201 protein-coding genes, 1 tRNA gene and 9 pseudogenes (1 of these 211 only partly in view) are annotated in these 230,686 nt (G+C 70.1%); 123 read left to right on the top strand and 88 right to left on the bottom strand.

Features of this window, described 5'->3' with window-relative positions:
* A protein-coding gene (locus QRX50_RS47250; protein WP_285969553.1) for a Gfo/Idh/MocA family protein crosses the window boundary here: on the top strand, positions 1 to 484 show its 3' end. 518 nt of this gene lie to the left of the window's left edge; the window shows 484 of its 1,002 coding nt (coding positions 519-1,002); its start codon lies beyond the left edge, outside the window; it ends in the stop codon at positions 482 to 484.
* A 57-nt stretch (positions 485 to 541) separates the two neighbouring features.
* Here the strand turns inward: QRX50_RS47250 and QRX50_RS47245 are convergent, their stop codons facing one another.
* The gene (locus tag QRX50_RS47245; RefSeq protein ID WP_285969552.1) at positions 542 to 1,519 is read right to left on the bottom strand and encodes an aldo/keto reductase; all 978 of its coding nucleotides are present in this window, start codon (positions 1,517 to 1,519) and stop codon (positions 542 to 544) included.
* Between the two features lie 174 nt (positions 1,520 to 1,693).
* Between QRX50_RS47245 and QRX50_RS47240 the strand changes: the two genes are divergently transcribed.
* Positions 1,694 to 2,197, top strand: a complete 504-nt coding sequence (locus tag QRX50_RS47240) for a GNAT family N-acetyltransferase (RefSeq protein ID WP_285969551.1) — start codon at positions 1,694 to 1,696, stop codon at positions 2,195 to 2,197.
* Between the two features lie 89 nt (positions 2,198 to 2,286).
* Here the strand turns inward: QRX50_RS47240 and asnB are convergent, their stop codons facing one another.
* Positions 2,287 to 4,125: an asparagine synthase (glutamine-hydrolyzing) gene (gene asnB, locus QRX50_RS47235; protein WP_285969550.1), complete on the bottom strand. Its 1,839-nt coding sequence runs from the start codon at positions 4,123 to 4,125 to the stop codon at positions 2,287 to 2,289.
* A gap of 429 nt (positions 4,126 to 4,554) precedes the next feature.
* Here asnB and kdpF point away from each other — a divergent pair, with 429 nt between their 5' ends.
* The 6 genes from kdpF to QRX50_RS47205 are packed head-to-tail and all read left to right on the top strand — an operon-like array spanning position 4,555 to position 12,309.
* Positions 4,555 to 4,656: a K(+)-transporting ATPase subunit F gene (gene kdpF / locus QRX50_RS47230; RefSeq protein ID WP_220237749.1), complete on the top strand. Its 102-nt coding sequence runs from the start codon at positions 4,555 to 4,557 to the stop codon at positions 4,654 to 4,656.
* Entirely contained in the window at positions 4,656 to 6,317 is a 1,662-nt protein-coding gene (gene kdpA / locus QRX50_RS47225) for a potassium-transporting ATPase subunit KdpA (protein ID WP_285969549.1), read from the top strand. Before kdpF ends, kdpA begins: the two co-directional genes overlap by 1 nt.
* Complete coding sequence (gene kdpB / locus QRX50_RS47220; protein WP_285969548.1) at positions 6,314 to 8,410, top strand: potassium-transporting ATPase subunit KdpB; 2,097 nt, start codon at positions 6,314 to 6,316, stop codon at positions 8,408 to 8,410. The genes kdpA and kdpB overlap by 4 nt, the downstream gene beginning before the upstream one ends.
* A 5-nt stretch (positions 8,411 to 8,415) precedes the next feature.
* Positions 8,416 to 9,027 carry a potassium-transporting ATPase subunit C gene (locus QRX50_RS47215; protein ID WP_285969547.1) on the top strand — a complete coding sequence of 204 codons (612 nt, stop codon included), beginning with the start codon at positions 8,416 to 8,418 and terminating at the stop codon, positions 9,025 to 9,027.
* Positions 9,028 to 9,031: 4 nt separating this feature from the next.
* Positions 9,032 to 11,614: a DUF4118 domain-containing protein gene (locus QRX50_RS47210; RefSeq protein WP_285969546.1), complete on the top strand. Its 2,583-nt coding sequence runs from the start codon at positions 9,032 to 9,034 to the stop codon at positions 11,612 to 11,614.
* Positions 11,611 to 12,309 carry a response regulator gene (locus tag QRX50_RS47205; RefSeq protein ID WP_285969545.1) on the top strand — a complete coding sequence of 233 codons (699 nt, stop codon included), beginning with the start codon at positions 11,611 to 11,613 and terminating at the stop codon, positions 12,307 to 12,309. The genes QRX50_RS47210 and QRX50_RS47205 overlap by 4 nt, the downstream gene beginning before the upstream one ends.
* Positions 12,310 to 12,368: 59 nt before the next feature.
* Here QRX50_RS47205 and QRX50_RS47200 read toward each other — a convergent pair whose 3' ends face one another.
* Complete coding sequence (locus tag QRX50_RS47200) at positions 12,369 to 13,040, bottom strand: hypothetical protein (protein ID WP_285969544.1); 672 nt, start codon at positions 13,038 to 13,040, stop codon at positions 12,369 to 12,371.
* Between the two features lie 248 nt (positions 13,041 to 13,288).
* On the opposite strand from QRX50_RS47200, the gene QRX50_RS47195 reads away from it, so the two are divergent.
* Positions 13,289 to 13,576, top strand: a complete 288-nt coding sequence (locus QRX50_RS47195) for an acylphosphatase (RefSeq protein WP_285969543.1) — start codon at positions 13,289 to 13,291, stop codon at positions 13,574 to 13,576.
* A 189-nt stretch (positions 13,577 to 13,765) separates the two neighbouring features.
* Positions 13,766 to 17,368 carry a chromosome segregation protein SMC gene (gene smc / locus QRX50_RS47190; protein WP_285969542.1) on the top strand — a complete coding sequence of 1,201 codons (3,603 nt, stop codon included), beginning with the start codon at positions 13,766 to 13,768 and terminating at the stop codon, positions 17,366 to 17,368.
* A 67-nt stretch (positions 17,369 to 17,435) separates the two neighbouring features.
* Here smc and QRX50_RS47185 read toward each other — a convergent pair whose 3' ends face one another.
* The 3 genes from QRX50_RS47185 to QRX50_RS47175 form a co-directional block, all read right to left on the bottom strand.
* Positions 17,436 to 18,128, bottom strand: coding sequence for a DUF3455 domain-containing protein (locus QRX50_RS47185; protein WP_285969541.1), 693 nt, complete (start codon positions 18,126 to 18,128; stop codon positions 17,436 to 17,438).
* A gap of 65 nt (positions 18,129 to 18,193) precedes the next feature.
* Positions 18,194 to 19,762, bottom strand: a complete 1,569-nt coding sequence (locus QRX50_RS47180) for a sodium:solute symporter (RefSeq protein WP_285969540.1) — start codon at positions 19,760 to 19,762, stop codon at positions 18,194 to 18,196.
* Between the two features lie 10 nt (positions 19,763 to 19,772).
* Complete coding sequence (locus QRX50_RS47175) at positions 19,773 to 20,978, bottom strand: anhydro-N-acetylmuramic acid kinase (protein WP_285969539.1); 1,206 nt, start codon at positions 20,976 to 20,978, stop codon at positions 19,773 to 19,775.
* Positions 20,979 to 21,129: 151 nt separating this feature from the next.
* Between QRX50_RS47175 and ftsY the strand changes: the two genes are divergently transcribed.
* The 9 genes and pseudogenes from ftsY (at position 21,130) to QRX50_RS47135 (ending at position 27,233) form a co-directional block, all read left to right on the top strand.
* A complete protein-coding gene (ftsY, locus tag QRX50_RS47170) occupies positions 21,130 to 22,479 on the top strand; it encodes a signal recognition particle-docking protein FtsY (protein WP_285969538.1) in 1,350 nt (449 codons plus the stop codon).
* 107 nt (positions 22,480 to 22,586) lie between these two features.
* Positions 22,587 to 23,141, top strand: coding sequence for a hypothetical protein (locus QRX50_RS47165; protein ID WP_285969537.1), 555 nt, complete (start codon positions 22,587 to 22,589; stop codon positions 23,139 to 23,141).
* Positions 23,141 to 23,587 (top strand): annotated as a pseudogene (locus QRX50_RS50195) (putative T7SS-secreted protein); the annotation flags it as partial. The gene QRX50_RS47165 and the pseudogene QRX50_RS50195, both read left to right, overlap by 1 nt.
* Before the next feature lie 152 nt (positions 23,588 to 23,739).
* Positions 23,740 to 24,555: a hypothetical protein gene (locus QRX50_RS47160; RefSeq protein WP_285969536.1), complete on the top strand. Its 816-nt coding sequence runs from the start codon at positions 23,740 to 23,742 to the stop codon at positions 24,553 to 24,555.
* A gap of 32 nt (positions 24,556 to 24,587) precedes the next feature.
* The gene (locus QRX50_RS47155; protein ID WP_285969535.1) at positions 24,588 to 25,088 is read left to right on the top strand and encodes a hypothetical protein; all 501 of its coding nucleotides are present in this window, start codon (positions 24,588 to 24,590) and stop codon (positions 25,086 to 25,088) included.
* Positions 25,085 to 25,561, top strand: coding sequence for a YbaB/EbfC family nucleoid-associated protein (locus QRX50_RS47150; protein WP_285969534.1), 477 nt, complete (start codon positions 25,085 to 25,087; stop codon positions 25,559 to 25,561). Before QRX50_RS47155 ends, QRX50_RS47150 begins: the two co-directional genes overlap by 4 nt.
* Before the next feature lie 89 nt (positions 25,562 to 25,650).
* The gene (locus QRX50_RS47145; protein WP_285969533.1) at positions 25,651 to 26,298 is read left to right on the top strand and encodes a hypothetical protein; all 648 of its coding nucleotides are present in this window, start codon (positions 25,651 to 25,653) and stop codon (positions 26,296 to 26,298) included.
* Positions 26,256 to 26,624, top strand: a complete 369-nt coding sequence (locus tag QRX50_RS47140) for a DUF4333 domain-containing protein (protein ID WP_353074067.1) — start codon at positions 26,256 to 26,258, stop codon at positions 26,622 to 26,624. Before QRX50_RS47145 ends, QRX50_RS47140 begins: the two co-directional genes overlap by 43 nt.
* Positions 26,625 to 26,734: 110 nt before the next feature.
* Positions 26,735 to 27,233 (top strand): annotated as a pseudogene (locus QRX50_RS47135) (GNAT family N-acetyltransferase).
* On the opposite strand, the gene QRX50_RS47130 reads toward QRX50_RS47135, so the two are convergent.
* Positions 27,226 to 27,990, bottom strand: coding sequence for an IclR family transcriptional regulator (locus QRX50_RS47130; protein WP_285969532.1), 765 nt, complete (start codon positions 27,988 to 27,990; stop codon positions 27,226 to 27,228). The pseudogene QRX50_RS47135 and the gene QRX50_RS47130 overlap by 8 nt on opposite strands.
* Before the next feature lie 122 nt (positions 27,991 to 28,112).
* On the opposite strand from QRX50_RS47130, the gene aceB reads away from it, so the two are divergent.
* The 3 genes from aceB to htpG all read left to right on the top strand — a co-directional run bounded on the left by aceB (position 28,113) and on the right by htpG (position 33,321).
* Positions 28,113 to 29,687 carry a malate synthase A gene (gene aceB, locus QRX50_RS47125; protein ID WP_285969531.1) on the top strand — a complete coding sequence of 525 codons (1,575 nt, stop codon included), beginning with the start codon at positions 28,113 to 28,115 and terminating at the stop codon, positions 29,685 to 29,687.
* Positions 29,687 to 30,883, top strand: a complete 1,197-nt coding sequence (locus QRX50_RS47120) for a DUF6986 family protein (protein WP_285969530.1) — start codon at positions 29,687 to 29,689, stop codon at positions 30,881 to 30,883. The genes aceB and QRX50_RS47120 overlap by 1 nt, the downstream gene beginning before the upstream one ends.
* A 491-nt stretch (positions 30,884 to 31,374) precedes the next feature.
* A complete protein-coding gene (gene htpG, locus QRX50_RS47115; RefSeq protein WP_285969529.1) occupies positions 31,375 to 33,321 on the top strand; it encodes a molecular chaperone HtpG in 1,947 nt (648 codons plus the stop codon).
* Positions 33,322 to 33,379: 58 nt separating this feature from the next.
* On the opposite strand, the gene QRX50_RS47110 is transcribed toward htpG, so the two are convergent.
* Complete coding sequence (locus QRX50_RS47110; RefSeq protein WP_285969528.1) at positions 33,380 to 34,789, bottom strand: helix-turn-helix domain-containing protein; 1,410 nt, start codon at positions 34,787 to 34,789, stop codon at positions 33,380 to 33,382.
* A 124-nt stretch (positions 34,790 to 34,913) separates the two neighbouring features.
* Between QRX50_RS47110 and QRX50_RS47105 the strand changes: the two genes are divergently transcribed.
* The 6 genes from QRX50_RS47105 to QRX50_RS47080 all read left to right on the top strand — a co-directional run bounded on the left by QRX50_RS47105 (position 34,914) and on the right by QRX50_RS47080 (position 42,146).
* On the top strand, positions 34,914 to 35,783 hold the full coding sequence (locus QRX50_RS47105; RefSeq protein ID WP_285969527.1) for an FAD binding domain-containing protein: 870 nt from the start codon (positions 34,914 to 34,916) through the stop codon (positions 35,781 to 35,783).
* Positions 35,774 to 36,247: a (2Fe-2S)-binding protein gene (locus QRX50_RS47100; protein ID WP_285969526.1), complete on the top strand. Its 474-nt coding sequence runs from the start codon at positions 35,774 to 35,776 to the stop codon at positions 36,245 to 36,247. Before QRX50_RS47105 ends, QRX50_RS47100 begins: the two co-directional genes overlap by 10 nt.
* The gene (locus tag QRX50_RS47095) at positions 36,244 to 37,584 is read left to right on the top strand and encodes an 8-oxoguanine deaminase (RefSeq protein WP_285969525.1); all 1,341 of its coding nucleotides are present in this window, start codon (positions 36,244 to 36,246) and stop codon (positions 37,582 to 37,584) included. The genes QRX50_RS47100 and QRX50_RS47095 overlap by 4 nt, the downstream gene beginning before the upstream one ends.
* Complete coding sequence (gene pucD / locus QRX50_RS47090; protein WP_285969524.1) at positions 37,581 to 39,848, top strand: xanthine dehydrogenase subunit D; 2,268 nt, start codon at positions 37,581 to 37,583, stop codon at positions 39,846 to 39,848. Before QRX50_RS47095 ends, pucD begins: the two co-directional genes overlap by 4 nt.
* Positions 39,849 to 39,902: 54 nt before the next feature.
* Complete coding sequence (locus QRX50_RS47085; protein WP_285969523.1) at positions 39,903 to 40,445, top strand: hypothetical protein; 543 nt, start codon at positions 39,903 to 39,905, stop codon at positions 40,443 to 40,445.
* Between the two features lie 78 nt (positions 40,446 to 40,523).
* Positions 40,524 to 42,146 carry an NAD-dependent malic enzyme gene (locus QRX50_RS47080; RefSeq protein WP_285969522.1) on the top strand — a complete coding sequence of 541 codons (1,623 nt, stop codon included), beginning with the start codon at positions 40,524 to 40,526 and terminating at the stop codon, positions 42,144 to 42,146.
* Here QRX50_RS47080 and QRX50_RS47075 read toward each other — a convergent pair.
* From QRX50_RS47075 to QRX50_RS47050, 6 genes are all read right to left on the bottom strand, one after another.
* Entirely contained in the window at positions 42,143 to 42,739 is a 597-nt protein-coding gene (locus QRX50_RS47075) for a TetR/AcrR family transcriptional regulator (RefSeq protein WP_285969521.1), read from the bottom strand. The genes QRX50_RS47080 and QRX50_RS47075 overlap by 4 nt on opposite strands.
* Positions 42,736 to 44,070 carry a nucleobase:cation symporter-2 family protein gene (locus QRX50_RS47070; RefSeq protein WP_285969520.1) on the bottom strand — a complete coding sequence of 445 codons (1,335 nt, stop codon included), beginning with the start codon at positions 44,068 to 44,070 and terminating at the stop codon, positions 42,736 to 42,738. Before QRX50_RS47070 ends, QRX50_RS47075 begins: the two co-directional genes overlap by 4 nt.
* A 25-nt stretch (positions 44,071 to 44,095) precedes the next feature.
* Positions 44,096 to 44,995, bottom strand: coding sequence for a factor-independent urate hydroxylase (gene pucL / locus QRX50_RS47065; protein ID WP_285969519.1), 900 nt, complete (start codon positions 44,993 to 44,995; stop codon positions 44,096 to 44,098).
* A 2-nt stretch (positions 44,996 to 44,997) separates the two neighbouring features.
* A complete protein-coding gene (gene uraH, locus QRX50_RS47060) occupies positions 44,998 to 45,315 on the bottom strand; it encodes a hydroxyisourate hydrolase (protein ID WP_285969518.1) in 318 nt (105 codons plus the stop codon).
* Entirely contained in the window at positions 45,312 to 45,797 is a 486-nt protein-coding gene (uraD, locus tag QRX50_RS47055) for a 2-oxo-4-hydroxy-4-carboxy-5-ureidoimidazoline decarboxylase (protein WP_285969517.1), read from the bottom strand. Before uraD ends, uraH begins: the two co-directional genes overlap by 4 nt.
* 85 nt (positions 45,798 to 45,882) lie before the next feature.
* Positions 45,883 to 46,359 (bottom strand): helix-turn-helix domain-containing protein, encoded by a 477-nt coding sequence (locus tag QRX50_RS47050; protein ID WP_285969516.1) that lies wholly within the window; start codon positions 46,357 to 46,359, stop codon positions 45,883 to 45,885.
* A 135-nt stretch (positions 46,360 to 46,494) separates the two neighbouring features.
* Here QRX50_RS47050 and allB point away from each other — a divergent pair, with 135 nt between their 5' ends.
* Together allB and alc are read left to right on the top strand one after the other, a co-directional pair.
* On the top strand, positions 46,495 to 47,823 hold the full coding sequence (gene allB, locus QRX50_RS47045) for an allantoinase AllB (RefSeq protein ID WP_285969515.1): 1,329 nt from the start codon (positions 46,495 to 46,497) through the stop codon (positions 47,821 to 47,823).
* Between the two features lie 2 nt (positions 47,824 to 47,825).
* Positions 47,826 to 48,845: an allantoicase gene (alc, locus tag QRX50_RS47040; RefSeq protein WP_285969514.1), complete on the top strand. Its 1,020-nt coding sequence runs from the start codon at positions 47,826 to 47,828 to the stop codon at positions 48,843 to 48,845.
* A gap of 6 nt (positions 48,846 to 48,851) precedes the next feature.
* Here the strand turns inward: alc and QRX50_RS47035 are convergent, their stop codons facing one another.
* Entirely contained in the window at positions 48,852 to 49,028 is a 177-nt protein-coding gene (locus QRX50_RS47035) for a hypothetical protein (protein WP_285969513.1), read from the bottom strand.
* Positions 49,029 to 49,172: 144 nt separating this feature from the next.
* Here QRX50_RS47035 and QRX50_RS47030 point away from each other — a divergent pair, with 144 nt between their 5' ends.
* Genes QRX50_RS47030 through QRX50_RS47020 form a run of 3 tightly spaced genes read left to right on the top strand, consistent with a single transcriptional unit; the run spans position 49,173 to position 51,585 of the window.
* Positions 49,173 to 50,129 carry an alpha/beta hydrolase gene (locus QRX50_RS47030; protein ID WP_285969512.1) on the top strand — a complete coding sequence of 319 codons (957 nt, stop codon included), beginning with the start codon at positions 49,173 to 49,175 and terminating at the stop codon, positions 50,127 to 50,129.
* Positions 50,126 to 50,503, top strand: coding sequence for a GntR family transcriptional regulator (locus tag QRX50_RS47025; RefSeq protein ID WP_285969511.1), 378 nt, complete (start codon positions 50,126 to 50,128; stop codon positions 50,501 to 50,503). The genes QRX50_RS47030 and QRX50_RS47025 overlap by 4 nt, the downstream gene beginning before the upstream one ends.
* Positions 50,500 to 51,585, top strand: coding sequence for a DUF1648 domain-containing protein (locus tag QRX50_RS47020; protein WP_285969510.1), 1,086 nt, complete (start codon positions 50,500 to 50,502; stop codon positions 51,583 to 51,585). Before QRX50_RS47025 ends, QRX50_RS47020 begins: the two co-directional genes overlap by 4 nt.
* On the opposite strand, the gene QRX50_RS47015 is transcribed toward QRX50_RS47020, so the two are convergent.
* Complete coding sequence (locus tag QRX50_RS47015) at positions 51,582 to 52,058, bottom strand: CoA-binding protein (protein WP_285969509.1); 477 nt, start codon at positions 52,056 to 52,058, stop codon at positions 51,582 to 51,584. The genes QRX50_RS47020 and QRX50_RS47015 overlap by 4 nt on opposite strands.
* Before the next feature lie 8 nt (positions 52,059 to 52,066).
* Positions 52,067 to 53,353, bottom strand: a complete 1,287-nt coding sequence (locus QRX50_RS47010; RefSeq protein WP_285969508.1) for an O-acetylhomoserine aminocarboxypropyltransferase/cysteine synthase family protein — start codon at positions 53,351 to 53,353, stop codon at positions 52,067 to 52,069.
* A gap of 370 nt (positions 53,354 to 53,723) precedes the next feature.
* Between QRX50_RS47010 and QRX50_RS47005 the strand changes: the two genes are divergently transcribed.
* Positions 53,724 to 55,304, top strand: coding sequence for a carboxylesterase/lipase family protein (locus tag QRX50_RS47005; RefSeq protein ID WP_285969507.1), 1,581 nt, complete (start codon positions 53,724 to 53,726; stop codon positions 55,302 to 55,304).
* Positions 55,305 to 55,321: 17 nt separating this feature from the next.
* Here the strand turns inward: QRX50_RS47005 and QRX50_RS47000 are convergent, their stop codons facing one another.
* Complete coding sequence (locus QRX50_RS47000; RefSeq protein ID WP_285969506.1) at positions 55,322 to 55,933, bottom strand: (2Fe-2S)-binding protein; 612 nt, start codon at positions 55,931 to 55,933, stop codon at positions 55,322 to 55,324.
* On the bottom strand, positions 55,915 to 56,769 hold the full coding sequence (locus QRX50_RS46995; RefSeq protein WP_285969505.1) for a putative RNA methyltransferase: 855 nt from the start codon (positions 56,767 to 56,769) through the stop codon (positions 55,915 to 55,917). Before QRX50_RS46995 ends, QRX50_RS47000 begins: the two co-directional genes overlap by 19 nt.
* Positions 56,770 to 56,943: 174 nt before the next feature.
* On the opposite strand from QRX50_RS46995, the gene QRX50_RS46990 reads away from it, so the two are divergent.
* The 6 genes from QRX50_RS46990 (at position 56,944) to QRX50_RS46965 (ending at position 62,981) form a co-directional block, all read left to right on the top strand.
* Entirely contained in the window at positions 56,944 to 58,332 is a 1,389-nt protein-coding gene (locus QRX50_RS46990) for an ammonium transporter (RefSeq protein WP_285969504.1), read from the top strand.
* On the top strand, positions 58,329 to 58,667 hold the full coding sequence (locus tag QRX50_RS46985; protein ID WP_285969503.1) for a P-II family nitrogen regulator: 339 nt from the start codon (positions 58,329 to 58,331) through the stop codon (positions 58,665 to 58,667). The genes QRX50_RS46990 and QRX50_RS46985 overlap by 4 nt, the downstream gene beginning before the upstream one ends.
* Complete coding sequence (locus QRX50_RS46980; RefSeq protein WP_285969502.1) at positions 58,668 to 60,968, top strand: [protein-PII] uridylyltransferase; 2,301 nt, start codon at positions 58,668 to 58,670, stop codon at positions 60,966 to 60,968. It begins immediately after the preceding gene.
* Between the two features lie 26 nt (positions 60,969 to 60,994).
* Entirely contained in the window at positions 60,995 to 61,480 is a 486-nt protein-coding gene (locus QRX50_RS46975) for an HAD domain-containing protein (protein ID WP_285969501.1), read from the top strand.
* Positions 61,481 to 62,120: 640 nt separating this feature from the next.
* Positions 62,121 to 62,501: a hypothetical protein gene (locus tag QRX50_RS46970; RefSeq protein ID WP_285969500.1), complete on the top strand. Its 381-nt coding sequence runs from the start codon at positions 62,121 to 62,123 to the stop codon at positions 62,499 to 62,501.
* A gap of 120 nt (positions 62,502 to 62,621) precedes the next feature.
* On the top strand, positions 62,622 to 62,981 hold the full coding sequence (locus QRX50_RS46965; protein ID WP_285969499.1) for a Ku protein: 360 nt from the start codon (positions 62,622 to 62,624) through the stop codon (positions 62,979 to 62,981).
* Positions 62,982 to 63,325: 344 nt separating this feature from the next.
* On the opposite strand, the gene QRX50_RS46960 is transcribed toward QRX50_RS46965, so the two are convergent.
* Positions 63,326 to 63,778, bottom strand: a complete 453-nt coding sequence (locus QRX50_RS46960; RefSeq protein ID WP_285969498.1) for a MarR family winged helix-turn-helix transcriptional regulator — start codon at positions 63,776 to 63,778, stop codon at positions 63,326 to 63,328.
* Positions 63,779 to 63,787: 9 nt separating this feature from the next.
* On the bottom strand, positions 63,788 to 65,581 hold the full coding sequence (locus QRX50_RS46955) for an ABC transporter ATP-binding protein (RefSeq protein WP_285969497.1): 1,794 nt from the start codon (positions 65,579 to 65,581) through the stop codon (positions 63,788 to 63,790).
* A 218-nt stretch (positions 65,582 to 65,799) separates the two neighbouring features.
* Here QRX50_RS46955 and ffh point away from each other — a divergent pair, with 218 nt between their 5' ends.
* From ffh to QRX50_RS46870, 17 genes are all read left to right on the top strand, one after another.
* Positions 65,800 to 67,347: a signal recognition particle protein gene (gene ffh, locus QRX50_RS46950; RefSeq protein ID WP_285969496.1), complete on the top strand. Its 1,548-nt coding sequence runs from the start codon at positions 65,800 to 65,802 to the stop codon at positions 67,345 to 67,347.
* The gene (locus QRX50_RS46945) at positions 67,344 to 68,447 is read left to right on the top strand and encodes an amidohydrolase family protein (protein ID WP_285969495.1); all 1,104 of its coding nucleotides are present in this window, start codon (positions 67,344 to 67,346) and stop codon (positions 68,445 to 68,447) included. The genes ffh and QRX50_RS46945 overlap by 4 nt, the downstream gene beginning before the upstream one ends.
* Positions 68,448 to 68,543: 96 nt before the next feature.
* Positions 68,544 to 69,335 carry a CPBP family intramembrane glutamic endopeptidase gene (locus QRX50_RS46940; protein ID WP_285969494.1) on the top strand — a complete coding sequence of 264 codons (792 nt, stop codon included), beginning with the start codon at positions 68,544 to 68,546 and terminating at the stop codon, positions 69,333 to 69,335.
* Positions 69,336 to 69,524: 189 nt separating this feature from the next.
* The gene (gene rpsP, locus QRX50_RS46935; RefSeq protein WP_285969493.1) at positions 69,525 to 69,968 is read left to right on the top strand and encodes a 30S ribosomal protein S16; all 444 of its coding nucleotides are present in this window, start codon (positions 69,525 to 69,527) and stop codon (positions 69,966 to 69,968) included.
* Complete coding sequence (locus tag QRX50_RS46930; RefSeq protein ID WP_003103110.1) at positions 69,965 to 70,204, top strand: RNA-binding protein; 240 nt, start codon at positions 69,965 to 69,967, stop codon at positions 70,202 to 70,204. Before rpsP ends, QRX50_RS46930 begins: the two co-directional genes overlap by 4 nt.
* A 21-nt stretch (positions 70,205 to 70,225) precedes the next feature.
* The gene (gene rimM, locus QRX50_RS46925; protein ID WP_285969492.1) at positions 70,226 to 70,741 is read left to right on the top strand and encodes a ribosome maturation factor RimM; all 516 of its coding nucleotides are present in this window, start codon (positions 70,226 to 70,228) and stop codon (positions 70,739 to 70,741) included.
* On the top strand, positions 70,742 to 71,488 hold the full coding sequence (gene trmD, locus QRX50_RS46920) for a tRNA (guanosine(37)-N1)-methyltransferase TrmD (RefSeq protein WP_285969491.1): 747 nt from the start codon (positions 70,742 to 70,744) through the stop codon (positions 71,486 to 71,488).
* Between the two features lie 169 nt (positions 71,489 to 71,657).
* Positions 71,658 to 72,026: a 50S ribosomal protein L19 gene (rplS, locus tag QRX50_RS46915; RefSeq protein ID WP_220237803.1), complete on the top strand. Its 369-nt coding sequence runs from the start codon at positions 71,658 to 71,660 to the stop codon at positions 72,024 to 72,026.
* Positions 72,027 to 72,057: 31 nt separating this feature from the next.
* Positions 72,058 to 72,969: a signal peptidase I gene (lepB, locus tag QRX50_RS46910; RefSeq protein WP_285969490.1), complete on the top strand. Its 912-nt coding sequence runs from the start codon at positions 72,058 to 72,060 to the stop codon at positions 72,967 to 72,969.
* 42 nt (positions 72,970 to 73,011) lie between these two features.
* Complete coding sequence (locus tag QRX50_RS46905; RefSeq protein ID WP_285969489.1) at positions 73,012 to 73,890, top strand: ribonuclease HII; 879 nt, start codon at positions 73,012 to 73,014, stop codon at positions 73,888 to 73,890.
* Positions 73,887 to 74,210: a DUF2469 domain-containing protein gene (locus QRX50_RS46900; protein ID WP_003096226.1), complete on the top strand. Its 324-nt coding sequence runs from the start codon at positions 73,887 to 73,889 to the stop codon at positions 74,208 to 74,210. The genes QRX50_RS46905 and QRX50_RS46900 overlap by 4 nt, the downstream gene beginning before the upstream one ends.
* Before the next feature lie 463 nt (positions 74,211 to 74,673).
* Entirely contained in the window at positions 74,674 to 75,054 is a 381-nt protein-coding gene (locus QRX50_RS46895; RefSeq protein ID WP_285969488.1) for a YraN family protein, read from the top strand.
* A gap of 299 nt (positions 75,055 to 75,353) precedes the next feature.
* The gene (locus QRX50_RS46890) at positions 75,354 to 75,737 is read left to right on the top strand and encodes a hypothetical protein (RefSeq protein WP_285969487.1); all 384 of its coding nucleotides are present in this window, start codon (positions 75,354 to 75,356) and stop codon (positions 75,735 to 75,737) included.
* On the top strand, positions 75,737 to 77,248 hold the full coding sequence (locus QRX50_RS46885) for a YifB family Mg chelatase-like AAA ATPase (RefSeq protein ID WP_285969486.1): 1,512 nt from the start codon (positions 75,737 to 75,739) through the stop codon (positions 77,246 to 77,248). The genes QRX50_RS46890 and QRX50_RS46885 overlap by 1 nt, the downstream gene beginning before the upstream one ends.
* A gap of 142 nt (positions 77,249 to 77,390) precedes the next feature.
* Positions 77,391 to 78,572 (top strand): DNA-processing protein DprA, encoded by a 1,182-nt coding sequence (dprA, locus tag QRX50_RS46880; RefSeq protein WP_285969485.1) that lies wholly within the window; start codon positions 77,391 to 77,393, stop codon positions 78,570 to 78,572.
* An 871-nt stretch (positions 78,573 to 79,443) separates the two neighbouring features.
* The gene (locus tag QRX50_RS46875; RefSeq protein ID WP_285969484.1) at positions 79,444 to 80,457 is read left to right on the top strand and encodes a tyrosine recombinase XerC; all 1,014 of its coding nucleotides are present in this window, start codon (positions 79,444 to 79,446) and stop codon (positions 80,455 to 80,457) included.
* Positions 80,458 to 80,566: 109 nt separating this feature from the next.
* Positions 80,567 to 81,415 (top strand): FliA/WhiG family RNA polymerase sigma factor, encoded by an 849-nt coding sequence (locus QRX50_RS46870; RefSeq protein ID WP_285969483.1) that lies wholly within the window; start codon positions 80,567 to 80,569, stop codon positions 81,413 to 81,415.
* An 11-nt stretch (positions 81,416 to 81,426) separates the two neighbouring features.
* On the opposite strand, the gene QRX50_RS46865 is transcribed toward QRX50_RS46870, so the two are convergent.
* Positions 81,427 to 81,999 carry a M23 family metallopeptidase gene (locus QRX50_RS46865; RefSeq protein ID WP_285969482.1) on the bottom strand — a complete coding sequence of 191 codons (573 nt, stop codon included), beginning with the start codon at positions 81,997 to 81,999 and terminating at the stop codon, positions 81,427 to 81,429.
* Between the two features lie 1,052 nt (positions 82,000 to 83,051).
* Between QRX50_RS46865 and rpsB the strand changes: the two genes are divergently transcribed.
* The 6 genes from rpsB (at position 83,052) to QRX50_RS46835 (ending at position 88,738) form a co-directional block, all read left to right on the top strand.
* A complete protein-coding gene (gene rpsB, locus QRX50_RS46860; RefSeq protein WP_285969481.1) occupies positions 83,052 to 83,960 on the top strand; it encodes a 30S ribosomal protein S2 in 909 nt (302 codons plus the stop codon).
* A gap of 82 nt (positions 83,961 to 84,042) precedes the next feature.
* The gene (gene tsf / locus QRX50_RS46855) at positions 84,043 to 84,858 is read left to right on the top strand and encodes a translation elongation factor Ts (protein WP_285969480.1); all 816 of its coding nucleotides are present in this window, start codon (positions 84,043 to 84,045) and stop codon (positions 84,856 to 84,858) included.
* 137 nt (positions 84,859 to 84,995) lie between these two features.
* Complete coding sequence (gene pyrH, locus QRX50_RS46850) at positions 84,996 to 85,739, top strand: UMP kinase (protein ID WP_285969479.1); 744 nt, start codon at positions 84,996 to 84,998, stop codon at positions 85,737 to 85,739.
* Between the two features lie 49 nt (positions 85,740 to 85,788).
* The gene (frr, locus tag QRX50_RS46845) at positions 85,789 to 86,346 is read left to right on the top strand and encodes a ribosome recycling factor (protein WP_285969478.1); all 558 of its coding nucleotides are present in this window, start codon (positions 85,789 to 85,791) and stop codon (positions 86,344 to 86,346) included.
* Positions 86,346 to 87,263 carry a phosphatidate cytidylyltransferase gene (locus tag QRX50_RS46840; RefSeq protein WP_285969477.1) on the top strand — a complete coding sequence of 306 codons (918 nt, stop codon included), beginning with the start codon at positions 86,346 to 86,348 and terminating at the stop codon, positions 87,261 to 87,263. Before frr ends, QRX50_RS46840 begins: the two co-directional genes overlap by 1 nt.
* A 116-nt stretch (positions 87,264 to 87,379) precedes the next feature.
* Positions 87,380 to 88,738 carry an MFS transporter gene (locus QRX50_RS46835; RefSeq protein WP_285969476.1) on the top strand — a complete coding sequence of 453 codons (1,359 nt, stop codon included), beginning with the start codon at positions 87,380 to 87,382 and terminating at the stop codon, positions 88,736 to 88,738.
* A 19-nt stretch (positions 88,739 to 88,757) separates the two neighbouring features.
* Here QRX50_RS46835 and QRX50_RS46830 read toward each other — a convergent pair whose 3' ends face one another.
* Positions 88,758 to 89,600: a VOC family protein gene (locus tag QRX50_RS46830; RefSeq protein ID WP_285969475.1), complete on the bottom strand. Its 843-nt coding sequence runs from the start codon at positions 89,598 to 89,600 to the stop codon at positions 88,758 to 88,760.
* Between the two features lie 107 nt (positions 89,601 to 89,707).
* On the opposite strand from QRX50_RS46830, the gene QRX50_RS46825 reads away from it, so the two are divergent.
* Positions 89,708 to 90,544 carry a class I SAM-dependent methyltransferase gene (locus QRX50_RS46825; protein WP_285969474.1) on the top strand — a complete coding sequence of 279 codons (837 nt, stop codon included), beginning with the start codon at positions 89,708 to 89,710 and terminating at the stop codon, positions 90,542 to 90,544.
* Here the strand turns inward: QRX50_RS46825 and QRX50_RS46820 are convergent.
* A complete protein-coding gene (locus QRX50_RS46820; protein ID WP_285969473.1) occupies positions 90,481 to 91,134 on the bottom strand; it encodes a PadR family transcriptional regulator in 654 nt (217 codons plus the stop codon). The genes QRX50_RS46825 and QRX50_RS46820 overlap by 64 nt on opposite strands.
* Positions 91,135 to 91,362: 228 nt before the next feature.
* Here QRX50_RS46820 and QRX50_RS46815 point away from each other — a divergent pair, with 228 nt between their 5' ends.
* The 3 genes from QRX50_RS46815 to QRX50_RS46805 all read left to right on the top strand — a co-directional run bounded on the left by QRX50_RS46815 (position 91,363) and on the right by QRX50_RS46805 (position 94,573).
* The gene (locus QRX50_RS46815) at positions 91,363 to 93,015 is read left to right on the top strand and encodes a glutamate--tRNA ligase (protein WP_285969472.1); all 1,653 of its coding nucleotides are present in this window, start codon (positions 91,363 to 91,365) and stop codon (positions 93,013 to 93,015) included.
* A 149-nt stretch (positions 93,016 to 93,164) separates the two neighbouring features.
* Positions 93,165 to 94,271 (top strand): dual-specificity RNA methyltransferase RlmN, encoded by a 1,107-nt coding sequence (rlmN, locus tag QRX50_RS46810; protein ID WP_285969471.1) that lies wholly within the window; start codon positions 93,165 to 93,167, stop codon positions 94,269 to 94,271.
* Positions 94,272 to 94,300: 29 nt separating this feature from the next.
* Positions 94,301 to 94,573 (top strand): hypothetical protein, encoded by a 273-nt coding sequence (locus QRX50_RS46805; protein WP_285969470.1) that lies wholly within the window; start codon positions 94,301 to 94,303, stop codon positions 94,571 to 94,573.
* A 314-nt stretch (positions 94,574 to 94,887) separates the two neighbouring features.
* On the opposite strand, the gene QRX50_RS46800 is transcribed toward QRX50_RS46805, so the two are convergent.
* Positions 94,888 to 95,373, bottom strand: coding sequence for a hypothetical protein (locus QRX50_RS46800; RefSeq protein WP_285969469.1), 486 nt, complete (start codon positions 95,371 to 95,373; stop codon positions 94,888 to 94,890).
* Positions 95,370 to 95,942: a hypothetical protein gene (locus QRX50_RS46795; RefSeq protein ID WP_285969468.1), complete on the bottom strand. Its 573-nt coding sequence runs from the start codon at positions 95,940 to 95,942 to the stop codon at positions 95,370 to 95,372. Before QRX50_RS46795 ends, QRX50_RS46800 begins: the two co-directional genes overlap by 4 nt.
* A gap of 593 nt (positions 95,943 to 96,535) precedes the next feature.
* Between QRX50_RS46795 and QRX50_RS46790 the strand changes: the two genes are divergently transcribed.
* The 3 genes from QRX50_RS46790 to QRX50_RS46780 all read left to right on the top strand — a co-directional run bounded on the left by QRX50_RS46790 (position 96,536) and on the right by QRX50_RS46780 (position 99,176).
* Positions 96,536 to 97,363, top strand: a complete 828-nt coding sequence (locus QRX50_RS46790; protein ID WP_285969467.1) for a hypothetical protein — start codon at positions 96,536 to 96,538, stop codon at positions 97,361 to 97,363.
* Between the two features lie 4 nt (positions 97,364 to 97,367).
* Positions 97,368 to 98,156, top strand: a complete 789-nt coding sequence (locus tag QRX50_RS46785) for a hypothetical protein (RefSeq protein WP_285969466.1) — start codon at positions 97,368 to 97,370, stop codon at positions 98,154 to 98,156.
* Positions 98,157 to 98,438: 282 nt separating this feature from the next.
* A complete protein-coding gene (locus tag QRX50_RS46780) occupies positions 98,439 to 99,176 on the top strand; it encodes a hypothetical protein (protein ID WP_285969465.1) in 738 nt (245 codons plus the stop codon).
* Positions 99,177 to 99,514: 338 nt separating this feature from the next.
* Here QRX50_RS46780 and QRX50_RS46775 read toward each other — a convergent pair whose 3' ends face one another.
* Positions 99,515 to 99,943 (bottom strand): hypothetical protein, encoded by a 429-nt coding sequence (locus tag QRX50_RS46775; RefSeq protein ID WP_285969464.1) that lies wholly within the window; start codon positions 99,941 to 99,943, stop codon positions 99,515 to 99,517.
* A gap of 485 nt (positions 99,944 to 100,428) precedes the next feature.
* On the opposite strand from QRX50_RS46775, the gene QRX50_RS46770 reads away from it, so the two are divergent.
* Positions 100,429 to 101,112, top strand: a complete 684-nt coding sequence (locus tag QRX50_RS46770; protein WP_285969463.1) for a hypothetical protein — start codon at positions 100,429 to 100,431, stop codon at positions 101,110 to 101,112.
* 122 nt (positions 101,113 to 101,234) lie between these two features.
* Here the strand turns inward: QRX50_RS46770 and QRX50_RS46765 are convergent, their stop codons facing one another.
* Together QRX50_RS46765 and QRX50_RS46760 are read right to left on the bottom strand one after the other, a co-directional pair.
* Positions 101,235 to 102,911 carry a hypothetical protein gene (locus QRX50_RS46765; RefSeq protein ID WP_285969462.1) on the bottom strand — a complete coding sequence of 559 codons (1,677 nt, stop codon included), beginning with the start codon at positions 102,909 to 102,911 and terminating at the stop codon, positions 101,235 to 101,237.
* A gap of 300 nt (positions 102,912 to 103,211) precedes the next feature.
* Positions 103,212 to 104,270 (bottom strand): hypothetical protein, encoded by a 1,059-nt coding sequence (locus QRX50_RS46760; protein WP_285969461.1) that lies wholly within the window; start codon positions 104,268 to 104,270, stop codon positions 103,212 to 103,214.
* A 379-nt stretch (positions 104,271 to 104,649) separates the two neighbouring features.
* Here QRX50_RS46760 and QRX50_RS46755 point away from each other — a divergent pair, with 379 nt between their 5' ends.
* Positions 104,650 to 105,657, top strand: coding sequence for a competence protein CoiA family protein (locus QRX50_RS46755; protein ID WP_285969460.1), 1,008 nt, complete (start codon positions 104,650 to 104,652; stop codon positions 105,655 to 105,657).
* 132 nt (positions 105,658 to 105,789) lie between these two features.
* On the opposite strand, the gene QRX50_RS46750 is transcribed toward QRX50_RS46755, so the two are convergent.
* From QRX50_RS46750 to QRX50_RS46735, 4 genes and pseudogenes are all read right to left on the bottom strand, one after another.
* A complete protein-coding gene (locus tag QRX50_RS46750) occupies positions 105,790 to 106,512 on the bottom strand; it encodes a hypothetical protein (RefSeq protein ID WP_285969459.1) in 723 nt (240 codons plus the stop codon).
* Between the two features lie 20 nt (positions 106,513 to 106,532).
* A pseudogene (locus QRX50_RS46745) lies at positions 106,533 to 107,442 on the bottom strand (IS5 family transposase).
* A gap of 116 nt (positions 107,443 to 107,558) precedes the next feature.
* A complete protein-coding gene (locus QRX50_RS46740; RefSeq protein WP_285969458.1) occupies positions 107,559 to 107,822 on the bottom strand; it encodes a hypothetical protein in 264 nt (87 codons plus the stop codon).
* A gap of 1,341 nt (positions 107,823 to 109,163) precedes the next feature.
* Complete coding sequence (locus QRX50_RS46735) at positions 109,164 to 112,334, bottom strand: LamG domain-containing protein (RefSeq protein WP_285969457.1); 3,171 nt, start codon at positions 112,332 to 112,334, stop codon at positions 109,164 to 109,166.
* 633 nt (positions 112,335 to 112,967) lie between these two features.
* Between QRX50_RS46735 and QRX50_RS46730 the strand changes: the two genes are divergently transcribed.
* From QRX50_RS46730 to QRX50_RS46710, 5 genes and pseudogenes are all read left to right on the top strand, one after another.
* A complete protein-coding gene (locus tag QRX50_RS46730) occupies positions 112,968 to 119,693 on the top strand; it encodes an RHS repeat-associated core domain-containing protein (protein ID WP_285969456.1) in 6,726 nt (2,241 codons plus the stop codon).
* 5 nt (positions 119,694 to 119,698) lie between these two features.
* Positions 119,699 to 120,166, top strand: a complete 468-nt coding sequence (locus QRX50_RS46725) for an SUKH-3 domain-containing protein (protein WP_285969455.1) — start codon at positions 119,699 to 119,701, stop codon at positions 120,164 to 120,166.
* A gap of 21 nt (positions 120,167 to 120,187) precedes the next feature.
* A complete protein-coding gene (locus tag QRX50_RS46720) occupies positions 120,188 to 120,943 on the top strand; it encodes a polymorphic toxin-type HINT domain-containing protein (protein ID WP_285969454.1) in 756 nt (251 codons plus the stop codon).
* A 533-nt stretch (positions 120,944 to 121,476) separates the two neighbouring features.
* A pseudogene (locus tag QRX50_RS46715) lies at positions 121,477 to 122,040 on the top strand (radical SAM protein); the annotation flags it as partial.
* A 29-nt stretch (positions 122,041 to 122,069) separates the two neighbouring features.
* The gene (locus QRX50_RS46710; RefSeq protein ID WP_285969453.1) at positions 122,070 to 122,342 is read left to right on the top strand and encodes a hypothetical protein; all 273 of its coding nucleotides are present in this window, start codon (positions 122,070 to 122,072) and stop codon (positions 122,340 to 122,342) included.
* A 22-nt stretch (positions 122,343 to 122,364) separates the two neighbouring features.
* On the opposite strand, the gene QRX50_RS46705 is transcribed toward QRX50_RS46710, so the two are convergent.
* The 4 genes from QRX50_RS46705 to QRX50_RS46690 form a co-directional block, all read right to left on the bottom strand.
* Positions 122,365 to 123,135: a DUF3592 domain-containing protein gene (locus tag QRX50_RS46705; RefSeq protein ID WP_285969452.1), complete on the bottom strand. Its 771-nt coding sequence runs from the start codon at positions 123,133 to 123,135 to the stop codon at positions 122,365 to 122,367.
* 373 nt (positions 123,136 to 123,508) lie between these two features.
* Positions 123,509 to 124,621, bottom strand: coding sequence for an amidohydrolase family protein (locus tag QRX50_RS46700; protein WP_285969451.1), 1,113 nt, complete (start codon positions 124,619 to 124,621; stop codon positions 123,509 to 123,511).
* Entirely contained in the window at positions 124,618 to 125,742 is a 1,125-nt protein-coding gene (locus QRX50_RS46695; protein WP_285969450.1) for an amidohydrolase family protein, read from the bottom strand. Before QRX50_RS46695 ends, QRX50_RS46700 begins: the two co-directional genes overlap by 4 nt.
* Positions 125,739 to 126,251 (bottom strand): Rieske (2Fe-2S) protein, encoded by a 513-nt coding sequence (locus QRX50_RS46690; RefSeq protein WP_285969449.1) that lies wholly within the window; start codon positions 126,249 to 126,251, stop codon positions 125,739 to 125,741. Before QRX50_RS46690 ends, QRX50_RS46695 begins: the two co-directional genes overlap by 4 nt.
* A gap of 302 nt (positions 126,252 to 126,553) precedes the next feature.
* Here QRX50_RS46690 and QRX50_RS46685 point away from each other — a divergent pair, with 302 nt between their 5' ends.
* A complete protein-coding gene (locus QRX50_RS46685; RefSeq protein WP_285969448.1) occupies positions 126,554 to 127,873 on the top strand; it encodes an MFS transporter in 1,320 nt (439 codons plus the stop codon).
* 744 nt (positions 127,874 to 128,617) lie between these two features.
* A complete protein-coding gene (locus QRX50_RS50190; protein ID WP_353074062.1) occupies positions 128,618 to 129,256 on the top strand; it encodes a GAF domain-containing sensor histidine kinase in 639 nt (212 codons plus the stop codon).
* On the opposite strand, the pseudogene QRX50_RS46675 reads toward QRX50_RS50190, so the two are convergent.
* A pseudogene (locus QRX50_RS46675) lies at positions 129,201 to 129,389 on the bottom strand (transcriptional regulator); the annotation flags it as partial. The gene QRX50_RS50190 and the pseudogene QRX50_RS46675 overlap by 56 nt on opposite strands.
* An 85-nt stretch (positions 129,390 to 129,474) precedes the next feature.
* Between QRX50_RS46675 and QRX50_RS46670 the strand changes: the two are divergent.
* From QRX50_RS46670 to QRX50_RS46655, 4 genes are all read left to right on the top strand, one after another.
* Positions 129,475 to 130,251: an SDR family NAD(P)-dependent oxidoreductase gene (locus QRX50_RS46670; protein WP_285969447.1), complete on the top strand. Its 777-nt coding sequence runs from the start codon at positions 129,475 to 129,477 to the stop codon at positions 130,249 to 130,251.
* A gap of 67 nt (positions 130,252 to 130,318) precedes the next feature.
* Positions 130,319 to 131,026, top strand: coding sequence for a carboxypeptidase-like regulatory domain-containing protein (locus QRX50_RS46665; RefSeq protein ID WP_285969446.1), 708 nt, complete (start codon positions 130,319 to 130,321; stop codon positions 131,024 to 131,026).
* A gap of 422 nt (positions 131,027 to 131,448) precedes the next feature.
* A complete protein-coding gene (locus QRX50_RS46660; RefSeq protein WP_285969445.1) occupies positions 131,449 to 132,249 on the top strand; it encodes a choice-of-anchor P family protein in 801 nt (266 codons plus the stop codon).
* A 26-nt stretch (positions 132,250 to 132,275) separates the two neighbouring features.
* A complete protein-coding gene (locus tag QRX50_RS46655) occupies positions 132,276 to 132,866 on the top strand; it encodes a class F sortase (protein WP_285969444.1) in 591 nt (196 codons plus the stop codon).
* A 78-nt stretch (positions 132,867 to 132,944) separates the two neighbouring features.
* Here QRX50_RS46655 and QRX50_RS46650 read toward each other — a convergent pair whose 3' ends face one another.
* A complete protein-coding gene (locus tag QRX50_RS46650) occupies positions 132,945 to 133,193 on the bottom strand; it encodes a hypothetical protein (RefSeq protein ID WP_285969443.1) in 249 nt (82 codons plus the stop codon).
* A gap of 126 nt (positions 133,194 to 133,319) precedes the next feature.
* Here QRX50_RS46650 and QRX50_RS46645 point away from each other — a divergent pair.
* Positions 133,320 to 134,701 (top strand): annotated as a pseudogene (locus QRX50_RS46645) (FAD-binding oxidoreductase).
* Between the two features lie 127 nt (positions 134,702 to 134,828).
* On the top strand, positions 134,829 to 136,595 hold the full coding sequence (locus QRX50_RS46640; RefSeq protein WP_285969442.1) for an MFS transporter: 1,767 nt from the start codon (positions 134,829 to 134,831) through the stop codon (positions 136,593 to 136,595).
* Positions 136,596 to 136,646: 51 nt separating this feature from the next.
* Here QRX50_RS46640 and QRX50_RS46635 read toward each other — a convergent pair whose 3' ends face one another.
* The 3 genes from QRX50_RS46635 to QRX50_RS46625 form a co-directional block, all read right to left on the bottom strand.
* Positions 136,647 to 137,714: an acyltransferase family protein gene (locus tag QRX50_RS46635; RefSeq protein ID WP_285969441.1), complete on the bottom strand. Its 1,068-nt coding sequence runs from the start codon at positions 137,712 to 137,714 to the stop codon at positions 136,647 to 136,649.
* Between the two features lie 125 nt (positions 137,715 to 137,839).
* Positions 137,840 to 138,508 carry a peptidylprolyl isomerase gene (locus tag QRX50_RS46630; RefSeq protein ID WP_285969440.1) on the bottom strand — a complete coding sequence of 223 codons (669 nt, stop codon included), beginning with the start codon at positions 138,506 to 138,508 and terminating at the stop codon, positions 137,840 to 137,842.
* A 26-nt stretch (positions 138,509 to 138,534) separates the two neighbouring features.
* Complete coding sequence (locus tag QRX50_RS46625; protein ID WP_285969439.1) at positions 138,535 to 138,789, bottom strand: DUF2631 domain-containing protein; 255 nt, start codon at positions 138,787 to 138,789, stop codon at positions 138,535 to 138,537.
* 104 nt (positions 138,790 to 138,893) lie between these two features.
* On the opposite strand from QRX50_RS46625, the gene dxr reads away from it, so the two are divergent.
* From dxr to ispG, 3 genes and pseudogenes are all read left to right on the top strand, one after another.
* A complete protein-coding gene (gene dxr / locus QRX50_RS46620; RefSeq protein ID WP_285969438.1) occupies positions 138,894 to 140,099 on the top strand; it encodes a 1-deoxy-D-xylulose-5-phosphate reductoisomerase in 1,206 nt (401 codons plus the stop codon).
* Between the two features lie 3 nt (positions 140,100 to 140,102).
* Positions 140,103 to 141,325 (top strand): annotated as a pseudogene (locus QRX50_RS46615) (M50 family metallopeptidase).
* Positions 141,326 to 141,443: 118 nt separating this feature from the next.
* Entirely contained in the window at positions 141,444 to 142,595 is a 1,152-nt protein-coding gene (gene ispG, locus QRX50_RS46610; protein WP_285969437.1) for a flavodoxin-dependent (E)-4-hydroxy-3-methylbut-2-enyl-diphosphate synthase, read from the top strand.
* A gap of 50 nt (positions 142,596 to 142,645) precedes the next feature.
* On the opposite strand, the gene QRX50_RS46605 is transcribed toward ispG, so the two are convergent.
* Positions 142,646 to 142,900, bottom strand: a complete 255-nt coding sequence (locus QRX50_RS46605) for a hypothetical protein (RefSeq protein WP_285969436.1) — start codon at positions 142,898 to 142,900, stop codon at positions 142,646 to 142,648.
* 75 nt (positions 142,901 to 142,975) lie between these two features.
* Here QRX50_RS46605 and QRX50_RS46600 point away from each other — a divergent pair, with 75 nt between their 5' ends.
* Both QRX50_RS46600 and QRX50_RS46595 read left to right on the top strand, forming a co-directional pair.
* Complete coding sequence (locus QRX50_RS46600; protein WP_285969435.1) at positions 142,976 to 143,800, top strand: helix-turn-helix domain-containing protein; 825 nt, start codon at positions 142,976 to 142,978, stop codon at positions 143,798 to 143,800.
* Positions 143,797 to 144,195: a VOC family protein gene (locus tag QRX50_RS46595; RefSeq protein WP_285969434.1), complete on the top strand. Its 399-nt coding sequence runs from the start codon at positions 143,797 to 143,799 to the stop codon at positions 144,193 to 144,195. The genes QRX50_RS46600 and QRX50_RS46595 overlap by 4 nt, the downstream gene beginning before the upstream one ends.
* Here QRX50_RS46595 and QRX50_RS46590 read toward each other — a convergent pair whose 3' ends face one another.
* Positions 144,196 to 144,423: a DUF4177 domain-containing protein gene (locus QRX50_RS46590; RefSeq protein WP_285969433.1), complete on the bottom strand. Its 228-nt coding sequence runs from the start codon at positions 144,421 to 144,423 to the stop codon at positions 144,196 to 144,198.
* Positions 144,424 to 144,482: 59 nt separating this feature from the next.
* Between QRX50_RS46590 and QRX50_RS46585 the strand changes: the two genes are divergently transcribed.
* From QRX50_RS46585 to map, 3 genes are all read left to right on the top strand, one after another.
* Complete coding sequence (locus tag QRX50_RS46585; protein WP_285969432.1) at positions 144,483 to 145,337, top strand: GNAT family N-acetyltransferase; 855 nt, start codon at positions 144,483 to 144,485, stop codon at positions 145,335 to 145,337.
* 69 nt (positions 145,338 to 145,406) lie between these two features.
* On the top strand, positions 145,407 to 147,230 hold the full coding sequence (locus QRX50_RS46580) for a penicillin-binding transpeptidase domain-containing protein (protein ID WP_285969431.1): 1,824 nt from the start codon (positions 145,407 to 145,409) through the stop codon (positions 147,228 to 147,230).
* An 18-nt stretch (positions 147,231 to 147,248) separates the two neighbouring features.
* The gene (map, locus tag QRX50_RS46575; RefSeq protein WP_285969430.1) at positions 147,249 to 148,106 is read left to right on the top strand and encodes a type I methionyl aminopeptidase; all 858 of its coding nucleotides are present in this window, start codon (positions 147,249 to 147,251) and stop codon (positions 148,104 to 148,106) included.
* Here map and QRX50_RS46570 read toward each other — a convergent pair.
* The gene (locus QRX50_RS46570) at positions 148,093 to 149,061 is read right to left on the bottom strand and encodes an SGNH/GDSL hydrolase family protein (RefSeq protein WP_285969429.1); all 969 of its coding nucleotides are present in this window, start codon (positions 149,059 to 149,061) and stop codon (positions 148,093 to 148,095) included. The genes map and QRX50_RS46570 overlap by 14 nt on opposite strands.
* A gap of 162 nt (positions 149,062 to 149,223) precedes the next feature.
* On the bottom strand, positions 149,224 to 149,913 hold the full coding sequence (locus QRX50_RS46565; RefSeq protein WP_285969428.1) for a FadR/GntR family transcriptional regulator: 690 nt from the start codon (positions 149,911 to 149,913) through the stop codon (positions 149,224 to 149,226).
* 49 nt (positions 149,914 to 149,962) lie between these two features.
* On the opposite strand from QRX50_RS46565, the gene QRX50_RS46560 reads away from it, so the two are divergent.
* Complete coding sequence (locus tag QRX50_RS46560) at positions 149,963 to 151,237, top strand: CynX/NimT family MFS transporter (protein ID WP_285969427.1); 1,275 nt, start codon at positions 149,963 to 149,965, stop codon at positions 151,235 to 151,237.
* A gap of 51 nt (positions 151,238 to 151,288) precedes the next feature.
* Here QRX50_RS46560 and QRX50_RS46555 read toward each other — a convergent pair whose 3' ends face one another.
* Both QRX50_RS46555 and QRX50_RS46550 read right to left on the bottom strand, forming a co-directional pair.
* A complete protein-coding gene (locus QRX50_RS46555) occupies positions 151,289 to 152,683 on the bottom strand; it encodes a mycothione reductase (RefSeq protein ID WP_285969426.1) in 1,395 nt (464 codons plus the stop codon).
* A gap of 75 nt (positions 152,684 to 152,758) precedes the next feature.
* Positions 152,759 to 153,628: a M15 family metallopeptidase gene (locus QRX50_RS46550; RefSeq protein ID WP_285969425.1), complete on the bottom strand. Its 870-nt coding sequence runs from the start codon at positions 153,626 to 153,628 to the stop codon at positions 152,759 to 152,761.
* A gap of 208 nt (positions 153,629 to 153,836) precedes the next feature.
* Here QRX50_RS46550 and QRX50_RS46545 point away from each other — a divergent pair, with 208 nt between their 5' ends.
* Positions 153,837 to 154,661, top strand: coding sequence for a S1 family peptidase (locus QRX50_RS46545; protein ID WP_285969424.1), 825 nt, complete (start codon positions 153,837 to 153,839; stop codon positions 154,659 to 154,661).
* 47 nt (positions 154,662 to 154,708) lie between these two features.
* A complete protein-coding gene (locus QRX50_RS46540; protein ID WP_285969423.1) occupies positions 154,709 to 155,161 on the top strand; it encodes a GNAT family N-acetyltransferase in 453 nt (150 codons plus the stop codon).
* On the opposite strand, the gene QRX50_RS46535 is transcribed toward QRX50_RS46540, so the two are convergent.
* The 3 genes from QRX50_RS46535 to QRX50_RS46525 form a co-directional block, all read right to left on the bottom strand.
* Positions 155,158 to 156,333: an 8-amino-7-oxononanoate synthase gene (locus QRX50_RS46535; protein WP_285969422.1), complete on the bottom strand. Its 1,176-nt coding sequence runs from the start codon at positions 156,331 to 156,333 to the stop codon at positions 155,158 to 155,160. The genes QRX50_RS46540 and QRX50_RS46535 overlap by 4 nt on opposite strands.
* A gap of 99 nt (positions 156,334 to 156,432) precedes the next feature.
* Positions 156,433 to 157,974 carry a DEAD/DEAH box helicase gene (locus QRX50_RS46530; RefSeq protein ID WP_285969421.1) on the bottom strand — a complete coding sequence of 514 codons (1,542 nt, stop codon included), beginning with the start codon at positions 157,972 to 157,974 and terminating at the stop codon, positions 156,433 to 156,435.
* A gap of 363 nt (positions 157,975 to 158,337) precedes the next feature.
* Positions 158,338 to 159,285: a serine protein kinase RIO gene (locus QRX50_RS46525; protein ID WP_285969420.1), complete on the bottom strand. Its 948-nt coding sequence runs from the start codon at positions 159,283 to 159,285 to the stop codon at positions 158,338 to 158,340.
* Between the two features lie 227 nt (positions 159,286 to 159,512).
* Between QRX50_RS46525 and QRX50_RS46520 the strand changes: the two genes are divergently transcribed.
* Positions 159,513 to 161,078 carry a phytoene desaturase family protein gene (locus QRX50_RS46520; RefSeq protein ID WP_285969419.1) on the top strand — a complete coding sequence of 522 codons (1,566 nt, stop codon included), beginning with the start codon at positions 159,513 to 159,515 and terminating at the stop codon, positions 161,076 to 161,078.
* Between the two features lie 4 nt (positions 161,079 to 161,082).
* A complete protein-coding gene (locus tag QRX50_RS46515) occupies positions 161,083 to 162,171 on the top strand; it encodes an NAD(P)/FAD-dependent oxidoreductase (protein WP_285969418.1) in 1,089 nt (362 codons plus the stop codon).
* A 16-nt stretch (positions 162,172 to 162,187) separates the two neighbouring features.
* Here the strand turns inward: QRX50_RS46515 and yaaA are convergent, their stop codons facing one another.
* Entirely contained in the window at positions 162,188 to 162,934 is a 747-nt protein-coding gene (yaaA, locus tag QRX50_RS46510; RefSeq protein WP_285969417.1) for a peroxide stress protein YaaA, read from the bottom strand.
* Between the two features lie 54 nt (positions 162,935 to 162,988).
* On the opposite strand from yaaA, the gene QRX50_RS46505 reads away from it, so the two are divergent.
* A complete protein-coding gene (locus QRX50_RS46505; RefSeq protein ID WP_285969416.1) occupies positions 162,989 to 163,951 on the top strand; it encodes a GNAT family N-acetyltransferase in 963 nt (320 codons plus the stop codon).
* Positions 163,952 to 163,968: 17 nt separating this feature from the next.
* On the opposite strand, the gene QRX50_RS46500 is transcribed toward QRX50_RS46505, so the two are convergent.
* Together QRX50_RS46500 and QRX50_RS46495 are read right to left on the bottom strand one after the other, a co-directional pair.
* Complete coding sequence (locus QRX50_RS46500) at positions 163,969 to 164,862, bottom strand: 2-hydroxyacid dehydrogenase (RefSeq protein ID WP_285969415.1); 894 nt, start codon at positions 164,860 to 164,862, stop codon at positions 163,969 to 163,971.
* A gap of 24 nt (positions 164,863 to 164,886) precedes the next feature.
* On the bottom strand, positions 164,887 to 165,243 hold the full coding sequence (locus QRX50_RS46495; protein ID WP_285969414.1) for a VOC family protein: 357 nt from the start codon (positions 165,241 to 165,243) through the stop codon (positions 164,887 to 164,889).
* Positions 165,244 to 165,374: 131 nt separating this feature from the next.
* Here QRX50_RS46495 and QRX50_RS46490 point away from each other — a divergent pair, with 131 nt between their 5' ends.
* Positions 165,375 to 167,123: a proline--tRNA ligase gene (locus QRX50_RS46490; protein ID WP_285969413.1), complete on the top strand. Its 1,749-nt coding sequence runs from the start codon at positions 165,375 to 165,377 to the stop codon at positions 167,121 to 167,123.
* Positions 167,124 to 167,135: 12 nt separating this feature from the next.
* Positions 167,136 to 168,179, top strand: coding sequence for a DUF8017 domain-containing protein (locus QRX50_RS46485; RefSeq protein ID WP_285969412.1), 1,044 nt, complete (start codon positions 167,136 to 167,138; stop codon positions 168,177 to 168,179).
* Here the strand turns inward: QRX50_RS46485 and QRX50_RS46480 are convergent.
* Positions 168,119 to 170,328 (bottom strand): annotated as a pseudogene (locus QRX50_RS46480) (bifunctional lysylphosphatidylglycerol flippase/synthetase MprF). The gene QRX50_RS46485 and the pseudogene QRX50_RS46480 overlap by 61 nt on opposite strands.
* A gap of 211 nt (positions 170,329 to 170,539) precedes the next feature.
* Positions 170,540 to 171,235 carry an HAD family hydrolase gene (locus tag QRX50_RS46475; RefSeq protein ID WP_285969411.1) on the bottom strand — a complete coding sequence of 232 codons (696 nt, stop codon included), beginning with the start codon at positions 171,233 to 171,235 and terminating at the stop codon, positions 170,540 to 170,542.
* A gap of 102 nt (positions 171,236 to 171,337) precedes the next feature.
* On the opposite strand from QRX50_RS46475, the pseudogene QRX50_RS46470 reads away from it, so the two are divergent.
* A pseudogene (locus QRX50_RS46470) lies at positions 171,338 to 172,332 on the top strand (ABC transporter permease).
* Positions 172,333 to 172,445: 113 nt separating this feature from the next.
* Here QRX50_RS46470 and QRX50_RS46465 read toward each other — a convergent pair.
* The 6 genes from QRX50_RS46465 to QRX50_RS46440 form a co-directional block, all read right to left on the bottom strand.
* Complete coding sequence (locus tag QRX50_RS46465) at positions 172,446 to 172,856, bottom strand: secondary thiamine-phosphate synthase enzyme YjbQ (RefSeq protein ID WP_285969410.1); 411 nt, start codon at positions 172,854 to 172,856, stop codon at positions 172,446 to 172,448.
* Positions 172,857 to 173,040: 184 nt separating this feature from the next.
* The gene (locus QRX50_RS46460) at positions 173,041 to 173,685 is read right to left on the bottom strand and encodes a response regulator transcription factor (RefSeq protein ID WP_285969409.1); all 645 of its coding nucleotides are present in this window, start codon (positions 173,683 to 173,685) and stop codon (positions 173,041 to 173,043) included.
* A 22-nt stretch (positions 173,686 to 173,707) separates the two neighbouring features.
* Complete coding sequence (locus tag QRX50_RS46455) at positions 173,708 to 174,979, bottom strand: sensor histidine kinase (protein ID WP_285969408.1); 1,272 nt, start codon at positions 174,977 to 174,979, stop codon at positions 173,708 to 173,710.
* Positions 174,980 to 175,066: 87 nt separating this feature from the next.
* Positions 175,067 to 175,303, bottom strand: coding sequence for a hypothetical protein (locus QRX50_RS46450; RefSeq protein ID WP_285969407.1), 237 nt, complete (start codon positions 175,301 to 175,303; stop codon positions 175,067 to 175,069).
* 10 nt (positions 175,304 to 175,313) lie between these two features.
* Positions 175,314 to 176,429: a fatty acid desaturase family protein gene (locus tag QRX50_RS46445; protein ID WP_285969406.1), complete on the bottom strand. Its 1,116-nt coding sequence runs from the start codon at positions 176,427 to 176,429 to the stop codon at positions 175,314 to 175,316.
* 82 nt (positions 176,430 to 176,511) lie between these two features.
* Positions 176,512 to 177,597, bottom strand: a complete 1,086-nt coding sequence (locus tag QRX50_RS46440) for a ferredoxin reductase (protein ID WP_285969405.1) — start codon at positions 177,595 to 177,597, stop codon at positions 176,512 to 176,514.
* A gap of 143 nt (positions 177,598 to 177,740) precedes the next feature.
* Between QRX50_RS46440 and QRX50_RS46435 the strand changes: the two genes are divergently transcribed.
* Positions 177,741 to 178,370, top strand: a complete 630-nt coding sequence (locus QRX50_RS46435; protein ID WP_285974743.1) for a TetR family transcriptional regulator — start codon at positions 177,741 to 177,743, stop codon at positions 178,368 to 178,370.
* 93 nt (positions 178,371 to 178,463) lie between these two features.
* The gene (locus QRX50_RS46430; protein WP_285969404.1) at positions 178,464 to 179,192 is read left to right on the top strand and encodes a lipoate--protein ligase family protein; all 729 of its coding nucleotides are present in this window, start codon (positions 178,464 to 178,466) and stop codon (positions 179,190 to 179,192) included.
* Positions 179,193 to 179,195: 3 nt separating this feature from the next.
* Here QRX50_RS46430 and QRX50_RS46425 read toward each other — a convergent pair whose 3' ends face one another.
* The gene (locus QRX50_RS46425; RefSeq protein WP_285969403.1) at positions 179,196 to 179,642 is read right to left on the bottom strand and encodes a histone-like nucleoid-structuring protein Lsr2; all 447 of its coding nucleotides are present in this window, start codon (positions 179,640 to 179,642) and stop codon (positions 179,196 to 179,198) included.
* Between the two features lie 146 nt (positions 179,643 to 179,788).
* On the opposite strand from QRX50_RS46425, the gene QRX50_RS46420 reads away from it, so the two are divergent.
* Positions 179,789 to 181,198: a dihydrolipoyl dehydrogenase family protein gene (locus tag QRX50_RS46420; RefSeq protein ID WP_285969402.1), complete on the top strand. Its 1,410-nt coding sequence runs from the start codon at positions 179,789 to 179,791 to the stop codon at positions 181,196 to 181,198.
* 1,034 nt (positions 181,199 to 182,232) lie between these two features.
* On the opposite strand, the gene QRX50_RS46415 is transcribed toward QRX50_RS46420, so the two are convergent.
* Positions 182,233 to 184,692, bottom strand: a complete 2,460-nt coding sequence (locus tag QRX50_RS46415; protein ID WP_285969401.1) for a hypothetical protein — start codon at positions 184,690 to 184,692, stop codon at positions 182,233 to 182,235.
* A gap of 309 nt (positions 184,693 to 185,001) precedes the next feature.
* Here QRX50_RS46415 and QRX50_RS46410 point away from each other — a divergent pair, with 309 nt between their 5' ends.
* Positions 185,002 to 185,505 carry a DUF3145 domain-containing protein gene (locus tag QRX50_RS46410; RefSeq protein ID WP_285969400.1) on the top strand — a complete coding sequence of 168 codons (504 nt, stop codon included), beginning with the start codon at positions 185,002 to 185,004 and terminating at the stop codon, positions 185,503 to 185,505.
* A gap of 31 nt (positions 185,506 to 185,536) precedes the next feature.
* Positions 185,537 to 186,130 carry a hypothetical protein gene (locus tag QRX50_RS46405; RefSeq protein ID WP_285969399.1) on the top strand — a complete coding sequence of 198 codons (594 nt, stop codon included), beginning with the start codon at positions 185,537 to 185,539 and terminating at the stop codon, positions 186,128 to 186,130.
* Between the two features lie 74 nt (positions 186,131 to 186,204).
* Here QRX50_RS46405 and QRX50_RS46400 read toward each other — a convergent pair whose 3' ends face one another.
* The 5 genes from QRX50_RS46400 to QRX50_RS46380 all read right to left on the bottom strand — a co-directional run bounded on the left by QRX50_RS46400 (position 186,205) and on the right by QRX50_RS46380 (position 191,173).
* The gene (locus tag QRX50_RS46400; protein ID WP_285969398.1) at positions 186,205 to 187,455 is read right to left on the bottom strand and encodes a beta-ketoacyl-[acyl-carrier-protein] synthase family protein; all 1,251 of its coding nucleotides are present in this window, start codon (positions 187,453 to 187,455) and stop codon (positions 186,205 to 186,207) included.
* 64 nt (positions 187,456 to 187,519) lie between these two features.
* A complete protein-coding gene (locus QRX50_RS46395) occupies positions 187,520 to 187,765 on the bottom strand; it encodes an acyl carrier protein (protein ID WP_004559006.1) in 246 nt (81 codons plus the stop codon).
* 71 nt (positions 187,766 to 187,836) lie between these two features.
* A complete protein-coding gene (locus tag QRX50_RS46390; protein WP_285969397.1) occupies positions 187,837 to 188,820 on the bottom strand; it encodes a beta-ketoacyl-ACP synthase III in 984 nt (327 codons plus the stop codon).
* Positions 188,817 to 189,692: an ACP S-malonyltransferase gene (locus QRX50_RS46385; RefSeq protein WP_285974742.1), complete on the bottom strand. Its 876-nt coding sequence runs from the start codon at positions 189,690 to 189,692 to the stop codon at positions 188,817 to 188,819. Before QRX50_RS46385 ends, QRX50_RS46390 begins: the two co-directional genes overlap by 4 nt.
* A gap of 269 nt (positions 189,693 to 189,961) precedes the next feature.
* Positions 189,962 to 191,173, bottom strand: coding sequence for a PucR family transcriptional regulator (locus QRX50_RS46380; RefSeq protein WP_285969396.1), 1,212 nt, complete (start codon positions 191,171 to 191,173; stop codon positions 189,962 to 189,964).
* 159 nt (positions 191,174 to 191,332) lie between these two features.
* Between QRX50_RS46380 and QRX50_RS46375 the strand changes: the two genes are divergently transcribed.
* The 4 genes from QRX50_RS46375 to QRX50_RS46360 all read left to right on the top strand — a co-directional run bounded on the left by QRX50_RS46375 (position 191,333) and on the right by QRX50_RS46360 (position 195,494).
* The gene (locus QRX50_RS46375; RefSeq protein WP_285969395.1) at positions 191,333 to 192,256 is read left to right on the top strand and encodes an ABC transporter ATP-binding protein; all 924 of its coding nucleotides are present in this window, start codon (positions 191,333 to 191,335) and stop codon (positions 192,254 to 192,256) included.
* Positions 192,253 to 193,467, top strand: coding sequence for an ABC transporter permease (locus tag QRX50_RS46370; RefSeq protein WP_285969394.1), 1,215 nt, complete (start codon positions 192,253 to 192,255; stop codon positions 193,465 to 193,467). Before QRX50_RS46375 ends, QRX50_RS46370 begins: the two co-directional genes overlap by 4 nt.
* Positions 193,468 to 193,840: 373 nt before the next feature.
* Entirely contained in the window at positions 193,841 to 194,701 is an 861-nt protein-coding gene (locus QRX50_RS46365) for a mechanosensitive ion channel family protein (RefSeq protein ID WP_285969393.1), read from the top strand.
* A gap of 154 nt (positions 194,702 to 194,855) precedes the next feature.
* Complete coding sequence (locus QRX50_RS46360) at positions 194,856 to 195,494, top strand: nicotinamide mononucleotide transporter family protein (RefSeq protein WP_285969392.1); 639 nt, start codon at positions 194,856 to 194,858, stop codon at positions 195,492 to 195,494.
* Here QRX50_RS46360 and QRX50_RS46355 read toward each other — a convergent pair.
* From QRX50_RS46355 to aceE, 3 genes are all read right to left on the bottom strand, one after another.
* Positions 195,475 to 197,088 (bottom strand): L-lactate permease, encoded by a 1,614-nt coding sequence (locus QRX50_RS46355; protein ID WP_285969391.1) that lies wholly within the window; start codon positions 197,086 to 197,088, stop codon positions 195,475 to 195,477. The two genes, QRX50_RS46360 and QRX50_RS46355, sit on opposite strands and share 20 nt — an antisense overlap.
* 164 nt (positions 197,089 to 197,252) lie before the next feature.
* On the bottom strand, positions 197,253 to 198,464 hold the full coding sequence (locus tag QRX50_RS46350) for an alpha-hydroxy acid oxidase (protein WP_285969390.1): 1,212 nt from the start codon (positions 198,462 to 198,464) through the stop codon (positions 197,253 to 197,255).
* Positions 198,465 to 198,602: 138 nt separating this feature from the next.
* Positions 198,603 to 201,398, bottom strand: coding sequence for a pyruvate dehydrogenase (acetyl-transferring), homodimeric type (gene aceE, locus QRX50_RS46345; protein WP_285969389.1), 2,796 nt, complete (start codon positions 201,396 to 201,398; stop codon positions 198,603 to 198,605).
* Positions 201,399 to 201,829: 431 nt separating this feature from the next.
* On the opposite strand from aceE, the gene QRX50_RS46340 reads away from it, so the two are divergent.
* From QRX50_RS46340 to QRX50_RS46330, 3 genes are all read left to right on the top strand, one after another.
* On the top strand, positions 201,830 to 202,264 hold the full coding sequence (locus tag QRX50_RS46340) for a DUF3052 domain-containing protein (protein WP_285969388.1): 435 nt from the start codon (positions 201,830 to 201,832) through the stop codon (positions 202,262 to 202,264).
* Positions 202,265 to 202,339: 75 nt separating this feature from the next.
* Positions 202,340 to 202,801, top strand: coding sequence for a peroxiredoxin (locus QRX50_RS46335; protein ID WP_220237891.1), 462 nt, complete (start codon positions 202,340 to 202,342; stop codon positions 202,799 to 202,801).
* Positions 202,802 to 202,849: 48 nt separating this feature from the next.
* Positions 202,850 to 202,924, top strand: a tRNA-Val gene (locus QRX50_RS46330).
* A 55-nt stretch (positions 202,925 to 202,979) separates the two neighbouring features.
* Here QRX50_RS46330 and QRX50_RS46325 read toward each other — a convergent pair.
* The 3 genes from QRX50_RS46325 to QRX50_RS46315 form a co-directional block, all read right to left on the bottom strand.
* Positions 202,980 to 204,140, bottom strand: a complete 1,161-nt coding sequence (locus tag QRX50_RS46325; RefSeq protein ID WP_285969387.1) for a tyrosine-type recombinase/integrase — start codon at positions 204,138 to 204,140, stop codon at positions 202,980 to 202,982.
* Positions 204,140 to 204,346: a helix-turn-helix domain-containing protein gene (locus QRX50_RS46320; RefSeq protein ID WP_285969386.1), complete on the bottom strand. Its 207-nt coding sequence runs from the start codon at positions 204,344 to 204,346 to the stop codon at positions 204,140 to 204,142. Before QRX50_RS46320 ends, QRX50_RS46325 begins: the two co-directional genes overlap by 1 nt.
* Positions 204,347 to 204,927: 581 nt before the next feature.
* Complete coding sequence (locus QRX50_RS46315; protein WP_285969385.1) at positions 204,928 to 206,511, bottom strand: hypothetical protein; 1,584 nt, start codon at positions 206,509 to 206,511, stop codon at positions 204,928 to 204,930.
* Positions 206,512 to 206,702: 191 nt separating this feature from the next.
* Between QRX50_RS46315 and QRX50_RS46310 the strand changes: the two genes are divergently transcribed.
* Complete coding sequence (locus QRX50_RS46310) at positions 206,703 to 207,059, top strand: hypothetical protein (protein WP_285969384.1); 357 nt, start codon at positions 206,703 to 206,705, stop codon at positions 207,057 to 207,059.
* A 134-nt stretch (positions 207,060 to 207,193) separates the two neighbouring features.
* Here the strand turns inward: QRX50_RS46310 and QRX50_RS46305 are convergent, their stop codons facing one another.
* The 4 genes from QRX50_RS46305 to QRX50_RS46290 all read right to left on the bottom strand — a co-directional run bounded on the left by QRX50_RS46305 (position 207,194) and on the right by QRX50_RS46290 (position 209,528).
* A complete protein-coding gene (locus QRX50_RS46305) occupies positions 207,194 to 207,733 on the bottom strand; it encodes a DNA cytosine methyltransferase (protein ID WP_285969383.1) in 540 nt (179 codons plus the stop codon).
* Positions 207,634 to 208,845 (bottom strand): DNA cytosine methyltransferase, encoded by a 1,212-nt coding sequence (locus tag QRX50_RS46300; protein ID WP_285969382.1) that lies wholly within the window; start codon positions 208,843 to 208,845, stop codon positions 207,634 to 207,636. Before QRX50_RS46300 ends, QRX50_RS46305 begins: the two co-directional genes overlap by 100 nt.
* Complete coding sequence (locus tag QRX50_RS46295) at positions 208,845 to 209,054, bottom strand: hypothetical protein (RefSeq protein ID WP_285969381.1); 210 nt, start codon at positions 209,052 to 209,054, stop codon at positions 208,845 to 208,847. Before QRX50_RS46295 ends, QRX50_RS46300 begins: the two co-directional genes overlap by 1 nt.
* Before the next feature lie 111 nt (positions 209,055 to 209,165).
* On the bottom strand, positions 209,166 to 209,528 hold the full coding sequence (locus QRX50_RS46290) for a hypothetical protein (protein WP_285969380.1): 363 nt from the start codon (positions 209,526 to 209,528) through the stop codon (positions 209,166 to 209,168).
* Positions 209,529 to 209,580: 52 nt separating this feature from the next.
* Between QRX50_RS46290 and QRX50_RS46285 the strand changes: the two genes are divergently transcribed.
* On the top strand, positions 209,581 to 210,498 hold the full coding sequence (locus QRX50_RS46285) for an ATP-dependent DNA ligase (protein ID WP_285969379.1): 918 nt from the start codon (positions 209,581 to 209,583) through the stop codon (positions 210,496 to 210,498).
* Positions 210,499 to 210,772: 274 nt separating this feature from the next.
* On the opposite strand, the gene QRX50_RS46280 is transcribed toward QRX50_RS46285, so the two are convergent.
* The 3 genes from QRX50_RS46280 to QRX50_RS46265 form a co-directional block, all read right to left on the bottom strand.
* On the bottom strand, positions 210,773 to 211,162 hold the full coding sequence (locus QRX50_RS46280; protein WP_285969378.1) for a hypothetical protein: 390 nt from the start codon (positions 211,160 to 211,162) through the stop codon (positions 210,773 to 210,775).
* Between the two features lie 1,431 nt (positions 211,163 to 212,593).
* The gene (locus QRX50_RS46270; protein ID WP_434533215.1) at positions 212,594 to 213,358 is read right to left on the bottom strand and encodes an SAM-dependent methyltransferase; all 765 of its coding nucleotides are present in this window, start codon (positions 213,356 to 213,358) and stop codon (positions 212,594 to 212,596) included.
* A 442-nt stretch (positions 213,359 to 213,800) separates the two neighbouring features.
* Positions 213,801 to 214,373 (bottom strand): tyrosine-type recombinase/integrase, encoded by a 573-nt coding sequence (locus QRX50_RS46265; protein WP_285969376.1) that lies wholly within the window; start codon positions 214,371 to 214,373, stop codon positions 213,801 to 213,803.
* 266 nt (positions 214,374 to 214,639) lie between these two features.
* Here QRX50_RS46265 and QRX50_RS46260 point away from each other — a divergent pair, with 266 nt between their 5' ends.
* Both QRX50_RS46260 and QRX50_RS46255 read left to right on the top strand, forming a co-directional pair.
* On the top strand, positions 214,640 to 215,257 hold the full coding sequence (locus tag QRX50_RS46260) for a hypothetical protein (protein ID WP_285969375.1): 618 nt from the start codon (positions 214,640 to 214,642) through the stop codon (positions 215,255 to 215,257).
* An 826-nt stretch (positions 215,258 to 216,083) separates the two neighbouring features.
* The gene (locus QRX50_RS46255; RefSeq protein ID WP_285969374.1) at positions 216,084 to 216,335 is read left to right on the top strand and encodes a hypothetical protein; all 252 of its coding nucleotides are present in this window, start codon (positions 216,084 to 216,086) and stop codon (positions 216,333 to 216,335) included.
* A gap of 243 nt (positions 216,336 to 216,578) precedes the next feature.
* Here QRX50_RS46255 and QRX50_RS46250 read toward each other — a convergent pair whose 3' ends face one another.
* A complete protein-coding gene (locus tag QRX50_RS46250; RefSeq protein WP_285969373.1) occupies positions 216,579 to 217,130 on the bottom strand; it encodes a carboxymuconolactone decarboxylase family protein in 552 nt (183 codons plus the stop codon).
* Between the two features lie 80 nt (positions 217,131 to 217,210).
* On the opposite strand from QRX50_RS46250, the gene QRX50_RS46245 reads away from it, so the two are divergent.
* Positions 217,211 to 217,672: a MarR family winged helix-turn-helix transcriptional regulator gene (locus QRX50_RS46245; RefSeq protein WP_285969372.1), complete on the top strand. Its 462-nt coding sequence runs from the start codon at positions 217,211 to 217,213 to the stop codon at positions 217,670 to 217,672.
* Here the strand turns inward: QRX50_RS46245 and QRX50_RS46240 are convergent.
* Positions 217,669 to 218,868: an aminotransferase class V-fold PLP-dependent enzyme gene (locus QRX50_RS46240; RefSeq protein WP_285969371.1), complete on the bottom strand. Its 1,200-nt coding sequence runs from the start codon at positions 218,866 to 218,868 to the stop codon at positions 217,669 to 217,671. The genes QRX50_RS46245 and QRX50_RS46240 overlap by 4 nt on opposite strands.
* A 62-nt stretch (positions 218,869 to 218,930) precedes the next feature.
* On the opposite strand from QRX50_RS46240, the gene QRX50_RS46235 reads away from it, so the two are divergent.
* Positions 218,931 to 219,548, top strand: a complete 618-nt coding sequence (locus QRX50_RS46235; RefSeq protein WP_285969370.1) for a GntR family transcriptional regulator — start codon at positions 218,931 to 218,933, stop codon at positions 219,546 to 219,548.
* 4 nt (positions 219,549 to 219,552) lie between these two features.
* A complete protein-coding gene (locus QRX50_RS46230) occupies positions 219,553 to 220,314 on the top strand; it encodes a metallophosphoesterase (protein ID WP_285969369.1) in 762 nt (253 codons plus the stop codon).
* On the opposite strand, the gene QRX50_RS46225 is transcribed toward QRX50_RS46230, so the two are convergent.
* Genes QRX50_RS46225 through QRX50_RS46210 form a run of 4 tightly spaced genes read right to left on the bottom strand, consistent with a single transcriptional unit; the run spans position 220,304 to position 225,061 of the window.
* Positions 220,304 to 221,929: a CocE/NonD family hydrolase gene (locus QRX50_RS46225; protein ID WP_285969368.1), complete on the bottom strand. Its 1,626-nt coding sequence runs from the start codon at positions 221,927 to 221,929 to the stop codon at positions 220,304 to 220,306. The genes QRX50_RS46230 and QRX50_RS46225 overlap by 11 nt on opposite strands.
* Before the next feature lie 60 nt (positions 221,930 to 221,989).
* Positions 221,990 to 222,889, bottom strand: a complete 900-nt coding sequence (locus QRX50_RS46220) for an asparaginase (protein WP_285974741.1) — start codon at positions 222,887 to 222,889, stop codon at positions 221,990 to 221,992.
* 59 nt (positions 222,890 to 222,948) lie between these two features.
* Positions 222,949 to 224,385 (bottom strand): amino acid permease, encoded by a 1,437-nt coding sequence (locus QRX50_RS46215; protein WP_285969367.1) that lies wholly within the window; start codon positions 224,383 to 224,385, stop codon positions 222,949 to 222,951.
* Between the two features lie 4 nt (positions 224,386 to 224,389).
* Entirely contained in the window at positions 224,390 to 225,061 is a 672-nt protein-coding gene (locus QRX50_RS46210) for a FadR/GntR family transcriptional regulator (protein WP_285974740.1), read from the bottom strand.
* A 374-nt stretch (positions 225,062 to 225,435) separates the two neighbouring features.
* Between QRX50_RS46210 and dnaE the strand changes: the two genes are divergently transcribed.
* Together dnaE and QRX50_RS46200 are read left to right on the top strand one after the other, a co-directional pair.
* On the top strand, positions 225,436 to 229,023 hold the full coding sequence (gene dnaE / locus QRX50_RS46205; protein WP_285969366.1) for a DNA polymerase III subunit alpha: 3,588 nt from the start codon (positions 225,436 to 225,438) through the stop codon (positions 229,021 to 229,023).
* Positions 229,023 to 230,498, top strand: coding sequence for an MFS transporter (locus tag QRX50_RS46200; protein ID WP_285969365.1), 1,476 nt, complete (start codon positions 229,023 to 229,025; stop codon positions 230,496 to 230,498). The genes dnaE and QRX50_RS46200 overlap by 1 nt, the downstream gene beginning before the upstream one ends.
* Positions 230,499 to 230,686 lie beyond the last annotated feature (188 nt).

Genomic DNA, 230,686 nt, shown 5'->3' with positions numbered 1-230,686 from the left:
CTTCGACATCGTCCGCTGGGTCACCGGCCGCGAGGTCGTTTCGGCCTACGCGGTCGGCGCCAACCGCGGCGAGCAGTTCTTCGTCGAAGCCGGCGACGTCGACACCGCCGCGGTCCTCCTCACCCTCGACGACGGCACCCTCGCCACCGTCTCGCTGACCCGCTACAACGGCGCGGGCTACGACGTTCGCTTCGAGGCCCTCGGTTCCCGGTCGGGCGTGGTGGTGGGGCTGGACGACCGGTCTCCTTTGCACTCCGTGGAACCGGGCGTGACCCCCTTGCCGGGCCCCGCGTATCCCGGCTTCATGGAACGCTTCCGGCCGGCTTATGCGGCTGAGTTGGCGGCTTTCCTGGACGTCGCCGCCGGCCGGGCGCCGAGCCCCGCGGGTGCCGAGGATGCGCTGGAGGCTTTTTACATCGCGGAGGCTTGTGAACTCTCGCGGCGGGAAGGGCGTCCGGTGGAGGTGCGCGAGGTTCGCCGGTAGGTCTTACGTGGCCCCGATGTGGACTCGAAACGAGACCACATCGGGGCACGAACAAACTCAGAAGCCCGCCGGAAGGTGCGGCACGTAATGCTCCTCCAACCGCGCCAGCTCCTTCTCCGTCAAGCCCAGCTCCACAGCCGCCACGGCGTCCGCCACGTGGCCGGGCTTCGTCGCGCCGAAGATCGGCGCCGTGATCGCCGGCTTGTGCAGCATCCAGGCCAGCGCGACCTGCGCGCGCGAAACCCCGCGATCCGCGGCGATGTCGGCCACCGCGGAAGAAACCCGGCGGTCGGCTTCCTCGGCCTGCGAGTAGAGCTTCTTCGCGAACCCATCGTTTTCACTGCGCTTGGTCGATTCGTCCCAATCGCGCGTCAGCCTCCCGCGCGCCAGGGGGCTCCAGGGCAGGACGCCGACGCCCTGGTCGAGGCAGAACGGGTGCATCTCGCGTTCTTCCTCGCGCTGGATGAGGTTGTACTGGTCCTGCATGGAGACGAAGCGGGTCCAGCCGCCGAGGTCGGCGACGTATTGGGCTTGCGCGAACTGCCACGCCCACATGGAAGACGCGCCGAGGTACCGGACCTTGCCGGCGCGCACGAGGTCGTGCAGGGTCTCCATGGTTTCCTCGATCGGGGTGTTCTCGTCGTAGCGGTGGATCTGGTACAGGTCCACGTAGTCGGTGCCGAGGCGGCGCAGGCTGGCGTCGATCTGGGTCATGATGGCGCCGCGTGAGAGGCCGGCGCCGTTGGGGCCCGGGCCCATGCGGTTGAAGACCTTGGTGGCGATCACGATCTCGTCGCGCCGGGCGAACTCGCCGAGGAGTTTGCCGGTGATCTCTTCGCTGGAGCCGTCGGAATAGGTGTTGGCGGTGTCGAACGTCGTGATGCCCGCTTCCACCGCCTCGCGGAAGAACGGGCGCGAATCGTCGAGGCCGAGGGACCACTCGTGGCGGCCGCGTTCCGGCACGCCGTAGCTCATGCAGCCGAGGATCACCCGCGAGACCTGCAGGCCGGTCGAGCCCAGCCGGACGTACTCCATCGAAGGCCGCTCCTGTTCTCATCGAAGACACCGAACGGAACCACCCTAGCGACGAAGCCTCGAGCCGTGGAGTCCTTCCACACTGGACAGTCGTCACGTTGCCCGTTGACCGCCACGTTGGTAAGCCGTATTACCAGGTCGCGTGCACAAGATCCTCGTGCCAAGCTTTCCGGTGTGACCGGAGCCTCCGATTCCGAGATCGTGCTGACCCCCCTCGACGAGCCGGCCCTGCGCCGGCTGCTCGAGGCCGCGGTCGCCGACGCCGACGCGCTCGAGGTGATGCCTCCGATGGAGGGACCGCCGGGCTGGACGCCCGAGCGGTGCGAGGCGTTTCTCGCGTTCCACCGGCGGCGCTGCCTCGACCCGGACACCGCGATCGAAACCACGTGGCTCGTCGAGGTCGACGGCCGCGCGGCCGGGGCGGCGCGCCTGCAGCCCGTGCACGGTCCCTCGGCCGTCGAGGTCGAGGCCGGCGTGTGGCTGGGCCGCTCGGTGCGCGGGCACGGCATCGGCAAGCGCGTGACGGAAGTGCTCCTCGAAGCCGCGCGCGACGGTGGCGCGGCCCGGTTCATCGCCTCGACCACCGTGGACAACGCCGCCGCCCGCCGCCTGCTCACCGGCACCGGCGCGGACCTCGACGTACACGGCGCCGACGTGGACGCCAGCCTCGAACTCTGACCCGCCGACCCGAGAAGACGAGCCGTGGCCCGCCTCCCGGACGCGGGGGAGGCGGACCACAGCACCACGACTCGAATCGGCGAGGAACCTCAGTCCAGCTGCAGCTCGGGCGAGTACATGTCGAACCAGTGATACAGGTCCAGTGCACGGTCCATCCCGACCCGCTGCGTCGGCTCGATCGTCACCGGGTCCACTTCGGACACCTTCGTGAGCCACTCGCGGCTCACGAGCTGGAACACCGGGTTGTCGCGCTCCGCCAGGACTTCCTTCACCTGCTGCTGCAACGCGGCGGGGTAGCCGGGGTCCTGGGTGGACGGGTAGGGGCTCTTCACGCGGTCGCGTACCGAGTCCGGCAGCACGTGCTTGGTCGCGTGCCGCAGGAGGCTCTTCTCGCGGCCGTCGAACGTCTTGAGCGACCAGGGCGTGTTGTAGACGTACTCCACGAGCCGGTGGTCGCAGAACGGCACGCGCACCTCCAGGCCCACGGCCATCGACGCGCGGTCCTTGCGGTCGAGCAGCATTCGCACGAAGCGGCTCAGGTGGAGGTTGCAGATGGTGCGCATGCGCGCCTCCTGCTCCGATTCGCCGTCGAGGTGCTCGACCTTGTCCACGGCCGTGCGGTACTGGTCGGCCACGTAGTCGGCGAGGCTCAGGTGCGTGGCGACGTCGGGGCGCAGCAACGCTTCCCGCTCCGTCATCAGGCCCGAGCGGAACGCCAGCCACGGGAACGTGTCGGCGTGCACGGACTCGTCGTGGAACCAGCGGTAGCCGCCGAACACCTCGTCGGCCGACTCGCCCGACAGGGCCACCGTGGACTCGCCGCGAATCGCCTTGAACAGCAGGTACAGCGACGTGTCCATGTCGCCGAGGCCGGCCGGGATGTCGCGGGCCCGCAGCACGGTGCGGCGCACCTCCGGATCGGACAGCTCGGCCGGGTTGAGGATCACGTCCTGGTGCGCCGAGCCGACGAGTTTCGCGACGTCGCGGATGAACGGCGAGTCCGGGGTGTCGCGCATCTCGTCCGGCTTGAAGTTCTCCTCCTGGCCCGTGAAGTCGACCGAGAACGTGCGCAGCTGCTCACCCTGCTCGGCCAGCCGCGCGGCCGCGAGACCCGTGACGGCGCTGGAGTCGAGCCCGCCCGAGAGAAGCACGCAGCGCGGCACGTCGGCCACGAGTTGGCGGTTGACGATGTCGGTCATCAGCTCGCGCACGCGCGCGACGGTGGTCTCCTGGTCGTCGGTGTGCTGCTTCGCGTCGAGCTTCCAGTACGTGCGAGTGCGGATGCCTTCCTTCGACACCGTGACGACGGTGCCCGGCTCGACCTCGGCCATGCCCTTCCACAGCGACCAGCCGGGGCGCTTGGTGAACGCCATCAGCTCGCGCAGGCCGTCGCTGTCCACGACGCGGCTCGCCAGCGGGTTGGCCAGGATCGCCTTGGGCTCCGAGCCGAACAGCACGCCGTCGCGCGTCGGGTAGTAGTAGAACGGCTTGATCCCCATGCGGTCGCGGATCATCACGAGTTTCTGGTCGCGCTCGTCCCAGATCGCGAACGCGTACATGCCGTTCAGGTGGTCGACGACCGCGTCGCCCCACTGCAGGTATCCGTGGAGCACGACCTCGGTGTCGCTGTCGGTCTCCCACGTGTGCCCGAGCTTCGTGAGTTCTTCACGAAGTTCGGTGAAGTTGTAGGCCTCGCCGCTGTAGACCATGGAGATTTCGCCGTTGGGCGTGCGCACGCTCATGGGCTGGCGGCCGCCCGGCAGGTCGATGATCGCGAGCCTGCGGTGCCCGAGCGCGACGTTGCGGCGCACCCACGTGCCGCGGTCGTCCGGGCCGCGGCACGCCATCGTCTCCGTCATCGCGTCGACGATCTCCTGCCGTTGTGACAGGTCAGAGTCGTAGGAAACCCAGCCGGCGATTCCGCACATCCGCGTGCCTCCGTGATTTGCTTAGGTAATACAACTATTCGAAACACTGGTGTAACACAGCCGGGTGGGCCATGTCTGCCCGAATTGCACGCTCCGTCGTAGATCCACTACGGATTGTGGTGTGAGTCACTCACCAACTACTTGGCGTCACCGGTCAAGATCAACCGAACGCCATCGGGTACCAGGCGAACGGCGGTGGCGGGGGTCACCCGGTGTCAAGAGCGCGTAAATGGCCCAGGAGAGCGCGTCAAGGAGGCGTCAGACCGGCTCCATCACGCAGCGCTACGACCGCACAGTTGCGTCGTCCAACGGTCACCCGCCCCGGGTGACCTGTCTTGAGAGGTGCCTTGTGGCCGACTTGTTGTACGCCTTGCTCACGATCGGCGTGTTCGTGGTCCTCGCCCTGACCCTGCGCGGGATGGAGAAGCTGTGAGCGGCGCGGGCACCGTGGCCAACATCGTCGGCGGACTGCTGGCGCTGGGCCTGATCGTCTACCTGTTCATCGCACTGGTGAGGCCGGAGAAGTTCTGATGAGTGATGTCGGTGCCGGCCTCGTCCAGGTCGGTCTGCTGCTCGTCGCCCTGGCGGTGGTCTACAAACCGCTCGGCGACTACATGGCCCGCGTCTTCTCGAACGGGAAGCACTGGCGGGTCGAAAAGGTCTTCTACAAGATCGTCCGCGTCAACCCGGACTCCGAGCAACACTGGAAGACGTACGCGTCCGGGGTGCTCGGGTTCTCTTTCGCGTCGATCGTCCTGCTCTACCTGCTGCAGCGCCTGCAGTCGGTGCTGCCGTGGAACTTCGGCCGCGGCGCGGTGTCGCCCTCGGTCGCGTTCAACACGGCGGCGAGCTTCGTGGCGAACACGAACTGGCAGTCCTACGTCCCCGAGACGACGATGGGCCACTTCGTGCAGATGACCGGCCTCACCGTGCAGAACTTCGTGTCGGCGGGCGTGGGCCTGGCCGTCGCGATCGCGGTGACGCGCGGGTTCATCCGCTCGAAGACCGACCGCCTCGGCAACTTCTGGGTGGACCTCACGCGCGGCACGATCCGCGTGCTGCTGCCGATGGCGTTCGTCTTCGCGATCGTGCTCATCGGCCTGGGTGTGGTGCAGAGTCTCCACTCCGGCGTCGCGGTGACGAACCCCGACGGCAGCCAGAGCACCATCGCGCTGGCGCCAGCGGCGAGCCAGGAGACGATCAAGGAGCTCGGCACCAACGGCGGCGGGATCTTCAACGCGAACTCCTCGCACCCGTTCGAGAACCCCAACGCGTGGACGAACCTCATCGAGATGTTCCTGATCCTCGTGATCCCGGTCAGCCTCACCCGTACCTTCGGGCAGCTGGTGGGCAACAAGAAGCAGGGCTACGTCCTGCTGTCGGTGATGGGCGTGCTGTGGGGCGCCATGCTGGCCCTGATCTGGACCGCGGAGTCCTTCACCAACAGCCCGGCCGCGCTGGCCGCCGGAGCCAACATGGAGGGCAAGGAACAACGCTTCGGGCTGAGCCTCACGTCGATCTTCGCCGATACGACAACGGGTACGTCCACGGGCGCGATCAACGGCGCGCACGACAGCCTCTCGGGCCTGGGCGGCGGCGGTCCGTTGCTGAACATGCTCTTCGGCGAGATCTCGCCGGGCGGCGTCGGCACCGGTCTCTACGGCATCCTCGTGATGGCCGTGATCGCGATGTTCCTCGCGGGCCTGATGGTCGGGCGCACGCCGGAGTACCTGGGCAAGAAGCTCGGCAAGCGGGAGGTCACCGCCGCGGCGATCTCGATGCTCGCGATGCCGACGCTCGTGCTCGTCGGCGCCGGGATCGCCTTGGCGATGCCCGACACGCAGAGCGCGCTGGGCAACTCGGGCGCGCACGGCCTGTCGGAGGTCCTCTACGGCTACGCCTCGACCTCGAACAACAACGGCAGTGCCTTCGGCGGCCTGACCGCCACGAGCAACTGGTTCCAGTCCTCGTTCGGCGTCGCGATGCTGCTCGGCCGGTTCGTCCCGATCATCGCGGTCCTCTGCCTGGCCGGTTCGCTGGCCAAGCAGAAGAAGGTTCCCGAGACCGCCGGCACCCTGCCCACCACCGGGCCGCTGTTCGCCACGATGCTCACCGGAACCATCGTCCTCGTCGCGGCCCTCACTTTCGTCCCGGCGCTCGCGCTCGGGCCCGTTGCGGAGGCGTTGGCATGACAGTCACCGAAACCCCACGAAGTCCCCTGGAAGACCGGCAGCACCACGCGGAGAACGCGGGCCGCGTCGGAGCGGGCGCGTTCAACGCGCGCCAGCTCTGGCTCTCGTTGCCCGAGGCGCTGCGCAAGCTCAACCCCAAGCACCAGCTGAAGAACCCCGTGATGTTCGTGGTGTGGGCCGGTTCGGCGCTCACCACGGTGTTCGCGATCGTCGAGCCGAGCGTGTTCGCGATCCTCGTCGCGGTGTGGCTGTGGCTCACCGTGCTGTTCGCGAACCTCGCCGAGGCCGTCGCCGAAGGACGCGGCAAGGCGCAGGCAGAGTCGCTGCGCAGGTCCAAAAAGGAGACGGTCGCGCGGCGGCTGACCGAAGACGGCTCCGAGGAGAGCGTGCCCGGGGTCGACCTGCGCGTCGGCGACCTGGTCGTCGTCGAGGCCGGCCAGATCATCCCGGGTGACGGTGACGTCGTCGAGGGCATCGCGACCGTCGACGAGTCGGCCATCACGGGCGAGTCGGCGCCGGTCATCCGCGAGTCGGGCGGCGACCGCTCGGCCGTGACGGGTGGCACCACCGTGCTGTCCGACCGGATCGTCGTGAAGATCACCACCAAGCCCGGTGAGTCCTTCGTGGACCGCATGATCGCGTTGGTGGAAGGCGCTTCCCGGCAGAAGACGCCCAACGAGATCGCGCTGACGATCCTGCTCTCGACCCTGACCATCATCTTCCTGCTCGCCGTGGTGGCGCTGCAGCCGATGGCCGGGTACTCGGGCAAGGAGCAGTCGGTGATCGTGCTGACGGCGCTGCTCGTCTGCCTGATCCCGACCACGATCGGCGCGCTGCTGAGCGCCATCGGCATCGCGGGCATGGACCGGCTGGTGCAGCGCAACGTGCTCGCTACGTCCGGGCGCGCGGTGGAAGCCGCGGGCGACGTCTCGACGCTGCTGCTCGACAAGACGGGCACGATCACCTTCGGCAACCGCAAGGCCACCGAACTGATCCCCGTCGGCGGGTCCACGATGGACGATCTGGCCCGCGCGGCCCGGCTGTCCAGCCTCGCCGACGGCACGCCCGAGGGCCGCAGCATCATCGAGCTGATCGCGGCCAACCACGGCCTGCCCGAAACCGCCGGCGACAACGAGAAGCTCGCCGAGTTCGTGCCGTTCACGGCGCAGACCCGGATGAGCGGTGTCGACCTCGGCGACCGCGAGGTCCGCAAGGGCGCCACCTCGGCCGTGCGCCAGTGGGTGCGCGAGCGAGGCGGGGCGATGCCGGACGAGACCGAGCGGATCGTCGACGAGATCAGCCAGCAGGGCGGGACGCCGCTGGTGGTCGCCGAAAACACCGCCGGCAACGCGTTCGTGCGCGGTGTGATCCGGCTGTCCGACGTGGTCAAGCCGGGCATGAAGGAACGGTTCGAAGAACTGCGTTCGATGGGCATCAAGACGGTGATGATCACGGGTGACAACCCGCTCACCGCCAAGGCCATCGCCGAGGACGCGGGCGTCGACGACTACCTCGCCGAGGCCAAGCCCGAGGACAAGATGGCGCTCATCAAGAAGGAGCAGGAAGGCGGGCGGCTCGTCGCGATGACGGGTGACGGCACGAACGACGCTCCCGCGCTGGCGCAGTCGGACGTCGGCGTCGCGATGAACACGGGCACGTCGGCCGCGAAGGAGGCCGGCAACATGGTCGACCTCGACTCGAACCCGACGAAGCTCATCGAGATCGTGGAGATCGGCAAGCAGCTGCTCATCACGCGCGGCGCGCTCACCACGTTCAGCGTCGCGAACGACCTCGCGAAGTACTTCGCCATCCTGCCCGCGATGTTCACGTCCATCTTCGCCCAGCTGGGCGCGCTGAACATCATGCATCTGGCGACACCCCAGTCGGCCATCCTCTCGGCCGTCATCTTCAACGCACTGATCATCGTCGGCCTGATCCCGCTGGCCCTGCGGGGCGTGCGGTACCGGCCGTCGTCGGCTTCCGCGCTGCTGCGCCGGAATCTGCTGATCTACGGCCTCGGCGGCATCGTGAGCCCGTTCCTCGGCATCTGGGTGATCGACCTGATCGTGCGCCACATCCCTGGAATCGGGTGAATCTGATGAACTCATTGGTCAAGCAGACCTGGGCGGGGCTGCGCGTCATCATCGCGATGACCGTGCTGCTCGGGCTGATCTACCCGCTCGCCGTGTGGGCGATCGGGCGGATCCCGGGCCTGCAGTCGAACGCGGAAGGCTCGGTCGTCACGCAGAACGGGCAGGCCGTGGGGTCGTCGCTGATCGGGATCGACCCGGTCGCCGCCGACCCGGCGCACGACCCCTGGTTCCACAACCGGCCCTCGGCGTTGTCGAAGGACGCGCTGGGTCCCGCCGACCCGTCCAGCTCCGGTGCGTCGAACAAGGGCCCGTTCAACGAGGACCTCGTCAAGAGCATCACCGAGCGCAAAGACGCCATCGCGAAGCGGGAGAACGTCGCCCCGGCCCAGGTGCCGGCCGACGCCGTGACCGCTTCCGGTTCCGGCCTCGACCCGTCGATCAGCGTCGCCTATGCCGACCTGCAGATCCCGCGCGTCGCGAAGAACACGGGGCTGAGCGAGGACAAGGTGCGCGAGCTGGTGACGGCCAACACGACGGGTGCCGGAATCGGTGTCCCCGGGGCGAACGTGCTGCTGCTCAACTTGGCCGTGCATTCCGCTGCGCCAGGAGCACACTGACAGCGTGAGCACACCGAGCACGACCCCGAAGCCGCGCCGAGGAGAACTGCGGATCTACCTCGGCGCGGCTCCGGGCGTGGGCAAGACTTTCGCGATGCTGGGCGAGGCCCGCCGCCGGCTGGAACGCGGGACCGACGTCGTGGTGGGCCTCGTGGAGACCCACGGCCGGCAGAAGACCGCCGACCTGCTCGACGGCCTCGAGATCGTGCCCCGGCGCACGGTCAGCCACCGCGGGCACGAGTTCGCGGAGATGGACCTCGAAGCGATCCTGAAGCGGGCGCCCGAGGTGGTCGTGATCGACGAGCTGGCGCACACCAACGTGCCCGGCGCGCGCCACGACAAGCGCTGGCAGGACGTGGAGGAGCTGCTCGAGTCGGGGATCGACGTGCTGTCCACGGTCAACGTGCAGCACCTGCAGAGCCTCAACGACGTTGTCGAGCGCATCACCGGCGTCACGCAGCAGGAGACGGTTCCAGACGAGGTCGTGCGCAAGGCCGAGCAGTTGGAGCTCGTGGACATCACGCCGGAGGCGCTGCGGCGCCGGCTCGCGCACGGCAACGTCTACCCGGCCGAGCGCATCGACGCCGCGCTGGGCAACTACTTCCGGCCCGGCAACCTCACCGCGCTGCGCGAGCTGGCGCTGCTGTGGGTCGCCGACCAGGTCGACGTCGCCCTGCAGCGCTACCGCGCCGAGCAGAAGATCACCGACACGTGGGAGGCGCGCGAACGCGTCGTCGTGTCCATCACCGGCGGACCCGAGAGCGAGACGCTCATCCGGCGCGCGAGCCGCATCGCCACACGCGCGGGCGCGGAGCTGCAGGTGGTGCACATCCTGCGGGGCGACGGGCTGTCCGGCCTCGGGCCTACGGCCATGGCCCGCAGCCGCACGCTGGCCGAGGAGGTCGGGGCCACGTTCCACGCGGTCGTCGGCGACGACGTGCCGACCGCATTGCTGGACTTCGCGCGCGGGGTCAACGCCACGCAGCTCGTGATCGGCACCTCGCGCCGGTCGCGGGTGGCGCGGCTGTTCGACGAGGGCATCGGCGCGGCCGTGGTGCAGCAGTCCGGCTCGATCGACGTGCACATGGTCACGCACTCCTACGCCGGTGGCCGGCTGCGGGCACGGCTCGGTGCGAGCCCGCTGGCGCCGTCGCGGCTCGTGCTGGGCTGGGTGCTGAGCCTGGCGCTGCCGATTCTCGCGACCGGCCTGGGCGTGCTGCTGCGCGACACCGTCGAGTTCTCCACCGACGTGATCCTCTACGTGCTCGCGACGGTGATCGTCGCGCTCGTGGGCGGGCTCGGCCCGGCGGTGCTCGCGGCGGTGTTCGGAGCGGGCCTGCTCAACTTCTTCTTCACGCCACCGCTGTACACGCTCAACGTGCACAGCCCGCAGAACGTGGTCACGCTTGTGGCGATGATCGTGGTCGCCGTGCTGGTGGCCCTCGTCGTCGCCTCGGCGGCCCGGCGCGGCAGCCAGGCCGCGCGGGCGCGCACGGAAGCCGCGCTGCTGGCGTCGTACGCGCGCACGGTGCTGACCAACCCGAACCCGATCGAGCGGCTGCTGGAGAAGGTGCGGGAGAACTTCGGCCTCACGTCGGTCACGTTGCTGGAGAAGAAGAACGGCGCGTGGCAGAAGGTTGCGATCGCCGGGCAGTTCCCGTGCGCCGACCCGGACGAGGCCGATGTGGACATCGCGGTGACGGCCGATGTCCACCTGACCCTGCGCGGCCGGGCGCTGCCCGCGGCCGACAGGCGGGTGCTGGACGCCGTGGCCGGGCAGGCGCTGCTCGCGCTGCGCCAGCAACGGATGGCCGCGGCCGCCGCGGCGGCCGAGCGCAAGGCCGAGGCGACGGAGCTGCGCACCACGCTGCTCTCGGCCGTCGGCCACGACCTGCGCACGCCGTTGACGTCCATCAAGGCGGCGATCGGCAGCCTGCGCGCGCCGGACCTGTCACTGTCCGAGGAGGACACGGGCGAGCTGCTGGAGGCCATCGAGCTCTCGGCCGACCGGCTCGCCGGGCTCATCGACAACCTGCTCGACTCCTCCCGCTTGGCCACCGGCGCGGTCACGCCGCACCTACGGCCGGTGGGCTACGACGAGGTGGTGGCCCACGCATTGTCCAATGTGGACGACTCGCGCGACGTGAAGGTGGGCGTCGACGTGAGCCTGCCTTCGGTGCTGGCCGATCCCGGCTTGCTCGAACGGGTGATCGCCAACGTCCTCGACAACGCCCTGCGCCACGGCGGTGGCGTGGTCTCGGCACGGGCGAGCGCGCACTCGGAGTACGTGGAGCTGCGGATCGTGGACCACGGCCGCGGCCTGAAGAAAGGCACGGCGGACTCGGCGTTCGCGCCGTTCCAGCGGCTCGGCGGCGACCGCGACTCGACGCCCGGCGTGGGGCTCGGGCTGTCGGTCGCGAAGGGCTTCATCGAGGCGATGGGCGGCAGCATCCGGGCCGAGGACACGCCGGGCGGCGGCCTCACCGTGGTGATCTCGCTGCCCGCCTACACCGGGCAGAATCCGGACAAGGACCTCCTCAAGATCGACGAGGCCGCGGACGAGGCTGTGGAGGGAGCGAGCACATGAGTTCCGACAAAGCGGCGACCGTGCTGGTGGTCGACGACGAACCGCAGATCGTGCGCGCGTTGCGGATCAACCTCAACGCCCGCGGGTACAAGGTGATCACGGCGCACGACGGCACCGCGGCGCTCAAGGCCGTGGCCGAGACCAAACCCGACGTGGTGGTGCTCGACCTCGGGCTGCCCGACCTCGACGGCACCGAGGTGATCGCCGGCCTGCGCGGCTGGACCACCGTGCCGATCATCGTGCTCTCGGCGCGCGGCGACTCGGCCGACAAGGTCCAGGCGCTCGATGCCGGCGCCGACGACTACGTGACCAAACCGTTCGGCATGGACGAGCTGCTCGCCCGGCTGCGGGCCGCGGTGCGGCGCTCCACAGTGGCCGGCCCCGACGGCGCGGAAGCCGTGGTGGACACCGGGTCGTTCACGATCGACCTGGCGGCGAAGAAGGTCCGCCGCGACGGGCGCGAGGTGCACCTGACCAAGACCGAGTGGGGAGTGCTGGAGCTGCTGGTGCGCAACCGCGGCCGGCTGGTGGCGCAGAAGCAGCTCCTGCACGAGGTGTGGGGCCCGTCGTACGAGACGGAGTCGCACTACCTGCGCGTGTACCTGGCGCAGCTGCGGCGGAAGCTGGAGCCGGAGCCCTCACGCCCGCGGCACCTGCTGACGGAACCCGGGATGGGGTACCGCTTCGAGGTCTGAAGACGACGGAGGTCTGAGTACGACGATGGCCGCCCCGCGGGGCGGCCATCGTCGTGTTTTCAGCTGGTGGGACCGGTCGGGTCCGTCGTGCGGACGTCCGTGGAGGATGACACCGGCGGCGAGCTCGGCGGCTCACCACTGCTGCTCGACCCGCCGCCACCGCTGCTGCTGGACGTCGGGCTCGACGGCGGCGGGCTGGAGGAATCGCTCGGCGGTGTCGAGCCTGTCGATGAAGTAGGCGGCGGGTCGTCGCTGCGCGGAGTCGTGGTCGGCGGCTTGACCGTGTTGGTGTTGCCGCCGCCGGGCGGCGGGTTCTGCCCGGGGTTGCCCGGCTGCCCGGGCGGGTTGTTCGGCGGCGGGATGACCACGGTGGTGGTCGGCACGCCGTCGGCGCCCGTGGAGACCACGGTCGTCGGGGTCGAGGGGACCGACGTCGGGTCGCCGGGGGTCGGCTCGCCGGTCACGGTCATCGGGGCGCCCGGCACGGCGTTGCCCGGCACGACCTGCGAGCTGCCCGGCAGGGTGCCCTGGCCGCCGCCGGGGACGTTCGTGGACGTCGCGGTGGTGCTGCCCGGGCTCGCCAGTTCGGCGACCGCGGCGAAGGCCGTGGCGACGACGAGGCCGCTCACGCCGAGGATGGCGTAACCGGCCCGGTTCATGAGGCCGCTCGCGGCCTTCGGCGGCGCGACGGAGATGCGTGAGCTCGGATCCGGCCCGTCGGGACGGGACATGCAGGCTCCTCTGTACAGGTCGAGGCTGTCAGGTCGGCACCGGCTTTTTCGACGTCGTCGGCCGCAGGTGGTTTTCGACGCCGGAAGTCGTGGCGCGGTTCGGTCCGGCTCCCCGGAATGGTTCGGGGGATCGGGGCGCCGGACGCGGACCCCGGCCGGGAGGTTATCACCGCCTGTGACCCATTCGCGCAGGTACGGGGCCTGCCCCGTCACTGTCCGCAGCGGGTGGCGTGGGGCAGGATGGACGCGTGAGTGAGGAAGAAACACACATCCGGTTGGCGGCGTGGGTTCACGGGCACGTGCAGGGGGTCGGTTTCCGCTGGTGGACCCGGAGCCGCGCGCTGGAGCTCGGCCTGGTCGGGTTCGCCCGCAACTTGTCCGACGGCCGTGTCGAGGTGGTAGCGGAGGGTGGTCGAGACCACTGTGAGCGGTTGTTGGCCACCCTGCGGTCGGGAGAATCACCCGGAAGTGTGGATCACGTCGTCGAGCGCTGGAGCCCGGCGAAGGGCGGTCTGACGGGCTTCGTCGAGCGCTGAGCGGCAGGACAGCGGCGACTACGCCGCCCGAGTGAGCGCTGTGACGGGTGGGACACAAGGGGTTGCCGGTGTGCCGCATTTTGTGCTAGGCGCGCCGGGAGAGGGCGGCCTCCCGCGATCACGGCGGGTGCCCGGGTAGCCTTGGCCGACTGTAGAGCCAGTACCCGCGGCCGGAAGGGTCAGCACCACGTGCACCTGAAAAGCTTGACGCTGAAGGGTTTCAAGTCCTTCGCCTCGGCCACCACGCTGCGGTTCGAACCAGGGATCACGTGCGTGGTCGGGCCCAACGGTTCGGGCAAGTCCAACGTCCTCGACGCGCTGCGCTGGGTCATGGGCACCCAGGGCGCGAAAGACCTGCGCGGCGGCAAGATGGAAGACGTCATCTTCGCCGGCACCGCGGGCCGCGCCCCGCTGGGCCGCGCGGAGGTCACGCTCACCATTGACAACGCCGACGGCGCGCTGCCGATCGAGTACTCCGAGGTGTCCATCACGCGCCGCATGTTCCGCGACGGCGCGAGCGAGTACGAGATCAACGGCGACCGCTGCCGCCTGATGGACGTGCAGGAACTGCTGTCGGACTCCGGTATCGGCCGCGAGATGCACGTCATCGTCGGGCAGGGTCAGCTCTCGGCGATCCTCGAGTCAAAGCCCGAAGAGCGCCGCGCGTTCATCGAGGAGGCCGCGGGCGTCCTCAAGCACCGCAAGCGCAAGGAACAGACCTTGCGCAAGCTCGCGAACATGCAGGGCAACCTCGACCGCCTCGGTGACCTCACCACCGAGCTGCGCCGCCAGCTCAAGCCGCTGGGCAAGCAGGCCGAGATCGCGCGCAAGGCCCAGTCGGTGCAGTCCGAGCTGCGCGACTCCCGCCTGCGCCTGCTGGCCGACGACCTGGTGACCCAGCGCGGCGCCATCGCCCGCGAAGAGGCCGACGAGCGCACCGCCCGCCAGCGCCGTACCGAGGTGGAGCAGGCCCTGGAGGTCGTGGCCGCCGAAGAGACGGAGCTGGAGGCCTCGCTCGCCGAGGACGCGCCGAAGCTGCAGACCGCGCAGGAGACCTGGTACAAGCTCTCCGCGCTGGCCGAGCGCCTGCGCGGCACCGTGCGCCTCGCCGTGGAGCGTCAGCGCCACCTGTCCTCCGACGTGTCGGCTCCGACCGGCGGTCGTGACCCGGAGGAGCTGCTGGCCGAGGCCGAGCAGGTCGCCGAGCGCGAGCAGGAGCTCAACGAGGCCGTGATGGAGGCCAGGGAGCTGCTGGCCGAGACCGTGCTGCGGCGCGAGGACCTCGAACAGCGCGTGCAGGCCGCCGAACGCGCCCACTGGGCCGCGGTGCGGGCCATCGCCGACCGCCGCGAGGGCATGGCGAAGCTGACCGGCCAGGTCGAGGCGCTGCGCAGCAAGAACGGCGCCACCGCCGACGAGATCGACCGCCTGTCGGTGTCGCTGCAGGAGTCCGCCGAGCGCGCGGAGATCGCGCTGGAGGAGCTCGAAGAGGCCAAGGCCGAGGGCGGTGTCGAGGAGTCCGACGACGCGGACCTGATGCAGCGCCACGACCGCGCGGTCGAGGCCAACAACGCCGCCAAGGCGCGCGTCGAAGAGCTGGTGAAGGCCGAGCGCGCCACGGAACGCGAGATCTCCTCGGAGCGGGCGCGGGTCGAGGCGCTGTCGATGGGTCTCAAGCGCAAGGACGGCGCCGGTGCGCTGCTGGGCGCGTCGCACGAGCTGCCGGGCCTGCTGGGCTCGGTCGCCGCGCTGCTCACGGTGGAGCCGGGGCACGAGGTGGCGCTGGCCGCCGCGCTCGGGCCGGTGGCCGACGCCGTGGCCGTGGCCGGCGGCGAGCAGGCGCTGACCGCGCTGAAGTACTTGAAGGACACCGATTCCGGCCGCGCGGGCATCGTGCTGGGCAGCTACGGGTCCAGTGTGGACACGTCGTCGTGGCCGATGCTTCCGTACGGCGCCCGCTGGGCCCGTGAGGTCGTGACGGCGCCGGAGCAGCTGCGCCCGGCCGTGGAACAGGCGCTGGACAAGCTGGCGCTGGTCGACGACCTCGACGTGGCGCGTCAGCTGGTGGCGAGCCACCCGGACGTGCGTGCGGTCACGGGCGAGGGAGACGTGTTCGGCGCCCGCTGGGTCGCCGGTGGTTCGGCCGCGCGCGAGAGCGTGATCGAGGTCCAGGCCGCGGTCGACGAGGCGGGCGAGCGGCTGCGCGCGGCCGAGCGCGCGCTGGAGCGCCACACCGCCGAGCTCGAAGGCGCCCGGGCCGAGCAGCAGGCCCGGCGCGAAGAGGTCGGCCAGGCCAAGGACGCCCTCGGCGACGCGAAGGTCCGCAAGGCGCGTTCGTCGGAGCGGCTGAACCGGATGCAGCAGGCCGCGCGGTCGGCGCAGGCCGAGGTCGATCGCCTCGCCGGGCAGCGCGCGAAGGTGGAGCAGAGCCGCGAGCAGGCGCTGGCGCAGCTGGCCGAGCTGGAGGAGCGACTCGCCGCCGTCGCCGAGCAGCCGGTCGAGGACGACCCGGACACGGCCGAGCGCGACGAGGCCGTGGAACAGCTCGCCGTGGTCCGCCAGGAGGAGATGGAGGCGCGGCTCGCGCAGCGCACCTCCGAGGAGCGGGCGCGCAGCATCGCCGGGCGCGCCGAGTCGCTGCGTCGCGCGGCCCGTGCCGAGCAAGAGGCCCGGGAACGCGCCGCCAAGGCCCGCGAAGCGCGGGAGCGGGGCGCCGCGATCGCCAACGCCGTGGTCAACGCCGGTGAGCTCGCGCTGGAACGCATCGAGCACTCCGTGCAGCGCGCGGCCGCCGAACGAGACGAAGCGCAGGCGCAGCGCCAGACCCGCGAGACCGCGCTCACCGCGGTGCGGGCCAAGGTCCGCGAGCTGTCCGGCGAGCTCGAGAAGCTGACCGACGCCGTGCACCGCGACGAGGTCCTGCGCGCCGAGCAGCGGCTGCGGCTGGAGACGCTCGAGGCCAAGATCGCCGAGGACTTCGGCATCGGCCTCACCGACCTGGTCCAGGAGTACGGCCCCGACGTGCCGGTGCCGCCGAGCGCGGGCGAGATGGCCGAGTACGAGGCGGCCAAGGAGCGCGGCGAGGCCGTGACCCCGCCGCCGCCCATGCCCTACGACCGCGACACGCAGGCCCGCCGCGCCAAGCGCGCGGAGAAGGACCTGACGCTGCTGGGCAAGGTCAACCCGCTGGCGCTGGAGGAGTTCGCGGCGCTGGAGGAGCGCTACAAGTTCCTCTCGACCCAGCTCGAGGACCTCAAGGACACGCGCAAGGACCTCGAAGCCGTGATACGGCAGGTCGACGAGAAGATCCTTGAGGTCTTCGCCTCGGCCTACGCCGACGTGGCGCGTGAGTTCGAAACCGTGTTCAGCGTGCTGTTCCCGGGTGGCGAGGGCCGCATGGTGCTCACCCAGCCCAACGACCTGCTCGCCACGGGCGTCGACGTGGAGGCACGCCCGCCGGGCAAGAAGGTGAAGCGGCTGTCGCTGCTGTCGGGTGGCGAGAAGTCGCTGGTGGCCGTGGGCATGCTGGTGGCCATCTTCCGTGCCCGCCCCTCACCCTTCTACGTGATGGACGAGGTCGAGGCGGCGCTCGACGACACCAACATGCGCCGGCTGATCGGGCTGCTGGAGCAGCTGCGCGACTCGTCGCAGCTGATCATCATCACCCACCAGAAGCCGACCATGGAGATCGCCGACGCGCTCTACGGCGTGAGCATGCAGGGCGACGGCATCACGAAGGTGATCTCGCAGCGCCTGCGCGCCGAAGACGAAGAGCCGGTGCCCGCGATCTGACTCCGGACGTGAAAAAGGGGGCTTCCCGGTGGTGAACCGGGAAGCCCCCTTTTTTTGTTGCGCTGCTTCAGTTCGCGGCCCAGAACGCGTACTCGGCCGAGTACGGCGTGGCGGTCACGTCACCCGCGTTGCACGCGCCCGTCGGCGCGAGCCCGCCCTTGGTGGCGAGGCGCTGGATGTAGGTGACGGTGCCGAACACGCCCTTGCCGGTGTCCTTGTCGGACTTGAGCAGGATCTCCGGGATCGCGTCGGTGTGCTGCACGGCCTTGCCCGGCACGGCGGTGGCAGCGACCGTGCTGCCGTCCACAGTGGACGTCCAGATCGGGCCCGCGTCGTGCAGGGCCACGGACTTGGTGCCCTCGGTCATGATGGCCGACGGCTTGATCAGCTTCCACGCGCCGTCGGTGCAGCCGTAGATCTGCACGCCTTCGCCGCGGAAGTTGGCCACGCGCTTGTTGCCCGGCGGCACCTGCACCGCCGCGGGAGCTTCGACGATCTCGGGCGAACCGGCTTGCGCGCCGCCCTGGGTGTCGGCCGCGCTCGGCGTGCTGCTCTGCGCTCCGGTCTGCGCCGGAGCTGCCTGCGAACCGGCCGCGTTCGCCGCGCCACCCTGTCCGGCACCGTCCGACGAGCCCGAAGAGCACGCCGTCGCACCGCCCAGGAGGATCATCGAACCTGCCGCCAGTGCCAGAGAAATCCGCTTCATCGTCCCCGCCTGATCCAGGCCCGCCATCCGGTGGCGGGCGCTCGTCAGGTGCACGAGCGCCCACCTCGGAACGGTTCACTCGATCGGGAAAAAATTCTCAACGGGGCGATTACCGCCAGTCAGACGGTGACTTCGGCCTTCGGCGCGTCGACCTCCGCGGCGTGCGGGTCGGCGTCGCGGTGGCGCAGCGCGAGCAGCCCGCCGACGACCATCGTGATCACCACGCCGACGAACGTGTACCAGTACGTGGCCAGCGGCACGAGCGTCTTCGTGGCCGCGCCGAACTGGATGTGCACGGCAGTGGTGGTCTTGTCGAACTTGACGAACAGGATCAGGAACGCCATGCCCACCACCGAGCACGCGAACGCGATCACCGCGTCGGCCTGGCGCGCCTTCTTCACGATCAGGCCGAGGAAGAACGAGCCCAGCAGCGCGCCGTAGGTGTAGCCGACGATGCCGAGGCCCTGCTGGATCACCGGGTCCTTCGAGTTGGTGAACAGCGACGCGAAGATCGCGAACACGACCGCCCAGATCAGCGTCCACATGCGACCGTAGCGCAGCAGCTTCGAGTCCTCCACCGACCGGTGCGTGAAGCGCTGGTAGAGGTCGGCGATGGTCGAAGTGGACAGTGCGTTGAGCGCCGAGGCCAGCGCGCCCATCGTGGACGCGAGGATGCCGGCGATCAGCAGGCCCGCCAGGCCCACGGGCAGGTCGTTGACGATGAAGTTGGAGAACACGTCGTCGCCGGACATCTTCCCGGCCGCGACCGCGGTGGCCGTCGCGCCCGTCTTCCCGCCGGTGTAGACCCACAGCATGGCGCCGACCACCAGGAACAACGCGAACTGCACGAACACCACGAACGACGAGCCGATCAGCGCGCGCTGGCCGTCGCGCAGGCTCTTGGTCGACAGCAGCCGCCCGACGATCAGCTGGTCCGCGCCGTGCGACGCCATCGACAGGAACGCGCCGCCGACCACCGCGCCGATGAACGCATACGGGCTGGTGACGATGTTGGACGTGAAGTCGGTGAGCTGGAAACGGCCCTGGCTCGCGGCGATCGACGTCCAGCCGTCGGGCAGCTTGGTCGCGAGGAACACGACCGCGCCGAGGGCGCCGAGGACGTAGAGCGACCACTGGATCACGTCGACCCAGATCACCGACTTGATGCCGCCGACGAACGCGTAGATGAGCGTGAGCGCGGTCAGCAGCACCACGATGTGCCAATAGGACGTGTGGATGCCGTAGTGGTCGAGGATCGCCTTGATCGGGATGGCGCCGGCGAACAGCCGCAGGCCCTCGGCGAGCAGGCGCGTGACGACGAACGTGACCGACGCCGTGCCCTGCAGACCGCGCCCGAAGCGGCGGCCGAGGAACTCGTAGGCGCTCACGTAGTTGCCGCGGAAGTATCGGGGCAGCAGCACGAAAGCGGCGACGATGCGGCCGAGGATGTAGCCGAACGCCACTTCGAGGAAGAGGAACTCGCTGCCGAAGACCAGGCCCGGCGTCGAGATCACGGTGAGCGTGGACGTCTCGGTGGCCACGACCGAGAGCGTGACGGCCCACCAGGGCATGCTGCGTTCACCGACGAAGTAGTCGTTCGCGGACTTCTGTCTGCGGCCGACCAGCACGCCGATGATCGGCATCGCCGCCAGGTACACGATGACGATCACCAGATCGACTGGGTTCATGGGGATTCTCCTACCGTCGTGCGCCAACTTCCGCGACCCGCAAGCGAGTCACGATGCCCCCCATCGGGGCCGGAAGGTTCAGGGGGGCCGCGCCGGGCGTGAGCGCGCCGAGCAGCCGGGGCCCGCGCGCGCCCGTCGCCGACGGCAGCGTGGCCGGCACGCCGCACCAGCTCAGCCAGCCGAGCAACGCGGTCAGGTACGCCTCTTTGCCCGCGCCGGGCAGGCCGAGGTCGTCGCTGGTGCGCAGGGCGACACCGGGGAGGTTGTCCGCCAGCGCCGCCATCACGGCGGGGTTGCGCATGCCGCCGCCGGAGACGACCAGCGTCGCCGCGTGGTGGCGCCGGCATTCGGCGGCGACGGTCGCGGCGGTCAGTTCGGTGAGAGTCGCCAGGAGGTCTTCGGGCGTGAGCGGCGCCACGCCGGCGAGGGCGGCGTCGAGGTAGTCGCCGTGGAAATGCTCCTTGCCGGTGGACTTCGGTGGTGCGGCGGCGAAGTACAGGTCGGCGAGCAGCCGGTCGAGCAGGTCCCGGCGGACGGTGCCGGCCAGCGCGAGCTTCCCGTCGACGTCGGCGTGCTGCTCGCCGCCGGTCACGCGGGCGGCGGCGAGGTCGAGCAACGCGTTGGCAGGGCCGGTGTCGTAGGCGAACACCGCGTCGCTCTCTCCGACCACCGTGATGTTGGCGATGCCGCCGAGGTTGAGCGCGGCCACGGGCTTGCCCGTCTCCTCGGCGAGGCCACGCAGCCACAACGCGTCGAGCGTGCTGGCGAGCGGTGCGCCCTGGCCGCCGGCGGTGATGTCGCGGATGCGCAGGTCGGCCACGACGGGCGTGCCGGTGCGTTCGGCGATCCACGCGGGCTGGCCCAGTTGCAGCGTGCCGAGGGCTACGCCGTTCTCCACCCAGTGGTAAACGGTCTGGCCGAGCGACGCGATCACGTCCACGGGCCCGTGCTCGGCGATGCCCTGCGCGGCGGCTTCGGCGAAGGCCTGGCCGACGCGGGTGTCGAGCACGGTGAGCGCTTCGGCGCTGCTCGGGTTGGGCGGCAGCGCCTTCAGCACCGCTTCGCGGGTTTCCGCCGCGAAGGGCACGTCGAGCTCGCCGAGCGGGGTGAGGACCACGGTGTCGTCCTCGGCGTGCAGTTCGGCGACGGCGACGTCGATGCCGTCGACCGAAGTCCCCGAAAGGAGGCCGAGGACGCGGAAGCCGTGGGTTTTCATCCGGAGTGGTTTAGCCGGGGTGAAGCGGTGACGCAAGCCCACGTCGTGAAGTCTTGGCCGAATCGGAACTCTGCGTGTGATCCGTTGGCCTGAAGGGCCCAGCGCGGTGGGGTGTCTGGGGGAGCCCGGGAGCGGATGACAGGATGGGGGCGTGTCGAGCACCTGGTTCTGGATCGTCATCGTCGCCGTCGTCGTCCTGGTCGCCGTGCTGGTGTCCGGGCTGCTCATCGCACGTCGGCGGCGGATCAGCCTCGAACAGGCGCGCAAGGTCGAGGAGAAGCCGAAGGGCGGCGGGTACACCGCGGCCGGCGGCATCACCTTCGCGCCCGGGGGTGAGGCCGACGCTGCGCCCGCCGCGGAACCGGTGCCGGCCGAGCACCCCGTCGAGGACCGCCCGGAGGTCGACGGCCAGCCCGCCGTGGGCGACGACGCCGCGGTGCCGCGCGACTCCGACCAGCGCACGATGCGCGACGTCAAGCTGCCCGAGCCGGAGTCGGAAGGCCCCGCGGCCGCGCCGGTCGAAGGCACCGTCGAGCCGATCGAGCCGGTGCTCCCGATCGAGGAGATCGACCCCGCGACCGGCCGCCTGGAGCGCCTGCGCGGGCGGCTGTCGAAGTCGCGCTCGATGTTCGGCCAGAGCCTGCTGGGCCTGCTCGGCGCCGGCGACCTCGACGAGGATTCCTGGCAGGACGTCGAGGACTCGCTGCTCATCGCCGACCTCGGCGCGGCCACCACGACCCAGATCGTCGAGCGCTTGCGGGACGAGCTTTCGCGCCGCGCGGTGCGCACGCCCGCCGAAGCACGCGAAGTGCTGCGCGAGGTCCTGACCGCTTCGCTGTCCACGGACGGCATCCGTGCCGTGCGCGCGTTGCCGCACGAGGTCGACGGCCAGAAGCAGCCCGCCGTGGTACTCGTCGCCGGCGTGAACGGCACCGGCAAGACCACCACTACCGGCAAGCTCGCGCGCGTGCTCGTCTCGCAAGGCTCGACCGTGGTGCTCGGCGCGGCCGACACCTTCCGCGCCGCGGCCGCCGACCAGCTCCAGACCTGGGGCGAGCGCGTCGGCGCGTCGGTCGTGCGCGGCAAGGAAGCCGCCGATCCCGCCGCCGTCGCGTTCGACGCCGTGAAGCGCGGCATCGACGAAGGCGCCGATGCGGTCCTGATCGACACTGCCGGGCGCCTCCACACCAAGACCGGCCTCATGGACGAGCTCGGCAAGGTCAAGCGCGTCGTCGAGAAGCAGGCGAAGGTCGACGAGGTCCTGCTGGTGCTCGACGCCACCACCGGCCAGAACGGCCTCGCCCAGGCCCGCGTGTTCTCCGAGGTCATCGACGTCACGGGCATCGTCCTCACCAAGCTCGACGGCACGGCCAAGGGCGGCATCGTCTTCCAGGTCCAGAAGGAGCTCGGGGTGCCGGTGAAGCTCGTCGGCCTCGGCGAAGGGCCGGACGACCTGGCGCCGTTCGAGCCTGGCGCGTTCGTGGACGCCCTGCTCGGCTGAGCCCGAATTCGCCCGTTGAGGTGATCAACCGGCAAGGAGGACAGGACACCCGCCTGTCTCTGCCACGGTGGACCCGTCGCTGACGGTTGATCAAGGGGTTCACGGGCATGACGGGTGGGTTCGACGCCGTAACCGAGGAGCTCGAACGCGCCGCCGATACCATCGGCGACGTGGTCGGAGGCGCCGCGGGCCTGCTGTGGCAAGGGCCGAGCGGCGACTATGGCCACCCCGGCGTGCAGGCCGGCTGGGGCAGCTTCATCGAAGAGATCAAGTCCGTCGTCGCCGCGCTCGAGGGCAAAGCCCAGGGCCACGGCGAAGACCTGCGCACGGCGGCGGTGCGGTACGCGGGCGCCGACGACACCGCGAGCGACGCGATCGTGAAGACCGCGGCGAAGGCGTTCGGCGGGACTACGGACGGTGGCGTCTTCGGTCCGCTCGGCGAGATTCTGCACCGGTCCGTCGGCGGGAATCCGGACGACGGCGAGAAGATCGGTCCCGCGTGGACCGGCGGCGCGACCGGCCGGATCAGCGGGTCGATCGACGAACTCCCGCCGGACGTGATGAGCCCCGAGCGCTCCCGGGAGCTGTTCCCCGGTCCGAAGTCCGAGGTGGAGGGCCCTGACCCCGTCGCCGAGGCGGACCGCGAAGGGCCGGTGTTCTGATGGCCGCCGAGCTGGGGGAGACGACCGACCCGAAGGAACTCGTCCCCGGTGAGCCGCGGTTCATCTCTGGTGACCTGAAGGACCTCGTCCGCAACATCCAGAAGATGGCCGCGATCTCCGACGGCCTCTCGGGCGTCGACGCGAAGCAGTGGACCGGCGAGGCGAGCGACCGGTTCCGCGAGACCTTCGGCCAGGAGCCGAAGAAGTGGTTCGACACCATCGGGGTCCTGGGCGGCGGCGCCAACGCGCTGGCCGACTACGGCGAGGCGCTGACCAAGAGCCAGTCCGAGGCCCAGCGGGCGATCGAGCTGTACACGCAGGGGCAGGCTGCCACGCGCGCCGCGTCCGCGCAGTGGACTGTGCAGGCCTATCAGGCCCTCACCGGGGGACACGCGATCCCGGCCTTCGCCGACCCCGGCCAGTCCGCGACGCAGGAGGCCGAGCGGATCCTGAGGGCCGCCCGCGCCGCGCTCGAAGAGGCCGGCGGCTCCACGGCGGAGAAGCTCGGCTTCAAGAAGAAGGACGACGGGACTTACTCCGGGATCTCGGCAAGACCCACGAGTTCGGCGCCGAGGAGCGCGACAAAAAGACGAAGACGGTGTGGGACCCGGACAAGAAGGAGTGGGCCGAGGTCGAGGAGGACCCCGGTGGCTGGCAGGACCACAAGGGCGGCAAGAACTACACCCGCGAATGGGGTTCGCAGTCCGACGGCATGCTCACCGACAAGCTGGGCGGCCTGCTCGAAAAGCTCGGCATCGACACGTCGGAGAGCACCGTGTCGGCCTCGGCGAGCGTCGACCTGGTCGACGGTTCGCTCGACGGGAAGTTCGGCGACGGGACCTTCGGCGGCAGCGGCAAGATCGAGGGCGCGGCCCTGGGCGCCGGCGCGGAGGCCCACGCGGGCGCTTCGGCGCTGGGCCTGACCGCGGGCGCGTCAGCCGAGGCGTATCTGGCCAAGGGCAGTGCGCAAGGCGAAATTCACTACGGCGACCACGTTGCGGTGAAGGGCGACGCTTCTGCGGAAGTCGGTGCCAAGGCGTCCGCCCAGGGCTCCCTCGGCTGGTCCGGGATGCAGGGCAGCGTCGAGGGGTTCGCGGGCGGCCGGATCGAGGGCAATGTGAGCGCCGAGGTCGCCGGTGTCACCGCCGGTGCGCACGGCGAGGCGTGGGCTGGCGTCGGGGCCGAAGCGAGCGGCCAGTTCGGCATGGGCGACGACGGGAAGTTCCACGTCGGTGCATCGGTCGGCGTGGCCCTGGGTATCGGTGGCAAGGTCGGGTTCGATCTCAGCATCGACCCGGGTGAGGTCGTCGACACCGTTCAGGACGTGGCCGGTGACGTCGGCGAGGTCGCGTCCGACGTCGGGCACGGCATCGCGAACGCCGCGGGCGCCGTCGGCGACTTCCTCGGCTTCTGACCACCAGAACCAGCAGATTCGGAGCAGACACAGTGGCAGGCACCCTCCCCGTCCCGATCGAGTTCTCGCTGCCGGAGGGGTGGCGATCGGTTCCGCCCGACGAGGTCGGCACGCCGGACGCGGCGTTCGTCGCCCTGAACCCCGCGTCGGCGCGTGAGGGGTTCACGGCGAACATCACGATCACCGGCGAGCTGCGTGAAGACGACGTCGCGCTCACGGCGGTCGGCGACGAGGCCGTCGAGAAGCTGCGCGCCGCCGGCGCCCAGGGCGTACAGCTCGGGCGGCGCAACGAGGTCGGCTCGGCGGAGAACCCGGGCCTCACGCAGGCGGTGAAGCTGACCGTCGGGCTCAAGGGCAAGCAGGTGGACCTCGTGCAGTTCCAGGTGTTCCTGGTGATGCGCGACCAGCAGGACCCGCAGCGGCAGGCCGTGCTGCACGTGGTGCTGTCGGCGTTGCTGGAGAACCAGTTCGAGCACGTGATCGACGACTTCCAGAAGTTCCTCACCACCGTCAAACCGGAGCAGACGGCATGAACGACACCGCGCGGCAGCTGCTGGCCCGCATCGAAGCGATCGACACGGCCGCGGCCGACAACCGCCTCCGAGCCGAGGCGTACCAGCGCGTGGCCGACGAGCTCAAAGACGCCATGGGCACCGCGACCTCGCCGGACGGCGTGGTCACCGTGGTCGCGGGACCGGGCGGCGCGATCGCGTCGGTCACCTTCAGCGAACGCGCCCGCGAGGCGGATCCCGCCGTGCTGTCGGCGGACGTGCTGCGAGCGATCGGCGAAGCACAGGCCGCGGCGGCGCGGATGCAGGCCGAGGTCGTCGGCCGCGGCCTCGGCAGCACCGAGTTCCTCGACCGCGTGCTCGACTCCGACGAGCAGCTTTTCGGTGCCCCTCGCCCGACCTCGGTGGCTCCGCCGCCGCGTCCGCCGGTTCGCGAGGTGCCGCCGGAGGGTGAGTTCGACGACTTCTCCGTGTACGACCAGGAATCGACCCGGTGAGTGTCGCGCTGATCCTCGTGATCGTCATCGGCGGCACGCTCCTGATCGCGGCCGCGGTGACGTGGTTCGTGGTGTGGAACAACCGGAGCATGCAGCGCGCCGAAGCCGGGGTGCTGCAGCGGTTGAGCCAGGAAGCGCCGCGGCGAGGGTGGCGGTACGAGGAACGCAACGACTCCTATTGCGCCTACTACAACGAAGGCGACCCCCACCTGCAACGTTCTTTCGCGGACGAGCTGTTCTCGCCGAGTGATCCGTTCGTGCGGCCGCCCGAGGCGTTCGAGGCACACGAAATCGTGAGGGGGACGCACCGGGGACGTTCCTTCCTCGGCGCCAGGTTCAAGGTGCGCCAACGCGGGGTGGCCACCTATTACGCGCGAGCCGTGTGGGTGCGCACTCCGAAACTCGGCCCGGCACTGCAGGTGCGCCCGGCGGTGCCGCTCGAGAGCCGCGTGAACGCCTCGATCGGCCGCGGTGACCTCCGGGTGGGCGACGCCGAGTTCGACGAACGGTACGAGGTGCGCACCGGCGACGATCGCTTCGCGCGTGCGGTGCTCGTGCCGCAGGTCACTCATTTCCTGAAGACCGACCCGCGTCCGTTCCGAGGGTTTACGCTCCTCGGTGCGAACCTCGCCTTCGGCGACCGCATCACCGATCACCGTGATCTCGACAAGCTTGTCGCCGCGCTGGACCTGCGGTGCGACCTGCTCGATCTGATTCCGCGTTCCGTCTGGGCCTGAGGAGGCAGACAGTGTTGCGTCGTGTGGTAATCGCAGTGTGTGGGCTCGCGTTGGTGGCCGGGTGTTCCGCGCACGTAGAGGTGCAGCGGAAGGTGGCGAAGGCTGACCTGGAGAAGGGGATCTCCGACGCGTTGCAGAAGACGGTGGGGCAGCGGCCGGACTCGGTGACGTGCCCGGGACCGATCGACGCGAAGGTCGGCCAGCAGATGCGCTGCGAACTGGTCGCCGGAACGACCAAGGCGGGCCTCACCGCGACCGTCAACACCGTGAACGGCAGCGACGTTCGCTACTCGGTCAAGGTCGACGACCACGTGAGCAGCAATTGAGGTGACACACCGGCCCGCGCGGGCGCACACTCCAGCCACGGATTGACGCCCGCGTGGACCTCCCGTTTCCCTTCGTCGCCAGGACACCCCGGACGAGAGGAAACCCAGCCATGATCATCGACGGTCCGCGCGTCCGCCTGCGTCCGCTCACCGAAGGCGACCGGCGCCGCGCCCAGGAAATCCCTGTCCACGCCCGAAGTCGCGCGGTGGTGGGGCGAAGCCGTGCACGAGGTCGAAAGCCTCCTCGAGGAGGAAGCCGGCTTCTCCAGCTACGCCATCGAGCTCGACGGGGAGGTCGTCGGGCTCATCCAGAGCTCCGAAGAGCTCGACCCGCAGTACCGCCACGCCGGCATCGACATCGCCGTCGCGCCGAGCCACCACGGCCGGGGCCTCGGCACGGAGGCCATCCGTGTGCTCGCCGCGCACCTGTTCGCCCAGGGCCACCACCGCCTGACGATCGACCCGGCCGCCGCCAACGAGAAGGCGGTGCTCGTCTACGCCAAGCTCGGCTTCCGGCCCGTCGGCCTGCTGCGCCAGTACGAACGCGGCCCCGACGGCACCTTCCACGACGGCCTGCTCATGGACCTCCTGGCCGGCGAGCTCAGGTGACCGGCAGCTGCTGCGAAAGCCGGTCGGCGATCTTCTGCACCACGGGCGCGATGCTCGCCACCGCGTCCGCGGTCAGCCGGCCGGACGGGCCGGACACGGACACCGCCGCGGGCACCGGCATGCCGGGCACCGCGACGGCGATGCACCGGACCCCGAGCTCCTGCTCGGCCTCGTCCAGCGCGTAGCCCTGCGACGCGATGCGCGTGAGCTCGGCGGCGAGCGAAGAAGGGTCGGTGAAGGTGTGTTCGGTGTACGCGGGCATGCCGGTGCGCCTGAGCAGCGCGGCGACGTCGTCGGCGGGCAGCTGCGCGAGCATCGCCTTGCCGACCCCGGTGCCGTGGGGCAGCAGGCGCCGGCCGACCTCCGTGAACATCCGCATGGAGTGCTTGGAGGGCACCTGGGCCACGTACACGACCTCGTCGCGCTCCAGCACGGCGAGGTTGGCCGTCTCGCCGACCTCCTCGACGAGCTCGACCAGCAACGGCCGCGCCCATGAGCCGAACTGCATGCTCGCGTTCTCGCCGAGGCGGATGAGCCGCGCGCCGAGGGCGTAGCGGCGGTTGGTGTTCTGCCGGACGTACCCGAGGTCGACCAGCGTCCGGATCAGCCGGTGAATGGTTGGCATCGGCAGCCCTGAGAGGGTCGCGAGCTCCGACAGGCTGGCCTCCCCGCCCGTGTCCGCGAGGTGCTCCAGCAGCTCGAACGCGCGCTGCAGGGACTGGACGCCGCCGTCCCGTCCGCCTTTCTCAGCTGCCACCAGGTGGGCCTCCTCACACGTCCGCTTCTTCCGAGCGTTTGAGCTTCCGCTATGCAGAAACTATAGTCCGTCAGGTAAAAACCGTAGGGACGTTATCCAAAGAACGACTCGGGGTGTTTCGCATGTCTGAAGTCCAGGTCCTCGGCGGCTCGGTGGAGCGCGGCGACGAGATCCTGACGCCGGAAGCCCTCGCCTTCCTGGCGGGGCTCCACGACGCCTTCGCGGCGCGCCGGGACGAGCTGCTCGCGGCCCGCGGCAAGCGCCGCGAAGAGGCCCGTACGACCGGCCGGCTCGACTTCCTGCCGGAGACGAAGGAGATCCGCGAAGGCGACTGGAAGGTCGCCGAGGCGCCGCCGGCGCTGCGTGACCGCCGCGTGGAGATCACCGGCCCCACCGACCGCAAGATGACCATCAACGCCCTCAACTCCGGCGCCAAGGTGTGGCTCGCCGACTTCGAGGACGCCAACACGCCGCACTGGGCCAACGTCGTGTCCGGCCAGGTCAACCTGTCCGACGCCATCCGCGAGACCATCACGCTGGAGAGCGGCGGCAAGAGCTACGCGCTCAAGGACGACGTCGAGCACGCCACCATCGTGGTCCGCCCGCGCGGCTGGCACCTCGACGAGCGCAACCTCACCTTCGGCGGCCGCCAGGGCGTCGGCGCGCTGGTCGACTTCGGCCTGTACTTCTTCCACAACGCGGCCGAGCTGCTCAAGCGCGGCAAGGGCCCGTACTTCTACCTGCCGAAGATGGAGAGCCACCTCGAGGCGCGGCTGTGGAACGACGTGTTCACCCACGCCGAGAAGGCCCTCGGCATCGAGCACGGCACCGTCCGCGCCACCGTGCTGATCGAGACGATCCCGGCCGCGTTCGAGATGGAGGAAATCCTCTACGAGCTGCGCGAGCACGCCTCGGGCCTCAACGCGGGCCGCTGGGACTACCTGTTCAGCGTGATCAAGTACTTCCGTGACGCCGGTGAGAAGTTCGTGCTGCCGGACCGCAACTCGGTGACCATGACCGCTCCGTTCATGCGCGCCTACACCGAGCTGCTCGTGGCCACCTGTCACCAGCGCGGCGCGTTCGCGATCGGCGGCATGGCGGCGTTCATCCCGAGCAAGGACCCGAAGGTCAACGAGGGCGCGTTCGAAAAGGTCCACGCCGACAAGGCGCGCGAGGCGGCCGACGGGTTCGACGGTTCCTGGGTCGCGCACCCCGGCATGGTCGCCCTCTGCAAGGAGGAGTTCGACAAGGTCCTCGGCGACCGGCCGAACCAGCTCGAGCGCACCCGCGACGAGGTCAGCGTCACGGCCGACCAGCTCCTCGACGTCGCCTCGACGCCGGGCAGTGCCACTGCGGCCGGCCTGCGCGCCGCCGTCGAGGTCGGCATCCGCTACATCGCGTCCTGGCTGAGCGGCAACGGCGCGGCGGCCATCCACAACCTCATGGAGGACGCGGCCACGGCCGAGATCTCCCGTTCGCAGGTGTGGCAGTGGGTCAAGAACGGCACCCAGCTCGACACCGGCGACAGGGTCACCGCGGAGCTCGTGCGCGGCGTGCTGGCCGAGGTCCGCGGCGAGCTGTCGGCCGAGGTCAAGGAAGACGCGCTCACGCCGGCCGTCGAGCTGTTCGAGCAGGTCGCGCTGGCCGACGAGTTCCCGGACTTCCTCACGCTCCCGGCCTACGAGCACATCAAGTAATGCGGGACGGCAGGCTCACCGAGGACGTCTACACCGCCGCCGACGCGCGCCTGGCCGAGGCCGACGCGCGCGTCGCGGCGCTGTACCCCGGTGAGCCGCCGGGCCGCCGGCCCGTGCACACCGTGTACGTGTCGGCGTCCCAGTACCGCACCCGCCTGGTCGCCGACTGGGGCAAGCAGGCCATGCGGGTCTTCGTCGAGCGCGGCGACGTGCTCGGCCTCGACGCGGACGTCGCCGAGCGCGTGCGGACGAAGCTGCTCACCGAGCCGATCGAGGACCTGCGGATCGACTTCGAGGACGGCTACGGCAACCCGGGCGACGAAGCCGAGGACGCCGCGGCCCTGGCCGCCGGGCAGACCCTCGCGACCACGGGCGGCACCCCGTTCGTGGGCATCCGCTTCAAGAGCTTCGAAGCCACCACCCGCCGGCGCGGCATCCGCACGCTGGACCTGTTCCTTTCCGGACTGCTCAGCAACGGCGCCTTGCCCGACGGGTTCGTGATCACCCTGCCGAAGGTCACCGCCATCGAGCAGGTCTCGGTGGCCGCCGACGTACTCGGGCAGCTGGAGGTCGCCTACGGCCTGGCCGAGGGCACCCTGCGCTTCGAGGTGCAGATCGAGACCGCGCAGTCGATCCTCGCCCACGACGGCACCGTCACCGTGGCCCGCATCATCCAGGCCGCCGCCGGCCGCTGCTTCGGCCTGCACTACGGCACCTACGACTACAGCGCGGGCCTCGGCATCGGCGCCGCCTACCAGAGCATGGCCCACCCGGCGGCCGACTTCGCGAAGCAGCTCATGCAGGTCGCCGCCGCCGGCACCGGCGTTCGCCTTTCCGACGGCTCCACCAACCGCTTGCCGATCGGCGACGACCTGCCTGGCGCCTGGGCCGAACACCTGCGCTTGGTCCGCCGCTCCCTGGAAAACGGCTTCTACCAGGGCTGGGACCTCCACCCCCACCAGCTGCCGACCCGCTTCGCCGCCACTTACGCCTTCTACCGCGAAGGCTTCCCCACCGCCGCGAAGCGCCTCAGCGACTACGCCTCCCAAACCTCGGCCGGCGTCCTCGACGAACCCGCCACCGCCGCCGCCCTCGCCCACTACCTCCTGGGCGGCCTCCACTGCGGCGCCCTGGAGCCGGCCGAACTCCCCTTCGACGCCGCGACCCTCGACCGCTACGCCCGCCGCCTGGCCTGACTGCCCTGCCTGCCGCGCCCCAATGCGGCGTTGGTTGCGTTCAACGCACCGAACGCCGCATTGGGTGCGCTCAGCGCACCGAACGCCACATTGGGGCGCTTTGGCCCCCACCCAACCGCCACCCGCCTGCCCAACTTACGACCCATCCAGGCCGCGTAGGCCTGCGCAACCGCCGCCGACCCACCTGCGGAACCTGCACCCAGTCCCGCCCCGGCACCCCGATCCGAAGCGTCTTTGCGGGCGGCGAGCCGTGTCAAGGCATGCTTTCCCGCCTCGACAACGGTTCACCGGCCGTCAACACAATCCAGCTTCGGGGTGCACGCCTGCCGCAACACGCCCTCGCGAGGACCGCATCACCCCACAGCCCCTCCGCAACACGCCGCGCGGGGACCAGAACCTCTCCCACACAGGCACCCCCGACCCACCCAGCCCACCCCAGGTAGGCTCGCTGCCGTCTTTCTGGTGTGGGTGGGAAAGGAAAACGCGACACCATGGCTCAAGAAGCACCGGCCCAAGAAGCAGCACAACCCGAAACCCTCGAGTTCCAGTCCGAGGCCCGCCAGCTGCTCCAGCTGATGATCCACTCGATCTACTCGAACAAGGACATCTTCCTCCGCGAGCTCATCTCCAACGCCTCCGACGCCCTCGACAAGCTCCGCCTCGAGACCTACCGCGACAAGGACCTCGAAGCCGACACCGCCGACCTCCACGTCGAGCTCACCCTCGACAAGGACGCCCGCACCCTCACCGTCCGCGACAACGGCATCGGCATGTCCCGCGACGACGTCGTGAACCTCATCGGCACCATCGCCAAATCGGGCACCGCCGAGTTCCTCCGCAAGCTCAAGGAATCACAGGACGCGGCCGGCTCGCAGGACCTCATCGGCCAGTTCGGCGTCGGTTTTTACTCCAGCTTCATGGTCGCCGACAAGGTCACGCTCACCACGCGCAAAGCCGGCACCACCGATGGCGTGCGCTGGGAGTCCGAGGGCGAGGGCACCTACACGATCGAGCCGGTGGCCGACGCGCCGCAGGGCACCGCCGTCACCCTGCACCTCAAGCCGGCCGACGACGAGGACCACCTCTTCGACTACACGTCGGAGTGGAAGGTCCGCGAGATCGTCAAGCGCTACTCCGACTTCATCACCTGGCCCGTCCGGATGGCCAAGCAGGCCAGCCCCCTGGACGCTGCCGAAGAAGGCACAGAGGGCTCCGAAGAGCGAAACGAGCCGGAGTTCGAGACCGTCAACTCGCGCAAGGCGCTGTGGGCCCGGCCCTCGTCGGAGGTGTCCGACGAGGAGTACCAGGAGTTCTACAAGCACATCAGCCACGACTGGAACAACGCGCTCGAAACCGTCCGCATGCAGGCGGAGGGCACGTTCGAGTACCAGGCGCTGCTGTTCATCCCGTCGCAGGCGCCGATGGACCTGTTCATGCGGGACGCGAAGCGCGGCGTGCAGCTGTACGTGAAGCGCGTGTTCATCATGGACGATTGCGAAGCGCTGATGCCGAACTACCTGCGCTTCGTCAAGGGTGTCGTCGACGCGCAGGACCTCTCGCTCAACGTCTCGCGCGAGATCCTGCAGCAGGACCGCCAGATCCGCGCCATCCGGCGGCGGCTGGAGAAGAAGATCCTCTCCACGATCAAGACGATGATGACCGAGGACGCCGAAAAGTACGCGACGTTCTGGCGCGAGTTCGGCCGCGCGGTGAAGGAGGGTCTGCTCGACGATCCGGAGAACCGCTCGGCCATCCTCGACATCTCGTCGTTCGCGTCCACGCACCACGCGGAGAAGCCGACTTCGCTGCGAGACTACGTCTCACGGATGAAGGAAGGCCAGGAGCACATCTACTACCTCACCGGCGAATCGCGCACGGTGATCGAGAACTCGCCGCACCTGGAAGCGTTCCGCGCCAAGGGGTACGAGGTTCTCATCCTCACCGACCCGGTCGACGAGATGTGGGTCGACGGCGTGGGTGGGTTCGAGGAGAAGTCGTTCCAGTCCGTGGCCAAGGGTGAGGTCGACCTCGGCGGCGACGAGACGTCCGACGAGCAGAAGGCCGAGTACGAAGATCTGCTCAAGTGGATGTCGGCGACGCTCACCGACAGCGTCAAGGAGGTCCGCCTTTCCTCGCGGCTGACCACCTCGCCGTCGTGCATCGTCGGCGACTCGGGTGACATGACGCCGACGCTGGAGAAGATGTACCGCGCGATGGGCCAGGAGATGCCGCAGATCAAGCGGGTCCTGGAGCTCAATCCGGAACACGCGCTGGTGACGGGCCTGCGCAAGGCGTTCGCGGAGAACCCGGCGGACGGTTCGCTGGCCGAGACGGCGGAGCTGCTGCACGGCATGGCGCTGCTGGCCGAGGGTGGCGAGCTGGCCGATCCGGGCCGGTTCCTGAAGCTGGTCGCCGATCGGGCCGCGAAGGCTCTCTGACCACCGGTCCGTGAAGGGCACCTCGAGGGAATTCCCGGAAGGTGCCCTTCATGGCGTTTCAGGACTCCGAGGTCAGGGCCAGGTAGACGTCGACCTGCGCGACGAAGTCCGTGAGGTCCACGCCGAGCAGCTCGGCGGCGCGGCCGATGCGGTAGCGCAGGGTGTTCACGTGGATGTGCAGGGTTTTCGCCGCGCGCGTGGGGGAGCCGGAGCACTCCAGGAACACGCGCACGGTGCGCACGAGGTCCGAATGCTGTTCGGCGTCGTAGTCGAGCAGCGGGCCGAGCAGGCGCCGGCGCAACGCGGCGCGCAGGTCGGTGGACGCGCCGGCGAGCAGGAGCTGGTGCACGCCCAGTGCGGCGGCGGGCACGACCACCACGTCGCCTTCCCGCTGCGCGGCAAGGGAAAGCGCGTGGCGCGCCACTTCGAACGCGCCGCGTGATTCGGCCGCGGGCACGGGATCGCTGACGCCGGCGAGGATCCGCGTCGCGCGCAGCAGGGGTTCCACTGTGGACAGAGCGGTCACCGCGTCGTCGGCCCAGCCGCCGGGCCAGGAGTCGTCGTCGGCGACGAGGGCGAGCGCGTCCGTGTGGTCACGGCTGCCGGTGGGCGTGATCGCTTCCTTGAATGTGGCGAGCTCTGTTGTGGCCAGGAGTTCGGCCAGTACATCGTCGGCCTCCGAGCTGTCTTCGGTGCGCAGCGCGACCGCGCGGACATTGCCGCCGAGTGGCGCCGGTGACGGACGCGACCGCGCGCGAGCCAAGCCGACGAGCCCGGCCAGCTCCTCGGCGAGCTCCGTCTGCGCGGTGCTCAGCGGTCCGTCCACGGCGAGCAGCCACGGCACGGCGTGGCGGCTCTCCACCGGCAGCACGGTGAGGCCGCCCGCCGCCGTCGGCCGGGCGCGGGCGGCGGCGAACTGGCGCACGGGTTCGGCCGCCGACACCGGCAGCGGTGCCGTACCGGCCACCACGCGGGGCACGCCCGAGAGGACCCAGCACGCCGTGCCCAGCTCTTCGGCTGCGCGGGCCAGCAGGTCTGCCAGCGGCGCGTCCTCCGCGGCGGCGGTGAGCAAGCGTTTGCGCGCCCCGTCGGCGGCGGCCGCGAGCGCGAGCACCACGCGTTCGGTGACCACGGCGAACGACAGGTCCGGCGGCACTTCCAGCAGCGGGACGCCGTGGCGGGCGCACGTGTCGATGACGTCTTCCGGGATGCCGCCGGCGTCGGCGCCCGACGCGGCCAACGCGGCGGCGCCACCGGCCGCCAGCGCCGCGACGAACGGCTCCGCGTCGCCCGGCGCACGCCACCACAGCAGCCCGGACAGCACGAGCTCACCCGCCGTCAGGTAGCGGCCCGGGTCGGGCAGCTCGGTCACGTAGATCCGCGTGACGGCGCGGTCGAGCAGGCCCTCGGCGGTGCTCGGGTGCGGGCGCAGGCCGGGTAGGCCCAGCAGGGTTCTCACGGTCGTCATCAGGCTTGTAGGAAAGCACAAACGGGTGGTCTTTCGCTGGGGCGGCTTTCATGGCGGGGCACCGTTGCCGCGCGGGCGCGTTCGGCGTGTACTGGACACCCAGCCCGAGGGGAGGAGCTCGAGCGTGGATTTCCTGCGACCCGCCGATCTGGCCGAGGCGCTGGCCGTGAAGGCCGAACGCCCCGACGCGGTGCCGATCGCCGGCGGCACGGACGTGATGGTCGAGCTGAACTTCGACCACCGCCGCCCGGCCGCGCTGCTTGATCTCACCGGCGTCGCGGAGCTGGCCCAGTGGTCCACTTCGGACGGCACCATCCGGCTCGGCGCCGCCGTGCCTTATTCGCGCGTGATCACCGAGCTGGGTGAACCCTTGCCCGCGCTGGCGATGGCGTCGCGGACCGTCGGGTCGCCGCAGATCCGCAACCGCGGCACGGTCGGCGGCAACCTCGGCGCCGCGTCACCGGCCGGCGACACACACCCGGTGCTGCTCGCGCTCGGCGCACGCGTGGAGGTCGCGTCCGTGCGGGGGACACGGGTGCTGCCGGCGGAGGAGTTCTACCTCGGCGTGAAGCGCAACGCGCTGGAGCCCGACGAGCTGATCACCGCCGTCCACCTGCCCGCACACGCGGGCCCACAGCAGTTCGCGAAGGTCGGCACGCGCAACGCGATGGTGATCGCCGTCTGTTCCTTCGCGGTGAACCTGCGGCCTTCACGGCGTGAGGTCGGCGCCGCGGTCGGGTCCGCCGCACCCACTCCGCGCCGGGCCCGAGCGGCCGAGGAGTTCCTGGCCGTCGAGCTGCCGTGGGACGCGCCCACAGCGTTGGCGGACTCGCTGAAACGGCGCTTCGGCGACCTCGTGGCCGAGGCCGCCGCACCGATCGACGACGTCCGCGGCAGCGCGGACTACCGCAGACACGCCCTGGCCGTGCTCGCTCGGCGCACGCTGACCTGGGCCTGGGACGAACACCTGGGGAGTGAGCGCACGTGCGCGTGAACGTGACCGTCAACGGCGAGGCCCGCGAGGCCGACGACGTGTGGGAAGGCGAGAGCCTGCTCTACGTGCTGCGCGAGCGGCTCGGCCTGCCGGGTTCGAAAAACGCCTGTGAGCAAGGCGAATGCGGTTCCTGCACGGTGTACCTCGACGACGTGCCGGTGTGCTCGTGCCTCGTCGCGGCCGGCCAGGTCGAGGGGCGCGCGGTGCGGACCGTCGAAGGGCTGGCCGACGGCGACCAGCTGGACCCCGTGCAGCAGTCCTTCGTGGACAACGGCGCCGTGCAGTGCGGCTTCTGCACGCCGGGCCTCGTCGTCGCGGCCCACGACCTGCTCAACCGCGTGGCCCAGCCCAGCGACGAGGAGATCCGCGAGGCGCTCGCCGGGAACCTCTGCCGGTGCACCGGATACGAGAAGATCCTCGACGCCGTCCGCGAGGCTGCTGTCCTGAAGGGTGGTGTCGCATGAGGACGGTCATCGAGAACGCCGCGATCGCCACCGTCAGCGGCCCCGAATACGACTCGGGGTACATACTCGTGGACAACGGCGTGATCGCCGAAGTCGGCGAAGGCACCTTCACCGGCGACGCCGAGGAGCACGTCGACGCGTCCGGCTGCCTCGTCACGCCGGGCCTGGTCAACACCCACCACCACCTCTACCAGTGGGCCACGCGCGGGATGGCCGCCGACCACACGCTGTTCGAGTGGCTCGTGGCGCTCTACCCCGTGTGGGGCCGGCTCGACGCGGAGATCACGCACGCCGCGGGCACCGCCGGGATGGCTCGGCTCGCGCTCACCGGCTGCACGACCGTGGCCGACCACCACTACGTCTTCCCCCGCGACGGCGGCGACCAGGTCGAGGCGCTCGTCGCGGCCCGGCAGCGCATCGGCGTGCGGCTGCACTTCGTGCGCGGCTCGATGGACCGCGGCGAGTCCGACGGTGGCCTGCCGCCGGACAACCTCGTCGAGGGCACCGACGCCGCGCTGCTCGGCACGGAGGCGGTGATCGACCGGTTCCACGACTCGTCGCCCGACGCGCACCTGCGGATCGCGGTCGGCCCGTGCTCGCCGTTCTCCGTCACCGAGCGGCTGATGACCGGCGCGGCGGACCTGGCGCGCCGCAAGGGCGTGCGGCTCCACACGCATCTGGCCGAGACACTCGAAGAGGAACGCCAGTGCCTCGCCGAGGTCGGCTGCACGCCGGCCGAGTACGCGGACAAGCTCGGCTGGCTGGCGAGCGACGTCTGGCTCGCGCACACGATCCACCTCTCGCCCGACGCGATCCGCCGCTTCGGTGCCACCGGCACGGGCTCGGCGCACTGCCCGACGTCCAACGGGCGGCTCGGCGCGGGCATCGCTCCCGTGCGCGACCTGCTCGACGCCGGCGCACCCATGGGTCTCGGCGTCGACGGCGCCGCGTCCAACGAGTCCGGCGGGCTCGGCGAGGAGCTGCACCAGGCGTTGCTGCAGGCGCGCCAACGCGGCGGGCCGACCGCGCTGACCACCCGGGAAGCGCTGTGGCTCGGCACCATGGGCGGCGCGCGCTGCCTCGGCCGCGACGCCGAGCTGGGCTCGATCGAGGCCGGCAAGGTCGGCGACCTCGCCGTGTGGGACCTGTCGGGGCTCGAATACGCGGGCATCACCGATCCGGTCGCCGCGCTGGTGCTGGGCGCGACGCCGCCGTTGGCGCGGCTGCTCGTGGGCGGCCGGACCGTGGTGGAGCACGGCACGCTGCGGGAGGAGGACGAGACCGCGATCGCCCGTGACCTGGCCGCGGCGAGCGCCCGGCTGCGGGAGGACCGATGACAACGACCACCACCACTGCACAGGCCACCGTCAACGGGGTCGGCGCCAACGCGCCGCGGCCCGACGGCATTGTGAAGGTGCGCGGCGAGTTCGCGTACTCCTCGGACCTGTGGCACGAGGACATGCTGTGGGGCGCGACCCTGCGCAGCCCCCACCCGTATGCGCGGATCACCGGGATCGACCTCACGGAAGCCCTTGCCGTGCAAGGGGTTTACGCGGTGCTGACCCACGAGGACGTGCCCGGCGTCAACCGGTACGGGCTGGAGCACGCCGACCAGCCGGTGCTGGCCGACGACGTCGTGCGCTACCAGGGCGAGCCCGTGGCGCTCGTGGCCGCCGACCACCCGGAGACGGCACGGCGGGCGATGAAGCGGATCAAGGTGACGTATGAGGAGCTGACGCCGGTCACCAGCTCGGAAGCAGCCGTGGCAGGCGAGGGACCGTCGCTGCACGACGGCGGCAACGTGGTGCGCCACGTGCGGATCCGGCGTGGCTCGGCGGACGTGCCGGCCGACGTCGTGGTGTCCGGCGTGTACGAGGTCGGCATGCAGGACCAGGCCTTCCTCGGGCCGGAGTCGGGGCTCGCGGTGCCCGACACGGTCGGCGGCGTGGACCTGTACGTCGCGACGCAGTGGCTGCACGTGGACCAGCAGCAGATCGTCGCCGCGCTCGGGCTGCCGGTCGAGAAGGTGCGGCTGACGCTCGGCGGCGTCGGCGGCGCGTTCGGCGGCCGCGAGGACCTGTCGATTCAGGTGCACGCGTGCCTGCTCGCGTTGCACACCGGCAAGCCGGTGAAGATGGTCTACAACCGGGAGGAATCCTTCTACGGTCACGTGCACCGCCATCCGGCGAAGATGTACTACGAGCACGGCGCCACCTTCGACGGCCGGCTCGTGTACGTCCGCGCGCGCCTGTTCCTCGACGGCGGCGCGTACGCGTCGTCCACCGGCGCGGTGGTGGCCAACGCGGCGACGCTCGGCGTCGGACCGTACACAGTGGACAACGTGTCGGTCGACTGCTGGGGCGCCTACACGAACAACCCGCCGTGCGGCGCGATGCGTGGCTTCGGTGCGGTGCAGGCGGCGTTCGGGTACGAGTCGCAAATGGACAAGCTGGCCACCGCGTGCGGCCTCGACCCGGTCGAGCTGCGCGTCCGCAACGCGATGACCGAGGGCGCCGTGATGCCGACGGGCCAGGTCGTGGACTCGGCCGCGCCCGTCGCCGAACTGCTGGAACGGCTGCGTGCGCGGCCGTTGCCCGCTTCCCGGGAGTTCGACCTGCGCCACCTGCCCGGCGGCGTCTCCAACACCACGCACGGCGAAGGCGTGGTGCGTGGCGTCGGGTATGCCGTGGGGATCAAGAACGTCTGCTTCTCCGAGGGCTTCGACGACTACTCCACCGTGCGCGTACGGCTGCAGCTCGTCGGCGGCGAGCCGGCGGCCACCGTGCACACCGCGGCGTGCGAGGTCGGGCAGGGGCTCGTGACGATCATGCAGCAGATCGTGCGCACCGAGCTCGGCGTGGAGCAGGTGACCGTGCTGCCCATGGACACCTCCATCGGCAACGGCGGGTCGACGTCGGCGTCGCGCCAGAGCTACGTGACCGGCGGCGCCGTGCAGGCCGCTTGCGCCGCCGTGCGTTCCCGCCTGGTTTCGCACGCCGGGCTGCCCGCTTCGAGCCGCGTGCACGGCGGCAAGCTCGTCGCGGCCGACGGCGTGGTGCTGGCGGATCTCGCGTCGGTGCTGGGCTCCTCGACCTTCGACGAGACGGTCGAATGGCGCCACCGCCCCACCTATCCGCTCGACCCTGTCACTGGCCAGGGGACCGCCCACGTGCAATACGGCTTCGCGGCCCACCGCGCCGTGGTCGACGTGGACGTGGAGCTCGGCCTGGTGAAGGTCGTCGCCCTCGACTGCGCCCAGGACGTCGGCCGCGCCCTCAACCCGCAGGCCGTCCTCGGCCAGATCCAGGGCGGCTCCGCCCAGGGCCTCGGCCTCGCCGTCATGGAGGAAATCCAGGTCGACGGCGGCCGCGTCCGCAACCCCTCCTTCACCGACTACCTCATCCCCACCGTCCTCGACATGCCCCCGATGTCCATCGACGTCCTCGAACGCCCCGACCCGCACGCCCCCTACGGCCTCCGCGGCGTCGGCGAACCCCCCACCATCTCCTCCACCCCGGCCATCGTCGCCGCCATCCGCGCCGCGACGGGCCTGGCGCTCACCCGGGTGCCGGTCCGGCCGGAACACCTGACGGGGACGTAGGGCCCGGCGGGGAAATCGCTGGTGCCGGCTTGCCGGCGGGTCAAGAATGACCCGGTGACGGACATGATCTGCGACGTCCCGCAGCACGGCGTGGTCGCGGTTGGCAACGGACGGGACTTCGCGGCGCACACCGTGTCGACGTGGACTCGCACGTCCATCGCGGCTGGCGCGCTTGCGACGGGGAGCGTGCGGGCCCACGTCGAAGTGCTGCGCCGCATCAGCGGCAACCCTGGGCGCGCGTTCCTCGGGGGCAGGCTCACTGCCGGCGACGGCGCGCGTACCCGGATCGAGGTGGGTGTCTCGGCTTTCGACGCGGGCGGCTGCGGGGACGCACCGACCTTTCCGGGGGCGCTGTGGTCGTCGCCGCTCATCGTGGGTCTGCCCACCGAATTCGCCGCGGCCGTGGTCGCGGGGTTGACCGCCGGCTCGCCGTTGCCGCCGGGCTCGCTCACCGCGGACCAGGCGGCGTTCGATTTCATGTGTTCCTCGGAACCGATGTTCGAACGGGCCGCAGCGGTGTTGCGGGCCGCGCTCGGGGCCAAGATCGCCGGTTTCGAGCCGGAGAAGGCGGTCCGCGCCGTGGTGTCCGGTTGGTGATTGGCGGGCTGGCGGACGCCACGGCACCGTGGTTGAGTCGATGCGGAACGTCCGATGTGGATCAGACGGGGAGCACGCATGCCGGACCGCGGGCACGAGCGGCTGTTCGACGCGTTGACGACAAAAGGCACCGCGTTCACCCACGACGAGCGCCGGGAGCTGGGCCTGCTCGGGCTGCTGCCCAACGCTGAGAAGACGATCGGCGAGCAGGTGGCGCACACCTACCAGGAGCTCGCGCGCCGGCCGGCCGATCTGGACAAGCACGTGTTCCTGCGCGGGCTGCAGGACCGCAACGAGACGTTGTTCTACCGGCTGCTCGCCGAGCACCTCGAGGAAACGCTGCCGATCGTCTACACGCCCACCGTCGGCGAGGCGTGCCAGCGGTTCAGCGAGATCTACCGGCGCCCGCGTGGGCTGTACGTGGCGTATCCCGACCGGGAGCACCTGCGCGAGGTGCTGCGGAACCGGCCGCGGCGCGAAGTCGACGTCATCGTGGTCACCGACGGACAGCGCATCCTCGGGCTGGGCGACCAGGGCATCGGCGGCATGGGCATTCCCATCGGGAAGCTGTCGCTCTACACGCTCATCGGCGGCATCGATCCCGCGCGCACATTGCCGATCTTGCTCGACGTGGGCACCGACAACGTCGAGCGCCTCGAAGATCCGCAGTATCTCGGCTGGCGCCACCGGCGCATCGGCGACGACGAGTACTACGCGTTCGTGGACGACTTCGTCACGGCGGTGCGCGAAGAGCTGCCCGAGGTGCTGCTGCAGTGGGAGGACTTCGCCACCGCGCACGCCCAGCCGATCCTCGAGCGCTACCGCGACCGTCTGCTCACGTTCAACGACGACATCCAGGGCACGGCTGCGGTCGCGCTCGGGGCGCTGCACGGGGCGGCGAAGGTGGCGGGGCGGCCGCTTTCCCAACAGCAGGTGGTGATGCTCGGCGCGGGCTCGGCCGGCATCGGCGTCCTGGAGATGATCCGCCAGGAGATGGTGGCGCAGGGCCTGTCCGACGCCGAGGCGGCCGAGCGCATCTGGGCCGTCGACATCGCCGGCCTGCTCACCGACGACCGCACCGACTTGTCGGAAAGCCAGCGCCGCTTCGCCCAGCCCGCCGCGCGCACCCAGGGCTGGACGGGCACCGCGCTGGCTGACGTAGTGCACAACGTCGACGTCGGTGTGCTGCTGGGCCTCTCGACGGCGGCGGGCGCGTTCACCGAGGACATCGTGCGCGAGCTGGCCGCCAAGACCGACCGGCCGATCATCTTTCCGCTCTCCAACCCCACCAGCCGCGCCGAAGCGCACCCGCGTGAGCTGGACTTCTGGACCGGCGGCCGCGCCCTCGTGGCCACGGGCTCGCCGTTCGCGCCGGTCGAGCGCGACGGCAAGCAGCACCGCGTCGCGCAGTGCAACAACGTTTACATCTTCCCGGCCATCGGCCTGGCCGTCACCGCGTCCGGCGCCACCCGCGTGACCGACGCGATGATGCGCGTCGCCGCGAAGACGCTCGGCGAGGCGTCACCGGCCCTCGCCGACCCGGAGGAACCGCTGCTGCCGGCGTGGGAGGACGTGCCCGAGGTCGCCACGCGGATCGCCACGGCCGTCGCCGAGCAAGCCGTGAAGGACGGCGTCGCCCGGCCGGACGACCACCTCGCCGCAACGGTCCGCCGAACCCGCTGGACGCCCGACTACCGCTAGCGCTTCTTCCCGTCGTGGCCCAGCTCGCCCAGGATCCGCCGGGCCACGTCGACCACGGCGGCGCCGGCCACCGCCATCGGTTCCGGTGAACGCATCGAGCGCGCCAGCACGAAAGCGCCCTCCAGACTGGTGATCAGCGCGATCGTCAACACCCGCGCCTGTTCTGCCGGCAGGCCGAACGCGGCGAACTTCTCCGTGCCCGCGTCGATCCACGCGTTGAACACGTCGGCCGTCGCCTGGCGCAGCGGTTCGCTCGTCGTCGCGACTTCCAGGGCCACCGTGGCGATCGGGCAGCCCTCGACGTAGTCGGTGTCCAGCAGCGTGGTCACCCCGGCGGCGAAGAACGCCTCGATGCCACTCACGACATCAGGCGCCGGGGCGATGAAGAGGTCGTAGAGCTGCGCGTACTCCATCCCCGAGGTGCGGATGACCTCTTCGGCGAGCTGTTCCTTGCCGCCGGGGAAGAAGTGGTACAGCGAGCCGAAGGGCGCGCCGGCCTTCTCGACGATCTGCTTCACGCCCGTGCCGGTGTAGCCGCCGCGGCGGAAGAGCTCCGCGCCCGCGGCCAGGATGCGGTCCTTCGTGCCTGTCACGGCACAGAGGATAGCTCCGGGGCGGTAGAGCGTTCTATCAACCGCTCGCCGAAGACCAGGTTCAGCACCACGGCCGTGAGGCAGCCCGCGCTGATGCCGGAGTTCAGCACCACCTGCAGTGCCGCCGGAAATCCCGAGTAGAAACCCGGCACCGCGATGGGGATCAGGCCCACGCCCAGCGACGCGGCGACGATCGCGACGTTGCCGGGATGCTCGAACGACGCCTTCGCCAGCGTCCGCACCCCGCTCACCGCGACGCTGCCGAACAGCACCAGCCCGGCCCCGCCCAGCACCGGCTGCGGCACGAGCGCCACGATCCCGCCTGTGACTGGCAGCGCGCCGAGCACCACCAGCACCACACCGCTGGCCGCGACCACGTACCGGCTGACCATCCGCGTGAGCGACACCAGCCCGATGTTCTGTGCGAACGCCGTGCACGCGAACCCGCCGAACACCGTGCTCACGGCGGTGGCGAGCCCGTCGGCGCGCAGGCCGTCGGCCAGGGTCCGGCTCGTGGTCGGCCGTCCGACGATCTCGCCCAGCGCCAGCAGGTCGGCCGTGCTCTCGGCCATGACCACGAGCATCACGATGAGCATCGACACGATCGCCGCGATGTCGAACACCGGCGCGCCGAAGTGAAACGGCGTGGCGATGCCGAACACGGGTGCCTGCTTGAGTGTCGATGTGTCGACTTCGCCCAGCGGCCACGCCAGCAGCGTCCCGGCGACCAGGCCCAGCAACAAGGCGATCCGGCTCCAGAAACCCTTGAGGAACCGCGTGAACACCAGCACCGCGACCAGCGTGACGCCCGCCAGCAGCAGCCCGCTCGGCCGCGCGGCCGGCTGCTGCGCGGAAATCCACTGCACGGCCACCGGCAGCAGCGAGACGCCGATGAGTGTGATCACGGTCCCCGTCACCACCGGGGGGAAGAACCGCGTGAGCTTCGAGAAGAACGGCGCGGCCAGCACCACGAACACGCCGCCGACGAGCGTCGCGCCGTAGACGACACCCAGCGCGTTGCCGGCGTGCTGCTGCGCGATCGAGAGGATCGGCGCGACGGAGGCGAACGTGACGCCGTTGACCAGCGGCAGCCGCGCGCCGAAGCGCCACACGCCGAGCGTCTGCAAGAGCGTCGCGAGGCCGGCGGTGAAGAGCGACGCGCTGATGAGCAGGCTCAGCTGCCCGGGCGAAAGCCCGACGGCCGCGCCGATCACCAGCGGTGGGGCCACCACGCCGGCGTACATCGCCGCGACGTGCTGGATTCCGCCCAGCACGAGCTGTGGCCACTTCGGGCGCACATCGACGGGATGACGGGATGGTCGTTCTGACATGTGCTCTCCCGGTGGGGATTCGGAGCTAGAGCACGGCGTCGGTCCGGGCCGGGCCGGGCTCTTCGGCTTCGTCGCGGACCGCGGTGCCTTCGATGAGGCCGTAGGGGCGGTCGGCGGCGTAGAACACCTCGTTGTGATTCTCGAGGCCGAAGGGGCTCAAATCGACGAGGAAGTGGTGCTTGTTCGGCAGGGAAAGCCGGACCTCGGCGACCTCGGGCCGTGCGAGCAGCACGGCCTCACCCATCGTGTACAGGGTTTGCTGCAACGACAGGCTGTGTTTCGTCGCGAACGCCTGCAGCAGCGTCCGCCGGATCTCCTGGTGGTTCTTCGCCCAGTCCACGTCGCGGTCGGCTGGGTCGCCGTCGTAGCGCCAGCGCGCGGTGACGGCGGTGGCGAGGATGCGGTCGTCGGTCTCGGCGAGCGTCGTGTACTCGTCGCGCGGGAAGCTGTGGAACTCGGAGCCGCCCGACTTGAGCACGGTCAGACCGTCCACACCGGACACCACCCACGCGCGGTCGGCGTGCACGGTCACGGTGGTGGTCCGGCTTTCGCCGCCGGAGCGGCTGAAGGCGTGGTCGTGCGGATCGCCGTCGACGGGGATGCGTTCCCAGGCGTGCTCGGCGACGGTGATGCGCGCTCCGGTGATCGCCTCCTGCGTGGCCACGAAGTGACGGCCCAGGCGCAGTGCGAAGTCCTCGATCTCGCCGACGTCCTGCTGCTTCGCGAACGCGTAGACGGTGTTCTTCTGCGCGTCGGTGGTCAGGACGGCCGAGTTGTCGCCGGTCAGGTGCGTTGCGGCGAGGTCGCCGCTCAGGGCCGTGGACACGGTGAGGTCGCGCAGGTGGTGCACCGGACCGTCGCGGCGGACGGTGACCAGGCGGACCTCCGCCTTGCCGTACTGGTTGGGGCCCAAGGAGATTCCCACGGTCAGCTCCCGCGATAAGTCGAGTAGGCGAACGGGCTCAGCAGCACCGGCACGTGGTGGTGTGAAGTGCCGTCGGTGATGCGGAACGCGATGGTGACGTCGGGGAAAAACGCTTCGGGCCCGAGGTAGGCGCCGGTGTCGAAGACGAGCCGGTAGACGCCGGGTTCGAGGGTGTCGGGGCCGAGATCGCGGACGCGGCCGTCCTCGTCGGTGACGCCCTCTGCCAGCGGCGTGCCGTCTCCGCGTTCGAATCGCACGGCGATGCCGGCGGCCGGTTTGCCCGCGGCCGTGTCGAGCACGTGCGTAGTCACCAAGCTCATGCTTCTATCGCTTTCCGCAGGCGCAGCGCGGCGATCTTCGCCAGCTCCGCGCCTGCCACGTCGAGTTCGGTCTCGGGGTCGTTGCCCAGCCTCGACCGCAGGTTCGCGAGCAGTTCGGCGCCGCTGCGGCCGCCGGCGCACACGAGGAACACGTGGCCGAAGTGGGCTTCGTACTCGGCGTTGGCGGCGGCGAACTCGGCGGCGTTGTCCACACCGGACTGTTCGGAGCGCGACCACTCGGCGTCGGCGCCCTTGCTCGTCGGCTTCTCCCCGATCCGCGGGTGGGCGGCGATGGCGGCGCTCACCTCGTCGCGGTGCAGGGGAGTGGCTTTTTCAGCGGCGGTCAGGAGCGCGCCGAAGTCCGCGTACGGCCGGCCGGCGAGTACCGCGTCGACCCAGCGCGGCACGGCCAGGCAGGCCGTGAGCGCGGGCCGCACATCGGCGGCGTCGGCGGTGTTGAACTCGGCGAGTGCGAGTGGCACAGGATCTCCTCGCTGCGGGGGAGCTGGTGCCTGCCGACGGTACGGCGCCCTCGCGCCGCCGTCAACATTTTGTTGAACGCGCTGGTCAGTCCACTTCCCGGTTGAGATAGTTGTAGACCGTGAAGCGCGTGACGCCCAGCGCTTCGGCCACCGCGGAGACCGATTTCCGCAGGCTGAAGGCGCCGCGTTCGCGCAAGAGCCGCACTGCCCGCTGCTTGTCCGGGCGGTCGAGATCGCCGAGCTTCGCACCCAGCTCGCGCTCGACGTCGGCGATGAGCCGGGCCAGCGCGGTGTTGAGCTCGACAGGCGGGGTCGGCGGGGGTTCGTCGGTGCGGCGCAGCTGGACGGTGACGCGCGTGGCGCCGCCTTCGAGGGCGGCTCGCGCGATGGCCGGCAACGCGTTCACCAGCTGGTCGGCCGAGCCGCGCGCGAGTGTGCCGAGTGGACCGAAGTCGGTGTCGAGTCCGGCGTCGCGGGCCGCGTCGCGAGCGCGCACGGCGTGCTCCGGCGGGGCGCCCTCGCCCTGGAAGGGTTCGCTGGTGAACTCGGCTTCTAGCTCCACCCCGTGACCGTAACGTGGAGGGCGAGGCGTTGACGAGGCGAGAGCGTCGTGGTTAATCTCGGTTGGCGAAAGATACTTTCCGTACTGTGAAACAACCTGCCGGTCTCGCCGACGGGAGAAGGAGTGTGCCCGCAGATGGATCTCGTGGTGCGCGCCGTACGGGCGGTGACGGTGGCCGGCGTCGGCCCCGCGACGCTGGGGGTCGACGGCGGCCGGATTGTCGCGCTGGAGCAGGGAATCGTCGACCTGCCCGGTGATCGGGTGGTCGAACTCGCGGCCGACGAGGTGCTGCTGCCGGGGCTCGTGGACACCCACGTGCACGTGAACGACCCCGGTCGCGCCGAGTGGGAGGGCTTCGAGACCGCGACGCGTGCGGCCGCCGCCGGCGGGGTCACGACGATCGTCGACATGCCGCTCAACAGCCTGCCGCCGACGGTCGACGTCGCCGCGCTGGAGGTGAAGCGCAAGGCGGCTTCGGGGCGCACGCACGTGGACGTCGGGTTCTGGGGAGGGGCGATCCCGGGCAACACCGGTGATCTGCGCGCGCTGCACGAGGCGGGCGTGTTCGGGTTCAAGTGTTTCCTGCTGCACTCCGGCGTCGACGAGTTCCCGCCACTCGACGCCGCGGGTCTGGAGGCGGCGCTGCGCGAGCTGACCTCCTTTGACGCGTTGATGATCGTGCACGCCGAGGACTCCGAGGCCATCGACGCCGCACCCGACCCGCACGGCGAGAAGTACACCGACTTCCTCGGCTCCCGCCCGCGCGGCGCCGAGAACCTGGCCATCACGCACGTGATCGAGGCGGCTCGGCGCACCGGTGCTCGCGCACACGTGCTGCACCTGTCCTCTTCGGACGCTCTGCCGCTGATCGCGAGCGCGCGCCGCGAGGGTGTGGCGCTGTCGGTGGAGACGTGCCCGCACTACCTGAGTTTCGTCGCAGAGGAGATCCGCGACGGCGCCACGCAGTTCAAGTGCTGCCCGCCGATTCGCGAGGCGGCCAACCGGGAACTGTTGTGGCAGGGCCTCGCCGACGGTGTGATCGACACGATCGTGAGCGACCACTCGCCGTGCACGCCGGAACTGAAACGCTTCGACACCGGTGATTTCGGCCTCGCGTGGGGCGGGATCTCCAGCCTGCAGCTGGGGCTGCCCGCGGTGTGGACGCAGGCGCGTCAACGCGGGTTCGGCCTCGCCGACGTGGTGCGGTGGATGGCCGAGCGCCCGGCGGCGCAGGTGGGGATGACGCGCAAGGGCCACCTCGCGGTGGGCTACGACGCGGACTTCTCGGTGTTCGCGCCCGACGAGGCGTTTGTCGTCGACGTCGCCGCGCTGAAGCACCGCAACCCGGTGAGCGCGTACGACCAGCGGCCGCTGGCCGGCGTGGTGCGCGGCACGTGGCTGCGGGGTGCGCCGGTGACCGGCGACGAGCCGCGGGGAGAGCTGTTGACCAGGGGGAACTGCTAGAGATGGAGGACCACGTGTCGCATGACCGTCCCGAGTGGACAGCCCAGCCGGATCTCGCTTCCCGCGTGTTCGGGGGCACGGTGATGTGGGCGAGCGACGAGCTGTTCGCCGAGAAGGAGAACCTCGTCAACCCGTGGCGCCCCGCGCACCGGGCCGAGACGTTCGGGCCGAAGGGGCAGGTCTACGACGGCTGGGAGACGCGCCGGCACCGCGAACCGGGTGACGACCAGGCCGTGCTGCGCCTCGGCGTCGCCGGGGTGGTGTCGGGCGTGGTGGTGGACACGGCGTTCTTCAAGGGCAACTACCCGCCGTTCGTCTCGGTGGAAGCGGTGTCGGTGCCCGGCTACCCGAGCGCGGCAGAATTGTCCGAAGTGGACTGGGAAGTGCTGGTCGACCAGGAGCCGGTGGTCGGTGACGCAGAGAACTTCTTCAACGTCTCCTCGCCCCGGCGGTTCACCCACGTCCGCCTCACGCAGCACCCGGATGGCGGCGTGGCCCGCCTGCGCGTGCACGGCTCGCCGGTGCCCGACCCGGCGCTGCTGGACCCGCGTTCGCTCGACCTCGCGGCGCTGACCAACGGCGGCGTCGTCACGGGCTGCAGCAACATGTTCTACTCGTCGCCCAACAACCTGTTCTCGCCCGGGCTCGCCGCGCACCAGGCCGAGGGCTGGGAAACCGCGCGCCGCCGCGACGACGGCAACGACTGGGTGACCGTGCGCCTCGCCGGCGCCGGTATCGTCCGCTTCGCCGAGGTCGACACGAGCAACCTCAAGGGCAACGCGCCGGGCTGGGCCGCGCTGTCGGGCCGCCTCGACGACGGAGACTGGGTTTCCTTGCTTCCGCGCACCCGCCTGCAACCGGACACCCGCCACCGCTTCGCGCTCGAAGACGACCCGCAGATCACCGAAGCCCGCCTCGACATCTACCCGGACGGCGGCCTCGCCCGCCTGCGCCTCTACGGCGAGCTCACCAAACGCGGCCGCGAAGCCGTCACCTCGCGCTTCACCGAAACGACGGCCTGACGGGTTCTAGGATTTCGCGCCGGGCCGGTTCAGGTAGATCGAGGCACACGACAGCAGCGTGCCGACGGCGAAGATCGCCCCGAGCCACCACGGTCCGCCGGTCACGACGTTCCAGATGAACCCCGCCGCCATCAACACGGCGGCCAGGGCGTTACGCATCTGCAGCGGGGTCGGTTTGGCCATGCAGCCACTTTCTCATGGGCCTGACCAGCCCTTCGCGGCAGGACCTGCCCCGATGCGGCGTTGGTTGCGTTGGGGCGCAGTGGTCTGTCGCAGGTCGCAGTGGGGAGGCTTGCACGTCTGTTCTATGAGTTGTAGAACAGATACATGAGCCTTACCGCCATCCTCACCGCCGCCGTGCTGGTCGCGAGCGGGGCCACCGCCGCGCCCGCCGCGGTCGCGGCGACCGACCGGGAAGTGCAGTTCGGGTCCGACGGGGTCACCGCCTACGGCACGCTGCACGTCCCCGCGCACCGGGCCGGCGCGCGGGTCCCGGCGGCGCTGCTGATCCCCGGCAGCGGCCCCACCGACCGTGACGGCAACGAGCCGCCGACGGTCGCGCCGGCGACCTTGAAGCTGCTCGCCGGCGCGCTCGACCGAGACGGCGTCGCGACGCTGCGGTTCGACAAGTACGGCACGGGCCGCACCGGGCTGGGCGGGATCGATCCGGCGACGCTGGACCTGGCGACGTTCACACGCCAGGCGACGGCTGCGTTCACCACGCTCCAGGCTCAGCCGGAGGTGCGAGCGCATGACGTGTCGATCGTCGGCCACAGCGAAGGCGGGTTGCAGGCGATGCTCGTCGCGCGGCAGGTTCGCGTGGCGAGCCTCGTGCTGCTCGCGCCCCAGGACCTCCGGCTGCTGGACCTGCTGAAGATGCAGCTCGACGCGCAGGTCACCGCGCCCGACCAGGCTGCGCTGGCCCGCGTGATCACCGATTTCCGCGCCGGGCGTCCGCTCGACTACACCGGGATGAGCACGCAGCTCACGACCTTCCTGCAGCAGGCCATCTTCAGCCCCGGCAACGTCAAGTTCGTCCGCAGCGACGACGCGGTCTACCCGCCGTCCGTCGCGCGGCCCGGCACGCGTGTCCTGCTGACCTGCGGCACTTCCGACACCCAGGTGCCGTGCCGGACCACCCCGCCGCTGGCCGTCGCGCTCCGTACGCTGCCGCGGCCACTGCCCGTGGACCACTTCCAGCACGCGCCCGGCACGCCGGTCAACGACCAGGTGCTCGCCCCGAGCGTGGTCACCGCCCTGCGCACCTTTCTGGAGCACCGATGATCCTCGACGTCGACCTCACCAGCGAGGTCCCGATCTACCAGCAGATCCACGACCGCGTCGTCGAGGCGATCGCGGCGGGGGAGCTCGCCGACGGTGACCCGCTGCCCTCGACGCGGCAGCTGGCCGTGGACCTCGGGATCAACTTCCACACCGTGAACAAGTCCTACGACCAGCTGCGGCGCGACGGGCTGCTGCTGATCACCAGAAAAAGCGGTGCGGTGGTGCGGCGCGCGTCGACCGCGGGTTTCGCGGCCGCCTGGCAGGCCAGGCTGAAGACGTTGCTGGCCGAGGCGATCGCCCACGGCCTCGACGAGCGCGCGGTGCTGGCTCACTGCGAGGAGACTTTGAAGACCTTCGAGGAGGTGACGGCATGATCGGGGAGATCGTGCTGCTGGACCTGCTCCTGCCGGTGCTGCTGCTCGCGGCGGCGTGGGTGATGCCGTCGGTGGCGAAGCCGACCGTGCCGTTCGGCGTCCGCGTGCCGCCTGAGCGCGTCGGCGACCCTCTGATCGTCGAACAGCGGCGGATCTACCGCTGGTGGGTGGGCGCGGCCGGCACGGCGCTGGTGCTCGGCGGGCTGGTGGCCGCCCTGGTCGTGCAGAAAGTGCTCGTGCCGGTGCTCGTGGTGGTGGCGCTGCTGGGCGTCGTCGCGCCGGGTTACGTGCGGGCCCGCGCCGTGATCCGGTCGGCCAAGCAGCGCGAGGACTGGTACGAAGGCCTGCGCCAGACGGTCAGCGCGGACACGTCCCGGGCCGTGCGGCCGCCGTTCCCGTGGCTGTGGGCGGTCCCCGCGCTCCTCGTGCTCGCGGCGACGGTGGTGCTCGGCGTGGTGCGTTATCCGGACCTGCCCGCGACGCTGACGCTGCACTACAACGCCTCCGGCGCACCCGACCGCACGGCCGCGAAGTCGGTGGGCAGCGCGTTCGGGACGGTGTTCGTGCAGGCCGGGCTCACCGTGCTGATGCTGGGCCTCGCCTACGCCACGCCGCGGTTGCGGCCCGACCTCGACCCGTCCCGGCCCCGGGGCAGCGCCGCCCAGCACCGCGTCTTCGCGACGTACCTGGCGCGGGTGCTGCTCCTGTTCACCGCGTGCGTGAATCTGACCGTGCTCCTGGTTTCATGGCAGATCTGGTCGGGTGCGAACCCGACCTCGATCGTGCCGATCCTGCTGCCGACGGTGGTGGGTGCGCTGGGCTTGCTCGGGTTCGTGGTGCGCGTCGGCCAAGGCGGCAGCCGGCTGGCGACCGACGAAGAACCGCCCCGCGACGCCGTCGAACGCGACGACGACCGCTTCTGGAAAGGCGGCCTGCTCTACGTCAACCGCGCTGACCATGCCGTCTTCGTACCGAAGCGCTTCGGCATCGGCTGGACGCTCAACTTCGCCAATCCCGTGGCGATCGGCGGGTTCGTGGTGCTGATCGCCGCCGTGATCACCGTGCCGCTGGTGGTTCGTTAAGGAGCGGTCTGGCGCCGCGAGCTGATCACGCCTGTGTTGAAGCCCGCGAGGTGCAGGCCACCGGCGAAACGCGCGTGCTCGATCTTCACGCAGCGGTTCATCACCACGTCGAGCCCGGCTTCCCGGCCGCGGTCGGCGACCTGCTCGTGCCACAGGCCCAGCTGCAGCCACAACGTGCGCGCGCCCGCCGCGATGACCTCCTCGGCGACCTGCGGCAGGTCGTCGTGCTTGCGGAACACGCTCACCAGGTCGATCTCACCCGGCACGTCGGCCAGCGTCGGGTACACGGGCTTGCCGAGCAGCGTGTCGAGGCGCGGGTTCACGAAGTTGACCTCGTACCGCGTCGACGACGTCAGGTACGTCGCCACGAAGAAGCTCGGCCGCGCCGGGTTGGCCGACGCGCCGATCACCGTCACCGACCGCGTGCGGCCGAGGATGCGCCGCCGCTCCACGGCCGAAACGTCGTAACTCACCGCCGTGCTCATTCCGCTACCGCCTTGTCAAGCGCCTGGTCGAGGTCCCACAGGATGTCCTCGACGTCTTCCAGCCCCACCGAAAGCCGGATCAGATCCGGGCCGACGCCCGCGGCCGCCAGCTGGTCGTCCGACAGCTGCGCGTGTGTGGTCGACGCCGGGTGGATCACCAGCGTGCGGGCGTCGCCGACGTTCGCCAGGTGCGACAGCAGCTCCACCGACTCCACGAACTTCTCACCCGAGGCCCGGCCACCCTTGACCCCGAACGAGAACACCGCGCCCGGTCCGGCCGGCAGGTACTTGCGGGCCAGCTCGTGATCGGCGTGGTCCGGTAGCCCGGCGTAGGAAACCCAGGCCACGCGCGGGTCGGCGTTCAGGTACTCGGCCACGGCCTTCGCGTTGGCCACGTGCGCGTCCATCCGCTGCGGCAGCGTCTCCACGCCCTGCAGCAGCAGGAACGCCGAGTGCGGCGAGAGCACCGCGCCGATGTCGCGCAGCTGCTCGGCTCGCAGGCGCGTGCAGAACGCGTACTCGCCGAAGTTCTCCCAGTACTTCAGGCCGCCGTACGAGTCGACGGACTCGGTCATGCGCGGGAACTTGCCGTTGCCCCAGTCGAAGCGGCCCGACTCCACGACCACGCCGCCGAGCGTGGTGCCGTGGCCGCCGAGGAACTTCGTGGCCGAGTGCAGCACGATGTCCGCGCCGTGCTCGATCGGGCGGCACAGGTACGGCGTGGCGAGCGTCGCGTCGACGACCAGCGGAATGTCGTGCGAGTGCGCCAGGTCCGCGAGCCCGGCCAGGTCGGCGATGGCGCCCGACGGGTTGCCGATCACCTCGGTGTAGATCAGCCGCGTCTTGTCGGTGACGGCCTTGGCGTAGTCCTCGATACCGCCGTTGACGAACGTCGTCTCGACGCCGAAGCGCTTGAGGGTGCCGGTGAGCTGCGTGACGGTGCCGCCGTAGAGGCCGCTCGCGGACACGATGTGCTCACCCGCCTCGGCCAGCGCGGAGAAGGTGAGGAACTCCGCGGCCTGGCCGCTCGCCGTCGCCACGCCGCCGATGGCGCCTTCGAGGCTCGCGAGCCGCTCCTCGAACGCGGCCACGGTCGGGTTGCCGATGCGGCTGTAGATGTTCCCGTACTTCTGCAGCGCGAAGAGGTTGGCCGCGTCGGCCGCGTCCTCGAACACGAAGCTGGTGGTCTGGTAGATCGGCACGGCGCGCGCGCCGGTGGCGGGGTCGGGCGTGCCACCCGCATGCAGGGCGCGGGTGCGGAAGCCCCAGGTGCGTTCACTCATCAGCCGCCACGCTACTCAGCGAGGCCTCCGCGGGCCATCTCTCCCGGACTGTGATCGTCACACCGACTTCAGGATCGCCGCCACCGCTCGCGGATTCGACAGGAACGGCGAGTGACTCGCATCCATCTCGTGCACTTCCCCGCCCATGCGGACGGCCATCCGGCACTGGGCCTCCGGCGGCAGGGCTTGATCGTCGCTCCTCAAGCTGCTCGGAGCCGTCGGGCACCCGAAGACATCCGGTCGAGGGGACGTTTTGTGATCGCCGGGCTCGCTCGTGCTTTGGTCGGGCCCTGGGTCGTTTTTCCTGGTGATGCCGGACGGAGACGAACCGCCTACCGTTCGTGGTGATCTTCGACTCGGGAGGCCGGACGTGCGCAAGGTGCTGACCATCGTGGCCGCTGCGGCGCTGCTGGCTGCCGGGTGCTCGGCGGGCGGGAGCGGCGCGTCCTCGCCGGACAGCGGGCTTGAGGTGCACACCGCCTCGGGCACGTTGAAGGGCACGGAAAACGGCGCGGTACACCAGTTCCAGGGCGTGCCGTACGCGCAGCCGCCGGTGGGTGCGCTGCGCTGGGCCACACCCCGGCCGCCGCAGCCGCGGCAGGGCACGCGAGCCGCGGACAAGCCCGGCAACCGGTGCCTGCAGGCGGCCGGCTCGCCCGGTGGCCAGCCGAGCCTGAACGAGGACTGCCTCTACCTCAACGTCACCACGCCCGCGAAATCCGGCACCTCGCGCCCGGTGATGGTGTGGCTGCACGGCGGCGACGGCACCGGTGCGGGCGCCGACTACGACCCCGCCCGCCTCGTCGACCAGGGTGGCGTGGTGGTCGTGACGGTGAACTACCGGATCGGCGCGATGGGCAACTTCGCGTTGCCGCAGCTCGGTGACAACGCCAGTTTCGGCACGCAGGACCAGCTCGAAGCGCTGCGCTGGGTGAAGCAGAACGCGGCCGCGTTCGGGGGCGACGCGGGCAACGTCACGGTGTTCGGCGAGTCGTCGGGGGCGTTCGCGACCTGCGCGCTGCTGTCCGCGCCGCAGGCCAAGGGGCTGATCGAGCGCGCGATCATGGAGAGCAGCTCGTGCCCGGCGTACTTCGCGAAGAATGCGTTGGCCACGGGATTGGGCCGCCACACGCTGTTCACGCCGCTGAAGGACGCGCAGGCCGCCGGCACCACCGCGGTCGCGAAGTTCGGCTGCGGCAAGGACCCGGACGTGCTCGGGTGCCTGCGTGCCGGTGAAGCAGTGGCTCGACGGCGGCTACACCGAGGTGTTCACCGCGACGCCTTATGGCACGTCCGCGCTGCCCGGCTCGCCGGAAACGTCGATGCGCGAAGGCCGGACGCTGCCGATCCCCGTGCTGTTCGGCTCCAACCGCGACGAGCTGCGCCTCTACGTCGCCGCCACGATGGCCGGCGGGATGAAGTTCGACCAGCCGACGTACCAGGGTTTGCTCGCGGACACCTACGGCGCGGCCTCCGCGGCGAAGATCGCCGCCGCCTACCCCGCAGGGCACCGGGCCCTTCGCCGCGTCGCTGTCCTGGGCGGCCGCCACCACGGACGACGGCTGGGGCTGCCCGACCGGCGGCCGACGCCGAGACCCTCGCCTCCGCCGGACGGCCGGTGTACACGTACTTCTTCGCCGACGAGAACGCGCCGCCGATCCCGGGCTACGCCGTGCCGCCGGGCTTCCCGCTCGGCGCGGCCCACGGCCTGGAAATGGGCTACCTGTTCTGGGAGGCCAAGGGCAACGCGGCCCAGCAGCAACTGTCGCGCACGATGATCGGGTATTGGACGAACTTCGCCCGCACCGGCGATCCCAACGGCGCGGGCCTGCCCACGTGGCCGAGGTTTTCCGAAGGCGCCCGCGTGCAGCGGTTCGCGCCGGACCAGGTCGGGCCGATCGACCCGCAGACACAGTCGAAGTGCTCGCTGTGGCGCCAGGTCGGGGTGTGAGCCCGGGTCACTGAGCCTTACCCGCCGAGGGCCCTGCGCAGCCGTGCGTCGCGGTCTTCGGGCGTCTGCCGCGGGCAGCTGACGCACTTCGGGTTGCCGACTTCGTAGATCAGGCAGCACGACGCGCGCTTCACCGCCTGCACCCGGCCGACCGTGACGTACCGCGGCGCGGGCAGGCCGAGGCCGGTGGACGCCACGACGTCGGCTGCCAGCTGCGGCGCGGAAGCCCACAGCAGTCGGTTGGCGATGGAGTCCGTCGCGATCGCGCCCAGCGCTCGCGGCCGGGCGCCGGTGACCTCGGCGATGGTGGTGATGGCCGTGTTCAGCGCCGCGCCGAGTGCCGGTCCGAGCGGCCCGCTCAGCGCCCGTGTCGAACGGGAGCCGAGGAACCGCCCGTCGGGCCCGAGGTCCAGCTCGACGGCGTCGAGCGACGGGTCCAGCACCTCGCCACCGGCGGCGAGCGACTCCATCGTCGGCGCGACGAGCACGGACGACAGCGAGTACCACCAGATCGTGCCGATCACCTCGGGCACCGCGGAGCCGTAGAGCTTCGCGGCGCCGTCGATGCGGGCGCGCACCCAGGGCGCGTCGGCCAGCAGCGCGGCCGGTGTCACGGCTGCCTCCGCCACACGCTCACCCCGACCGCGAGCGTCACGTCCCGGCCTTCAGCGGCTTCGAGGCGTTCGCGGCGGCCGTCGCGGTCCAGGTGGAAGCCGGCGGGACCCATGGCGACCACGTCGTGCACCTGGCGCGCGGTGAACGGCGCCGTGTGCACCACGTCCACTCGCGACACCCGCGTGAACCGGTCGCCCAGCGCCGTTTCGAGCCGCTGCTCCTTGCGCTCGTCCACGGACAGCACCAGGTCGCCCAGCTCGGCGAGGTGCCCGGGCAGCGGCGCGGCCACCACGAGCACACCCCCGGGCTCGAGCACGCGGTGGAACTCCGCCGGGTTGCGCGGGGAGAACACGTCGAGCACCACGGAAGCCACGCCGTCGCCGACGGGCCAGGGCTCCCACAGGTTCCACACCACGGCGCCCAGCCGCTCGTGTGCCCGGGCGGCCCGGCGCAGCGCGACGGCGGAGACGTCGAGCGCGAGCCCGGTCGCCTCCGGCGCGGCGTCGAGTACGCGCGCGAGGTAGTAACCGGGGCCGGCGCCGGCGTCGATCACGAGGCCCGTGGCGGCGGGTGCGGCGACACGCGCGAGCTCGTCGGCGAGGGGTGCGTACGCGCCGGAATTCAGGAGCGCCGAACGCGCTTCCACCATCGGCACGGTGTCGGCGGTGCCGGCGGGGATGCGTGCGTGCAACAGGTTGACGTAACCCTGGCGGGCCAAGTCGAACGAGTGACCGTCTTCGCAACGCACCGTGCGGCCCGTTAACCCGACCGGGGCAAGGCACACCGAACACCGGAGGGCGTCCACGACCCGTCGTGGCAGTGGGTCATTTCCGGGTCCGGCCGAGGTCATGCGGCTATTCGACCATGACGTTTCGCAATCGGACACCCCACCCCGCGTGGCGGGAAACCTTCTCGTAACAAGCCCGACGGAGTAGTTCACGCCCGCGAAACCTTCGGCGCCGCCCCGTGAAACACCCGGAACCAAGACTTCCGGGTCATCTACCCAGGGCACGGGAGGACGATTGTGCTGAACGCAGGAGACACCGCGTGGGTGCTGGCCGGCGCCGCGCTGGTCATGCTCATGACACCGGGACTGGCGTTCTTCTACGGCGGCATGGTCCGCGCGAAGAGCGTCTTGAACATGCTGATGATGAACTTCATCGCGCTGGCCGTGGTGGGGGTGCTGTGGGTCCTCTTCGGCTTCTCCATGTCCTTCGGCAACGACGCTTTCGGCGGCCTGGTCGGTAACTTCGACCTCGCCGGGTTGTCGGACACCTTCGGCAAGCTGGTCGGCTTCGCCGCGGCCGCCACGGATTCCGCGCCGGCCGTTCCGTGGCCGGGCCCGGATGCCTTGCCATTGCTCGCGTTCTGCATGTTCCAGCTGATGTTCGCGATCATCACGCCGGCGTTGATCTCCGGCGCGATCGCGGATCGCGCGAAATTCTGGGGCTGGACGCTGTTCGTGGTGATCTGGGTGTCCGTCGTGTACTTCCCGGTGGCGCACTGGGTGTTCTCGTTCAACGGTTTCCTCGGTGAGAACTCCGTCGGCGGCTGGATCGCCAACAACCTCAAGGCGCTCGACTTCGCCGGTGGTACCGCGGTCCACATCAACGCCGGCGCGGCGGGCCTGGCGCTGGCGATCGTGCTCGGCAAGCGCAAGGGCTGGCCGAAGGACACGGGCCGCCCGCACAACGTGCCGTTCGTGCTGCTGGGCGCCTCGCTGCTGTGGTTCGGCTGGTACGGCTTCAACGCCGGTTCCTCGCTGGCCGCCAACGACCTCGCGGCCGTCGCGTTCACCAACACGACCGTGGCCACCGCGGCCGCCGTGCTCGGCTGGCTGCTGGTGGAGCAGCTGAAGTTCGGCAAGCCGACCACGCTGGGTGCCGCGTCCGGCGCCGTCGCGGGTCTGGTCGCGATCACCCCGGCGTGTGGGTTCGTGAGCCCGCTCGGCTCCATCGCGATCGGCGTGATCGCCGGTGTGCTGTGCGCGCTGGCCGTGTCGCTGAAGTACCGCTTCGGGTTCGACGACTCGCTTGACGTCGTGGGTGTCCACCTCGTCGGCGGCATCGTGGGCACGCTGCTCATCGGCTTCTTCGGCACCACGGCCGTCAACTCCCTCGGCGCCGACGGGCTGTTCTACGGCGGCGGCTTCACCCAGCTGGGTCGCCAAGCGGCCGCGGCGGGCGCGGTGTTCGGGTACTCGTTCGTGCTGACGGCCATCATCGGGTTCGTCATCAAGAAGGCGGGCGGCTTCCGCGTCAGCACCGAAGACGAAGTCAGCGGCATCGACGAGGCCCAGCACGCGGAGAGCGCCTACGACTTCACCGGCATGGGCGGCGGGCTCGGCCAGCCGACCACGATCCCGGTCAAGTCCGCCATCGCCCCTGCGAAGTTCGAGGAGACCAAGGCATGAAGCTCATCACCGCGATCGTGAAGCCGTTCACGCTCGACGACATCCGCTCCTCGCTGGAGCAGCTGGGTGTGCTCGGCATGACGGTGAGCGAGGTCCAGGGCTACGGCAGGCAGAAGGGTCACACCGAGGTCTACCGCGGCGCCGAGTACTCCGTGGACTTCGTGGCGAAGCTGAAGATCGAGGTCGTGACGGACGACGCGAACGTGGAGAAGGTCCTCGACGCGATCACCACCGCCGCGCACACGGGCAAGATCGGCGACGGCAAGCTGTGGGTGACGCCGGTCGAGACCGTGATCCGGGTGCGCACCGGCGAGCGCGGAGCGGATGCGCTCTAGGTGAGCACTCACGGGGGTGAACTGGTCCGGGCTCGAGAGCAGCTGCTGACGGGCCGCCACGGTCCGGCCGCGCTGCGGGCGGCTCTGGTGGACCTGTACGAATTCTGGCTCGCGAAGGGCGCTGCGGCGGCCGGCGTAGACGGCACTGCCACCGCTGGTGTCGCGCTGGTCGCCGTCGGCGGCCTGGGGCGGCGCGAGCTGGTGCCGTTCTCGGATCTGGACCTGGTGCTGGTGCACAACGGGAACCCGCGCGTCGGCGAGCTCGCCGACGCGTTGTGGTATCCGCTGTGGGACGCGAAACTCGGGCTCGACCACTCGGTGCGTACGCCGGGTGAAGCGCTGAAGGTCGCTTCGGAGGACCTGCGTACGCAACTCGGCTTGCTGGACGCCCGCCACCTCGCGGGCGACGCCGAGCTGACCTCGCGGCTCGCGTCCGCCGCACGCGACCAGTGGCGGCGCACGGCCCGCAAGCGGCTCGACGAGCTGGCCGACTCCGTGCGCACCCGGTGGCGGCGCAGCGGCGAAATCGCGCAGTCGGCGGAACCGGATCTCAAGCACGGCCGTGGCGGACTGCGGGATTTCGCGGTGCTGGAGGCCCTGGCGCTCGCGCAGCTCACCGCGCGTCCGGGTGAGGAGCTGCTGGCGGCCAAGGCGCTGCTGCTCGACGTGCGCACGGAGCTGCGCCGGGAGCTTCGCCGGGAGCGGGACATCCTGAGCGCGCCGGAAGCCGAGGTCGTGGCTTCGGAGCTCGGGCTCGCCGACCGGTTCACGTTGGCGCGCAAGCTTTCCGGTGCGGGACGGACGATCGCCTACGCCGTCGACGTCGCCCTGCGGTCCACTGTGGAGCCTTCCCGGCCGCGGTTCGGGCGACGGCCTTCGCGCACCCCGCTGGCCGAGGGCGTGGTGCTGCACGGCGACGAGGTGTCGCTCGCCCGTGACGCCGTACCCGCGAAGGACCCGGCTTTGCTGCTGCGCGTCGCCGCTGCCTCGGCGCGCACGGGCAAACCCATCGCGCACGGCACTTTGCGCACGCTGGCCGACTCCGCGCCCGAACTGCGCGCGCCGTGGCCGGACGAGGCCCGCAACGCGTTGGTGGAGCTCCTCGGCGCGGGGGAGGGCCTGGTCGACGCCGTCGAGGCCCTTGACCGGACGGGGTTGTGGGCCCGCCTGTTCCCGGAATGGGGCGCTGTGCGCGACCTGCCGCCGCGTTCGCCCGTGCACCAGTGGACGGTGGACCGGCACCTCGTGCAGACGTGCGTCGAGGCTGCTCGCCTGACCACGACCGTCGCTCGCCCCGACCTGCTCCTGATCGGCGCGCTGCTGCACGACATCGGCAAAGGCCGCGACGCCGACCACTCCGAACTGGGCGCCGACATCGCCGCGCAGGTGGCCGCGCGCCTCGGTTTGCCGTCGGCCGACGTGCAGACGGTCGCCGCGATGGTCCGCCACCACCTCCTGCTCCCGCACACCGCCACCCGCCGCGACATCGCCGACCCCGCCACCGTGTCCCGCGTCGCCAAAACCCTGGACGGCGACATCGTGCTGCTGGACCTGCTCCACGCCCTGACGCAGGCCGACTCCCTCGCCACCGGCCCGAGCGTCTGGACCGACTGGAAGGCGCGCTTGCTCGCCGACTTGGTCGCCGCCGGTGAGGAAGCCCTGCACGGCAAGGGTTTCACCGCACCGGATCCCCTGGACAGTTCACAACGCGAGCTCATGGCCGAAGCCGTCCGCTCGGGAATCGGCGAGGTCCGCATCACCGCCCACGGCAAGGTCGTCACGGTGACCCTCGCCGTCCCGTCACGCGCCGAGCTCCTCGCGCCCGCCGCGGGCGTCCTGGCGCTCAACTCGCTGGAAGTCCACGCCGCCGTCCTGCGCGACCGCGTCGGCGTCTTCACCGCCTCGCCCAAGTTCGGCTCCCTGCCCGACTCGACCCTCCTGCGCGAACAGTTCTCCCGCGCCGTCGCCGGCACCCTGCCCCTGACCCAACGCCTCGCCGCCAAGGAACGCGACTACGCCACCACCGCGTCGTCCGTCGTCGCCCCCAAGGTCCTCTGGTTCGACGACGAAACCAGCGGCCCCAACACCGTGGTTCTCGAACTGCGCGCCACCGACCGCATCGGCCTGCTCTTCCGCGTCGCCCGCGCCCTGAGCCGCTCGGGCGCCTCCGTGCACTGGGCCAAAGCCACCACCCTGGGCGGCGCCGTCGTGGACTCCTTCGCCGTCAGCCCATCCACGGGCCGCATCGACTCGCCCTGGCGCGCCCAAGTCGAGGACGCCGTGCTGACCGCCGCTTCGTAAGCGCGGGGGCGGGCTACGGTTCCCCCGTGGCCCGCCCCTTCCTCTTCCTCGACGTCGACGGTCCCCTCATCCCGTTCGGCGCTCCGGACTACCCTCTCTTTCCACCGTTGCCTGGCCCGGCCGACCACCCGCTCCTGGCGCGCCTCGACCCTGCCCACGGCGCGCGTCTCGCCGCGCTGCCGTGCGAGCTCGTCTGGGCCACGACCTGGTTCACCGACGCCAACGACGTCGTCGCCCCGCGCCTCGGCCTGCCGCCCCTGCCACTCGTCGACGAACCGGCCGACTCCGAAATCGACGGCCTGCACTGGAAAACCCAGCCGCTGGTGACCTTCGCCGCCGGCCGCCCCTTCGCTTGGGCCGACGACGAAATCTCAGCCGCCGACCGCACGTGGGTCTCCGCGCACCACCCCGCCGCCGCACTGCTGCACCGCGTCGATCCCCGCGCCGGCCTGACCGAAGCCGACTTCACCACCCTCGCAGACTGGTTCGAAAAGCTCGCCCCGACCTCCTGAACCGTCCCCGCCCGCCAACACCCCACCCACCCAGTCCGCATCCACCCTCCCCACCGCCACCCGCCTGCCCGCCCCTGGTGGCCCCAATGCGGCGTTGGTTGCGTTCAACGCACCGAACGCCGCATTGGGTGCGCTCCGCGCACCGAACGCCACATTGGGGCGCTTTGGCCCCCACCCAAGCGCACCCGCCTGCTCAACTTACGACGCATCCAGGTCGCGTCTGCCTGCGCAACCGCCGCCGACCCACCTGCGGAACCTGCACCCAGTCCCGCCCCGGCACTCCGATCCGAAGCGTCTTTGCGGGCGGCGAGCCGTGTCAAGGCATGCTTTCCCGCCTTGACAGGGGTTCACCGGCCGTCGACACAATCCAGCTTCGGGGTGCACGCCTGCCGCAACACGCCCTCGCGAGGACCGCATCACCCCACAGCCCCTCCGCAACACGCCGCGCGAGACCCGTAACCCACCGAAACACCAGAACCGTCCCCACCCGCAAACACCCCACCCACCTCCCATAACCCGGCTGACCAGCCCCACCGCCCACCCCACCCATCACACGATCGGGGTGTCGCACTAGCGAACTCGACCCCCGGTGGCAATATGGCGCGAGTCCGGAGCGGCTGTGCGGAGGGCGGGGTGTGGGGTGCTGGGGTCCGAGCAGAACCTGCCGAGGCTTTCGTTGCCGCCCACCGTGGTCGCGGCGCACCTGAGGTCGTGTGCGGAGGAGCTGGCCGGCTCGTTGCGCACCGACGGCGAAACAGCGACCCTGGGCGAGCTCGCCGAAGTCGTCACCCAGCTCGTCGCGGGCCAGCACGCGCTCGCCCACGCGCTGGCCGGCCTGGCGAGGCGCGTGGACGTGCGCAACGGGGCCTTGGCGGCCGCGCCGTCCGTGGACGTCCAGGTGGTCACCGAGGTGCTCCAGGCGGCGGCGTGCGCGGTGGGCTGTTCGGCAGAAGCGCTGGCCGAGGCCGAGCCATCGTTCGAATGTGTGAGCGAATCCGCGGGGCCCGACACCCGTTTGTAGCTGTCACGCCACACCAGGTGATCTCTAGCCTGGACACCATGCGCGCGGTGTAGCGGGGCACGATCGGATTCGGCGACTACGCCATTCCAGTGAAGGCGTACAGCGCCACGGAGGCCGTACGTGCTGCTCGCCGCCGCGCTGCCCCGGACGCGCCGCGTGGCCGTCGCGAGAGTCGCATTGCGCCGGCGTGAAACCCTTGCGGCGCTGCGGGTCCGGGACCGGACGATCGTCCTTCAACCGCTCCTGTGGCCCGACCGGATCCGTCGGCCGGACATTCCGTTCCTGCACGAGGACGTCGAGCCGCACCACGGCGAGCTGCACCACGCTGTCCGCCTCGTTCAAGGCCTCGCACCCGAGGAAAGCCCCTACACCGACGACCACCGCGCCGCCCTGGAAGCCGTCGTCCGCGCGAAGCCGGCGGGCGGCGACGTCGAACGCCCACCGAACGCGAACAGGCCGAAGGCGTCACCGGGTTGCTGAAAGCCCTCCACCGGAGGACTGTGGTGGCCACGGCCCGCGCCGCCGCCGAGAAGGCCGCGAGCGCCCGTTCCCGAGCCGGACGCGCGGCGAAGAACCGCGGCTTGAGTAGTTCTACGTAGCTCCGGTTGGGGGTCTTCACACTGCCCCGCCGGCCCGCGCCCCGGCAGACTTCTCCCCAACGCAAGGCGGAACGCGTTCGCCCGGTACTGGGGGTCTGGCGAGCGGGGGACGGGGTAGCCGCCTGGCGTGCACGCGGCGGAAGGCTCCCGGGGAGGTGAGCCCTTCCGCCAAGGTTCCGGGGCCGGCCGTGGGGAGCGGCCTCGTCCCGGAACCCCTGGGGGCGCTCAGGAATCCGCCATCCGCAGCATCAGGTCCGCGGCCATGCGCAACAGCTGTTGTTCCGTCGGGCTCAACGCGCGCTCCATCGCCGCCGCCAGCCACTGCTCGCGCGAGATCGAGTACTCCCGCAGCACCACCCGGCCGGCGTGCGTGATGTCGAGCAAGGATCGCCGCCCGTCCGACGGGTCCGCGGTCCGCGTGATCAACCCGCGAGACGTCAGCGAAGCCAGCACCCGCGTCAGCGACTGCGGATGCATCCGCTCGGCCTCTGCCAGCTCGCTCGGCGTGTGCGTGCCGGCGCGGTAGAGCCGCGACAGCACGGCCAGCACCGTCGGGCCCGGCGACGGCGTGTCCGCCTCCGAGCGCATGCGCCAGTTGAGGCGCCCGACTCCCTCCCGGACGTGGCGGGCCAGCTCGGCCAGCTCGTCGGCACGGTGGGTGTCGGCTTCGGTCTGCATGCCGCCACATTAGGCGGTTTCCCCGCGCACCAGCCGCGCGTACCGGCCGTCGAGCGCCAGCAGTTCCGCGTGTGTCCCGCGTTCCACGATCCGGCCGGCGTCGAGCACCACGATCTGGTCCGCGTTCTCCACAGTGGACAGCCGGTGGGCGATGGTCAGCGTCGTGCGGCCCGCGGCGAGGCGGTCGAGCTCCGCCTGCACCGAGCGTTCCGTGCGGTTGTCGAGCGCGCTCGTGGCCTCGTCGAGGATCAGCACGGGCGGGTTGCGCAGCAGGATCCGCGCGATCGCCATCCGCTGCTTCTCCCCGCCGGAGAACCGGTAACCGCGCTGGCCGACGACCGTGTCGTAGCCCTCGGGCAGCTTCGCGAGCGTGTCGTGGATGTGTGCGGCCTTCGCGGCCTCCTCGATCTCCGCGTCGGTGGCGTCCGGCTTGGCGAAGCGCAGGTTCTCCCGCACCGACGCGTGGAACAGGTACGTCTCCTGCGACACGAAGCCGACGCCCGCGGCCAGCGACGCGAGCGTGACGTCCCGGACGTCCGTGCCGTCGATCGCCACGCGCCCTTCCGTCACCTCGTACAGCCGTGCCACGAGGTACGCGAGCGTGGTCTTGCCCGAGCCCGTCGAGCCGACCAGCGCCGTGGTCGTGCCGGGCGCCACGTCGAGGTCGATCTCGTGCAGGGTCCACGGCCCGTCGTCGTCGTAGCGGAACGACACCGACCGCATCGACACCTCGCCTTCGCGTACGGCCAGCTCCCGCGCCCCCGGCCGGTCGTCGATCTCCACGCGCAGGTCGAGCACCTCGAAGATCCGCCCGAACAGCGCCTTCGCCGCGCCCACGCTCTGGCTCACCGTCTGCATGGCCGTGGCCGGTGCGAGCAGCCGGTTGAGCATGCTCGTGAACGCCACCACCGTGCCCAGCGAAACCGGCGCCGAGCCGCCGGCCAGCTCCAGCCCGGCGACCCAGTACACGAGCGCCGGGATGATCGTGAGGCTCATCGTCCGCGAGGCCCGTTGCCAGCGCCCGGCCAGCGCCGCGCTGCGCTCCAGGGCGGCGACCTCGCGGGACTCCGCGGCGAAGCGCTCCCGCATCTGCCGCTCGTTGCCCATGGTCTTGGCCAGCAGCACACCCGTGACGGACAGGGACTCCTCGACGATCGTCGTCAGCCGCGCCATCCGCCGGGTCCGGCCGCGAGCGAGCTTGCGCTGCTTGCCGCCCAGCCGCAGCGTGAACAGCAGGAACAACGGCACGACCACGAGCGAGAGCAGCGCCAGCTGCCAGTCCATGATCAGGATCGCGACGGCGATCGCCAGGGCCGTGGTGCCGTTCTGCACGATCGACGCCGCGGTGGTCGTGACCACGTTGTCCACGCCGCCGATGTCGTTGAACACCCTCGAGAGGATCTCGCCGGTCTTGGTGCGGGTGAAGAAGCCGAGCGACATGCGCTGCAGGTGGCCGTAGACCGACACGCGCAGCTCGTTCATCACGCGCTGCCCGATCGTGTTCGACAGGCCGGTCGTCGCCACGCCGAGCGCCCCCGAACCGAGCGACGCGGCGATCATCCCCAGCGCCAGCACGCTCACCAGCAACGCGTCGCGGTGGGGGAGCGCGTCGTCGAGGATCGCCCGCAGCAGGAACGGCGACACGACGCCGAGGCCGGCCTGCACCACCAGGAGCGCGAACAACCCGGCCATCTGCGCCCGGTGCGGCCGGAACAGCACGGCGATCCGCCTGAACGGCACTTTCTCGTCGGTGTCCGCCTCCGGTTCGGCCAGCGAAGGGCGCGGCGTCGTCACTGAAGTCATACGCAGATGTTTACCGATTCGACCGCCGCAGTCGAGCGTTTTTCTTAGCTTGACTCAAGTGTTCCGTCCAGGTTAGTACACATGTGCGTATTAACCTTCTGCCGAAGGTTCGCGCACCCGCGAGGCGGCCGAGCCCGGACCGCTACTCTGGGAGGTTGCCGGGGTCGCCCAGCGAAACCCGGTACGCGAACGACGACCCAGCTGGAGCGTGCACACCCGTGTTCGACACCCTCTCCGATCGGCTCACCGCCGCCCTGCAGACGCTGTCTCGCAAGGGCCGGCTGTCCGACGCCGACATCGACGCCACCGCACGCGAGATCCGCATCGCGCTGCTGGAGGCCGACGTCGCGCTGCCGGTGGTCAAGGAGTTCATCGCCAGGATCAAGGACCGGGCGAAGGGCGCCGAGGTCTCACAGGCGCTCAACCCCGCGCAGCAGGTCATCAAGATCGTCAACGAGGAGCTCGTGGGCATCCTCGGCGGCGAGACGCGCCGGCTGAACCTCGCGAAGAACCCGCCGTCGGTGATCATGCTGGCCGGTCTGCAGGGTGCCGGTAAGACGACACTCGCCGGCAAGCTCGCGATGTGGCTGAAGAAGCAGGGCCACGCGCCGATGCTGGTGGCCTGTGACCTCCAGCGCCCGAACGCCGTCACGCAGCTGCAGGTCGTCGGCGAGCGCGCCGGTGTCGTCACCTTCGCGCCGGAGCCCGGCAACGGCGTCGGCGACCCGGTGGACGTCGCCCGCCGCGCCATCGAAGAGGCCAAGCACGCGCAGCACGACATCGTGGTGGTCGACACCGCGGGCCGCCTGGGTGTCGACGAAGAGCTGATGAAGCAGGCCGCGGACATCCGCGACGCCGTGCAGCCCGACGAGATCCTGTTCGTCGTCGACGCCATGATCGGCCAGGACGCCGTGACCACGGCCCAGGCGTTCCGCGACGGCGTCGGCTTCACCGGCGTGGTGCTCACGAAGCTCGACGGCGACGCCCGTGGTGGTGCCGCCCTCTCCGTGCGCGAGGTCACCGGCCAGCCGATCCTCTTCGCGTCCAACGGCGAGAAGCTCGAGGACTTCGACACCTTCCACCCCGACCGGATGGCCTCGCGCATCCTCGGGATGGGCGACGTGCTCACCCTCATCGAGCAGGCCGAGCAGCACTTCGACCAGGACCAGGCCGAGAAGGCCGCGGCGAAGCTGACCAGCGGCCAGCTGACGCTGGAGGACTTCCTGGAGCAGATGCTCGCGGTCCGCAAGATGGGCCCGATCGGCAACCTGCTCGGGATGCTGCCGGGCGCGGGCCAGATGAAGGACCAGCTCGCGCAGGTCGACGACAAGCACCTCGACAAGCTGCAGGCGATCATCCGGGGTATGACACCGGCGGAGCGCGACGACCCGAAGATGATCAACGGCTCGCGCCGGCTGCGCATCGCCAACGGCTCCGGCGTCACCGTCCGCGAGGTCAACGACCTGGTCAACCGCTTCTTCGAAGCTCGCAAGATGATGGCCCAGATGGCCGGCCGCTTCGGTTTCGGCGGTGGTGGCGGCGGCAGCAAAACGCGCAAGGGCAAGAAGGGGAAGAAGGGCAAGGGGCGCGGCCCCACACAGCCCAAGGTCCGCGGCGGCTTCCCCGGCGGCATGCCGATGCTGCCCCCGGGTGGCATGCCCTCTTCTGGTGGCATGCCCGACCTGTCGCAGCTCGGCGGCATGAACGACGTGCCGGGCTTCGACCCGACGAAGTTCAAGCTGCCGAAGGACCCCAAGAACAATTGAGCGCGGCACAATTGAGCTCGGCACAGTCGAGCGCCCTGCACCTCTCCGGCACCGTCCTGCCCGACGGCTCGCCGCGTGAGCTCTGGATCACCGGCGGGCGCATCTCGTTCGAGCCCGTCCCCGGCGCGGAAACGCTCGCGACCGGCGGGTTCCTGGTGCCCGGCCTCGTCGACGCGCACTGCCACCCTGGCCTCGGCCCGCACGGTGCGGTGCCGGTCGAGGAGGCCGCCGAGCAGGCGGCGACCGACCGTGACGCGGGCACGCTGCTGATCCGCGACTGCGGCCTGCCGCTCGATGTGCGACCGCTGCAGGCGCGCGCCGACCTGCCCACGATCATCCGCTGCGGTCGCCACCTGGCCCTGCCGAAGCGCTACGTCCCCGGCTTCGCCATCGAGCTGGACGATGTCGCCCTGCTGCCCGAGGCCGTCGCGGAACAAGCGCGGGACGGCGACGGCTGGGTGAAGCTGGTGGGCGACTGGATCGACCGCGGCGAGGGCGACCTCGCGCCGCTGTGGCCCGACGCCGTGCTGGCCGAGGCCGTCGGCGTCGCGCACGACCTCGGCGCGCGTGTGACCGCTCACGTCTTCGGCGAAGCCGCCCTGCCGGGGCTCATCGACGCGGGCATCGACTGCCTCGAGCACGGCACCGCGCTGAACCCGGACCAGCTGGCCGAGCTCGCGCGCCGCGACGTGGCGCTCGTGCCCACGCTGATCAACATCGAGAACTTCCCCGGCATCGCCGACCAGGCCACGAAGTACCCCACGTACGCGGCCCACATGCGGGCCCTGCACGCGGGCGTCGCCGACATGGTCTCCTCGGCCGTCGAGGCGGGCGTGCGCGTGTTCGCGGGTACCGACGCCGGTGGCATGGTCGCCCACGGCCTCATCGCCGACGAGGTCGAAGCGCTGCACCGGGCCGGTATGACGCGCGAGCAGGCGCTGGCGAGCGCGTCCTGGGCCGCCCGCGAATGGCTCGGCCACCCCGGCATCGAAGACGGCGCTCCGGCCGACCTGATCGTGTACCCGGCCGACCCGCGGAAGGACCTCGCGGTGCTGCGCCACCCGTCGCACATCGTCCTGCGTGGCACAGTTTTCGGCTGAAAACACGTTCTTCGCCGGTGATCGCCCGAGTACTGTGCGAAGTCTCCTCGGCGGTTAGGCTCGACCGGTGAGCCGAGCGATCACCGGAGGGCGGGCGTGACCACTTCCCAGCCCCGGGAACCGATTCCGGGTGCCACGCCGATCCGTCCGGAGGACCTGGTGAGCGCCCCGCGCGAGTTCCCGCCGCACCGGTGGGGCTTCGGGGCGTTCCTGCTCGTGGAGGCCGTGCTGATCGCGTCGGCCGCGTTCGTGAGCGCGTTGCTGGGTGATCCGCCGGCCGGGCAGCCGCTGCCGATCCGCACGGTGCTGCTGGGCACGATGCTGCCCGCGATGATCGCCGCGGGCGTCGCGCTGCTCGCCACAGTCGTGCGCGGCAACGGGCCCAAGGTCGACCTGCGCCTGCAGTGGCGCTGGTCCGACGTGAAGATCGGCTTCAAGTTCGGCCTGCTCGGGCTGGTGCTCACGTCGCTGAGCGCCTGGGCGTGGACCGAGATCGTGGGCTCGGCCGACGCGACCTCGGCGATCAGCGCGCTGGTGGACGACCGGAAGATGTCGGTGTCGGCGGCGATCGTGACGTTCGTCTACCTCTGGCTGCTCGGGCCGATCTGCGAGGAGATCATCTACCGCGGCCTGCTCTGGGGCGCGGTCGAACGGCTGCAGTGGCGCAGCGAACGGTGGGGTCGCCTGGCGGCTTTCCTGCTGTCCACGGCCGTGTTCGCCGCCAGCCACCTCGAACCGCTGCGGACCACGCTCCTGCTGGTCATCGCCGTGCCGATCGGCCTCGCGCGCTTCGCCACGGGCCGGCTGCCGGGCAGTGTGGTGGCGCACTCGATGAACAACTTCCTGCCCTCGGTCGCGATCCTGCTGAGCGCGCTCGGCGTCGCGTAGGTCCGAGCCGCTGTTGCGAGGCCCTGCGCAGGCACTTCGAGCCATCTGGCAGAATGTTCGCTTGCCCGCTTCCGTCCGGACCCTCTCACCGTTCGGGAGCTCCTGACCTTCGGGTGCCCGTGATCGTGTCCCCACGCGGTCGACGTACGCCCACCCTGCACCAGAGAGCACTGAGGAGTACCCACACCCGTGGCCGTCAAGATCAAGCTGCAGCGCCTCGGCAAGATCCGTGCGCCGTACTACCGCATCATCGTCGCCGACGCGCGCACCCGCCGGGACGGCAAAGCCATCGAGACGATCGGCAAGTACCACCCGAAGGAAGAGCCGAGCCTGATCGAGGTCGACACCGACCGCGCCCAGCACTGGCTGTCCGTCGGTGCCCAGCCGACCGAGCCGGTCCAGCGCATCCTCGAGATCACCGGCGACTGGCAGAAGTTCAAGGGCCTGCCGGGCGCCGAGGGCACCCTGAAGGTGGCCGAGCCGAAGCCGTCCAAGCAGGACCTGTTCAACGCGGCGCTGGCCGCGGCCGGCGAGGAGCCCTCCGCCGAGGCCACCACGCCGAAGAAGAAGTCCGCCCCCAAGAAGGCCGAGGCCGAGAAGGCCGAAGCCGCTGAGGGCGAGAAGTCCGAGTGAGTTTTCTCGCTGACTCCCTCGAGCACCTGGTGCGCGGGATCGTCGACAACCCGGACGAGGTCCGGGTCGAGCTGCTGACCACGCGCCGTGGCCGCACGCTCGAGGTGCACGTGCACCCCGACGACCTCGGCAAGGTGATCGGCCGGGGCGGTCGCACGGCGACTGCCCTGCGCACCGTGATGGGCGGCATCGGTGGCCGCGGCGTCCGTGTGGACGTCGTCGACACCGATCGCTGAGCCTCTTCGGAAACGGTCAGGATGGACGTCGTAGTCGGCCGCATCGCCAAGGCGCACGGCATCCGCGGGGAACTCGCGGTGGACGTGCGCACGGATTCGCCCGAAGAGCGGTTCGCCGTCGGTGCGGTCGTCAAGACGCAGCTGCGTGACGGCAGCAAGAGGGATCTCACCATCGCAGCCGCCCGCGACCACAGCGGGCGGCTGCTGGTGCGTTTCGAGCAGGTCCTCACGCGCGACGTCGCGGAGACCCTGCGCGGCGCGTTGCTGCTCATCGACACCGCCGCACTCCCGCCGACGGGCGACCCCGACGAGTTCTACGACCACGAGCTGGCCGGCCTCAGCGCCGAGCTGGCCGACGGCACGGTCGTGGGCAAGGTCGTCGAGGTCGTCCACTCGCCGGCGGGCGAGCTGCTGGAGCTCGATGTGGCCGGGCGCGAGGTGCTCGTGCCGTTCGTGCGCGCGATCGTCCCGACGGTCGACGTCGCGGGCGGGCGCGTGGTGCTGGACCCGCCCGAAGGCCTGCTGGACGAGGCCTAGATGCGCATCGACGTCGTCACGATCTTCCCGGAGTACCTCGACCCGCTGCGCGCCGCGCTGCTGGGCCGGGCGATCGACCGCGGCCTCATCGAGATCGGCGTGCACGACCTGCGCGAGTGGACCCACGACGTCCACCGCGCGGTCGACGACGCCCCGTATGGCGGTGGCCCCGGCATGGTCATGAAGCCCCAGATCTGGGGCCCGGCGCTCGACGAGGTCTGCGGGCCGGAGACCCGGCTCGTGGTCCCGACGCCGGCGGGCAAGCCGTTCACGCAGGAGCTGGCGCACGCGTACGCCGAGGAGAAGCACCTGGTCTTCGCCTGCGGCCGCTACGAGGGCATCGACCAGCGCGTGGTCGACGACGCCGCGCGCCGCATGCCCGTGGACGAGGTGTCGATCGGCGACTACGTGCTGGTCGGCGGCGAGGCCGCGGTGCTGGTGATCGTGGAGGCCGTGGTCCGGCTGCTGCCGGGCGTGCTCGGCAACGCGCGGTCGGCGGCCGAGGACTCGTTCTCCGACGGGCTGCTCGAAGGCCCCAGCTACACCCGCCCGGAAGTGTGGCGTGACCTGGCGGTGCCGGACGTGCTGCGCTCCGGGAACCACGCGCTCGTGGAGCGCTGGCGGCGCGACCAAGCGCTGGCACGCACGGCCCTGCGACGCCCGGATCTCCTGGCCCGGTTGCCGGAGGGTAGTCTGAACAGCCGAGATCACGAGGTACTCGACCGGCTCGGCGAGAACCTCGGCTAGACCCCACGCGAAGCGAGCACCAGCGCCTCTGCCATAATCGACAGGTTGGCGTGAGTGGACCGCCTCGTTCACGAGCCCGCCATCAAGCCCCCGGTGTGGTCGCAGCAGCGCTGTTGCGCGCCCGGGGAGAAGTACCCGAGTTACACGAATCGACGAGGACGGACCACCGATGAACACCCTGGACGCGCTGGACGCGCATTCCCTGCGTTCCGACATCCCGGACTTCCGCCCGGGCGACACGCTCAAGGTCCACGTCCGCGTCATCGAGGGCAACCGCGAGCGCAACCAGGTCTTCCAGGGCGTCGTGATCCGTCGCCAAGGCGGCGGCGTCCGTGAGACCTTCACCGTGCGCAAGGTTTCGTTCGGCGTGGGCGTCGAGCGCACCTTCCCGGTGCACTCGCCGAACCTGGCCGAGGTCGAGGTCTTCAAGCGCGGCGACGTGCGACGCGCGAAGCTCTACTACCTGCGCGACCTTCGCGGCAAGAAGGCGAAGATCAAGGAGCGCCGCGAGAACCGCGAGACCACCTCTGCTTCCTGAGTGCCCACGCGGCACCCGGTAGCCTGGCGACGTGGTCGACCCCGTGCCCCAAAGCGCCGCTGAGGACGACCCCGACGACTCGGAGCAGTCTCATTCCGAGGATCGTCGGGGGTCTCACCGGCGGGGCAAGCCTCAGAAGAAGCGGTCGTTCTGGAAGGAACTGCCGATCCTGATCGCGATCGCCCTGGTGCTCACGATCCTGATCCAGGCCTTCCTGGCGAAGGTCTTCATGATCCCCTCGGGATCCATGGAGGCCACGCTTCACGGCTGCCCCGGCTGCACGGGCGACCGGATTCTGGTCGACCGCGTCACCTACGACTTCACGGACCCCTCGCCGGGTGACGTGGTCGTGTTCAAGGGTCCGCCCGCGTGGACCGAGAACGAGATCGCGCCGCAGGAATCCGGCAACATCATCGTCCGCGGCCTGCGGGGTCTCGGCTCGTTGGTGGGCTTTGCCCCGCCGGACGAGCGCGACTTCGTGAAGCGCGTGATCGCCGTCGGCGGCCAGACCGTGCAGTGCTGCGATCCGCAGAACCGCGTGATCGTCGACGGCAAGGCGCTCGACGAGCCGTACATCCACTGGGAGAACCCCGACCACGCGATGCAGGACTCGTTCGCGCCGGTCAAGGTGCCGCAGGGCACCCTGTGGGTGATGGGCGACAACCGCAACAACTCCGAAGACTCGCGTTACCAGGGCGGGGGCGGTGCCAACGGCGCCGTGCCCGTGGACGACGTGATCGGCAAGGCCCGGATCATCGTCTTCCCGCCGGGCCGCTGGGGCGGGGTCTCGGACCACGATCCGCAGGCCGATGCCCAGCCGGTGGCACTCGGTGCCCCGGCGTGGCAGGACGGCCTGCCGCTCGGTCTCGGGTTCGCCGCCGCCGTGCCCACACTGTTCGTCGGCCGGCGGGTGAAGGCGGGCCTGGGCAAGGCGAGACGTTAGGGTGCTCCACCCGAGAAGGTCCGTCAGACGGGTATTGCAGCTGTGACCGTTCCCGCTCCCCGAATCCCGGCCGAACCCCTCCGGCCGCCGCGCGCCGTCGTGCGTGGCGAGCTGTTCTGGGGTCTGCAGGGTGCTCTCGAACGCCGTGGCCTGGGGCCGGTCGCCGGGGTGGACGAGGCCGGCGCCGGTGCGTGCGCGGGCCCGCTCGTGGTGGCCTCCTGCGTGCTGCGCCCGGGCGACGGCGCGCGGCTGCCGGAGCTCACCGACTCGAAGCTGCTCACCTCGAAGGCCCGTGACCGCGTCTACGACCTGGTCCTCAAGCGCGCTCTCGACTACGCGGTGATCGTGATCCCGTCCGAACAGGTCGACCTGCTCGGCATCCGGGTGATGAACCTCGAGGGGATGCGGCGCGCGGTCGCCGCTCTGCGCGACCATCCCGGGTATGTGCTCACCGACGGTTTCCCGGTGCCGGGCATCCCGGCGCCCAACGTCGCGGTCATCAAGGGCGACCGCAGCGTCGCGAGCATCGCCGCGGCGTCGGTCCTCGCGAAGGTGACGCGCGACCGCATCATGGCCGGCCTGCACGACGAGCTCCCGCACTACGGCTTCGACGTGCACAAGGGCTACAGCACCACCGACCACCTGCGCGCTCTCACCGAGCACGGCCCGAGCCCAGCGCACCGCTGGTCCTACACGAATGTGGCCACGGTGGCCCTCGCACACGGACTCACCCCACCGCACCCGGTCGTGCTCACCTACGCTGCTCTGGAGAGCGCGGCTTCGGAAGCCGCCACAGAGGAGAATGGTTCTCGGGAAAACCCGAGCGCGCCGGTCCGTGCCCTGGCCCGCTCGGTGGGTAAGAATGAACGCTCCGCCGCCGGAGCAGCAAGACGAACGCGAGGAGGGGCGCGGATTTCATGAGCGCAGAGGATCTCGAGAAGTACGAGACCGAGATGGAGCTCTCGCTGTACCGCGAGTACCGCGACATCGTCGGCCAGTTCTCGTACGTGGTGGAGACCGAGCGGCGGTTCTACCTGGCCAACGCAGTCGACGTACAGGTACGCGACGGCGGCGGCGAGGTGTACTTCGAGGTCCGCATGTCGGACGCGTGGGTCTGGGACATGTACCGCCCCGCCCGCTTCGTGAAGCACGTCCGCGTCATCACGTTCAAGGACGTCAACGTGGAGGAACTCGACAAACCCGACCTGCGCCTCCCTGAGGACGGCCCCTTCTCGGGCTGAGGTCCCTCTCGGTTTCACCGGCCACCCGGGCTTGCGCCTGGGTGGCCGTTTTGTGTCGCCTTGGTCAGCCATCCCTGCGGGATCGCTGATTTCGGATTGGCTACCAGCTGGGCGACTATGTGCACGTGGGCTGCGGGCGACCATCTCGATGTTTCGAAGCCCGGCGTCTCGGCGTTTGGTGTGGCAAGCCCGCTTCGCCACCCTGCTGGTATCGGCCCAGTCGATTCCTTGCGTCGCGAGCGGCTCTGTTGCCCGATGAAAATGTCGATGCCTGGCGCTAGCAGTCGGCACCGACATTTTCACGCCACCCGCCACCTCGCTTGCCTCGTTTATCCACAACCCCCCAGTTGTCCACAACTTGGCTTTTCGGTGCTGGTGCCCTCCTCGTCACTCTGCGACGGTTGATCGCACACGCACCGTGACAGCCGGCAAAGGCCCGGCGACGGCGCGGCGAGGGGGAGCGATGAACGACGGCCCGGACCCGGGTGCCCAGTGGCGCCGCGCGTTCGGCCGCTGGGGCGAAGACCTGGCGGCCCGGCACCTGCAGAACGCGGGCCTGGTGGTGCTCAGCCGCAACTGGCTCTGCCGCGAAGGCGAACTGGACCTCGTGCTGGCCGACGGCGACAAGGTCGTCTTTTGCGAGGTCAAAACCCGCGCCACCAACGCCTACGGCACCCCCGCGGAATCCGTGACGGCCGAAAAGATCACCCGCGTCCACCGCGCCGCCCAACGCTGGCTGCGCGCCCACCGCGTCGGCTGGTGCCGCACCCGCTACGACGTTGTGACCGTCTTCGCCCCCGCCGGGGCCCACCCGCAAGTCCACCACATCGCGGGAGCCTTCTGATGCCCAGTTTCGCTCTTTGCGCTCCATCTCTGCCACGCCGCCCCGATCAGCCCGCATTGCTTGCGTCGCTCGATGTCCGGCGCCGAGCTCGGCGACGTTACCCAGGCAACCGTCTCGGAGGCGGCTTGATGCCCATCAACACCGCCCACCGCGTCCCGTTGCGGTCGAACCTGCACCGAGCCCACCCCGACGGGCCTCGCGACCCACGTGGCGCCGGTTTCCTCGCGGAGTCGCCCCGCGTTGCGCTGTCCCGAAGCCACTTCGTCGCCCCCGCCAGCGTCTCTGTTGCGGGCGGCGTCTTGTCCATCGACGAGACGAACGGTCGTGCACTAGTGCGGATCTGTGGTGTCGAGCCCGGCTTGGCGGCCCGCTTTACCGTCTCTGGCGGTGGCTTGATCTCCACCAAGACAGGCTGCGACTTTGCGGCGCGGCGAAGCCACCGTGCCGAGCCTGCCCCGGCGACCTGCGCAATCGCTGCGAGCGATGGGGTTCCCAGCGAGGAAACCCGTTGTTTTGCGCTGCCGGTGAATCGCCATGCCGAAATCGGCTCGGTGACCTGTGTGGGTTCCGGGTGCGGCGTGGTGTCCATCGCAAGGCCCCATTGCCGTGCGCTGCTCGATTTCCGGCGCCGCCGCGCCGAGTTCGGCGAAGCGGCCCGGGCGATAGCGGCGGAGGTGGCCTGATGCCCATCGCCAAAGCCTGGAGCGTCGCGCTGCTCGGCATCGAAGGCCGCGTGATCGAGATCGAGGCCGACCTGGGTGGCGGGCTCAGCCGGGTGACCCTGGTCGGCCTGCCCGACGCCGGTCTGAAAGAAGCCAAGGACCGCGTGCGCTCAGCTGTCCGCAACTCAGGCCAGCCCTGGCCCGACGGCAAAGTCACCCTCGGCCTCTCGCCCGCGAACCTCCCCAAGGTCGGCTCCGGCTACGACCTCGGCATCGCCGCCGCGGTGCTCGCGGCGAACGGAGCTGTCCCGGCCACAAAACTCCTCCGCACCATCCTCCTCGGCGAGCTGGCCCTCGACGGCCGCGTCCGCCCCGTCCGCGGTGTCCTGCCCGGGCTCCTGGCCGCGAGAGCTGCCGGCTACGAGCGAGCCGTCGTCCCGTCGGAGTCGCTCTACGAAGCCGCGCTCGTCGACGGCCTCGAAGTCGCCGGCGTCTCGCGCCTGGCCGACCTCGTCGCGTGGCTCAAGGGTGAAGGCGAGCTCGAGTCGAGCCCCGAGCCGATCGCAGCCGAGCCGCCGGAGGTACCGGACCTCGCCGACGTCGTCGGCCAGCCCGAAGCCCGCTGGGCACTGGAGGTCGCCGCCGCAGGCGGACACCACTTGCTGCTCACCGGTCCACCGGGCGTCGGCAAGACCATGCTCGCCAAACGGCTGCCGGGCCTGCTCCCCGCGCTGTCCCAGGAAGAATCTCTGCAGGTCACAGCCATTCACTCCATCGACGGCTCCCTGTCGAAGGCGTCGCCGCTGGTGACCGTGCCGCCGTTCGTCGCACCGCATCACTCGATCACCGTCGCGGCGCTCGTCGGCGGGGGCAGCGGCATCGCGACGCCCGGCGCCATCAGCCGGGCCCACCGCGGCGTGCTGTTCCTGGACGAGGTTTGCGAGTTCAGCGGCCACCGCCTCGACTCACTGCGCACCGTCCTCGAAGAAGGCGAGGTCCGCATCGCCCGCACCAAGGGCTCCGTCCGCTACCCGGCCCGCTTTCAGCTCATCCTGGCCACCAACCCGTGCCCCTGCGCGCCGCCGCGTGAGACCGACTGCATCTGCTCGCCGATCGTCCGCCGGCGCTACCTCGGGCGGATCTCGGGACCGCTGCTGGACCGTGTCGACCTCCGCGTGCGCCTGCGTCCGCTGACCGCGATCTCCGCTCATCAGTCCGCGGCACCCGAATCGTCCGAAACAGTCCGCACCCGCGTTCTGGCCGCCCGCGACCGCGCCGCCCACCGTTGGCGCACGCACGGCTGGCGCGCCAACTCCGACGTCCCCGGTCCCGTTCTCCGTCGTGAGTTCGTGCTGCCGTCGGCGACCACCGTTCTGCTCGACCGCGCCCTCGATCGCGGCCTCCTCACGGCCCGAGGCGCCGACCGTTGCCTCCGCATCGCCTGGACGCTCGCCGACCTCTCCGCCACACCCCACCCGACCCCCGACCACGTCGCCGCCGCCCTCGACTTCCGCGAAAGGACCGCCGCATGACCCGCCCCCGAAAGGAATCCGCCGTGAAACGCCATCTGCGTCTCATCCCGAATCCCCACAACCCGCCCCAACTTGATCCGGCCTGCGTCCGCGCCGTCCTCGCGCCGCGCCGGCTGTCGCTCGTGAGACTGAGAGGTGCGGCATGACGGCCTTGCCGACCGAACAGCCCGTCGCCACCGCGACCGACGAAGAGCGCCTCGCCCGCGCGTACCTGCTGCGCGTCGGCGAGCCCCCGGCGCCGGCGTTGGTCGCGTTCGTGGGGGAGCGCGGCCCGGTCGAGGCCGCGGCCCGCGTGCGCAGCGGCGACTGCCCCGACAAGGTCCGCCGCGAAACCGCCGCCCGCCGCGAAGTCGACCTGGCCGAACAAGACCTGGAGACGGCCGCGAGAACTCAAGCCCGCTTGGTCGTGCCCGAGGATCACGAATGGCCGGCGTGGCCGTTGCTCTCTCTGGCGGTCGCGAGTGGACGCGGAGTCGAGAACGTCGCGGCCCCGCTCGGCCTCTGGGTCCGCGGCGGCGCGAACCTCGCGAAAGCGGCCGATCGCGCGGTCGCCGTCGTCGGGGCGCGCCTCGCGACCAACTACGGCGAACACAACTCCGCCGAGTTCGCTCACGGCCTCGCCACCCGCGGCGTCCCGGTCTTCTCCGGCGCCGCCCTCGGCATCGACGGCGCCGCCCACCGGGGTGCCCTCGGCGCCGGCGGCGTCACGGTCGCCGTGCTGGGCTGTGCCGTCGACATCGGCTACCCGGCCGGCCACGTCGACCTGCTCAAGCGCATTGCCGACAATGGTGGCGCCGTCGTCAGCGAGTACGCCCCCGGCACGCCGCCCGCGCGCCATCGCTTCCTCGTCCGCAACCGCCTCATCGCCGGCCTCACCGACGGCACCGTCGTCATCGAAGCCGGCATCCGCAGCGGCGCCCGCAACACCGCCACCACCGCGGGCGCACTCGGCAAGGTCGTGATGGCGCTGCCGGGCCCCGTCCAATCCGCCAACTCGGCCGGCTGCCACGCCCTCATCCGCGACTGCAAGGCCACCCTCGTCACCTCCGTCGACGAGGTGATCGACACCGTCGGCCGGTTCGGCCCCGCACCCGAACCGGAAAACCCCAGGCCGCGTCGCCCCACCGACGTCCTCGCCCCGGAAGCCCTCCGCGTCTACGAAGCACTCGTCCCGCGCGCCGGCCGCTCGGCCGACCAGGTCGCCACCGAATCGGGCGTCCCGGTCGACCGCGTGCGCGCCCTGCTGCCCGAGCTGGAAATCGACGGCTTCGCCGTCCGCGGCGACACCGGCTGGCGCCGCATCGTCCGCTCGGCACCGAAGTGAACGGCGTCGGCCACGGCGCTCAGCCGCACGGCGAACGGCTGCGCCCGGCCCTGGACCGGTCGGGTCGAACGGTGCCGAGTTTCGTTCGTGGTCCCGCCCGCTCGGTGCCGGATCGCGTCGGCCGCCGCCACGCTCGGCCACCCGGTATCCGCGCCGGTCGGCAGGACCTTGATCGGCGCCGGACACGTCGCTCGGTCGCGTGGTGCGGCACCCGCTCGCGCGTCGGTGAACGGCGACGAACCACGGCGTTCGCTGGACGGCATTCCGCCCGCGTGTCGCCGGACTATGCGTGCGGCGCCTGTCGGCCACCCGCCCACGCTTCGGTGAACGGCGCTGGTCGCCGCGCTCAGCCGCACGGCGAACGGCTGCGCCCGGCCCTGGACCGGTCGGGTCGAACGGTGCCGAGTTTCGTTCGTGGTCCCGCCCTCGGTGCCGGATCGGTCGGCCGCCACACTCGGCCACGCGGTATCCGCGCCGGTCGGCAGGACCTTGATCGGCGCCGGACACGTCGCTCGGTCGCGTGGTGCGGCACCCGCTCGCACCTCGGTGAACGGCGACGACTGCGGCGCTCGGCCAGATGGCGCACGGCTCACGCGGTGTCGGAATGTGCGCGCGGCACCCGCCAGCGCCGTGCGACGGCTCGCACGTCCGTGAACGGCAACGGCCGCGGCGTTCGGCCTGACGGCGTACCGCCCGCGTTGGCGTCGGAATGCGCGGGTGGCACCCCGGCGCCGCACCACCGGCTCGCGCCTCGGTGAGCGCCAACAACCGCGGCCCGCCGTCCGCGTGGCGTCGGAATGTGCGTGCGGCGCCGAGGAGAAGGGCGTGGCGATGCTTGACCTCGGGCGGTGGTTCGCGCAGCGTGATCGGCATGTCGTCAGCGAGCGCTCGCCGGGACGCCGCTTCGCGCGCGTCGGGGCATCGGAAAGGGCCGCAGCGGCCGGATCTGCGGGCGGTGCGCGAGGGGTTGCCCGGGCCGGAGCGCGCGTTGGTGGCCGAGTACGAACGGCATCTGGCGCTGGAGCGTGGGCTGTCTCCGCACACGGTGCGGGCGTACGTGGGCGACGTGGTCTCGCTGCTGGGGTTCCTGACCGCGGCGGAGGACGGGGACCGCGGGCTCGCCGATCTCGACATCGGGCTGCTGCGCGCGTGGCTGGCCGGCCAGCGGGCCGACGGTGCGGGCCGGACCACTTTGGCGCGGCGGGCGGCGGCGGCGCGGACGTTCACCGCGTGGGCCCACCGCCAAGGCGCGCTGACAGCGGACCCGGGTGGCCGGCTCGCGGCGCCGCGGGCGCACCGGACGTTGCCGGGTGTGCTGCGAGCCGATCAGGCCGACGAGTTGATGCAGGCGGCCGCGATGGGAGCCGAGCAGCGGGATCCGGTTGCGCTGCGTGACCGTGCGCTCGTCGAGCTGCTCTACGCGAGTGGCATCCGGGTGTCGGAGCTGTGTGGTTTGGATGTCGGCGCGGTCGATTTCGGGCGGCGTGTCGTCTCGGTGATCGGGAAGGGGGACAAGGAGCGGACGGTGCCGTTCGGCGTTCCAGCGGCCGAGGCGCTCACCACGTGGCTCGACGCGGGGCGCCCGGAACTGGCCGGCCCGAAGTCGGAACAGGCCCTGTTCCTGGGGGTTCGCGGTAGCCGGCTCGATCCCCGCGCGGCGCGGCGCGTGGTGCACGAGGCGGTGGCCGCGGTGCCCGGAGCACTCGACATGGGGCCACACGGATTACGCCACTCCGCCGCGACCCATCTGCTGGAAGGAGGTGCCGATCTCAGGAGCGTTCAGGAACTGCTCGGTCACGCTACGCTTGCCACGACCCAGCTCTACACTCACGTGACCGTCGATCGGCTGAAGGCGATCCATGACCGAGCACACCCACGGGCCTGACGAGGCCGGTGGCGGCTCGGCCGGTAAACCCGGGGCCGAACCGCCGACGCACGCGCATCCGCACGAGCACGGAGACCATACTGAGCCGCATGCCGAGAACGACCGTGCAATGACCTCCACGCCGCAAGTCACGGACGCCGGGCTGAGCACTGCCGGAGGCGAGGGCGCCGTCAGCGAGGACGGGCGCCCCGGTCATGACGTCGACGCGGGCATCCAGGCCTTGTGGCAGCAGTTCGCCGACAAGCCGGACCAGGCGTCGCGCGACCGGCTGGTGCTGCACTACGCGCCCCTGGTGAAGTACGTCGCCGGCCGGGTGGGCACGGGCCTGCCGACGCACGTCGACGTCGGCGACCTCGTGCAGTCAGGCATCTTCGGTCTCGTCGACGCGATCGAGAAGTTCGAGCCCGCGCGCGGGCTGCGGTTCGAGACCTACGCGATGCAGCGCATCCGCGGCGCGATCCTCGACGACCTGCGCTCCCAGGACTGGGTGCCCCGCGCCGTGCGCAGCAAGGCGAAGGAGGCCGAGCGCGCCCTCGAACGCCTCGGCGCGCGCCTGCACCGCACCCCCACCGACGCCGAGCTGGCCACCGAGCTCAACATCGGCCTCGACGACCTGCGCGACTTCTACGGCCAGCTCCAGCTCACCAGCGTCGTCGCGCTGGAAGACCTCGTCGCGGCGGGCAAGGACAGCGGCTCGCTCGTTGACACGATCCCCGACGACGGCGCCGTCGACCCGGTCGCCGTCCTCGTCGACCAGGACAACCGCCGCCAGCTCGCGGAGGCCATCGCCCAGCTGACCGAGCGCGACAAGATCGTGGTCAGCCTCTACTACTTCGAAAGCCTCACGCTCGCCGAGATCGGCAAGGTCCTGGGCGTCACGGAGTCCCGCGTGAGCCAGCTCCACACCCGCGCCGTGATGCGGCTGCGCGCCAAGCTCACGGAGCAGCCCAGCACCTGAGCGCGGCCTGGTCACGGCGGGTCGGCCCACGGTTTCAGCCGGACTCGGCCCGGCACGCCGACGAGGGCCAGCGGGTCGATGTACTCCTCTCCTTTGCGGGCACCCCAGTGCAGGCACGTGGCGGTGGGACAGCCGGGGTGCCCGGCGGCCACCGTGCCCAGCGGCTGGCCGCGGTAGACCTGGTCGCCGGTGGCCACGCCCGGAGTGACCGGCAGGTAGGTCGTGCGAAGGCCACCGTCGTGGTCCACCGCGACGACGCCGTGGCCCCCGACCTCTCCCGCGAAGATCACGACGCCCATGTCGGCCGCGAGAACCTGTTGCCCCGCAGCGGCTTCCAGGTCGACGCCACGATGGCCGGGCCCGTAGACCGTGGCGGGCGGCTCGAAGAACCGGGTGACCTTCGGCCGAGGCGTGAGCGGCCAGGCCAACCGCCCCGCTTGCGCGCCGACATTCGGCGCGGGCGGGACATCGGCGAGTGCCCGCCCGGCCCACGCGCCGGGCAACACGCTGAGCAGCACCAACGCGGCGACCACCACGAGCCGGGTCCGCGCCGCAGCTCGGCGCAGCACGTCGAGCCAGCGCATCCACAACGGCGGGGCCGGGCGCCGGTGGCGGCCCCGCCGAGACCGCCCGGGCGGGGACAGCCGGTCGCACACCGCGGCCCTGCCTGGCGCTGCGGCCGGGCCAGACGGTGTCGGCCGGCCAGGCGAGGAAGTGCCGCCGAGCAAGGTACATTCGCGGGCCACGTCAGAACCGCTGAGCGAGGCAGCTCGGGAAACCCAAGGCGCCCAGCGAGCGCCCGCTGCACGCAGAGCGCCCAGGACACGTGGCGCACCCGGGCCGCTGAACACAGCTGAAGCGCGCAGGCGTCCTGGAGCACGCGGGGCATCTGACGCACGCGATGCACTTGAAGCACTCGGGGCACCTGAAGCGCGCAGGGCACCTGAAGTGTGCGAGGTACTTGAAGAGGCCCGAACAGCAGAAGCGCGCGGGCCACCCGGGGCACGCAAGGCACCAGAAGTGGCCAGGCCATGCGAAGCGTCGAGAGCACCCGAAGCACGCAAGGCGCCTGAAGCGGCCAGAACACCGGAAGCGTCGAGCGCACCATAAGCGCCCACGCCGCCCGAAGCACTCACCGCACCCATTGGCCGCAAATCGCCACGCCCCAGCGCAAAGACCGGCCGCAGCGTCGAAGTGCGGATCGAGGAACACGAGGTCGTCGTCACGGGTTCGATCATGGGGCACCCCCGGACCGGCACCCTGCCAACAAGGCGAGTTATCCACAGGCGGCCCCGAGTTGTGGACAACTCTGCCGGGCGGGAGCGCTGCCGGTGGGGGCGCCGCTGGTGGCAGGGGGTAGAATCTTTCCCGCAGCCCACTCGCTGGGCTGACTTCGCGTGCTCGTGCGCGCGGCCCGGCCGGTTCCGCTTGAAACACCAGCGGAGCCCCGGACGGAAAAGTCGCACGGCGCCCGGCGGTCCCTGGGGTTCTTGGCACATCAAGAACACCGGGGTCCGGATGCCGGCACGAGCACCAGGGCGAGCGGTCACCCGGCCGCGCGCGACAAACCGAATGAGCACGTCCGCGGGCGCGAACCGCGGGGGTGCGCTACTACAGAGAAGGTGTGATTCCGGCAATGGCCGTCGTCGCCATGAAGCAGCTGCTCGACAGCGGCGTGCACTTCGGGCACCAGACTCGTCGGTGGAACCCGAAGATGAAGCGCTACATCTTCACCGAGCGCAACGGCATCTACATCATCGACCTGCAGCAGACGCTGACGTACATCGACCGTGCGTTCGAGTTCATCAAGGAAACCGTCGCGCACGGCGGCACGATCATGTTCGTCGGCACGAAGAAGCAGGCTCAGGAAGCCATCGCCAGCGAGGCCGCGCGCGTGGGCATGCCCTACGTGAACCAGCGCTGGCTCGGCGGCATGCTGACCAACTTCCAGACCGTGCACAAGCGCCTCCTGCGCCTCAAGGAGCTCGAGGCCCAGGAGCAGACCGGCGGCTTCGCCGGCCTCACCAAGCGCGAGATCCTCACGCTCACCCGTGAGAAGGACAAGCTCGAGAAGACCCTCGGCGGTATCCGCGACATGGCCAAGGTGCCGAGCATCGTGTGGATCGTCGACACGAAGAAGGAGCACATCGCCGTCGGCGAGGCTCGCAAGCTGAACATCCCGGTCGTCGCGATCCTCGACACCAACTGCGACCCGGACGAGGTCGACTACCCGATCCCGGGCAACGACGACGCGATCCGCTCGGCCGCGCTGCTCACCAAGGTGGTGGCCGAGGCCGCCGCCGCCGGCCTGATGGCCCGGTCGAGCCGCAACGGCGGGTCGGCCGACACGAAGCCCGAGCCGGGCGTCGCGTCGGACGAGCCGCTGGCCGAGTGGGAGAAGGAGCTGCTCGCCGGTTCGGAGACCGCCGCGGCCGACGCCACCGAGGCGGCTGCCGCGACCGAGGCCGCCACGGAGGCTGCCACCGAGGCCGCCCCGGAGGCGACCCCCGAAGCCGTGACCGAGCAGGCCCCGGCCAACTCCTGATCCACCGTGTCCGGGCGGCCCGCGCAGGGCCGCCCGGGCGCTGATCACCTCACACGTACCTGAAACGGACGGATTCAACACGATGGCGAACTACACCGCCGCTGACGTGAAGCGCCTGCGCGAGATGACCGGCGCCGGCATGATGGACTGCAAGAAGGCCCTCGAGGAGAACGACGGCGACTTCGAGAAGGCCGTCGAGTTCCTGCGCATCAAGGGTGCCAAGGACGTCGGCAAGCGCGCCGAGCGCGCCACCGCCGAGGGCCTCGTCACCGGCGAAGGCGGCGTGCTCATCGAGCTCGACTCCGAGACCGACTTCGTCGCCAAGAACGACGACTTCCAGCAGCTCGCCGCGAAGATCGTCGAGGTCGCCAAGACCCTCAAGACCAACGACGTCGAGGCCCTCAAGGCCGCCGACCTCGACGGCAAGCCCGTGATCGACACGGTGCAGGAGCTCTCGGCCCGCATCGGCGAGAAGCTCGAGCTGCGCCGCGTGGTCGCGTTCGAGGGCAAGACCGCCACCTACCTGCACCGCCGCGGCTCGGACCTGCCGCCGGCCGTGGGCGTGCTCGTCGAGTTCACCGGTGACGACGCCGAAGCCGCCCGCGGTGCCGCCATGCAGGTCGCCGCGCTGCGCGCGAAGTACCTGACCCGCGAGGAGGTGCCGGCCGAGATCGTCGAGAACGAGCGCCGCATCGCCGAGCAGACCGCGCGCGAAGAGGGCAAGCCCGAGCAGGCCCTGCCGAAGATCATCGAAGGCAAGGTCACCGCGTACTACAAGGACAACGTCCTGCTCGATCAGCCGTCGGTCAAGGACAGCAAGAAGACCGTGAAGGCCCTGCTCGACGAGGCCGGCGTGACCCTGACCCGGTTTGCCCGGTTCGAGGTCGGCCAGGCCTGAGCGAGGTACTGGGACTAGGTTCTGCCACTGTGCCCCCGTCTCCGCGGTGCGGGGACGGGGGCACAGTCGGGTCCAGCCGCCCGGCGCCCCCTCACAAAGGGGAACGGCGGCCATCGAACACAGGAGGCGACACACAGATGGGTGACCGGGTCGACGGCGGCTACCGAAGGGTGCTGCTGAAACTGGGCGGCGAGATGTTCGGTGGCGGCTCGATCGGGGTCGACCCCGACGTCGTCCACTCCGTCGCGCGCCAGATCGCCGCGGTCGCGCGCACCGGCGTGCAGGTGGCGGTGGTGATCGGCGGTGGCAACTATTTCCGCGGCGCGGAGCTGTCCCAGCGGGGGATGGACCGTGACCGTGCCGACTACATGGCCATGCTGGGCACCGTGATGAACTGCCTGGCCCTGCAGGACTTCCTGGAAAAGGAAGGCCTGCCCACACGCGTGCAGACCGCCATCACGATGGGCCAGGTCGCCGAGCCGTACATCCCGCGCCGCGCCGAGCGGCACTTGGAGAAGGGCCGCGTGGTCATCTTCGGCGCCGGGGTCGGCATGCCGTACTTCTCCACCGACACGGCCGCCGCGCAGCGCGCGCTGGAGCTCGGCTGCGAAGCCGTGCTCATGGCCAAGGCCGTGGACGGTGTCTACACCGCCGACCCGAAGGTCGACCCAAGCGCCACGATGTTCCACGAGATCAGCCACCGCGAAGTGCTCGAGCGCGGCCTCAAGGTCGCCGACGCCACCGCGTTCAGCCTCTGCATGGACAACAACATGCCGATCATCGTCTTCAACCTGCTCACCGAGGGGAACATCGCCCGTGCGGTGAGTGGTGAGAGGATCGGGACGCTGGTCAGCACCCCCGCCGACGGGGTGTCGGCCTAGACCTGCTGGGATCAGCACAGGTTCGACCATCACAACACCGGGAGTAGCCGTGATCGACGAGACCCTCCTCGACGCCGAGGAGAAGATGGAAAAAGCGGTGTCTGTCGCGAAGGACGACCTGACGTCGGTGCGGACCGGCCGGGCCACCCCGTCGATGTTCTCGCGCATCGTCGTCGAGTACTACGGCGCGATGACCCCGCTCAACCAGCTGGCGAGTGTCAACGTGCCCGAGGCGCGCATGGCGCTGATCAAGCCCTACGACCAGACGCAGCTCGGTGCCATCGAGAAGGCCATCCGCGAGTCCGACCTGGGCGTCAACCCCAGCAACGACGGCAACGTGATCCGCATCGTCATCCCGCAGCTCACCGAAGAGCGGCGCAAGGAGATGGTGAAGGTCGCGAAGAGCAAGGGCGAGGACGCCCGCGTCTCGATCCGCAGCATCCGCCGCAAGTCGAAGGAAGAGCTCGACCGGATCGCCAAGGACGGCGAAGCGGGTGAGGACGAGGTCGCACGCGCCGAGAAGGAGCTGCAGAATCTCACCGACACCTACGTGCACCAGGTCGACGAGCTGGTGAAGCACAAGGAAGCCGAGCTGCTCGAGGTCTGATGAGCCAGGTGAGCGAGGAACGAGACGAGCGGGTGGAGCACACCCCGCAGCCGGAGCCGGCTGACCAGCCCGAACCGGGTGGACAGCCGGAGCCGGCCAAGAAGGACTCCCGGGCCGGGCGCAACCTGCCCGCAGCCATCGGCGTGGGCCTGGTGCTCGGCGCGGCCATCATCGTTTCCCTGCTCACCGTCCGCTTCATCTTCATCGGGGTCATCGCGATCGCGATCGGGGTCGGCACCTTCGAGTTCGCCGGCGTGCTCAAGCGCGTCGCGAACATCAAGGTCGCGATGATCCCCGTACTCGTCGGCGGCCAGGCGATGATCTGGCTGGCCTGGCCGTTCGGCCGCGCGGGAGCGCTCACGGCGTTTGTCCTCACGGTGCTGGCCTGCCTGCTCTGGCGGCTGCCCGGCGGCGCCGACGGCTACCTGCGCGACATTTCGGCGTCGGTGTTCGCGAGCGCGTACCTGCCGCTGTTCGGCGCGTTCGCCGCGATGCTCGTGCCGCCGGAGGACGGCGTCGGCCGGGTCCTCACGTTCCTCATCGCCGTGGTCGCCTCCGACACCGGCGGCTACATCGCCGGTGTGCTCGGCGGCAAGCACCCGATGGCACCGTCCATCAGCCCGAAGAAGTCCTGGGAGGGCTTCGCCGGGTCGATGGTCGCCGGCATCGTGGCCGGCATCCTCACGATCAGCCTGATGCTCCACGGCCACACCTGGCAGGGCGCGGTCTTCGGCGCGGCGATCGTGCTCACCGCGACGCTGGGGGACCTCGTCGAGTCGCTGATCAAGCGCGACCTCGGCATCAAGGACATGGGCACGCTGCTGCCGGGCCACGGCGGCATCATGGACCGCCTCGACTCGCTGCTGCCCTCGGCCGTGGTCTCCTGGCTGCTGCTCTCGGCGTTCGTCCCCGCGTGACGCGCCTGACCCACCTGATCGACCCGACGCGCGGACCTGCGCTGGGAGCTTCGGCCTCCCAGCGGTAGCGAACAGTTCGTGGACCACCGAAGCGTCGGCGCGGTTCACTCGAGGTCATGACGGCCTCGACCTCACCTTCGACCCACGAACGTTCTCCGGCCCGGCTCGCGCTCGCCGCGGTGTGCCTCGGGTTCGTGATGATCACGCTCGACGCGACCATCGTGAACCTCGCGCTGCCCGCCATCGGCGCCGAGTTCGGCGAACGGTCCACGGCCGCGCTGCAGTGGGTGGTCGACTCCTACACCGTCGCGCTCGCCGCGTTCCTGCTCACCTGGGGTGAGGCGGGCGACCGGTGGGGCTCGCGGCGCGTCTTCGAGATCGGCGTTGCGGTGTTCGTCTTCGCCTCGATCGCTTGCGCCGCAGCGGATTCCCTGCCGTGGCTCGTCGCCGCCCGTGCGGTGCAAGGCGCCGGCGCGGCGGCGCTGCTGCCGTCTTCGCTGGCCCTGATCGTGCACCAGTTCCCCGAAGCCGGTGCGCGTGCCCGCGCGCTCGGCGTGTGGGGCGGCATGAGCGGCATCGGGCTCGCGGCGGGACCGATGCTCGGTGGTCTCGCGGTCGGGCTGGCCGACTGGCGGCTTGTCTTCGCGGTCAACGTGCCCGTCGGGTTGATCGCGATCGCGTTGACGCGCCGGTACGTCACCGAAACCACGCCGCGTCGACAAGCCCGCATCGACGTGGTCGGGCAGGTCCTTGGCACGGCCGCGCTGGCGAGTGTGGTCGCCGGGCTCATCGAGGCCGGCCACGCGGGCTGGGCGGACGTGACCACGCTGGTGCTCGTCGGCGCCGGCATCGTGGCCGGGATCGCGTTCGTGGTCGCGGAAAAGGTGATCGCCGCGCCCGTGCTGCCGCTGGGTGTGCTGCGCGTACGCGCCTTCGCCGTGGCGACGGCGATCGGCGGTCTGTTCAACTTCTGCCTCTACGGCACGCTGTTCTGCCTCGCGCTGTTCCTGCAGCGCGTGTGGCATCTCAGCGCACTTGTCGCCGGGCTCGCGCTCGTGCCGCTCACGCTCGCGGTGGGGCTCAACGCGTTCGTCAGCGGCCGGCTCACGCACCGGTTCGGTTCCCGCCTGCCGATCGTGGCCGGCAGCCTCACGGCGCTGGTCGGCGCGGCGGGGCTGGCGTTGCTGCCGAACGAGCGCTCACCGGTGCTGCTGGTGGTGTTCTCGCTGGTCTTCGGGTTCTGCTCGCTCGCGATGCCCGCGATGACGTCGCTGGCCATGAACGCGTTGCCCGGCAAGGCAGGCATTGCCGCGGGTGTGCTCAACGCGGCGCGCCAGACCGGCGGCGCGGTGGGCGTCGCGCTCGTCGGCGGGCTGCTGCCGGGCACGGCGATGTGGGTCGTCGCCGGGGGCTACGGCGGGATCGTGCTGCTGACGGGGTTGCTGCGGCCCCAGCCTAAAGGCCCAGCGTCGTGAGCCCCAGTCGTTGTCAGGCTCAGTCGTCGTACGGGTCGTCGACCTCGGCGCGGCCGACGTCGTCGAGCGTGCGCGAGTGGTCGATCACCGCGAACACCGCGCCGTCGGGGTCGGCGAGGATCGCCATGCGGCCGAACGGCGTGTCGTACGGCTGGATCACCACGGCCCCGCCGAGCATCAGCGCCTGCCCCGCCGTCGCGTCGCAGCCACGCGCCGGGTCGACTTCGAAGTAGACCAGCCAGTGCGGGGGTGTGTCGCGGCTGTACTCCGGGCCCATCACGTAGCGATACAGCACGGGTGTGTGCTCGATGAGGTATTCCGCGTAGTCGACGCTCTCGCCGTCGCCGATCTGGTGGCTCGCGTAGCTGAAGAGCTTGGTGTAGAAGTGGTCGGCCGCCGCGCCGTCGTGCGCGTTGAGGTCGGCGCCGCTGAACGTGTTGGGGATCCCGGTGACGAAGCGCCAGTCGTGCGGCGCCTCCCAGAACACCACGGGCGCGCCCGCCGCGTCGATCGCGTGCAGGATGCTGCCGCGGTCGGGGATCGCGACCGGTCCCAAGGTCACCTGGCCGCCGAGGTGCTCCACCCATTCGGCCGCGCTCGCGGTGTGCGGCACGGAGACGTGCAGCGTCCAGCCGGGCGCGCTCTGCGCCCCGGCCTGGTAGAGACCGCCCGTCGGCTCGCCGGCGAGCGACGAGACCCAGTAGCGGCCGGTGGGCGCGGCGGGGTCGCGGTGGACGTCGTACTGCCAGCCGAACAAGCCCGTGTAGAACTGTTGCGACACCGCTTCGTCGCGACAGGCCACCTCGATCCAGCACGGGAGGCCGGCCGGAATCGCGCTTGTGCTGGCCGAACCGATGGTCATCGCGGCCTCCTCCCGGTGAGCAAGAAGTCTATGCGGTGCCCGTGATTTTCTCGCCGTGAGCCCCGAACCCCGGAACCGGCTCGCGGCCGACGTCGTTGGAGTCGTTCGTGCGATGGTTCTCCCGCTCCGCCGGCTCCTCCCGCGCGACCGAGGTCGTGCCGAGCCCCAACATCTGGTACTACCAGCAGGCCTACGAGGTGGAGAACCGCGCGCAGGACGTCGACGGCGAGATCTGGCGGGTCCTTCGCGAGGAGTGCGACTGGACCGGCCGCGACGTTCTCGACCTCGGTTGTGGTGACGGATTCCACTTGCCGCGCTTCGCCCGCGACGCGCGCTCGGTGCTCGGCGTCGAGCCGTATGCACCACTGGCGCGCGACGCGGCGAAGCGCGTGCGGGAACTGCCGAACGTGTCAGTGCGCGAAGGCCGCGCGCAGCGGCTGCCGGTCGACGACGCGAGCGTCGACGTGGTCCACGCACGCACGGCGTACTTCTTCGGCCCCGGCTGCGAACCGGGGCTGCGTGAAGCGGAACGCGTGCTGCGGCCCGGCGGGTCGATCCTGATCGTCGATCTCGACGCGACGAGCGAGCCCTACGGCGGCTGGCTGCGGGCGGACATCCCGCATTACGACCCCGCGGAGATCGAGAAGTTCTTCGAAGGCGAGGGCTTCAGCCTCCGGCGCGTGGCGACGCGCTGGTTGTTCACCGACCACGCCGCCATGGAGTCAGTGCTGAAGATCGAGTTCAGCGCGCAGGTCGCCGCGCGGGCCGTGGCCGACGTGCACAAGCGCACGATCAGCACGGCCGGCGGGGCCGGGGTGACGCTGCCGGTGGGCTACCGCGTGCACACGCGGGTGAAGCCCACCGGCCTCGTCCTGCCGGGTCACTCTGCTTCTTCCGGCGAATCGTCGGTTTCGTCGACCTCGACCTCGCCGAGGATCGAGTAGACCGAGCGCCGGGCCTCGTTGAGCACGTCGACCACCCGAGCCTGCTGGCTCGCGCTGCCGGCGCGCATCACCTGTACGACCGCCGCCGCGAGCGTGGCGCCCGCCTTGCGCAGGTCGACCTCGACGGGGTCGACGTCCTCGGCGAAGTGCTCCCACGGCGGGGTGCCGGTCTGCTGCTCCGCGGCCGCGCGGCCCTCGTCGGTGAGCTCGAACAGCTTCTTGCCGTTCTCGTCCTTGCTCACGACCAGGCCTTCGTCGGCCAGCATCTGCAGCGTCGGGTAGATCGAGCCGGGGCTGGGCTTCCAGAAGCCGCCACTGCGCTCGCCGATCTCGCGGATGATCTCGTAACCGTGCCGCGGCTGTTCCGCGAGCAGGGTCAGGATCGCCGCGCGGACGTCACCGCGCCGGCCGCGACGCGGGCCGTGGCCTCGTCGTCCGCCGGGACCGCCGTGGCCTCGCCGGCCGCGACCCATCGGGCCGCCGGGGCCGAAGCCGAAGTCGCCGAACTCGCGGCCGAAGGGGCCGAAAGCGGGACGACCGTGTTCTCCGTGTTGGTGCGCGCCTCGCGCACCGGGGTGAGGGTGCCTCATGTCGATGTTCCTTTCTGTGTTGTCTGCCTCGGCTCCGCCGAGGCGTGCGAGAGCGCCTTTGAGCCCGCGATCTCGCCGAACGGTTGCGACTGGTTCACGATATATCGAAAACGGTCGCGATGCAACCTACCGACTGTCGCGGACCTGCGCGAGGGACGTTTGCGGTGGTCGGAGATACTCGAAGGAGTAAGAAGAAGCGCTGAACCGACCTGGGAGACCCGACCCCCCATGCTGGACCGAGTGGTCATCGACGCCCTGTTCCCCGCGGACCTGCCCGAGCCGGAGCACTGGGAGCAGCGCTACCCGGCGCGGCAGCTGCCCGACGACGCGAAGGTGACCCGGTTCGGCCCGTCCCCCACGGGGTTCGTGCACATCGGTGGCATCTACGTGGCCACGATCGACCAGGACGTCGCCCGCCGCTCCGGCGGCCGCTACCTGGTGCGCGTCGAGGACACCGACCAGTCGCGCGAGGTCGAGGGCGCGCTGGAGCAGTTCGAGCGCGGCTTCTCCTACTTCGGTCTGCAGGCCGACGAGGACACCCTGCGCGGCGGCGACTACGGCCCGTACCAGCAGTCGGGCCGTGAGCAGATCTACCTCACGTATGTGCGGCAGCTGCTGCGCGAAGGCCGCGCGTACATCGACTTCGCCACGAAGGACGAGCTCGCGTCCATCACCGCGCGCCAGCAGGCCACGAAGCTGCCCACCGGCTACTACGGCGCGTGGGCGATCTGGCGCGACGCCGACCCGGCCGACGTGCAGGCGAAGCTCGACGCCGGCGAGCCTTGGGTCGTGCGGTTCCGCGCGCCCGACGACACCGGCGCCCGCGTGCGCTTCACCGACGCCATCCGCGGCACGATCGAGGCCGAGGCCAACCGCAACGACGTGGTGATCCTCAAGAGCTCCGACCAGAGCCCCCGGCTGCCGACCTACCACTTCGCGCACGCCGTGGACGACCACCTCATGCGCGTGAACCTCGTCATCCGCGGCGACGAGTGGATCTCGTCCGTGCCGGTGCACCAGCAGCTGTTCGACTCGCTCGGCTTCGAGCCGATCACCTACGCGCACATCGCCCCGCTGATGAAGCAGGAGGGCGGCAGCAAGCGCAAGCTCTCCAAGCGCAAGGACCCCGAGGCGTCGGTCGACTTCTACATCGAGGCCGGCTATCCCGTCGAGGCCGTCCTGTACTACCTGCGCGGGCTCGCCAACGGCCGCCTCGCCGAGCTGCCGCTGGCCCAGGCGCTGGACGAGCCGATCAACCTCGACGAGATGGGCGTCGCGGGACCGCTCGTGGACCTCGTGAAGCTCGACGACATCTCCGCCGACCACATCGCGACGATGTCCGGCGCGGAGATTCTCGCCGCCGTGCGCACGTGGGCGCAGCGCTTCGACCCGGAGCTGCTGTCGGTGCTCTCCTCGTCGGAGGAGCTGGCTCTGCGCGCGCTGGCCGTCGAGCGCGAAGGCGCCGAGAACCCGCGCAAGGACCTCAAGAAGTGGAGCGAGTTCCGCGCGGTCTACGGCTTCTTCTTCCCGCAGCTGCACGCGCCCGTGACCGGCCCGGACGACGAGCGCATCGCCGCCCTCGGCGTGGCGCCGGACGTCGTGCGCGCCGTGGCGGCGGACTTCGTCGCGAACTACCGGCAGCTCGACGACGGCCAGGAGTGGTTCCAGCAGATCCGCGACGTCGCGGCCAAGCACGGCTTCGCCAAGAACGCCAAGGAGCTCAAGAAGGACCCCGACGCGTTCCCGGGCTCCATCCGTGAAGCGTCGCAGATCATCCGCATCGCCATCACCGGCTCCACCCGCAGTCCGGACCTGCACTCGATTACCCAGGCGCTGGGCGGCGACGAGACCTTGCGGCGGTTCGAAACCCTGACAGCCTGACTGTCCACACGGGACACGCCAAGCCGACCGCGAGCACGGCGAACGGCGCCGTCTTCGCGGTCGGCCGCCTCGGTCGGGTGGTGACTGGCAGCACACGACCGGGGGAGTGCTGACGGCGTGTCCGGTGGACGTGGAATACTGGATCGGTTATGACTGCCCTCCCCCTTGTTTTCGACGCGCCCAAGCGCGGCCTGCCGCCGCGTCACCTCGCCGACCTCACCTCCGCCGAGCGGGCCGAGGCCGTGGTGGAGCTGGGGGAGAAGGCCTTCCGCGCGAAGCAGCTGTCGAACCACTACTTCTCGCGCCTGACCGTCGACCCGGCCGCCATGACGGACATCCCGGCGACCGCGCGTGAGCGCCTGGTCGCGGACCTGATGCCCGCGCTGCTCACCGAGGTCCGCGCGCTGTCCGCCGACAACGGCGCCACGCGCAAGACGCTGTGGCGCGCCCACGACGGCACGCTGCTCGAGAGCGTGCTCATGCGCTACCCCGACCGCGCCACGCTGTGCATCTCCAGCCAGGCCGGCTGCGGCATGGCGTGCCCCTTCTGCGCCACCGGCCAGGGCGGCCTCGACCGCAACCTGTCGACGGCCGAGATCGTCGACCAGGTCCGCTCCGCCGCCGCCGTCATGCGCGACGGCGACATGCCCGGCGGCCCGGGCCGCCTGTCGAACATCGTCCTAATGGGCATGGGGGAACCTCTCGCGAATTACCGGCGGGTGGTGGCGGCGGTGCGGCGGATTACGGATCCTTCTCCGGAGGGTTTGGGGATTGGTCAGCGTTCGGTGACGGTGTCGACGGTGGGGTTGGCGCCGGCGATCCGGAAGCTGGCGGACGAGAAGATGCAGGTGCGGTTGGCGGTGTCGCTGCATACGCCGGATGACGAGTTGCGGGACACGTTGGTGCCGGTGAACAACCGGTGGTCGGTGGATGAGGTTCTTTCGGCTGCCCGGTATTACGCGGACACGTCGGGCCGTCGGGTGTCGATCGAGTACGCGTTGATCCGGGACATCAACGACCAGCCGTGGCGGGCGGAGTTGCTGGCCAAGCGGTTGCGCAAGCATCTGGGTCAGTTGGTGCATGTGAACGTGATTCCGTTGAACCCGACTCCGGGCAGCAAGTGGGATGCGTCGCCGAAGCCGGTGGAGCGGGAGTTCGTGCGGCTGGTGAATGCCGGGGGCGTAGCCTGCACGGTGCGTGACACCCGTGGTCAGGACATTGCGGCGGCGTGTGGCCAGTTGGCTGCCGAAGGCTGAGTTTTCGTTTCAGTGATGGGAAAGTTCCTGTGATTTCAACGCCCTGCCTCCTCGACCCGGCGGCGGAAGAACTGAAGCTGCGCGACATCACCGGCGGCGTGGCGGTCGCCCGCGCGGCCCGCACGCTGCTGGGCGAGCGCTTCGACTCGGAGAGCTTCATGTACGTGCTGATGCGCGCGTACGCGGTGGACTTCCACGCCGCCCGCGACGCGGCCCGTTGGCAGGGTTTCGGCGAAAGCCCGCGGGCGTTGTCGGATGCGGATCTTGAGGTGCTGCTCGCGCCCTGGGTCGCGACTGCCTGACCTTGCTGGTTGACGGCCGGGCAGGGGGTCGGCCGCGTGCTGCCACGGGTCGTCGGCCGTGCTCGGCGTCGCCGGCGAGATGATCCTCGGCGTCGGGTCGCACTGGGAAAGCTACGCCAACAGCCGTTTCCGCGTTTGCTCCACCAGTGTTTCGTGCTGGTGCCGCTTCACGGCGTTGCTTAGTGCGGGCCTCGGCCGAGCCGGTCTGGTCCGCATCGCGCGGGTTGACCGGGGCGAGCGCGGTTGTGACTGTGGCGACGCAAGCGGCTCGAGTGGGAGGGCCAGGACTGGTTGTGTGGGGTTCTGGCGGTTCGTCAGCCGACGGTGTGGTCTTTTCGGCTCCGGGTCTGACTTGTGTGGTTGTCGAGGTCATCGTCGGGCCAGTGCACGGCGGATGCGTGCTGGGCAGCAGGCGTTTGGGGCGCGTGATCCGGCTGCTTCTCGCCGGGTTTCCGCCGGAGCCGACTGCGCTCTGTGGCTGGGCGAGTCGCGGGGCGGCGGCGCGTGATGTATCCGCGTACTCGCCGGGCTCGTATCTTCGGCAGTGGCACGGTTGGGACGGTCGAGCCGGGAGGCGGCCAGGCGTCGGTGGACGGGTCCTGCCGTGGCGTGGCTGACGACGTCGCGGATGTCGTGGTCGTGGTGGCGGCCTCGGCGACGAGTCCGCCGAGCGGGCCTGAGGCCTCCCCGTCTTGGTTACGGCATGCTCGTTGCTGATGGTTGTACTGCGCCACGACCAGCCCGGCGCCGCCCACCAGCAGCAACGCGAAGAAGGCCATGATCGCGTTCCAGCCGATCACGACGAGCAGGAGCGGTCAGTGCCGGATGCCTCGGGCGTGTTGCCGGCTGCTCTCCGACATGCGTCGGCCGTGGCGGTTGTCGTTGCGGTGGATCGAGGCTGCGGCCGCCGGAACGGCGGCTGTACCAGCTCGCCGGTGGCGAGGTTCCCGTGTCCATTGTGGAGTGTTTGGGAAAGCTGCTTGCGCTGTGGATTCTGGTGATCGCAGACGATTGCGTCGGCGTGCTCGATCAGGGCGAAACCGTCGGGCAGGGCGTGGTTTTCCAGCCATGAGCGGGCTTGCCGGCCGGCAGCGAGCAGACGGTGCAGGCTCTCGGGCTCCACGTCGTCCGGCCGCCAGGCTGCGGCGATGATCTGGGGGTCGTCGGAGTAAGCGTTTTCCCAGCCACGTTTGCTCGCGGTCTCGACCAGGCCGAGTGCAATGCGCCCAGGGGTGTCGCCGCGCACCACAACACCGGGAGCCACCGTGGGGACGGCGCGAACCGGCTGGTTGCCTCGGGCGCGGTGCGACGAGTGCGGTGGGACAGAGCGGCTGATGGCGCTGATGATGCGGTTCAGTTCGGTGATCACAATGGTCTCCGGGAGTTGTGGGTGGCGCGGTCCGGCGGCGAAGGGGGAGGGTGCCGGACCGCGCCCGGCTGCACCTGAGGAGGGGAGGCGCAGCCTGCTGGGCTCGGTGGGGATGGGATCTGCCGGGGCACGAGGCCGGCGCAGAGCAGCCCGCCGGCGAGGACGACTACGGCCACGATCACGCCGGTGGCGATGACCGCGATCACCAGCCTGGACAGCGTGCCCGCGTTCACTCCGGCATGAACGGCCATCGTGCAGCGTGCAGGGCGAGTCGCGCTCGCAGCGTGCCTCACCATCAGCGCTCTCCGAGACACGGGCTGCAAGTCGCCTCCACGTGAGTGCCACCGAAAAGTGCCGCTGCGCGGCATCGGATCGACCCGTGCGTCGGCGCGTTGGCGTGCGGCGCATCGCCTGCACGGCCGCGCGGCGCACGGGCGGGCTGAGGTCCGCGTGACCGTCGTGTGCTCATCACCCCTCCAAGTGTTTGGCCCCTAAACTCGTCGACCGAGCGATATTCGATCGGAAGTTTTGGGGTCTAAACTCGATGCTAGGGGTCGGCGTCGTGGGCAGTCAAGGGGTCTAAACTCCGACGGGTGAGTACGGACCGCATCTTCGATGACCTGCGCGGCGACCCCGACCCGCTCCGCCGGGGGCGCCGCGCGACTGAGCTGCTCACCGAGTACGCCCAGCTCACGGCCGAGCTTGCACGGATCCGGCGCCAGGCTATCGACGCGGCCCATGACGATTTGCACTTGAGCTACACCGACATTGCGCCGCAGATCGGGCTGACGAAAGGGCGCCTGTCGCAGGTGCTGAAGACCGCACCGGCCGCCGAGCGGCTGTTCTTCGGACACGGCCCCGTCGGCATCGGCGTGCCCTTCCGCTACCAGACCACGGATCGGGAGCGGCCGCTCATCGCCGCGGAGGACGCCGAAGCCGCTGACGAGATCGCCGAACTGCTCAGCTCGATGATGTTCGTGACGACCCGATACCAGGTCGAGCCCGACCAGACGGCCCTTCCCTCCGGGGACACCGTCGTGCTCTGCGGTCCGAAATCGGCACCGATCGGTGCCTGCCTGCTTGCCACCGACCCTGCCCTGCGCATGGTCGAGGACGGCGGGCGCTGGTGGATCGAGGAGGTGGCCAGCGGGCAGCGGCACGGGTCACCGGCCGACGACCGGCCCGCCGGGTCAGGCGATATCGCCTACGTCGCCCGGCGCATCCGCGACCAGCGCGTCATCGTGCACATCGCCGGCATCCACACCATCGGGTCCCTCGGCGCCGTGCATTACCTGACCAGCAACTTGCCCTCGCTGTTCGCCGACATCGGCGACGCTGAATGTTCCCTCGTCGTCCGTTCCACGCTGGCAGACCGCCGCGTCACCGCGAGCAGCAGCCTCGCGGGTCCGTTCATCTGGTGACGCCGTGAAAACCATCGCCTGCCAGCTGCCCGGGTTCGACGACAGCGACGACAAGATCTTCGTCACCGACCACGCCATCGTCATGCTCGACGGCGCCTCCGCGTTCGTACCCGTGCCCGTCCCACCCGCGGTCTATGCACACGAACTAGGCCGGCGGCTGAGTCAGCGGCTCGAGGAGGCGCCCGACCACGACCTCGCGGGCATCTTGGCTCACGCGATCCACGATGTCGCCACGGACCTGAGCCTTGAACGGGGCCGCTCACCCTCCAGCACCGTCACGATTCTGCGCGAGCACGCCGGCACGATCGACATCCTGATCCTGGGCGACAACCTCGTCGCCCTCCCCGGCACCACCCTCACCGACGATCGACTGAGCCGCCTCGACCTCGCACCCAGCCGGCACTACCGCCACCGGCTCGCACGCGGCGCCGGGTTCGACGAGACTCACCGCGAAACGCTCCGGCAACTGCAGAGCCAACAGGCCGCGCGGCGAAACCAGGAAGGCGGCTACTGGATCGCTGAAGCCGACCCCGCCGCTGCGCAGCACGCGGTCACCAGCCGGTTTCCCGTCGGCGACGTCCCATGGGCGGTGCTGGCCACCGACGGCGCGTACAAGCCGATGCAGTACCTAGGACTCGCAGACTGGCCGATGCTGGCCGGGAGCGAGAAGGCGGACCTGGAGCGCGTCTTGCACCAGTGTGAGGTCTGGGAAGCTTTCACTGACCCGATCGCGGCGCAACTTCCCCGGGCGAAGCGCCACGATGACAAGAGCCTGGCCGTAGTGCATCGCTAAACACCGATGCCCAGACACTGGATCGTCGCCGGGCGGGTAGGGGTTTGGTTGCTCTCCACGAGATTGAGTACTCGGTCAAGTGCGTCGGGCCAGACCAGGGTGGACGCCATGCGGTCGCAGAGGGCTTGCCAGAGTGGGTCGTGCGGGCAGCAACGCGCCGAGCACACCGGCGAACTGTAAGCCGCCTGCGCGACCAACCGCGAACTCATGGCCCAGCTCAACCGCGCCGTGCCCTGAGGCAGGATGTCGAGGCCACGCAGGACGTACCTGAGGGGATCTCGGATGGACTTCAATCGGCAGGCTCGTGATCAGCTGGCGCGGCTCAATACGCACCGCGGCCCCGTCATCGCCTCCGCTGTGGTCGTGGTTATCGCGCTGCTGTCGGCCGTCTGGCTCGACGACACGGACGCGTGGGCCGGGCTGGGCCAATGGGCCGGCGCGTTCGGCTCGGTGCTCGCGGTGACCGTCGCACTGCGGATCTCCCAGCGTGAGTCCGATAATGCCCGGCAACTCGCTCAGTTGGACGCCGAACGCGAAGCCGAGCAACGACGCACCGAGAAGGAAGAACGCGAACTCGAACAGGCACGCCTGGTGGTCGCGGCCATCGAGTACCCGACCATCGACGAAGAGCTCAACTTCAAGAGGCAGACCGGACTTGAGCCCCTGGATGCGGTCCGCATCACCAACTTCAGTTCCCGTCACGTGTTCAACCCTCGCATTGAGGGGTTCTTGCACCAGAACGGCGGGACGATCGCTTGGGACGTCGAGGCTGAGTTCCCCGGCGGCTACGAGGCTGCACCGTCCGTGCTGGGCACAGGAAAGGAGGACGTGATCCCGGTGGCGCTGAAGTACGACCCACCGGTCACGGAGGACGACTACCCGCTCCGCACGAAGGTGATCCTCGGCTTCACCGACGCCGACGGGCGCCGCTGGCGCCGCTTTGGCGAAGCCGCACCGCGGCGCGTGACCGCCGACGATACGTTCGGGGCAGGCGGCCCAGACTGGTACCGAGCGAGCTGACCCGGCGCTGATCGCCGAACCCGATTTTGTGCTGGCCCGCGCGTCGACTCCCACCGTCCGTTACCCGTAGATGCGTGCAAGACGCCTGTGGCGCACGCCCGCGCCGCAGAATCGCCCCGCTGACCTGTGGCATCCTTAGTCGTGCGTTGAATCAGGCCGACGGAACAGACCATCGAGCACACGCACCTGCAAGCGCTGCTTCGGGAGCACGACGACGGGCTTCCCGCTGTGCACTGACGCTCGCGACAGCGGTAACCGGCGTGCCTGGCGTCCCGCCAACCAGGACCGGGCGGACGTGGTAGTTGTCCCGGCCTGGATGGCGGTACCGCGTTGGTCAATCAGGGATGCAGGTAATGCTTGCAGCCGGGCGAGTCGGGCGTGATTGGAACCCCGTTGCCGTATGCGAGGCAGACCCAGGTGTAAGCCGCGCCGCCGGGGACGTCGGCTGGCAGAACCAGGCTGAACGGCTTGATCGCGTCGCCGCACTGTTCGGGACTGGTTCCCTGTCCCAATGGCGGTTCACTGATGGCTTTGTCGGTCGTCCATGCGTAGACCGAGCGGCAGTCGCTACTGGCGAGGGATCGCAACGAACCCGATACGCCCGCGGACCGGCCATACCAGGTAATGGTGCCCTGAGCGTAGGTCGCACCGTACGACACGGTGAACGGGGTGGTGGGATAGGTCGCGGCGCTGGATTGAGGTGCAGCGAGCGCCAGCCCAGCGACAGCGGTAGCAGCGCACAGCACGGCCTTCGCCTTCATCGACATGCGAGTTCCTCCCCAAGAACCGGCCCGCCAGATCGCGAGCGCACAGGGGATCGTGCCAGGTCGATCATGGACAAGACCGGCATGCAGGCGGGGTTCACCCGACCAGCCCACATCGGGAGATTGGAACCGTTTCGTACTTCCCAGCTTGCTTCGTCCGCTTTACGAACTGGTTGTAGCGCAGGACGTACCGCTCGTGGCACTCGACGCCACTCAGCTCCTCCGGCGCGTTTCGATCCGCTCGATCCAGGCGTCGAGAGGGCTGTAGCGATACTCAGTGAAGAGGGTGCGGCCGCGGACACGCACCAAGGCCACGAGGCCGCCGGTACATCGACGAGTCCGTCGCGAGCTCGGCTACAAAATACTGCTTTTGTAGCCGATATGATCGCGTCGTGCCCACCGCACGGGTACAAACGACTCGATGGAATAACCATCGGGGCGAGCCCGTAACGCGCTGCGGAGCTCGGCGACCCACGTGCATGGGAAACGTGAACTGGACGGAACCTGAGACGCTATCCGCGTTCCTTGAGTATCGCGAGCCACAGGACGGCGCGCATTGGGTGTCGTGCCTGATCGCCTTGCTGCGTGATGCGCGCGTCGTCACTGGGCGGGATGTGACGACTGGCGAGGTGGAGGTGGACAAGCAAGACCTGGCGGGGCGTTGGCTCGGCGCTGTGGGGTACATGACGTTTTTCGATCAGATCGGCAGCGCGTACCGGCCGGGGAATGTACCAGAACTCGTCTTTGGGCCCACCTTTATCAAGGCGTTGAGGTACTTTGCTCCCGAGATCGGTGAGGCTGAGCGGGAAGCGCTGTATGCGTTGCGGTGCTCGTTTGTCCACGACTATTCACTAGTGAACGTCCCCTCGCAGGGGAGTCAAGCGGTACGTGAGCTGCGTACGCATCATTTCATGCATACTGCGCCCGATGAAACCGGGACTATTGTGAGGCTTCCCCGGCAACGCTGGGATGGAATCGGGGGTAACTGCAGGATAAACAATGCGACCTGGGTGAACTTGTGGGCTCTCGGAGACTTGGCGGAGACAGTATTTCGTCGACTTGCGAAGTTACACGAAACTGGCGATCTGGAAATCGCGTTGCCCGGCGGTTTGTCTGAGCTGCAACGACGCTATTCGATGACTGTGCGCCCGATTCGATTCGTCGATCCCTGACCTCTTGAGAGGTAGACGATGCTTTTATGAGGGGTGTCCCGCCGATGGTACTTGTGTGCGGTGGGCGCTGTTCGCTACCTCTGCGCTTTCTTGATGTCCGTATGGAAAGTTTCACGGCACGGCTACGAGCGGGAGGATGGCAAGGGCGAGCTGCCTGAGCTGCGATCGGCGAAGGGCTTCATCTGTGCCTGGATCGGTGCGGCCTCGTCCGGCGCGATATCGATGTCGATGTGGCTGGCGCCGCGTTCCAGCGCCGCACGAACCTCAGGCAGATTTGTGATTGCGGGCCGCATACGAAGATAGAGAGGGGAGACGGGTATCTCTCGCCCAGTAACCGTGAACGTCATGCCCTCAAGCGGGAAGATCGCGTCGGTGTCGCCGGCCTCGACGAGTTCTATGAGGCGGCGCGTCTCGTCTGCTGAGCAGGACTGGTGGGCGAGTCCCAAACGCACGGGAAGCTCGACAGTCTTGCCTCGTAACAGCTCGGCTGCGAGGTGGAGCTCCACTAGATCTCGACCGGGCCATTCCTCCGGCACCCTCACCGGAAGCCCGAGCGCATCGCGAACGTCGAGGAGGTCTTGGAGTGCGTCAGCGAGTCGATCGAAAAACGCGCCATTGCCACTCGGTGAGCGATCAGTGAGAGGAATCGGTTCGGGCGCCTCGTCGATCAACAACTGGAGGCTGGCCGCGTCCGCGAGCACGCCGAGAGCGCGCGCCGTGCGCAGCAAAGCGTCCGGATCGACGTGGAGAAAGCCGCCTGGCGCGCCGCCGTGGCCGTAGGAGAAGTGCACTCCGAGCTCTGACCGGTCGTCAGGGTCGGAAGGATGATCGATGCGGACCTGTAGGTGGAGAAGTCCGGTGCTGTCGGTGCCGTGCACAACGACGCCACGCCGGCCGGCCGTGGCGTGTATCAGGGTCAGCTGTAACGGTGGTCTGAGGGGATTCGGCTGGCCGACGGCGCGCAACACGGCGGAGCGGGGGTAGTGCGCGGTCTCCAGCCGGGCGGGCAGGGTGAATCCGATTTCGCCTGCGGACACCCCGAGCGCTGTCAAAGATTCACTGTCGATGGAGTGGATAAGTTCAGGGCTGACGACTACGCCGGCGCCGTAGTCGACGGCCTCGGTAAGTCTGGCGACGAGGTCCGCTTCCTTGCCACCCGAGGGCACGGCGAGCGTCACGCTGATCGGTTCAGGTCGGGCTCCCGGTTTCGGAGAGAGTTGCACGCCAACCTGGCCATCGATGGCGGTGAAGTTCAGCTGCCAGAACGGCGAGGCTCCACCGGCGCGTGCTTGCAACGCGGTGACCCGCTGGGCCAGGTCAGGAACTCCGCCGGTCAGCGCGGCTTGTTCCGCATTGAGTTCGCGCAGCACGCCCACCACCGCGTCGCTGGGGCTCAAGCACACGAACTTGACGATGTCGTCGTGCATCGCGAGTCGTTCGTCTAGCCACGCACGGTCGCGGAACGTTAGCGGAAAGTCATAGTTCTCCTGCAGGCGGTCGAACCATGCCAGGCTCGCAGGAGTGAGACTGACCGGCGCGATCACTGTCCATGCTGAGGGACCCTGCTCCGCTGCCCGCTCCAGCGAACGTTCGATCTGCCGCTGCTGAACCTTGCCGAGGCGGGTAAACGATTTGAACTCGATGGCATGTCGCCGATCAAGCCACGCGTCAACGCCGCCGTCGCCGCCCGCACCGTTGATCGTCCGGACTCGATTGGGATAGAGGCGGTGCAGGAGCATGTCAAACAGCCGCTCTGCTTTCCTCGGCGACTCAGCCAGCTCGTTCCACGGCACCTCCACCGCTACATTTTGCACCTCGTCCCGTCGAACATCTCGCTCGGCGCGCTGGTAGGTGACAAGGCGGACGATGGAGCGACACGGCGGTTAGGTGTCAGCGAAACGACCCGGTACAACGCCACCAGCCCGACGAGTTGGCACGACCACCACCGGGACGTGCTCGGCGAGCTATTGAGGCGTTCGTCAGCCAGGTGGCCTGCGACCGCGCTTGCGACGCCCGCGTGTCCGTGGTTGTGTCGGCGTACGTGACATCTGCGGCGGCGAGCACGTTGGGCAATCGCCCTGTTGCGGGGTATTGACGACTCATGTTGGCTCGGTGGCCAGGACGTAATCCTTGATCAGTGGCAAGACGGCCGGACGTAAAGCATCGGCGACGTCAGTCGGCTCGCCGAGGTGTGCTTCGGTGACGACGCGGCCGGCCGAGGCGGCAAGATCGGCGAGTTGGATGGATGGGTGCCGGCGTGAATCTCCTGTCCAGAATTCTGCCACGCGAGTGCGTGGGGCGTGGCTGAGGATCTCTGGTAGGCGCCACATCGTTTGGAAGAGTTCCTGCGCAAACGCGGGCGTGAAGATCTTCTGCTCGTCGTGGAGGAAACGAACAGGTCCATAACGGGTGTACATGTGATTCATCGTCATCGGGAGCATCGTGATCAGCGGGTCGAGACCAGGGAAGATCGCTGATCTGCGGTGAGCTACTGACTCGACGAGGGCGTCGGCGTGCACGCGGGTCCCGAGGAGCGCGAGCAGAACATGCTCGACGTTGCGTCGATGGCTCCGCCATCGCGCTTCCTCCAGGAGAGCGAAAAAGGACTCGACGGTCTCCTTTTGCGTTCCTCCTCGCTGGGTGGCTCGCGCCAGGCTGACGAAGGCGGTCATCAGGGGGTCCCACATGGGGCCGAGAGCGCGCGGGCCGTCGGCGAAGAGCGTGACGGCCAACTCGCGTGCGGCGCCGTTCGCGTAGAGGTCGATGCCTTGTTCGTGGGCTTCTTCTTCGATGAGCAGGTCGATCATTTTCGTTGTAATCAGGAAGCGTTTGTGGGCGACGGTGATGACGACGCGGTCGGCAAGGGGGCCGCCAGCTGCGAATGCCGCGGCGAGCGCTTGCCGCCCGCGGCGGTGCCGGAACTGCGCGAATTTGGCTTCCGGGGCCTGGGTGACGCCGGCTTCTTGTCGCAGTTCGGCGAGGATCGGGGTCGCGGCTTCGTCGTCGATGCGGACGGCGGCGTGCGCGAAGGTGCCCTGCGGGTCGATCAGGTTTTCGCCCGACGAGCCTGACTCGTCGGCTGCAACCCAGACTGGGCCGTCGTTGTCGGCAGTGGTTCTGTCGGCCCACATCGGCCAGGCCGGATCTACGATCTTCACGGCTCTATCCTGCCCGGGGAGCGGCAGCATCCAGTGCACCGCACTGGACTCACCGGCACTGGGCCCATAAGCCCGACGTTGGTAGCAGTTTCGATTTGGCCTCCGATTCAGGAACAACGGATCTGGTAGGCGGCTCACACGACCACGGCCTTGTCACGGCTTGCAGGGTGGGCGGCGCGCGGTCGGGTCGGGAGACCGATTCTGTCGGGGGGTGCGTCTAGGGTCTCCTCCGCAAGGGCCGGAGCTGGTTACGGCTGAGGTTGAGGAAGCGGAGCGGAGGAGCGGGGTGCTGGTCGCGCATGATTCGGCCGGGTTGCGTGTTGAGGCGTCCCGGCACACCGCAGCAGGGCAGTACCAGTGTCCAACGTGCGGTGCATCTGTGGTCGTGAAACCCGGGCGCATTAAGGTCTCACACTTCGCGCACGTTGCCCGATCAGATTGCCCGTCAGCCCGCGAGAGCGTCGAGCATCTGCAGGCCAAGAAGGTGCTGGCGGCGAGCTTCCGAGCGCTGGGGTACGAGGTCGCGCTGGAGGCGCCGCACTCCGGGGACCGCAGGGTGGACATTGCGGTCACCGTGCCGTATCCACTACTGCCGCTGAGGTATGCCGTAGAGGTGCAGAACTCTCCGATCGACCCTCGCGAGATGTTTCGGCGCCTCCTGTCCGATCTCAAGGTCGGCTACTGGTTCACGGGCTGGGTATTCACAGGACGGCGGGCTGCCACACTGCTCGCGGCCGATGTAGGCGACCACGTTCGTTTGCCTGCGGACGTTCTCGCTGAAGAGGGTTTCCTGAAGTTCCCCAAGGAGCGCACGTCACGACGTCAACTCAGCGAGGTCATCGGCGACGACCCCAGCAATTGGATCAGTGAGCGGATTGGCGCAGGCAGCTACGGATGCGTCGGCCGCCTCCACGGCGTGAAAGTCCTGGACACCGACGGCAGCCTGTGGCATGTGCAGGTCGACAAGGTCTATCCCAGCCGCGGTGGGACAAGCAGATCTGGCGCCGCGCTCCAGTCAGTACGCCGAGTCAGCCGAAAGCAGAAGATCCCCTTTGACCTCTTCGGCCCGGCACCGACCAGAGGAGATGAGCAACGGCTGACCCTCGCCACCTACTTCGCGGAGACCCTCAACGACGTCCACACCGCAGTCGACTTCGACGAACTCTGTGCCAGCGCCGCACGGGCACTCACGATTTCGCGCACCACGGAGTTCGACAGGTGGGTGCGCCAGACACTGTCAAACATTGGAGTGATTTCCCGGGACTCGACCGTGTTCGAGGACAGCCTGCGGCTGACGTGCCAAGTATTCGCGAGGAGACACGGCACGCCCACCGATATGCCCCCATGCGGCTGGCCTCCTGCGCCGAGCCCTCAGCTGAACCGCTAAGCCAAGGCCGCACGATCTAGCCAACGACCGCGGGGCCGGCGTTTGCGGCGACGACAGCCGTTCGACTCGCCCTGGCGCTAGCGAAGGTATTGCGCCGCTGTTCGTGGCCGCCGCAGTCTTCGCGGATTGGTCCTACAACACAGCCAGAAGCAGGGCGATGACGATGACGATGACGATGACGATGACGAGGATTATGCCCGTGATGACGAGCGCCCCCGCGGCACGCGTTCGCGGTGTGTCCTGCTCAGAGCGGTAGCTGCACTCTGCCTGGCCCTGGGGCAGGCCCAGGGGTGGGATCGGTGTCCGAGTCTGTGATGGTGGCCGGTGGGGAACGAAGACGGCAGGTCGTGGCCTACTGGCGTCGGGTTGCAGACGTAACCAGGTGTCGAAGAGGTAGTCGACGTCCTCCATCGGGCGTTGGTCGTTCGCGCACAGAGTCGCGAGCAGGTTGCGGACCGATTCACGTTTGCTCGCTGGCGGCAGCGTACTTGCCTTGAGGATGTCGCCCAGCGCTGTTCGCCGCCAGGTATTGCGGCTGTCTCGACTAGCCATCTGCCGGGCCAATGCGACCACGGATATCGGATGAGGTGCCTCCAGCATCCGGCGTAGGGCGCCCATGAAATCGGCGGGTGTGGTGATGTCGGCGATGTCCGGCGACGGGGCCCGCCATTCCGGAAGAGTGCGGGCGAGGTCGTCGTGAGCACGCGCGAACCACCGGGTGGCGTCCGGGGTGGCGTCGAGTGCGGTAAGCACCGTTTCATATCGGCTCCACGGAGCCAGGCGCGACTCCGGGTCGATCACGACCTTCATCGTGTCGACGTCGATCCCTGTTTCCGCAGCCATCATCGCCGCCATCGCACCGTCGCTGAGGTGACCTAGAGCACGTCTGACAAAGCCTTGGTCCAGGTGATCACGGCGTGGAGGAGTACGGCGGAGCGGTAGACGATGGCCAGCTTGTCGAAGCGGGTGGCCAAGCCACGCCATTGTTTGAGCAGGTTGAAGCCGCGCTCGACGACGTTGCGGCCGCGGTAGTCGAGGACATCGAACGCTGGTGGGCGGCCGCCGCGTGAACCCCGGCGTGTGCGGTGCCCGACCTGATCGGCAGGTTCGGGGATGACGGCGGTGATGCCGCGGGTGCGCAAGTGCCCGCGGATCGCTCGCGAGGAGTAGGCCTTGTCGCCCCGGACCCGGTCGGGACGAGTACGTGCCCGACCACGCCCAGCCCGACGGATCCGCAGGTGCCGCATCAGGTGCGGAAACATCGGTGCGTCGCCGGCCTGACCGGGACCGACCAACGTCACCAGTGGTCGGCCGTTCCCGTCGACGAGGTGGTGGACCTTCGTGCTCCAGCCGCCGCGCGAGCGGCCGATCGCATGATCAGGCGGCTCGGCGAGCAGATCCGTGTAGTTCGACCCAGCCCCCTGTGACACGCCTGATGTTGGTGGCGTGCTGATGCGCCCGCGCGATCGTGGAATCCACCGACACCGCCCAATCCACCATCCCGGCCGCATCCGCAGCGGTCAGCAGCCGCTGCAACACGGTGTCCCACGTGCCGTCACCGGCCATGCGACGGTGCCAGGTCCAGATCGTCTGCCACGGACCGAACACCGCCGGCACATCCCGCCACGCGATCCCGCACCGATACCGGTAGATGATCCCTTCCACCATCGCCCGCGCGTCCGAAAACGGACGACCCCGCTTACCGGTACGCACCGGCAACAGATCCTCGATCAACACCCACTGCTCATCCGACAGCAACTCAAACCGCGACACGACCGACAGCATCCCAGCCGCCACACACGACGTTTGTCAGACACGCCCTAGCTCTGGGAACCGTGCGTGGTGCAGAGCGACGAGCCGTTCATGGACCTCAGCGGCCACGCGCTGCGCCTCTGCGGGTGTCATCGCTGAACTCCGGCAAACGAAGTCAGCGCGGCTTCGAGCGCACGGCGGATAGCCGGGTTCGTCGCGAGCGGGTGTCGCCTCGACGCCACTGCCGCGATGGCGGCGGCAGCGCCGAGCGTCGCCGACAACGGCTGTCCCAAGGCGACGAGCGCAACCACAAAGGCTGCCACCGCGAGGAACCACACCAACCCGGGGTAAGCAGCGGCAGTGCCGCAGGTAAGCCGCGGGCGGAGACGAATCTGAGGCAGCAGGACGGGCAACACGACTCCTTGCAACGAAGGGGGGAGATGGCGCAGACCGCCCGATTCCAATTCGAAACCGCAGGGATGGCGCGCCGGGATGTCCCATCATCTTGGCCACCGCGAACAGCTCGACGGAAATGGAAACCAACTCTCAATGCTGTGACTTGCGCCACAAATGCCGGGGTGAGCAGAGGTGACCAACGGCTGACCGTGGAGGTGGCGCTGCCTGCGGTTGGCCGGGTGCCGTTCGCGGTGGCCGGAGTGCCGTTTCCGCTGTTCAAATCGGGGTACGGCCGGCTCCGGCGCCCACTCAAGCCCGATGATCAAGGGTACGGGCCGTCGGCGCGGTGCGCCCGACTGCAGGGCTCTGACCAGCAGTGTTTCGGGTTCGGTTGCGATGGACAAATCTACGTCCAAACCGGTGGATTCGGGGCATCGCGCGCGCGGAAACGCCTGTTCAGGAGTTGTTTTTCGGATCTCGCTACCGTTCTTGCTGGTCTCGCGGCGTACGCGCGCTGAGGCTGCCCGCGATTCCTTGCTGTGTCAACATGATTGGGCAACGGTCGAGTCGTTTCTGCTGGTCGGAAGGTTGCGGGCACATGTTCGGCTCGGGATTCGTTGCTGTACCAACGTGTATCGTCGGCGGGCGGGCCGTTTCTGCTGGTCGGGCGAGGTGCGGGCACTCGCGCGGTTCGGGGTTCGGTGGCTTACCTGCATGGTTCGGCAACGGACGGGCGGGTGGCAGCGGAAAGGTGCTGCTCAGAGGGTGTGAGTGAGGCGGTGAAACGCTACTTGGCTACGGCTGGTCTCAAGATCAAAGTGGGCAGTGGGTCGCCGCCGTGCAGCCGGGACCAGCTGTTTTGGCTGCGCTGAGCGGTTGCGGTGAGCGTGTGCTGTCGCCCGGGAGGGAATCATGAGCCCGCCTGGTGTCCTGGCTGGCGTCGGTTGGACGGAATCCCGCCACGCAGTTGTCGCAAACCCGCTGATCAGAGCGCCCCACGCAACGAAACTTGTCGACGTGACGGCCATAAAGTCGGCTGGTATCGAGAACATGCGGGTGGACTTCACCGCGGCTTGTAGCAGGCTGCGGGCGAAAACGATGGCGCGCTTTCGTCGGCCTGGCAGTTCAACTCTCAAGCAGGCTCAGGGGGCCAGCTGCAGTTCCTCAACCGCGGAGCCGGGTCGACTCAGGGCGTCCCGTGTTTTGTGCTTGATCAGAGCGGTGCGGTTTCAACACGACCGAGGCTGGACTCGTTATCGGCGTCAGTGCCTGGAGCGAGCGTGACCAGGAGGGAGGCGTCCTCGCCCGGAGTAAGTGCGCCTTTTCCGTCTCTGCCTGTGGGAGTCCACGTCGCCGCTTTACCGGTCTGGCGGATGTACCCAACGTGCCAGTCGTGGTTGTCGATCGTGACACTGAGCTTCCAGATGACGCGGAACCAGCACGGCGACGGACAACGTCGCGGGATTGACCCACACTGACGCGGTGAAGCTGTGTGAGGTGTCCACAACGGACTGTGCAGTGGCCGCGTAGCCCGTCGAGCCGTTGAACTTGACCGCCGGCGTGGGCGTCGAGGTCCAGGTATAGCCTCCGGCAAGAGTCGCGGCGTGGGCACCTGAGGTGGCGTCCGCGGCGGTGCCGCCGCTGCCGTCGAGCATCCGCCAGCGGCCTGCCGGCTGAACGACCCCGCCTTGCCTGACGACCTGGTTCAGCTCCTGGCTGCCCAGCGCCGCCTGGTACAGCTGGACGTCGCTGATCGAGCCGTGCACATAGTTGTTCGCCGCCGAGTTGTAGAAGCCATGGCCGATGACGAGCGGCCCGGTGGCGTTCCAGGGAGTGCTGTCGACGGCGGTGCCGGCGGCGACTCCGTTGATGTAGATCGTCATGGTGCCGGTGGCGGCGTCGAACGTACCGGCCAGGTGGGTCCACGTGTTCAGCACGGGTGCGACGGAGGCCCGCGCCCGGATCCCGGTCGCGGGGGAATCGGTGGCGAACCGGGCGAACGCCCACTGGTTCACGTCAGACTCGTACTCGAGGTAGAACCCGCCGACGGCGGAGCCTTCCTGGGTGAGGAAGGTTTGGTAGCCGCTGTTGTTGGTCAGGTCGACCCAGGCGGCCATCGTGAAGCTGCCGTCGCTCTTGACCACCGGGCCGGTGGTGACGGCGCCGCCGGTCGATCCGTCGAAACTGAGTACGTTGCCGCGGCTGGGGTCGGTGGTCCACGATGCGCCGCCGGACAGGGTCATCGCGTCGCTGCCGGCCGAGTTCTTGGCCGTGGTGCCGGTGCCGTCGGCCAGTGTCCAGTGTCCGGCGGGTGTGATCGCCCCGCCTCCGGTGAACGGCACGACGTCCGCTGCGGGCGGGTTGGTGGTCGGGGGTGCCTGGTCGAGCCCTCGGACGAGTTTCGACACCGTGCCGCCGGTGGACGCCTCGGTGAACTGACCCGGCGAGTTCGCCGGCTTGCCGACGGTGAGGTCATCGGGGAAGGCGCCGTCGGCCGAGCTGATCGAGGGCTCGGAGGGCGCGGTGGGTTCGGCGATGAAGTGGCAGATGGGCGACCAGGCGCTCGTGTCCTGGCCGTCGGTGGATTGCGCCTGCCAGTCGACTACTTGGCCGTTGGTGAGGGAGGACGTGAACGACGAGGGCAGGGAGTAGTTCGCCGTGGTGCCGGAGGCGATGTTGTCCGCGCTGGTGCCGGTGTGGGTCGTGGTCGTGCCGTCGATCCAGTACTTGAAGGTCGCCTGCAGGTGGTCGGCGTCGGGGTCAGTGACGGTCGCCTTCAGCACGGGGGTGTTGGTGGCGATGGTCTTGCCCAGGTACGGGTAGGGCGCGGCGGTGGCGCAGCCGAGGTTGTCCGAGCCGGCCGCGGCGGTGAGCGGGCCGGGTGTGTTGGGGATGAGGTTGTAGAAGATCTGCAGTGACGGGTTGTCGGAGAACCGGCTGAACTCGAGGCTGCCCCGCGTCTCGTTTCCCGTGAGAGACACGGTGAACTGGCTGGAGTGGTTGGCCGCTGCGGTGGCGATCTGGCTGCTGACGTTGAAGCCGAAGGGGACGGCGGAGTTGTTCACGCAGTTGTTGCCGGCGGCGGGCCGGAGGGTTGCGGAGCCGATGACCGGTCCGGGGCTGGGCTGGTTGTTCCAGCTGGTGCCCGAACCGATGCCGCCGGTCAAGTGCAAGTAGTCGGTCGAGCTCACGCCGCAGGCCGCCGAGTACAGTTTGGACACGTTGACCGTCGCGGCCGGCTGGCCGCTCGTGTTGCCGATGTGCGCGCCCCAGATGACCGAGGGCAGTTGCCACTGGTAGTACGTGCGCTGGATCCCGATGCAGGAGTCCCAGTTGTTGTAGCCCACGCCGAGCAGCCCGTTGTCACCGTCGGGCCCGGTCCGGTTGTAGAAGGACGTGTTGGGACACGGCTGGCCCTGCTTGACCTCATCGAACGCGGGGGTTCCGCCACTGGCGGGGTGCCAGTTGAAGCTCGGGTCGATGTAGACCGGGAACACGGTCGACGGTGCGGTGAGCAGGTGTGCGTCGGGCACCAGGGACAACGTCGAGGGCGTGACCTTAGTCGCCACGACGGCCTGGCGTGCAGTGAGCCCGGGGTGGGTGGTGTCCGACGGATCCGCCGCGACCTTTCCGCCACCCGTGGCGGCGGTGACCGCCGTGTTGGAGTCCCACATGAACGGCGTTGGCGCGTCGAGCACCGGCGCGTCGGCCTTGCCCGAGACCGTGAGTCCGCCGAGGTTGCCCGCGTGGACCGAACCGCCGGAGGCGGTGATCGGGAGAGCGAGGGTGGCAAGGGCGGGGTTCTTCGCTGCGGCGGCGTTCTTCACCACGAGGACTTCGGAGAAGCCGCCCGTGCGCCCGGCGGACACTGCAAGGTCGACTCCGGGCAGCACGTCGTGGTAGGTCGCGGTGGAGCCGGAGACCTGCGGAGCAGGCAGCGGACCAGGCCAGGACATGGTGTAGCGAACGGATTTCGCCGTAGTGGTCGCCAGCGGCCCGTGCCCGCCGCCGGACAGGGTGACGCTGCCGTAGGCGGTGACGGCGGGGGAGTAGGTGCCGTCGTGGTTGCGGTGCAGCGTGGTGTCGATCGACTTCCACGCGCCACCCTGCAGGGTGCGAACGGGCTGCGCGTTGGTGGTGAGCGCGAACCCGCCTGCGGCGTTGGCCTCGACCTGTGTCGTCTCGTCGGTCAGCCCGGCGACCACGACGGCTTTGCCGGTGGACTTGGCCTGTGCGCTGGCGGCGGACATCGCCTTCTGCTGGTCCGGGGTCGCGCCGTAGCCGTCCTCGAGAGTGGGGATGTTCCCGGGCTGTGGCGGCGTCGTGGGTGTCGGGCCCGGCCCGACTCCGGAGTCCTGCCCGGCCGCGGCGGCGACGGGCGCAGCGCTCAGACCCGGAGTCAGCAGAAGCGCCAGAAAAAGAAGAACGGCGACCGGCGCAGAAAGACGCTGCAATAATCGGCCGAACGGTCTACCGGAGATAGTCCGGCTGGTGAACGCACGTCGTTTTCCCACGAGAATCGTCCTCAATCGGCCAAGGGTTTTCCGTCAATTCCGCAGCGCAGCGGCAACGTTTCGGGAATTTACGTGATCATCGACGGCGCCGGTACCGGCGTCACTCGGATAGCTCAACTGCAGGGAATTGCCCGTTTAGACGCCTTGATCGTGTTCGTCCCGATACTTGTCTCGAAATGGCTCGGCTCACACTTCCGAAGTGTTCGGAGCTTGCGCTATAAGCTCCAACGTTCGTCGCCTATCACGTTTTCGGAATGCAGAGAAAATTCTTCCGATGAACTCAATTCAACTGCTACTGTCGCCCTCGTTTGCGTGATCATCGGATAGTGCAAGGGCGGTATCACGGTGTCCGGAATCTGGGGAAATCGACGTTTTGTGGCGGGTAGTCGGGCGGTCGGCGGCCGGCCGGGGTGGCGCGCGTCAGCCCATCGAGGTGTCGCGTGGGCGCTGGGCGTCGTGCTGCTCGCCGGGCTGAGCACTGCTGTCTCGTCCCCTGCCGATGCGGCAACGGGGCGCAGCGCGCCTCACGTCCAGCAGACGAAATCCGTCCCGGTGAACCCGGTGCAGGGGAAGTACCGGAAGCCGCCTGCCATGCCGACGTCGCACTCGTCGCCGCCTTCATGGCCCTCCGGCGGGGCGGACGTCACCGTGACGGAGACGGAATCCGCGCCAACTCGTGCTGGAGCGTTGCCGGTGTGGCTCGCGCCGAGCGGGCACGCCCCGTCCGCCAAGGCCGGCACGGCGCAGAGCCCGGCCGGCATCCACGTCGACCTCGCCACCAAGGCGAAGGCCGCCGCAGCCGGGATCACCGGGCCGATGATGTCGTTGCGCCACAACACCAGTGGTGCCGGCTCCTCGAGCGTTCACCTGACGATGGGCTACGGCCAGTTCGAGGACGCGTTCGGCGGGGACTGGGCATCCAGGCTTCAGCTGGTCGCGTTGCCCGGCTGCGCCGCGACCACCCCGGATCAACCGAAGTGCCGCACCCAGACGCCGGTCCCGTTCACGCGCGATGCCAAGGCCGGGACCCTTTCCGGGGATGTCGTTGTGCCAGCGGCTCCGACGGCCAAGTCCGCAGACAGCGCTGCGTCGATGATGGTGCTCGCCGCGACGTCGGCACCGTCCGGCGGCGGTGGTGACTTCGCCGCGACGTCACTGCACTCGTCGGGTTCGTGGCAGGCCGGCGGCCCCAGCGACTCCTTCAACTGGTCTTACCCCGTCCCGGTGCCCAACGTGCCCGGCGGACTCACCCCGAACGTGACGCTGTCCTACGACTCGCAAGCAGTCGACGGGCTCACGCCGTCGACGAACAACCAACCGTCGTGGATCGGGGACGGCTGGGACTACTCGCCCGGCTACGTCGAGCGGAGCTACCAGTCCTGTCACGAGAACCCGGCCGGACCGACGCGTACCTGGGACAACTGCTGGTCGGCGAACAACACGTTGATCCTGTCGTTGAACGGCCAGACGGTGCCGTTGATCAAGGACGACGCGACCGGGACGTACCACGCGCGCTCCGATGCCAGTGAGCGGGTGCAGTACGTCACCGGCGCGGCGAACGGGGCGCAGAACGGTGAGCACTTCGTCGTCACCACCGCGGACGGGACCCAGTACTACTTCGGTCTCAACCAGCTGCCCGGCTGGAGCAGCGGGAATCCGACCACCAACTCGGTGCTGACTGAACCGGTCTTCGCCGCCGCGGCCGGACAGCCCTGTTACAACGCGACCTTCGCGAACTCCTGGTGTCAGCAGGCCTACCGTTGGAACCTCGACTACGTCGTGGACACCCACTCCGACGTCGTCTCGTACTTCTACAACACCGAGAACAACTACTACTCCCGCGACCTGGGCAGCACGGCGAACACCCCGTACAACCGCGGCGCCTACCTGTCGAAGATCCAGTACGGGCAGCGCGCGGGGCAGGTCTACTCGACGCAGCCGGCTGCGCAGGTGCTGTTCACGACCACCGGCCGGTGTAATCAGGCCAGCTGCGATCCGGCCACACTGTCGTCGGCCACCGCGTCCAACTGGCCCGACGTGCCCTATGACCTCAACTGCGCGAACAACGCCAGCTGTTCGGTGCAGTCACCGTCGTTCTGGTCGGAATATGCGCTGCAGTCGATCCAGACGCAGGTGCTCGTCGGCACCACCGAGACCAATGTGGACAACTGGGCGCTGACCCACACGTACCCGGCGACCGACGATTCCACTAGCCCCTCGCTGTGGCTCTCGTCGATCGCCCGTACCGGGCAGGACACCTCGGCCGGTGGTTCGACGGCGGCCATCACCTTGCCGCCGGTGGTCTTCTCCGGAACGCCGCTGTCCAACAGGGTTGATCTCAGCGACGGCTACTCGCCGATCACCCGGCAGCGGCTGACGACGATCACCACCGAGACCGGAGAAACCATCTCGGTCGGCTACTCCTCGCCCGGCTGCTCGTCCGGCACCCCTGCGGATCCCTCCCAGAACACCACGCTCTGCTATCCCGCCTACTGGTTGCCGCCGAACCAGACCGAGCCGGTTCTCGACTGGTTCAACAAGTTCATCGTCACCGGGGTCACCGAAGAAGATCCGACCGGTGGCTCGGCCCACGACACGATCGCCACGACGTACACACCCGTGGGAACACCCGCCTGGCACTACACGGAGGACCCCACCGGTCAACCCGACGAACGGACCTGGGACCAGTGGCGCGGCTTCCAGGGCATGATCGTCACCACCGGCACGGCGCCCGACCCCGTCACCAAGACGCAGTACACCTACTTCCGGGGCATGGACGGGGACACCCTGCCCAACGGAGGAACCAGACCGGCCGCGATCTCCGACTCGCGCGGGGATCCACCGGTGACCGACAGCGACCAGTTCGCGGGCGGCACATACGAAACGGTCGTCTACAACGGATCAGCGGTCGTCTCCGACACCATCAGCGATCCCTGGTCGTCGGCTGCCACTGCAACGCAGGCCGTCTCGGGCCTGAAGCCGTTGCAATCCTTCCTGCTCGACACTGCGGACACGAAGGTCTACACGCCACTGAGTTCGGGTGGCGATCGGGAAACCGAGACCGACTACACCCACGACAGTCATGGCCGGGTCACGGCGACCGACGACCACGGCGACGTCTCGACACCGGCCGATGACCTGTGCAGCACCACGAGTTTCGCCGACAACACGACCGCGTGGATCCTGGACAGGCCGGCCGAGCAGAAAACCGTATCGGCCGACTGCGGCACGACGCCCGTGTATCCCCAGGACGCCGTCTCCGACCAGCTGACCTTCTACGACGGCTCGACCACCTCGGGGGCTGCACCCACAGTCGGGGATCCCACCGAAACCGAAGGCGCGATCACCTACACGGGATCGGCGGCGACTTCGACGTATTCGGCGACCACTGCCTCCTTCGACGAGTACGGACGACCGCTGACCACGACGGACCCGGACAACCGCACCACCCAGACGACGTACACCCCCGCGACAGGGGCAGAACCGACGCAGGTGGTGGTTAAGGACCCGCTGACGTTCACCACAACGACCGTGAACGACCCCGTGCGAGATCTGCCGACCTCGTCCACGGATGCCGGCGGGTTCGTGACCAAAGAGCAGTTCGACGCGCTCGGCCGTCTCACCTCAGTGCTCAAGCCGGGAATCTCGGCGCCGTCGTTGAAGTACACCTACACCATCTCGAACAGTGCCCCGTCCGTTGTGGACACTTACACGCTGAACTTCAATGGCACCTATCGGCTTTCGGAGACTCTCTACGACGCGTTGCTGCGCTCGAGGGAGGTTCAGAACCAGACGCCGGACAACGGCCGGGATATCACCGACACGATTTACAACACCGACGGCTGGGTCTCCGAGACCACCAACCCCTACTTCAACTCCGACGCGGTCTCCCCGACCTACGTCCAGGCACCAGCGGGTGACGTCCCGTCGTCGACCGGCACCTCCTACGACAGCGCCGGCCGCAAGACCGCAGCGATCGCCTACGCCCTGGGCAACGAGACCTGGCGCACCAGCTACGTCTACGGCGGGAACTTCGTCACCACGATCCCACCGGCCGGGTCTCCGGCGACCACCACGCTGGCCGATGCCAGGGGAGACACGACCGACCTCTACCGCTACAACGCGGGCGCGCCGGCGAATCCGACCGATCCGCCGGGCGACTACTCCGCCACCCACTACACGTACTACCCGAACGGCAAGCAGCAGAGCGTCAAGGACGCGGCGGGCAACACCTGGTCGTACCAGTACGACCTGCTCGGCAACCAGACCTCGGCCCAGGATCCCGACACCGGCACGACAACGAGCACATACGACCACGCCGGTCAGCTCCTCACGACGACCGACGCGCGGGCCAAGCAGACTACCCACGCCTACGACGCCGACGGCCGCAAGACGTTCGACTACGACACCACGGGGAACGCTGCGCCCTCGAGCGGCAACGAGATCGCGGGGTGGACCTACGACAGTCTCAAGAAGGGTTACCCGACGTCGCAGACGTCGCACTCCGGCGGTGACGTCTACACCCAGACGATCCGGGCATACAACGCGCAAGCGCAGGCAGAAGCGGTCACCACCACGCTGACCGGCGAGGGCACCAGCCTCATCCCCGCGGCCGGCTACACCGTGTCGTTCGGCTACAGCCTCACCGGATACTTCACCGGCCACAGCGAGCCTGCGCTGGACGGGCTGCCGTCGGAGAGCGTCTCGGTCGGCTACGACGCCTTCGGCGAACCCACCTCACTCGCGAGCAACGTCACGACCTACGTGCAAGCGGTCGGGTACTCCGAGTTCGGCGAACCGCTGCAGTACACGATGCCGGCCACCGGCGGCCAGGTGTGGGCCACCAACACCTATGACCCGCAGACCCACGCGCTGACCGACATTCAGACCACCACGTCCAACAACAGCGTGGTCGTCGACGACACCAGCTACACCTACAGCGGACCCGGAGTGTCCAAGGGCGCAGGCCTCCTCGTCTCGTCCACCGACCGCCAGAACGGCGGCGCCACGGTCGACACCCAGTGCTACGGCTACGACTCCGCCGACCGCCTCTCCCAGGCCTGGACCGCCACCGACAACTGCGCCACCACCCCCGCGCCGGGCAACTCGGCGAACGTCGGCGGCCCCACGCCCTACTGGCAATCCTGGACCTACGACGCAGCCGGGGACCGGCTGACCCAGACCGAACACAACACCTCCGGCAACACCGCCGGGGACACCACGACCACCTTCAACTACCCGGCACAGGGCTCGGCGACCGACCAGCCGCACACCCTGACCGGTACGACCGCGACCGGACCGAACGCCACCGCCAGCACCGCCTCCTACACCTACGACACGGCCGGCAACACGACCTCGATCACCGGCGGCTCCACCGGCAACCAAACACTGACGTGGAACGACCAGAACAAGCCCAGCACCGACGTCACTGCATCAGGCACCACCTCCTACGTCTACGACGACAGCGGAAACCTGATCGTGCGCCGCGACCCCAGCCAGACCACGTTCTTCCTCGGGGACATGCAGCTGGTGCTCGATCCCGTGTCCGAAACCACGACGGCCACGCGCTACTACTCCCTCGGCGGGGCGACGGTCGCGGTGCGCAGCTCGTCGGGCGCCGTGCAGTACCTGGTGCCTGATCGGCAAGGCACCGACCAGCTCACGCTCAACTCCTCCACCCTCGCCACCACGCGCCGCCAGTACCTGCCCTTCGGCCAGGAACGAGGAACGGCACCGAGCACCTGGCCCGGCGACAAGGGCTACGTCGGCGGCACGCCCGACCCGACCACACAGCTGGAAAACCTGGGCGCCCGTGAGTACGACCCGGCGAGTGGCCGGTTCCTGTCCGCGGACCCGGTGTTCGAGCAGACCGACCCGAACGAGATGGGCGGGTACGACTACGCGGGCAACGACCCCGTCACCGGCAGCGACCCGAGCGGGTTGGCCGTCTGGAGCCCCGCACTTTATTTCGATCCGGAAGTGGCGCCTCCGCCTCCTTCGCCGCCGGCGCATACCGCATCCGGCCACGCGAGCTCAAACGCGAGGGGCGGCAGGTCTGGGGGCGGGGCGCCGCCGGCACGTGGGCCGGTCGCGGCTCCGGTCGATCACTCGTTCCACCTGCCGCACTGGCTGATCGTTGTCGGCACGGTCGCCGCGGTCGTCGGCGCGGTGGCCTGCGTCGTCGCCACCGATGGTCTCTGTTTGGGCGCGATCGCAGCCGGCGCGACCGAAGGCTCCTTGTTCGGAGGTGCGGGGGCTGCGGCCGGCGCCGCGGCCGCAGCGGTCACGGAGGGTGCTGGTGCGTTGGCCGCGGCCGGTGGTGCCACAGCCGGTGCCGGAGTCGCCGGCGAGATGCTCGGCGACGGGGCCGGTGAAGCAACCGGTGGCGAAGCAGGGGCAGAAGCGTCCGCCGGAGAGTCGGCCGGCGAAGCAGGCGCTGCGCCCACACCCGCGGACCCGCCGCCGCCTCCCGCTGCTGCGAAGAGCGCTCCGGCGGCGAGCGCACCTGCCGAGGAAGCCCCCGCTGCCAGCCCGGCCAAGGCCTCGTCTGGGTGTAACAGCTTCGCCGGCGCCACCAGCGTCCTGATGGCTGATGGCTCGAGTAAGGCGATCGACCAGGTCCACGTCGGCGACAAGGTCACCAACTCCGAGCCCGACAGTCACGACGCCGAACAGCATGTGGTGACGGCGGTGCACGTCACCACCACCGACAAGTCCTTCGATGACCTCACCTTCAGCACCCCGGACGGGTCGGCGACCATCACCACTACCGCGCAGCATCTGTTCTGGGATGTCACTCTCCACACTTGGCGTGAAGCTGACAACCTGCGTGTCGGCGACGAGGTCGACAGCCCGGACAACGGTCACATCACCGTCGTGGCCACCCGCCTCTACACCGCCGCGATCATCACCTACAACCTCACCGTCGACGAGCTCCACACCTACTATGTGCTGGCAGGGGGTACGCCGGTACTCGTCCACAATTGTGGACCTGAGGCTAGAGCGGCAGCACAATCGGCACCCGCGGACGCCACGATGAGCGCAGCAGCCCGGTTCAAGGGTACCGATATGGTTTCAACCGGTCACTCTGGCCATTTGTCCCGCCCGGCCTACTTCGAGCCCGAGATTGATTCCGCTCTCGCCGATGGTGGGCAGATCGCTGGCCGCGGAGCCGATAACTGTGCCGAGATCCGGGCCTGCAATGCTCTGATCGCCGAACATGGAGCCGATTTCGAGGATCAAGTCGGACGCTCGCTACGGTTGAGTGACATCGAACTTCTGACCGTTCGCAGTGCCACGGGCGCCCCAGAATCCGCTTGTCTATCCTGTCAGAGTGTTCTTGTTCGGCGTGGAGTGACGGACCTATCGAGGTGAGAAGGATGCGCGAATCGGAACTGGAGGAATTTCTTAGCTCGTTTGGCTGGGAGGCGGGCAGGGTGCGCCGTGAGGCGGATGCTATCGTGGTAGGTTTGGAGCGTGTCGGCTTCGTCTGTCACGAGCAGGCAAAGAACTTCCTGAGTGAATGCTTCGGCCTAAAGATCGACCACCCTCCAGCCCTCTTTATCGCGGGGGAGAGGATCTCAAGTTGGACGCATTTCGATCCGTCTGCCGTGTGTACCACCCGTGATGCGGACGTGGCTCGCCGATGCGCAGGGGTGGCTGGCACCGTTCTGTGCCCGATTGGAGTGGATAGCTTCCATGTGACCGTATACTCGGGAAGTGACGGAGCATTTTATGCCGGGTTCGATTCATCGGTCTATCAATATGGGGAAGATCGCAATGCGATGTTCTCGATGATGAAAGATGGAATTCGACCAATCCTGTTGGGTGAGTGGACGCTTGAGTGAGAAGGACTCGCAGACGCCTTGATGAAGTTGCTCGTCAGTTGGAAGGGTGCACTGCGTACCGTCTGCCGCGATGGGAGTCACTCAGCGGGTCGGGGCCTGCTAGGCAGCTCCGCCTGGCGCGAAGCCGACAACCTCCGCGTCGGAGACGAAGTCGACACCCCAGACAACGGCCACATCACCGTCCTGGCCACCCGCCGCTACACCGCCGCGATCATCACCTACAACCTCACCGTCGACGACGTCCACACCTACTACATCCTCGCCGGCAGGGTCGGCGTTCTTGTCCATAACTGCGGCGAAGACGGAGGAAAATACGGCCACCTGCAGCTTGCCGGAAGTGGCAATGAGATCAACCATATGCCACAAAATGCCTCCACATCGCGAATTTCCAAGTACAGTGGTCCAGCTGCACGAATGGCAAGAGCGGATCATCGTCAGTTGTGGTCCACTGGTTCCAGTCTTCAGTCGCGAGCATGGCTTAGTATGCAAAAGAGTTTGGTGGATTCCGGGCGAATAGACGAAGCTCTGATGAATGATGTAAAACGACCGAAAGAGGCGAGGTCTCCGGAAGTTGGTTCGTCGACCGAGAAGAACCCGAACACCACCGGCGACCTCGTGGGTACCGTAATGGTGGCGGGGCGGTTCGACCTAACCGGCGAGCAGTGGGCAGCGCTACTGCCTGCACCGTCGCGGCCGGGTCGAACGTCGTCGTGGAGCAAGCGGCAGTTGGTCGACGAGATCCGGTGGCGGGGTGCGCGCCGGTGCGCCGTGCCGTGACACCCCGGAAAGTTATGGGTCCTGGGCGGCGGCTTATGGGCTCTTCCGGCGCTGTCAACGCGCTGGTGCCGAGCAAGGCAGACCAGGACACGCGCCGCAAAGCGAAGGGGCCAAGGGCGGGCGGTCACCGGTCTTCGACCCCGATGTCCACAGGCAGCGCCACGTCGTGGAGTGCGGTATCAACTAGCTCAAACGTCACCGCGCCGTGGCCACCCGATATGACAAACTCGCGGTCCGCTACGAAGCCGCCGCTCACATCGCCGCGATCACGAACGGCTCTGACCGGCTTCGATATAAACCTCAGCGCCTTCTTGCCGAGACGCTCGTGAAATTCGGCGTGGGCCTAGGCGGTCTGCTACGCACGGTAACAACGAATCGCTCGAGGTGTCTCCCGCTGGGAAGAAGCTGGAGGCTGCCGCCCACCGGCTTCGACGAACGATGCAAAGTCGTGTGACTCCGGTCACTCACGTAACTTGTTGTCGGCTTGACCTGCGGAGACTCTGTCGGCAACTTGTGTTAAGTCTGTTGCCAGGGGTGAGCCGCTCGCGAATTACAAGCGGGTGGTGGCGGCGGTGCGGCGGATTACGGAGCCGGCGCCGTCGGGGTTGGGTATCGGGCAGCGTTCGGTGACGGTGTCGACGGTGGGGTTGGCGCCGGCGATCCGGAAGCTGGCGGATGAGAAGATGCAGGTGCGTCTGGCGGTGTCGCTGCACACTCCGGATGACGAGCTGCGGGACACGTTGGTGCCGGTGAACAACCGGTGGTCGGTGGACGAGGTGTTGTCTGCGGCGCGGTATTACGCGGATACGTCGGGTCGGCGGGTGTCGATCGAGTACGCGTTGATCCGGGACATCAATGACCAGCCGTGGCGGGCCGAGCTCCTCGCGAAGCGGCTGCGTAAGCACTTGGGTCAGTTGGTGCATGTGAACGTGATTCCGTTGAACCCGACTCCGGGCAGCAAGTGGGATGCGTCGCCGAAGCCGGTGGAGCGGGAGTTCGTGCGGCTGGTCAACGCGGGGGGCGTAGCCTGCACGGTGCGTGACACCCGTGGTCAGGACATCGCGGCGGCGTGTGGCCAGTTGGCTGCCGAAGGCTGAGTTTTCGTTTCAGTGATGGGAAAGTTCCTGTGATTTCAACCCCGTGTCTGCTGGACCCGGCTGCCGAAGAACTGAAACTGCGCGACATCAGCGGTGGGGTGGCGGTTGCTCGCGCGGCTCGCACGTTGCTGGGTGAGCGGTTCGACTCGGAGAGTTTCATGTACGTGCTGATGCGCGCGTACTCGGTGGACTTTCACGCTGCGCGGGTTGCCTCGCGCTGGCAGGGTTTCGGTGAAAGCCCGCGGTCGTTGTCGGACGCGGATCTGGAAGTGCTGCTCGCGCCCTGGCTCGCCACGCGCTGACCTGAGAGCCGCGCCGGGTTGCTCAGCGGCCGGGCTCATCGAAGAGGCCGGAGAACTGCCGGGCGATGGCGTCGAACTGCTGCTGGCTGAGGCGGCCGTCGGCGACCATCGCGCGCAGCTGGTCGAGCGCCGTGCCGAAGCCTTGGCCGGCCGCGTCCTTGACGTGAGAGGTCAGGTCCACCGGTAGGCCGTCGGCGCCGGAGACCGTGACGGTGCTGGTGGTGAACACCGACGGGCCGTCCTGCTCGAACGTCGTCCAGGAGCCGCCCCGCTGGTGGCGGAACATCTCGTCGATCCGGGCCTGCCGCTGCCGCTCGGCGCGCCCGGCCAGGTCGGCAGCGAGCGCGGTGAGGTCGTCGACCACGACGGCCTTCGTCGGATCGGCCAGGTCGTAGGCGATCGTGGCGGGCGTGCCCTCGGGCAGGTCCACCGTCGTGTGCGCCTCAGCGCGGACCGGGGTGCCGGTGGCCCGGGATTCGAAGGTCAGCTTCCGCACCGTGCGCCGTTTCACGCGGGTGTGGGTGTAGGCCACGTCGACCAGCAAGGCGGGGACGCGTGAGCCGGTGGCCAGCAGCCGCTTGCGCCGCCGCCCCGCCAGCAGCCAGCTCAGCAGCAACGTCACCGTGGCTGCCAGGAAACCCACCACGAAGACGGCGAAGATCGCCGACGGCACCAGCAGATCCGCCTCGCGCGTGGCGAGGTACTCGTTGCCGAACACCACCGCGAGCGGGACGGACCACGCCAACTGGACAAACAGGACCACGGCCAGTACCAGGCGGGCGCTACGCGGCATGCAACGAATCCAACCAGCGCCGGTGGCGGGTCGAGCGTCTGGTCGCCCGGCAGTTCAGGCGGCCACGGAGGCCCCCTGGCGAGCGGTTCCACGCGCGCCATCGAGCCGTTGCAGTAGTTCTGGTCGACCCGAGCGGGTGAACTGCCGGCGGCGCTGCTTGCCCCAGCCCGCCGGCAGTTCACCGATCTGTGGCGGGGTGCGGCGGATTACGGATCCCTCGCCGGAGGGTTGGGGGATCGGGCACTCCGTGGACTTCGGCGCCGCGCGCGATGCGTCGCGGCGGCAGGGCTTCGGCGAAAGCCCGCGGGAGTTGTCGGACGCGGATCTGGAAGCGCTGCTCGCGCGCTGGGGCGCCACCGGCTGATCTCGGCGATCACGAGCCGAAGGAGTACCAGGCGTCGGCGTTGCCGGCCAGAACCCGCTCCCGTTCGCTGTCGGTCAGGGCCGCCAGCAGGCGCTGCCCGCCGGTGCCGTGGTCGTGCGGGTGGTCGCTCGCGTACATCAGCATGGTGCCGGCGTCGAAGAGGTCGAGCGCCTGCCTGACCTGGAGCGGGTCCTGCGGCAGGTGCGCCGGTGCGGTGGTCAGCCGCAGGTGCCGCCGCGCGACCTCCGAAGGTTTGCCGGTCAGCCACGGCACTTCGCGCCAGACGCCCTTCCAGTCCTTGTCGAAGCGCCACAGCAGGGCCGGCAGCCACGAGAACCCGCATTCCAGCGACGTCACCCGCAGCTCGGGCAGATCGGCGAAGGCGCCTTGGGTGATCAGGCTGGTGATCTGCGCCTGCACGAGAATCTGCGAGTTGGCGAGGTAGTCCTCGAGGTAGGTGTGGGTGAGCCCGCTCGGGGTCGGCGCCTGGCCGATCCGTCCCCACGCGTGCAGGCCGACGACGAGACCGTGCTCGGCGGCGGCGCGGAGCAGCGGGCGGTGGCGGGTGTTGCCCCACGGTGCGTCGGTGCGCACCGGGAGCAGCACCTGCACGATCTGCGGATGGCTGCCGAGGCGTTCGATCTCGGCGACCGCGGCCGCGGGGTCGAGTGTCGGCACGACCATGCTCGCCCGCAGCCGGTCGTCGCGGCTGAGCCACTTCTCGACGAGCCAGTCGTTGACCGCGCGGGTGAGCGCGGCCTCGTAGTACGGGTTGCGATTGCAGTGGAAGGACGTGGTGCAGTTCAGCACGGCGAGCCTGAGCGACTCCGGGTCCAGCACCGCGGAGCGCAGCTGCTCGACCTCGGTCGCGGGCAGGAGACCGGCGGCCCGGGCGGCGGGCGTGGCACTGGTGGGTGCGAGCGGCGGGTACGCCCCGCCCTGCGACGGCGAAAGCGACTGCCCACCGTCCACGAGGTACTCGCGCCAGTACTCGTCGAGGAACGGGGCCAACTCGGCCAGCGACGTCGGCGCGCAGTGCACGTCGGTGTCGACGGCGCCGGTGCCGATCGCGGTCCCCCCGGACGACACAGCCGACACAGCAGACCAGGTCGACACGCTCATCGCGTCGCCTCCGTGGCTCGCGCCGGCAGCCCGTACAGCCGGCAGGCGTTGGCCCCCATGATCTGTTCCCGCGCGTCGGACGGGAACAGCCGTGGCGCCAGCCGCGGGGAGTCGAAATCCCAGTGCGGGTAGTCGGAGGCGAACATGATCCGATCGGTCATCCCGACGTGCTCCAGTGCGGTGGTGAGGTGGCGCGAGTCGTCCGGCTCCTCGATGGGCTGCGTGGTGAACCAGAGGTGCTCGCGGAGGTACTCCGAAGGCGGCTTGCGCAGGTGCGGCACGTCGGCGCGCAGCCGCGGCCACGCCTCGTCGAGCGCCCACATCAGCGGCGCGGCCCAGACGACCCCGCCCTCCACGCAGATCACCTGCAACGACGGGAACTCCTCGAACACGCCATCGCAGAGCAGGTTCGTGACCAGCGCCGCCATCACGTTGCCGTTCCAGACGTGCTCCTCGAGGTAGAACGACGGCCACCCGGCGCCGCGGTGCTGCTCGATCCCGCCGGTGTGCGCCGCGACCGGGAGGCCCGCCTCCGCCGCGGCGCGGTAGATCGGCCAGTAGCGGCGAGAGCCGAACCCGGTCTCGCCACCGGTGGGCAGGAGCACCTGGACGAACCGCGGGTCGCCGGCGCGCCGCGCGATTTCCTCGGCGGCGAGGTCGGGGGACTCGGTCGGGATCGCGATCGAGCTGCGCAAGCGCGGTTCGGGCGTGAGCCACTCCTCGGCCAGCCAGTCGTTGAGCGCGCCGGAGAGGGCCGCGGAGTAGCGCGGTTCCTCGGCGCCGAAGGTGTGTCCCTGCAAGGGGATCAGCACGCCGTGGTCGATGCCGAACTCGTCCAGCAGCTGCGCCTGGGTCGTACCGAGGTCGCTGCCGGGGATACCGCCGGCTTCGGGCCACGAGTCGAGCCGGAAGCCGGCGTTGCGCACGCGGGGGTAGAACTCCGGCGGGTTCGGCACCCGGCCGCCGAACATGTCCCAGCGTTCCCGGTGCGCTCCGCTCAACCGGGCCCGGATCTCCGCGGCCGGTGCGCTCGGGTGGATGTCGGTGTCGACGATCGTGTACCCGGCCCGCGCGGCCGCGGTGCCCGGCGACGACGCACCGGTGGGCAGCGTGCTTGTCATGACGCACCTCCGACTGGGTCCGGCTTGACCGCCGGGCTGGGGCTGGTCTCGACCACCACGTAGGCGTCTTCGACGTGGACGGGGTAGGTCTCGGTGACGTACGGGCCGGGGCGACGCCCGCCCTTCGCGCCGGGCTCCGGCGCCGAGACCTGATCGGCCGCGACGGTGCCCTCCTCGACGCGAGGCTCCACGGACACCGTGTACGCGCGGGCCGGCGGCTCGCCGGGGCCGAGGAACGACTGGCCGGTCTCGAGGTCGTACTCCCAGCCGTGCCACGGGCAGGCGACCAGGGCCTCTTCCTCGGCCATCGCGTACTCGCCCGGCCCGGTGGAGCTGACCCACGGCTTCGTGCGGCCGAGGCACAGCGGCCCGCCCATGTGCGGACAGTGGTTGTTGATCGCGTAGAAGCGGTCACCGACCCGGAACACGCCGATCGACCTGCGCCCCGCCTGCACGATCCGGCGCTCGCCCGGCGGGAACTCGTCGAGTCGCGAAACGACTATCTTCACGGTTCGGACTGTAAGTAGCCGCCTGACCCCGCGGAAGCAGAAAGTCGGGATACGCGATATCAACGCCGTGAATACGCACTCGTTCGGCGTATTCGGCCACGCGGCCGGAAATCGGCTCAGCGGCGGTGTGACTGTCCTCAAAGGACGATCCCGGTCCAGTGGCACCGCGACAAAAGACGTAGACCGGATGAGCCGCCGCGGCCGTGCCCGCTGCGCCCTTCTCTGCTTTCCTCGGTGGGACGTGCGGTCCGGTTCGTCCGGTGCGCCGCACGGGCCGAGCCGCCCGCGAGGAGTACGGATCCATGGCCGAACCAGCACCGTCGACGCGTCCGTCGAAGAAGACCCTCTTCGCCGCGAGCCTCGTCGGCACGTCGATCGAGTGGTACGACTACTACATCTTCGGGACCGCGGCGGCACTGGCGTTCGGGTCGGTGTTCTACCCGAAGTTCTCCTCCGCCGCGGGCACGCTCGCGGCGTTGGCGACTTTCGCCGTCGGTTTCGTCGCCCGCCCGCTCGGCGGTGCGGTGATCGGGCACTTCGGGGACCGGATCGGGCGTCGGTCGATGCTGGTGCTCACCCTGTTGCTGACCGGCGGGACGACCACGCTCATCGGCGTCCTGCCGACCTACGCTGCGATCGGCGTCGGCGCTCCGCTGCTGCTCGTGCTCCTGCGGGTGCTCCAGGGCTTCGGGGTCGGCGGGGAATGGGGTGGCGCGGTCCTCATCGCCTCGGAGCACGCCAGCCCGCGCCGTCGCGCGGTCTACGGCAGCTTCGCGCAGTTCGGCGTGCCGGTCGGGGTGCTCACCTCCAACCTCGCCTTCCTGGCCGTGTCCGGCCTGTCCGACGACGACTTCCTGGCCTGGGGCTGGCGGATCCCGTTCCTGCTCAGCGTCGTCCTCGTGGTGGGTGGGCTGCTGGTGCGCAGCCGGCTGCAGGACGCGCCGGAGTTCACGAAGGCCAAGCGGGAGCGGGCCACGAGCCGGGCGCCGTTCGCCGAACTGGTCCGCCGGCAGCCGGTGACGCTGGTACTCGCGAGCCTGGCCTCGATCGCGCCGCCCGCGATCGGCTACACCGTGACGGTCTACATGCTCACCTACGGGACGACCGCGGTCGGGTTCGACCGCACCACCCTGCTGTGGCTGATCCTGGCCTCGACGGCGATCTGGATCGGGGCGATCGTGCTGGCCGCCCTCGCGAGCGACCGGTTCGGCTCCCGGCGGGTGTACGTGCTCGGCGCGGTGACCGCCGTGCTGTGGCCGGTGCCGATGTTCTTGCTGGTGGACACCGGCGCCGCGGGTCCGGCGTTCCTCTCCTTCGCCGTCGCCGCGCTCGTTCAGGGCATCATGGCCGGGGCTCAGGGCGGGCTGTTCACGGAGATCTTCGACGTGCGCGTGCGCTACAGCGGGATTTCGATCGCCTACCAGCTCGGCGGGATGGTCGGCGGCGCCGTCACGCCGATCGTCGCGACCGCGCTGTTCGGGGCGAGCGGATCGTCGACCGCCGTCGCGCTCTACGTCGCCGCGCTGTCCCTGGTGAGCCTGGTGGCCGCGGTCGGGCTGAGCGTCCGGCGCGCCACCGTGCCGGAAGACCGTTCCGCTGCGCCGGTGCGGCCGTCGGCGTGATTTCCGCTGCGGCACCGCATAATGGGGCCATGCCAGGGCAATGGAGTCCGAGCGGAACCAGGCCGGGATTGTCGTCGGAAGCTCTGCACGCGCTGGTCTCGGTGTCCGCCGACGGGCTCGCCGTGCTCGACGCCGCCGGGTGTTTCGCCGCCCTCAACGACTCGGCCGCGGCTCTGCTCGGTTCGGCCGCCGCCGATCTGATCGGCGAGCCGGCGCCGTTCGCGCCCGAGCCCGTGGAGCCCGGCTCGGCGGAACCCGGCGCCGTGGCGCCGGACGGTGGGCGGCGGACCGTGCGCTGGCCGGCGCCGGGCGGACGGGTCCGGGATCTCGAGTACCGGCTGTCGCCGTTGTCCGACGGCGGACAGGCGGTCTGGTTCAGCGACCGCACGGATGTCCGGCGGCAGCAGGAGCGGCTCACCGCGATCGCCCGCGCGGCGTCCAGCGTGGCCGGGGCGTTCTCGCTGCGAGCCACCCTCGACGCGGTGGCCCGCGAGATGGTGATGACGGCCAACATCGCCGCCGTGCAGATCCTGGCGCTCGACGATCCGGCTGCCGACCTGCGCATCCTCGGCATGGCGGGGTTCGGTCCGGCCGCGGATTTCGTCGACCGCCTCAGCGCGTGCCGGCGGCTGGGGGCGCACGTGCGGTTCTTCGACGCGTTCGTCGGCGGCGAGCCGGTGATGCAGGTGCACCGCAAGGCCGCGATCATGGCCGACCCCGACGTGGGAGCCGCTGCACGAGATCATGAACCGGCCGGACTGGGACGGCTTCGTCGCGATGCCCATGGTGGTCCGCGCCCGCACCGTCGGCGTGATCAACGCCTACTACCGCGCCGGGGAGGATCCGGGTGCGGGCTCGCTCGCGTTCCTGCAGGCGATGGCCGACCACGCCGCCGTCGCGATCGACACGGCGTCGCTGCTGGCCCAGACCCGCACGCGCGCGCAGTCGGACGAACGTCGCCGGCTGGCCCGCGATCTGCACGATTCGGTGGTCCAGCAGCTCTTCTCGATGCGCATGCAGGCCAGGGCACTGCGAGGCCGGCTCGACGGTCGCGACGCCGAGCTCGAACACATCCGCCCGATCGCCGAGGAGCTCGCCGAGCTGTCCGCCAGCGCGCTCACCGACCTGCGGCTGCTGGTGTTCGAGCTGCGCCCGCTGGACCTCGCCGAACACGGCCTCGTGGCCGCCGTTCACGCGCACGCGGAGAGCGTTCGCGTGCGGACCGGGCTGGTCATCGACGTGGTCACGGCCGACGAGCTGCGGATGACCGGCGGGCTCGACGTGCAGGAGGACCTGTACCGGATCGTCTGCGAGGCGGTGCACAACGTCGTGAAGCACGCCCGCGCGCCTGTTCGAGGCGCGTGTAGTACTCGGTCGAGATGAACGCCGGCTGCGCCACCTCCTCGCGGCGCAGCCCCGGCGTGCGGCGGCGCGGCCCCGCGGGCAGCCCGACGTCGGCCGGGGTGATCCGCTCGCGCCGGCTGCGCAGGAAGCCGGCCAGTTCTCGCCTGTCCACGGCTTCCAGTATCCCTGTCGCACGGGGCTCAGCCAGGTACCGCCGATGCCTGACTAAGCCCGGCACGGCGTCGCAGCCTGGGTTCATGGAACTCCACGAAACACCCGGCCTGCTGGCCGGCAAGGTCGCGTTAGTCTCCGGCGCGGGCCGGGGCATCGGTGCCGCCGCCGCGCGCCTGTTCGCCAGGGAAGGCGCGCGTGTGCTGCTGGCGGCCCGCACGGAAACCCAGCTCGAGACCGTGACCGAAGAGATCCGCGCCGCGGGCGGCACGGCCGACTACGTGCTCTGCGACCTCGCCGATCCGGCCGGCGTTCGCGCCGCCGTCGACCGCACGGCCGAGCTCTACGGCCGCCTCGACATCGCCTTCAACAACGGTGCCACGATCCAGCGACCCGGCCCAATGGACCGCCTGTCCGAGGCCGAGTTCGACCACGTCTTCGCTGTGAACCTCAAGGGCGTGTGGCTCGCCATGGCCGCGGAGGTCGCCGTCATCCGCGCGACGGCGGGCACCGGCGCCATCGTGAACACGTCGTCGGTCGGCAGCCTGCGGGGCAACCCCCAGCTGCCCGCGTACGGCGCCATGAAGCGAGCCGTCAACAGCCTCACCGAGTCCGCCGCCGTCACCTACGGCCCGGAAGGCATCCGCGTCAACGCCATCACCCCCGGCAACACCCTCACCGCGATGATCCGCGCGTGGGAAGCGGAATCGCCGGGCCTGCAGGACCGCCTCGTCTCGGCGACACCCCTGCGCCGCGGCGCCGAGCCGGCGGAGATCGCGGAAGCCGCGGCCTGGCTCCTGAGCGACCGCGCCTCCTACGTGACGGGCGCCATCCTCCGCGTCGACGGCGGCGCGGGAGTCTGAGCGGCAAAACCGCTCTCCGGCGACGGGATCCCCGGTATTCTCGGGCGATTGGCTCTCTGGGGGTGTCATGCGGAAGTCCTGGTGGTTCGCGCTGCCCGCGGCCGTGGTCGTGGCGGCAGTGGTCGCCGCGCCGCTCGACGAGGGCGCGGCTGTGGCGGCGGTGGTGAAGCTCGACCCGGTGCTGAGCCTGGACCGCACGACCTACGAGCCGGGTGCGGCGGTCCAGGGGACGCTCACGCTCGCCAACGACACCGGCCGGCCGGTCGTTGGCGTCCACGTGACGTGCGCGTCGGCTGATCCCGCGGATCGCCTGGCGCTCAACGGGATCCAGACGAACCAGCCGCTGCAGGGCGGCTTCTCCGGAACCCTCGGAGCGCACCAGACCGTGACGACGGCGCTGACCGGGCGGGTGACCGAGGACGGCGTTCGGCGCGGCGGGCTGGAGGCCACGTGCGTGGTCACCGCGGGCCGGTTCACGATGCGCGGCGGCGCGGCGGCCGACGTGGTCGGACCAGTGGTACCGGTGACCGGGCACGTCGTCGAGGACGGCAAGCCGGTCGCGGGCGTCACCGTCGTGGCGGCGAGCCAGAGCCTCGCGACACTCGACCGGACCTGGACCGCGGTCAGCGGCCCGGACGGCAGCTACCGGCTGTCCGGGCTGCGCGCGGGCAACTACCTGCTGAAGGTTCCCGGCCGCGCGGTCGAGAGCGACCTCCTTTTTCTGGTCGCCGGCACGACAGCGGATCACGACGTGGTGCTGACCGGCGGCTCGTGAATGCCACCCCACGCTCCATAGTGGACAATTCCGCGCGACGATTTCCCGTGTGGAGTTTACGAAAAACCCACGGGCCGCCGTAGCGGTCACATGACGCTGAGTACCGGCCGATCACCCATCCTCAGGATCACCCCGAAGAGTGGCGGCGCGAGCAATCCGCCAAGTAGGTGCAGGAACGCCCTAGCGCAGAGTGAGAACACCCGGCCAAAACCCCAGCGTTACATCACTCTTTAGTGGTGAAATTGCGGAAAACGTGGTCACTGACTCGGCTGATCGACGCGCTGCGCAGTGGATCTTGCTTTGCAATTCCGGGCCCCCTTGATAGCGTCGCGTTCTCGCCGGTGATCGACAGTTGCGTCGGGTCACGCGTGGATTCGGGGATCCGCGGGCGGTTCCATTCTTGGTGTTCGAAAGGACAATTCATGCGTTCTGCCCTGCTGCGCGGACGGACCCTCGTGGTCGCCGCTCCAGCCCTCGCCCTGCTCGCCACCGCCGCCCCCTCGGCGATAGCCGCCGACGCGCCCGCCGGGTCGGCCTACGGCGCGTCCGCGTCGGTCTCGCTGCTGGCGGGAGTGCTGGGGGACAAGGGAATCTCCGTGGAGACGGGCAAGATCGCGCCGTCGAACACGGACGGCCCCACGTCCGCGGAGGTCGTCAACGTGCCGCTGAAGGGCTTGGTCACGGCGAAGGCGGTCAGCAGCTCCGCGAAGAAGACCGACGGCAAGGTCGCCTCGAAGGCCTCCATCGTCGACGCCACGCTGCCCGTGCTCGCCCCGCTCGCGGGCGCCACGCCGAAGGCGCGCGTGATCAGCTCCGAGTGCACGTCGACGCCCGACGGCATCACCGCGTCGTCCGAGCTCGCGGGCCTGGACCTCGGCCGCATCGGCAAGCTGCCCGTGGGCACCGCGCCGAACCAGAAGATCGGCGTGCCCGGGGTGGTGCAGGTGATCGTGAACGAGCAGATCAAGCACGACGACGGCTCCCTCACCGTCAACGCGCTGCACGTGAAGCTCCTCGGCGGCAAGGCCACCGGCGCGCTGGGCAGCGGCGACATCGTCCTCGCCTCCGCCACCTGCGCGAAGGTCGCCGCGACCCCGAGCACGCCCACCCAGCCGACCGCCCCGGCCAAGCCGCCGGCCCAGGGGCCCGGCCAGGTCACCGTGATCCCGGCCGGTGCGCCGGAGACCGGTGACGGCTCGCTCGCCACGGTGTTCGCTCAGTGAGCGATCGTGCAGTGAGTGTTCGTGGAGTGCCCCGGCGCCGGTTCGGGCTCTTCGCCCTGCTGCTGGCCCTCGTCGCCACTTTCGCCCTGTCCGGCTGTGGCGCGGAATCGACGCCGGCCCGGCAGCCGGCCGCGCCCGCGAGCGCCGCACCCGTGGTCGGGCTCGCGCGGTCGGTGCCGGTGTCGCTCGACGTGCCGAGCATCGACGCGCACTCGTCGCTCGTGTCGCTGGGGCTCAACGCCGACAAGACCGTGCAGGTCCCGCCGGTGACCGAACCACTGCAGGCGGGCTGGTACTCCAACAGCCCGACGCCGGGCCAGGTCGGCCCCGCCGTGGTGCTCGGGCACATCGACGGCAACCACCAGAAGGGCATCTTCTGGCGGCTGCACGAGGTGAAGAAGGGCGACCAGGTCGTGATCGGGCGCCAGGACGGGTCGAAGGCCACCTTCACCGTCACGAAGGTCGACCAGATCGCGAAGAAGGAATTCCCCACCGAAGCGGTCTACGGCAACACCACCGACCCGCAGATCCGCCTCATCACGTGCGGCGGGGCGTTCGACGCCGCCGCGCACAGCTACCTCGACAACATCATCGTCTACGGCTCGCTCAACACGTAGGCGTCCTCGGACCAGGGCCCTGTCGTCTCGCGCTCGGGCGAGACGACAGGGCCCTGCTTTGTGTCATGCCGCTGTGGTTCACGCCGCCGTGGCCACCGTCGTCAGCAGGGTCGTGCCCGCCGGCGTCAGTTCCGCCGGCACCTGCTGTCCGACGAGCCCGAGCCGCGCGGGGCGCACGAGACCTTCGTGGGCCAGGGCGTGGGCGGTGAACTGGTCGCAGCACGGCAGACCGTCGACGAACAGGTCCGGTTCGGCGCTGCAGGTCACCCTCGCGCGCCCGGCGGCGACGGCCCGCAACATCGCGATCCCGCGTGAGCTGGTACCCATGGCTGCCTCCTGAAGTCGGTCTCTACTCCTACGTCGAAGCAGCGGCCGCCGTTTCGACATCCCAGCCCCTTGCTGTCGCAGCGCCTTAACCTGGCGGGAGAAGCCACAACGCGATCGGGAGCGCCCATGTTGATCGAAGACCTGCAAGCCGTCCTGCCGCCCGAGGTCCTCGTGCGCGACCCCGACGTGCTGCGCAGCTTCGCCCACGACGAGGCCGAATGGGCTCCGTGGGCGCTGCCCGAGGTCGTGGTCCGGCCGCGCTCGGCCGAAGACGTGCAGGCCACCGTGAAGGTCTGCCTCAAGCACCGCACGCCCGTGGTCACGCGGGCGCCGGCACCGGGCTGTCCGGCGGGGCCAACGCCGTGGCCGGCTGCGTCGTGCTCGTCACCGACCGCATGACGGCGATCCACGAGATCGACGCCGTCGAGCGCCTCGCGGTGGTCGGCCCGGGCGTGGTGAACGACGACCTGCGTGCCGCCTGCGCCGAGCACGGTCTCTGGTACCCGCCCGACCCGGCGAGCTCCCCGTGGTCGACGATCGGCGGCAACGTCGCCACCAACGCCGGCGGCGTGTGCTGCGTGAAGTACGGCGTGACCCGCGACTACGTGCTCGGCCTGCAGGTCGTCACGGGCACGGGTGAGCTCGTGCGGCTCGGGCGCCGCACCGCGAAAGGCGTGGCGGGTTACGACCTCGCCGGCCTGATGGTCGGCTCCGAGGGCACGCTCGGCGTGATCACCGAGATCACCGTGCGCCTGCGGGCCCAGCGCGCGCCCGAGAGCACGGTGGCGGGCTACTTCGACTCGACCGTCGCCGCGGGTGAGGCGGCCGCCGCGATCCGCGCGTCCGGCGTGGTGCCCTCGGCGCTCGAGCTGGTCGACCGCCACTGCCTCGTTGCCGTAGACGAGTGGAAGAACATGGGTCTCTCGGCCGACGCGGAGGTGGTGCTGCTGGGCCGCAGCGACGCGCCGGGCGCGGCGGGGGAGCACGAGGCCGCCGTGATGCTCGAGTGCTTCGAGAAGGCCGGCGCCACCTGGGCGGCGCAGTCGTCGGACCAGGCGGAGGCCGACGCGCTGTTCGCCGCGCGGCGGCTGGCGTACCCGGCGCTGGAGCGGCTCGGCCCGCTGCTGACCGAGGACGTCTGCGTGCCCACCCACCTCGTGCCCGAGATGCTCGCGCGCATCGACCTCGCGGCGAAGCGGCACAACACGCTCATCGCCAACGTCGCACACATCGGCGACGGCAACCTCCACCCGTTGCTCAGCACGCCGGCCGGCGACGAGGACGCGCGGCGGCGGGCGCAGGCCGCGTTCGACGACATCGTGGCCGATGCGCTGGCCCTCGGCGGCACCGTGACCGGCGAACACGGCGTGGGCCTGCTCAAGCTGCCGGGGCTGGAAAACGAGCTCGGACCGGCGGTTCTGCAGATGCACCAGGCTGTGAAAAACGCGCTGGACCCGCAGGGAATCCTCAACCCCGGGAAGGTTTTCGCTATTCACACGGTCGAGTGAAAGTAAATAGTCTTCAAAGGACAGTGATCGACCTGTGACGGTTCTCTCGTAACCGATTTACGAAGTTGGTTGCCACAGGCAAGCAACTTGCTTAGCCTAGCTAAGGGAACGAGAGAAAGGTTTCACTGTGGCCGAGCGCAGAACGTATTCACTCGCGGAACTGGGTCCGCGATACAAGTGGATCGCGCTGTCCAACACGACGCTGGGCATGCTGATCGCGACGATCAACTCGTCGATCGTGCTCATCGCGCTGCCCGACATCTTCAAGGGCATCGGGATCAACCCGCTGGAGCCGGCCAACACCAGCTACCTGCTGTGGATGATCATGGGCTTCCTGGTGGTCACCGCCGTACTGGTGGTGAGCTTCGGACGGCTGGGGGACATGTACGGCCGGGCCAGGATGTACAACCTCGGCTTCGCGGTGTTCACCGTGTCGTCGATCTTCCTGGCCATCACCTGGTTCGACGGTGACGCGGCGGCGCTGTGGCTGATCGGCTGGCGCATCGTGCAGGGCATCGGCGGCGCGTTCCTGATGGCGAACTCGTCGGCCATCCTCACCGACGCGTTCCCGGCCAACCAGCGCGGTCTCGCGCTGGGCATGAACGGTGTCGCGGCGATCGCGGGTTCGTTCCTCGGCCTGGTCGTCGGCGGTATCCTCGCGCCCGTCGACTGGAACCTGATCTTCCTGGTGTCGGTGCCCTTCGGCGTGGTCGGCACCATCTGGGCGTACGTGAAGCTGCACGACACCGGGGTGCGCAAGCACGCGAAGATGGACTGGTGGGGCAACATCACCTTCGCGGTCGGCCTGATCGCGGTGCTGGTGGGCATCACCTACGGCATCCAGCCCTACGGCGCCTCGCCGACCGGCTGGGGCAGCCCGATGGTGCTCTCGTGCCTCATCGGCGGCGTCGCGGTGCTGATCGCGTTCGTGATCATCGAGACCAGGGTGGCCAACCCGCTGTTCCGGTTGTCGCTGTTCCGGATCCGGTCGTTCAGCTGGGGCAACCTGGCCAACCTCACGGCGTCGCTCGGGCGTGGTGGGCTGCAGTTCATCCTGATCATCTGGCTGCAGGGCATCTGGCTGCCGCAGCACGGCTACACCTTCGAGCAGACACCGCTGTGGGCCGGCATCTACATGCTGCCCATGACCGTCGGCTTCCTGGTGTCCGCACCGACGGCCGGCATCCTGTCCGACCGCATCGGCAGCCGGCTGCTCGCGTCGAGCGGCCTGGTGATCACCGCGATCACCTTCCTGCTGCTGATCCTGCTGCCGGTGAACTTCAACTACTGGGCGTTCGCGGCGATCCTGCTCGTCAACGGCATCGGCATGGGCATGTTCTCCTCGCCCAACCGCGCCGAGGTGATGAACAGCCTGCCGGCCGACGCTCGTGGGTCCGGCGCGGGCATGATGACCACGTTCCAGAACGCGGCCATGGTGCTCTCGATCGGCTTCTTCTTCAGCCTGATCATCGCCGGCCTGTCGGACAACCTCCCGACGGCGATGTTCCAGGGCCTCACCGCCCACGGCGTGGCGGCCGGGCCGGCCAACCAGGTGGCGCACCTGCCCGCGGTGGCCGTGCTGTTCGCGGCGTTCCTGGGCTACAACCCGATCCAGCAGCTGCTGGGCGGCCAGCTGGGCAGCCTGCCGCCGGACCAGGCGTCGTTCCTGACCGGGCGCAGCTTCTTCCCGAACCTGATCTCGGGTCCGTTCCAGGACGGTCTGGCCGTGGCCTTCGGCTTCGCCATCGTGGTCTGCCTGATCGGCGCGGTCGCGTCGCTGCTCACGAAGGACAGGGGCAAGGCTTCGGAATCGGTGGGTGAGGAACTGGCCGCGGTCGCCGGGGAGTCCGGTGGCGGGCCGAGTGAGCTGGTGGCTCCGACCAGCGAACGCTGACCATTTCGGGTGCACGGGCCGTCCCGGGATTCGTTCCCGGGGCGGCCCTTTTTACGCGGGGACCGGCTCTTTGACGGGGGCCGGCTCGGGGCGTTTCGCCGTGACCCGCCGGCCGAGCGCGATCATCGGCAGCTCCACCCAGCGGCAGAGCAGATCGGCCATCAGCAGCGCGACGGCCGTGACGCCGACCGCGGTGAGCGTGCGCGGGTGCGCCAGGTGCGGGACGAGGCCGGCGAGCGTCCAGCCGGCGATGGACTGGATGAGGTAGAGCGAGTACGACCGCTCCCCGATGAACTGCAGCGGCTTGAGGGAGAGCACCCGGCTCAGCGGTCCGCCGGCCACGAGCGAGGGCAGCAGCAGCGCCACGAGCACCGCGTAGGCCGTGCCGACGGCGACGCCACCGTCGTCGTGGAGGGCGACGGTGAGGTCGGTGAAGAACACCTGCACCACCACGATCACCGCGGCGACCACGAGGCCCGCCACCGGGTGCGTGAACGGTTTGAGTACCGCGAACCCCTTGCGGTGGTGGAGAACGATCGCCACCGTGCAGCCGATGACGATGGACGCGTACGCGCCGGAGTAGGGCAGCACGGGCACCAGCGCGACGAGTGCGACCACCAACCCTGCGGAGAGCCCGATCCTCTTCAGGAAGCCCAGCCCCGCGACGCCGAACGCCAGCAGCGGCCACACCAGGTAGAACTTCTGCTCGACGCCGAGCGTCCACGCCACCCCGAACACACCGACGACGTGGAACTCGTTGAGGAACGTCGCGAACCAGGGGAGCGCGCCGAACAGCCCACTGGACCTCAGCTCACCCCTGGCCGCCGTGACCACGACGAAGATCCCGAGCACCACGTAGTACACCGGCAGGATCCGGAACGCCCGCCGCAGGTAGAAGTTCTTGAGCGACACACGGCCGGCGCGATCCTCCTCGCGCAACGCCAGCGTCGTGATCAGGAACCCGGACAGCACGAAGAACACGTGCACCCCGATCCACCCGTTCGCGCGCACCCACGCGGCCCCGCCGAAGTGGAACACCACCACCAGCACCGCGGCGATCGCCCGCACCCCGTCGAGCGCCGGGAACCGCCTGGTGGCGAGGTAGGTTTCGTGCGTCATCAGCATGAGCTCCCCCGGTCCGCCGCCCGACTGCTCGCGTACTGTAATCGGACTTGAGCGATATTCACTCTTTGGGGTGACTCGTGCTGGTCAGGGGTGGTTATGAGCTGCCCAAGGCTGGGGTCCTAGTGGCCGAACGACGCCGTCGCGATCTTCACCGGGTGCTTCGGCGCACCGTCCAGCGGCCCGTTCGGATCGGTCGGAACGATGCCGTCCTGCACCATCCGGTCGATCGCGTCCATGCCGCGCACCACCTTGCCCAGCACCGAGTACTGCGCGGGAATGTGCGCGAAGGAATGGACGATGAAGAACTCGCTCCCATTCGTCCCCGGGCCCTGGTTGCCCATCGCGACGGTGCCGCGTTCATACGTTTCCGCGCCTGAAACCTCGTCCGCGAACCGGTAGCCCGGGCCGCCCTTTTCCACCTCGTAGATGTCGCCGCACTGCAGTACGCCGAGTCGTTCGGAATCGGACAGGCGCCAGCACTGGGAACGGTCGTAGAACCGCTGCAGAACCAGAGACACCATGTTCGCCACGGCGCACGGAGCGGCGCCGGCGCGGTTCAGGCGGACGGTGACCGGGCCGTAGTTGAAGTGGAAGGTCACGTCGACCGTGCCGCGCGTCAGGGCGACAGGCAGGGGCCGGACCACCGGGCGAGCCGCCGGGTTGTCCGGGGTCGGCGTGAACTCACAGCGGACGACCGGAGAGGCAGCAGGAGCAGCAGTGGCCGGGGCGGCGAACAACGCCACGCCGGCCACGACCGAAAGAACGAGAGCGACCCAGCGTGACTTCATAGCCCCGCAAGGTAGCGACGAAAGACCTACTTGCGCCAGGCCGTGCGGCGCTTGCGGAAGTCGAGCACGAGCAAAAGGGCGAGGAACGCGGCGAGGCCGATGAGCCACACGTTCTCGGTGTTGTTCTCGTGGTTGCCCTTGATCATGAGCAGCAGGATGACGACGCTGACCCAGCCGGCGATGCGCGTGGCCTTCGGGAACGAGCCGTGCCAGCCCCACTCCGCCGACGGCTCGTCGCGCGGGTCCACTTCGGGGCGCTTCTCGATCGCCTTGCCTGCCACGATCACTCCTCCTGACCCGCTCAACCTCGTACGCCGTAATGATCCCACACCCCCGAGTGCTCCGCGGAGACGGGCCGCGGCTCGGCGGGCGATAATGGCGCGCGATGACTACCTCGCGAAGCGTCCTCGTGCTCGGCTCGACCGGGTCCGTCGGAGCCCAGGCCCTCGACGTCACCGCTCGTAACCCCCACCTGTTCACCGTCGCGGGCATCGCCGCCGGTGGCTCCGACCCGCAGGCGCTCGCCGCGCAGGCCCTGGCCCACGGCGTCGAGGCCGTGGCCGTGAGCCGCCCGACGGTGGTCGAAGACCTGCAGCTGGCCCTGTACGCCGAGGCGCAGCAACGCGGCTACTCGAAAGGCGAGTTCCGCATCCCGCGCATCTTCGCCGGCGCCGACGCCGTGATGGAACTCATCGACGCCGTGAACGTCGACGTCGTCCTCAACGCCCTGCCCGGGTCGCAGGGTCTGCGGCCCACGCTCAAAGCCCTGGCCACCGGCTCGACACTCGCGCTGGCCAACAAGGAGTCGCTCATCGCGGGCGGGCCGCTCGTGCTCGCGGCCGCGAAGCCGGGGCAGATCGTGCCGGTGGACTCCGAGCACTCGGCCATCGCGCAGGCCCTGCGCGCCGGCCGGGACAACGAGGTCGCGCGCCTGGTGCTCACCGCGTCGGGCGGGCCGTTCCGCGGCAAGAAGCGCGAGGACCTCGCCGACGTGACCATCGAGAAGGCCATGGCGCACCCGACGTGGTCCATGGGCCCGGTCATCACGATCAACTCGGCCACGCTCATCAACAAAGGCCTGGAGCTGATCGAGGCCGCGCTGCTGTTCGGCATCGAGCCCGCGCGCATCGACGTGACCGTGCACCCGCAGTCGATCATCCACTCGATGGTGACGTTCGTCGACGGCTCCACGATCGCCCAGGCCAGCCCGCCCGACATGCGGCTGCCGATCGCGCTCGCGCTGCACTGGCCCGAGCGCGTGCCCGGCGCCGCCGCGGCGTGCTCGTGGGACACAGCTGCGAGCTGGACGTTCGAACCGCTCGACAACGAGGCCTTCCCGGCGGTCGAGCTGGCGCGCCACGCGGGCACCGTGGGCGGTTGCCTGCCGGCGGTCTACAACGCGGCGAACGAGGAGGCCGTGGCCGCCTTCCTCGCGCAGAACACCGGTTTCACGTCGATTGTGGACACTGTTTCCCAGGTGGTCGAAGCCGCCGACGAATGGCGTCGCGAACCGCGCGACGTCGAAGACGTACTCGCCGCCGAGCGCTGGGCTCGAGGGCGCGCAGGATCGATGCTGGGTAAGGGGAAGTAGCGCGTGCTCGCCTACATCATCGGGGTGGTGCTGTTCGCCCTGGGCATCTGCATCTCCGTCGCGCTGCACGAGGCCGGCCACATGGTCACGGCCAAGATGTTCGGCATGAAGGTCCGCCGGTACTTCATCGGCTTCGGGCCCACGATCTTCTCGTTCCGCCGCGGCGAGACCGAGTACGGCGCGAAGTGGATCCCGCTCGGCGGGTTCTGCGACATCGCCGGCATGACGGCGCTCGACGAGGTGACCCCGGACGAGGCGCCGCGCGCGATGTGGCGGTTCAAGACGTGGAAGCGCACCGTCGTGATGTCGGCGGGCTCGATCACGCACTTCATCCTCGGCTTCATCGTGCTCTACCTGATGTCGGTCACCATGGGCCTGCCGAACATCGCGGCCGCGTCGGAGCCGGTGCGGCCGATCATCCAGAGCACGTCGTGCGCCCGCCCGGCCACCACCACGCAGCAGCTGAGCGACCTGTCGTGCCCGCCCGGCGCGCCGACGCCGGCGAAGACGGCCGGGATCAAGGCAGGCGACAAGATCGTCTCCGTGGCGGGCAAGCCCACCGCGAGCTGGACCGACGTGCTGCAGGTCGTGCAGAACGCCAAGGGCCTCACGCCGATCACGGTGGAGCGCGGCGACCAGACCGTGAACGTGCAGGTGGACATCCCGCGCGTGCAGCGGCTGGGCACCGACGGCAAGGTGCACGAGGTCGGCATGATGGGTGCCTCCACCGTGATCCCGCCGGCGTACCTGCACTACAACGGCATCACCGGCATCGGCGCCACGTTCTCCTTCACCGGCGACATGTTCGCCCAGACCGCGCAGCGCCTCGTGGAGTTCCCCAGCGCATCCCGGCCGTGGTCAGCGCGATCTTCGGCGGCGAGCGCGACCCGAACACCCCGGTCAGCGTCGTCGGCGCGAGCCGCATCGGCGGCGAGGCCGTGGAGCAGGGGCTGTGGCAGATCTTCTTCTTCCTGCTGGCCAGCCTGAACTTCTTCATCGGCGTGTTCAACCTGCTGCCGCTGCTGCCGCTGGACGGCGGGCACATCGCCGTCGTCTGGTACGAGAAGGTGCGCGACTGGCTGCGCGGCCTGCGCGGCAAGGCGGCGGGCGGACCGGTCGACTACACGAAGCTTTCGGCCGTCACGATGGTGCTCGTCGTGATCGGCGGCGGCATCACTCTACTGACGGTCACAGCGGACATCGTGAACCCGATTCGCTTGCAGTAACCGGTCCCACCGGTCGGGTCATTACCCGGCCGGTGAGCCCCCGACCGGGGGTAACACTGCTCACCGTGACGGTTGACTTCGTTGAAGCGGGGCCGGATGGAGTAGGTAGGCTGGGGACGTGACCGTCGCGCTAGGTATGCCAGCACTGCCGCCCCCCGTCCTCGCCGAGCGCCGCAAAACCCGCCAGCTCCACGTGGGTTCCGTCGGTGTCGGCAGCGACTTCCCCATCTCCGTCCAGTCGATGACGACGACGCTGACCTCCGACGTCAACGCCACCCTCCAGCAGATCGCCGAGCTCACCGCCGCCGGCTGCGACATCGTCCGTGTCGCGTGCCCGTCCGCCGACGACGCCGAGGCGCTGCCCGCGATCGCGAAGAAGTCGCAGATCCCGGTGATCGCCGACATCCACTTCCAGCCCAAGTACGTGTTCGCCGCCATCGAGGCCGGCTGCGCCGCCGTGCGCGTGAACCCGGGCAACATCCGCAAGTTCGACGACCAGGTCAAGGAGATCGCGCAGGCCGCGAAGGACCACGGCACGCCGATCCGGATCGGCGTCAACGCCGGCTCGCTGGACAAGCGCCTGCTCGAGAAGTACGGCAAGGCCACGCCCGAGGCGCTGGCCGAGTCGGCGATGTGGGAGGCCTCGCTCTTCGCCGAGCACGACTTCCACGACATCAAGATCTCGGTGAAGCACAACGACCCGGTGGTCATGGTCCGCGCGTACGAGCTGCTCGCCGAGCAGTGCGACTACCCGCTGCACCTCGGCGTGACCGAGGCCGGGCCCGCGTTCCAAGGCACGATCAAGTCGGCCGTCGCGTTCGGCGCGCTGCTGCGCCAGGGCATCGGTGACACCATCCGCGTGTCGCTCTCGGCCCCGCCGGTCGAAGAGGTCAAGGTCGGCACGCAGATCCTGCAGTCGCTGAACCTGCGTCCGCGCAAGCTGGAGATCGTGTCGTGCCCGTCGTGCGGGCGCGCGCAGGTGGACGTCTACACGCTCGCCGACCAGGTCACGGCCGGTCTGGAGGGCATGGAGATCCCGCTGCGCGTCGCGGTCATGGGCTGCGTCGTCAACGGCCCCGGCGAGGCCCGCGAGGCCGACCTGGGTGTCGCGTCCGGCAACGGCAAGGGCCAGATCTTCGTGAAGGGCGAGGTCATCAAGACCGTGCCCGAGCACGCGATCGTCGAGACCCTGATCGAGGAGGCCATGCGCATCGCCGAGGAAGCCGGCGAGGGCATCGGCGAGGGTTCGCCGAGCGTCACGGTCGGCTGAGTTTTCGGTTTTGAGACCGGCCCCGCGCCTCAGGTGCGGGGCCGGTTTTTTCAGCCCTGCAGATGGTGCTGGGCGGCGTCCTTGATCTGCATGCGCACGTTCTCCAGAGCCGCGGCGACCTCGTCGATCTGCTGGCCGGCCAGCTGGATCGCGCCCTGGATGGACGTGGCGGTGGACGTCTCGCCGAGCAGCCCGAGCACCTGCGACTGCAGGTCCTCCAGCTCGCCCTTCGTCGCGAGGGCGATGCCGGTGGGCACCGAGTCGGCCAGCAGTTCGAGCTGCTGGGCCTGCTCCTGGATGGTCACTGCCGCGTCCTTTCTCCGGTGGCCCCCGCTGTCCGTGGTAGCAGAAACCGGCCCTTTCCGGCCTACGCTGGTCAGGTGAGTCACAGCTGGGCCACCCGCTTGCCGCACCCCGTGCTGCGGCCGCTGGTCACGCGCTACATCGGCTACGCCCAGGACGGCGTCACGTTGTCGGTTCACCGCGGCCTGCCCTCCCGGCACCTGACGCTGATCATCAGCCTGGAGCAGCCGATCCGCTTCGCCGGCCTGCCCGGCGAGGGCACCCTTCAGTCGCTGGTCGGCGGCCTGCACACGTCGCCGGCGCTCATCACGCAGGACCGCGTGCAACGGGGCCTGCACATCGAGCTTGACCCGCTGGGCGTGCGCGCGCTGCTCGGTGTGACGGCCGCGGAGCTGAGCGGGCGGGTCGTGGACCTGGCCTCGTTCGGCCGGCCGTGGGCGCTGCTGCCTTCGCGTCTTTCGGAGGCCGCGGATTGGCCTGCGCGGTTCGCCGTGCTGGACGAGGTGCTGGCTTCTTCGGCTGCTTCGGCGCCCCCGCCGGCTCCCGAGCTGGGAGAGGCCTGGCGGCTTCTGCGGGTGCGTTCGGGCGGTGTGCGGGTGACGGACCTGGCCTCGTCGGTCGGCTGGAGCCGTCGCCACCTCGGCGAACGCTTCCGCGCGGAGGTCGGCCTGGCCCCGAAACAAGTGGCGCGGGTGCTGCGCTTCGAACGCGCCGGCCGACTGCTGCGCGCGGGGTCTTCGGACCTGGCCTCGGTGGCCGTCGAGGCCGGCTACTACGACCAGGCGCACCTGTCGAACGAATGGCGAGCCCTGGCGGGGTGCTCACCGCGGACGTGGATCGCGGAGGAGCTCCCGTTCCTCCAAGACGGCGGAGCGACCGCGGAGCCAGACTCGGGGGCATGACACCTCAACCGACAGTCTGGCCCGCCCTCCGCTACGACGACGCCCCCACGGCCGTGCGCTTCCTCGTCGACGTCCTCGGCTTCGAGGAGACGCTGGTGGTCCCCGGCGGCGCCGAGCGCGCCATCGCCCACGCCGAGCTCCGCTGGCCCGAGGGCGGCGGCGTGATGCTCGGCAGCTGCGACGGCCCCGCCGACAACGTCCACGACGCCATGAAACCGGGCACCGGCGCGGTCTACGTCGTGTCCGACCACGTCGACGTCATCCACGCCCGCGTCCGCACCGCCGGCGGCGACATCACCCTCGACCTCCACGACACCGACTACGGCTCGCACACCTTCAGCCTGCGCGACCCGGAGGGCAACAGCTGGACGATCGGCACCTACCGGGGCGCGTGACTACTGAACCGGCCGTTCGAACGTCACCAACAGGCCGTCCACCCCTCCAGGTCCCACCCGCCCCTTCACCTCCGTCGAGGTGATGGCCTTCAACTGCCACCCGTCCCGGGCGGCGTCATTGAGAAGGCGCTCCAGCTTGTCCCCGGACATTTTGCCGCCGAGCATCTTCTCGCGGAGTTCGACGACCTTGTACGTATAGCGCTGCATGTGTCCGATTGTGCCGTTCATCTGAGCGTGTCGGTGGGCTTGCGTTCCGTTCATCCGCGTCATCTGGCACTCTGGACACTGTGTTGCGGCTTGCAGGTGCACGGCTGCTCGACGATCGGGACTATCCGGCAGTGCGCGCCGCACTGGCCGCCGACCCGGTGAGCAGCTGCATGGTCAGCGCCAGGGTCGAGGCCGCGGGCCTCGACCCGTGGCGGCTTGGTGGCGAGCTCTGGGCCGCCGACGGCCGCCCGGGGCGGTCCACGCGGTTCCAGGGGTTGTGTTTTGCCGGCCCGAACCTGATTCCGTTGCGCGGCAACGCGTCGGCGTTGCGGTCGTTCGCGGACCGGGCGTTGCGCAGGCAACGCACGTGCTCGTCGCTCGTCGGGCCCGCCGAGCAGGTGCTGGGGCTGTGGGACGAGTTGTCGAGCGAGTGGGGGCCCGCGCGCGAAGTGCGGGGTGACCAGCCGCTGATGGCGCTCGACGGCAGCCCGCACGTGAAAGCCGACCCGCACGTGCGCGCGGTGCGGCCCGACGAGCTGGACCGCTACCTGCCCGCGGCCGTCGCGATGTTCATCGAGGAGGTGGGCGTCGACCCGCGCAGCGGCGACGGCGGCGCCAGCTACCGCGCCCGTGTGAGCGAGCTGATCGCCACCGGACGCGCCTTCGCGCGGTTCGAAGACGGCGAAGTCGTGTTCAAGGCCGAGATCGGCGCGATGTCGGCCGGCGTCGGCCAGATCCAGGGCGTGTGGGTGCACCCGGAGCGCCGCAGCGCGGGCCTGGGCACCGCGGGCACGGCCGCGGTCGTGAACCGGCTCGTGCACGGCCTCGGCCGCACCGCGAGCCTCTACGTCAACGCGTTCAACAGTCCCGCGCTTGCCGCGTACCGCCGGATCGGGTTCCAGCAGGTCGGCCAGTACGCGACCGTCCTGTTCTGAACCCGATTCGCCCTTCCGGGTCGGCGTTTCGGCCCGGGACCCGCCCGCCGGGCTGGTTCGATCCGGTGCATGGCACCTGGTCGGCACCCGCACCGTCGACACCGCGCAGCGGCCCTGACCGCCGCCGTCGCGACCGCTCTGCCGCTCGCCGGCTGCGGCCTGTTCTCCTCCGACGGGCCGCAAGACTCGCTCGCCGCCTTCCTCACCGCCCTCAGCTCCGGTGACGTCGCCGCGGCCGCCGCGCGCACCGACTCGCCCGACGCCGCGAAGACCCTGCTCACCCAGGCCCGCGCCGCGCTCGAGCCCGAGTCGATCGAGGCGAGCGAGGAGACCGTGAAGCAGTCGGGCGACAACGCCACCGGCGGCTACCGCCTCACCTGGCACCTCCCGAAGGGCCGCACCTGGAGCTACACCTCCGACGCGCAGCTGCGCTCGGCCGAGGACGGCTGGCAGGTGCACTGGCAGCCCACCGTCGTGCACCCGCAGCTGGCGCCGTCGCAGAGCATCGCGATCGTGGCCGACCCGGCCGAACCCGCGCCGGTGCTCGACCGCGACGGCTTCCCGCTGCTGCGCCCGCAGACCGTGATCGGCGTCGTCGTGGACCCGGCGAAGACGGGCAACACCACAGCCGTCGCCACCAAGCTCGGCTCGGCGCTGCATCGCTTCGAGCCGACGGTGACCGGCCGCTCCGTGCTCGACGGCATCAAGGCCACCAAACCGGGCGCCGCCTACGCCGTGCTTTCCCTGCGCGACACCGACTACGAACAGGTCAAGCCCAGCATCTACGACCTGCCGGGCGTCCGCTTCACGAGCCAGCAACGTCTCCTGCCCGACGACCGCGACATCGGCCGCCAGATCCTGCCCGCTCTGCGGTCGATGGTCGAGCAGCAGGCCGCGGGCGGCGCGGGCTGGCGGATCGTCTCGCTCGACGTGACCGGCAGCGAGGCCGGCGAGCTCTACGCCGTGCCCCCGAAGGACCCGCCGGCCGTCACCAGCACGCTCAGCACCCACATCCAGACCGCCGCCGAGCAGGCGCTGGCGCCGGTGAAGACGGCCGCCGCCATCGTGGCGCTGCAGCCGTCGACGGGGCAGCTGCTGGCCGTCGCCCAGAACGAGCCCGCCGACGAGCAGGGACCGCTCGCGCTCACCGGCCGCTTCCCGCCGGGGTCGACGTTCAAGATCGTCACCGCGACGGCCGCGCTCACGGCCGGGCGCGTGAAGGTCGACTCACCGGTCGCCTGCCCGGGAACGGTGACGTTCGCCGGCCGCGTGGTGCCCAACGAAGGCCGCTTCGACCTGGGGACGGTGCCGCTGGCGAAGGCGTTCGCGCAGTCGTGCAACACGACGTTCGCCGAGCTGTCGGCCGACCTCTCGCCGACGGCGCTCACCGACGCCGCGCGCTCGCTCGGCATCGGCGCCGATTTCGTGATCCCCGGCTTGACGACCGTCACCGGGTCCGCGCCGCAGGCCGATTCCGTGGTGCAGCGCGCGGAGAACGGATTCGGGCAGGGGATCGTGGTCACGAGCCCGTTCGGGATGGCGCTCGCCGCCGCGGCCGTGCAGTCCGGGAAGGTCCCCGTGCCGACGCTGGTGCGTGGCCGCCCGGCGAAGGTGAGCGGCCTCGGCCCGGCGCCGCGGCCCGAGGTGCTCGACGCTGTGCGCTCGATGATGCGCGACGTCGTGACCACCGGCACGGCCACCGCCCTGCGCGACCTGCCGGACGTGTGTGGGAAGACCGGCACGGCCCAGTTCGGCGACGGCACGCACTCCCACGGCTGGTTCGTCGGCTACCAGGGCGACCTGGCGTTCGCCGTGCTGCTCACCGACGCCGGGTCGTCGAAACCGGCCGTCGACGCCGCTCACCGGTTCCTCGCGGGCGTGGCCGCGAAGTGACGTCGTAGTCTGGAGGGCATGTCCGTTCGTGCCCCGTTGAAGCCCGGCGTCCAGACTCCGCGCCGCGCCGTTCCCGCCGACATCGCCCGCCCCGAGTACGTCGACCGGCCGGCGCCGAAGCGGGACACCGGCAACGGCGTGCGCACACCCGAGGTGATCGAGGCCATGCGCGTGGCGTCGAGGATCGCCGCGCAGGCGCTGGAGGAGGGCGGCAAGGCCGTCAAGCCCGGCGCGAGCACCGACGACATCGACAAGGTCGTGCACGAGTTCCTGCTCGACCACCACGCCTACCCGTCGACGCTGGGCTACCGCGCCTTCCCGAAGTCGTGCTGCACCTCGCTCAACGAGGTGATCTGCCACGGCATCCCCGACTCGACCGTGATCGAGGACGGCGACATCTGCAACATCGACGTCACCGCCTTCATCGGCGGCGTGCACGGCGACTGCAACGCCACCTTTCTCGCCGGCGACGTCTCCGAGGAGGCGAAGCTGCTCGTCGAGCGCACGCGCGAAGCCACGGCGCGCGCCATCAAGGCGGTGCGCCCCGGCCGGCAGCTGAACGTGATCGGCCGCGTGATCGAGGCGTACGCCAAGCGCTTCGGCTACGGCGTGGTCCGCGACTTCACCGGCCACGGCGTCGGCCCGGCGTTCCACACCGCGCCGACGGTGCTGCACTACGAGGAGCCCTCGGTCCACACGCTGATCGAGGAGGGCATGACCTTCACGATCGAGCCGATGATCACCCTCGGCACCATCGATTACGACGTGTGGGACGACAACTGGACCGTGACCACGAAGGACAAGAAGTGGACGGCCCAGTTCGAGCACACCCTCGTGGTCACGGCCGACGGCGCGGAGATCCTCACGCTCCCGTGAGGTGCGCGGTCCGGGCCAGCTGAGCGGGATCGGCCTTGCTCTTGGGTGCCGGTTCCTTGGCGCTGCTGTGCACGCCGAGCTCCTGCGCGATCAGCTTCGCGTCGGCTTCCATCCCGGCTTTGAACGGGTGGTAGGCCACGGCTTCGAGGATGTTGGTGCTCTGGCCGTTGACCCACGCGGCGCTGCCGGCGCACGCGTCGTGGCCGAGGCTGGGGCCGTAGGTGTCGACGAAGTGCACGCCTTCACTTCGCGCGGCTCCTTCGATGGCGGCGTTGAGCTTCTGCTCGATGCCGTCCGCCCACGCGTAGTCGCCGTCGGCGAACGGGATCACGCTCGGGCACGTGCCCGTGGGCGGCAGCAGGCGCGGGTAGCCGACGAGCACGATCGTCGCGGCGGGGGAGCGGCCCTTCACGCTTTGCACGACCTTCGCGACGTTGCGGCCGGTCGCCTGCACCGCGGTGGCCATGGTGTCCACGCCGTCCACGGTGTAGTGCGCCTGGCAGGGCGCGCCGGTCGGGTCGTCGGCGCGCAGCGTCGGGCAGTTGCCGGTGAGATCGCCGAAGACGCTGTCGTCGTTGCCGCCGATGCCGATGGTGACCAGGTCGGTGTCGGCGTGCAGCGCGTCGAACTGCGGCTGCTGCGTCGAGAGCGGAATGCTCGGCGACGGCGTGACCTGCGGCTGCGTCATGTTCGACGTGTCGGCCGACGAGCAGCTGACGTCGGTGAACGCGCCGGCGGTGTCGTAGATCCCCAGCCGCGTCGCGAGCCAGGACGGGTAGTTGTTGTTCGAGCGGAAGCACCAGCTGAGCTGCTGCCACGGGATCAGCGGCCCGGCGGTGTACGAGTCGCCGAGCGCGACGTACTTGCGGAACGAGGGAGTACTGGCGGCCGCGGCGGTGGCACCGGCGACCAGCCCGGCGACCACGAGCAACACGACAAGGGGCGAACGGCGCACGAGGTGACCTCTTCGTCCGGGGGATGGTGATCGAACTCTCGCGCGGTCGCGGGCATGCCGCAACTTATCTGAGAGACTTTCACGTTCAAGTGCCCCGCGGGCGGGTGAGGCGGTTCGTCGGGTGCGGTCGCAGTGGACCGGGCTTGCTGTGGGAAGACGTGGTCAGTCGGCCGTTTTGCCCGACTCCTCGGCCCGCGCCAGGATTTCGTCGAGGAAGTCACCGGCCGCCTGGGCCGCACCGGCGGCGTCGCGGGCCTCGATCGCGTCGACGATGGCCCGGTGCTGGGCGAGCTCGGCGTGATCGGGGTGGTCGTAGGTGGAGGCGACGCTGGCGGTGATGGCTTCCATCAGGCCGCGGTAGAGCTCGAACAGCAGGCCATTGTGTCCACATCGGACGATCTCGAGGTGGAACTCCGCGTCGGTGCGGGCGAAGTCGTCGACGCGGCCGTCGAGCTGGTCCGAGTCGCGCCGCTGAAGCAGCACGCGCAGGCTCTCGAGTTCCGCGTCGGTGCGAGCGGTGGCGGCCAGGCGCGCGCCTTCGACCTCCAGGGTGCGGCGGACCAGCAGGACCTCGCGCAGCTCGGTGCCGCACAGCCGCCGCAGGGCGCCGGAGACTTCGCTGGTGGCGCGGACGTAGGTGCCGTCGCCCTGGCGGACTTCGAGGATGCCGGTGTGCGCGAGTGCGCGCACGGCCTCGCGCACCGTGTTGCGCCCGACGCCGAGCTGGGCGACCAGCGCGGTCTCGGTGGGGATGCGTTGTCCGACCGGCCATTCCCCCTGTGCGATCGCGTCGCGCAGCTGGTCGATGACCTGGTCGACCAGGCCCGCGCGCCGGGTGGTGGCGAGAGGCACAGGATTAATCCCTTCATCCAATCATCCTACGTATGCGATAGTAGCGGACGTGTCCGTCGATTCCTGGGATCGCACCCCACGCCCTGCCTCCTACTCCGACCGCCTCGGGCTCGAACTCGAAGGCGGCATCGAAGACGAGGAGCCCGGTGGCGTGCGCCGACCCGGGGTGATCGCGGGCGGTGCGCTGCTCGCCGTCGCCGTGGTGCTGACGGCGCTGAACCTTCGCCCGGCCATCACGAGCGTCGGCCCGCTGCTCGCGGAGATGCGCGGCAGCCTCGGCGCGTCGGCGATCTGGGCGAGCGTGCTGACGACGCTGCCCGGCCTGTGTTTCGCCGGCGCGGGCCTGGCGGCGCCGCTGCTTTCGCGCCGGTTCGGCATCGGCTCGGCGATCGGGTTCGCACTGGCGGTGCTCACGGCCGGACTGGTGCTGCGCGTCGTCGACGGTCAGCTCGTGGTGCTCGGCGGCACCCTCGTCGCGACGGCCGGCATCGCGCTGATCAACGTCCTCATCCCCGTGGTGATCAAGGATTCCTTCCCGGCTCGCGTCGGCATGATGACCGGCGTCTACACGGCCGCGCTGCAAGGCGGCGGCGCCGCGGGGTCCGCCGCGAGCCCGCCCCTGGAGACGACGCTCGGCGGCTGGCGCCTGTCGCTCGGCTCGTGGGCGGTGCTGGCCGCGCTCGCGCTGGGCGTCTGGCTCTTCGCCGTGCGCGGCACCGGCCGCGCCGCGAAGCCGGCCGCCAGCGCTGCCGGCGGGCGATCCCTGATGCGCAGCCCGCTCGCCTGGATCGTCACGATCTTCTTCGGCCTGCAGTCCTTCATCGCCTACGTGGTCATGGGCTGGCTTCCCCAGGTCTTCATCGACTCAGGCGTCAGCAAGGGCGACGCCGGCCTGCTGCTGGGCCTGATCTCCGTGATCGCGGTGCCGATCAGCCTCGTGATCCCGCCCGTCGCCGCGCGCCAGGGCAGCCAGAGCTGGTGGATCTTCGGCATGGGCGTGTGCGGCGTGGCCGGCATGCTCGGCCTGCTCGTGGCCCCGGCGTTCTCGCCGCTGCTGTGGAGCGTGCTGATCGGCATCGGCATGAGCGTCTTCTCGCTCGCGCTCACCGTGATCGCCCTGCGCGCCCGCACCGGCGCCGACACCGCGCGCCTGTCCGGCATGGCCCAGGGATACGGCTACCTGCTCGCCGCCGTAGGCCCCTTCGTCTTCGGCCTCCTCCACGACGCCACGGGCGGCTGGACCGTCTCGCTCATCGTCCTCATCGCCGTGACCTGCGCGCAGATGTCCGTCGGATTCCTCGCCGGACGGCCGCGGTTCGTCTGAGCACACGACAAAGGCCTCCCCGCGCGGGGAGGCCTTTGTCGTGCCATGGGCTCAGTTCAACGGCAGGTTCAGCAGCGCGTTCTCGATCAGCTCCGGCATCGCCGGGTGGATCCAGTACTGGCCGCGCGCCATGGTGCGGGCGTCGAGGCCGAAGCTCATGGCCTGGATGAGCGGCTGGATCACCGACGAGGCCTGCGGGCCGATGATGTGGGCACCGAGCAGCTGGCCGGTGGCGGGGTCGGCGAGGAGCTTGGCGAAGCCCGTCGTGTCCTCCATGGCCCAGCCGTAGGCGATGCCGGCGTAGTCCTGTTTGGACACCACGTAGGACACACCGCGAGCGCGCGCGTCCTGCTCGGTCAGGCCGACCGAAGCGATCTGCGGGGAGGTGAAGACCGCGTGCGGCACGAAGCGGTGGTCGGCCTTGATGCGGTCGTCCGGGTGCAGCAGATTGTGTTGCACCACCCGGGCTTCGTGGTTGGCCACGTGCTTCAGCTCGTACGGCGACGAGATGTCGCCCAGCGCGTAGATGCCCGGGACCACCGTCTCCTGGTAGTCGTCCACGATCGCGTGGCCGCTGGCCATCGTGGTGACGCCGGTGGCGGCGACGTCGAGCACGTCGGTGTTGGGCAGCCGGCCGATGGCGACCAGGATCGCGTCCGTTTCCAGCGTCTCGGTGCCCGCGGGACCTTCGAGGTCGAGCTTGATCCCGGTGCTCTCGCGGCGCGCGTTGACCACCATGCTGTCGAGCCGCACGTCGAACCGCTTGGCGGCCAGCTCGGTGAAACGCGAGCTCACGTCCTCGTCCTCGTTGCGCAGCATGGCGCCCGAGCGCACGATCACGGTGACCTCCACGTCGAACGACGCGAAGACGTGCGCGAACTCCGCCGCGATGTACCCGCCGCCGAGGATGGTCATGCGCTTCGGCAGGACGTCGAGCCGCATGATCGACTCGGAGGTGTGGAAGCCGACTTCGGCGAGGCCCGGGATGTCCGGCACGGCCGCGCGGCCACCGGCGGCCAGCACGAACCGGTCGGCCGTGAGCACGTCGTCGGGACGCCCGTCGGAGTAGGAGACGCGCAGTTCCTTCATGCCGGTGAAGCGGCCTTCGCCCGCGTAGACGTCCACGTGGTCGTTGTCCGCGTGGCTCTTGCGGTATTCCGCGCCGCCGACCGAGATCGGGTCGATGCGGTCGAAGATGCGGTCGCGCACGTCGGGCCAGCGCACGCCCTTCAGCTCCTGGTCCACACCGAATCGAGAGCTGTGCGACGGGGTCGCGGCCACGTCGGCGGTGTAGACGAACATCTTGGTGGGAATGCAGCCCACGTTCAGGCAGGTGCCGCCGAACGCCCCCTTCTCGACGATCGCCGTCTTGAGGTGCGTGAAGCGGTCGTCCAGGATCGAGTTGCCCGACCCCGTTCCGACAACCACCAAGTCGTAGTGCGGCACTGTCTCCTCCGAAGCTTGCAGAACGGGCGTTCCCCAGCCTAGTCAACTGCGCGGCCCCACTGGGTGTTCCCGCGGTCAGTGCCCCGTGGCTGTGAAGTGCATCCGGTCCACCGGCGAGGTCCACGCGCCGCCCCAGCTCCAGCCGACGGCGGCGAAGTCGCGCACGACCGGTCCGCCCGCGACGACCATGCCCGGCCGCACGCGCGAGCGGTCCAGGTATGCCGACGCCAGCTCGGGCAGCACCAGCGGTCCCTTCGTGTACGGGTTGCAGAACGGGTTCACGTCCACGGCCAGCCCGTACGCGTGGGCCGACCAGTTCGTCTCCCCGCGGACGGGACGGCAGACGAAGGCGCTCGTGTCGTTGCCGTCGCCGGTGGGTGGCGCGTCGAGCTCCTCAGGGCTGGTGACGCGCATCTCCTCCAGCGGGAACCGTTCCGCGAAGAGCCGGCCGAACGCCGTGACGACGGCCTGCGCGCCGGTGCGGTTCACGAGCAGCTCGCCGGTGTGGGCGCGGCCGTCGAAGCCCCAGAAGGAGAGCGTGACGTACCGCAGGTCCGTCGACTTCACCGGGCACGCGGCCTGCCAGGTGCTGCGCGCGAGCACGTCGGCGGGGACGGGGACGATCTTCGACGAGTAGGCGCTGCCGGCCGGCGGCGGCAGGAAATCCCGCGTCGGCAGGGCGCGGTTCACCAGTTCGGGTGGAGTCGGGAGGATTTCGCCGAAGCCGTCGGGACGGCGGGGGAGCGGGCGTGCACCCACCTGCCAGGTGACGGGCGGTGTGCTCGTCGCTGTCCGGGTTGTCGGGAGTGGGGCGCTCGTCCGGCTCGTCGCGCTCGGTGACGGTGGTTCGGGCGCGACCGAGAGCGCGGCCGGGGCCGGCGGGCTGCAGCCGACCAGCAGGAACGTGATCAGGGTGCCGGCCGCGGCCGTCGCTCTCCGTCGCATGGAACCAGCCAATCAAACGCGCTCCGTGAGCGCTGAGTCCACCCGTTCCAGTGACACCATTTCGGGCCTGCTCCGTTTAGGGTAATCGCGGCTGCTCGTTCACGCGCCGCGATCCCGCTGCTCGCTCATGCCGAATTGCCTTGCCGAATGTCCTGCCGAATGCCTTGGTCGAATGCCTTGGTCGAATGCTCTGCCGAAGGGGAATCGCATGCCCGCCAAGTTCCGTCGTCCGCTCCTTCTCGCGGCCGGGGCCCTGCTCGTGACCGCGGTGACGGTGCCGATCGCGGTCAGCACGGCGTCGGCACAGGACGCTCCGACGCCGCCCTCCGGCGCGCAGCCGCGGATCGTCGGCGGCGACGAGGCCACGCTGTCCGACCACCCGTACGCGGTGTATCTCGCCGACCAGAACGGGAACCAGTTCTGCGGCGCCGTGATCGTGAGCTCCACGGCGGTCGCGACGGCCGCGCACTGCGCCGCGGCGTTGCCCAGCAACAACGTTCGCGTGGTCGCGGGCCGCCAGGACAAGCGCACGAACGACGGCGTGGTGCTCACCGTGTCGCGCGAGTGGGTCGACCCGGACTTCTCCGACCCGACTAAGGGTGCCGACGTCGCGGTGTTGAGCGTGCGCGGCCAGCTGCCGTACCGGCCGGCGAAGATCGCGGCGGCGAGCGACCGCGCGGAGTACGCCGACGGCACCCAGGCCACCGTGCTCGGCTGGGGCCGCGTCGCCGACGGCGGCGACCGTTCCGACTACCTGCGCAGCGCCGTCGTGCCGCTGGTCAGCGATTCCACGTGCAAGACGGCGTACGACACGTACGACCCGTCGAGCATGGTCTGCGCCGGCTACCCGGACGGCGGTATCGACGCCTGCCAGGGCGACTCCGGCGGCCCCCTCGTGGTCGGCGACACTCTCATCGGCATCGTCTCCTTCGGCGACGGCTGCGCGAAGGCCGGCAAGCCCGGCGTGTACACCCGCGTCTCGACGTACGCCGACGACATCGCGGCGCAGTCGCAGGCGCGGATCCTGGGCTGAGCTGTCCCCGCGGCGGGTCCTCGGCTGAGCTGTGTTAAGCAGGGGTCGTGACGACCCCGCACCACGCGACCGGCCCCGAACTCACCGCCGCCCAGCTCTACGCGATCCTCCGCCTGCGCGCCGACGTGTTCGTCGTCGAGCAGGAATGCGCTTACGGCGACGTCGACGGGCGTGACCTGCTCCCGTCGACGCGGCACCTGTGGTTCACCGACCCCGCCGGCGAGGTCACGGCGTACCTGCGCGTCCTCGCCGATCCGGATGGCGTCGCCCGCATCGGCCGCGTCGTCACGGCCGCTTCAGCCCGCGGCCATGGCCTTGCGGCGTCGCTGATGGAGGCCGCGCTGGCCGGCGCTTCGGGTGAGTTCGTCCTGGACGCGCAGACCTACGCCCAGCGTCTGTACGCGCGCTTCGGCTTCATCCCCGAAGGCGACGAGTTCCTCGACGACGGCATCCCGCACATCACCATGCGCCGCCCGGCGAAGGACCCTGCCGCCTCCTAAGCAGCAGCTCCTCGCGGAGCCGTCGCGGTGATGACCTTCACGGCGCGGTCCACGTCCGCCTCGGTGAGGTCGGCGCGGGCGGTGAGGCGCAGGCGCGAGATGCCGTCCGGGACGGATGGCGGGCGGAAGCAGCCGACGCGGATGCCCTGGTCGGCGCAGGACTCGGCCCACGTGACGGCGGCCTCGGCGGACGGAGCCTGCACCGAGATCACCGCGGCGTCCGGGAGGCTGGCGCGCAGGCCGGCCGCCTTGAGCTGCATGGCGATGTTGCCGGCGTTGTCGGTCACCTTCGTGGGCAGCGACGGGTCGGCCTTCAGCACGTTCAGCGCCGTGAGGGCGGCGGCGACGCTGGCGGGTGCGAGGGCGGTGTCGAAGATGAAACTCCGCGCCGTGTCCACGAGGTGCTTGATCACACGCCGCGGGCCGATGACGGCGCCGCCCTGGGCGCCGAGGGACTTGGACAGGGTGACGGTGGTGACGACGTCCGGCGAGGCCGACAGGCCGGCCGCGTGGACGGCGCCGCGGCCACCTTCGCCGAGGACACCGAAGCCGTGGGCGTCGTCGACGAGCAGGGCGGCACCCGCGCCGCGGCAGATTTCCGCGAGCTCACCCAGCGGGGCGAGGTCGCCGTCGACGGAGAACACCGAGTCCGTGACAACGAGCGCGCGCGGCTTGCGGCGGGTGGACAGCGCGTGCTGGATCGCCGACGGCGTCGCGTGGGCCACGGCCGCCACGTCGGCGCGCGACAGGCGGCAGCCCTCGATGAGCGACGCGTGGATGTACTTGTCCGTGACGATCGCCGACTCGGCGCCGGACAGCGCCGTCACCGCGCCGAGGTTCGCGGCGAAGCCCGAGGAGAACACCAGCGCCGCCTGGGCGCCGCAGAAGCGGGCCAGCTCGAGCTCCAGCTCGGCGTGCAGCTCGGTCGACCCCGTCACGAGCCGCGAGCCCGTGGCGCCCGCGCCCCAGCGCATGGCGGCGGCCGCGGCGGCGCCGACGACGCGCTTGTCGCGGGCCAGGCCGAGGTAGTCGTTGCCGGCCAGGTCAAGCTCGTCCGCCTGCGCGGGCCGCGCCCGCAGCCGTCGCACCAGGCCCGCGTCCGCGCGCTTCTCGGCCTCGGTGTCGAGCCAGTCGAAGACGTTCTCGGGCGGCAGCTGCGGGATGGCGTTCACGTCCCGCAGTGTCCCACCCGCCTCACGCGGGAAAGCGTGGGCCCTGCCACACAAAGGAAAAGCCCCGCACGAAGGCGGGGCTTTTCCTCGAACGGAAACTCAGCTGTCGTAACCACGGCGCTGCGGCCGACTCGGGCGCTGCGGGCGGCCCGCACCGTTGCCGGACCCGGTCCGCGGCTGACGCCCACGGCCGCCGAAGCTCGGGCGGCCTTCGCGCGAACCGTAACCACCGCGGTCGCGGTTCTCGCCGTAGCTGCGCTCACCGCGCTCGCGGCCACCGCCGAAGCCCCGGCCACCGCCGCGCCGCGGCGACTCGCGGCGACGCTCGATCACCGGCTCGCCGCTCGGCTCCTGCGCACCCGTGATGCGCGAGAGCTCGGCGTCGCCCGGGCGGACGACCGTGGTCTCGGCGCGCACGCCGGCCCGGTCGGTCATCCGGCGGACGGTGCGCTTCTGATCGTGCGTCACCAGCGTGACGACGACACCCGACGCACCGGCGCGCGCCGTGCGGCCCGCGCGGTGCAGGTAGTCCTTGTGGTCCGCGGCCGGGTCCACGTGCAGCACCAGGGAGATGTCGTCCACGTGGATGCCGCGCGCGGCGACGTCCGTGGCGACCAGCACCGGGGTGTGGCCTTCCTTGAAGTCGGCCAGCACGCGGTTGCGCTGCCCCTGGGTCTTGCCACCGTGCAGCGCCGCCGCGTGCACGCCCTGCTCACGCAGCCGCTCGGTGAGGCGGTCGACGTGGTGCTTGGTGCGCACGAACATGATCGTGCGGCCCTCTCGGGCGCCGATCTGCGTGACGATGTCCTGCTTGTCCTGGTGCGAAACCTGGAGCACGTGGTGGTCCATGGTGTCGACGCTCGCGGTCGACGGCGCGACCGAATGCGTGACCGGGTCGGCGAGGTACTGCTTCACCAGCTTGTTGACGTCACCGTCGAGCGTCGCCGAGAACAGCAGCCGCTGGCCGCGCGGCGGGGTGAGGTCGAGGATCTCCCGCACCTGCGGCATGAAGCCCATGTCGGCCATCTGGTCGGCCTCGTCGAGCGCGATGAAGTTGCAGTCGCTCAGCGACGCGGTGCCCTGCCGGACGTGGTCCGACAACCGGCCCGGGGTGGCGATGAGCAGGTCGACGCCACGCGAGAGCGCGTCGGCCTGACGGGTGAAGGCCATGCCGCCCACGGCCGTGCGGCACCACAGGCCGAGCGACTTGGCGAGCGGGGTCAGCGAGTCGGCCACCTGCATGGCCAGCTCGCGGGTCGGCACCAGCACGAGCGCGCGCGGGTGCTTCGGGCGGGCCTTGCCGCCGTTGAGCCGGGCCAGGATGGCCAGGCCGAACGCCAGCGTCTTGCCGGAACCGGTCTGGGCGCGGCCCAGCACGTCGCGGCCCGCGAGCGCGTCGGGGATCGTCGCCGACTGGATCGGGAACGGCGAGTTGATGCCGGCCTCCGCCAGCGCGCGCAGCAGCTCGTCGGGCAGGCCGAGCTGAGCGAAGGTCTTGGTGGCCACCGTCTCGACGGCGTCGTCGCGCAGGAAATCCTCGCGAGCCGGGCGCTGCCGCGGCTTGCGGTCGGGACGGTCCCCGCGGCCCGGCCCCGAGTGGGACGACGCAGCGGAATGGCCGGAGTTGAACGTGACTGTCACTTATGCCTCTCGGACGTGGCACGTCACAAGGAGGCCCGGGCTGCCCGCTCGCAGGCAGGGCAAGATGGTGTGCAATGGGCTTTCACAGGGACGGACCCGGCGCACTCAGGAGTTCCCGCCATCGAGCGCCGATGGAAATGCTTCGGATTTCACCGCGAGCCCGTCAGTGGGCTTTGGAGGCGACGGACACCAACTCATCCACGCCGCCGGTTGCGGTCTGTGTTCACTGTACCGGAGTCAGGGCTTCTGCTTCACACCCAGGTGTCCGGTTGTGGGCGGCGTCGCAGTCGTGTCCTGGGCCACAGTCGATGTCACAGCCGAATGGCCCAGTTTTGCGACGCCACCCACAGTACCGCCGACAGGTCAGCCCACCCCTCCGGCGTAGGCCAGCTCCGCCACGAGATCCTCGACGTTCGTGACGCGTTCCGGCAGGCCACGGGCCTGGAACCAGCCCGCGAGGTTGCGCACGTCGCGCTCCAGGAAGTCGCGGCCGCGGGGGTTCGCGACGAGGTCGACGACCTGCGGGAGGTCGATCACCATCAGGTGCCCTTCGTGCACCAGGAGGTTGTACGCGGACAAGTCGCCGTGCACGAGCCGTTGCGTGGCGAGCAGTTCCAGTGCCGACACGGCCTGTTCCCACAGTTCGGTCAGCTCGTCGTGCTCCGGGCGCAGCTGCGCCAGCCGGGGCGCGGCCGTGCCGTCGGGCTCGCCGAGGAACTCCAGCAGCAGCTCGGTCCCGTGGCGCTGCACGGGGTAGGGCACGGGTGCCCCGATCGTCCACAAGCGACTCAGCGCGTCGAACTCCGCGACCGCCCACTGCTCGGCGATCAGGTTGCGCCCGAAGGAGGTGCGGCCCGCCATGGCCCGCATCTCGCGTGAGCGCCGCATGCGCCGGCCTTCGAGGTACCCGGCGTCGCGGTGGAACAGCCGGTGCTCGTCGCTGCGGTAGCGCTTGGCGGCCAGGAGCACGCCGTCCGTTTCGGGCAGGTTGCGGCGCAGGAGGTGGACGTCGGCCTCCTTGCCGGTTTTGAGCACACCGAGGTCGGTGTCGACGGCGGCGAGCTCCGTGATCACCCAGTCGGGCCTCGGGTGGGGGCCTTGGTCGGCGTCGTCCCAGTTGGTCCAGCGATCGGCGCCGTCCGGGAGGTCGGTCTCGGTGTAGGCGTCGTCGCGTGCCTGGGCGAGCCGGATGCGCTCGCCCTCGGTGAGCCGGCCCCGGCGGGTCGGCTCGGGTTCGTCGCCGAAGCTCCGCCCGCGACGGGGACGCTCGAAATCGGACGCGTGAAGGTCTTCGTAGTCGTGCTCGCGCACTGGTGGGTTCTCCTCGATCGGGGTGCCCCACCGGGCGAGCACGCAGGCTCTAGCCGAGAGGGGCGGACGGAAGTGGGCAGGTCAGCGCCCGGACATTCGCCATGACGCACCTCCTTCGCTTCCGTCGGCCACCGGCACCCCGCCGGTTCGCCAGCAGCATGCCGGGGCGTGCGGGCCTCGCGCAACCGAATTAACGGGCCCCGCGAAATACCCCTAGCCTCGGCGGCATGAACGGTGGCGGGAAGTACGACGCGGTGATCGTGGGCGGCGGCCACAACGGCCTGGTCGCGGCGGCCTACCTGACCCGGGCCGGGTGCTCGGTGCTGGTGCTGGAACGGCGCGGCGAGATCGGGGGAGCGGCGGTGTCGTTCCGCGCGTTCGACGGCGTCGACGTGCGCCTGTCGCGCTACTCCTACCTGGTGAGCCTGCTGCCGCGGAAGATCGCGGCCGACCTCGGGCTGAACGTCGAGCTGCGCCGGCGCCGGATGTCGTCCTACACGCCGTCCGGCGACACGGGTCTCCTTGTCGACACGGGCGACGACGCGCGCACCGCGGCGGCTTTCCGCGCCGTCACCGGGTCCACAAAGGACTTCGACGCGTGGCGCGAGTTCTACGCGCAGGCGGGCCGGGTGGCGGCCGCGACGTTCGACACGCTCACCGAACCGTTGCCGAGCCGGGAAGACCTCAAAGCCCGCATCGGCGACGACGAAGTGTGGGCCACGTTGTTCGAACGGCCGATCGCCGAGACGCTCACCGGGCGGTTCGACGACGACACCGTGCGCGGCGTGGTGCTCACCGACGCGCTCATCGGCACCTTCGCCGGCGCCGGCGACGAGGACCTGCGGCAGAACCGCTGCCTGCTCTACCACCTGATCGGCAACGGCACCGGCGACTGGGACGTGCCCGTCGGCGGGATGGGCGCGGTGACCGGCGCGCTCGCCGACGCAGCCCGCCGCGCCGGGGCCACGCTCGTCACGGGCGCCGAGGTGCGGTCGGTGTCGCCCGACGGCGAGGTGCGCTACACCCTCGACGGCACCGAGCGCGTGGCCGTCGGTTCTCACGTGCTCGCCAACGTCGCCCCCGCCACGCTCGCGCGGCTGCTCGGCGAGGCGGTGCCCGGCCCGCGCCCGGAAGGCGCGCAGCTCAAGGTGAACATGGTCCTCTCGCGGCTGCCCTGCCTGCGCGACGCGGCCGTGGACCCGCGCGACGCGTTCGGCGGCACCTTCCACGTGAACGAGACCTACTCGCAGCTCGAGACCGCGTACGCCGAGGCCGCGGCGGGCCGGATCCCGACGCTGCCGCCGTGCGAGATCTACTGCCACTCGCTCACCGACCCGTCGATCCTCGGCCCGGCCGAGCGCGCGGCGGGCGTGCAGACGCTGACGTTGTTCGGCCTGCACATGCCGGCGCGGCTGTTCGAGGCCGACAACGAGCGGGCGCGGGCCGAGGCGTTGCGCGCCACGATCGCCTCGCTGGACAGCGTGCTCGCCGAGCCGATCGAGAGCTGCCTGCTGCGCGATGCGGCGGGCAACCCGTGCGTGGAGGCGAAGACACCGCTGGACCTGGAGGCCGAGCTCGGGCTGCCGCGCGGGCACATCTTCCACCGCGACCTGTCCTGGCCCTTCGCCGAAGATCCGGCCGACGCGGGGAAGTGGGGTGTCGAGACCTCACACGAGCGGGTGCTGCTCTGTGGGGCCGGTGCCGTTCGCGGCGGCGGCGTGAGCGGGATCCCCGGGCACAACGCGGCGATGGCGGTGCTCGCTCGACGGCGCGGCGAAGTGCGGGCAGGGTGAAGACATGCGTGTGATCGTGATCGGCGGCGGGATCGCCGGAGCAGCCACGGCCTACCACCTCGCGAGCAGCGGGGCCGACGTCGTGGTGGTGGACGGCGGGCTGCCCGGCGTCGCGACGGAGGCCGGCGCCGGGATCGTGAGCCCCTGGACCTCGCGGTGGGACAACACGATCTACCCGCTCGCGGCCGCCGCCGGGGCGTACTACCCGGAGCTGGCCGCGGCGTTGCGCGAGCAGGGGCACGACTCGTCGTTCGAGGTCGTCGGCGGGATGGTCGTCTCGGCGGACCCGGCCGAGCTCGACGAAGCCCACGGGCGGCTGGTCGAGCGCGTCGCGGACGCCCCCGGGGCCGGCGAGGTGCAAAGGCTGGACCCGGCGCAGGCGCGCGAGCTCTTCCCGCCGTTGGCGCCCGAGCTGTCCGCCGTGCACTTGTCCGGCGCCGGCCGTGTCGACGGCCGCGTGATGCGGGCGGCGCTCGTGGCCGCCGCGGAGCAGCGGGGCGCGCGGTTCGTGTCGGCGGAGGCAACCTTTCTGTCCGGTTCGCGCGTGCGCGCGGGGGACGAGGAGCTGACCGGCGACGCCGTGGTGCTCGCCGCGGGCGCGTGGTCCGCGGCGCTGGCCGAACCGCTCGGGATCACGGTGCCGGTGGCGCCGCAGCGCGGGCAGATCAGCCACTTCGACCTGCCGGACACCGACACGTCCGCGTGGCCCGTGGTGCTGCCGCGGTCGAGCCACTACCTGCTGTCGTTCGCGGGCGGCCGCGTCGTGGCGGGCGCGACGCGCGAGACGGACTCCGGCTTCGACTACCGCGTCACGGCCGCCGGCCAGCGCGAGGTGCTGGACCAGGCGCTGGCCGTCGCGCCGGGCCTGGCCGACGCGACGCTCGCCGAGACCCGCGTCGGCTTCCGCCCCGCGACGCCGGACACGCTGCCGTTGCTGGGCCAGGCCGCGCCCGGGTTGTTCCTGGCCACGGGCTTCGGGCCGGCCGGCCTGACGCTGGCGCCGTACGCGGGCAAGCTCATCGCCGCACTCGTCCTCGGCGAAGACCTGCCGGCGGATCTGCTGACGGCGTGCTCGCCTTCGCGGTTCGGCTGAAGCTCAGTACTCGGGCTCAGTCGTCGGTGAGCAGTTCCAGGGCGTGCTCGCCGGTGCGCTCCACCGTGAGACCGGCCTTGGTGATCACCTTCACCAGCTCGTCCACAGTGGACGGTTCGGTGCGCGAGGTCGCGAGCACGGCGGCGAGCCGGCCCTTGTAGGCCTTGTTGAAGTGGCTCACGGTCGTGCGGTTGCCGGCGGCGTCCTCCGTGACCACGCGCACGGTCACCGCGCCGGGGCGCAGCTTCGCGAACGCCGAGTACGTGCCGGAGCGCAGGTCGACGATGAGCCCTTCGATGTCCTGCAGCACTGGCTCCAGCGCCGGCTTCCACAGGCTGCGCACGGTGCCGAGCGCGGGCACGCTGTTGCCGCCCGAGAGGCGGTACGCGGGGATCGGGTCGGTGGCCGAGACCACCCCGAACAGCGAAGACGTGACGGCCAGGCGGCGGTGGGCCTTCTCCAGGCCGGCGCGGGTGAAGCTGCCGATGTCGAGGGCGTCGTAGAGCACGCCGGTGTAGCGGCGCAACGCGGGCAGCGTCGGCGAGGTCCACAGGCTCCCGTTGCGCGCGACCTCGTGGCTCTGGCGCTCGGAGATGCCGAGCGCGGCGAGGCTCGCGGGAACGTCCTGCGCGAGCTCGACGAGCGCGTCGGCGAGCTTGGCCCGCACGGGGTTGAGCTCGGGGAACGACAGCGTCTCGAGGTCGAGCGGCGCGCCCTTGCCGCCGTCGGCCTTGGTCTCGGAAGGAGGGAGGAGCACCAGCACACGACGAGGGTAATCGGGGTGCGGCGCCCGTCAGCGCCCGCCTACGCTGACGTCATGGAGCTCACCTGGCGCCCGCTCACCCTCGGCGACGCGGAGCAGCTCGCGACCGTGTTCGCGGCCGCCGAGGAGGTGGACCGCACCGGCGAGCACTACACCGCCGCCGACCTGCGCGAGGAGATGCAGGGGCCCGACCTCGACCTCGCGCTGGCCAGCACCGGCGCGTGGGCCGGCGACCGCCTCGTGAGCTACGCGGCCATCCGCCGCCGCGACGCCGCCGACCCGGTGCACATGCCGCGCGTCGAGGCGATGACGCACCCCGAGTTCCGCACGGCCGAGGTCGCCGCGCACCTCACCCCCTGGTTTCTCGACGCCGGCAAGCGCGTGCACGAGCGCGCCTTCCCCGACGCGCCGCTGGAGCTGCACGCGGGCGCGCACGAGAACGAGCACTGGTACCTCGACGCGCTGGCCCGGGCCGGGTTCCGGCGCGCGCGGTCGTTCGTCGAGATGCGCGCCGACCTGCGCTCGTTGCCGCCCGCGCGGCCGCTGCCGGCCGAGTACGAGGTGGTCGCGTTCGACGAGCGCTACGACGACCTCACCCGGGTGGCCCGCAACGCGACCTTCTCCGGCCATTGGGGCAGCGCCGAGCTGTCACCCGAAGCCTGGCGCCACCGCATCACGGGCGCGAAGGACTTCCGTGGCGACCTGTCGTTCCTGCTTCTGACTCCCGCACACGACGCGGTGGTCGGGTTCGTGCTCAGCGCGTTTCACCCGGCCGACTTCGCGGGCACCGGCGTGCGCGAGCTGTACGTGGACTACGTCGGCACCCTGTCGGAGCTGCGCGGCCGTGGTGTGGCGACGGCGCTGCTGGGCCACACGCTGGCCCACGCCCGTGGCGCCGGGTTCGAGCGCTCGGCCCTGTCCGTGGACACCGACAACGCCTACAGCGCCGTCGGCATCTACGAACGCTGCGGCTACGAGGTCGCCGACACCTACTACGGCCACGTGCTGCCGATCTGAAGCCCTATTCGACAGCCTCACTCAACACGGTTCAGCAGTGGTTCCCCGGTCACGAAGCGGCGCAGCTGCTCGGCCACCAGCTTCTTCGCGCGCGGGTAGAACGACGCCGACCCGCCGGCGACGTGCGGCGTGATCACCACGCACGGCACCCTCCACAGTGGATGGTCGGCCGGCAGCGGCTCGGGGTCCACGACGTCGAGGGCGGCCCGCAGCCGGCCGGTGGTCGTCTCGGCGAGCAGCGCGGCGGTGTCGATCGCGGAGCCGCGCCCGACGTTCACGACCAGCGCGCCCTCGGGCAGCAACGCGAGCTCACGGGCACCCATCAGGCCCTTCGTGGCCTCGGTTTCGGGCAGGATCAAGACCACGATGTCGGCCGAGGGCAGCAGCCCCGGCAGCTCGGCGATCCCGTGCACGCCTTCACGCGCGTGGCTCGCCACCCGCGTGACCACCGCCTCGGCCGCCAGCAGCTGCCGCTCGATCGCGTGACCGATGGAGCCGTAGCCCACGAGCAGCACCCGGCTGTCGGCAAGCGAACGCGTGTGCTCGCGCTCCCACGACCCGGTGGCCTGCTGCGCGAACCACCGCGGCAGGTCCCGCTGCGCCGCGTGGATCAGCGCCAGCGCGTGCTCGGCCACGCTGAGGTCGTGCAGACCCCGGCCGTTGGCCAGCGCGACGCCCTCGGGCACCAGCGGCACCAGCGCCTCGACCCCGGCCGACAGCGCCTGCACCGCGCGCAGCGAAGGCAGCTTCCCGATCAGCTTCGGCGGCTCAGTCCCCGCGTCGTAGGGCAGCACGTAGAACTCCACGCCGGACAGGTCGTCGCCGGGCAGGGTCACGCCGTCGTAGTACGCGGCGGCCAGCCCGCCGGGCAGCTCGATGTCGGTCCAGGGCAGGAGAACTCGCGCGCTCATGCCCGCCAACCTAGCGCCGCCGGCTCAGTGCGCGCCCGCCTGCGCCACGCAGAACACGTTGCCCTCCGGATCGGCCAGCACCGTCCACTCGATGCCCGGCTGCGCGTGCCGCTCCTGCTCGCTCGCACCCAGCCCGACCAGGCGTTTCACCTCCGCCTCGCGGTCGGGCGCGGAGAAGTCGATGTGCACGCGGTTCTTCACCGTGCGCGGCTCGGGGACCTGCTGGAACGCCAGCGCGGGCCCGCCGCCGCCGGGGCGCGCGAGCATCACGAAGGGTCCGTAGTCCGCTTCGACCGCGACGCCGAGCGCCTGCGTCCAGAAGTCCGCGAGGACCCGGGGGTCCGCGCAGTCGATGGTGATCATGCCCAGTTCGAGTGCCATGGCGGCGACGCTAGCGCGGGGCACCGACAAAACGCCGACCACGCGATAACCGGGTGGAGTGCCCGGACGGCGGTTGACTACGCTGTGTCGGTCAACCCCCGCTCACAGCCGCTCAGCGCAGGGAGTCCACCGTGATCACCAGGATGTCGTCGTTGTTCCTCCGCACCTTGCGCGAGGATCCGGCGGACGCCGAGGTACCCAGCCACCGGCTGCTGGTGCGTGCCGGCTACGTCCGCCGGGTCGCCCCGGGTGGTTACTCGTGGCTGCCGCTGGGCCTGCGGGTGCTCCGCCGCGTCGAGCAGGTCGTGCGCGAGGAGATGAACGCGATCGGCGCGCAGGAGATCCAGTTCCCCGCGCTGCTGCCGCGCGAGCCCTACGAGGCCACCGGGCGCTGGACCGAGTACGGCGACAACCTCTTCCGCCTCAAGGACCGCCGGGGTGCCGACTACCTGCTCGGCCCGACGCACGAGGAGCTCTTCGCGCTCACCGTGAAGGGCGAGTACAGCTCGTACAAGGACTACCCGGTCACGCTGTACCAGATCCAGACGAAGTACCGCGACGAAGCGCGCCCCCGCGCCGGCATCCTGCGCGGCCGCGAGTTCGTGATGAAGGACTCCTACTCCTTCGACCTCGACGACGAGGGCCTGGAGCGCTCCTACCAGGCGCACCGCGACGCCTACACCAAGCTGTTCGACCGCCTCGGCCTCGAGTACGTGGTGGTCGCCGCGACGTCGGGCGCCATGGGCGGCTCGGCGTCGGAGGAGTTCCTCGCCGTCGCCGAGACGGGTGAGGACACCTACGTGCGCAGCACGGAGTCCGGCTACGCGGCCAACGTCGAAGCCGTGGTCACCCCCGCGCCGGCCGAGCGTCCGATCGAGGGCCTGCCCGCCGCGCAGGTGCACGCCACGCCGAACACGCCGACCATCGAGTCGCTCGTGGCGTTCTTCAACGCCGCCGGCCTCGGCCGCGAGTTCACCGCGGCGGACACGCTCAAGAACGTGCTGCTGAAGATCCGCCAGCCGGGCGCGAAGGAGTGGGAGCTCCTGGGCGTCGGCCTGCCGGGCGACCGCGAGGTCGACATGAAGCGCCTCGAAGCGTCGCTCGAGCCCGCCGAGGTCGAGCTGCTGGAGGAGGCGGACTTCGCGAAGAACCCGTTCCTCGTCAAGGGTTACATCGGTCCGAAGGCGCTGAAGGAGAACGGCGTTCGCTACCTCGTCGACCCGCGGGTGGTCACCGGCACCGCGTGGCTGACCGGCGCCGACCAGGACGGGCACCACGTGCTCGACCTCGTGGCGGGTCGCGACTTCACGCCCGACGGCACGATCGAGGCCGCCGAGGTCCGCGAGGGCGACGCGTCGCCCGACGGCCACGGCACCCTCGTCGCCGCGCGCGGCATCGAGATCGGCCACATCTTTCAGCTGGGCCGCAAGTACACCAACGCGTTCGAGCTCGACGCCCTCGGCCCCGACTCGAAGCCGATCCGCATCACCATGGGCTCCTACGGCGTCGGTGTCTCGCGGCTGGTCGCCGTGCTCGCCGAGCAGAACCACGACACCGCCGGTCTGGTGTGGCCGCGCGAGGTGTCGCCGTACGACGTGCACGTGGTCGTCGCGGGCAAGGACGACACCATCGCGGCGGGTGCGGAGAAGCTCGTCGCCGAGCTCGACGCGGCCGGGGTCGACGTGCTGTTCGACGACCGCAAGGCCACCCCGGGCGTGAAGTTCGCCGACGCGGAGCTGGTGGGCGTGCCCACGATCCTGGTCGTCGGGCGCGGCCTGGCCAACGGGCTGGTCGAGGTCAAGGACCGCCGCACCGGCGAACGCGAGGAGATCCCGGTCGACTCCGTGGTCGGCCACCTGGTCAAGCTCGTCCGCTCCTGACGGCACCCGCCGGTGGGGCTCTTCGGCCGGTCCGGCCGCGAGGACGACGGCGGCTACGAGGACAACGCCGCTCTCACCGGTGTCGGCGGGTACGAACCCGCTGACGCACCCGGCTTCCCGGCCGCCGGCTACGGCACGGGCTCCCCGGTTTCCGGGCAGCCCGCTGCCGGGCCGGCCGAACCGGATGCCGGCCCGTGGTCGGCGCAAGGCGAGAAGTCCGGCGGAACTCCTTGGTACGCCGAAGATCCCGCCGTCACCGGGCACGCGCCACGCGCGGAGCCCCGGCGCATCCGGCCGACAGGCCGGCCGCCTGCACGGTTGAAGGGGCGGCCGTCGCGGGCGCTGTGGATCCTCGTGGCCGTGATCGCCCTCGGCGTGGCCGCGATGAACTTCTTCGGCGCCGCCCGCCACCACTCGGCGAGCCCGTCGACGCCCAGCCGGGGCCCGGTCACCTTCCAGCCCGAGCCGCACGTCGTCGTACCCGCGGTGGTCGACGGCTGGTCGTCGGTGGCCGCGCGTGACGGCAGCTTCGCCTACGACGTCCCGCCGGGCTGGACGCCCGAACCCGGCGTCGTCCACGGCTGGGACGGCACCGCGACCTCGCCGGGGATCCTGCTCAGCACCACGGCGTCCGCGGGCCGCGGCTACTGCGGCAGCGACAGCCGCCACGGCGGGTCCGGCGTCACGACGGAAGATGGCGGCAACGCCGAAGCCGCCGCGCGCAAAGCGGTCGGCGACCTCATCGGCAGTGCGTACGCCCCGGGCGCGAAAGTGACGTACGCGCCGGCGCAGGACGCGACCGTGCCGCTCGAGACCACCACCCGTCCCGCGCGGCTGGTGCTCGCCGACGTCACCCAGGACGGCACCGACGGGTGCATCCAGAAGCACGTCACCGTCGGCGCGCTCGCCTTGGCCACCGCGACCCGGTCGGTGGTGCTGCTGGCCTACACCGACGACACCACCAGCCGCGCCGACGTCGTCCGGCTGCTGCGGAGCTACCGCGGCGTGCCGGCCGCCGACCGGTCCACGACCACCCCGCCGCCGACTACGCGCTGACGCCGCAACGCCAGCTTCGCGAAGTCCTTCAGCCCGGCGCCTTGCAGATACGCGCGCCCGAGCGCGAGGCCGATGCGCGGCAGATCGGCCTCGTCTCGGTAGGCCAGGTACAGCGGCTCGCGCCGCGGCTGGAACTTCGCCTTGAACGCGTGCAGCGAGCGGAACCCGTAGTACGGCTCCATCAGCGCGCCCACCGCGTCGAGCACCCGGTCCACCGCACGCGCGGGCGCGGTGTCGCGGCCGCGCACGAGCGGTGCGCCCGAAAGCGAGACGAACCGAGCGCCCTCCTCGCGCAACGCCAGGCACGCCGACGCGATGAGGAACTCCATCACCGGCCGGAACCCGCCCGGCCGGCGGCGCATCACGTCGAGCGTCCACCCGCCGACGGTGCCCGAGCCCGTGTGCACCGGCAGCCACGACGTGATGCCCTGGACGCTGCCCGACGCGTCGATCGCGAGCCCCACGCGCGTCGCCGGGTCCATCGCCTCGGCGACACCGCCGAGGGTGAATCCCATCTCCGGCAGGCCTTTGTCGCCGATCCACTCCTCCGACAGCACGCGCACCTGCTCGCGGATCGCGGGCGGCTGCTCGGCGAGGCGCACCAGGTGGAACTCGATGCCGTCGTGGCGCGCCTTGTTCAGCGCCGAACGCACGTCCTGTCAGGCTTTTCCGCGGAACTCCAGGTTTTCGAGGTCCACGAGCGTGTCCTCCGCGACCTGCACGTGCTGCCAGCCCAGCTCCCGCGTCACCCCGACGGTCGCGGCCGTCGCGGAGAAAACGCACGGCACCAGCCCGGAGTTCTCGCACATCTCCCGGAACTCCCTGAGCGCGCGAGCGGCCGAGCCACAGGGTGCCACGGGATCGCCGAGCGCGATCGCGACCCCCGCGTGGCGCTGGTACGCGAGGTAGGACGCGCCGTCGGAGGCGACGAAGTACGCGTTCTGCGGCCACGTCGTCATCCACGAGATCGTGCTGCCTCCGTTGCGCCCCAAGAGAAGCCGGGCGAAGTGACCGTCCGGTCCGCCGCGCAGCAGCTTGCGGCGACGCCGGCGTGACGGCACGCGGAACGCGCCGCCGGCCGCGATCAGCAGCACCAGCTCGACCGTCCACAAGAGATTGTCCACGAAGAACAGCGAAAGCCCGTGGCTGTCGTACTCGGCGCGCACCAGCTTCGCCACGGCCAGGACCCCGCTCACCACGAGGATCTGCGACACCGCGAACACGCACAGCCCCACGGCCCAGCGCCACGCGAGGCGCGAGCCGCGGCGCAGGCCATTGAGCATCGGCACCACGAGCACACCCATGACGAGGATTTCCGGCGCCGACAGCGAAACCGCGTCGGACGGGCCGAACGGGCCGTCACCCGGGACGAGCCACATCACCACCTCGGCCACGGTGAGCAGCAGCAGTCCCGCGCACGCCAGCAGCCGCCACTCGCGCACGCTGGGCCGCACGGCTTCGGCCAGGCGCGCCCTGCCCGCGAGCCGGTGGCCGAGCGGCAACGCCAGCACCAGCGCGAAGAAGTGCACGAGATCCGCGAGCGTGCCGACGTACACGATCGCGACACCCGCATACACGCACAACCCGGCGCGCAGCCGCAGCCGCCACGGCGCGCGCAGCGTCGCGCTGGCCACGGCGATGGCTGCGAGTGTGCCGCCGGAGAAGCCGACGTCGAGCGTGGTCGCGATGTGCGCGGCCCACGTCCAGCCGGAGTGGCGGCACAGCACGAGGAACTGGATCGCCGCCGCGGCCGCGACCAGCTGCCCGCCGACGGTCACCAGGATCGTGCGGCGCGTGCCGAGCTGCCACTCCGCGAACCCGGTCAGCAGTGCGAAAGTCCCGGCCATCGGCAGGTAGAACAGCGGCCGCAGCGCGAAGAACGGGCCGGTCGCCAGCGTCCACCAGCGGCCGTGTTCCAGCGACGGCAAACCGTAGGCGTAGTAGGCGAACGACGGCTGGTGCTCGGCGGCTTGCCAGAGCGTGCGGCTCGCGACCCGGCCACGAGGATCGCGAGCACGACGGTGGTGGTGAACGGAAGGCGGCGCCAGAGCACGGCGAACCGCTCGCGTTTCGGCCTTCCGGCCGCCCGCCCGCGTCCCCCCGTGCCGGCACCGCTGGCGGTCCCCGCCGCCGGCGATGCGGTCGTCATGATCCGAGTCTTGCGCCTGGGCCTAAAGCCGACATCCTTCGTGGGAGCGACTTGTCCGCCTAGGGGAGTGCTACTCCGGAGGGAGAAAACCCTGACCCGAAGGCGGATGCGGGCTCAGGGAAACACCGCTCGGCCAGGGGGTGAACCGCGCACGGCGGCCTCGGCGCGCGGCCGAAACCGCCGTGCGGGTCGAAAAACAGGGGTGGACCGCTCAGCCGAGCACTGCCTTGCGCACCGAGTCGAGATCGGCGAGATCGGGCAGCACGGTGTGGGCACCCGAGGCGGCGAGCTCTTCGGCGCTGTAGTGCCCGGTGGCGACGGCGACCGCGACGGCACCGTTGTCGAGGGCCGCCTTCACGTCGTTGGGGGTATCGCCGATCACCACGACGTCGCCGGGCGCGAACGCCGTGCCGTGCTTGGCGGCCGCCGCGGCCACGGCGTGGGGGACGAGGTCGGGCCTATGCGCCGAGAGCGAGCCGTAGCCGCCGATCTCCAGCTCCAAGTGCTCGTCGAGGCCGAACGCGGCGAGCTTGTGCACCGAGATCTCCGGCAGATTGCCGGTCACGAGGGTCTGCACGGCGCCGTGGCCGGCCATCTCGGCCAGCGCCGCCGCCGCGCCGTCGAGGGCCCGGCCGGCTTCGTGCAGCGTGCCGCGGGCCTCGTCGGCCACGGCGATCAGCTCGCTCCACAGGCGCTGGATGTTCTCCTCGGTCGCCTCGATGCCGTGCGTGGAAAGGACATCGGCGGTGATCGCGCGCTCGGTGCGCCCGCCGTAGTCGGGGTGGGTGCGCAGCTCGGTGCCCATGGCGGTGAGCGCCGTGGCGTACCAGCTGCTGCCGACGCCCGTGAGGTCCACGAGCGTGTGGTCGATGTCCCAGAGCACCAGCCGGTGCGCGTGCGTCGTCACGGCCGTGAGGGTACCGGCGGAAGTATTCAACGTCTGTTGACTTTCCGGTGACGACCTACTTTGGCCGTAATTCAATATATGAAGAATAACTGGGAAGCCGTCATGCCGGCTGCTGCTCGGCGCCCCGCGGGCGCGTTCGACCTGGTCGCGGTGCTGGCGGGCGCACTCGCCGCCGTGGTGCTGGGGTTCCTGACCTTCGGGGCGCAGGCCACGGTCGCGCCTGACCACGTACCCGTCGCCGTTTCGGCACCCCCGTCGATGGCCGGGCTGGCGCGCCAGGTCGCCGCCCATGGCGGCACGCAGCTCGACTGGCGCGTCGCCGACCCGGCCGAGGCGCGGAACCTGTTGGCGGAAAAGGAGGTCTACGACGTGCTGGAGCTTCGTCCTGGCCCCGCCGCCACCGTCGGCTCTCCGGCGCGGTGAACCCGGCGGGCACGCAGGTGCTCGCGGGGGCGGCCCAGGCGTTGCCCGGTGAGCCGCGCCTCGAGATGCTGCACCCGGCGAGCGCCGCGGGCCGGGTCGTGCCCCTGGCCGCCAGCGCGCTCGCCTGGCTGGGCTCGCTCGTCGCCGGTGCCGTGCTGGTGCGGCTCAGCGCCGGCTGTCGGGTGAGCGTTCCGATCCGCCTCGCGCAGGTGCTGGGCAGCGGCGTGCTGGTGACGGGTGTGCTCGTGGGCTTCGCCGCCCTGTGGGACTTGACGCTGCCGCTGACCTGGGACGTGCTCGCCTACTTGTTCCTCACGGTCACCGCGTTCGCCGCGCTGCAAGCCGGTCTGCTGCGGCTGCTCGGCCTGTGGGCGCTGGCCATCCTGGCGCCGCTGTACCTCGTGGCGCCCGCGGTGGCCGGGCAGGTGCCCGAGCTGCTCAACCCGGCCTACCGCGCGCTGCTGTGGTCGTGGACACCGTTCCGCTTCTCGACCGAAGGCCTGCGCAGCCTCCTGCAGGGCCTACCGGACGCCCCGGACGTGACGACGGGCATCTGGGTCCTGACCGGGCTGCTCGTGGTCGGCCTGGCCCTGGCGCTCTGGCCGCGCCGTTCACGACCCGAGCCGCCCGAACCGCAGCCCACGGCCTCACCCATCGAGGTCGCGGCCGCCTGAGGTCGGCGCCGCTCACCCCGCGCCTACCCTCCCAACCCACCCCGCCGAGGGCGACCACAGCGCGAGACCGGCAAAAGGCGATCTCGCACGCCCCGGCGGAGCCGGGGCCAAACTCAGCTACACAAGAAACTGAAGCGGATCTTGCGCACAGGGTTGTCGACGTTGGTGTCGACCAGGCAGATCGACTGCCACGTCCCCAGCGCGAGTACCCCGCCCAGCACGGGGATCGTCGCGTACGGCGGCACCAGCGCGGGCAGCACGTGGTCGCGGCCGTGGCCCGGGCTGCCGTGGCGGTGCCGCCAGCGCGCGTCACGGGGGAGGATCTCCTCGAGGGCGGCGAGCAGGTCATCGTCGCTGCCGGCGCCGGTCTCGAGGATCGCCAGTCCGGCCGTGGCGTGTGGGACCCAGACGTGCAGCAGACCGTCGGTGGCGTCGGCGTCGCGCAGGAACTTCTCGGCCTCGTGGGTGAGGTCGTGGACCACGGCGGTGTTCCCGGTGTGCACTTCGAGCTCGGTGGAGTACATACCGCCAGCGTCTCAGTGTTGTCTGCCCCGGCTCCGCCGGGGCGTGCGAGATCGCCTTTGAGCCGGCTTCCGGATTGCGCGGCCGGACCGGCCTGGCGGCCGATCGCACCGCACAATCCGGAAACCGGCGCGATCTCGCGTGGGTAACCAGGTGGGACCGAGAGCGCGAACAACCACTCAGGTGTCAAATGCCCAGGTAGCGCAGCACCGCGAGCACCCGGCGGTTGTGGCCTTCCGACGGCGGCAGGCCGAGCTTGGCGAAGATGCTCGTCACGTACTTCTCCACCGATCCCGCCGACAGGAACAGGTCCGCGGCGATCGCGGAGTTGGACCGGCCCTGCGCCATCAGGTCGAGCACCTCGCGTTCGCGGGCGGTCAGCTCCGTGAGCGGGCCCGACCGGCCGGTGGCGGCGAAGAGCTGGCGCACGACTTCGGGGTCCAGCACCGTCTCGCCGGCCGCGACCCGGCGCAGCGCGTCGAGGAAGTCGGAGACCTCGGCGACGCGGTCCTTGAGCAGGTAACCGACCGCGCCGGCCTGGTCGGCGAGCAGCTGCTTGGCGTACTTCGTCTCCACGTACTGCGAGAACAGCAGGATCGCGCAGCCCGCCAGCTCCTCGCGCAGCTCGATCGCCGCGCGCAGGCCCTCGTCGGTGTGCGAAGGCGGCATGCGGATGTCGACCACGGACACGTCGGGCCGGTGCGCGCGCACGGCCGCCCGCAGCTCCTCGGCGTCCTTCGCCGCCGCGACGACGTCGTGGCCCCGCAGCCCCAGCAGCTCGACCAGGCCCTGGCGCAGGATGGTCGAGTCCTCGGCGATCACGATCCGCATGCGTTCCCCCCTCGTCGCCAGCCTAGCGAGGCAGCGGGACTTCGGCCGTGACCACGGTCGGGCCGCCGGGCGGGCTCACCACGGCCAGCTCGCCGTCCACCGGCCGCAGCCGCTCCGCGATCCCGGCCAGCCCGCCGCCGGGCACCACCGCCGCGCCGCCGGGGCCGGGGTCGGCCACGGTCAGGCGCAGCCCGCTGTCGTGCTCGTCGATCCGGACGGTGCAAGGCTTTCCGGAGTGCTTCGCCACGTTCGTCATCAGCTCCGCGGCGGCGAAGTACACCACGGCCTCCAACGACGGCGGTGGCCGACGGCCCAGCCGCACCGACACCGTCGCGACCATCCCGACGGAAGTGGCCACAGTGGACAGTGCCACGTCGAGTCCCTTGTCCAGCGCCGCCGGGTGGATGCCGCAGGCGAGGTCACGCAGCTCGACCAGTGCCTGCTTGGCGTTGCCGTGCGCGGCCTCGACGAGCGTGCGCACCTGGTCGAGGTCGACGGTGTCCGTGGCCAGTTCTTCCTTGGCCAGCCCCAGTTTCATCGCCATCGCGACGAGCTGCGCCTGGGCCCCGTCGTGCAGGTCGCGTTCGATGCGGCGCAACCGCTGCGCCGCGTCTTCGAGCGCCGTCGTCCGCGTCTCCTCCAGGAACCGCAGGCGTTGCAGCAACCCGGGACCGGACAGCAGCAGCCGCCCGAGCTGCCGGTCGAGGACGGCCAGCGCGTGCACGACCCACGGCACCGCGGCCAGTGCGATCACGCCGCCGATCGCCCACAGCACCGTGCCCGGCCACGTGCGGCTCACGATGTTGTAGACCGGCAGCACGTCGCGCGTGAAGAACCACAGCACCGGGTAGCTCGCCCCCGCGACGCCGAACACCAGGACCGACCCGGCCACGGCGAACCCGGCGAACGAGATCGGGACGCGGAGCACGAGGTACGCGCCCGCGCGCCACGCGTGCCGGTCGCCGAGCCGCGCGACCAGCCAGTGCCACAGCCCGGGCCGCAGCGCCACCGGCGCCGGCGCGCGCAGCGGCGCGTCGAGCAGCACGCCCGCCAGCCGCCGGTGCAGGCCGCCGAGCAGCCGCATCCCCCGTACGACCCCCGCGAGCACCAGCAGCCCCAGCCCGAGCGGGCTCAAGGCGACGCCGATCGCGAGCCCGGCGAGCACGACGACGAGCGCGACCGGCGACAGCACCCCGGCCACCACCAGCCACGCCGTTTCCACCCGCGTCTGGCGCAGCGGCCCAGGCCACCACGCGCGCCGCGGCGCGCCTGCGTCCGCGGCCCGAGAAGTCATGCCCCGAAGTCTGCCCGCCGCACGGCCGGCCGACCACCGGGTTCGCCCTGGACCGGGTGGGGGATTTCCCCCGCCCGGCCCGGAGCGTCAGTCTTCTTCGGGGCGCTGCGCAGGATCGGGAGCGCGGTGCTCACGGACGCTGTCTTCCCGAGCGCGCTGCGACGCTTCCCGCATCTCGATCACGTCGGTGAGCCAGCTGCCGGTTTCGCGCGCGATGTCGCGCACGGCGCCGGTGATGATCGTCGCGATCGCCCCGATGTGAGTGGCCGCGGATTCCGTGAGCTCCTGCACCGTGTCCTTGCCGCTTTCGAACTGACCCACCATGTGAGGTTCCTCAGGCTGCTCGGAGTTGCCGGTCGGGATCCACCGTAACCTCCGGGCCGCCTGAAGGCGTTCCGGGAAGCGCCAGCTTCACGATCTTCTTGGCCACCGACCACAGCTGTTTGCGCAGCGGCCCGGTGTTGTAGGGCAGGCCGTAGCGCTCGCAGATCTCGCGCACTTCGGCCGCGATCTGCGGGTAGCGCCGCGCCGGGATGTCCGGGAACAGGTGGTGCTCGATCTGGTGCGAGAGGTTGCCCGAAAGGATGTGGAACAGCGGACCGCCGGTGATGTTGGCGGACCCCAGGATCTGGCGCAGGTACCACTGGCCGCGCGACTCTTCGTCGGTCTCTTCCTGGGTGAAGCTCTCCACGTCGGCCGGGAAGTGGCCGCAGAAGATGATCGAAAACGCCCACAGGTTGCGCACGAGGTTCGCGCTCGCGTTGCCCACCAGTGTCAGCGGCGCGAGCGGACCGGTCAGCAGCGGGAAGAGCACGTAGTCCTTGCCGATCTGGCGCGCGGCCTTGCGCATGATCTTGCGCAGCACCGGCACGTTCTCGGCCCACGTGCGCTCACCCTTGAAAACCCGCTCGATTTCGAGGTCGTGCAGCATCACGCCCCACTGGAACAGCAGGGCGAGCAGCGTCGCGTACACGGGGTTGCCGAGGTAGTACGGGTGCCACTTCTGGGCCGCGTCCATCCGCAGGATGCCGTAACCGATGTCGCGGTCCTTGTCGAGGATGTTCGTGAACGTGTGGTGCAGGTAGTTGTGGGAGTGCCGCCAGTTCTCGGCCGGCGCGACGTTGTCCCACTCGAACCGCTGCGAGCTCAGCTCCGGGATGCGCGTCCAGTCGTACTGGCCGTGCATCACGTTGTGGCCGATCTCCATGTTGTCGAGGATCTTGGCCAGTGACAGCGCCGCCACGCCGGCGACCCACGCCGGCGGCAGGAAACCGGCGAACAACAGCCCGCGTCCGGCGACCTCCAGCCCTCGCTGGGTCTTGATGATCGTGCGGATGTACTCGACGTCGGCCTCGCCGAGGTCGTCGACGACGCGTTGGCGCAGTGCGTCGAGCTCGCGGCCGAACTCCTCGATCTGTTCGGGCGTGAGGCGGTCCTGAAGTCCTGTCATGGCGTACCTCCTGTGTCTTGCGGGACACCCGCACCCGGTCGGCGTCGCGATCGGGCGGGGCATGGTGTGCTCACGACGCCTCTCAAGCGTTGATCTCGACGTCCCCGACCGGGACGCTGATGCAGAGCTGGATCTCTTCGTCCTCTTCGCCGGAGACCTCACCGGTGCGGGCGTTGCGCACGCGCCCGGCGGTCTTCACCTGGGTGCAGGAGAAGCAGATGCCCATGCGGCACCCGTGCTCCGGCGACAGGCCGGCGTCTTCGGCCTGCTCCAGCAGCGGCTTGCCCGAGTTGGCGCATTCGCGGCCGCTGCGCGCGAACCGCACGGTCCCTTCGGCTGCCTCCGTGTCGAAGTTCAGCGGCGGTGCCGTGAACTCTTCGGTGTGCAGTCGTTCACCGAGTCCTTCGGCCTCGAACAGTTCGCGCACCGAGTCCATGAGCGGTTTCGGGCCGCAGACGAACGTCTCGGCGTCGCGGAACCACGGCGCGGCGTGGGCGAGGTGCTGCTTCGAGAAAAACCCGCTCAGGTCGCCGCCCCGGCCGTGGGTGTGCGCGTGGACCACCCGGAACCCGCGGTGGCGCTCGGCGAGCGCGGCCAGCTCGGTGCGGTAGAGCACGTCGTCGGCGGAGTTGGCGTAGTGCAGGAACACGACCTCGCCGCGGTGGCCTTCGACGACGAGCCGGCGCGCCATCGCGAGCACCGGCGTGATGCCGCTACCGCCGCTGACCAGCACGATCCGCTCCGGTCGCGGCGAGGGCAGCGTGAACTCCCCGTCCGCGGCGGAGAGCCCGAAGACGGTGCCGACGCGGGTGGTGGCGTGCAGGTGGCGCGACACCAGGCCGTGCGGGTCGGCCTTCACGGTGAACTCGAGGTCGCCGCTGCCCGGCCCGCACGGTGAGTAGCAGCGGGTGCGCCGGACGCCGTCGATCTCCGCGGTCAGGCGCACGTACTGCCCGGCCTCGAAGCCCCGCCACGCGCGGCTCGGCCGGACGGTGAACGTGACCGTGTCCGGCGTCTGGTGCCGGACGGCGACGACGCGGCCGCGGATCTCGCGGCGGACCAGCATCGGGTCGAGCAGTTCCAGGTAGCGGTCGGCGCCGTGCGGGGTGAGCAGGGCCTCGGCGAGCGAGGCGAGCCCGCGCAGGCGCTGCTGGAGCAGTGCTGTCATCACGCCCTCCGGATTTGAGTGCACATCTGTACACTCACTAGTGTGGGGGCACGGCCCAGGTGGCTGTCAACGCGGGAGCGAGGTGATGTGACGTGGACCATGCCGAAGGCGTCAGTACGCTGCCGGACGTGTCCGAAGCGGAGATGCCGGCGTCGGTGAGCCGGCAGGAGCGCAAGCAGCGCACCCGCCAGGCGCTGCTCGACGCGGCACTGGAGCTGCTCGCCGACCGCGGGTTCGGCAGCCTGTCCCTGCGCGAGGTCACCAAGCGCGCGGGCATCGTGCCCACCGCGTTCTACCGGCACTTCACCTCGATGGACGAGCTCGGCGTCGCACTGGTCGAGGAGACCACACGCACGTTGCGCGGGATGATCCGCACCGCGCGGACCGAGCCCGCGAGTCACCGCGGCATGATCGACGCGTCCGTGCGCACGCTGTATGAACACGTGCGCGCCCACGAGGACCACTTCCGCTTCGTCACGCGCGAGCGCTACGCCGGCACCGGCCCGGTGGCGCGCGCCATCGGCGTGGAGCTGCGGCTGTTCTCCAGCGACCTGGCGATCGACCTCGCCCGCTTCGACGACCTGCGCGAGTGGCCCACCGAAGACCTCCACGCCCTGGCCGATCTCATCGTCACGGCCATGCTCGCCACGGTCGTCGACCTGCTCGAGGTCCGCCACGGCGACCGCGAAGCCGACGAACGCACGTTGGCGCTGGCCCGCAAGCGCCTGCGGATGATCCTCGTCGGCGTGCCCCACTGGCGCCCGTCCGCCTAGCCGCGGGCCGGCGCCCAAGAGCTACGATTTCCTTGACCAGCCTGTTCTTCGGAGACGCCGGATCTTCGGCGGGCGAGGTCGTGGAGGAGCGCTGTGGACACCGGGTCGGACGTGCGTGCGGAGTTCAGCGACCCGGCGGAGAACCTGGCGTTCGACGAGGCGCTGCTGCGGGAAGGCCCGGCCGCGCCGGTGCTTTGGCTGTGGCGCAACCCGGTGAGCGTGGTCGTCGGCCGCGGGCAGAAGGTGGCGCGCGAGGTGCGCGTGGCCGAGTGCGAGCGCGACGGTGTGCCGGTGCTGCGCCGGGCCAGCGGTGGCGGCACGGTGTTCCACGATCCGGGCAACCTCAACGTCACGCTCGTGCTGCCTGGCCCCGCCGACCGGCCGCTGGAGATGCTCGGGCTGGTGATGTCGGCGGCCGTCGAGAAACTCGGCCTGCCGCCGCGGCTCGGTGAGCGCGGCCTGTTCGTGGGCGACGCAAAGCTGTGCGGGTTCGCGGTGTTCCGGACCAAGAACGGGCTGCTGGCGCACTCGACGCTGCTGATCGACACCGACGCCGCGCGCGTCGGCGCCTACCTCACCGGGCCGCCGCAGGACCCGAAGCCGCTCGACTCGCACCGCAGCGAGGTCGCGTCGCTGGCCGACCACGGCGTGCGCCCGCCGGAGGGCGAGGTGGAGTCCGTGGTGCGCGCCGCCGCCGCGGGGCTGCTCGGCCCGCTCGTGCCGAGGCCGCCGACGGACGCGGAGCTCGAGCGGCAGCGCGTGCTGCTGGACACGCGCTACCACTACGACGGCTGGCACGCCGACGGGAAACAGCGCCGGTGAGCGCTACTCGCTCGCGGAGAAGGTGACGGCGGGGATCTTCTTCACCGGACGTCGGGCCGGCTTCGGCTCAGTGGTCTTCACCACGGTTTTCGGCTCCGCGGCCGCGTTTTTCACCGGTTGAGTTTTCTTGGCCCGCGTGGTCTTCGGCGCCGGTTCGGCCGGGCGGGCCGGGGTCTTCGCCGCCGCGGTGCGCTTGGCGGGCTTGGCCTTCGCCGGAACTTCCTGTGGTTCCACGGCTTTCGCCCCCGCCACCATCCGCGGCCGCTGCTTGCGGCCACCCGTGCGGCGGCCGTTCGTCACGTACGGGTCGAAGATTTGCCGAAGTGCCGCGGCGTTGTGCACGGAGAGGTCGATCTCGTAGTCGAGCCCGTCGAGGCCGAAGCCCACCGTCTCGGCGGCGGGTTCGCCGGTGAGGTCGTCCAACACGTGGACGGCGGTGTTCTTGGCCATGCGAAAGCCCTCCGTGCTCGATCGTGGTCGTGCGTGCAATCGGCACGGCGACGACCCGGTCACCCGGTGTCGCCGATATCTTGCAGCTCGCGGCAGAGAGTATCGGCTGGCTTGCGTGAAGCCGCGCGGTGGTGTGCGCTGAACCCATGTCAGGACAGACTTTCGACGTCGTGGTGATCGGGGGCGGCCCGGTCGGTGAAGTGGCCGCGGAACGCGCCGCCATGGGCGGGTTCAAAGTGGCGCTCATCGAGCACGAGTTGTTCGGCGGTGAGTGCTCGTACTGGGCGTGCGTCCCGAGCAAGGCGTTGCTGCGCCCCGGGAACCTGCTCGCCGCGGCCAAGCGCATGCCAGGAGTGGTGGTCGGCGACGCGCTCGACCCGGCGCAGGTGCTCGCCCGACGGGACTCGTTCACCGGCCGCGGTGACCCGCAGGGGCAGGACCACGGCCAGGTGGACTGGGCGCGCGGGGTCGGCGTCGAGCCGATCCGCGGCCACGGGCGGATTTCCGGTGAACGGGAGGTGACGTTGTCCGACGGGCAGGTGCTCACCGCGCGCCACGGCGTGATCGTCTGCACCGGCAGTGTGCCGCTCACCCCGCCGATCCCCGGCCTCGACACGATCAAGCCGTGGGGCTCGCGTGACGCGACGTCCTCGTCGGCCGTGCCGGCGCGGCTCGGCGTGCTGGGCGGTGGCGTCGTCGGTGTGGAGATGGCGCAGGCGTGGGCGCGCCTGGGTGCGCAGGTGCACCTGATCATCACGGGCAAGCGCCCGCTGCCGCGGCTGCCGGAGTTCGCAGGCGACCTGGTGCTCGCGGGCCTGCGCGCCGACGGCGTGATCGTGCACACCGGCTCGGGCATCGACGAGGTGTCCGCTGTGGACGGCGGCGGCGCCTCGCTCAAGCTCACCGGCGGCGAGGACCTGGTGGTCGACGAGCTGCTGCTGGCCACGGGCCGCGTGCCGGCGACCGGCAGCGTCGGGCTCGAGGTCCTCGGCCTGCCCACGGAAGGCCCGCTCGAGGTCGACGAGAGCGGCCGCGTGTCCGCCGTGGACGGTGGCTGGCTCTACGCCGCGGGCGACGTCACGGGTCGCGCGCTGCTGACCCATCAGGGCAAATACGGTGCCCGCGTGGCCGGCGACAGCATCGCCGCGCGCGGGCGCGGCGAGGACATCTCCACCGCGCCGTGGAGCCGCTACAGCGCGACCGCCGACCACCATGCCGTGCCGCAGGTCATCTTCACCGACCCGGAGGTGGCGTGCGTCGGTCTCAGCGAGGCCCGCGAGGGCTCGGCCGACCGCGTCGTCGACATCGACATCGCGGTCGCCGGCTCGGCCCTGTTCGCCGACGGCTACACCGGCAAGGCCCGCATGGTCGTCGACACCGACCGCGGCGTGATCCTGGGCGTCACCTTCGCCGGCCAGGACGTCGCGGAAATGCTGCACTCCGCCACGATCGCCGTCGTGGGCGAAGTCCCCCTCGACCGCCTGTGGCACGCGGTCCCCGCGTTCCCGACCATCAGCGAGGTCTGGCTGCGGCTGTTGGAGGCATACGGCCTGTAGGAAGGTTTTGGCGGCGGCGGGTCCTCGGCTCTTGCCGGGGACCCGCTTTTTTTGCGGCGGCCGCGGGTTTCCGCAGCTCGGGTCCGGCAGGCGAACGCGATTGCCCAGCGGCGCCACGGTGTGTCGGCGCCCGGCTGTGCGATGGCGGTGCGTGCGGGGTTCGGTGTTGGGGCGGCAGGTTCGTTCAACGCGACGGCGCCGCGGGATTCATCGGCCTGGCGAGCTCCTGCGGCCGCGCGCGGTTGCGCGGCGGCGCCGTGGTGTGTCGGCGCCCGGCTGTGCGATGGCGCTGCGTGCGGGGTTCGGTGTTGGGGCGGCAGGTTCGTTCAACGCGACGGCGCCGCGGGATTCATCGGCCTGGCGTGCTCCTGCGGCCGCGCGCGGTTGCCCGGCGGCGCCGCGGTGTGTCGGCGCCCGGCTGTGCGATGGCGCTGCGTGCGGGGTTCGGTGTTGGGGCGGCAGGCTCGTTCAACGCGACGGCGCCGCGGGATTCATCGGCCTGGCGAGCTCCTGCGGCCGCGCGCGGTTGCCCGGCGGCGCCGCGGTGTGTCGGCGCCCGGCTGTGACGGCGCTGCCTGCAGGGCTCGGTGTTGGGGCGGCAGGCTCGTTCAACGCGACGATGCGGCCGGTTTCCGCAGCCCGTCGCGGTCAGGCGAGCGAGAGGGCGCCGCGAGCTTCGCGGACTTGCCTGCCGGCGGCCGCGGCGCGACTGCCCGGTGGCACCACGGTGTATCGGCGGTTCACCATCCGCTTGCGGCGGGGGCGGGGCTCGGCGGCGGGGCAGGACAGGTCTGGACCCGCGAGAGTGTCGCGGGTTTCCCTGGTCTGCCGTGCAGGGCCCGCAGCGCGCGGTTGCCCGGCGGGGTCGCGGTGTGTCGGCGCCCGGCTGTGCGATGGCCCTGCGTGCGGGGTTCGGGTGGTGGGTCGCTGGCACGGTCAACGCGACGGCGCCGCGGGCTTCAGCGGTCAGGCGGACGAGAAATGCCTGGCACATCGCGGTGTGCCAGGCATTTCTCGTCGGGGTTCGGTTGCGGTCAGGCGGGCATGGCGAGCGCGAGGGCGCCCTGGGCGGCGCGGCTGAGGCCGGGGTCGTCCGGAGTGGACGGACCGGACTGCCACACGACCTGCACCAGCCGCACGCCGGTGCCGTCGAGTTTGCTGGCGTAGGCGGCGCTGTCGAACTGCGGCGGTGGGCCCGGCCACTTGCCGGTCTCGGTGGCGACGTCGAGGATGCCGCCGCCGCCCGGGGTGTCGGCGACCTGTTTGAAGTGCGTGGCCTGGGCGGCGTCGGGGAACTGGACCACGGCCATCGTCACCGCGGCGGCGCGCCCGTCGACGAGGGCCGTGTAGCTGGCGCGGCTGACGGCGGAGCAGCTCGTCTGCTGCAGGCTGGCCTGCACGTCGCCGAACGCGTGCGACGCGCAGCGCTGGTCGGAACTGCTCGCCCGCGGTTCGAACGACAGGCTCGGCGCCGCGCTACCGGCCGGCGCACTGCTCACGGCCGCGGGCGGCGGCACCGGGCGTGCGCTCGAACTCGGCGCCGGGGCAGCCTCGCCGCCCCCACCGCCCCCGGTCGCCGCCACGACGATCGCCGTCACCAGCAAGATCGCCAGCAGCCCGATCGCGGCCACCGGCACCCACCGCACGGTCCGCGACTGCTCCTTCGCTCGCGGCGGCGCACCACCACCCGCGGGCACTCCCACCGACCCGGAAGCCGACGGAGCCGACGACGCCGACGACACGGCCCGCGGCGGAGTCGCTCCGGCCGCGGTCGCCGCAGCACCCTGCCGGGCCGCCGGCACGGGCGGCTTGCCACCCGGTCCGGCGTTGGGACCGGCTGTGGTGGGTTTGCTGCCTGGTCCGGCGTTGGGACCGGCTGTGGTGGGTTTGCTGCCTGGTCCGGCGCTGGCGCCGGCTGCGGTGGGATTGCCGCCAGGACCACCCGCGGGCTTTCCGCCAACAGCGGCAGGAGATTGCCCGGCCGGAGCGACAAGCGGAATACCACCAGCAGCGGCAGGAGGCGTTCCACCAGCGGCGACAGGCGGGTTTCCGGCAGGAGCGACAGACGGCTTTCCGCCGCGCGTGGCATTGGTGGTACCACTTGGCCTGCCGTTGCCATTCCCTGGCGCACCCGGCCTCGGCGCAGGCATCGCCCGCTGCCCGGCCGGCCGCTGCCCACTCTGCTTCGGCCCACCCTGGTTCGGCGACGTCATCTTCTCCGTCACCGCCGACTCCAGCGCACCACCCCGGCCACCGCCCGAAGTGGACGGACCGTCTTCCTGCGCACCGGGGAAGCTCGGCGCGGCAGTCGACTCGGTCGGCCCGTCGGCGAGGGGAATCGCCTGCTCAGACTCGGTGGCCGAGTCCGCGGCGGCCGGGGAAGCAGCCGCACCCGCCGTGCTGGGGAAGAGCGGGTTGCCCGGCGAAGCACCCGCACCCTCGGCACCGGGGAAGGTCGGTGCGGCGGTGGACTCCGTCGGGGCATCGGCGAGGTGAATCGCCTGGTCCTGCTCGGTGCCGTGGGCCTCCCCGACGGCCGGGGGAACGGCCGCCGGGAAAGGCACAGCGGCTGGGGAAGTGGCCGAAGTGGACGAACCCGGTGCCGCCGTCGACTCGGTGGGTGCCGTGGCGAGGTGGTCTTCCGGTTCGGGAGCAGCGGCCGGGGAAGTGGCCGAAGTGGACGAACCCGGGAAAGCCGGCGCTTCGGCCGGGACGCCCGCCAGGGAAGGCGCCGCGACGTGCGGCACCGGCCGGGTGGTCGGGATGACCGGAGGTGGCGGCGGCACCGACGTGATGCGGGCACGCTGCGCAGGCTTCGACACACCAGAAACCGGAGGAGCGACAGCAGCGGGAGCAGGCACAGGCACAGGAACCGGCGGATCATCCGTGTACCGGACGAACCCCTCACCCAGCAGCACCTCGTCCGACATCGCCGGCGCATCCGGAGCCAGCGCGCCGATCAGCGCCCGCGCCTGGTCCAGCGACCGCGGGCTCCGCGCCGTCGCCAGGGATACCGTCGCGGCCAGCATGGTGGTCGGCGTCGGGTGCAGCACGCGCACGGGCCCGGCGAGGTCCGCGGGTGGCTGGTCGACCGTCTCGACGTACGGACCCACCGCCACGATCGTGCCCACCGGGCCGGAACCCGGCGCCAGTTCGGCGATGCGGCGTTCGCACTCGGCCGAGAGGTCGAGGGCTTCCGTGGCGGGGTTGACGGCGTCGTCACCGTGGACCAGTGGCCAGCCGTCGGCCTTCCACGGGCCGCCGAGCGGCGCTTCGAGGCGCAGCGCGGGGTCGGGGAGGTCGACGCCGATCACGATGAGCACGCCCTTCGGCAGCACCACCACGGCCTCGACGGCGCGGTCGCCGCCGGCCGGGCGGGCGCCGATCAGCGCCACGCCACCGATCACGGTGCTGCCGCGGCCGAGGGAGGCCAGCGCCGCCCGCACATCCTCGGCGACGCGCGACGGCTGCTGCCCGAGGCGGACCAATCGCACCGAAACCCTCCTCACCTCGTCCGTTTCGCGGCCCACGCTAGCGTGCCGACCCCGCAGATCCGTGCTACACGCGGACGCGTCGGCGAGCCTCCCTCCTCAAGGGGGATTCCCGTGCGACTTGTGGTGTTCGTGTGGCCAAACGGCACGGTTGGGGTGCAGAATGTGCTACACAGTTCGGGAAGTGGCGCAGCAAGAGAAGTGACACAGCAAGAACGACACAGCGGGAAGTGATACGGAGCCCACCAGCCGAAGCGAAGCTCGAGAGGTCGTAGGGGAAGACGTCCCTCGTCGAGCAAGCGGAGGTCAGCAGTGAGCACCCGTGGCAACACCCGAGGTGTGGTGTACGTCCACTCGTCGCCGTCTGCGGTGTGTCCGCACGTCGAGTGGGCTATTTCGGGCACCCTCGGAGCCCGAGTCGAGCTGAAGTGGACGGCGCAGCCCGCCAGTCCCGGACAGTTGCGTGCCGAGTGCGGCTGGCGCGCGCCTTCCGGTACCGCGGGCAAGCTGGCCTCGGCGCTCAAGGCGTGGCCGATGCTGCGCTTCGAGGTCACCGAGGAACCCAGCGCCGGCGTCGACGGCGAACGGTTCTGTTTCGCGCCCGGACTAGGCCTGTGGCACGGCCGTACCAGCGCCAACGGCGACATCGTGGTGGGCGAGGACCAGCTGCGCGCCCTCGTGAGCATGACCCGTGGCGGCGAGTCACTGGCGCACAAACTGGACGAGCTGCTCGCGGCGAGCTGGGACGAGGCGCTCGAACCCTACCGCCACGCCGGCGACGGCGCTCCCGTCACGTGGCTGCACCAGGTCGGGTGACACCCGTGGGCGGGTGGGTACCCTCTCGGGGGTGACCGCTCGTCCGCCCGCGCCCGCTCGCCAGCGGTGGCTGGTACCCGTCCTCGTCGTGGTGTTGTCGATCACCGTCGGCGGCGGCCTGCTCGCGCGCGAGCTGTACCGCCGCCCAGTCGTCGACGCCGCCGACCCCATCGCCCTCACGACGCCGACACCGGTGGACAAGGACGACCAGCCCGGCCCCGGTGACGTCAAGGTCACCGAGGACGGCGCCCGGCACCCCGACTACGACGCCGTGCGCGCCGTGCTGCAGGACTACTTCGACGGTATCAACCACCACGATTACGACCAATGGGCGCGCTCGGTCAGCAAGGCGCGCATCGCGGAGAACCCCCGCACGACGTGGACCAATGACTACCGGTCCACGAAGGACGGCAGCATCCTGCTGTACCGCATCGAACCCGGCGCCGGCACGTCGCTGCGGGTGCTCGTGGGCTTCACCAGCACGCAGTCGTCCCACGAGGCACCGGAAGGGCTCAAGGAGGGCTGCATCCGCTGGCGCCTGGTGCTGCCGATGATCTTCGAAGGCGGCGGGTACAAGATCGACACCGTCACCGCCGGGACCCTGCCCGAACAGGAGAAGTGCTGAACCTGCCCGCCCGGACAACGAATCAGGGCCCCTCCCACGCCGGGAGGGGCCCTGATTCGTTGCGGTGGAACCGATCAGGCGGCCGGCGTGAACAGCAGGGCGGTGTTGTGCCCGCCGAAGCCGAACGAGTTGCTGAGCGCCGCGGTGAGCTCGACCTTGCGGTTCTCGCCCGACACCACGTCGAGCTGCACCTTCGGGTCGGGATCGGTGAGGTTCAGCGTGGCGGGCACCACGCCTTCGTAGAGCGCGAGGATCGTGGCGATGCCCTCGACCGCGCCGGCACCGCCGACGAGGTGGCCGAGCGCGCCCTTCGGAGCGGTGACCACGGCGTGGTCGCCCACGGCCTTGCGGATCGCCGCCGCCTCGCCGATGTCACCGACCACAGTGGACGTTGCGTGCGCGTTGACGTGACCGATGTCCGCCGGGGACAGGCCGGCCATGCTCATGGCCGCCCGCATCGCCGCGATCTGCCCGATGCCTTCCGGGTGGTTGCCCGTGATGTGGTAGGCGTCGGACGTGATGCCGTAGCCGGCGAGCGTCGCGTAGATCCGCGCGCCGCGCTCCTTGGCGAGGTCGGCCCGCTCCAGCACGACCACCCCGGCGCCTTCGCCGAGCACGAAGCCGTCGCGGCCGGCGTCGAACGGCCGAGACGCGGCCGCCGGGTCGTCGTTGCGGGTCGACACCGTGCGCGCCTGGGCGAAGCCCGCGAGGGTGATCGGGTGGATGCACGCCTCGGTCCCGCCGGCGACCACGACGTCGGCCCGGCCGGACCGGATCATCTCGTAGCCGGTGGCGATGCCCTCGGCGCCGGAGGCGCAGGCCGAAGCGGGGGAGTGGACCCCCGCCCGCGCCTTGAGGTCGATGCTCACGTGTGCCGCCGGCCCGTTGGGCATCAGCATCGGCACGGTGAGCGGCGACACCTTGCGGAGCCCCTGCTGGTGCAACAGGTCGTTCTGGCTCAGCAGCGTCATCGGGCCACCGACACCGGTGCCGATCGACACGCCGAGGCGTTCCGGCTCGACGTCGGTGTGCTCGTCGGTCTGCTCGGCGAACCCCGCGTCGGCCCAGGCCTGGCGGGCGGCGATGATCGCCACCTGCTCGCACCGGTCCAGCCGGCGGGCCTGGACCCGCGGCAGGACCTCGGACGGATCGACGGCCAGCGTCGCCCCGATCTTCACGGGCAGGCCGAGCTCCTCGACCCAGTCCGCGGTCAGCGGGCGGATGCCGCTGCGGCCGGACAGCAGGCCGTCCCAGGTGGACGCGACGTCCCCGCCGAGGGGCGTGGTCGCCCCCATACCGGTGATCACGACGTCGATGTTGCTCATGGGAGTCTCCCCAAGGTGTCGGCTCCGGACCGGGGAGCATCCCCGGCCCGGGTACGAAGAGGACTTACTTCGAGTTGGCGGACACGTAGTTCACCGCGTCGCCGACGGTCTTCAGGTTGGCGAGCTCGTCGTCCGGGATCTTGACGCCGAACTTGTCCTCGGCCTGCACGGCGATCTCGACCATCGACAGCGAGTCGATGTCCAGGTCGTCCACGAACGACTTCTCGGCGGTGACGTCGTCCTGAGCCACACCGGCCACCTCTTCGACGATCTCGGCGAGGCCGGCGAGGATCTCAGCGTTGTCAGCCATTGGAGTTGTTCCCTTCTCGGTTCTTCTACAGGTCCACCTCGCGGGCACAGCGCCCGCGAGGGAAGTATCCATCAGGGGCAGACGAAGGCCTGTCCGGCATACGAGAGCCCGGCGCCGAAACCGATCGCCAGCACGACGTCACCCGGCTTCGCGGTGCCCGCCTTGCGCATGTGGTCCAGTGCCAAGGGAATCGACGCCGACGAGGTGTTGCCGGAGTACTTGATGTCGTCGGCCACGACCATGTCCTCGCGCGCGCCGGCGGCGCGCAGCTTCTTCGCGATCGATTCGACGATGCGCAGGTTGGCCTGGTGCGGGATCAGCACGTCCACATCGGACGGCTGAAGTCCCGCGGCTTCCAGCGCGCGCATCGCGATCGGCGCGATCTTCGTGGTCGCCCAGCGGAAGACCGACTGGCCCTCCTGGTAGATCCACTTCTCGTCGCGCATGGAGATCAGGTCCACGAGGTCACCCGCGCTGCCCCACACGACCGGGCCGATGCCCGGCTCGTCGGAGCCGCCGACCACCGCGGCGCCCGCGCCGTCGGCGAAGATGATCGCGTTGGCGCGGTCGGTCGGGTCCACCACGTCGGTGAGCTTCTCGGCGCCGATCACGAGCACCTTCTTCGCGGAGCCGGCGCGGATCAGGTCCGAGGCCACGCCGAGGCCGTAGCAGAAGCCGGCGCACGCGGCGTTGAGGTCGAAGGCGCCGGGGCTCGGGATGCCGATCCGCGCCGCCACCTGCGCGGCGGCGTTCGGGATCTGCGAGGGCATCGTGCAGTTCGGCAGGATGACCGTGTCCACTTCGGACGGATCGACGCCCGCGTCGGCCAGCGCGGCTTGACCCGCGGCGACGGCGAAGTCGACGAGTAGCTCGTCCTTGTTCCCGAAGCGGCGCTCGATGATGCCCACGCGCTCGCGGATCCACTGGTCGTTGGTGTCCATGAGTTCGGACAGGTCGTCGTTGGTCACGACGCGCTCGGGCTGGTGGCTGCCGACGCCGAGGATGCGGGTGCTGCTGGGGCCCGCGGTCAGGCGCAGGCTGGGACGGTCGGTCACTGGGCGTCCTCCTCGCGCAGCTTCGCCAGCTCGGCCGGCGTCTTCAGCGCGGTGGTTGTGGTGACGACACCCTTGAGCTGCCGCTTGACCAGGCCGGTCAGCGTGCCCGCGGGCGCGAGTTCGACGGTGCTGTTCACGCCGAGCGACACGAGGCCGTCCATCGTGAGGTCCCAGCGCACGGGCCGGGTGACCTGCGCGATGAGCCGGCGCAGGTACTCGGTGCCGCTGGTGACCACGGTGCCGTCGGCGTTCGACAGCAGCGGGCGCGTGGGGTCGGCCGGGGTGAGGCCGGCGGCGTGCTCGCGAAGGGCGTCTTCCGCCGGCGCCATGTACGGCGTGTGGAAGGCTCCCGCGACCTTGAGCGCACGGATCTTCGTGCCCTCCAGGGGTTCGGCGACGATCCGCTCGATGGCGTCGGCCGGGCCCGAGGCGACGATCTGGCCGGCGCCGTTGCGGTTGGCCGCGGTCAGGCCCTGACCTTCGAGCCACGCGACGACCTGCTCGGGGTCACCGAGCATCACGGCCGCCATCGACGTCGGCTCCAGCGCGCAGGCCTTGGCCATCTCGGCGCCGCGCACCGCGGCCAGCGCCACGGCGTCGGCCGGGGTCAGCACCCCGGCGATCGCGGCGGCGGCGAGCTCGCCCACGGAGTGGCCGGCCACCGGTGCGTCGTCGGCCACCGGTGCCACCTGCTGCAGGCGCTCGAACGAGAGCAGCGAGAGCGTGACGATCAGCGGCTGCGTGACCGCGGTGTCCTGGATCTCCTCGGCGTCGCCTTCCGTGCCGAGGCGGACGAGGTCGAGCCCGGCGCGGGCGGACCACTCCTCGACGCGCGCGCGTGCGCCGTCGGTCTCGAGCCACGGGGAAAGCATGCCGGGGGCCTGTGAGCCCTGGCCGGGGGAGAGGACTGCTGCTGTCACGTCGTCTATGACACCACGGGCGGGGGTGCGCACCCAGATGCGGGCGGTCACCAAGTCCGTGCGGGGTTATTGGAGGAAACCTCCAAAGACCCGCGAGAGAACCTTGCCCTTAACCCAGATGCCTTGTGGGATTCAACCATCGCTTGTCGTGAAGTCTGTCACGGGACCGGTGTCGCACGCCGGCGCGTCACGCCGCGTCACCGCTGAGTCTGCCGCGAGCGTCACCACAGGCCGCGGCCACGGGCGAGCCGGCCGACGGTGAGCGCGGCCCGGAGCACGAACGCGTCACGCGGTTCGGTGGGGTTGCGGCCGGTGAGCTCGGCCGCTTTGCGCAGCCGGTACCGCACGGTATTGGGGTGCACGAACAACGTCTGCGCGCAGCGTTCGAGCACGCCGCCGCTTTCGAGGTAGGTCTCCACCGTGCGCTGCAACGCGGGGCCCGCCTCCTCCAGTGGCCGCGCCACGAGCTCCACCAGCAGGCGCTCGGCCTCGGGATCACCTGAGAGCGCGCGCTCGGGCAGCAGGTCGTCGGAGCGGACGGGCCGCGGCGCGCCCGGCCAGCCGACCACCGCGCGCAGGCCCGAAAGCGCTTCGGCCGCGCTGTGGTGCGCCTCGGCGAGCGACGGCACGGTCGGGCCGGCGACCACGGGACCGTCGGCGAACACCGCGGACATCCGCGAGAGCGTTTCGCGTTCCTTCACGCCGCCTTCGGTCGGGCCGCCGATCACGATCACCAGCCGTGAGCCCTGCACCGACAGCAGCACGGGCCGGCCGACGCGCGCGGCGCGGCTGCGGACCTCGAACACGACCGTCGGCGGGTCCTCCGAAGGCGGGTTGCCCACGATCACGGTCGCCGCCGACGCGGGGTCCCAGCCGAGCGCGGCCGCGCGCGAGAGCACGGCCTCTTCGGCGTCGCCGCGCACGATGCCGTCGACGACCAGCGCCTCCAGCCGCGCGTCCCACGCGCCGCGCGCCTCGGCCGCCGCCGCGTAGGAGTTGGCCGCGGCGAACGCGATCTCCCTGCCGTAGCGCAGGATTCCCTCGATCAGGGCCGCGCGCTCGGCCTCGCTCGCGGCGAACTCCGGCAGCTGTTCCTCGAACTGCTCGATCGCGAGCCGCACCATGCTCACGGCCTGGCGCAGGCTGATGTAGCGCGACAGCTCGGCCGGCGCGTCGCGGAACGCCTCGGTGGTGAGCTTGAGCGCTTCCTTCGAGTCGCGCAGCCAGTCGACGAACCCCGCCGCGCCCGCCTGCGTGATCAGCAGCACGCTGGCGCGCTGGTCGGCGGGCAGCCGCCCGAACCACACCAGCCGGCGTTCCATCACTGCGACGCTCGCGCTCGCGAGCCGCCCCGAGGCGTGGTCGAGCGAGCGCAGCGTCTTCGCCGACAGCCCGTGGTGCTTCGGGACTCGGCGCCCCGTCGTCTCTGCCATTCGTTCCGATCCTCCGCTGGAATCCTAGTTGGACATTCGATCGGCAACTTTCGGCCGCGGACACGCAACCCGGGGCGCTAGGCACCGTCAAGCGGGATCTCTACGATCCGTAACCGGTGATGTACGTCACCAAATCCGACAACAAGGGGGAAAGGGCCGATGCCAGAGCCCGGACTGGAGATCGACGCGGTCTCCAAACGCTACGGCACCGTCGTGGCACTGGAGAAGATGACTTTCGACGTGCGGCCCGGCGAGCTGTTCGGCTTCGTCGGCAGCAACGGCGCGGGCAAGACCACCACGATGCGCATCGCGCTCGGGGTGCTGAGCGCGGACGCGGGCGAAGTCCGCTTCGCGGGTTCGCCGATCACGCACGAAACCCGGCGGCACATCGGGTACATGCCGGAAGAGCGTGGTTTGTACCCGAAGATGAAGGTGGGTGAGCAGCTGACGTACCTCGCGCGGCTGCACGGGATGTCGGCGGCCGACGCGAAGGCGTCGACCGAGCGCTGGACCGAACGCCTCGGCGTGGCCGCGCGCCGAGGCGACGAGGTGGAGAAGCTCAGCCTCGGCAACCAGCAGCGTGTGCAGCTCGCGGCCGCCCTGGTGCACGAGCCCCGCATCCTCGTGCTGGACGAGCCGTTCTCTGGCCTGGACCCGGTCGCGGTCGACGTGATGAGCAAGGTGCTCAAGGAGAAGGCGGCCGACGGTGTGCCGGTGGTGTTCTCGAGCCACCAGCTCGATCTGGTGGAGCGCCTCTGCGACCGCATCGGGATCGTCCGGAGTGGACGGATGGAGGCGATGGGCACCGTCTCGCAGCTGCGGGCCGGCGGCACCGTGCGGCTGCTCGTCGACGCGCCGCAGGCGGCCGAGGGCTGGGCGGCGAACCTGCCCGGTGTCACGGTGCTGGGCCGCGACGGTTCGGTGACCGAGCTCGAGCTGGCCGACGGTGCCGACGACCAGGTCGTGCTGCGCGCGGCGCTGGCGACCGGGCCGGTGCGCGAGTTCGCGCGGAAGCTCCCGTCGCTGACCGACCTGTTCCGGACCGCCGTCACCGAGCACCACCACGAGGAGGCGGCGGCATGAGCACCCCCGACGTCCGCATGAGCCCGCTGTCCGGAGTCGGCCTGGTCGCCTCGCGCGAGATCAGCACGCGGCTGAAGTCCAAGGCCTACCGGATCAGCACGCTCGTGCTGCTGATCCTCATCGTGGCCGCGGTCGTGGTGCTGAAGCTGGTCGGCGGCAGCAGCGGTCCCGATTCGACCGTCGGCTACGTGCCGGCCGCGGCACCGCTGTCGGCGCCGCTCGCGGCGATCGGGAAGTCGGTGGGGCAGGACATCGCCACGCAGCCCGTCGCCGACGAGCAGGCCGGGATCGCGAAGCTGAAGGACGGCTCGATCGACGCGCTGCTGGCCCAGGGCGCGGACCGGGTGCACGTGCAGGTCGAGAAGGACCTCGACGGCAACCTCAAGAACGTGCTCACCGTGCTCGCGGGCCGCGTCGCGCAGAACTCGGAGATCCTCGCGCAGAACGGTGATCCGGCGAAGGTGGATGCCGCCGTCGCGAGTGCGAGCATCGACGAGCTGCCGCCACTGGAGAAGCCGTACGACTACGACGGCCAGCAGCTCGTGCTCGGCATCATCGCGGGCATCCTCATCTACATGTCGCTCCTGCTCAACGGCCAGAGCGTGGCGCAGGGCGTGGTCGAGGAGAAGACGTCGCGCGTGGTCGAGCTGCTGCTGTCCACCATCAAGCCGTGGCAGCTGATGGCGGGCAAGGTGCTCGGCATCGGCACGGTCGGGTTGATCCAGATGCTCGTGATCGGGATCGTCGGGATCGCCGCCGGCCTGGGGACGGGGGTGCTCACCATCTCGGCGTCCGCGGCCATCGGCACCGTCGTCTGGCTGGTCGTCTGGTACTTGCTCGGGTTCTTCATGTATTCGATCGTGTTCGCCGCGCTCGGCGCGCTCGTGTCGCGGCAGGAGGACGTGAGCGGTGCCGTGTCGCCGGCGTTGATGCTGGTGATCGCCGGGTACGTCGTGGGCATCTCGGTGCTGCCCTCGGACCCGTCGAACAAGTTCGCCGAGGTCCTTTCCGTGATCCCGGTCTTCGCGCCGACGCTGATGCCGATGCGGCTGGCCATGGGCGGGGTGCCCGTGTGGGAAGCCGTGGTGTCGGTGGGACTCGTGGTGCTGCTGATTCCGCTTTTGATCTGGCTGGCCGCGCGGATCTACCGCAACGCCGTGATGCGCACCGGGGCGAAGGTGAAACTGCGCGACGCGCTCCGCGCGGCCTGAGTGTCCGTTCGGTGAACGCGTGTCGTCGCCCTGTGAAACCGAAGGACGCCGAAACCTCGAAGGGCGCTGAAAGCCCCGAAGGATCCGGCGAAACCTGAAGCGTATTCGCAGGGCGACGACACGAACACCCGCTGAATACGCCCGGTGGTAATACCCGCAAATGCTCGAGGCCGCCCGGCGCTTGCGGTTTACGCTGCGCCGGACGGCCTCGTCTCCCCGGTCCCCACCGGTAGTACAAGTATGGCCGCGATTGATCTTCCGGCGCCAGTCGTCTCACTCGATCGTGGTGCAACGCACTCCCGCTGGCTGGGTACCTGATCATCGACCCGCTGCAACGGCCCGCAGCCGGGAATCCACGACGAAGGGAGCCAGCGTGGGTGAGCAACTCAAGGACGGACTCGGACAGGCCTGGAATCTGGTGGCCACGTTCGTCCCGAAACTCGTCGGTTTTCTGATCATCCTGCTGATCGGCTGGCTGATCGCGAAAGCGGTGTCCAAAGCGCTGTCACTGGTGCTCGGAAAACTCGGATTCTCCCGGCTCGTCGAGAAGACGGGGCTGACCGGAATGATGAAGCAGGCGAATGTCGACGCCACCGGCATCCTCGTGAAACTGGTCTACTACTTCATTCTGCTGATCGCGCTCCAGCTGGCGTTCGGCGTGTTCGGTGAGTCGAATCCGGTCAGCCAGCTGCTCAACGACATCATCGCGTTCCTGCCGCGGATCGTGGTGGCGCTGGTGCTCATCGTCGTGGCGGCGGCCATCGCGAAGGTCGTGCGGGACGTCGTGAACTCGGCGATGTCCACGCGGCCGGCGGGCCGGCTGCTCGGCACCGTCGCCTACTGGCTGATCATGGCGTTCGGCATCATCGCCGCGCTGGGCCAGGTCAACATCGCCACCGCCATCACCGGCCCGGTGCTCATCACGGTGCTGGCGACCATCGGCGGCGTGATCGTGGTCGGCTTCGGTGGCGGTCTCATCAAGCCCGCCCAGGACCGCTGGGGCGGCTGGCTCACCAACCTGCAGGGCCAGCTGAGCCCGGGCAACGGTGGTGGTCAGCGCCAGGTCGGCGGTCAAACGCAGGCCCAGACCACTCAGGCCCAGGCCCAGACCACCCAGGCGGCGCAGCCGCAGACCGCGCAGACCCGCACGCAGCCGGTTCAGCCGGGAGACGGCCACCAGGCCGCGAACGACACCCCGACCCCGCCGGTCGGGTTCAACCGCGTCGATCGCTGATCCCGTTGCGGTTCGGACAGGCCCGGTGCATCGGGAGGGCACCGGGCCTGTCCGCGTGCCGAGACGGTGTCGCCCGCCTCACACTCCGGGGAATCCCGCGACCGCCCCGGGTGTTGGCGCCAGAGTTACATGGGGGACGAGAAAGGGTGCGGACGTGGACTTCCTGTTGCAGCACGGTGTCACGGTGTTCGGCCAGTGGATCTCGATCGCGGAGCTCGCGGGGCAGGTGCTCGCGCTCGCGGTCGTGTTCCTCGCCGACCGGCGGACGCTGTGGACCTGGCCCGTGCAGGTCGGTGCGACGATCCTGCTGTTCTCCGTCTACGTTTCCGCGCACCTCGGCGGCCTGGCGAGCCGGCAGGTCGCCATCCTCGCGATCTCGCTCTACGGCTGGTGGGCGTGGCGCCGCCGCACCGACCCCGTCAACGGCGTGGTCGTGCGCACGGGCCGGCCCGCCGAGCGCTGGGCGATGGCCGGCGCGTTCGCCGTCGGCACCGTTGCGATGGCGCTGGTGCTCCAGGCGCTCAACGCGTCGTGGGCGCCGTGGCCCGACGCCGCGATCTTCGTCGGCACGCTCGTCGCCTTCGGTGCGCAGGGTGCGGGACTGGTGGAGTTCTGGGGCGTGTGGCTGGTGGTCGACGCGATCGGGGTGCCGCTGCAGATCTCCTCGGGCCTGTACTTCTCCGCCGCGATCTACCTCGTCTTCGCGGTGCTGGTCGTGCACGGCTGGTGGAACTGGAACCGTTCGGCCAAGCGCGTGGCCGTGCACCGGGCGGTCACGGCAGCATCCAGCTGAGCACCGGGGTGCTCTGCCCGAACACGATCAGGCACATCACCAGCAGCAGCCCCACGCTCCACGGCAGCACCTTGCGCAATAGCTTGCCCTCTTCGCCCGGCAGGTTGGCCGCGACGCACGCGATGGTCAGGTTCTGCGGCGAGATCATCTTGCCCAGCACACCGCCGGAGCTGTTCGCCGCGGCCAGCAGGTCCGCGCGCAGGCCCGTCTGGTGCGCGGCCGTGACCTGCAGTGCGCCGAACAACGCGTTGGCCGAGGTGTCGGAGCCAGAGACGGCGACGCCGAACCAGCCGAGCACGGGGGAGAGGAACGCGAGCCCGGCGCCGGCCGCGGCGATGAACGTGCCGATGGTGGTCGTCTGGCCCGACAGGTTCATCACGTAGGCCAGCGCGAGCACCCCGGTCACGGTGACGATCGCGAACCGCAGCTCCTTCACCGTCGCCAGCCACTCCCGCCCGGCCGTGCCCGCGGCGACCTTGAGCGCCACGAGCGTGAGCAGCCCCGCGATGAGCACGAGCGTGCCGCCGGTGTTGAGGAACGGCAGCGAGAACGTATTGCCGGACACGGCTTTGCCGTCCGGGCCGTGCACGTCGAGGCCCGGCCAGTGGAACTTCCACGTGGCCGTGTCGAGCAGCTTCTTGATCGGCGGCACCTGCGCGAGCGAGAAGATCACGATGATCAACGCATACGGCAGGTAGGCGCGCACGACCTCGCCCCGCTCGTCGGGCCGGTCGAGTGTCGCGGTGTGGGAGCCGGTGAGCACCTGCTCGCGGACCTCGGCGGGCACCGCGCGGCGCGTCATCGGCAGCGCCACGAGCGCGGCGGCGCCGGCCAGCGCCGCGCCGATGTCCGCCAGCTGCGGCGAGACGAAGTTGGACGCGAGGAACTGCACCACGCCGAACGCGACACCGCACACCAGCGCCGGCACCCACGTCTCACGCAGGCCGCGCTTCCCGTCGACGATGATCACCAGCAGCAGCGGCACGAACAGCGCCAGCAACGGCGTCTGCCGCCCGACGATCGACGACACCTGCTCCAGCGGCAGCCCGGTCACCTGCGCGAGCGTGACCACCGGCGTGCCCATCGCGCCGAAGGCCACCGGAGCGGTGTTCGCGACCAGCGCCACCACGGCGGCCTTGCCCGGGCCGAACCCGACGGCCACGAGCATCACCGCGCTGATCGCCACGGGCGCGCCGAAGCCCGCCAGCGCCTCCATCAGCGCGCCGAAGCAGAAGGCGATGATCAGCGCCTGCAGTCGAGGGTCGTCGGAGATCCGCCCGAACGAGCGGCGCAGCACGTCGAAGTGACCCGTGTGCACGGTGACGCGGTAGATCCACAGCGCGTTGACAACGATCCACAGGATCGGGAACAGCCCGAACGCCGCCCCTTGCAGGGCCCCGGAAATCGCTTGCCCCACGGGCATTCCGTACACGGCGATACCGACCACGAGCGCCACGACGAGCCCGATCAACGCGGCGTGGTGGGCCTTGGTCCGGACCACCCCCAGCAGCACCAGCACCACGGCCAGTGGCACCACCGCGACGAGCGCCGAAAGCCCGAGAGCACCGAGCGGAGCCAGTTCCTGCACGAACACGCCGACCTCCGGGGGGACCGCCGTTTCCGGATCGCGGAAACAGCCTTTCACGAGGTGGCTGAGATACTCGTCACAGACCCACTGGTACGTCAACCCGGTGTCGCACGTCTGGACCAATGCCCCAGTGCGGCATTGGGGCATTGGGGGGCGGAGGTGGGCGGGCGCTAGCGCAGGGTCACGTGCGAAGGCCGCAGGTCGTCGACGCGGCGCACGCCCAGCAGCTGCATGGTCCGGATCATCTCGGTGCGCAGGATGTCCACGCAACGCTGCACGCCGCGCTCGCCGCCGGCCATCAGGCCGTAGAGGAACGCGCGGCCGACGAGCACGAAGTCGGCGCCGCGCGCGATCGCGGCCACGATGTCGCCGCCGGAGAGGATGCCGGTGTCGACCCACACCTCGGCGCTGCCCTGGATCTCGTCGAGCACCGCGGGCAGCAGCTCGAGCGGCGTCGGCGCGCGGTCGAGCTGGCGGCCGCCGTGGTTGGACAGGACCACGCCGTCGGCGCCGTGTTTCACCACGTCCCGCGCATCGGTCACGTTCTGCACGCCCTTGACCACGAGCTTGCCGGGCCAGGTGCGGCGCACCCAGTCGAGGTCGTCGAAGTCGAGCGTCGGGTCGAAGAGCTGGGCCAGCAGCTCGGCCACGGTGCCGTCGAAGTGGTTCAGCGAAGCGAAGTTCAGCGGCTCGGTGGTGAGCAGGTTGAACCACCACGCGGGGTGCATCGCGCCGTCGGCGAACGTCTTGAGCGTGAGCGCCGGCGGAATGGTGAGCCCGTTGCGCACGTCGCGCATGCGCGCGCCGGCCACCGGGGTGTCGACGGTGAGCAGGAGCGTGTCGTAGCCGTTCTCCCACGCGCGATTCATCAGATCTTCGCCGGCGCCGTGGTCGCGCCACACGTAGAGCTGGAACCACTTGCGCGCCTCCGGGGCCGCCGCGGCGAGGTCCTCGATGGAGGTGGTCGCCATGGTCGAGAGGCTCATCGGGATCCCGTTGCGCTGCGCCACGCGGGCCACGGCGCTCTCGCCCTCGTGCTGCATCATGCGCGTGAACCCGGTGGGCGCGAAGCCGAACGGCAGCGCCGAGGTCTTGCCGAGCACGGTCCGCGTGGTGTCCACATCGGACACTCCGCGCAGCACGTTGGGGTGGAACTCCACGCGCCGGTAGGCCTGCCGGGCGCGCAGCAGGCTGTCTTCGAGCTCGGCCGCGCCGTCGGTGTAGTCGAACGCGGCGCGCGGCGTGCGCTTGCGCCCGATCATCCGCAGATCGGCGATCGTGTGCGCGCTCGACAGGCGCCGCTCGGTCGGGTTGAGCACGATCGGCTTCGGCCGCAGGATCTGCTTCAGTTCGCTCGGCCGCGGCAGACGACGCTGGGTCACGCTCGATCACCCTTCCTCAGGCGCTGGGTACCTCAAGGCTTAGATACATCCGATGTCTACTTTAGTGGGCTGGGGCCTGGAGACAGCAAGACCCTCCAGGCCATTGTGCGGCCCGGAGGGTCTTGCGGCGACCAGTGCTTACGCGTTGCCCGAGTCCGACGTCTGCGGGCCGGCGGCCGACACGTCGTCGAGGCGGTAGCGGCGCACCGCTTCGGTCACCTTGTCGTGCGCGACCTCGCCGCGCTTGGCGAGCGCCGTGAGGGCGCCGACCACGATCGACTGCGCGTCCACGAGGAACTTGCGGCGCGCGGCCGGGCGGGTGTCGGAGAAGCCGAACCCGTCGGTGCCGAGCGTGAGCATGTCGGTGGGCACCCACGGGCGGATCAGGTCCGGCACCGCGCGCATCCAGTCCGACACCGCCACGACCGGCCCGTTGACGCCAGAGAGCGCCTGCGTCACGTACGGCACGCGGGGGCTGTCGGCCGGGTGGAGCAGGTTGTCGTGGTCGATCTCCACGGCCTCGCGGCGCAGCTCGGTCCACGACGTGGCCGACCACACCGCCGCGCGCACGCCCCACTCCTCGGCCAGCAGCTGCTGGGCCTTGAGCGCGTCGGGCATCGTGACGCCGGAGACCAGGATGTGCGCCTCCGGGCCGTCGCCCGCTGGGGCGTCGGCGTACTTGTAGAGCCCCTTGAGCAGGCCGTCGACGTCGAGGTTCTCCGGCTCGGCGGGCTGCTGGTAGGGCTCGTTGTAGATCGTCAGGTAGTAGAAGACGTTCTCGCCGTTGCCGTGAGGCCCGGTCTCGCCGTACATGCGCCGCAGACCGTCGCGGACGATGTGGGCGATCTCGAACGAGTAGGCCGGGTCGTAGGCCACGACCGCCGGGTTGGTCGCCGACAGCAGCAGCGAGTGCCCGTCGGCGTGCTGCAGGCCCTCACCGGTCAGCGTGGTGCGGCCCGCGGTGGCGCCGAGCACGAAGCCGCGCGCCATCTGGTCCGCCGCCGCGTACAGGCCGTCGCCGGTCCGCTGGAACCCGAACATCGAGTAGAAGATGTAGATCGGGATCATCGGCTCGCCGTGGGTGGCGTACGAGGTGCCGACGGCCGTGAACGACGCGGTGGAACCCGCCTCGTTGATGCCCTCGTGCAGCAGCTGGCCCTTCTCGGACTCCTTGTAGGCCAGCATCAGGCTCGCGTCGACCGACGTGTACGTCTGGCCGTGCGGGTTGTAGATCTTGGCCGTCGGGAACATCGAGTCGAGACCGAACGTGCGGGCCTCGTCCGGGATGATCGGGACGACGCGCTTGCCGATCTCCGAGTCCTTCGCGAGCTCGCGCACGAGCCGGACGAACGCCATCGTGGTGGCGACCTCCTGCTTGCCCGAACCCTTCCGGATGCCCTCGTAGACCTTGTCGCCCGGCAGCACGAGCGCCTTGGCGTGCTTCGGCCGGCGCTCGGGCAGGTAGCCGCCCAGCGCCTTGCGGCGGCCGATCATGTACTCGATCTCGGGCGAGTCGGGGCCCGGGTGGAAGTACGGCGGCAGCTTCGGGTCGCGCTCGAGCTCGGCGTCGCTGATCGGGATGCGCTGGGCGTCGCGGAACAGCTTGAGGTCGTCGAGCGTGAGCTTCTTCATCTGGTGCGTGGCGTTGCGACCCTCGAACGCCGGTCCGAGGCCGTAGCCCTTGATCGTGTGGGCGAGGATCACCGTGGGCTGGCCGTGGTGCTCCATGGCCGCCTTGTACGCGGCGTACACCTTGCGGTAGTCGTGGCCACCGCGCTTGAGGTTCCAGATGTCGCCGTCGGAGAGGTCCTTGACCAGGTCCTTCGTCCGCGGGTCGCGGCCGAAGAAGTGCTCGCGCACGTACGCGCCGTCATTGGCCTTGTACGTCTGGTAGTCGCCGTCCGGCGTCACGTTCATCAGGTTGACCAGGGCGCCGTCGCGGTCGGCGTGCAGCAGCGAGTCCCACTCGCGGCCCCAGATGACCTTGATCACGTTCCAGCCCGCGCCGCGGAAGTACGACTCGAGCTCCTGGATGATCTTGCCGTTGCCGCGCACCGGGCCGTCGAGCCGCTGCAGGTTGCAGTTGATCACGAAGGTCAGGTTGTCGAGGCCCTCGCCCGCGGCCACGTGGATGAGGCCGCGCGACTCCGGCTCGTCCATCTCGCCGTCGCCGAGGAACGCCCAGACGTGCTGGTCGTTGGTGTCCTTGATGCCGCGATCGCGCAGGTAGCGGTTGAATCGCGCCTGGTAGATGGCGTTCATCGGGCCGAGGCCCATGGACACCGTGGGGTTCTCCCAGAAGTCCGGCATCAGCCGCGGGTGCGGGTACGACGGCAGGCCGCCGCCCTCGCCGGCGTGGCTGTACTCCTGGCGGAACCCGTCGAGCTGCTCCGCGGACAGGCGGCCCTCGAGGAACGCCCGCGCGTACATGCCCGGGGAGGCGTGGCCCTGGAAGTAGACCTGGTCACCGCCGCCGGAGTGGTCCTTGCCGCGGAAGAAGTGGTTGAAGCCCACTTCGTACAGCGCCGCGGACGAGGCGTAGGTCGAGATGTGCCCGCCGACGCCGACGCCCGGCCGCTGCGCGCGGTGCACCATGATCGCGGCGTTCCAGCGGATGTAGCGGCGGTAGCGGCGCTCGATCTCCTCGTCGCCGGGGAACCACGGCTCGTTTTCCGTGGGGATGGTGTTCACGTAGTCCGTGGACGTGAGCGCGGGCACGCCGACGTTGCGCTCGCGGGCACGCTCCAGGATGCGCAGCATCAGGTAACGCGCGCGCTGCTGACCACCCCTGGCCAGCGCCTCGTCGAAGGAGTCCAGCCATTCGGCGGTCTCCTCCGGGTCGATGTCGGGCAGGTGCGCCGCGAGTCCGTCACGGATGACGCGTACGCGTGCCGGGGTCTCCTTGCCGGAGGCGCCGTCGTTCTGCGGGGCCAAGGGGTCTCCTTGTAGCTGGTTGTAGCCGTTGTAGCTGCTGGGCGGGAGTGCACGCCGATTCCCATCGTCGTCCCCGGCCCGGCTCCCGTCACCTTTACTGTCCGGTAACAAGGGTCGCCCCGAGTGCACCACTCCCCGCGTGCGGTGTATCGCGCGCGCGTTTTCTTCTCCACAACACTAGAGGAGAGGTTTCCGGGGGTTACCGGAGCGGTCGTGCGACACTGCCCACAGACACCTGCCCCGGGGGCACCGAAGACCCCGGGGGGCCTCCACGCTGCGACACGACTTGTCAAAGATCCGGTGTGGACGGTTGCGCGCAGCGCCGCGCCAGTGTTCGCTATCGACAACCGTGTACCCGAGTGTGGTGGCCGGCGCAGCTTCACCTGCGTCACCGACCACCGCGCTCCGTCGTAGTTGGAGGAGTGGAAGCAGTGGTCGCCGCGGGAGACGCAGGCACTGCCGGCGTCGCCGAGAGCCTTGGCATCAAGCCGGACATGGTGGTCCAGGAGATCGGCTGGGACGAGGACGTCGACGACGACGTCCGCGCGGCGATCGAGGAGGCGATCGGCGCCGAACTCCTCGACGAGGACGCCGACGAAGTCATCGACGTCGTGCTGCTCTGGTGGCGCGAAGACGACGGCGACCTGGGCGACGCCCTGGTCGACGCCCGTGGTCCGCTGGACGAGAACGGCGTGATCTGGGTACTGACGCCCAAGACGGGTCAGCCCGGGCACGTCGAGCCCAGTGAGATCGCCGAAGCCGTGCCGCAGGTCGGTCTGTCGCAGACCGCCAACATCAGCGTGGGAGCCGACTGGCTCGGGACCCGCCTGGTGTCGCCGAAGTCCTCGAAGGCGAAACAGCGGTGAACCGGGGCCTGCGCGGCTGACACGATAGGCTTGTCGGCGCAGGTTTCGTGATCGCTTTCGGAGAGGATTCGCCGTATGGCCGTCGAGGTCGGTACGCCAGCCCCGGACTTCACGCTCAACGACTACAACAAGCAGCCCGTCACGCTGTCGTCGTTCAAGGGTGACAAGCCGGTGCTGCTGGTCTTCTTCCCGTTCGCGTTCAGCGGGACCTGCACCGGCGAGCTCTGCCAGCTGCGCGACGAGTTCGCCGACTACGACACCCAGGGCGTCCAGATCCTGGGCGTCTCCGTCGACGCGGTCTTCTCGCTGAAGGTGTGGGCCGAGCAGCAGAACTACCAGTTCCCGCTGCTCTCGGACTTCTGGCCGCACGGCGCGGTCGCCCAGGCCTACGGCGTCTTCAACGACAAGGCCGGTATGGCGCTGCGCGGCACGTTCCTCATCGACACCGACGGCATCGTCCGCTTCGCCGAGGTCAACCAGCCCGGCGAAGCCCGCGACCAGTCGGCGTGGAAGAAGGCCGTCGCCGAACTGGCCTGACCCTCCGGCGGAACCCCGCCTCGGCCTCCGACGCCGGGTTCCGCCGCCGGGCGCATAGCTCAGCGGAAGAGCACTCGGCTTACACCCGAGCGGTCGCAGGTTCGAACCCTGCTGCGCCCACCAGCGGAAACAGGGCCCCCAAGATCATTGGGGGCCCTGCTGACATCACCGATTGACATCAGTCGTCGTCCGCCAGCCGGTCCATCCGGGCTGCCATCCTGCGCTTGGCGTCGTCCAAGACGTGCCCGTAGATGTTGGCGGTCGTCGCGATCGACGCGTGGCCCAGCTGCTCCATCACCTCCCGGATCGTGGCGCCGTCCATCAGCAGCAGCGTGGCTGCGGTGTGACGCAAGTCATGCACGCGTGCTGGATCGAGCCCAGCGTGGCGTAGCAGCCGCTGGAGCATCGTGTTGACGTTCCTCGGCTCGAACACCCGCCCCGAGCTGGTCACGAAGATCAGGTCATCCGGCTGACCCGGCGCGGGGTTCAGCGTCGAACTCAGGCGCTTTGCGGTCTCCTCCCGGTGCCGGGCCAGCGCGGCGAGGCAGACGCGGCCGAGGTAGAGCGAACGGGTGGACTTCTTCGTCTTCGTCTTCCCGAACTCCAGCCGGCCGCGCACCCGCTGGACGGTCCGCCGGACACGGAACGCGCCGGTTTCCATGTCGATGTCGGACCAGGCGAGGCCCAGGACCTCGCCCTTGCGCAGGCCGCTGGTGATCAGGATCAGCCAGAGGGCGTACAGCCAGTGCTCGGCTGCCACCTTCACGAACGCCCTGGCCTGCACCTCCGAAAGCGGCTCCACCTCGAAGGAACCGCGCGAGGGCGTCTCGACCAGCCGGGCCACGTTGCGGCCGATCAGCTCCTCGCGCATCGCGGCGCTAAGCGCGCTGCGCAGCGTTTCGAACACGTTCTGCACGTACCGGTCCGAAAGAGGCTTGCCCAGGACCGTCTTTTCCTTCCGCAGCTTCGCCACGAACGCCCGGACGTGCGCGGGGGTCAGCGCATTGAGCCGTTTGGTCCCCAGATGCTTCTTGATGTAGCGGCGGACGACGATCTCGTAGCCGGAGTAGGTCGACGGCCCGCGGTCGACCTTGATGATCTCCTCCAGCCAATAGTCGAGGTAGTCCCCGAGCTTCATGTTCGAGGAGATCGACGGGACGCCCTTGCGGTTGTTGTCGAGCATCTCGACTCGCTTGTCGTTGACCTCCTCCCAGGTCTTCCCGTAGACGAACTTGCGTTTGCGCTCACCGGTCGTGGTGAGCACGTAGACGGCGGCCTGGTAGCGGCCGTCCGCCCGCTTGACGATGGTTCCCAGGCCGTTCGCGGCGCGGCGTGGCATCAGGCGGCCTCCGATTCCTGCATCAGGGTGGCGATGTAGCTGTCGATCGAGACGCGCGGGATCCGCCGGGCGCCGAAGACCTTCACGGACTTCAGCGCTCCACTGCGGACCAGGTCGTAGACGCGAGTTCGGCCGATGCTGAGCAAGCGGGCGGCCTCTTCGACTCGCAACAGCAGCGGTTCATGCTCGGTGGGAGCGGTGCTCATGGTGGTGAACCTTTCGGATCGAGCGGGCATGACGAGATGGCCGGGCGGCGCCGGCTGCGAGACGACAGGGCGGTTACGTTGGATGCCTGCCGGGCTGGCAGGCTGGCAGAGAGGGGTGGGCACAGCCGCCATCCGAGCGACTCCACCGGGCAGTCGTTCTGCGGCTTGTTCGACCGTCAGCAGGATTCGTGGTTGGGGGTTGAGTGCAGGTCGCGGAACGAGCGTGACGACCTCGGCGGCTTCTGCTGTCTCGTCCGAACTGATGTTCCTTTCTGCTCACGGTGCGTGGTCGTGGCGGCTGTGTGCTGGCAGGTGGGGGGTGCGGCTTTGGCGGGTCTGGGGCGTCGGGGCCGTGGAGAAACCCGCAAACCCGCAAACCCGCAAAGTGGCCGTTGACCTGGGGTTTTGCTTGCGGGTTTCTCATCCGGGGGTGGTGGGAGAAACCCGCAAACCCGCGGGTTTGCGGGTTTGGAGGGATTCATGATCGAACAAACCCGCAACCCTGTCAGACCTTGTTTTCCCTGGTGAGAGAGTTACAACAAGATCTTTTGCGGGTTTGCGGGTTTCTTTTGGCGGTTGCTCTAGGAGTCGTTGCGTACTACCCAGTAGGTTTTGCAGTTGCGGTGGCTGTCGACTTCGCTGCGTAACACGACGTCGGTGTGCCAGCGGTCCACCTGCCCTGCCAGCTTCCTGCCGAGGCTCTTGGTGGTGAGCGGCTTTCCGGAGGGCGTGACCGGGAATGTCCCGGCCCAGGGGTCGGTGCCGGCGGTGGGTTCGCCGCTGATCCGCAGGTCCTGTGCGGTCATGTGTCGGTCGCCGTGGAGCTCCTCCCAGGTGAGGAAGAACGATCGCCATTCGGCGTCTTCGTCGTCGAGGTCGCGGGTGGCGTCGGCGTTGGTGAGGAACCCGCGCACGCCGTGGTGTTCGAGGAACCCGCCGAGGTGTCGGGCCCAGGGGGTGAACTGGCGCATCTGCGGGACCGCGGTGGCCGGTGAAGCGCCGTGGGCGGTCCAGTCGAGGATCAGGATCAGGACGTGGCGTAGCACGGTGGCGCGGTTGGCGGGGTCGAGGATCCAGGTGTCGAGGTTGGGGATGGTGAACCCGGTGCGGGTTTCGGGGCGGGGGCAGTTCGGGTCGAGCCGCACCCACACCGACCGGGACGCCATGTCGCCGCCGGTGCGCAGGTTGTTCCCGGTCGCGAGCCACAGCCGGTCGTTCGGGAACGTCGCGGCGGCGTTGGTGCCGAGCTTGCGGTCGGACCAGGTCCGTTCGGTGACCAGGCGGGCGAGCACGGCGGAGTCGACGACGGCGCCTTCGGCGAGGTTGTCGAACACGATCACCCCGACGGCGTCGGACAGCACCGTTGTGATCGATTTCCGGAGTTCGTCTTCGGAGTCGGTCCAGGTCAGCACCCGCTGTCCGACCAGGAGTCCGACGCAGCCGGCGAGGATGGTCTTGCCGGAGCCGGGCATGGAGGCCTCGATCATCCCGAACGGGGACAGCGCGCGGGTGAACGGCCGGATCAGCGGTGTGACCAGCAGGGCGAGGTAGTTCGCGCGGTCGGCGTCGGTGCGCCACGGGAAGTCGCGCAGGAACCGTTCGAACAGGAACTCGCGGGCCTGCGCGACTTCCTGTGGTGTCGGGTGGTCCGGGATCGGGGCGAGGTGGTGGTTGCCGGCGAGGTAGAACCCGGTCGCCGGGTCGTAGCCGGGTTCCTGCAGCAGGGTGCCGTCCGGGCGCAGCACGGGGGTGGAGATGATGCGTCGCAAGACCGGCAGCCCGGGCCAGGACTGGCGCGCCAAAACGGCTCCCAGCACGGGCCCGGGCGGGGTCACCTCGGTGTCCACCCAGTTCTCGCCGACCTTCTTCGGCCGGAACACCTCCGCATGCTCGGCCAGCAACCCGGCCAGCAGGGGCGGCTTGAGCACCGAGGCGACGATCGGCAGTGCGACGTCGTCTTCGGCGGTGGCGGGGTCGGCGGCCCCGGAAATCTCCTCGACCACCACCGGAGCCCCGTCCGAGACGTAGGTCTCGGGGATGATCCGGCGGTTCACCGCGTCGGTGAGCACGCGGATCGCCTCGGGGTCCTCCCCGACCCGCACGCGCGGACGCCCTTCGGCATTCACCGCCCACAGCGGGCGGCCTGGATTCGGCTGGCTGGACATGAGGATCTCCAATCGAGCAGTGCAGCGGAGCGCGCGAGGTGGTCAGGCCGCCGTGTCGTCCAAGAGCGTGAGTTGCTCGGCCTGACGGCGGGGCAGCATCGCGGCGAGCGCGGCTCACCAGCTGAGTAGGCAGTGCAGGTGCTCGCGTGGGTGCTGATGAATGTGCGCGGTGCCGCTGGCATGCTCCACGTATGAGTTATGACTTGGCGGTGTGGGAGGGCGACCGTCCGCCCAGTGACCAGGCGGCCGGCGACGCTTTTGGTTTGCTGTATGAGCGCCACATCGAGTCCGACGTTCAGGAACCACCCTCGGACCGCATCCGTGCTTTCGTCTCGGCGCTGCTCGATCGCTACCCGGATATCAGCGAGCAAGACGGCGAAGACAGCCCTTGGTCGACCTCGCCGCTGCTTACCGAGGCAGTCGGACCGTTGATCTACTTCCCGATGGTGTGGAGCAGGTGTGAGGAGGTCTCCGCCTGGGCTGCTCAACTCGCTGCGGACCACGGATTGGTTTGCTACGATCCTCAGCTCGAACGGCTCCGACCGTAGCGTTCTGATCACACCGGTCACCGGCGCGATCGCCCGCGGCAACGTCTTGCGATGACACAGCCGGGTGTCCGAGACGAACAATGGGGATCTCCCATCGAGCAAGCGCGACGACAGCGACCGCAACGGGTGCGGTGTCAGGCGGCGCGGCGGGTGGTGCGTTCGAGCGAGTCGACGGCGGCGGTGACGAGCCATTCGGCGGCGGGCGGGGTGACGCCGTTGCCGAGCTGGCGGATGGCTTCGCGCTTGTTCCCGGTGATGACGTAGTCGGGGGTGAAGGCCATGGCGGCCTGGACCTCGGGAACGGTGAGCATCCGGAACGAGCAGTCCTCCACCGCCGGCGCCGCTGCGGGCCAGCCGACGAGGGACTGGTGCCCGGTGGTGGTGAGTTTGCGGGCGGGTTCGGCGACCGGGGTGCACATCTCTCCGCCCGGGCCGCGGCTGGAGTTGTGGCGCACAAGCATGTGGTGATTGCCCGACGCGCACACCGTCGCCAGCGGCTCGCGCACGTCGCGCGCGGTCGAGCCGCCGCCGCGCAGCTCGGCCACGAACGCCAGCCCGGCGGTGTCCACTGTGGTCATCGTCGGCATCGCCCGCACGTCGGCGGGGTGCGCGACGCCGGTCGAGTAGTAGGGCACCACCAGCGCCGTCTCGTGCCGTGCGGTCTGCGTGCGCATCGGCATCCCGGTGGACGCGGCCTGTTTGCCCTCGCGGCCCTCCAGCGGCACCAGCAGGCCTCCCACTCGCTGGTGGTGCGGGTGCGGAACGGCTCGCCCACCGGGCGGGCGTCTTCGTTGCGGGTGCCGCCGCTGGGCACGAGCAGCGCCCGGGTGTGTGAGGTCGTCAGCGTCGCGGTGGGCCAGTCCGCCGGCCACGCCCGCGCGTACCCGGAGCCCGGGCGCACGAAGGTGTTGCCGGTGGCCTCGAACGTCATCGGCCGGCCGTAGCGGGCCAGCCCGGCCTCGATGCGCGCAAGGGTCTTGTCCGACAGCGGCTTGTCGCGGTCCCCGATCCTCTGGCCCTGGTTGGACCAGTCGATCACCGCCGCCGCCGGCAGCGCGAACGGCTCAACCACGGTCTTGCACTTGGCGAAGCGCGGGCACCGGTACACGTACTGCTGCCGGTAGCGGCCGACCTCGCGGCCCGGTTTGAACGACTGCACCGCCTCGACGACCATGTCGCAGGCCGGGCAGTAGGCCTGCGGGCGGATGTCGAGGTTCGGGCGCGGGTTTCCCTTGCGCCAGAACACCACGTACATCCGGTCCCGGCTCTGAGGCGCCCGCGGCGCGGCGATCGCGGGGGCGTGCATCGAGTTCAGCGACACGATGTGGTGGTCGTAGCCGTAGGAGTCCATCGCCAGCAGCCACGCCCGGAACGGCTCCCACTTCACCGCGTCGACCACGTTCTCCACGATCACTACGTCGTAGCGGTGGGCCTCGGCGAAGCGCGGCACGTCCCACATCGTCGCCCGTGACCGCTCGGCCACGTGATCGGGCACCTCGTCGTCGAACAGCGACGCCTGCCCCGGCGCGGCGCGGCGGCGGCCCTTGGCGATCGAGTGGTTCGTGCACTCCGGGGAGGCCCACAAGATGTTGGTCCGCTCGTAACGCCGCGGCACCACCTGCGAGATATCCGCGCAGTCGTGCTTGCAGTCGGGGAAGTTCGTCTCGTGGGTCTCGATCGCGCGCGGGCTGTGGTTCGCCGCCATCCGCAGCTCCACCCCAGGCACCGACGTGGCCCCGAGCCCGGAGCCGCCGGCGCCGCAGAACAGGTCGGTCATCGTGTACATCAGCGGCCTCCGTTCTCGTCCAGCAACGCGGGCAGGCATCCGCAGTCGTCTTCGGCGTCGTGGTGGAAGCCGATGCAGCGATCGTCGGGGCATCCGCACTCGTCGCCGTGCCACCGGCCGTCCCCGAAGTACTGCCGTGCCCATTGGGCTTGGCTGATCCCGGCGGCGCGCAGCTGCTCGCGGGCGTGGAGGTTCAGTCGTGTGCTCATGCGGCGATCTCCTGTGTCCATCCGGGGTTCTCGTTCTGCCCGAGGCGGGCGTGGTCGAGTGCGGTGTGCTCGTCGGCGGGGACACACGGCGAGGGTGGCTGCACCGATCGCTTAGCCGTCCAGGTGCAGTTCGATCCGGCCGGGTCTGGCTCCCTCGTCTGGGGGCACGACGAGGAGTTCTAACCCCGCCCTCGTGGCCTCCTCCACGTCGGCCTGTTCGTAGGCGGGGTCGATGAGGGCCCACTGGTGCTCGGTGTTGCCCTCGTCGCGGCAACGGTGGCAGTCGAGCGCGTGCAGGTGCAGTGCCACGATCCACGAGAACGAGCCCGAGTCGGGCACGGGGTGCTGGCGCGGGCAGTGCCGGGGTGGGTGGATGGTGAGCGACCCGTCGGGGTTCAGCTCGTGCCGCAGCGCCGGCCGCACCGGGAGGTCCGTGCTGCCGAACTCACTGCTAGGTCGCCGAGCTTCGAACATGCGTGCGATGCTACGGGCTGCGCCGCTGGTCAACGGGGTTCACGATGGACACATGCCCGTGCCGGAACTGCCGCTGAGGCTCGCTGTGGTCGAACCGGCCGCGGTGCTGCCCACGGGCGCGTTTGAGTACTCGCCGAAGCTGGATGGGTGGCGGTGTGTGGTGCACGTGCCGGGTTGGGTGCTGCAGTCCCGCACTGGCGGTGACCTGACGGACCGGTTCCCGGGGATTCTCGAGTCGGCGGCTGCGCTGGGCCGGGTGGTGTTCGACGGCGAGTTGTGCGCATACCGGCAGGGTCGGCTGGAGTTCGCAGCGCTCGGGTACGGCCCGGGCCGGCGCCGCGCCGAGGGCATCGCCGTCGTGTTCGTGGCGTTCGACTTGCTCGGTGCTCGCGGCCGTGACCTGCGGTTGTGGCCGCTGTCGCGCCGGCGTGAGCGGCTGGCCGCAGTGGTTGGCGCGGGCAACGCCGGCGTGCAGCTGATGATCTCAACGCTTGATGTCGCCCAGGGTCGGGAGTGGATCAGTGCAGACCAGGCGGCCGTCGGTATCGAGGGGGCCGTGGCGAAGCCACTGGCCAGCCGGTACCCGCTGCGCGGTGGCCGCGCCGGGTGGGTGAAGGTGCGCCACTACGACGACATCGACGCCGTTGTGCTCGGCGTGACCGGCAGCCCCGCCCGGCCAACCGCGCTGGTGCTCGGCCAGACCGACCGGCGCGGGCGGGTGCGTGCGGTCGGTCTGTCGGGGCCGCTGTCACGGACAGCGCTTGCGTCGCTGGCCGGTCGGCTTCGGCTCACCGAGAGCGGACCGCAGCGAGCCTCCGGGATTCTCGCCGGCCGCCTCGGTTCCGAGGACTTCACGTACTGGCCAGTCGAACCCGGCGTGGTGGTCGAAGCACGCGCGGACCGAGCCTTCGAACTGGGCCGATACCGGCATCGAGTGGCCGTCGTGCGCGTTCACGATTTATTCGAGTAGATGCAACATTGATGCACTCGGTTTCCACCGGGTCTTCGCTGGTCAAGGAACGTACCAGGCAGTGCCGCCGGTTGGCCGCAGCGGACTGCGATGCTGGTCAGCACCCCTGCCTGTACTAGATGAATCGATGTTGTGTTAGATGCAACGCCGCGGAGCGTAACCGATCCCGCCCGGTTGTCCCCTCCAGCTGGACAGGCCACTGACCTGCGACACGAATCCAGGGCGACAATCGGGCGCGAGTTTGTCCGACCCGACATTCCGGTGGCCCGTGTGGCTACTGTGGGTCGCCGGTCTGCCAGGGGTAGAGGAATTGTTCCGGGTGTAGGTGCCACGCTTCGAGGGTGGAGGTCAGGTCCGGTTCACCGACGACGGTCGCGGTCTTGATCAGGATTGCGCCGACGTCGTAGTCGAAGCTGTCGAGGCGGTCAGCGGCGTAGTCCCAGTGCTGGAGTGTGAAGGTGCGGGCGTGGTCGGCTCGTTTCCAGCCTTGGCGGCGGGCTTCCGTGTCCGCTGCGGTGATGAGCGGTGTGATGTCGATGAATGCTCGCCGGCCCGGTCGAGAGACTGGCCGCTCGGCGACCAGTCGCTGGCCGAGTCGCAGCGCGGTTAGCTTGTCGGTCGGCCACTGACGCGTGCTGCTGGTCGGGTGGGATGGCGTGCTCACGAGGCCACCGCCTCTCCCAGCCGCTCGACGAGCTGGCCGTTGTTGAAGTAACGCCTGCGCGGAGAAGAGCGTACGAGGTGAGATGCGTTCACTGCGCGCCAGCGGGCCTGGGCGGACTCGATGAGCTTAAACGCCATGGCCAGCCCGGCCCGCGGGAGCCGGGCCCCCTTTGGGAAGTCTGGTGCGGTGGCGCACGGTGCGAAGGTCGCCTCGATCGGATTGGTCGTGCGCAGGTGATCCAGTGTTCGGCCGGCTAGTTATAGAACGCCAGCAGCGTGGACAGCCGTTCAGAACCAAGGAATACCGCTCGGTTCGAATAAGTGCACTACGCCAGCTGCGAAACCAGAACAGTAGTCAAGGGGCGGGTGGGCCCCGACGCCTCGTCCAGGCCTGATGTGCGACATCGGACCGCCTTCCGCAGGCGACTACCGCATCGTCGTTGAGCACAGCTCACGCAACGCGACGGATTGCGATGTCAGCAGCGCAGGAGTGTGTCCGCGATAGGGACTATGGGGACGACTTGGATCCAGCAACGACCGATTGACTGCGGCGAGCCATACTCCATAACGACGTGAGCGCTGCCTCTACGGCCGCACTTGAGAGTGCTGGCGGAAATCATCTGGCAGATCAGCCTGTCATCGGACCGCTCGTCAGTCGGTTGTGGAGTTGGGTGACAGTAGGTCGTTGGCTAGGCCAATGAAAACTTGTCGCAAGCCGGACAGGCGCTCCGCCTCTGCAAACCACTCTTCAGCGGTCGCTCCGCTCGATCCGCTCAACGCGAGGTAGAGCGACTTCCAGTCCCAGTACGCCTGCGCAAGTTCCGGCGGTGCGTAAACCAACAGGCGAGCGTATGTGCGCTGGAGCTCCACGTAGCTTGGCCGTGACTCCAAGGGCACCGTCAGCGAAGTAGGGCGGCCGATTGACGGCACCCCGAGAACCATCGTCTCTGAGGCTTCAATTAAGAATGTTGATAGCCGTTCTTGATAGCTAATGCGCATGCTGGCCTCAGTCGACGTCCGGGCGATTTGCTCTGCGTGCTTTCGCCCGCTGACCGCGACCCTTGTGGTCCCCCATGTAGCTGTGGCGCCGACGAGGACTGTAGCTGCGGGGGCGACCCACTCCCATGCCATGGACCCCAGTGTGCGCGCCTTCCGGCCGTGCGGGTCATCGCGCCGCGCAGGGTCAGGTCGTCGTATTCAGACTGAGACCATTACCGCTTTACCCCCGCAATTCGATTCCAACTACCCGAAGACGACCATCTATGACAAGCGTTTGCGTTTGTGTGGCCGCACCGAGGGGGATGTGCTGCGATGCGCTGGTCATCGCACTGAGGCACTCTCCCTGCAAATCAAGTCTCAGGGTGGCTACCAAAAGTGTGCGACCACCTCGACCGACTGCGGCGTAATTTGCAGAGAGCAGGCATGGAGCCGATCAGGCCTTGCGGGCGACGGCTCCGGCCATCAGTCGTTGGGCGACGTTCAACGGCTTCAGGCGCGGCCCAGAGGGCCACCAGTTGACCAGCTCGACCAGCCCGGGTTCGACGAGTTCGAGCCCGTGGAACAGCTCGACGATCTCCTCCGCGGTCCGTGCCGTGACGCCACCGAGCGAGCCGCGGGCGACGGCCGCTTCGAACGCCCGCATCGCTTCGCTGTCCGCACCCTTACCGGGGTCGAAGGCATGCGAGATCGCCACATACGAACCCGAAGGCAGCGCATCGATGAACTCGGCCGTGACTTCGGCCGGGCGCGCCCGGTCACCCTTGAAGTGGTGCAAGCTCGCGATGAACAGCAGCCCGATCGGCCGGCTCCAGTCGAGGTGGCTGCACACGGTCTCGTCCTCGAGGATGCCGCGCGGATCGAAGATGTCGCCGGCGATGTAGCGGGTGTTCTCGTTCTCCTCGAGCAGCGCTCGGCCATGCGCGGTCACGACCGGGTCGTGGTCGACGTAGACGACCTTCGACAGCGGGTCGACCCGCTGCACCACCTGGTGCACGTTCTCCGCCGTGGGTAGACCGGACCCCAGGTCCAGGTACTGCGTGAGCCCCGCCTGCTCCGCGAGGAACCGGCACATCCGGATCAGGAACCGCCGGTTCTCCAACGCGAGGTCCACCGCTTCCGGCATGACCGCCTTGAGCCGCTCGAGCTCGACCCGGTCGACCTCGTACCAGTCTTTACCACCCATTGCGTAGTCGTACATCCGCGCAACGCTGGCCCGATGCGGATCGACCCCGACCGGAGCGTTCAAGTCAGCAGCGTCTGCCGGCATGTCGTGCCTTCCTCCTCGAGTGGCCACAGCCACACCGAGGGTAGTCGTGATCACCGACGCCTTGTCCACATCCCCGGTTGTTCACCGGGCTTCTCAGACCGGCGACACGGCGAGCAGCGCGGCGGTGACTCGGCCCGCCATGGCTCGAACCCTGCCGGCCACCCGCGTCACCAGGGCAGCTCGCCCATCTACCTGCGTCCGACCCCGAGTTGCTTCCCGGGTCGGTTCGTTGCCGTACAGCAGCGAAGTACAGCAACCACACCGACGCTCAGCACCCGAGATCGACCAGCGACGACCCTCTGACCTCGGCAAAGACCGGCAATGGCTTTCGTGCTGATAGTTCGCATCGAGAAGGTCAGGGGTTCGATTCCCCTCAGCTCCGCCGCAGCTCAAGGGCCACCGACAGTAGAGTGGACGCCCCTCTTTCGTTGCCCTGAGTCAACGAAGCTGGCTGAGCAGGCCATACAAGCGCGTTGGACCAGCCCGAACGACCGGGAATGGAACTCGAAATCGTGTGACGGTCAATCCCGTCCGTGGGTTCGAATCCCACCGCCCCCGCTCTTAACAGGCAGAACGCCGGGTGACCCGCGACGGGACACCCGGCGTTCTGCCGTTCTTCGTCCTCGTCTTCGTCCTCTCGCTCGTCGTCGGCGTACCAAACGTGGTTGCCGACCTGGTCTGCGATCGCGGCTGTCAGCTCGCTCGTGACGTGCATGTACCGCTTCGCGATAGCAGCGTTCGACCAGCCCATCAGCTCCATCACGGCGGGAAGTGGGACCTTGAGCTCGAGCAGGACCGTCGCGGACGTGTGGCGGAGATCGTGCAGCCGCGCGTCCCGCACCTCGGCGAGGCGAAGCAGTGCCTTCCACGGCCCGGATCTGCTTGCTGTCCGGAGCGCGCCCATCACCGCGGTAAGGCGTTGGTCGTTTCTCGCCTTTTTCAACACTGCCCTGACCGCTGCCGAGTGGCCTTGTGTCGCCGCTGACCACCTGCTCGGCCACATCGAGCCTCTTGCCGGAGCGCACCGATCGGTCCCCGCCGGAGCCGCGCCCGGCGTCACGGCGCTACACACCGGGATGGCGGCCATGGAGGATGGCGAGGATGCGGCCTTTCGAACACATCTTTCTCGTCAAAACGGGCCCACCCGTCGCTGAGGTGGTCCTTCGGCATACCGGCGGGGGTGTGGTGCGGGCGTCGAGAGGGTGAGCGGCAGTGACGCACGAAGAACCGCACGCCCGCGACGGCGGAGCCGGTCGTCGGGGTTTCGCGGAAGAAACCAGAACGGACGCGGTGGCCCAGGAGTACCAGAAGCTGCACCAGCCCGCGGCTGCGTCCTCCGGGCGTCGCCGGCTGGCCTGCGTGCTGCGGATCGTGTTCGGGGTGGTGTGGGCGATCGACGCCTCGTTCAAGTGGCGGCCTGAGTTCCTGCGGGGCCAGGTGTTCGCGCACCAGTTCGGCATCCACGACCAGGTCACCACTCCCGTCATCCGCCAGTGGATCGACCTGTGGCAGTACATCGGGGCGGTGGCGCCCGCGGGGCTGGGCGTCGGGACGGCCATTGTCGAAACGCTCATCGCGGTCGGCCTCCTCACCGGCACACTGTCCAATGTGGTCTATGTCGGGAGCGCCGTGTACTCGTTCGGGATCTGGTCCGCGGCGGAAGCGTTCGGCCTCCCGTGGTTCGCGGCGGGCGCTACCGACATCGGCCCGTCGATCGGGTACATCATCGCTGCCCTGGCCCTGCTGGCCGCGCCGGGCAACGCCCTGTGGAGCGTCGACCGCGCCCTCCGGCCACGACTCGGCAAGTACGGCTGGCTGTGCGGCGATTGAGCTTCGCCCCGAGACCGGTTGATCACCGCGCACGAGGTTTGTAGCGTCGGCGTCTCCTCGGCGCTGGGCGCGGTGCCGGCCGGTGTGCGAACGCAGAGCCGCCGTGGCCGACCTCGACTCGGCACTCGCCTGCGCGCTGGGCACCGGCTCCGAAGACGAGCCGGTGCAGGTCGGGGAGCCCTTCGCTATGTCAACCGCCTGTGTCTGCCTGGTCAGGCCACCACCCAAAGAAGAGCGCAGCTGGCAACCGCTGCATGGTCCGAGGAGTGGCACTCGCTACGCGGGCGGGCTGCTGGCGGCTGGCTAGAGATCAAGCGGTGACATCAGTCGGCGACATCAATGGCTGTGAACAGCTATGAACTGACCTGGTTCAACCCGGCGCCTGCAGACAAAGGTGAACGGCGTACTCCCAGGTCAGCCACAGGAACCACCTGACTTACACCCGAGCGGTCGCAGGTTCGAACCCTGCTGCGCCCACGCGGTTCTCTGGGTGGGGTGTGTCCGCGGAACGCGCGGACCAGGTCGCCCCGCGGTGTCTTTTGGGGGTGCAACCCCCAAAACCCGCCCGGCGGGCTTCGCCCCCGGACCCCCGCGGTGGTCGCCTTGGGTGATTCCGCCCCCCGCCGGACCGCCGGCGGTGGTCGCCTCGGGTGGTTTCGCCTCCCTGTCCCCCCGCGGTGGTCGCCTTGGGTGGTCTCGCCCCGCCGCACGGTCGGTGGTGGTCGTCTTGGGTGGTTTGGCTCCCTCGGAAGCTCGGTGGCGGGCAGGCGGCGGGGATCGCGGTCGTGGTCGGGCCGGGGCCGCGCGGGCGATGAAGGTCACCCGGATGTGGCTCGTCGACGCGCTGCTCTTCGCAGGCGCGATCGTGCCCCGGCTGTTGTCCGACGACAACCGCCCGACCTGGGGCGAGCTCGCCATGGGGGCTTCAGCGTTGTCGCTGGCGGCCATCGGCCTCGTGCTGCTCGGCTCCGCCACCTGTCTGAACATCATGACCCGCGGCGCCCAGCCGTGGATAGGCCTGGTGTACCTCGCCGGCAACTACGTCTACGGCTACCTCGCCGCCCCGAACGGCGACTAAGTCCTCCCGCAAGGCGTCACCGGCTGGATCATCGCGGCTGCGGCCTGCGCGATTCGCGAGGGGATCAAGCACTACCGGGAGTGGACCGCGGTGGAGCCGCCGCCGATCCGAGGCCGGCGCCCGGGGCCGGGCCTGCCCCCTCGACAGGCCCGACCGCGTGGTGCGCGTCGCGGGCGAACGTGGAGTAGGAGGCCCGGCGGGAGCCGGTGGATACGTCGAGCACTGCGGCAAACGGGTGAAACTTCAGGCGGCGGTCCACTCGTGCTCGGCCAGGCTCGGGTGCAGCGGAGCGGCCACGAGCCGGTTGGCGAACGTCGAAAGCGTGTACGCGCCGATGCCCAGCACCACCTCGAGCGCCTGCCGCGGGGTGAAGCCGGCGGCGAGGAACGCGTCGAGGTCGGCGGCAGGCACGGCACCGGTCGTCGCGAACGTGGTCAACGCGAAGCGGCGCAACGCCTCCAGTCTCGGAATCGGCAGTGGCTCCGCCGCGCGCAACGCCGCGATCAGCGAAGCCGGCGCGTCGAGCTGTACCAGCTTCGCGGTATGCATCGCGACGCAGAAGTGGCAGCTGTTGCGCGTGGACACCACCAGGATCAGCGTCTCGCGCTCCAGCGGCGACAGCGTGGTGGTCTCGAACAGCGCGCTCAGCTTGAGGAACCCGTTCAGCAGCTCCGGCGACGTCGCCAGCCGCGCGACGGCGGCGGGCAGCGAGCCGAACTGGGCCTCAGTCGCCGCCAGGGCGCGGCGGGCGGCCGGCGGGGCGGTCTCGGCGGTGTGCTCAGGAAAATGCGGCACGGAACCCTCCTGGGGTAAAGTCGTCAACGTGGTTGTCGAATTTCAGAAGGTAAACCTGGTTGTCGAATTTGGCAAGCGGCATGGCTGACGCGCCCGGCTTCGAGCTGCCGTTGCTGCTGTTCTCCGGCTTCCGCACGCTCATCGACGACCTGCACGCCGAGCTCGCCCGCCAGGGTCACCCCGACGTGCGGCCCGCGTTCGGCTTCGCGATGCAGGCCATCGGGCCGCGCGGGGCCACCGCGTCGGAACTGGGCAAGCGGCTCGGCGTCTCGAAGCAGGCCGCGGGCAAGACCGTCGACCGCCTGGAGCAACTCGGGTACGCCGAGCGCGCCGACGATCCCGAAGACGCCCGCCGCAAGCTCGTGCGGCTCACCCCGCGCGGCATCGACTCCCTCGCCCGCTCCGCCGCCATCTTCGAAACGCTGCGCGCGAACTGGGTGGCCGAGCTCGGGGCCGACCGCGTCCGCGCCCTCGAAGCCGACCTGCGCACCATGACCGGCGGCGGCTTCCGGCTCGACGTCGCGGGCTGGTTCGCCGGCTAGCGCGACTCCTGGGCCAGTTTCGCCACTTCGCTCGTCAGCAGGTCGATCTCGCCCTCGGTGTTGTAGTAGTGCACCGACGCGCGGACGAGTTCGGGCAGGCCCCGGGCGGTGAAGTCGTACTGCGCCGAGGTCGCGTGGGTCACGCTCGTGTTGATCTTCGCGGCCGAAAGCCGCACCTTCACCTGCTCCGCGCCCAAGCCGTCGAGGCTGAACGCGACGAGCCCGCACTTGCGCGCGCCGACGTCGTGCACCCGCACGCCGTCGAGCTCACCGAGCCGGCCGCGCAGCGTCGCGCCCAGCTCGGCCACGCGTTGCTCGATCGCCGGCAGGCCCCATTCCAGCGCGTAGTCGACGGCCGCGCCGAGCCCCAGCACGGCCGCGTAGTCGCGTTCCCACACCTCGAACCGCTTCGCCGTCGGGTCCACCACGAACTCGTCGGGCGACTCCCAGCTGGCCGAGTGCAGGTCGAGCGTCGCCGGCTCGAGCCGCTCGCGCAGCCGCGGGTGCACGTAGAGGAAGCCGGTGCCGCGCGGCCCGCGCAGGTACTTGCGGCCGGTGGCCGACAGCGCGTCGCACTGCAGGAGTTCGACGTCGAGGTCGAGCTGCCCGGCCGACTGGCAGGCGTCGAGCAGGAACGGGATCCCGGCCTCGCGCGCGACCTTGCCGATGTCCTCGGCCGGGTTCACCAGGCCGCACTGCGTCGGTACGTGGCTCACGGCGATGAGCTTCACGTCGTCGTCGATCAGGCGGCGCAGGTCGGCCACGTCGAGCTGGCCGGTCTCGTCGTCGGCGACCACCTCCACCCGCGCCCCGGTGCGGCGCGCCACCTGGAGGTAGGCGATCGCGTTGCTCGCGTATTCGGCACGGGAGGTCAGGATCTTCTCGCCCGGGCCGAAGCGCAGCGCGTAGAAGACCGCCTGCCATGAGCGCGTCGCGTTGTCGGTGATCGCGATGTCCTCGGGTGCGGCGTTGATCAGCCGAGCCAGGGACGTGTAGACGGCTTCGGTGCGCTCGGCCGCCGCCGCGGCGGCCTCGTAGCCGCCGACCAGCGCTTCGGCTCGCAGGTAGTCGACCATCGTGTCGGTGACGCGGGCCGGCGGGAGCGCCGAACCGGCGTTGTTGAAGTGGACGACGCCGGTGCAGCCGGGCGTCTCGGCGCGGGCGCGGGCCACGTCGGCGGGTTGGATGCTGACCATGTGAACTGAATACAGTAGGGCCAGTCTGTATGCAATGCCGGTTGGTGTGTAATGCTGCGCGGATGACCAAGCGACCCCTGCGAGGTGAGCTCATCGAGGAGATCACCACCCGCGTGCTCGACGGCCGGCTGGACGCCCGGATCAACGAGGTGCACCTCGCTCGCGAGCTCGGCGTGAGCCGCACGCCGCTTCGGGAAGCGCTGATCGGGCTCGCCGACCGCGGGCTGCTCGTCGCCGCGCCCGGCCGCGGGTTCCTCGTCGCGCCGCTCGACCCGGAGGAGGCCCGGCGGCTTTACCCGCTGGTCGCCGAGCTGGAGTCGCTCGCCCTGCGCTGGACCTCACCGCTGGACCTGACCCTGCTGCCGGACGCGCTCGACGCCGTCGCCGACGAGATGGCGGTCCTGCCCGCCGGCGCCGATCTGTCCGCTGTGGACGATCGCTGGCACGAGCTGTTGCTCTCCCGCTGCGGCAACCCGCACCTGCTGCGCTTGATCGAGCAGACCAAACCCCTGCTCAAACGCTACGAATCCGTGTACTTCGGTGGCCCCGAGCGGGTTGCCGAGAGCATCACCGAGCACCGGGGGATCGCCGACGCACTGCGGTCCGGCGACGTGCCCGGCGCGACGGCGCTGCTCGTCCGCAACTGGGTCAAGGCACTGGCGTACCTCGAACGGAGCTGACCGCATGAAGGTCTTCGCACACCTGTCGGACATCCACCTGGACGGCGGTGACCGCGCCGAAGCGCGCACCGCCGCGGTGTTCGACTACCTGCGCGCGCTCGCGGTCGAGGCCGTGTTCGTCACGGGCGACGTCGCCGACCACGGCCTGCCCGAGGAGTACCGCCGCGCGACCGAGCTGCTCAAGCACCCCGCGCCCGTGCTCACGTGTCCCGGTAACCACGACGTGCGCGAGGCCTTCCGCGAGGTCCTGCTCGGCGAGCCGGCGAGCGCCGGCCCGGTCAACGTCGCCACCGACGTGAACGGTGTCCTCGTGGCGATGTGCGACTCGACGATCCCCGGCCAGGGCGCGGGTTACCTCGAAGACGCGACGCTCGCGTGGCTCGACGAAGCGCTCACCGCCCACGACGGCCCCGCGTTCGTCGGTTTCCACCACCCACCGGTCGAGGTCGGCATCCCGCTCGTGGACGCCATCCGCCAGACCGGCGAAGACCGACTCGCCGAGGTCCTGCGGCGCCACCCGCGGGTGCTCGCGCTGCTCTGCGGCCACGTCCACACCGGCGCCGCCACGACGTTCGCGGGCGTGCCGGTGCGCGTCGCCCCCGGCGTTGTCTCCGGTGGTCTGCTGCCCGTCGAGCCCGGCGCCGACCGCTCGTGGGCCGAGGGCGGCCCGATCGACTTCGAGCGGCCGCCGTCGCTGCTGCTGCACGTGCTGCTCGACGACGGCCGGCTCACCACCCACCAGCGAGTGGTGGCGTTCAGCGGCTGAAGACGGGCAGCGTGACCCGCGACGGGCGCGCCGCGTCGTGGAAGATCTCGAACCGGTTCGCCTTGCCGTCGACCGCGCTCGCCACCGGTTCGCCCGTGCCGTGGTTGCGGGCGAAGCGCGGGAACGCGCCGCCCGCCACCTGCACGCGCAGCCGATGGCCGCGGCGGAACCGGTAGGCCGTGGGGTCGAGCCGGACCTGCGCGGTCACGATCCCGTCGGCGTCCGCCTCGGGCGCGCCGGGCCGCAGCCGCAGGATGCCGTCGGTGACGTTCAGCGAGCGCCCGTCCTGGTCGACGTCGCACAGCCGCACGTACACGTCGGCGTGGCCCAGTTCGGTGCGCACGAACACGGTCGAGCTCACCTCACCGATCACGTCGAGGTCGGCGATCAGCGGTTCGCCGGTGAACACGAGCACGTCGTCGCGTGCCTCGACGTCGTTGTTGTCCTGCTGCTTGTTGGTGCCCGTCAGCAGCGGACCGCCGACCGCGGGTGTCGGGTCGGCGGGGTCGTAGGTGAACGCGGTGGGCCGGGCTTCGCCGTCGACCACCTCGCCGAGGCCGCCGATCGGCCGCAGGTGCGAGTCGGTGGCCGTGGACTCGGGCGGCCACGCGTCGAAGTCGAGCCAGGTCGCCGCCTGCTGCAGGTACAGCCGCACGGGTGAGCGCTGCAGCTGCGCGCGGTCGTCGAGCAGGTGCGCGCGCAGGAACCCGACCTGGTCCTGCACGGAGATCCGCAGGCTGGCCGGGTCGCCGTGGGCCCACGGCCCGATCGTGATCCGCGGCGCGCGCCCCGCGTCCTGCAGCGTCCGGAAGTCACGCAGCTGGCCCTGGATGAACAGGTCGTACCACCCGGTGACCATGCTGACGGGCACGGCGAGCCCGGCGACCCCCGCGCTGTGGTCGGACATGGCCCAGTAGCCGTCGTCCGGTTCGGCGTGGGTGGTCACGTCGCGCAGGAACAGCACCTGCTTGCCGATCGCGGCCACGTCGGCGGCGTTCAGCGGCAGGTGCGTCATCGCGCGGCGCGTCCTGCGCTTCTGCACGGGGTTCGGCAGGCCCGCGAACCGTTCCTCCTGCCGGCCGATCATGGCCGACCACGACACCATGTTGTCGGCCGCGAGCACCCCGCCCGGGTAGAACGTGCTCACGAACTCCGAAGCCGTCACGCCCAGTGCCATGGCTTCGAGCGGCGGGTCGAGGTAGGGCCCCATCGCCCACTGCGTGTGCCCGAGGTAGCTCAGGCCCGCCGTCGCCAGCCGCCCGTCGCACCACGGCTGCGCGCGCAGCCACTCGGCGGTCGCGATGCCGTCCTCGCGTTCGAGGTGGAACGGGCGGAACTCGCCTTCGGAGCCGAACGTGCCGCGGGTGCTCTGGACCACCGTCTGCAGGCCGTGGCGTGCGAAGACGCTGCCGAAGAGCGCCGCGATCGGCCCGGTGCGCCCGTACGGCGTGCGCACGAGCACCACCGGCCCCGAACGCTGGCCCGCCGGCGTGTACCGGTCGGCCACGAGGTGGACCCCGTCGGGCATGGGTATCCGCAGGCCCTTGGTGGCGACGGGCGCCGGGCCCTCCGCTTTCGGGAGACCGAGCAGGAGGTCGGCGACGCGCTGCAGCACAGGTTTACCCCTTTCACCAAGCCGGACGCGTTCGACGCTACCCGTCACGCGTGAGCGGGGTCACGCAGCGCGCGGGCGGCCTTCGAGTTCCGCGGTGACCCGCAGCGCCGGACTCGTGAACGGTTCGAGCACGCCGGCGTCGACCCCGCACAGCTCCAGCGCGGCCGCGAGCACGGCGGGCCGCGCGCGGTCGCCGCCGTCGGCGATCTTCAGCGCCACGGCCGTGCCATCGGGCAGCGCGGCGAGCTGCACGGCCTCGAACCCGTCCTTCGCGAGGAGCCCGGGCACCGCGCGCATCACCGCGGTGACGTCACGACGGGTGCCACCCACGAGGTCCGGGTGCTGCCGGATGCCTTGGGCCACCAGGCTTTCCGGCGTGCCCGGCGCCGCGGTGGCCAGCCGCGAGGCCGCCCGGGCGAGCCCGCGCAGCGACAGCGCGAACAGCGGCGCACCGCACCCGTCCACGGCCACGCGCGGCACGGCCTGCCCCGTGAGGTCCTCGACGGTCGCCCGGATCGAGAGCTGCAACGGGTGTCCGGGATCGAGGTACGTGCGCGGGTCCCAGCCCTGCTCCCGGCAGGTGGCGAGCATCGCGGCGTGCTTGCCGGAGCAGTTGTGCGCCAGCCGCGCGGGCGGCCGGCCCTCGGCGACCCACGCGTCCCGCTCGACCGGGTCGAACGGGTAGTCGGCCGGGTTCCCGAGGTCTTCGGGGGTGAAGCCGTGGCCGGCCAGCACGGCGGCCGCGGCGTCGAGGTGCCGGCGTTCGCCCGAGTGGCTGGCCGCGGCGATCGCGAACCCCGCCGGCGGCAGCCGCAGGCCCAGCCGGGCCATCGCCGTGGCCTGAAGCGGCTTCGCCGTGGAGCGCGGGTACATCGCGGCGTCCGGGTCGCCGGCGGAGAAGAGCGTGGACCCGTCCGGTGCGAGCGCGATCACCGAACCGTGGTGCACGCCTTCGACCATGCCGTCGCGCAGGAGGTGGACCAAGGGGACGTGCCCCGGCACGCGCTGTTCGGGGGCGCTCACTGTTCGGCCTTCTCGAACGCGCTCATGTCGATGCGCTTGCGCACGCAGAACCAGCCGATCACCAGCGCCACGACGATCGCCGGCAACGCGAGCAGCGTGATCCGGCCGGTCTTGTCGAACGCCATCAGCACCACCACGGCGGCGAGGAACACCAGCGTCGTCAGCTCGGTCCACGGCGAGCCCGGCAGCCGGAACGACGGCCGCGTGAGCTCACCGCGGTTGGCTTTGCGCACGAACAGCAGGTGGCACAGCACGATGATCGCCCACGTGGCGAGGATGCCGATCGCGGCGAAGTTCAGCACGATCTCGAACGCGTCCTTCGGCACGACGTAGTTGAGCCCCACGCCGAGCACGCAGACCGACGCGGTGAGCAGGATGCCGCCGTAGGGCACCTGGTTGCGGTTCATCACGCCGGTGAACTTCGGCGCCGAGCCGGCGACCGACATCGACCGCAGGATGCGGCCGGTGGAGTACAGGCCCGAGTTGAGGCTCGACATCGCGGCGGTGAGCACCACGAGGTTCATCACGCTGCCCGCCGCCGGCACCCCGAGGTGCGAGAGCACCGTCACGAACGGGCTCTCGTCACCGGTGTAGGAGTTCCACGGCATGAGCATCGCCAGCAGCACCACGGAACCGACGTAGAACACCGCGATGCGCCACATGATCGAGTTGATCGCCTTGGGCATGATCTTCTGCGGGTTCTCCGTCTCGCCCGCCGCAACGCCGACCAGCTCCACCGACGCGTACGCGAACACCACGCCCTGCACGATGAGGATCATCGGCAGCACGCCGGCCGGGAAGATCCCGCCGTGGTCGGCGATCAGCTGCGGGCCGGGCGCGAGGCCGTCGACCGGGTGCTGCGTGACGAGCAGCACGATGCCGATGATCATGAACAGCACGAGCGCGGCGACCTTGACGATCGCGAACCAGAATTCCATCTCGCCGAACAGCTTCACCGAAACGAGGTTCAGCGTCAGCACCACGGCCAGCGCGATCAGGGCCAGCACCCACTGCGGGATCGGCGCGAAGAACGACCAGAAGTGCGCATACAGTGCGATCGCGGTGATGTCGGCGATGCCGGTCGTGGACCAGTTGACGAAGTGCATCCAGCCCGCGACGTACGCGCCCTTCTCGCCCATGAACTCCCGCGCGTAGGACACGAAGGCACCTGAGGACGGACGGTGCAGGATCAGCTCGCCCAGCGCGCGCACCACGAAGAACGCGAAGAGCCCGCACACGGCGTACACGATCGCCAGCGCCGGCCCGGCCTGCGCGAGCCGTCCGCCCGCGCCGAGAAACAGGCCGGTGCCGATGGCGCCGCCGATCGCGATCATGGAGATGTGGCGGGACTTCAGCGCCTTGTTGTAGCCGGCGTCACCGGCGTCGGCGTGCTTCTCCGTTTCGCCGGACGACGAAAGGGTCTGTTCACTCACGTTTTCAGTCGGTCCTGTTCTGCTTCGCCGTGCGGTCCGGCCGCACGATGGTGGTCAGCGCCTGCTCGACGTGCGCGAGGTGCGCCGTCATCGCGGCCACGGCCGCCTCTTCCGAGCCGTCGGCGATCGCCGTGACGATCCGCCGATGCTCCACGTTCGACTCCGCTCGCCGGTCGCCCAGCCGGTTGAGGAACGCCGACTGGCGGGCCAGCGCGTCGCGGATCTCCTCGATCACCTTGGCGAACACCGGGTTGCCCGAGGCCTGCGCGATGGTGATGTGGAACAGCGAGTCGAGCGCCACCCACGCCGTGTTGTCGGTCTCGAGCTCCATCCGCTCGGCGAGGTGACCGAGCAGGTCGAGGTGGTCGGCGTCGCGGCGCAGGGCCGCGTACCCCGCCACGGGGATTTCGACGTGGCGGCGCACCTCGATGAGGTCGCGCGCCGAGTAGTCACCGAAAGTGGGGTTCTCGGCCGGGCCGGTCGCGGTGACGAACGTGCCCTTGCCGGTGCGGGAGACGGTCAGCCCGAGCGCCTGCAGCCCGCGCAGCGCCTCGCGGATCACCGAGCGGCTGACCTCGAACTCCTTGCTCAGCGCGGCTTCGGACGGCAGCTTGTCGCCCACGGCGTACTCGCCGCGTTCGATGGCGCGGCGCAGGTAGGCCAGCACGGCCTCCATGGCGCTCACGCGACGGGGGCCTTGTCCGGCTGTCTGGCTGTCAGACAGGTTCATGGAACGAGATCGTGAAGTTCAGCCGAACCGGTGTCAAGTCAGGTGCGGGCCTCCCACACAAGGACTGGGGGAATCACCGGAATCGTGTGGGCCGGTTCACTCGCGCCGGTCCTGTCGGTGGGGCGTGCGAGGGTGTCGCCGTGGCGTCACCCGCGAAGGTTTCGTCGGGCCCCGGGCGGCATGTCGGCGGGCGCGGCGGGCGGGTGAGGAGAGAGGATCCCTACCGAGCCGCACAGCGCGAGCGCGGACTAGGGTGGAGGACCCCGGGCCGCGCCGCAGCAACAACCGGGAAGCCGTCTGCCTAGGGGAGGTTTTCGCTGGTGTCGAACGATTCCTTCGTCCACCTGCACGTCCACACCGAGTACTCGATGCTCGACGGTGCGGCGAAGATCGGACCCCTCTTCGCCGAGGCGGCGCGGCTGGGCATGCCCGCGGTGGGCATGACCGACCACGGCAACATGTACGGCGGCGACGAGTTCTACCAGACCTCCAAGAAGCACGGCCTGAAGCCGATCATCGGCATCGAGGCCTACATCGCGCCGGAGAGCCGCTTCCACAAGAAGCCGGTGTTCTGGGGACAGGCCAGCCAGCGCGGCTCGGACGAGTTGGGTGAAGGCGGCGACGTCTCCGGCGCCGGTGCCTACACCCACATGACGATGCTGGCGGAGAACGCCACCGGGCTGCGGAACCTGTTCAAGCTCTCGTCGATCGCCTCGATCCAGGGCTACTACCGCAAGCCGCGCATGGACCGCGAGCTGATCGCGGAGAACCACGAAGGCATCATCGCCACCACCGGCTGCCCGTCGGGCGAGGTGCAGACCCGCCTGCGGCTGGGCCAGCGCGAGGCCGCGATCCAGGCCGCGTCGGACTACAAGGACATCTTCGGCGCCGACAACTTCTTCCTCGAGCTGATGGACCACGGCCTGCCGATCGAGCGGTCCGTGCGCGAGGGCCTGCTCGAGGTCGGCAAGCTGCTCGACCTCAAGCCGCTCGCGACCAACGACTCGCACTACGTCACCAAGGACCAGGCCGACACGCACTCGGCGCTGCTGTGCGTGCAGGCGGGCAAGACGCTCAACGACCCGACCCGGTTCAAGTTCGACGGCGACGGCTACTTCCTCAAGTCGGCCGAGGAGATGCGCCAGTACTGGGACAAGGAGGTTCCGGGCGCGGCCGACAGCACGCTGCTGATCGCCGAGCGCGTGCAGTCCTACGAGGACGTCTACTCGCACAAGGACCGCATGCCGGTCTTCGAGGTGCCCGAGGGTCACACCGAGGCGACGTGGCTGCGTCACCAGGTGGCCGACGGCCTGAAGTGGCGGTTCCCGGAGGGCGTGCCCGACGGCTACGAGGAGCGCTGCGACTACGAACTCGGCGTCATCGAGCAGAAGGGCTTCCCGGCCTACTTCCTCATCGTCGCCGACCTCATCCAGCACGCGCGCGAGGTCGGCATCCTGGTCGGCCCCGGCCGTGGTTCCGCCGCCGGCGCGCTCGTCGCGTACGCGCTGGGCATCACGAACCTCGACCCGATCCCGCAGAAGCTGCTGTTCGAGCGGTTCCTCAACCCCGAGCGCATGTCGATGCCCGACATCGACATCGACTTCGACGACCGCCGCCGCGGCGAGATGATCCGCTACGCCACCGACAAGTACGGTGCCGACCGCGTCGCCCAGGTGATCACCTTCGGCACCATTAAGACCAAGGCCGCGATCAAGGACTCGGCCCGCGTGCACTTCGGGCAGCCGGGCTACTCGATCGCCGACAAGATCTCCAAGGCGCTGCCTCCGCCGATCATGGCCAAGGACATTCCGCTGTCGGGCATTGTCGACTCGAAGCACGAGCGCTACGCCGAAGCCGCGGAGGTCCGGACCCTCGTCGAGACCGACGAAGAGTGCAAGACGATCTTCGACACCGCCCGCGGGCTCGAGGGCCTGATCCGCAACGCCGGCGTGCACGCCTGCGCGGTCATCATGTCCAGCGAGCCGCTCACCGAAGCGATCCCCGTGTGGCAGCGCGACGACGGGTCGATCATCACCGGCTGGGACTACCCGTCGTGTGAAAACATCGGCCTGCTGAAGATGGACTTCCTGGGCCTGCGCAACCTCACGGTGATCGGCGACGCGCTGGCCAACATCAAGGCCAACCGCGGCGAGGAGATCGACCTCGACCGCCTCGGCTTCGACGATCCCGAGGCCTACAAGCTCCTGGGCCGCGGTGACACGCTCGGCGTGTTCCAGCTCGACGGTGGCGCGATGCGCGACCTGCTGCGCCGCATGCTGCCGACCGGGTTCGAGGACATCGTCGCGGTGCTCGCGCTGTACCGGCCCGGCCCGATGGGCATGAACGCGCACAACGACTACGCCGACCGCAAGAACAACCGGCAGAAGGTCACGCCGATCCACCCGCAGCTCGAAGAGCCGCTGCGCGAGATCCTGTCCGAGACCTACGGCCTGATCGTGTACCAAGAGCAGATCATGCAGATCGCGCAGAAGGTCGCGGGCTACACGATGGGCCGAGCGGACACGCTGCGGCGAGCGATGGGCAAGAAGAAGAAGGAAGTCCTCGAGAAGGAGTACGAGGGCTTCGAAGAGGGCATGAAGGCCAGCCCCCTGCTGCCCGGCGGCTTCTCGCCCGAAGCGGTCAAGGCGCTATGGGACACGATCCTCCCGTTCGCCGGCTACGCGTTCAACAAGAGCCACGCGGCCGCCTACGGCCTGATCGCGTACTGGACGGCCTACCTCAAGGCGAACTACACGCCGGAGTACATGGCCGCGCTGCTCACGTCCGTGGGTGACAACAAGGACAAGTCGGCCATCTACCTGTCGGAGTGCCGTCGCCTCGGCATCAAGGTGCTGCCGCCGGACGTCAACGAGTCGGCCCTGCGCTTCGCGGCCGTCGGGAACGACATCCGCTTCGGGCTGGGCGCCGTGCGCAACGTCGGCGCCAACGTGGTGGAGTCGGTCATCAAGACGCGCGAGGAGAAGGGCAAGTACTCCTCGTTCACCGACTTCCTCGACAAGTCGGAGCTGGTGGCCTGCAACAAGCGGGTCATGGAATCGCTGATCAAGGCCGGCGGGTTCGACACGATGGGCCACACCCGCCTGTCGATGATCCAGGTGCACGAGGACGCGGTGGAAGCCGTCGTGCCGCTCAAGCGCCAGGAGGCCATGGGCCAGTTCGACCTGTTCGGCTCCTTCGGCGGGGACGACGACTCGGCCGAGGCCACGCCGTCCTCGTCGCCGCTCGCGCACCTGAAGTTCGGTGAAGAGGAGTACCCGCGCAAGCAGCTGCTCGCCTACGAGCGGGAGATGCTGGGCCTGTACGTGTCCGCGCACCCGCTCGACGGTGCCGAGCGCATCCTGCGCAAGCACGCGCCCAAGCCGATCGCGGGCCTGCTCGCCGATCCGCCGAGGGAGGGCGAGGTCGTGATCTCGGGTCTGCTCACCTCGCTGGAGCGGCGCGTGAACAAGAAGGGCGAGCCCTGGGCGATCTGCACGGTCGAGGACATGGACGCCGCGATCGAGGTGCTGTTCTTCGCCAAGGCGTACTCGATGTTCGCCGCGGACCTGGTCGAGGACAACGCGGTGCTGGTCAAGGGCCGGGTCAACTGGCGCGAGGACAAGATGTCGGTGTTCGGCGGCGGGCTCGTGCCGCTGGACCTGTCCGAGATCGGCAACGGCGACGAGGAACCACCGCTGATGCTGCTGGCCGCGGCCGAGAAGATCGACCAGTCGGTGGTGAGCGAGCTCAAGTCGACGCTGCTGGCGCACAAGGGCGAGACCCCGGTGCACCTGAAACTCGTCGGCAAGAACCAGACCGTGTTCGCGCTTTACGATTACCCGGTGAAGGTCAGCTCGATGCTCATCGGTGAACTCAAGGGCATCCCCGGGATCACCGCCAACACCTGATGACGGAGTACGTTCCGGACCCGCTCCGGTGGCGTGCCCTCGCTGTCACGTTGACGGCCGGGTTCATGACCCTGCTCGACGTCAGCATCGTCAACACGGCCCTGCCCGCGATGCAGCGGGGCCTGAACACCGGCAGCGGCACGATCCAGTGGGTGGTGTCCGGCTACGCGCTCACGTTCGGCCTGGTGCTCGTCACGGGCGGGCGGCTCGGCGACGCGCTCGGCCGGCGGCGGGTGTTCCTCGTCGCGCTGGCCGCGTTCGTCGCCACGAGCGCGGTGGCCGGCGCGGCTCAGGACCCGACCACGCTGGTGATCGCGCGGCTCGCCCAGGGCTGCGCCGCGGGTTTCCTGACTCCGCAGAACACCGGCCTGATCCAGGACCTCTTCCGCGGCGCCGAACGCGCTCGCGCGTTCGGCCTGTTCGGCGCGGTGGTCGGGATCTCCACGGCCATCGGGCCGGTGCTCGGCGGTGTGCTCCTGGCCGTGTTCGGCGATCCGGGCGGCTGGCGGTGGGTGTTCTACGTGAACGTGCCCGTCGGCGCGCTGGCGTTCGGGCTCGCGCTGCGGCTCTTGCCGAAGACCGAGGGACGCGGGGTCCGGCTGCGGTCCGAGATCGACGTCGCAGGAATTCTGCTCCTGGCGATCGCGGTGCTGGGTGTGCTGCTGCCGCTCGTCGAATCGCAGCAGGGCGGCCTGCGACGCCTGTGGTGGCTCTTCCCGATCGCGGCGGTGTGCTTCGCCGGGTTCGTGTGGTGGGAGCGCCGGGTGGTGACGCGCGGCCGGTCGCCGTTGCTCGACATCCGGCTTTTCACGGGCACGCCGGGGTACGCGCCCGGCGTCGCGGTGGGGGCGCTGTACTTCTGCGGGTTCGCCGGCGTCTGGCTGGTCTTCGCGCTGTTTTTTCAGCAGGGCCTCGGGTACACGCCGTTGCAGTCCGGGCTGTCGGTCACTCCGTTCGCGATCGGCTCGGCCGTGTCGGCCGCCGTCGCGGGGCGGCTGGTGCCCCGGTTCGGGAGGCGGCTGTCCGTCACGGGCTTGAGCCTCGTGGCCTTCGCGTTACTGGTCGTCGCGGCGGTGGTGGAGTTCGTGCCACCGTCGGCCGCGGGCTGGGCGGTCGCGCTGCCGTTGCTGCTCGGCGGAATCGGTGGCGGCATGGTGATCTCGCCGAACACCACGCTGACGCTGGAGTGCGTGCCCACGACCATGGCGGGCGCCGCTGGCGGTGCGTTGCAGACGGGGCAGCGCATCGGCACGGCGATCGGCACGGCGGTGCTGGCTTCGGTGTTCGAATCGGCGGTGCTGGCGTCGGACCGGAACTACTCCCTCGCGCTCACCATCGCGATGTGCTGCTCGGCGGCGCTGACGTGCGTCGCGCTGCTGCTGGCGATCCTGGAGCTGCGCGCACGGCGCGTCCGGACGGCTCGCGGCGAGGAGCACGAGGCGGCCGAGCGCGCCGCGGCCGTTCACAGACTGTGAGATGATCACGCTCACTCAGCAGTTTTGGTGAACTAATTTCAACTGTTCGGTGCTGCTCCATCCGAGTGACACGCTACGTTTGACCCTGGTGCTACTCAGAGCAACCGGGTAGACCTTATGGAGCCTTCAGCACGACACTTTGGCTACCTACAGTGGCATTTCGATCGATCGACCGGGGATGGGTCGAT

The sequence above is a fragment of the Amycolatopsis sp. 2-15 genome, assembly GCF_030285625.1.
Taxonomy (GTDB): domain Bacteria; phylum Actinomycetota; class Actinomycetes; order Mycobacteriales; family Pseudonocardiaceae; genus Amycolatopsis; species Amycolatopsis carbonis.
The sequence above is the reverse complement of the archived record's forward strand: the minus strand, read 5'-3'. Positions and strand labels throughout refer to the sequence as shown.

Bases quoted from the DNA above. Each gene is read 5' to 3' on its own strand.
- QRX50_RS46895 (WP_285969488.1), top strand. From the start codon at position 74,674: ATGAACGACGGCCCGGACCCGGGTGCCCAGTGGCGCCGCGCGTTCGGC.
- pucD (WP_285969524.1), top strand. From the start codon at position 37,581: ATGACAACGACCACCACCACTGCACAGGCCACCGTCAACGGGGTCGGC.
- QRX50_RS46885 (WP_285969486.1), top strand. From the start codon at position 75,737: ATGCCCATCGCCAAAGCCTGGAGCGTCGCGCTGCTCGGCATCGAAGGC.
- aceB (WP_285969531.1), top strand. From the start codon at position 28,113: ATGTCTGAAGTCCAGGTCCTCGGCGGCTCGGTGGAGCGCGGCGACGAG.
- QRX50_RS46200 (WP_285969365.1), top strand. From the start codon at position 229,023: ATGACGGAGTACGTTCCGGACCCGCTCCGGTGGCGTGCCCTCGCTGTC.
- QRX50_RS47080 (WP_285969522.1), top strand. From the start codon at position 40,524: ATGCCGGACCGCGGGCACGAGCGGCTGTTCGACGCGTTGACGACAAAA.
- QRX50_RS47180 (WP_285969540.1), bottom strand. From the start codon at position 19,762: ATGAACCCAGTCGATCTGGTGATCGTCATCGTGTACCTGGCGGCGATG.
- QRX50_RS47020 (WP_285969510.1), top strand. From the start codon at position 50,500: ATGATCGGGGAGATCGTGCTGCTGGACCTGCTCCTGCCGGTGCTGCTG.
- tsf (WP_285969480.1), top strand. From the start codon at position 84,043: ATGGCGAACTACACCGCCGCTGACGTGAAGCGCCTGCGCGAGATGACC.
- QRX50_RS46635 (WP_285969441.1), bottom strand. From the start codon at position 137,714: ATGACGCACGAAACCTACCTCGCCACCAGGCGGTTCCCGGCGCTCGAC.
- QRX50_RS46435 (WP_285974743.1), top strand. From the start codon at position 177,741: ATGCCGGCGTCGGTGAGCCGGCAGGAGCGCAAGCAGCGCACCCGCCAG.
- QRX50_RS46985 (WP_285969503.1), top strand. From the start codon at position 58,329: ATGAAGCTCATCACCGCGATCGTGAAGCCGTTCACGCTCGACGACATC.
- QRX50_RS46545 (WP_285969424.1), top strand. From the start codon at position 153,837: ATGCCCGCCAAGTTCCGTCGTCCGCTCCTTCTCGCGGCCGGGGCCCTG.
- QRX50_RS46590 (WP_285969433.1), bottom strand. From the start codon at position 144,423: ATGAACGGCACAATCGGACACATGCAGCGCTATACGTACAAGGTCGTC.
- QRX50_RS47145 (WP_285969533.1), top strand. From the start codon at position 25,651: ATGCAGCGCGCCGAAGCCGGGGTGCTGCAGCGGTTGAGCCAGGAAGCG.
- QRX50_RS46310 (WP_285969384.1), top strand. From the start codon at position 206,703: ATGAGTTATGACTTGGCGGTGTGGGAGGGCGACCGTCCGCCCAGTGAC.
- QRX50_RS46230 (WP_285969369.1), top strand. From the start codon at position 219,553: ATGAAGGTCTTCGCACACCTGTCGGACATCCACCTGGACGGCGGTGAC.
- QRX50_RS46255 (WP_285969374.1), top strand. From the start codon at position 216,084: ATGTGGCTCGTCGACGCGCTGCTCTTCGCAGGCGCGATCGTGCCCCGG.
- QRX50_RS50190 (WP_353074062.1), top strand. From the start codon at position 128,618: ATGAACCGGCCGGACTGGGACGGCTTCGTCGCGATGCCCATGGTGGTC.
- QRX50_RS46705 (WP_285969452.1), bottom strand. From the start codon at position 123,135: ATGCCGCGTAGCGCCCGCCTGGTACTGGCCGTGGTCCTGTTTGTCCAG.
- QRX50_RS46465 (WP_285969410.1), bottom strand. From the start codon at position 172,856: ATGTACTCCACCGAGCTCGAAGTGCACACCGGGAACACCGCCGTGGTC.
- QRX50_RS46595 (WP_285969434.1), top strand. From the start codon at position 143,797: ATGACACCTCAACCGACAGTCTGGCCCGCCCTCCGCTACGACGACGCC.
- QRX50_RS47165 (WP_285969537.1), top strand. From the start codon at position 22,587: ATGACGGGTGGGTTCGACGCCGTAACCGAGGAGCTCGAACGCGCCGCC.
- QRX50_RS47120 (WP_285969530.1), top strand. From the start codon at position 29,687: ATGCGGGACGGCAGGCTCACCGAGGACGTCTACACCGCCGCCGACGCG.
- QRX50_RS46315 (WP_285969385.1), bottom strand. From the start codon at position 206,511: ATGTCCAGCCAGCCGAATCCAGGCCGCCCGCTGTGGGCGGTGAATGCC.
- kdpB (WP_285969548.1), top strand. From the start codon at position 6,314: ATGACAGTCACCGAAACCCCACGAAGTCCCCTGGAAGACCGGCAGCAC.
- QRX50_RS46780 (WP_285969465.1), top strand. From the start codon at position 98,439: ATGGACTTCAATCGGCAGGCTCGTGATCAGCTGGCGCGGCTCAATACG.
- QRX50_RS47010 (WP_285969508.1), bottom strand. From the start codon at position 53,353: ATGAGTGAACGCACCTGGGGCTTCCGCACCCGCGCCCTGCATGCGGGT.
- QRX50_RS47110 (WP_285969528.1), bottom strand. From the start codon at position 34,789: ATGACGACCGTGAGAACCCTGCTGGGCCTACCCGGCCTGCGCCCGCAC.
- QRX50_RS46295 (WP_285969381.1), bottom strand. From the start codon at position 209,054: ATGAGCACACGACTGAACCTCCACGCCCGCGAGCAGCTGCGCGCCGCC.
- QRX50_RS46445 (WP_285969406.1), bottom strand. From the start codon at position 176,429: ATGACAGGACTTCAGGACCGCCTCACGCCCGAACAGATCGAGGAGTTC.
- QRX50_RS47245 (WP_285969552.1), bottom strand. From the start codon at position 1,519: ATGGAGTACGTCCGGCTGGGCTCGACCGGCCTGCAGGTCTCGCGGGTG.
- trmD (WP_285969491.1), top strand. From the start codon at position 70,742: ATGCGCATCGACGTCGTCACGATCTTCCCGGAGTACCTCGACCCGCTG.
- QRX50_RS46865 (WP_285969482.1), bottom strand. From the start codon at position 81,999: ATGCGCTGGCTCGACGTGCTGCGCCGAGCTGCGGCGCGGACCCGGCTC.
- alc (WP_285969514.1), top strand. From the start codon at position 47,826: ATGGAGGACCACGTGTCGCATGACCGTCCCGAGTGGACAGCCCAGCCG.
- QRX50_RS46670 (WP_285969447.1), top strand. From the start codon at position 129,475: ATGGAACTCCACGAAACACCCGGCCTGCTGGCCGGCAAGGTCGCGTTA.
- rlmN (WP_285969471.1), top strand. From the start codon at position 93,165: ATGACTGCCCTCCCCCTTGTTTTCGACGCGCCCAAGCGCGGCCTGCCG.
- QRX50_RS46870 (WP_285969483.1), top strand. From the start codon at position 80,567: ATGACCTCCACGCCGCAAGTCACGGACGCCGGGCTGAGCACTGCCGGA.
- QRX50_RS46995 (WP_285969505.1), bottom strand. From the start codon at position 56,769: ATGACCTCGGCCGGACCCGGAAATGACCCACTGCCACGACGGGTCGTG.
- QRX50_RS47205 (WP_285969545.1), top strand. From the start codon at position 11,611: ATGAGTTCCGACAAAGCGGCGACCGTGCTGGTGGTCGACGACGAACCG.
- allB (WP_285969515.1), top strand. From the start codon at position 46,495: ATGGATCTCGTGGTGCGCGCCGTACGGGCGGTGACGGTGGCCGGCGTC.
- QRX50_RS46960 (WP_285969498.1), bottom strand. From the start codon at position 63,778: ATGCAGACCGAAGCCGACACCCACCGTGCCGACGAGCTGGCCGAGCTG.
- QRX50_RS46630 (WP_285969440.1), bottom strand. From the start codon at position 138,508: ATGAAGTCACGCTGGGTCGCTCTCGTTCTTTCGGTCGTGGCCGGCGTG.
- QRX50_RS46385 (WP_285974742.1), bottom strand. From the start codon at position 189,692: ATGCTTTCCCCGTGGCTCGAGACCGACGGCGCACGCGCGCGCGTCGAG.
- QRX50_RS47175 (WP_285969539.1), bottom strand. From the start codon at position 20,978: ATGAAAACCCACGGCTTCCGCGTCCTCGGCCTCCTTTCGGGGACTTCG.
- QRX50_RS46305 (WP_285969383.1), bottom strand. From the start codon at position 207,733: ATGCGCACGCAGACCGCACGGCACGAGACGGCGCTGGTGGTGCCCTAC.
- QRX50_RS46285 (WP_285969379.1), top strand. From the start codon at position 209,581: ATGCCCGTGCCGGAACTGCCGCTGAGGCTCGCTGTGGTCGAACCGGCC.
- QRX50_RS46775 (WP_285969464.1), bottom strand. From the start codon at position 99,943: ATGTCGATGAAGGCGAAGGCCGTGCTGTGCGCTGCTACCGCTGTCGCT.
- htpG (WP_285969529.1), top strand. From the start codon at position 31,375: ATGGCTCAAGAAGCACCGGCCCAAGAAGCAGCACAACCCGAAACCCTC.
- QRX50_RS46835 (WP_285969476.1), top strand. From the start codon at position 87,380: ATGACGGCCTCGACCTCACCTTCGACCCACGAACGTTCTCCGGCCCGG.
- QRX50_RS46660 (WP_285969445.1), top strand. From the start codon at position 131,449: ATGCGTTCTGCCCTGCTGCGCGGACGGACCCTCGTGGTCGCCGCTCCA.
- QRX50_RS46840 (WP_285969477.1), top strand. From the start codon at position 86,346: ATGAGCCAGGTGAGCGAGGAACGAGACGAGCGGGTGGAGCACACCCCG.
- QRX50_RS46515 (WP_285969418.1), top strand. From the start codon at position 161,083: ATGCGTGTGATCGTGATCGGCGGCGGGATCGCCGGAGCAGCCACGGCC.
- QRX50_RS47150 (WP_285969534.1), top strand. From the start codon at position 25,085: ATGAACGACACCGCGCGGCAGCTGCTGGCCCGCATCGAAGCGATCGAC.
- QRX50_RS46720 (WP_285969454.1), top strand. From the start codon at position 120,188: ATGAAGTTGCTCGTCAGTTGGAAGGGTGCACTGCGTACCGTCTGCCGC.
- QRX50_RS46245 (WP_285969372.1), top strand. From the start codon at position 217,211: ATGGCTGACGCGCCCGGCTTCGAGCTGCCGTTGCTGCTGTTCTCCGGC.
- QRX50_RS46580 (WP_285969431.1), top strand. From the start codon at position 145,407: ATGGCACCTGGTCGGCACCCGCACCGTCGACACCGCGCAGCGGCCCTG.
- pyrH (WP_285969479.1), top strand. From the start codon at position 84,996: ATGGGTGACCGGGTCGACGGCGGCTACCGAAGGGTGCTGCTGAAACTG.
- QRX50_RS47095 (WP_285969525.1), top strand. From the start codon at position 36,244: ATGAGGACGGTCATCGAGAACGCCGCGATCGCCACCGTCAGCGGCCCC.
- QRX50_RS46650 (WP_285969443.1), bottom strand. From the start codon at position 133,193: ATGGGTACCAGCTCACGCGGGATCGCGATGTTGCGGGCCGTCGCCGCC.
- QRX50_RS46220 (WP_285974741.1), bottom strand. From the start codon at position 222,889: ATGGTCGAAGGCGTGCACCACGGTTCGGTGATCGCGCTCGCACCGGAC.
- QRX50_RS46375 (WP_285969395.1), top strand. From the start codon at position 191,333: ATGCCAGAGCCCGGACTGGAGATCGACGCGGTCTCCAAACGCTACGGC.
- map (WP_285969430.1), top strand. From the start codon at position 147,249: ATGTCCGTTCGTGCCCCGTTGAAGCCCGGCGTCCAGACTCCGCGCCGC.
- QRX50_RS47030 (WP_285969512.1), top strand. From the start codon at position 49,173: ATGAGCCTTACCGCCATCCTCACCGCCGCCGTGCTGGTCGCGAGCGGG.
- QRX50_RS46685 (WP_285969448.1), top strand. From the start codon at position 126,554: ATGGCCGAACCAGCACCGTCGACGCGTCCGTCGAAGAAGACCCTCTTC.
- QRX50_RS46520 (WP_285969419.1), top strand. From the start codon at position 159,513: ATGAACGGTGGCGGGAAGTACGACGCGGTGATCGTGGGCGGCGGCCAC.
- rpsB (WP_285969481.1), top strand. From the start codon at position 83,052: ATGGCCGTCGTCGCCATGAAGCAGCTGCTCGACAGCGGCGTGCACTTC.
- QRX50_RS46290 (WP_285969380.1), bottom strand. From the start codon at position 209,528: ATGTTCGAAGCTCGGCGACCTAGCAGTGAGTTCGGCAGCACGGACCTC.
- QRX50_RS46725 (WP_285969455.1), top strand. From the start codon at position 119,699: ATGCGCGAATCGGAACTGGAGGAATTTCTTAGCTCGTTTGGCTGGGAG.
- QRX50_RS46425 (WP_285969403.1), bottom strand. From the start codon at position 179,642: ATGGCCAAGAACACCGCCGTCCACGTGTTGGACGACCTCACCGGCGAA.
- kdpA (WP_285969549.1), top strand. From the start codon at position 4,656: ATGAGTGATGTCGGTGCCGGCCTCGTCCAGGTCGGTCTGCTGCTCGTC.
- QRX50_RS46495 (WP_285969414.1), bottom strand. From the start codon at position 165,243: ATGGCACTCGAACTGGGCATGATCACCATCGACTGCGCGGACCCCCGG.
- QRX50_RS46450 (WP_285969407.1), bottom strand. From the start codon at position 175,303: ATGGTGGGTCAGTTCGAAAGCGGCAAGGACACGGTGCAGGAGCTCACG.
- QRX50_RS47200 (WP_285969544.1), bottom strand. From the start codon at position 13,040: ATGTCCCGTCCCGACGGGCCGGATCCGAGCTCACGCATCTCCGTCGCG.
- QRX50_RS46900 (WP_003096226.1), top strand. From the start codon at position 73,887: ATGAGCGCAGAGGATCTCGAGAAGTACGAGACCGAGATGGAGCTCTCG.
- rplS (WP_220237803.1), top strand. From the start codon at position 71,658: ATGAACACCCTGGACGCGCTGGACGCGCATTCCCTGCGTTCCGACATC.
- QRX50_RS47035 (WP_285969513.1), bottom strand. From the start codon at position 49,028: ATGGCCAAACCGACCCCGCTGCAGATGCGTAACGCCCTGGCCGCCGTG.
- QRX50_RS46270 (WP_434533215.1), bottom strand. From the start codon at position 213,358: ATGTACGACTACGCAATGGGTGGTAAAGACTGGTACGAGGTCGACCGG.
- QRX50_RS46815 (WP_285969472.1), top strand. From the start codon at position 91,363: ATGCTGGACCGAGTGGTCATCGACGCCCTGTTCCCCGCGGACCTGCCC.
- QRX50_RS46400 (WP_285969398.1), bottom strand. From the start codon at position 187,455: ATGAGCAACATCGACGTCGTGATCACCGGTATGGGGGCGACCACGCCC.
- QRX50_RS46500 (WP_285969415.1), bottom strand. From the start codon at position 164,862: ATGAGCGCGCGAGTTCTCCTGCCCTGGACCGACATCGAGCTGCCCGGC.
- QRX50_RS47025 (WP_285969511.1), top strand. From the start codon at position 50,126: ATGATCCTCGACGTCGACCTCACCAGCGAGGTCCCGATCTACCAGCAG.
- QRX50_RS46240 (WP_285969371.1), bottom strand. From the start codon at position 218,868: ATGGTCAGCATCCAACCCGCCGACGTGGCCCGCGCCCGCGCCGAGACG.
- QRX50_RS46695 (WP_285969450.1), bottom strand. From the start codon at position 125,742: ATGACAAGCACGCTGCCCACCGGTGCGTCGTCGCCGGGCACCGCGGCC.
- QRX50_RS46665 (WP_285969446.1), top strand. From the start codon at position 130,319: ATGCGGAAGTCCTGGTGGTTCGCGCTGCCCGCGGCCGTGGTCGTGGCG.
- QRX50_RS46300 (WP_285969382.1), bottom strand. From the start codon at position 208,845: ATGTACACGATGACCGACCTGTTCTGCGGCGCCGGCGGCTCCGGGCTC.
- rimM (WP_285969492.1), top strand. From the start codon at position 70,226: ATGGACGTCGTAGTCGGCCGCATCGCCAAGGCGCACGGCATCCGCGGG.
- QRX50_RS46370 (WP_285969394.1), top strand. From the start codon at position 192,253: ATGAGCACCCCCGACGTCCGCATGAGCCCGCTGTCCGGAGTCGGCCTG.
- uraH (WP_285969518.1), bottom strand. From the start codon at position 45,315: ATGAGCTTGGTGACTACGCACGTGCTCGACACGGCCGCGGGCAAACCG.
- QRX50_RS46335 (WP_220237891.1), top strand. From the start codon at position 202,340: ATGGCCGTCGAGGTCGGTACGCCAGCCCCGGACTTCACGCTCAACGAC.
- QRX50_RS46420 (WP_285969402.1), top strand. From the start codon at position 179,789: ATGTCAGGACAGACTTTCGACGTCGTGGTGATCGGGGGCGGCCCGGTC.
- QRX50_RS46395 (WP_004559006.1), bottom strand. From the start codon at position 187,765: ATGGCTGACAACGCTGAGATCCTCGCCGGCCTCGCCGAGATCGTCGAA.
- QRX50_RS46955 (WP_285969497.1), bottom strand. From the start codon at position 65,581: ATGACTTCAGTGACGACGCCGCGCCCTTCGCTGGCCGAACCGGAGGCG.
- QRX50_RS46440 (WP_285969405.1), bottom strand. From the start codon at position 177,597: ATGACAGCACTGCTCCAGCAGCGCCTGCGCGGGCTCGCCTCGCTCGCC.
- QRX50_RS46550 (WP_285969425.1), bottom strand. From the start codon at position 153,628: ATGCGACGGAGAGCGACGGCCGCGGCCGGCACCCTGATCACGTTCCTG.
- QRX50_RS47070 (WP_285969520.1), bottom strand. From the start codon at position 44,070: ATGTCAGAACGACCATCCCGTCATCCCGTCGATGTGCGCCCGAAGTGG.
- QRX50_RS46460 (WP_285969409.1), bottom strand. From the start codon at position 173,685: ATGCGGATCGTGATCGCCGAGGACTCGACCATCCTGCGCCAGGGCCTG.
- QRX50_RS46505 (WP_285969416.1), top strand. From the start codon at position 162,989: ATGGAGCTCACCTGGCGCCCGCTCACCCTCGGCGACGCGGAGCAGCTC.
- QRX50_RS46820 (WP_285969473.1), bottom strand. From the start codon at position 91,134: ATGAGGCACCCTCACCCCGGTGCGCGAGGCGCGCACCAACACGGAGAA.
- QRX50_RS46210 (WP_285974740.1), bottom strand. From the start codon at position 225,061: ATGGAGGCCGTGCTGGCCTACCTGCGCCGCGCCATCGAACGCGGCGAG.
- QRX50_RS46455 (WP_285969408.1), bottom strand. From the start codon at position 174,979: ATGACTTCTCGGGCCGCGGACGCAGGCGCGCCGCGGCGCGCGTGGTGG.
- QRX50_RS46830 (WP_285969475.1), bottom strand. From the start codon at position 89,600: ATGACCATCGGTTCGGCCAGCACAAGCGCGATTCCGGCCGGCCTCCCG.
- QRX50_RS46325 (WP_285969387.1), bottom strand. From the start codon at position 204,140: ATGCCACGCCGCGCCGCGAACGGCCTGGGAACCATCGTCAAGCGGGCG.
- QRX50_RS46380 (WP_285969396.1), bottom strand. From the start codon at position 191,173: ATGGCAGAGACGACGGGGCGCCGAGTCCCGAAGCACCACGGGCTGTCG.
- QRX50_RS47215 (WP_285969547.1), top strand. From the start codon at position 8,416: ATGAACTCATTGGTCAAGCAGACCTGGGCGGGGCTGCGCGTCATCATC.
- QRX50_RS46750 (WP_285969459.1), bottom strand. From the start codon at position 106,512: ATGGCGGCGATGATGGCTGCGGAAACAGGGATCGACGTCGACACGATG.
- dprA (WP_285969485.1), top strand. From the start codon at position 77,391: ATGACGGCCTTGCCGACCGAACAGCCCGTCGCCACCGCGACCGACGAA.
- QRX50_RS46875 (WP_285969484.1), top strand. From the start codon at position 79,444: ATGTCGTCAGCGAGCGCTCGCCGGGACGCCGCTTCGCGCGCGTCGGGG.
- QRX50_RS46700 (WP_285969451.1), bottom strand. From the start codon at position 124,621: ATGAGCGTGTCGACCTGGTCTGCTGTGTCGGCTGTGTCGTCCGGGGGG.
- QRX50_RS46235 (WP_285969370.1), top strand. From the start codon at position 218,931: ATGACCAAGCGACCCCTGCGAGGTGAGCTCATCGAGGAGATCACCACC.
- QRX50_RS46320 (WP_285969386.1), bottom strand. From the start codon at position 204,346: ATGAGCACCGCTCCCACCGAGCATGAACCGCTGCTGTTGCGAGTCGAA.
- dxr (WP_285969438.1), top strand. From the start codon at position 138,894: ATGACTACCTCGCGAAGCGTCCTCGTGCTCGGCTCGACCGGGTCCGTC.
- asnB (WP_285969550.1), bottom strand. From the start codon at position 4,125: ATGTGCGGAATCGCCGGCTGGGTTTCCTACGACTCTGACCTGTCACAA.